The following is a 218,930-nucleotide window of genomic DNA, read 5'->3' as shown; positions in this document are numbered from 1 at the left end:
GGGGCTGGATTCGAACCAGCGAAGGCAGAGCCGTCAGATTTACAGTCTGATCCCTTTGGCCGCTCGGGAACCCCTCCTAAACAACGGCGCTGATAATAACAAAGTTTTTTATTAAGTAAAGAAAACAACTAAAGAAAATTTAAAAAATGCCGATAAAAATATAACTTTTTAAATAATCGGTGAAACTCTATGCAATTAGAGCGCATTTTAAACAAGGAGCATCAGCTTGGTGACACGCTAGCAAAAAGCGTGGCACAAGATCGTCGTGCTGATTTTGCGCTTTGTTTGGCTATGCTTTCACCAAATGCACTCGACTTCAGTGAATTTCATTTACCTGAATCAGAATTAATTGAGTCAGACAAGAGCGAAGATGCGTTAAAACAAGAGCTTCAAATTGGTCCGCAGCAACAAACGGCCCCAAACACTTATGATATGACCATAGGTGAAAATAATAGCCGTTTACTTTATGAGCAGGGACTTACAGAATTAAGGCTTAGAAATTGTCTTTCGCCAGAACCTTTATATATCAGAGACGATAAAAAGCACATTGAGTTGGCTATTATTGATAATTGTGAACCTACTGTGCAGGCTAAAATTTTCGCTCAAAGAGCAGGCGCATTAGAGATAGATAAACCCAAAATAGATGCAGCGGGTTTTTATGATCAATTAGCTAGCGGAGAAATGCAGCAGGCGGTTCAGTTGTCCGCCTAATGCGAGATGATAGTGAGTGAACTTGAGTGCGGTTTAAATCAACCAGCGTGACACTTCTTAAATTTTTTGCCACTGTCACAGGGGCAGGGGTCATTTCTAGATACTTTTAACTCAGGCACATCATATAATTGGCCATCTAAGTAACGCCACGCCCCTTCTTCTTTAATAAATCTTGAAACCTCATGTATTTGGCAATGTTTTCCGTCAGCCAGATAATGTGCTCTAAACTCCACATAATCAAACTCAGGTTCAGTTTTTGTTGCGACGATCTCGAGTTTTATGAAGTCGGCAAATGAAGCGAATGCAGCGATGTCTTTAAGACTGTGATTGATTTGCTCAGATTTTGCATAAGTCTCAATTATATACTGTGCATTATTAGTCGCATAAGCACTGTAACGAGAGCGCATAAGCTGCTCAGCTGTTTCAGGTAACTTTTGCTTAGCAATAAATACATTGCAGCATGACTCATAAGGTTGAGTGTTAGAACAGTAACACATAAGAAAATCTTTTATTAACTTGCTATACGTTCTATTGTACACGCTTTGCTGCTTGTTTCAGTAAAACAGTATAGCGAGATATCTGTTTGGCTTAGGTGCATTTGCGAAAGTAGTTCTGAATTTGTAATACCAGTCCATGTAATAACCGCTGCAAAGTTGCCATTATTTAACGCAGAATTTAGAACATACTCTAAATCAACGATGTGCTTTTTTCTGATCACTAATAATTTACTTGAGTCTATCGAGCTGGCCTCGAGCATATCTTTATTTGGAATATGGTCAGGTGCAATTAGCAGTGTCCAGCCTTGTTTGTGATTACATTGGTGAATGATTTTAAGCAGTTCAAGACTTGCACAAATTTCATCAGGAGTTTCAACAAAGTTAACGGCTTTTGAGGCATCTACTTTTTTTACTGAGCTTGGTAAAACTGCGGTTGTCTGTAACATAATCATCTCACTGGTTGTTTATACAGTATTTATATACAGTAGTTTATACAGTGTTTTAATGCAAGCAGAAATGTTACTTTTTAATCAATTTTAATTAGGGTTATATAATAAAGTTAGTATATTCAATTGGTTATGGTATTTTGGGTTCTCGGCGATTTTGACGAGCTATAGATGCGGGTGCTTTATACAGTAGTTTTTTACAGTAAGTACTGTATAAAACTACTGTATAAAAAAATAGGTTTAATTAGACTGGAACTGTAATTGATGAATCTGTTCGTATAAGGTGGCAGCATAGCACTGCGCATCTTTGATTCTTTTCGTTGTTAAATGCGGTTTAATTTGTTCTATTACTGCATTGGCCGCATCAACGCCTTGGCTTTGAGCGAGTGACAACCAAGCCATTGCATGGAATACACTCTGTGGTACACCTTGGCCTTTTATAAACATCAAACCCAAATAAAATTGTGCTTTGTTATCTCCTGACATAGCAGCCATACGCAGCCACTTCGTTGCCAGCGGATAGGATTTTTCTTGTAGGTAGTACAACCCTTTTTTAAAAGCAGTGACAGAGTCATGCTCTTTCGGATAGCGTAGTTCACCATGAGGAGGTGTTGTAACGAACTCAAGCACATTAAATAGCTGTTGCTCTAAGTCGTGATGCGCCGCGCTATTATCTGGCGATTTATCCATACTCTACCTATTTTTGAAAAGCTTAATATTATTGTAGTCAAAACTTTGTGACCATGTTGGCCATAAATTTAGTTATGCTAAATTCTTGCCAAATGATTAGCTAATTATATATTTTTACGGTCATTATGCAGTTATTTTTTAAAGCTTTTTGTGATGAGATGCCTTTATTATTCATATAAGGTGTAAAAGCCCCTCCTTATTTTCTTTTATGTCACAGCATCTCTACTGCTTTATAGACTGGCAGGCATCGAATAAAAATGCTTTGCGAGCTCAGTCAGCTAGCCTCAGCTTTGTGTAAATACCAAATAAACTAAGGTAAAAATTGAATCTGAAAGATTAATAGGTCTGACAAATAACCTTAGCTAAAAGAAACAGCAATTGCATTTTTAATCACTGTCATTAACCGCTAAAATAGCGCCGCTTTCATAAGAATTATAAATTTCTTTTAACTTTTACCAATGGAAACATCTATGCTCGAAAAGCTATTTTCTATCAAGCATCAAGGCTCTAGTGTGAAAACTGAGTTAATTGCTGGACTCACGACCTTTCTCACCATGGTTTACATCGTTTTTGTGAACCCGGCAATGCTAGCGCAAACAGGCATGGATTTTGGTGCGGCCTTTGTAGCCACATGCATTGCTGCGGCAATTGGTTGCTTCATTATGGGTTTTTGGGCGAATTACCCTCTAGCACTTGCTCCGGGTATGGGGTTGAACGCCTTTTTTACTTATGGCGTTGTACTAGGTATGGGTTATAGCTGGCAGTCTGCATTAGGGGCTGTGTTTTTATCTGGGTGTATTTTTCTTGTCTTAAGTTTATTTAAAGTGCGAGAGTGGATTATTAACGCGATCCCCCTTGTATTGAAGCAAGCAATTGCAACGGGGATTGGGGCATTTTTAGCTTTAATCGCGCTTAAGAATGCCGAAATAATTGTCGCAAGTCCTGCAACGCTTGTGCAACTGGGTGATATCACCAGTGCCGGTCCGTTACTGGCAATTTTAAGCTTTTTTGTTATTGCAGCACTAATGTTCAGAGACGTCAAAAGTGGCGTTCTGATCAGTATTTTTATTGTAACGATTGCTGCATGGGCATTAGGTTTGATTGAGTATCAAGGAATAGTGTCTGCGCCGCCAAGTATTGCCCCGACTATTATGCAATTAGACATCGCGGGTGCACTTGAGCTTTCTATGTTGAGTGTTGTATTTGCGTTCTTATTTGTAGACTTATTCGATACATCAGGCACTTTGGTGGCGGTAACACAAAAAGCGGGTTTAGCAGACGAGCAGGGCAGAATGCCACGTTTGGGCCGTGCACTTTCTGCCGATAGTACAGCCACAATCGCAGGCTCTATGCTAGGTACTTCAACAACGACATCTTATATTGAATCTGTATCAGGTGTGTCAGTGGGTGGCAGAACGGGCTTAACCGCCGTTGTTGTTGGCGTATGCTTTTTATTAATGACTTTCTTTGCGCCTTTAGCGCAAATGATCCCAGCTTATGCCACTGCGGGGGCAATTTTGTATGTTGCAGTACTGATGTTGCAAAATTTAAAGCTAGTGAATTGGGATGACATGACAGATGCAATCCCAGTGAGTGTTGTTTTACTGATGACACCACTGACATTCTCAATTGCACATGGTATTGCTTTGGGCTTTATTGCTTACACTGCAGTGAAGTTTGTATGTGGTAAGAAAGATGAAATCACGATTAGTGTTTGGGTATTAACCGCGCTGTTTTTAGTAAAGTTTGCTCTAAGCTAATTGGTGAAATTTGATGCCGAAGAAAAGTGTTACCACTTTTTCTTCGGTGCAAATAAAACATCTAAATCGTCTTGCTCTTGTTCTTTTTTCTGTTTAACAGATGATTCATTAGACGCTTTTAATTCATTACTGATTTCGTTTAAATAAGATTCTAGCAGTTGCTTTTTGTTAGTGACATATTCATCAGAGTAGGTAACTGCACAAATTGTAGCATAAGCTTTTTCGAAGTACTGTCGAGCTGAGCCGACCATATTTGCCGTTCTTGCTGCAACACCACGTTTAATTTGGCTTTCAACATTAATTTTTAATTGTAGCTTTTCAAGTCTTCTATCTTCGGCAACAAATTTTTGCGTTTCAACTTTACCTTTGGAATGCTCAGAACGAAGCACGCCTCTCAGCTTTTTAATACCTTGTACTAAGGCGATAAGTTGTTTGTCGCTTTCAGGCAAGCTTAAATTGTCAGAATTATTTGCGTTTTCAGGTGTTGAGTTCATCCGCTCTTTTGATTCGTGCAAGCGGTTTTTTAATTCTCTTGATGTAGGCGAGAGTTCGACCATAACAGCCAGGGCGTCATGAACACGTCTTTGCAGTACTTGAATCATAAACTCAGACATTGGAATGTTACTGCTATTAACAATCACATCTTCAGATTCTTCAATGATGCGTTTTTGTTTAGCAAGCTCTTTTCTTCTTTCTGCTTCTTGCTTCTCTTTATGCTGCTGAACTGCACTCACCCATACGGCAATGATGATCAAAGCAACAATTAGCACAATAATTATTGGGACAAGCATAGCGACTTCTCAATCATAATTTCTCAAACCATTTTTATCTTACATGAAATTATCACTTACTGAATAGCGCAACACGATATTCTGATAAAAAATACATTTAATTCATAGCTTTTTATTATAGTTTAAGATTCAAATAATGGTCAGTCGCAAACAAATGAGGCAATTGCTACCTGAAAGTCTTCAAATATGCTAGCCTTAAAGAATTAGGGCAAAATGCTGTATGGCTCAATAACGACGCCGTTGCTCGTGAAAAAACTAAAACAATAAAAATATTATGAAATTACAACAACTAAAATATATTGTAGAAGTCCTCAATCACAACCTTAACGTTTCGGCAACGGCTGAAAGTCTATACACATCTCAGCCTGGTATTTCTAAACAGGTTAGAATGCTCGAAGATGAACTCGGTGTGCAAATCTTTGGTCGAAGCGGTAAACACCTTACGCATGTTACCCCTGCGGGTAATGAAATCATTAATATTGCCCGAGAAATACTCTCTAAAGTCGAAGGGATCAAAGCCGTTGCGAATGAGCATACTTTACCAGATCAAGGTAAGTTGAATATTGCAACAACTCATACTCAAGCTCGCTATGCGCTACCAGGTGTGATCCAGGGGTTTATGCAAAAATATCCAGCAGTGTCTTTGCATATGCATCAAGGTACGCCGCAGCAAATTTCTGATGCGGCTGCTCGTGGTGATGCTGATTTTGCAATTGCAACAGAAGCGCTGCATTTATATAGCGATTTGGTTATGTTGCCATGTTATCACTGGAATAGAAGCATTGTGGTCACAAAAGATCATCCACTTGCAAAACTGGGTAAGAATATCTCGGTTCAAGATATCGCGAAGTATCCACTGATCACCTATGTATTTGGTTTTACTGGTCGTTCAGAACTTGATAAAGCGTTTAATGCCCATGGTCTAGAGCCACATATTGTATTTACTGCAACAGATGCTGATGTGATTAAAACTTATGTTCGCTTAGGCTTAGGTGTGGGTGTTTTAGCTACCATGGCTATCGATACCCAGACAGATGACGATTTAGTTTGTATCGATGCAAGTCACTTATTTGAGGCTAGCACAACTAAGATAGGCTTTAGAAAAGGCAGTTTCTTACGCGGTTATATGTATGACTTTATTGAGCGCTTCGCACCACATTTAACCAAAGAGTTGGTTGAAAAAGCGAGCCTATTGCGTAACCAAGATGACGTAGACGAGCTTTTCAAAGATATTGAGTTACCAGTGAAGTAATTAACTCGTATTAGGAAAAGGCTGCAATTGCAGCCTTTTTTGTGTCTAACTATTGTTAGTTATTAACACTCGATAATATTTACCGCAAGACCACCACGTGCGGTCTCTTTGTATTTGGTTTTCATATCGTTACCAGTATCCAACATGGTCTTAATAACCTTATCTAACGATACTTTTTGATCGCCCGTACCACGCATAGCAAGACGTGAAGCATTGATGGCTTTTACTGCACCCATAGCGTTACGTTCGATACAAGGGACTTGAACTAAACCACCAACAGGGTCGCATGTTAAACCTAAGTTATGCTCCATACCGATTTCTGCCGCGTTTTCAACGTGTACTACATTGCCGCCCATGATTTCAGTAAGCGCACCTGCTGCCATTGAACAAGCTACACCGACTTCACCTTGACAACCAACCTCTGCACCTGAAATTGACGCGTTCTTTTTATAAAGAATACCAATCGCAGCAGCGGTTAATAAATAACGTGTGGCAATTTCAGCATCTACTTCTTTGATGAAAGTATGGTAGTACATTAATACTGCAGGTAGAATTCCCGCCGCGCCATTTGTTGGTGCAGTTACTACACGGCCGCCAGCAGCGTTTTCTTCGTTGACGGCTAGAGCGAATAAATCAACCCAGTCCATTGCACGCAGTGGGTCGTTGTTATTTTCAACGTTTAGTTTTAAATATAAGCTCGGTGCACGACGTCTTACTTTTAAGCCGCCCGGTAAAATACCTTCAGTACGCATCCCACGCTCAATACAAGCTTTCATGACGGTCCAGATATTGAAGAGTTCGTCTTTAATATCTTTTTCCGCGCGAAGTGTTTTTTCGTTTGCCATCATCAGAGATGACACACTTAAACCTGTCTCTTTACACATATCCAATAGCTCTTGAGCATTATTGAAAGGGTAAGGTGCTGGGTTTTCTGCGCGAATATTAAGTGCAGCTTGTTTTTCTTGGTCGAAGGCTTCTTCGGTCACAATAAAACCGCCGCCGATAGAATAATAGACTTGGCTATGAATTAGCTCATCGCCAGCATATGCGAAAATTTCCATGGCGTTTGAGTGCTTAGGCAAGGTTTTACGACGATGGAAAACAATCGCGCCTTGCTTTGGAAAAGCTGCCTTATGGGTTTTATCTAAATAGATAACTTGTTCGTTTTCGATGGTGTCTAAAATTTCAGGAACAGTATCGGCATCGATGGTCTCTGGGTCGTAACCAGCTAACCCTAAAATCACAGCTTTACCTGAGCCGTGACCTACACCTGTTTGGCCAAGTGAACCATATAGTTCAACTTTGACAGAAGTAACTTTGTCGATTAATTGTTTTTCTTGTAAATCTTTTACATAAAGACGTGAGGCGCGCATTGGGCCGACCGTATGCGAAGACGACGGGCCAATCCCGATACTAAACATATCAAATGCACTAATCATATTTTTCTACTCAACATTGCCTTTGAACGGACGCACATCATAACGTTAAAGTATTGCAATGTAACTATTTTGCACCCTCAGAATGGTGCTTAGCTGACCAGTTGAGCAAAGTTTTTAACTAATTTAGCCGTCGCGCCCCATAGCAGGCCATGCTCTGTAGGAAAAATATCGAATTTTCGGGCTTTTCCGCCTAATTGTACTTCTATTGAGCGCCAGTTTTTTTCGTCAAATAAACGTTCGAGTGAAATCGTAAATACCCGTTCTACTTCATCACTATCAGAGTGCCATGAGGCGTGAGATTGAAGTGTTGCGACAATAGGGGAAATGGTAAAGCCTGTTAATGTGTTATGAGAGGGTAATTGACCGATAGAATTGATATGGCTTGGGCAAATACCTAGCTCTTCATTAGTTTCACGTATTGCTGTGGCCTGGAGTGAGGGGTCAAATTGCTCAAATTTGCCACCTGGAAAGCAAATTTGACTTGGATGGTGTTTTAAGTAAGAAGCCCGTTTGCAGAATAACAATGCGGCTTTGTTATCCACCTCGAGCAGAGGCAATAATACGGCGCTTGCTCTGGTATTTTCAAAGTGAGCTGAGTCAATGAGAGGCGCACTGAGGTTAAATTTACATAAAATGTCAGATAACTTCATTTGCTCCTCCCGATTTTTGCTTAGCTATTACTTAGTATAGGTAATATTTTGTTTACCTTGTCTAAAGTTTCTTGGTATTCCAAAACAGCTTTTGAATCGGCAACAATGCCTCCGCCAGCCCAACAATGAATTTTATCTTCACTGCATACCAAAGTTCGAATAGTGATTGATGTGTCCATCTTTCCACAGGCACTGATATAACCGATAGAACCACAGTATACACTGCGACGATGAGGCTCGAGTTCTTCAATAATTTCCATGGCACGAATCTTAGGCGCACCAGTGATCGAGCCACCTGGGAAAGCAGCCTCTAGTTGATCAATAGCGGTTTTACCTTCAGCTAACTCACTCTGTACGGTACTCACTAAATGATGAACAGCAGGGAAACTTTCAATATCGAATAGTTTAGGCACAGTCACAGTGCCCGGTTTGGCCACTTTACCTAAATCATTACGGAGTAAGTCAACGATCATCACATTTTCGGCGCGATCTTTAGGACTATTTTTAAGTATTTCAGCTTGCTCTTTATCGGCTGCTGCTTCTTTTAATCTAGGCAGTGTGCCTTTGATTGGCTTAGTTTCGACTTTGCAATCTTCAACCAGAATAAAGCGCTCTGGCGACACCGATAAAATAGAGCCTTGTGGGTGATTTATAAAAGCAGCAAAAGGCGCTTTGTTGTGTGCTCTTAGTGTTTTGTAGGCTGACCAAGGGGCGCCATTAAACTCTGCACTGAAGCGCTGAGCTAAGTTAATTTGATAGCAGTCGCCACTTTTTAAATAAGCTTGAATTTTATCAAACTGTTTTTCATACGCGCTTTTATCAAGATTCGATTGCCACTCAGAGGTGAGCTTAAAAGGAACTGCTTTTGCAGCTTGTTTGTTAATTGCCGCTAAATACGTATCAAGGCGATCAAAGTTTGGCTGAGAAATATAAAACCACTCAGATGTCTGATTATCAAAAATCAGTGCATCTAAATATAGACCTGCACTCATATCAGGCATATTAATGTCTTCTATTGCCAACTCGGGCATGGATTCAATATAACGACCCAAGTCGTAACCAAAGTAACCTAACCATCCTCCGGTGAAAGGTAAATTTTCAGCGGTTTGTGTATTCGATAAATTACTTAACAGTGATTGCATAATTGCAAAACAACTTTGTGTTTGTTGTTTGCCATCCAAAAATACGTGCTTATTTTTCGCTTCGACGAGGTGTTTTGGCTCAAAACTGATGATGTCATAACGGCTATTTTCGTGTTGCGCGTTACTTGAATCTAATAACATTGCGTGAGGCAAATGGGCGAATTGCTCAAAAACTAACTCAGTAGATAGCTTAATGTCTAATTTTTTACAATTGATTTGCTCATTTATCATTTACTTGAACCTGAAAACTAGCCCGAAACGGGCGAGGAGGGTATCATATTTGCCAGTTTTACAATAGTGATGCTCAATACCAATTGAATTTAAAATTAGATCATTCTAACGCGCTAAATGATTCACTCACGTCGTTGAAAATTATTTGTATAGAACCACTAAACAGAATAATTATCGTCTCGTTATTGAACTATTACCGTTAACCGATTTTCGATAAACGTTATCTGTCGTTAAAATTGAGCAAAACTCTAATACAATTGGTAAAATCACTTAAAACCGTCAACATGTTAAAGGCGTAAGCTATATTTGACTTACGATTATTAAGGAACCGTCATGAGTATGATCCGTCAACAAGACTTCATCGACAGCATTGAAGATGCATTGCAGTATATCTCTTATTACCACCCACTCGATTTCGTTCAAGCGCTAGAAAAGGCTTACCATAAAGAAGAAAGCAAAGCGGCTAAAGATGCGATTGCTCAGATCTTAATTAACTCTCGTATGTCTGCTGAAGGCAAGCGTCCACTGTGTCAAGACACAGGTATCGTAACGTGTTTCGTTAAAGTAGGCATGGATGTTAAGTGGGATAAAACAGACTTAACTGTGCAACAAATGGTTGATGAAGGTACACGTCGCGCTTATAACAGCCCTGACAACCCACTTCGTGCATCAATTGTTGCTGATCCTGCTGGCGCACGTAAAAACACCAAAGACAACACGCCATCAGTAGTACATATCGACATGGTACCAGGCGCTGAAGTTGAAGTGATGATCGCAGCGAAAGGCGGCGGCTCAGAAAACAAAACTAAAATGGTTATGCTTAACCCATCTGACGATGTTGCTGCTTGGGTTGAGAAAACACTACCTACTATGGGCGCAGGCTGGTGTCCACCGGGCATGCTAGGTATAGGTATTGGCGGCACAGCTGAGAAAGCCGCGGTACTAGCGAAAGAGTCACTGATGGATCCGGTTGATATTCACGAGCTAATCGAGCGCGGTGCAGAAACAGCTGAAGAAAAGCTACGTTTAGATATCTTTGAACGTGCGAACAAGTTAGGTATTGGTGCACAGGGCCTTGGTGGTTTAACAACGGTTGTTGATATTAAAATCAAAACAGCGCCAACACACGCGGCATCAAAGCCAGTTGTAATGATCCCGAACTGTGCAGCAACACGTCACGTACATTTCACGCTAGACGGTTCAGGTCCAGCTGATCTTAAAGCACCTAAAGTTGAAGATTGGCCGGAGCTGACGTTTGAAGTGGGTGAAGACACACGTCGCGTAAACTTAGACACACTAACGAAAGAAGACACACTAGATTGGAAGATGGGTGAGACTGTTCTTCTTTCAGGTAAAATCTTAACAGGTCGTGATGCAGCGCATAAGCGTCTTCAAGACATGATCTTGTCAGGTGAAGGCTTACCTGAAGGTGTAGATTTCGAGAACAAGTTTATCTACTACGTTGGTCCTGTTGATGCAGTAGGCGACGAAGCTGTAGGTCCAGCAGGTCCAACTACAGCAACGCGTATGGATAAGTTCACCGACCTAATGTTAGAAAATACAGGCATTGTGGGCATGATCGGTAAAGCTGAGCGTGGTCCAGCAACAGTTGAATCTATCAAGCAAAATAAATCAATCTACTTAATGGCAGTAGGTGGTGCAGCTTACTTAGTATCTAAAGCAATCAAGAAAGCGCGCGTAGTAGCGTTCGAAGATTTAGGTATGGAAGCAATCTACGAGTTTGAAGTAGAAGATATGCCAGTAACAGTTGCAGTAGACAGCGATGGTAACAACGCACACACGGCAGGCCCAGCGATTTGGAAAGCTAAAATCGAAGAGCTAGACAGCAAATTAAAATAAGCAATTAGCTTGTTTTAAATGATAAAAAAGGAGTGAATTTTCACTCCTTTTTTGTATTTAAACGCCCAAAATAAAGCCGGTGCTCAATAATTACTTTGGCAGCAGCAATTTTATATCGCGTTTATTTTTATTATCAGTCTGCGTACCCGACATAAAGTCGGTGCTACAGAATTGGCTAGGTAGCAGCGATTTCACATCGCGTTTATTTTCAATATTAGTCTGAGTACCAGACATAAAGTCGGTGCTACAGGAGTGGCTCGGTAGCAGCGATTTTATATCGCGTTTATATCCATTATAAGCCTGAGTACCCGACATAAAGTCGGTGCTACAGGAGTGGCTCGGTAGCAGCAATTTCACATCGCGTTTATTTTCATTATTAGTCTGATTAACCGACATAAAGTCGGTGCTACAGGAGTGGTTAGGTAGCAGCGATTTTATATCGCGTTTATTTTCAATATCAGTCTGAGTACCAGACATAAAGTTGGTACTACAGAATTGGCTTGGTAGCAGCGATTTTATATCGCGTTTATTTTTGTTATTAGTCTGATTAACCGACATAAAGTTGGTACTACAGAATAGGCTTGGTAGCAGCGATTTTATATCACGTTTATTTTCATTATCAGTCTGCTTACCCGACATAAAGTTGGTGCTACAGAGTTGGTTTGGTAGCAGCGATTTTATATCGCGTTTATTTTTGTTATTAGTCTGCTTAACTGACATAAAGTTGGTACTACAGAATAGGCTTGGTAGCAGCGATTTTTACTTCGCCCTTTACTTTCAAATGATTACGTCGCGTACTCACTGAATTCCTTCATATTTTTTCCTGCCTCAGTGCCAGAACTTTATTCTGATTATTCACAGCAACTTAAATTCTTCAAATTCAAACTTGAAAATCAATTGATTAACTGTAATGATAATGATTATCAATTGTGATTTTGAAATCGGTTCATATGTGTTTGAAAGAAACTATTGCTTGTTACACACCTTGTTTAAAAACCCACTGTCGAAGACCTCAATTAGAAGCACCTGTTTTGGTATCGCAATATATTGAGGGCAGTTTGGCATTAGCAAAATGGTACGGCAGCAGTCATTGCACATTGTTACAAGAACTGTATTTAAAAAGAGTATTCAATGAGTTACTCAATAAAATTGCTGATCCACTCGTACATGAGTCAATCAGAAAGCAATGTTTTGAGCAGCTATATAAGCCTCTTCTCGCTTTGAAGCGATTCTACAAACAGCAGCAAGCAGATAAACAAAAATATTTGGCGCTGGAGCTTGAAGCAAGAGTGCTGTGTCGTGAATTTAATCCATTTTTATAGGAGTCAAAGATGACTACATTTCGCCAAGAATCAGACAGCATGGGTGTATTAGATGTGCCTGAAGCCGCACTTTATAAAGCGCAAACTCAGCGTGCAGTCAATAACTTTACAGTTAGCAAATTAACTATGCCGCAAGAGTTTATTCGAGCACTTGCTTACATTAAACAAGCGGCGGCCGAGGCAAATGCAGAGCTAGGGCATCTCCCACAAGATAAAGCACAGGCGATTGCCAAAGCAGCGCAAAGTATTATTGAAGGTGAGCACCTAGACCAATTCCCGGTTGATGTGTTTCAAACAGGCTCGGGTACAAGTTCGAATATGAATGCCAATGAAGTGATCGCGACGCTCGCAACACAACAAAGCGGTATTCAGATCCACCCTAATGACGACGTAAATATGGGTCAAAGCTCAAATGACGTGATCCCAACCGCTATTCATGTCAGTAGTGCGGTTGCTGTAGTTTATGAATTATTACCTGCGTTAAAACACTTATCACAAGTGATAGAGCAAAAATCTAAACAAGTCGGTCATGTAGTTAAAACAGGTCGTACGCATTTAATGGATGCAATGCCCGTAACATTTGCACAAACTTTAGGTGGTTGGCAGCATCAGATTGACTGCGCGTACCAAGGTATATTAAGTAGCGTAGAAAGAGTCTACGAACTTGCACAAGGTGGCACAGCAGTAGGCACGGGTGTAAATGCCGATGCACAATTTTCCAAGGTGTTCACGCAATATTTAAGTACAAATATTGGTATTCGCTTTAAACCAAGTAGCAACCACTTCTACCATATTGGCTCTCAAGACGCGATTGTAGGCCTTTCAGGGCAATTAAAAGCAATGGCTGTGGCAAATATGAAAATTGCCAATGACTTACGTTGGATGAACTCTGGCCCACTGGCAGGTCTTGCTGAGATTGAACTTGAAGCACTGCAGCCAGGCTCATCAATTATGCCTGGTAAAGTAAACCCAGTGATCCCAGAAGCGGCAGCCATGGTGAGCGCTCAAGTGATTGGTAACGACACGACCATTTCGGTAGCGGGTCAATCAGGTAATTTTGAGCTCAATGTCATGCTACCTGTGATTGCTCATAACATTATTGAAAGTATCGATATTTTGGCGAATGTCAGTCGACTCCTTGCCGATAAAGCCATTGCAACATTCAATGTGAACGAAGAAAACGTTAATAAAGCACTAGCAAAAAACCCTATTTTAGTGACGGCTCTTAACCCTATTATCGGTTATGAAAAAGCAGCGTTTATCGCGAAAACAGCATACAAAGAAGGGCGCCCGATTGTTGATGTTGCGAGTGAGCATACCGATTTATCTGTAGGTGAGTTAACGGAGTTGTTAAACCCAGAGAAGTTGACTAAAGGTGGTTTGTAAAAGAGCCAGAAATCAATAGGGTTAATTTAAATTTGGTGAATGTAACTCTTATTGAAAGTATGTTTATTGATAATTCTGTGCGTTTGATTTTAAAACAAAAAAGGTAGCTAAACAGCTACCTTTTTTGTGAGTGGCGCTTAGATTAAGCGCCAGCTTCCATAATAGAAGTACTTCCAGTTTTTGCTAATTCAGCAAGATCTTTATCGATCCAGAATAGTGCTTTACCATCTTCACCAATAAGCTCTAGCTTATCTAAAATACCTTTGAACAGCTTTTCTTCTTCATGTTGTTCAGCAACATACCATTGTAAGAAGTTAAACGTAGAGTAGTCATGTGTAGTGAAAGCAACATGAGTTAGCTCGTTAATTGCTTTAGTGATAGTGCACTCATGCTCAAGAGTGGTTCTAAATACATCACCTAGAGAATTAAACTCATGAGGAGGCGCTTCAATAGCACCTAAAATTGGTAACGCACCAGTTTCACTTACATAAGTAAACAAACGGTTCATGTGTTCCATTTCTTCAACGGCATGCTTTCTTAAAAACTCAGCAGCACCTTCGAAGCCTTTGTCTTCACACCAAGCACTCATCTGTAAGTATAGGTTTGAAGAATAGAATTCTAAATTAATTTGCTCGTTTAATTTTTCAACCATTGCTGGGGCTAACATAGCGGTTACTCCTCTAAGAATTTATGCACGCATTGTTCTTTAATACGCTTATGAATACAAGTAGATCATAAAGAAAAACAAATAAAAATAACAATTTAGGTGAGAAAAGACGCAAAAATCCAGCTAAGCAAAAAGCGCAATCACTCTCATTAAAGCTCATCAGGTAAAAACCGGCGATGAATGACTGTTTAGGTAAAATTGTTAGTAAGAATGCGAATGATTATTTCAGTTTAGTGCCTTTACAAAGGTATTTCTTATCACTGGCAGAACGCGCACATTTTTTACAAATAAAATGACTAGGCGACACAATATCAGCAAGCTGAGATAACTTACTTTCAATATCTTTTCGCTTCCACTCACATAAAGTCTTACTCATCGATACCCACTAAAACACTTAAATACAAATAAACATTATTATCATATGACTAGTAGGCGAGCTTTTTACATGAATTGCACGTAAAAAGCCAGATAAATCGGGGGCATGGGGAGTAAGATTTTAGAGCCTTTAAGTTTGTTATAAGGTAAGTGGCTGACGATAAACGATTATGATGTTATTGAATTAAAGGCATAAAAAAAGACATCCTGAGATGTCTTGATTTATACGTTTGGTAGAGCTGGGGGAAGTCTTGTTTTGTTATTAATCCACTGTTAAATATAGATTTAATGTATATGTACTTTTAACTGGAGTGCAACCTGGAGTGCAATGAATTCGCTTATCATTTACTTCTTAACCTGTATGGTGTACCAGATTGATCTTTGAAAACACGTCGCTTATTACTGACATCAAAGTAGGCCTCGGTTACGAGACGTTCGATTATCTCAGCTTTACGCATACTTTCAACGTTGCTTAAAAAGTTTAGTTTTTCTTCAAGAGACTTACTCATCGTAAATGAATATTCCCTAGTAAGTTTTTTGGGGTTTTTACGAGATTTTCTTCTAATATAGGCTGCTTTAAATTTAGTAACTAATGCTGTTTTTTCAGCGGTTAGGAGAGGTATGCTCAATTCTGAGCTTTGAGTATTCGCATCTACGCTATTAGTCACTAAGTATGGTTGGCTAAACATTTGACTAACGAAATGTCTTAATAAAAGTTTTGGCTGAATATTATCAAGGTTAGAAACTTTAGCTCTTAATAGATTAAGCGGATCAATACAAGGTCGATTAGAATTTTTCCTTAAAAAATTTATTGACCAGTCTAAAAGGTCCTTATCGTCTATAACGAAATCAAGGTCATTAACAATAATTTTATCAGAACTACTAAGTATGCCTTTAAAAATTTCATATTGTGTTTGTGCTGTTTGCTTTTGGCAGTTTACTTCAATAAATACTAATTCATACAGGTCAAATGCTATAGGAAAATTAAATTGTGAATTACTAACTATTTTTAAAGCTTCGTAATCATTCATTTTTGGTGTTGCTTTAATCTGACTAATTGAAATGCAACTCTTCAGAAAATTTTCACATTTTTCTATGGTTAACACTTTTGCTGAAAACCAATTTAGTATTCTGTTGGTCAGATTATTTTGAATGTTAGCATGGGAAATATCACCACATAAATGTTGTTCATCTGGTGATTTAAAAGCGTAGAAAAGAGTTAACAGCTGATAGATGGGTAGCTTGTTCAAGCGTACTCTTGCTTCTCGTAGTTCGTCTCTCCAATAGGTCATCTTAATCTCCTTATAAGCTTTTAGTCATCAACTTAACACACAAATAAAAACCTTCAATACAATTACCTAACTTAAATTGAAAATAACCACAATTAACTCTCTTAGAGATTTCCTAGTAACTTCATGTGGATTTCGCGTAGATTTCTCGTTGATAAAAATTAAAGTAATTCCCTTATTATATGGCTTTGTACTATATTTTTTTGATTAGAACTAACTTCAGAGCAACAAAGTGATTTTAAATGCCAAGATGCCTGGGCGCTGGAGCTGATTTAAGCCTTAAAGTCTCAGGCTTTGTCATCACCTCTATTTTCGGTTTGGTAGTATTAGTATGTTTATTAATAACCCCTTTAAGACTTAACAAGTGAATGCATTTATAGCATTCACGACTTGATAGATACTCAAAACAAATAAAAAAATAAGCATTAGAGCAGTGATATGAATTCTCAAAACAAAAGGATGAATCATGTCATTTCAATCAAGTACTACGTCTCGATTACATACAACAACGACAAACAAATACTTTAAATGGGACACTCAAGCTCACAAAGAGCAGCCTCTTTTTATTCATCAACTCGCAATAATAGAGCAGGTGATTAGCAAGGCTGTATGTGAACATAAACGCACTTTTGCAGTGCGTATTGACTTAAGGTTGCCTAAAGGAGAAGTAGACAGTTCTAACAAAGTTTTAAAGCGATTCTTCGCTTCATTGAAAGCACAAATCAAAAGTCATGAAGCAAGAAAGCAGAAAGCTGGTGGGTTAGTTCACAAGACTAATCTAAGGTACATTTGGGCAAGAGAGCACAACCATTCTTTGCATCATCACTATCACATTGTACTTTTCTTTAATAAAGACCAGTTCTCAACATTAGGTAACTTTGAGTCAGAGAAAGTTAATCTGTTTAATCGTATTGTAACTGCGTGGGCGAGCGCCTTAGCTAAGTCCTTTGAAGAGGTAAAGCGTTTAGTTCATATACCTAAAAATCCATACTACATTCTTGATGCGAATAGCCTTCAGTTTACTAAACAATTTAATGCATTGTTTCATCGCGTTTCTTACTTTGCCAAAGTGAGAACTAAGCAATTTGGTAAAGGGCATCGCACATTTGGGTGTAGCCAAAAATAAAAATACTTTTATTAAATAATGTATATCTGAAAAAAAATAGAAAGAGATAGCAGGGGTTAAGCCCCTGCATTTTTACCACTCGAAGTTTACCTCAACTTTATAGATACCCGTTGAGTATCGATACGCCAAAGCAATAAGCTCTATTTGATTAAGCGAGCTTGATGTCTGTTCATCTTGCCAACCAAACTCAGGTACACAGCGTTTATCAAGCCCGATCAACATATTTGCTAATTTGAACCAAGGATACATTTGTCCTGCTTCTTCTAGGTCCAGAATGTAGGCCAATTGAAAACCATTGGCAGTACGTTCGAATCTAAGCTCAATAGCGGGGCTGGTGGCTGCTTCTTCATGATTGGCATCTGCTACATTAAATCGAATCGAAAAAGCCTTATAGCCTTGCTTACTTGGCTTATTCCTAATCACTTCAGTAGATATGAGCTCAATTAGTGGATCGGGTATAGCTAAGTTAGGAAGCTCTTTTAATCGTAAAGTCATAAGTCCTCCCTAAAGCAAACCATGCTCAGCAAATGAATAACATTGTTCGCCCACCACAATGTGGTCCAGAACAGATACATCAATCAAAGCCAATGCTTGCTTGAGTCTATTTGTAATTAACTTATCAGCCTCTGATGGCTCGCAAATACCTGAAGGGTGGTTATGTGAAATCACCACAGAAGCCGCATTAAACTTTAGTACTGTTTTAACAACTTCTCTTGGGTAAACAGTCGCGCCATTAATCGTGCCCCTGAACATCTCCACCAGCTCAATAATGCGATTTTGCGAGTCGAGCAAAAACATCATAAATACTTCGTGTTCCACCAGCGCTAATTTAAAGCGCAAAAACTCAGCGCAATCAGCAGGGCAACTAAGAATGCCTTGACGCATATTCTTTTGCGCAATCACATAAGCCGCTGCTTCAAGTATCTGCTCATCAGTTACGCATTCAGTAAATTCATATTTGGGTTTTGTTACTTGCATAAAAGTCTCCGAATGTTTGTATGCAAGTGAATGATGTATATGTGAAATAGATTGGTTTGGGATAAAAAATTACGACTCCCCGAGATGGTATGTACTAACCCATCAGGAGAATAAAATGAGACTAATTAAATTATCAGAAGTACTAAATGTCACAGGTTTAAGCAGAGCAACTGTCTACAGGTTCATGGCAAAAGATGAATTTCCGAAGAGCGTCTCGTTAGGCGCAAATTCGGTCGCCTGGGTTGAAGGTGAGGTAGAAGATTGGATTTTAGCAAAGGTGGCGGCTAGGGATGATTAATTTCATTAATTAAAATGCCCATTATTTTCAATTTGTTTTAATTATTAGTGATTGATAAATAATTAAAATTTCAAAAATCATTGATTTTTATAATAAATATGGCAGTCTTGCACTTGGTTTATGGGCAGATTTTTAGGTCGCGTTTCGCGACCAGTGAAAAAATGATCCGATTGGATTGCTACTTAACGGATGCATACAGTGTATCATCAGAATATAGTGCGTAGGAGTGCCCATAAACCACTACTTTTCAATGAGAAAACGGATGTCAAAGTTAAACCACTTAAAAACAATTTCAACAAAACCAACTTTTGCAAAAGCGATAGGCGTAACACCTAAATTTTTAACTCGATGCTTGTATGTTGATAAGCCTCACACTCAATACCATCAATTTTCTATTGCAAAAAAGTCAGGCGGAAAAAGAATCATAAATGCACCATCAGATGATCTAAAAAGTTTACAAAAAAAGTTAGCTGATTTTTTATTAGATTGCATAGATGAGATTAATGCAATTAAGTTTCCTGACTCTCAAACTGTGTCCCCTAAGATGCTTTCAGCTCAAAAAATAGATCACGTAGCTGAAACTCTTAAAATTAAAATATCTAATACAAAAACTAAACAGCCCTCTTTATCACATGGTTTTGTTCGAAATAGATCTATTATCACAAATGCGATGATGCACTTAGGTAAAAAGAATGTTTTAAATATTGATCTAGAAAATTTCTTTGATAGTTTCAATTTTGGTCGGGTACGCGGCTTTTTTATAAAAAACAAAAATTTTCAGTTAAATCCTCATATAGCAACAGTTATTGCTCAAATAGCTTGTTATGACAATAAGTTGCCCCAAGGTAGTCCTTGTTCCCCTGTCATCACAAACTTGATTACGCATAGTTTGGATATTCGTCTAGCTTCATTGGCAAAGAAATACAAATGCACTTACACTCGTTATGCTGACGATATAACGTTCTCAACTAGGCAATCACTCTTCCCTGTTGAAATTATGAGGGAATTAGATGACGAGTACATACCAGGCAAAGAACTCACTTGGGAAATAGAACATGCAGGGTTTTCTATTAACGAGAAAAAAATACGGATCCAATATAAAGATTCAAGGCAAGATGTCACTGGTTTAATAGTCAATAAAAGACCAAATACAAAGAAAGAATACTGGCGTACCGCTAGAGCTAAATGTAATTCACTTTTTAAAACGGGAAAATTCACCACAATTGAGGATGGTGTTCATGTTGCTGGGAATCTTAATGTGCTTGAAGGGCAACTCAATTTTATTGATCAGGTAGATCACTACAATCGGATCAGACAAAAGCCACCATTGAAACCTGAATATCAGCTGAAAAATATCGGTCAAAATACAACACAGCTTCTTACAGGAAGAGAAAAGACGTTTAGCCGGTTTCTATTCTATCGCTTGTTTTATGGAAACAATGAGCCAACTATTTTGTGCGAGGGAAAAACAGATAATATTTATCTCAAGTCAGCAATAAGTGAACTGGTTGCACACTATCCTAAGTTAGCTAAAAAAAGTAAAAATAAATATAAGTTGTTACTTCGATTTGTCGAATATTCTAAACGCACTCGGTTTTTATTGCAGCTATTTGGTGGGACTGATTATCTCTTTGGTTTCATTCGCGATTATGAAAAACATATGCGATATTATAATGCACCAAAGCCTCAGCACCCTGTAATTATTTTTTTGGATAATGATGAAGGCCCTGAAAAAATTGTAAAACAACTTCAATCCAAAAGTTTCAATACTAAAACAACACTATGTCCCGCCAGCTATGATTCTAAAACTGACGTGAGAAAAGCAGAGTTCATACATGTTATCAGAAACTTATATGTTGTATTTACACCACTTGGTAAAGCTGGCTGTGAAACTGACATTGAGTATTTTTTTGATGATGCAACTAGACTAAAAAAACACTCTAATGGTCTTTGCTTTAATACTGTCGATAATAGAGATGGAAAAAAAGACCTTAGCAAAGATGCATTTGCAAACCACATAGTGAAAGCACAAAAGAAAGATATCAAGTTTGATGGGTTTAACCCATTGTTAAACAGAATAGTTAAAGTTATTGACCATTACGATTCGATCAAATAGCTCTTACTTAGCTTTAAATTACTCCTTTGTACGAGTATTTGATTAATGTTTTTTACTTAGAATGACTGGGTCTATTATATATTAACAATAAGGGAAACTAGACTAGTTTCGTTTACGGTATGACCTTGCCTTCAAGCTAATTACTGTAGAGGCTTCCAGATCGATAGATAAAGCGGCTAATACTATGTTAGCCGCTTAAGATTAATCAAACTAAGCCGTTGTCTCTTCTAAAACTTCAGCCTCTTGGTTCAAAATAAATTGCTTTAAGAACTTATTAATACGCATGCTAAGCTTAAAAGGAGGGATTTTATCACCTGATAACTTTTCAAAATAAGCCTTGGCTTTTTCTCTATCTACTGTTTCAAGCAGGGCATCAAAACGGCCAAAATTATTTAGAGTCTTCTCACTCAGTTTGTCATTTAACAGGCTCATTAATAAGTTTCTGTCTAAACCTAGCGTTTTAACGATAGAGTCAATTAGGGCATTCTCAGCGTTGTCTTTGTAGATATTGATATAGTCTCTAAAGGTTAGGTCTGCTTGTAATTCAACATCGCCCCGTTGTAGGTCATGCAAAAATAGTCTGGCGTATTTTTGTTCCTCTTGTGAGAGTGATGCAAACGACTTATGCAACTCATTAAGAGTTTGCTCAAATGAATCTGCTGTACCTTTCTGCTTTAGCTCTTTCAGAAACTTCTCAAAACGACTATTCATATAATCGGCATCGATTTTGCCGGTATCAATTTCTGTCAGGTGTCCGCGAATATCAAATGCAATATCACCGCCACCACCAGGGTTACTGCTACTCGAGCTTGCAAGCTCTTTATAACGTTGTACCAGAGTTAAATAAGTTTCCTCATTCATTGCTAACACAATTTCGCGCACTTCTTCATCTTGTCCAAAAGAATACGATAGTTCACCCCAGTGTAAGCCTTGAAGTTTTGCGGCTTCTAAATGTTGGTTAAGCGTTTTAAACAAATCAGCAAACTTAGCACACGCAGCTTCATCATCTGGCAGTTTTTCGAAGTTTTGTACATTCGCATTTTTGAATACATCAGCTATATCAGCAAATAACGCATTCATTGCGTCAAGGTTGCTCTCTAATCGGTCTACGAATAAACCAATTGGCTTATCACCAGAATAGAGTTTGACTGCATTCTCTATGTGCTGCTCCATGGTATGAGGGAAACGATAATAGCGTATTGTGCCATGGGGCTTATCTGGGCCAAACAAGCGGTTTGTTCTAGAGAAAGCTTGAATAATATTTTGATACTTAATGACTTTATCTAAGTAGAGAGTATTCAACCACTTTGAATCAAAGCCTGTCAGCATTTGATCTACCACGATTAGCAGGTCAAGCTGTTTGGCTGGTTCTAAATGCACACGGTCATACGGTTTTTTATGAGCAAGGCGAGCGGCTAAATCTTTCTTAAATGCAGCATGACGAGCGAAATCAAAATCCTGGCCATAAAGCGCATTATAATCGCTCATAATTTCTTCTAAACCATCACCTTTAAACGTCGCACTTCTGCCTGCCGTCCCCCCATCATTATCTATATTCGGATCGAATAGAGCCGATATTTTTAACTCAGGTTTAGCCTTTTTTAAACGGCGGTAATAATCGATTGCTTCGGCAATACTATTTGTGGCCAGTATGGCATGAAACTTATTGCCTTGGCTGAGTACATCCCAGTTGTCTAGAATGTCTTCAATAACCTTTTCTTGGTGTTCATCTGTTAGGTATTGCTCTTTGGGTACATAATCTTCAATGCCTTTATGGTACTTACCTGCTTTATCTTCATGACCCGCCATAGGCACAGTATTCATAAAGTGATTGAATTTTTTCTTTTTAGCAGCATCTGACATCGCATCAGTCACTGAATCAGCTTTAGCTTGGAGTAATGCGACCTCAGTGCGAACATCACGGTCTTTAAAGGTAGTAACCTTGTATGGGTCAAAACCCAGTACATTGCCGTCACGAATACCGTCTGCGATGCTATAACGGTGAAGCTCGTTACCAAAAATAGTGCTGGTGTTGTTACCGTTTATCTCGTTCTTATCTTGTATCGGGGTACCGGTGAAACCGAAGAATAGGGCGCTTGGAAAGGTATGCTTGATGGTTGTAAGCATATCTCCAAAAGTAGAGCGATGAGCTTCATCAATAATAAACACTAAGCGTTTAGTGCGTATTTTATCAATGTCAGCAGAATTAGTCGCAGTACCTTCATCATTCACGTCTTCAAAAATGTTACTCATTTTTTGTATCGAGCTGACAATGAGCGTTTCTGCTGGGTTATCACTCTTCAGCTTAGTGATTAACACATGGGTATTTTCTGTGGCTTGCACTTCTTCGTTGTCGCCAGAAAAACCGCGATATTCCAATAGCGACTGGGTGCCTAACTCAATCCTGTCCATAAGAAATACGACTTTATCGGCATCTTTTGATTGCGCAATAAGTTGAGCAGACTTAAAGCTGGTCATTGTTTTACCTGAACCTGTCGTGTGCCAAATAAAACCACCGAGTCGCTCAGGGTTATGCGCTGTACTGCCCATTTGCTTCCAGTTTGTTTTAGCCACTTTGTCAGAAATGGCATTGGCAGCGTAATATTGGTAACTGCGCATTACTTTTAATACGCCGTCGGTATTGTCAGCAACCGTATAAAAGCCTATTAACTGATGGGCCATAGGTATAGAAAGTAGGGTAGAAGCCACATCTTTCCAATTATTCATTGGCTCGTTGTTAAAGTCTGCCCAATTAAACTGGTAGTCAGAGTTGAACTTGCCATCAACTCCTGGGTTTGTGAAGTATTTGCTCTCATTCGGCTCCATGGCCACAAACACTTGAATAAGCGAGAATAGCCCGCCAAAAACTCCTTCTTTTGAATACTTTTCAATTTGATTGACCGCTTGGCTAACGGGCACGCCACTGCGCTTTAGCTCAACGTGAATAACCGGCATGCCGTTGATTAGTAACAACACATCACCACGCCTGTCATTACGCAAGGGGCTGCCGCGTTCAAACTTTGGCTGTTGCACAATTTGGTAACGGCTTTGACCCGCGGCAATTTCTTGGCGGTCGTAAATTTTGAGACTCACCTCTTTGCCAAGATGCAAAGTATCGGCGGGGTTATCGCGCTTAATGGCCACGGTTTTGCCGTTGATTAAGCCATTAAGCTTAAGCGGTGTTTTTAACTCTTTGATCTGCTCTATAATCTGCTGCATTTCTGTTGTAGTTAGCGGCACATCGTTTAAGCGATCTTGCTGGCGATTGTTCTCAAATAAAATGTTCGCCCAGTTTTTCAGTAACTCCGCTTCGGTTTTGTTTTTGAGTATCTCAGGCTCCCACCCCTTGTGGGTAAGCACCTCTATAAATGCCTGTTCAAATTGCGCTTCGGTTTTAAAAGTAGTCATACATGGTCCTTGTTAGACGAACATCTTGCTTAAGCAAGCTTGCTTAATGTTATTTAATTTGGTGATTTGTTGTTGATGTTGGTTAATCAGCATATCGAGTTTTTGGAAGTAGTTGCCGATGGCTACTTGCTCTGGATTTGAAGGAATACGAAGTATCTGCCTCTTCACAATATCTGAGTTAAGGTTAACTTGGCTCCCTGGTTGTCCATATTGCTGCCAAGCTTCTTGAAAAGATTTTAACCATTGATACATAAACTCAAGCTCGAACAGAGGCTTTTTAAATATTAAAAAACCATCATGAACCCCAGTTCCAACATAATTAATAACCGGTTTTCCTACGCTAGCAGCGATACTCAAAAGTAAGTGCGGTTCAAGTAGGACACGAGTTTTTTCTTGCCCAAGTTTTGAAATTCTTTGCTCTAAAAAATGTATTCTCCCATCTTGTTCAGTTACATCTCTTATGCGTAACCAACCAACCGATGAGCTTTTGTCAAACCATTTAGGATCTTCAATAGGGCGAGGGCTAGCACCACGAACAATTTCCGCTAATTCCCCCAGCTCTTTCGCCTCCCACGGGCCACTAAAACCTTTAAAACGGACTTCTGGTATAGTTTCACCTTGTTTGGGGAACATCTTTTCCAGCATGGCTTTCTTGATGTTGCTAAGCTTGTCATGCTTTTGTTGGTGTTGGTTAATTAAGTTATCGAGCTGATTGAAATACGCACCAATTTTGCTTTTTTCTTCTATGGTTGAAGGTAACTTAGTTTTAATGAGTCTAATATCTTCAACAGTGATATTAGCGTGAGATGACGACTTTGTAAGTGTTTGAAAGTACTCCTGCCCAACTCTAGAAAGCAACTGATGAATAATAACGAGACCATCAGAAGGGCACTTCAATTTACATATTCCAACAGCTCCACCGACTATTGCCTTTTCAGGCAACTGGTAAAAACCAACATTTCCTATCTTTCCTGATATTGAAATAAGAACAGATGGTACGTCTATAAGTATCTTTGGATACTTATTGGCAACTTCAAAAGGAATATAAAAATCAGTCTCCAAATTTATGTTTGGACCATTAAAATCTTTATTTTGTATAAATGGGTATACTTTATTGCTTTTTTTTCTAACTAATGAAGGTTTTATTGACGCAGAATAGTCGAAGCCAGTTTGTTTGGTAATGAGAGTACACAAATCATCGAGACGTTTCTCTTCCCACTCCCCGATAAATCCCTCAAACCGAACCCCAGGAATTTTCTGTTCCATGCTCATTTTACTCACCTTTTAATAAGTTAGTTAGCTCACTTAAGCCTTGTATGTCAAACTCATTACCGGTGAGTTCATCCATCAATTCGGCCAGCTCAAACTCGGTAGTTTTTATATCACTTGCCACTTGCGAGTAAGTCACCGCATATTTGTCGGCAAGGTCTTGTACTTGGCTGGTTAGCTGAGAAATCACGGCGCTTGGCATAGCAGCAAGCTCTTGGCTTAACGGTGTGATCCATTTTAAGTGCAGTAATTCGTTCACTTGCTGGTCGGTTAAGCCTTCAATAGTGGTTTTCGTTTTTAAGTGCAGAGTGGTTTGTGCTTCTTTTACCGCTTTTTTCAGAGCTTTTTCTTCATCAATAAGCTTATTGGCCGCAATGATTTTGGCTTTGTAACTTTCTTCTGGCTCAGGGCTGTCTTTTTCAAATTTAATTTTGCTGTCTTTTTGCTCTTTAAGGAAAGCTTTCGCCGCCTTGGCCACTTCGGCATTCACAAATCCATCTTTGCTTTCTTTTACGGTGTCTTGCTCTTTGTCATCCTCCTTTAGCGATTCAAAAATGCCTTCCAGCAGACTGGAGACTTCTACTAAGCGGTTTTCTTGTTTTGCTAGAGCCGCTAGGTCATCGCTCAAGTAGGTTTGTTGTACTAAATCAAATGGCATGATATGGCCTTTGAAGCCATCTTGCACTTCGGTGTCTTTACCCTTAACTTTTTTAACCACCATATTGGGGTCTACTTGTTTCGTGGCGGCGAATCCTTCAGTTTGCATCATCTCTAAATCAGCATTGATAGTTTGCCATTGGTTGTTTAGGTATTGGTAGGCTTGATATTTATCTATCAGCGCAATATTACTTAAACGCGAGAATAGCTCTTTGCTTAATTCAGGCTCTTGTTGGTTACGATTAACTGTTTGCCAGCCTTGAATTAGTGTGGAGCTTAAATACTCATCGAAACCTGAAAATGCGTGGTTATACGCGTTTATAAATTCAACTACTTGTGGATGACTGCTAATATTGGCGTTAACTTCACTTTTGGCAATCGCTAGCTCACAGTAGGCAGCAGATTTAACTTTAAATAAGGCGTTGTGTAACTGTGGTAAAGTTTGCCAGTAGTTTTGTAGCTCTGCTATTTCACTATTAGGAATACCGCCAAGCATAGTGGCGTGTAAATCCCAGTTCTCTGCTGCCGCTGAAGAGTCTACGTAACGGGGGATATTTAAGTTATAGTCATTTTCTCGCAGGGTTTCTTTAGTGACGACCTGTGAAAACTTTTCAATACTTTCACGGTTAATTACCACATCAACAATACGTTTAATATCACTGGCCTGCAGTTTGTTATTTTTACCTTCTTTGGCAAAGTGCTTGGAGGCGTCAACCACCAGCACATCAGTATTTTGTCGTTTTTGTTTAAGTACTAAAATCACTGTTGGAATACCGGTACCAAAGAAGATATTACTTGGTAAACCGATTATTGCATCAATGTGGTTTTGCTCTATCAGTTGTTTACGAATTTCGCCTTCTTCACCACCGCGGAACAACACACCGTGGGGTAATACAATGGTCATGATGCCATCAGGTTTTAAGTGGTAAAGGTCATGAAGTAAAAAGGCAAAATCAGCTTTAGCTTTTGGTGCTAAACCAAAACGAGAATATCGCGGGTCGCTTTCTTTAAAGCTTGGGTCCCATGCTTGTGAGTAAGGTGGGTTAGACACTACCGCATCAACATATAGCGCTTGATATGTGCCTTGTGGATCACTTTCATCGAAGTATGGCCAATCGTCCTCTAGCGTATCACCATTACGTGTGTGAATGTTATCTGCTTTTATACCACGCATTATAAGGTTCATACGGGTCAGGTTATAAGTATTCGCTTTTAACTCTTGGGCATAATAGGTAATGCTATCTTTGCTTTTAGCAAATTTTTCAACCGCTTCACCGATATTGATAAGTAGAGAGCCTGAACCAGATGTGGGGTCGTAAATTTCAATGGTATCTTTGTGCTTTAACTCATGGGCGATGATGTGAGACATAAGCAGTGACACTTCGTGCGGAGTGAAATTAATGTCGTTTTCGACAAATGAAAAATTGTTACCGTCCCGTATTTATTGACTTAAAGAGGGGTAACAGTTTTTGAGGAATTTACTCTAAGAACAGAAGTAAATTGAGGTGGAAAAATACAGTTTTGTTACTATTTTTAACGCTTTTTATTAGATTGTGATAACTCTTGGCGATTGCCACTTAGTTTGAGAATCTCAGGCTGCTACTATTATTTTAATTCAAAGAGTTGAAGATTCTAGAAAATCAGAAATTGCCACTCAACTTGTGCTCCCTTATAAAATTGGCGTTCAAAATGAGATTAATAAAACACTAACAATCTTGCGTTACTGAGCAGAGTATCGGTGTTTTACTCGATTATTGAACCTGTATGCTAGATGTGAAGCCAGTTACAGATCAAGTGGCCCAAAAATAAGGCATTGGTGACGGTGATTTTGACTGGCTACCGCTAAAAGTTGAACAGACCAAGGAACAGAAATATAAGTTGTTCGATTACAAACAATGACTTTTTTCAGCTATTTCTCTAAATTGATCTAAGATTACAAATTCTCTGGTGAACTCATCTTCCATAAATATTACACATCGTAGATATGGCGAATTTTACCGTTGATATTGATGACATGTGGCGAGTTCTATTCAAAATTGTAGATTCCGGGCTATTGTGACCGCTGTTCCAAATATCTATTGCCATAGTTCCGCGGCAAATTTGCCAGTTAATTTCTATTGTGGGGTTCTGAAAACATGAAACTGTAACTCCACCCAATATAGCAAGACACTTTCGTAGCTCAAACATTCACCTTGGCATTACCTTCAATGTTTTTGCAAACTAAACTCGCTAGTCTCAATATTGCAAAAGAGATCATGCTAAAATTAGCTTTGTGTTTGGGGTTTTGGACATTACAAAATGTTGAAAATTGGTGCTAATGCAATCAAAAAAGTCGCTGTACAAAAAACGGTGGTCATCGAAGCTAGTAAGAATGTCTTTGTCGTTGGCGACTTGGATGGGAGTTTATCAGGACTCCAAAAAGCATTAAGTAGGCAAGGGTTTGTTGAGCATGTTGACCACCTCATCAGCCTAGGCGATATGATTGACCGTGGAAGTGAGTCAATCCAATTGATTCAATACCTTTTAGATATTAATGCTGATTTTGTATTAGGTAATCACGAACATCTAATGCTTGAATCAATTATCTCTCAAGATAAGACAGCTATGTCTCTTTGGTCTTCAAATGGTGGAGCATGGCATCATGATGTTGATAATGAAAAATTAGAGTCAGTCTGCAACCTCTTTTTAAACAGTGCGCTCTCTATACTATTGGAATACAGAGGCATTAAGGTTGGCTTGTCACATACATTACCACCGAGTTGGAACTGGTTATCCCCACCTAAGAAATCAGAGAGCACAGTAGAGTCTTTACTTTGGAGCCGTGAATTATTTAAGTCTCAGAAGCAATTTAGCAACTTAGGGGTTAACTTTTCGATTCATGGACATAACTCAACGCCAATGCCTATTTGGATAGGTAACACATATCATATTGATACCAATTATTATGGTAGACCGACTGTAGTAAACCTCAAAAATTTGATTGATGAAAAAGAAAACTCGGAGGTTTAACCATCTCTCAACTAGGTAGAATTGGTTAAATAACTTTATTTTTCAACACCTTACATTGATTATGAAAAACCTATAATGAAAAACCTATAATAGGTTTCTCATAATCACTTACAATGTCCAATTTAGTGCTAAATTAAGCCAAATCCACATTAGAGACCTTCACCTTCACTCTATAATTGCAAAACCAAATCATTAAAACCTATAAATGATGTAACACTAAAACCTAGAGTATGAAACAAGCAAAGTAGCATGTGGACAGTTATTGAAACGCGGATTTATTCACGAAGTAATTAGAGATTTAGGCATACGTTCAAAAGGTAACCGCTCTAATAGCAGCAAAACCAATTCGCGCTGAAAGTATTGGTAACTGTCTTCGATTTCGAGATTAGCGATTTTGTGAAGGTATATATCACCGGTATATGCCCTAATCCGTTCAATATGCTTTTGTTCAAACACGTAGATTTCATCTGCCCATTCCAGCATCTCTTCAGTACAAAGAGTCGAGCCTGCTTTTTGTACATATTTTTTGCTGAGTCCTGCTGAGCGATAAACGTTCGATTTATCTGCGGCACTAAACAACTCTTTAGCAGTCTTGCTACGTTGGATATTAGCTGTGCATAGAAAAAGGATATTCATAGCAAAAAAACGGACAAACTTTGGTTAACAAATTTACCTACTATACGCTATTAAAAAGATAATCTTCAAGTAGTGAAACTGATTCAAAATTGCTATAAATAAAGCCAGCTATTACTGGCTTATAGTTGAGAACTAGTTAGTCTTTTTCGTATTGCATATCTATTTGAACACCAAGTAATTTTGATTCTGGGGAGTCATCTCTCAGTTCAAGTCTTACCGTGTCAAAGATTTCCTTATATTCAGCTTCACTAAGCACATCTTTTAATGAAGTTAACTGATCTTCATTTATTGTAGCAATATATTGCTTACCTGAGGCCTTAGTTATTGCATGGGCACGTTGTAACAATATAGCTCTTTGTCTTGGGTCAATATCACTAAACATCCGACTATCATGAAAAAGGCTTTGAAAATGGTGAACTGATGAATTAATTAAGTTATTTAGGTCATAACAAAATATTTTAACTTCATTAATTCCGTCTGATGCATCATTTTGAATCCTAGCACTTATTTTGAATCGCTCTTGATTATTACCTTCATTATTTTGAATCGAAATCCCAGCAGGCACTTCAGGATAAAACTCATTTGCCAAAGTACTAAAACCCAGATAAACAGGGTGTTGTTGCTCTTTATATACATCCAAATATTCAATCGCAGTAACTTCTTGGCTAGACAAATCTTTAAGGGCTTCTGCCATTTCTTTTTTGGAATGGGCAGAGATATTTTTGTAATCTTGAAGCTTTGAAAGCTTGCTTTTTAATTCTGTCAATTGAGCATTTATTGCAGCAAAGAAGTCTAATGCGCGACTTTTTGCTAACAACTTCATTTTCTCATCAAAAGCTTTTTGCAAATTGATTTTACTTTTTTCTTCTTCCAAATGCGTAGCGGTCAATCTATTAAGCTCTTTAGCCAAGCGCTCGCTTCTTTTAACATGAATACTTCGATGAAAATCTGTAACATTTTCGAGAGTTTTAAGCGTACCTTCCTTAAAAAGTTCTGTTATTTCTCCGTATAAGCTAATGACCTTACCTAAGTCCATATCCTGATACAAACTCATACTGTGTTTAATGTTTTTAATACTGGTACTTAAGTAATAGAGCCTATTTTTCATTTTTGACAGCTTTTCAGCCATGACATCAGCTTCTGCTTGAATAGCAGCGTAGTTTTCCGCCACATTATAGTTTTTGATGTCGGACTCTAACCTCTTTACGTCCTGAGTTAGACGCGAAATCTCAAATTCTACATCAAGATCACCTGTATAGTATTCTTTAATAACAGGGTCTTTTTTAAATGATTTTTCAAACTTATCTAACTCTTGATAACGTTTACATGTATTACGTTTTTGATAAACGTAATCAAGATCTAATTCTAGTAAGAAGGCATTATTGACCAAAGATGAAAAGGCTTGTTCCTTTGCTGTTGATAAGCTTGATACATAACTAGCCCTACCAATTCGATAAAATCGAGAAAAAACAGTTCTAAAAGTTAAGTATGGAGAGTTCTCAGGGATATCCACAAGTACTTTTTCTATTTCTGCGTTAAAAGCTTTTTGCCCAAACTCTTTATCATTTAAGTAAATCTTATTCTGCTTTTTTGTAGATCTGTTCGCTGTATATGGTTTATCGCCGATTTTAAAATTCAGCGTAAACTCCCAACCTGACAAGTGTTTTTCAAAAGCAGGGATCTTGTTTGCACCAAGACAAAAATTAACAATTTGTAGCAAAAGTGATTTACCCACACCGTTGTAAGTATTGTTTTTATCAGTTGAAGTGCTTTTCCCAATAATTAACGTTAAACCATTTGGATTAAAAAACACGGTATTAAAGGATGGTTTATTCGCCTCTAGTGAAATTAACTGCATTTAACTATTTTTCCTTGTTCGTTTAACTCTATTGCTCCACATGCATATAAAAAATCCAATGCTAGTATAATATGCTCAAAATCATGACTAACTAACAGATTGACGTTTTTCAACCTATCATAAATCTGTTCTGGGCTTAATGGTCTAGAAAGCAAACTGAGAACATTTGCTCCTAAGCCTAAAATAGATTCTGACAATCGAATGTGTTTCTGAGGGCTAAACATGTTCACCTACCTGCGGATCGTAGTTTTCAGGTGGCTCCTCAAAAATATCACATGCCTCAAAAAAGAATGCCAGTACTGCAATAACATTTCTCTCATAGTCACGCCTTTGCATGTTATTTAAATTGGCAGGCAAAATTTCATCAACCATACTTTTAAAAACAATATCCGACTGAGATAACCCCGTTAAAATTGACACTTCCGAATTATTTGTATTTAAGTGCTTTAAATACATTTCATTCAAAGAATCTCTAGACTGTTGTCGAGAAAATTGACTATTGGTTCTAAAGTAATCCTCAACAAATCCCACTTGATATGCGCCAATATTTAGGTGCCTAGCTGTATTTTCACCTAAATTATTGAAATGTATTTTGTTGTAAAAGTCTGGAGGCTCTGTAGTGGTTGAGTCAGAAAAACCACCATAATTTTGAGAAACGTAACCAACAATTTCGGCAATTATTGAATTATCAATGAAACCAATATCTTCAGGTTTAGGATAGTAACCACATATTGAAGCTATATTATCTTCTGGTAGTTCCATGAATGTGTCTTCAAGCTCAGAAGAAAGAAACACATCACATACTTCTAGATTATATTTATTCTTAACTGAGTTAAGGGTTGTGTATATTTCTGGGTATGCTCCGTAGTACTTGTCATTAAATACAAAGTAAAACTGCCTAATTTCATAATTATGCTCGTTACCCCAGTATGAAATTAGTCCGTCTAAATCTTCTTCAATTTTTGAAGTAGCGGCAGTTGGGTTGCCTGTTGGTGATTGCGGTGAATAAACTTGATAATATTTTCCTTCTAACGCAATAAAGCCGTCATTTTTTCTATCCCCAATGCGTCCTTGAGGTTTAACTTTTCTAAAATTCCTATTCGATGCACGCATTACATCGCAAAACAAATCTTCGAATGCATTTCCATTAGATTCATGAATACGCAATTTAAAGGCTTTACGCACATCTAGTTTTTGTTGAACATCCATTAATATTTCCTTATTAATTTCCCTCAATGCCATTTTATTTGTCAAAACTCCGACTAAAAAGGCTTTAGACCATATCTTCAGATTGATTCGTTACAAGCTTTGTCCTCAAAGCATTCTTCAAGTTCGCGCTTAACATCAGGTGACGAAACTTGCGAATACTTATCTTTAAGCATCTGAAAAGCCTTAGATAGCTCGAAGTTGAATATTATCATAATTACATATTCGGTATTAGTCGAACAATTAATACTCCAAACCAATTGTACGATTTTACTTATTATTTCAAACAACTACATGAATTAAAGATCAACCTGGAGAACACCCCTAGCCATAAAAATAGCGAAGAACCTAGCCAACTAAATAAGTCACTTGATTTGTTATTCGAACATTACTTACCAATAAGAAAATATTTTACTGAACCCTAGAACTGGCCACTTCAATTGGAATATCCAAAAATCTCATCGTGCCGCAGATTCTCATTTTGAATGGCACTCAACATACAAAGATTTATTTGAAAGCACAAAGTCATTCACTTTTGTTTTTAGAATAATCAATTTCTGGTAACAGATCTGAAGGCTGGCATTTTAAGGCTTTCGCAATTGTATAAAGCTTGTCTAATGTAATGTTCACTTCGCCCCGATCGATACGTCCTACATAGCTTCTGTCGATATCGGTCAACTTTGCTAACTGGTCTTGAGAGATTTTATGTTTTGTTCTCATAGCTCTGAGGTTTTCACTGAATTTTTTTAATAGTTCGCTCATTGGTAAAGCCAGTATCCAAAAAGCCAAACTATTCCATATTGCGGATTATAATATCACGGATTATAATCCCACGGCTTATAATCCCATGACTTAAAGTCCCACCATTTATTTGAATTCAGGAGTGCGCGATGCGAATAAACCCAATTGTTGCTCAAATTGTTTGTGCATCTAATGTTGATCACTTTTTAGCTGTAGAGATCAGAACCGCATATTTAGCATTGCTTGACGATAAGTCTTTTGATCCCAATAAAGCGCGTCGCTTTGTTTATGCCGAGCTAATGAAACTTGTTAAGCAAGGGTGGCTTAAAAAATCAGTTTCAAAGAAGAAAGAAGCTACGAGTTTTATCAAAACGGAGTTGTTTGATGCTGCTGTTCTAATGGTGAATTCAGGGGAAAGTGTTACCAGCCAGAAAGAACTTCTCCCCAAGCATGATGGAAAACTTGATGAGCTTATTGCCCGACTTAATCACTATAAGAACGATTTGCTGGCAGGCCTAGGGGAAGTGGATGAGTACAAGCGACTCTGTGAGCAGTTCCCTGACTTACAACAAAAACTACAGCCTAAATACAATGCTGCGAGAGAGGCAAATAGTAAATTATTAGGCTGTATTAAGGCGATTGAGTCTGTCGTTAGTGAGGATGATAACAAGTAATGGTTAAGCTTAGGCAATGGCAAGCAGAGTGCATTGAGCTTGCACTAGGCAAGTATACAAGTGGTGCATCACACTTTTTAGCATTAGCAACACCTGGTGCAGGTAAAACTATTATGGCAGCAGAGCTTGCGAAACAGATGCTTGAGCAAGACTTAATTGACATCGTGTTATGTTTTTCGCCTTCTTCGATAGTTTGTGCGGATTTCAGCGATACGCTTGAAAAAGTTATTGGTGATCGGTTTGATGGTTTGCTTGGGGCTAGAGGGCAGTCTTTAACTTATCAGGGAATGCAGTTTTTAAATGATAACTTTTGGCAGCTTTTCAGCGTGTATCGCGTGTTTGTTATTTTTGATGAGATACACCATTGTGCAGGTTCATGCGTCGAAAACTCAAATGCTTGGGGAGAACAAATCATTTTGAATGTGCAAAATAAAGCCAAGCATACCTTAGCACTCACTGGTACTCCCTGGCGTTCTGATACATCTCCTATCGTGCTTTCTCAATATTGTGGATCAAGTAATAGCATACACTGCGATTATGTTTATGGGCTCGCTGAGGCGATAAGAGACAATGTTTGCCGTTTACCTCAAATAACTGCAATCGATAACGATGAAATTTCAGTATTTGATAAGAGCGAACACAAGTTATTTGGCAGCTTTAAAGATCTTCTTACTCACTCCACTTTCCCGTATCAAGATGTGATCGAAAATGAGAGCGTAATACGTCAGATTATTGAGGCGGGAAATATACAGTTGGATAGTTTGCGCAAAAAAGACCCTGTTGCTGGCGGGCTTATTGTTGCAAGCTCTGTGGAGCATGCGTATCAAACTCTTGAAATTATGCGTAGAGATTTGAATGAGGACGCCACTATCGTCACCTATAGGGCGGATGCACCAAGTGAGTTGATTTATCGATACAGAGGCTGCTCATCAAAATGGGTGATCTCCATCGGTATGATTTCTGAAGGTACTAATATTCCTCGCCTGCAAGTCTGTTGTCATTTGTCTAATATCAAAACAGAGTTGCACTTCCGTCAAATACTGGGACGCATTCTCAGATGGACTGACAGTGCAAATAAATATGGCTACCTGTATATGCCAGCAGAGCCTAAACTAGTCGAGTATGCTCATCGTATAGCTCTCGATATCCCCGAAGAAAGCAGTGTAGTGAAGCTTGAAACGCTTAAATCAGGCTTTAGTCATGACAGCACTTTACGGAAAAATAATTTGAGCAACTCAATGACAAAAAGCCGGCAGCTAACTGTGGGAGAAAACGCTTTTAATGAAGGCTTACAGCCTAAAATCGAGGGCATATTAGAAAGAAATGCGTTGAGTGATTCTTATGAGAGGATGAATATTTTTGGGCGATTCAAGCAGGAAGTTATTGAACTAGATTATTAATTTTCTCAAATGCTCAATTATATTGAATTCGTGTGATTGCTAAATCGAATTTGACATTCGAGCTATCAAGCAATTTTGAAATTACCCAATTGAAAAATAAAACATTCAAACGTTTGCTTGGTTAATCCAATAAAATCATATTTTGACTAGAAATCAGCTCTAGTCAAAATTGTGCTTGTGAGTTTGTAGTCTAGATGAAGGTGCTTACGATTCGCAGTGTTGTCGTATTGCTTTGGTTTGTTGGAACCTTTACTTGCTGATTCACTTAACGACGGTAGTACACTTTTTTCGCGAAGCTTATATTCAAGGGCTAAAAGTGCTTCTTTAAGCGCAGAATTTTTGATTGAGGGCAGACTATGGCTTTGGCTACTTCTCCGAGATTAAGTTGCCCTCGGAATATGATTTTTTTGAAATCATCGTCAGTTTGTGTAGCTTGCCATGCTTCAAGGATTTGCTGTGCTTTTTGTTGACCGTTTGCCATGAATCAAACCTTATTTAAAAAAAGCCAATCGAAATATTAAGGGTATTTATCTCGCGAAATCAAAATTTCCTCTTCTGCCTCATCATTTGACCTTGTGAACTGTTCAGTCGACATTGTCCATTATTACAGTGTCCGGCTCAATTAAACCAGTTCATTGCTTGCTAGTTCCTTTTTGCGACAAAGCAGAACCAGCTAATTTTTGGCGGTCTTGATGCATTAGGATCGGTTAATGTTTTAGCTGCCTTAGGTGCCACGCTTTGGGATGTCTTTTTTGTGTTTTTACTCCTAGTAAATACCTCATGGTTGAGAATTCAATTATGAAAATTTAGAGCCCGTGTTTCAGCCGTTCAGCAAAACTATTACGCTCTGCCAATACTTCATCGTACATGTTGTAAACCTGCTGAATATGCTCCCACAACGACTCATTTTGCTCTCTCAAATCGTCAGCGAGTGCTTTATAATCAAAGTTTGATTTTTTTAACGATTCAACTTCTTTTTTTAGCTGTTCATTTTCAGTACCAACAGCAATAGATTCAGCTTTATGTTTCTGACGCTTTTGCGCAGTCTGAATATCCGGAATTTTCTCAGGGGTAAATTTGTAGATAGCAGAGTTTGATATACCTATTCGTTTCGCAACTTGACTAACGTTAATTTTTTCATTATTTGCTGCCATTTCAGACAAGACTATATCAATTTTGTCTGCCATTGAGATCTCAACTGATTCGCTCATATTAGGCTTCCTTCACTTTTATCGTTAACTGGTCAATGATGATATTGGCAGCTTCAAGATTGTCTTTTAATGCTGTACTAAAGGCTTTTAATCTTTGTTTAATCTCTGACGGAAATTTTTCAAATACAGCTAATTGCGATTCACAGCGCTGTTTAACAACCAGCCAGTGTGGTAAATGTCGAGGTGTTGCAATGTAACTATCGCACCATATACAGTGGCTTGGATCTGCTGCATTACGAACTTTACATTCCGATCCCTTGGTACAGTAACCATGTGACACACCTCTAAAATTGTTGGTATGTTTAGCTACAAACGTGATCAACTCTTCCATATTTTTGAAGTGAGGTGTGCTTCCAGTGGTAAGGTCATCTGCCAGAATCTCTGTCAATTTGGCGATAAAGTTTTGTCCGCCTTTTCCAGCTAGTGTGCCGTCTTGTGCAGCGCTCACTATATCTTCCACTGCTTGCGAGACCATAAACTCAGAGTAACTTTCGGTTAGTCCAATTAACTCCTCCATTGACTCATATCCCCGTTGGCTATAAACCAATGACATCATGTTATCTAGATGTTTATATTGATATTTAATATCGTCTAAATCTCCCAATCGATTTGCAATAATAAACCAAGCAAAGGTGTGCCTAAATTGGTGGGCAGTAAAATTGAATAAATCACCTATTTTATATGGCTTCTTAAACTTTTTATGATTTGGGCTAACGGATTGACAGTTGCACCCCATACGTTCTAGCTCAGAAATATCGTGTTCAGTAACTCTTATCGAAAACATCTTATTTAGGTTATTAAAGCTATCTTTATTTGACTTTGTATGTAAATAAAAGGAGCAGGACTTTTTTCTAGGAGCCACACCAAATAAAGTTTGATTATGCAAACCAAACTCTAAATTAAGTTTGAGACTTAATGGTAATATTTCGCTGTGATATTTTAGTAATAAGCCTGCTCGCTTACGATAAACGGAGCAAACTCTAGCGAGTAACTTTACCGCTCGATATGTAGTCTCATTTGTTATCCATTCTAGGGTTTGAGTTTCATCTGTTGTTTTAGACAATAACGTTTTGATAAAATATTTACCGTTCCGTTCAATAGCTGACTCATCACTCAGTGCCATTGCTTCGCTGTAACGCATACCTGTATAACTAATCACAAGTACAAAGGTATATCTGCGAAGGTTTTTAATCAGCTCGTGATATTCATTCAATTCAGCACAATCCTCACTATCCAATACGTCAATAAAAGTTGAATTTTTAAAGTCAGTTGTAGGTAAGTGTGGGATGGCATCATTTAACCTTGTTTGCAATGTCTGCCAATTATCAATGATCTTCTCTGCGGCATTAACGTGTTCTTCACTTTCATTTAGAACTTGTTTCATGATTTTAACTGGAATTACCGAATGTTTTTTTCTGTTTGCTTTTTTCAATAAGCTAAATGGAAAAAAATACTCATGAACTAAATCGTATAATTGCTCGCTTTTAACTACTGAATAAAGCCTTAACCAATAGACGGCCGATAGAAGTGAATCAGCGTAAGATGGATGCTTCTTCACTTCAGACGCTTGAACCAAACCTAATATGATATTTCGTAAACGCAGCTCCGGTATTTTGTCTAAATCACAAAAACTATCAATACCATATTGCTCAAGCCACTTAGCTAAGCGTTTAAGGCTAGCAATATTTCTACAAATCGTAGTCCATGCGAGTGGTTCCATTCCCTGACCTGCACCTTGAGTATGCATACCAAGTGTCATAGCTTTGAGCTGATATTGATACTTAACGCCAATACCTTTAAAGGATACGGACAATTTATTGCCTTGAGAAAACCATGAGTCGTCCCCGAATAATGTGATCTGTTTCTTATTAGCGCGTATATATTGCCAAAGCACTAACGGCGTGAGCTCGGTATAAATCTTTGAATGGTATGGATTGATGCTGATGAGTCCGTCAATCTGTAAACAGGCATCCACAGTAGTTGAAATTCCCGTCATAAAATATCTCCTACTGTTTTAACTGATGTAACTGCGAATGCCCAAAACGGATGCATTCCTTTATCCGCCATCAACTCTATTCCCTTAGTCACTGCCTTCGAGTTTTTAATTGCTACTTGCTCTAATATGTCCTCAACTCGCTGATGCAGTGCCGTAATCGCTTCTTGCTGAAATTCATTATTTTCAATATCAGAAATACTGGCCGACATATCTGCCAACACATAATCACGATAGCTTAGCAACTGCCAAACATGCTCAGGATCAGCTACTGTTCTAAAGTGCTTGCACCACACACACGCCAAAAAATCACTACACCACCCACTTTCGTTACCGCTTGATAGATGCCGATGTTCTTTTCCGTATTGTAACGCTTCAGCATCCTTTCCCTGCGATGCACACTCACCAGTGGGTGTTTTCTGAGTGCTATCGTCATCAACCATTAACACCTTAATTTCCGGGTCTATTTCTCTACCTGTAAAATAACGGTGCATCACATCTACTGCTGTGTGCAAAGTTTGTTGTGTTTTTTCTTCACTCACTCGTTGGTAGTGATTGATGAACGTGTCAAAAGTATGAATTTTTGCTGATTCATATGCTCGCATTTGCTTGGATACTTGACGGTAAATATGATTTGCACCATTCTTGCGAATGCGCATTGAGTCATAATTAACCGTGCAACCAAGTCGATTCAAGATAGATTTGATATAAGCAATAATATTGCTAGCCAATACACGACTTACATTGGTTTTTTCTTTGAAGATAAATAAATAATTTTGAGTATGCTTATCACCCAAGTGACGGTATCGGTGAGTCAGCGTATCTTTCACGTACACGATATCTCGCATTACACTGTTTACTGTGCGACCATCTAAAGAATAGGTATCAACGTCATAGCCTTTTCTCGGCTTTTGAATTAATAGAGTAATACTTTTCTTGGCAGTTGGTAGCTCGATATTTGCAATATCACTGAGCTCAATATCTGCCATTGGCGTCGTATTCCAGCAACTTTTGACTTGAATACGAGCGAAGTACAGCGCAAGTAATTGCCTAGTGTTATCCGTTTCCTTAATTCCTTTTTCAATATAAAAAATTATTTCTTTCAGTTCGTTATCACTATATAAGTCTTCTATTTTTGCTCTTCTAGAGTGACGTTGATATCGTTTGAAAGATATTTTGTATGCTTCTACAACCTGTTGACCTGTAATAGCCATTACCCAACGCACAACTTCAAAGTAAGATGTACCACTTCTCAAGCTAATAACCTTAGCCTTTACCTCTCTTTGTACCTGCTGAAAGACCGCTTTTTGAATGCGGTTATTTCTCATACTCAAACATGCTAAGCCATGCTTTGAAATTTCCTTCCTATAATTTGGAATAATATAGTTCAGTAACAACCTCTTAAGCTTTGCAAACCGAGTATGTAATGTTTCCATGCCATAATTTTTTTCCGGTATCAGTTCTGTTTCTGAGTCATGTAAACGGCCTATCTCTGACATTAGCTTTGGACCTGCAGAAACGACAGGGCTGTAATCGATTAGTCTATATTTCCTATTCTTTTCAAAATAAAACGGTAGCAAATTTTCCGTGAAGTCATGGCGATAAATTTCATGACCATAGTGCAATTTTAATAGCAACAATAATTCATAAAACTGATAAGATGTTAATATTGACTTGGTTTTTTTTAGCAGATAAAACTTATTTATTTTGAAGGCTTCTAGTCCCAAACCAACCAATGCTTCTTCGTAGTTTTCAACTACCTTACGAATACTGCTGACGATATCAAAGAAACGTCTCGTTATTGATGCAATATCATGTTCAAGCTCACCTTTAAATTTATCTGAGTTAGCAAGCGCTTGAAGCTGCTCAACCAAAAGAGACTCAACATAGCTTAAATCACTGACATCTATGGATTTGTAGTTTATGGTGATCCTTACAACTTGAAAATGCTCTGGTTGATATGCTTCAAGTACCGAAAATAACGCTGGCTGGAGTGTGTTTTGTGTACCTTTGATTGGGTAATCGTTGAAAACCTGTCGAAAGTGCATGGTTGAGTTAAACCATAGCAAGCCATGTTCACAAAGTTGCTCAGCGATTGATGGCGCTGCTTCACAAAGTAGTAGTAAACATTTTTGAGCCATTTGTGCATAAGATAGAGTAGTACTCCTTGCAAGCGTTGACCTCTTATCCCATACACTTATGGCATCGTTAAGCTCTTTACCCAATCGAAAGCTTTTCCGATACCAATGCAGTAAATCAATGTTTGTATCAAAAACAAAAACAGTACTAGGTTTTGAATTGACCTTGGTTAATGCCGTTGCAAAATGAAATAAGCAACGCCTAAATAGCACATCATCTTGTGGTGCAATATGTTGTGCCTGTATTTCTAGCTTAAGCCAATAGTCGTCACGAAATAGCGAGTTAACATCTTGTATTAAACTCTGGCAATGGTTTCGCAACACTGAATAACGCAGCAAAAGCCGTTTTAGAAAGCTAATGTGTAGTTTAATCCGTTTATAGTTTTCGTCAGTTACACATCTGCCTAGCTGCTCTTCCAACTGAGACAAATCAAACACGGTATCAAACATCTGCACCTCCTGATTCCTCAGCATGAAATGCGTCTTCTTGTAGTGGAGCAACAAACTCACCAAACAATTTATCTACCCAACTTGCCATTTGCTTATCGAATGTCAGTGATCGAGCGAAATTGATGTACTTCTGAGTCGTTGAAAAATCCGCATGGCCCATCAACTGCATTAACTTATATTGCACGAAGCCAATGGGCAGGTTTTTATGGATAAGGAAACCAGCAAGATTAGTTGCAAAAGTTGAACGTAAATCATGAAAATCACGTTTTAGTATTTTCCCGAGTGGCGCTAATTCCTTACGCACTTTTGAGATAACATTGCCGATAGATTTACGAGACATAAAATCACCAGAGCGATTAAGAAACAGCGGTGCATCATCACAGTTCCCATGTTCAAGCTGCCACTTAGCTAATCTATCTTGATGTTCTTTGCCGTTACGATATTGCCAAAGTGATGTCATCAAGCCTTTTGACACCATTATTGTGCGCTCTTTGTCGTACTTGCCGATTATGGTGACGTAATAAATTGCTTTATTATCCAAGGCAGGATCAACAACATTACTGGCAGTAAAAGTGGCAATTTCTTCCGCACGCAAGCCGCATTGCACGGCTAAATCTACTCGCAATTTAGCACCTTGCTTTGTCAGCTCCTTGCTGGCATAAAGAAGCTTTAGTTCATCTTGGCTGTATGGTGACAAACCCACATCGCCTGATTTCTTTTGCTTATACTTTTTAGGGATCAGCAAATCGGTCGTGGTAATGGTAAAGCCTTTCTCCTCACTCCCGTAGTCGGTAAACAGCAAATCTAAACCGCCATCTTTGCGCTTTTTCTTAATGACCTTGGTTTTATATTTGAATGGCACTTTATCAATTCTGCGTTGCTTTCTTGCCCACTCGTAAAACTGCCTAATATGGTTGATGTATAAGTTTGCTGTATCTCGGTCGATATCCTTTGCAATCACTTGTTCTATAAGGTGCTTGCGATAGCGGTAAACAGGAAGCCAATATTTCGCTTTATCACTGTCACTTACGGCATAAACCTCATGCCAGTCCACATTATTCTTCTCAACCCATTGCAAAAACAAACTCATCGAATTTGCTAATGACTGCACAGTAATGAGCGACACCCCACCAAGAGGATTCTTTTTACCGCCACGTTTAGGCGGCATAAAAAGCCCTTTATATCGGTGCTCTAAAAATAAATTGATTTCCAGAGCGTCCTGAATTCGAACCAGTGACAACACTCTAGGGAAGCGCTCAACAACATGATCTTCATGAAAAGCGATTGTACGTTGATCTTTTTCATCTACGCTCGATACATAAGGCAGGCAGCCTAAATTTACAGTTTGTTTTACAACTTTGGGATAATTTCCACTCAAATCAAACGCTCCATTTTAATACTGCAAAATATAGAGTTGGTTACTTTATATGTCAAAAAAATTTGCAGCATTTGATTACTGCAAAAATAAATTGACCTAACAAACAATGTCAGACACAATAATTTTCATTAAATTAATTCCGATTTTCTAACGCCAGTTGGTCATATCCCATTGGCGTTTATTTACTTTTGGAGAAATCGGTTTGCTGAACACAACCAAGGTTTAACGTTCATGAATGCAAAAATGCGCCAAGCTACTGAAGAGCTGCGCCTGAGTAATATTGCCGATATCCGCTTAGGCCACCCTTTTCGTGGCACGGTGAGGCATTACGACGATGGTGATGTAAATGTTGTTCAGGTAAGAGATACCGAGCCAACGGGTGAAATCAATCAATACACAATGGTTGAAACCATATTAAATACGAAAAAACAACCCGACTGGTTACAAAATGGCGATGTGTTATTTGTCGCTAAAGGGGCAAAACATTACAGCGTATTAGTAGAGCATGTATTAGAACGCACAGTCTGCTCACCACACTTTTTTGTGGTGCGTTTGAAGCCTGAGTTTAAAGATGTGATCGTGCCAGATTTCTTGTGCTGGCAACTCAATCAACAGCCTGCACAGCGTTATTTTAAAGCGACTGCTGAAGGTTCAATGTACCTTAGTATTCGCAGACAAGTGCTGGAGAATGTGCCCATTAAGGTACTTAAGTTTGAGAAGCAAAAACAACTCGCCGCAATGCATCGCTGCGCTGTTAGAGAGCAAAAAATATTACAAAAGCTGATTGAAAATAGACAGCAACAACTAGAAGCCATTGCTATTCACGCACTTGAAAGCTCATGCGTTTGAAAGAGAGCCTAAAACAAAACAGATTTAAAAATTAATAATAAGGACTTAAACAATATGACCACAACCAACCAAATCAATCAGGACGATATCAACAAAGCGGTATGGACCGCTTGTGACACCTTCCGTGGCGTTATCAGTGCCGATACTTATAAAGACTTCATCCTCACCATGCTGTTCTTAAAGTACATCTCTGATGTTTATAAAGACGAATACAACAAATTAGTTGCGCAGTATGGTGATAACCCTGAGCTTATTCACGCCATGATGTCGAAACAGCGCTTTGTACTGCCAGAAGGTGCAAGCTTTTGGGATCTATATGAAAAGCGTTATGAAGCAGGCAATGGTGAGCGAATCGATAAAGCCTTACACGCTATTGAAGAAGCCAATGGCAGTAAGCTTAAAAACGTATTCCAAGACATCAGCTTTAACACTGACCGCTTAGGCCAAGAAAAACAAAAGAACGACTTACTTCGTCACTTACTGGAAGATTTTGGTAAAGACATTTTAGATTTAAGCTCTGAGCGTGTGGGCAGTTTAGATATCATCGGTAATGCTTACGAATACCTTATCAAACACTTTGCGGCTGGCAGTGGTGCTACCGCTGGCGAATACTATACCCCGCCAGAGGTATCAACTCTTTTAGCAACGGTTTTAGAGCCATCTGAAGGCGATCAAATATGTGACCCATGCACCGGAAGTGGCTCACTGCTTCTAAAATGTGGCGCTATGGTTCGTAAAAACTCTGGCTCCAAAAAATACGCATTATTTGGACAAGAAGCGATAGGTTCAACTTGGGCTCTAGCCAAAATGAACATGTTTCTTCACGGTGAAGATAACCACCGCATTGAATGGGGCGACACCATTCGTAACCCACTGCTAAAAGAAAAAGACAGTAACGGCTTACTGCACTTTGACGTAGTTACAGCCAACCCCCCATTTTCGCTTGATAAATGGGGGCATGATGATGCCAGCAATGACCCATTTGGACGTTTTAGGCGAGGTATTCCACCAAAAACTAAAGGTGACTATGCGTTTATCAGTCACATGATTGAAACATTAAAACCCGAAACGGGTCGTATGGGTGTAGTAGTGCCACATGGTGTGTTATTTAGAGCATCCAGCGAAGGTAAAATCCGCCAACAACTGATTGAGGAAAACTTGCTCGATACTGTGATTGGCCTGCCAGAAAAGCTGTTCTTTGGCACAGGCATTCCAGCCGCCATTTTGATATTTAAAAAGCACAAAACAGACAACAATGTGTTGTTTATTGATGCTAGTCGTGAGTTCAAATCAGGCAAAAATCAAAACCAATTAACTGAAGAAAACATTCAAAAAATCATCGACACCTATAAAGCTCGTGAAGGTGTTGATAAGTACGCATACCTTGCCAGTTTTGATGAAATCAAAGAAAACGACTTTAACCTAAACATTCCACGCTACGTTGATACTTTTGAAGAAGAAGCCGAAATTGATTTAGTGGCAGTGCGCACTGAGCGTGTGCAATTAAAAAATGAGCTGCAAACCCTTGAAGCGGAAATGGATAGCTACCTAAAGGAGTTAGGTTATGGTGCCTAGTGGATGGAAAAAAGTAGTACTAAACGATGTTTCAGAAAGGGTTGCAGTAGGTTTAGCGACCTCTGTTACTGAAGCATATACCGATGTTGGAATACCTATCATTAGAAACCTAAATATTAAAAAAGGATATTTTGATGATTCAAAAATGCTTTATTTGAGCGAAGAATTCTCATCTAAGCATCCTAATAAAAGAGTTAAAGCAGGCGATGTGATCACTGTCCATACTGGTTCAAATGTAGGTCTAACTTGTGTAGTTCCTGAAGAGTATAATTTAGCACAAACGTTTACGACTTTAATTGTAACGCCCAAAGCAAAGGATTTAGATTCTTGGTTTTTAAATTATGTATTGAATTCGGATTATGGTGAATACCAAGCGTTAAGACTTGTCGTTGGTGGTGGTAAAGGAAACCTAAACACTTCTGATTTTAAAATATATCCATTATTGCTACCCCCACTTCACGAACAGCAAAAGATCACTAAAATCCTATCCACTTGGGATAAAGCGATTAGCACAACCGAGCGCCTAATCGACAACAGCAAACAGCAGAAAAAAGCCTTGATGCAACAACTGCTCACAGGCAAAAAGCGCCTACTTGATGATTCAGGCAAACCGTTTGAGGGAGAGTGGGAAGAAAAACGTCTTTCAGAGTTAGGGAATATTTCCTCTGGTGGAACACCGAGTACAACAAAGCCTGAATATTGGAATGGTGATATAAACTGGGTAACACCTACCGATATTACTAAGCAAGATAGTATCTACATTGAGTCAACTGCTCGACTAGTTTCTATGGATGGTATTAAAAACAGCTCTGCAAAACTTCTCCCTAAGGGCACACTGCTTGTTTGTACTCGTGCAACGATAGGTGAAATGGCAATTGCAAGTCATGAAATAAGCACCAACCAAGGTTTTAAAAACATCGTACCAAATGAGAATACTAATATTGAATTTGTGTATTACCTTTTAAATTTCTATAAGCATAAACTAATTAGCAAAGCGAGTGGTTCAACTTTCTTAGAGCTTTCTAAGAGTGCTTTTGAAGGACTCCACTTTCATATTCCTAAATTTCAGGAGCAGCAAAAGATTTCGGCAGTATTACTGAACGCTGACCAAGAAATCGAGCTATTAGAACAGCAGCTTGCTGACTTACAGCAAGAAAAGAAAGCGCTTATGCAACAGTTGTTAACAGGTAAACGCAGAGTAAAAGTGGACGATAAGGAAGTCGCATAACCATATGGATATTACAGAATTAACATTTGATGAGCGAGATGAGTTTAAGCGTAAAAGTATCGCTGAAAAAGCTATTTCACTATTGCAGACGGACATCGATATTTCCCCTATGGTGGTCGATGGTAGTTGGGGTACGGGTAAAACTGAGTTTTGTCATAAACTGATAAACCTGATGAAAGGTAATGACACACACCATTTAATTTATATTGATGCATTTAAAGCTGATCATGCCGATGAGCCATTAATGACGGTTCTCGCTGAGGTAATTAAAGTTTTTCCTGATGAAGACAGTAAACAAAATTTCATCAAGAAAGCACTGCCTACTGTAAGATATGGCCTAAAGACAATTGCAAAAGCGGGAGTCTCGCACCTCTTGAGACAAGATATAGCTGATGTTACGGATGATTTTAACAAAGAAATCCAGAAAACCGCAGACAAGGCAATTGATGCAACTGTCGAGGCCGTATTAAAAGATCACGTAAAAGCAGACAAAAACTTAAAAGCGCTACAAAGTGCATTAGCAGAAATTGCGACTATCAAACCTATTGTATTGTTTGTCGATGAACTTGATCGATGTAGACCAAACTTTGCTGTTGATATGCTTGAAATTATAAAACACACCTTTGATGTAGAGGGCGTTAGCTTTGTTTTGATCACCAATACAAAGCAACTTAAAGCGTCAATAAATCATTGTTATGGTCATGCAGTTGATGCTCAAAGATATTTAGATAAATTTGTTAAATTCACTATCGCTCTTCCAGAAACAGTCGATACCAATGCTCACCGCGAAAGTATTGCAGCAATTGAGCACTATAAAAATTTAGTTAGATCAAGCCATGTATTGGAAAATATGAAGCTATATGAATGTGGCTCAATTAGAACAATAAAACAAATTATTATTGCCAATAGATTGTCATTGCGAGAAGTTGAGACTGTTGTTCGCCATATAGAAATTTATGTAACTCTAGCCCAATCAAATAACCTTCAGAGCGACACAACTTTTGGAGAGAAAGTGCTTACCATATTGGCTATAGCAATTTATAGCATTCAGCCCGAAGTAGCTTTATCGATACTACAAAAAAGAATTGATGCTAAGGATATTGGTAACTTTCTTGGCATATCTAGTTTGTCAAATGACATTCAAGGTCGCCCTGATGAGCAAGAATTAATCTGTTATATGCTTGGATATACTGCTTTGCATAATAAAGAGCATTTTACACCAACAGAAGATGCCGATGTATGGAAACAAGAAAGTGCCAGATACTTTCAAGGTGGATATTGGCGAACAGATGATTTTGCATCTATTTGCGCTGAAACGATTCAAACACTGACAATGTGCTAAAGGATTAGAAATGACTAAGACAGTTAACTTTCAAGAGGAATTCAGCGCAAAAATACCCGCTTTGACCCTTTTAACCAACTTGGGTTACACCTTCATTCCACCAAGTGAATGTGAAGCGCTGCGTGGTAAAACTCTAGCAAGCGAAAAGAAAAGCACTCATCAGGTTATTTTATTGCCTGTAATGCGTGCTTTTTTAGCTAAACAAACGTTCTCGTTTGCTGGTAAGCAACATACATTATCAGAAGCAGCAATTGATAAAGTGATGCATGAACTAAACCCTGCTATGAACTTAGGGTTAAAAGGGGCTAATGAGAAAATCTACAATGCCTTAATGTATGGCGTTAGCGTTACCGAATTCATAGATGGCAAAAAAGCCTCCCCCACCATTAAACTTATTGATTGGCATAATATTGATAATAACCAATTCCATTTTACTGAAGAGTTAGTGGTTCAAAATGCCGAAGGCACTGGTAATCGAATTCCCGATATTGTGTGTTTTGTGAATGGTTTGCCATTAGTAGTGATTGAGGCGAAACGCCCGGATTCAAATAAAGAAGGTAAATCGACCAACGCTGAGGCGATTTCTCAACATATTCGAAATCAAGGTCAGGCTGAAATTCCTCAATTGTATGCCTATAGCCAATTGCTATTAGCAGTAAATGGGCATGAAGGTTTATATGCTACTTGCGGCACCCCTGAAAAGTTTTGGGCGAAGTGGAAAGAGGAGCAAATACCTGAAGCGGAATTTGTCAGGTTAAAAAACCATAAACTGAGCGATGAACAATTAGATGGACTGTTTAAACATCGCCCAGCTAAAGCGAAAGATGACTATCTATCTTTGGTTGCAGCAGGAGACTTAACCGTTACTGATCAAGATAGGCTAATTGTTAGCTTGCTTCGCCCTGAGCGCTTATTGGATATGACTCGCTTGTTTACCTTGTTCGATAAAAAAGCAGGCAAGATTGTCGCTCGATATCAGCAGGTATTTGGCATAAAAGCACTTATTGAGCGAATCAACACGTTTGATGATTCAGGTGCTCGTGAAGGTGGTGTTATTTGGCACACTACAGGTAGCGGCAAGTCATTTACTATGGTGTTTTTATCCAAAGCGCTTATTTGGCTTGAAGAGCTTGCACAATGCCGAGTGATCATAGTTACAGACCGTGTAGACTTGGAAGATCAGCTAAGCAGAACCTTTGCATCAGGCGGTGTATTAACTGACCGAGATAAAAAAGATGCAATGGCGACCACTGGTAAGCGTTTAGCCGAACAAATTGGTAGAGGGAATGAGCGAGTTATCTTCTCCATCATAAATAAGTTTGGTTCAGCGATTAAATATAAAGAATGCTACAACGACAGCCCAAACATTATTGTACTTGTGGATGAAGGCCACCGAAGTCAAAACGGTGAAAATAATATCCGTATGCAGCAGACGCTGCCTAAAGCGGCCTATATTGCTTTTACGGGTACGCCACTGTTAAAGGACGATAAGACCGAAAACAAATTCGGAAAGATCATCCACAGCTACACCATGCAGCAAGCAGTTGAAGATAAAACCGTTACTCCTCTCTTGTATGAAGAGCGTATTCCAGAGCTGAACGTTAACGATAAAGCCATTGACGCTTGGTTTGAACGCAGCACCAGTAAACTTACAGATAAACAAAAAACTGATCTGAAGAAGAAGTTTTCTCAAAAAGGTCAGATCTACCAAACTGAAGGTCGTATTGATCTGATTGCTTATGATATTGCGGATCATTTCCAAAATTTGAAACAACAAGGCTTAAAAGGTCAGCTAGCTTGTGATTCCAAAGCCTCTGCTATTCGTTATAAGAAGGCATTGGATAAAATAGACACAGTTACATCGGTTGTGGCGATGTCGGCTCCAGATACTCGTGAGGGTCACGAAGCTGTTGATCAAGAGAGTAAAGATATCGTGCAAAATTGGTGGAAGGCTAATGTTAATAAAATGGATGAAAAAGCCTACACCAAAGCCATTATTGAAGACTACGGCAGAGATGATGGCCCAGATATCATGATCGTTGTAGATAAGCTCCTGACAGGCTTTGACGAGCCAAAGAACACTGTACTTTATATCGATAAGCCTCTAAAAGAGCATAACCTTATCCAAGCAATTGCGCGTGTTAACCGATTACATAGTAAAAAGCAGTTTGGTTACTTAATTGATTACCGAGGTATTTTAAAGGAACTTGATACCACTATCGAGAAGTATCAAGATCTCGCAGAACGTACCCAAGGCGGGTTTGATATTGATGATCTCAAAGGTTTATATAACCGAATGGATACGGAATACAAAAAGCTTCCGGGGCTGCACATTGATTTGTGGGCGATATTTGAAGGTGTTAAAAACAAGCAAGATGGTCCAGCACTTCGCCAAGCGTTAGCACCAAAGGTGCAAGATGTCGATGGTAAGCTTGTGGATACTAACCTTAAAAAACGTGATGACTTCTACTCAGCACTAACTGCATTTTCTAACTGTATGAAAGTGGCATTGCAATCAGCAACTTATTTTGAAGATAAGTCATTCGATAACAAACGTGACTTGTACAAACGTGACTTAAAAGCCTTTGTCGATTTGCGTAAACAAGTGCGTGAAGATGCTGACGAAACCATTAATTATGATGAATACGCTGAAGATATTCGCAGCCTTCTAGATAAGCATATTGCTGGTATTGAAGTAAAAGAGCCTGATGGTGCGTACTTAGTTGGCAATTTAGGAAAAAACGTTAAACCACAGGATATGAGTGATGACGAAGCTCGTAACCAAACGGACAAAATTACAGGTCGAATCACTAAGATGATTGAGCAAGATTTAGCTGATGATCCTTATGCTCAAGAATATTTCTCTAAGATGCTTAAAAAGGCGATTGAAGATGCCAAAGCGATGTTTGATGCGCCAGTAAAGCAGTACATTCTTTTTGCTGGCTTTGAGCAGGAAGTAAAAGATCGCAAGGTAGCTGATGTTCCCGGTAACTTTTTAGATGATTCAGGCAAATTAAATAAACATGCTCAAGCCTATTTTGGTTTGTTTAAGCACCTATTTGATGGTGACTTCTTGACTGACAAAGCCTTAGATAACGATAAGCTCGTAGCCTTGGCGTTTAGTATTGATGATGTAGTGAATACCGCTGTTGCTGAGTATTCAATCAATCCTGCGGAGATTGAAAACGCCATACACATGAAGCTGTTGCCGCTGTTATTTGCTGATCTTGGCCTTGATAACGCTCAAAAGTTGATTGAAGAAGTGCTCAAGATCACTCGACTAGGCTTAGCAAGGGGCTAACAAGCGTGACTAAACAAGCCGTTGCTGCTGAGATCAGAACAACAACCAGTGAACGAGGTGTTTTTACCTATGGTAACGACACCATTCACTATGATGTGATTCGTAAAACCAAGCCTGCTGATAACGCAAAAAAAACAGCACGCAAAGTAATTATTAAGGTTCACCCTGATCAGCGTGTTTTGGTTACTGTGCCACATGATGCGAGTGATGATGCTATTCAAGATGCTATGCATAAGCGTGCCAGATGGATTTGGCAAAGCATTGACGAATTTGCTAAGCAAAAAGATACGGTTTTACCTAAGCGTTACGTGAGTGGTGAAACACAGTTTTACTTAGGTAAGCGCTATGTATTAAAGATCATCACTGATGCCGAGCAATTGCCCAATGTGAAGCTAAGCCGTGGCAAATTGAACGTCACTATCAAGTATGACATTAGCAAAGATAATGATGATCGGTTGGTGAAAATTAAACCACTAATCGACAAGTGGTATCAACACAAAGCAAAAGCCATTTTTCATGAGCGACTAGCCGAACTACTTCCGAAAGCCACTTGGGTAACAGGCATTCCTTCTTTTCGTGTGATGGCAATGAAAAAGCAATGGGGAAGCTGCTCAACTAAAGGCAACTTGATGCTCAACCCTCACCTTGTTAAAGCACCGAAAGAATGCATTGATTACGTGATATTACATGAACTTTGCCATATTGCAGAACACAACCATAGCGATAAGTTTTGGCGATTACTAACCCAGGTGATGTCAAATTGGAAAGAAGTAAAAGCCAAATTAGATGATATGGCGGAGATGTATTTGAATGAATAAAACACTTGATTTGTGGTGGGACAGACTCTTAAAACTCATTGAGTTGTTACGTCCTAAATTCTACAACAAACTAACTTGGCTAATAGTAATCAGCGGCTTAGGTCTGATGTCTAAGCCTTTGTGGTTAACACTAATAAATTTAATATTTGAAACAGGTTTTCAATTTTCTATAACTGAAGAATCTGATACTGCTTGGGGTTTCTGCTTAGTTCTAGTTGGCTTAATTTATCACCTTATAAATACAGGACTTCACGAGTTTGTCTTATCAAAAAAAGAGAAAATCTATAACTTAAAAAGAGATGAGCATGACATAAAAATCTTCCAATCTCTAAATGCTATGATAGATGAGACCTATATAAATAACCTGTTTGATTATATGCACACAAGTGACGCTATTATGTGGGACGACTTTCAAAAACTGAGAAGTTTTTTGATTTATACAACAGAGACTACAAATCAGTTTATTGATGAAAAACTAAAACAACAAATGGCTACACTCTCTACTTCACTTAATGAACTATTTTCTTTTATTAACAAAGAATTTGATGAGTACCCATACGGACAAGCTAAAACAAACTTTAGAATGTGCTTAGCTCCGCAATTAAATTGTGATCGAGCAGGTACTTGGGAAGATGGGCCGAGATATGACTCATTGGTTCAACAAATGATGGATAAATCATCTGCTGTAATTACATCATACAAAGATTGGCGCTTAGCAGTTAAAGAAATATTATTGGTATGATCTTAATTTAATGGGTAACAATTTAAGCTGCTTTCTGAAGGTGGCATTCGTTACTAAAAAATAAAGATGACATTATATAGAATTCACCGGCTTTTTTACCGGCATTAGCGGCAAACTTCTCAATCAGGTATTCGTAGATATAACCGAGTACGTCATAACCTTGTTTACCGTTCATAGGAATGCTTTTTATAAGGTGCAGTAGGTCACTGATGGCTTTGGTTCGTTTAGCCGCACTTTCACCGAGTTTACTTAACCCCGTTTCTAAAGTGGTAAAAATGCCTTCAAATAGCTTTTTGTAGTTGGGTGATATTAAGCGGCTAAAAGCGGATAAAGCATCTCGCACATTAGATTCGTCAAAGTCTGATTTTGTATCTGTCCAGGTTGAAAATAAATTGCTGTAAGCGATAAAGTAACCAAGCTTGCCCTGAATATATTCGACAGTTTCATCATCATTTTCAGTGAGAGCCTTAATTTCATCTTCGTTCATCCCTTCTTTTTTCACAAACTCAAGTAACTGGTCGCTTAGGTACTTATAGAAGATAAAGCCAAGAATGTAGTCTTTATATTCATTTGCTTCGATTTTTGAACGCATCTGGTTGGCTGATTCCCAGATTTTTGCGGCGAGTTGTTGTTTATTCATTTATTTTTCCAATTTTTTATTTTTAGCTAAAAGCCTTCAGCTTTAAGCATCAAAGAATTCTTCGTCGATTTTCTTTAAGTGTAATATCTGTTCATCTCTGCTGCCTATATTGTATCGCAACATGAGTCTCGCTAACTCTGTTCCATTGATTAGCACAATTCGGGTACCAAGATTGTTTGCTGTTTCAACGGCCGACGAGGTGAAATCTGAGGTGGTAATAAATATTCCTTTTTGAGCTTTTTTAAGGTTGAGAGCGCCAAAAAAGTCACGAATATCGCCAGAGCCGACATTATTGCCCTCAGCGTAGCGCTTTGCTTGAATATAGATTTGATCAACGCCTAATGGATCTTGATCAATTACACCATCAATACCATTATCACCCGTTTTTCCTAATGCATGCGCTGCACCTTCGCCAGAGCCCCCATAGCCCATAGCAATGAGAAGCTCTATGAGTAAATGTTCAAAAAATGCAGGCGTCACCTTTCGAGTTTTTTCAAGGATCTCTTGTGCAAGTGCATTATTTATTTTTTTATACGCAGCACGTAAAGCTTCATCAGGCGTAATATCTTCACTAGGTTGAGATTCAATTGTTTCAGGGCTTAGCTCGTTACTTTTGTGTTTGAATGCTACAAATTCATCAAATTGTTTAAGGTATTCATTATCGATTTTTGCATTTGAATCTTGTAATGCTGCAATCCCGCGAGTAGTGATAATAAAATGTGCTCTTCTAGGAGATTCTAGTAAACCCGATTTTATTAAGTATGTTTTAGCCCAGCCCACTCTATTATCAAGGATAGATTGTTTACCGCTAGGGAGAGTTTCTTCTCGTTCGGCTTCTGTTAAGTTGAAGCGTTCAGCGATTTGATTTATTACGTCGCGTAATTTTACTTCTTTGCCATCAGCCTTGAGAGCGATTTCTAGAAAGGGTTGCATCAACTCTTGATATGAGGGGATCATAAATTATCCTTTTTTATGGTTATATATTTTTGTTTTAGTTTGAACTGCTTATCTATAGTTCGATGCTTGTTTGTAAAAGGGCCAATATATAGACAACATTGCGTAATTTTTGCTTAATCTGACTGAAAATGCGGCATTTGAGTCAGTTTGGCTATGTAAGTACATGGATGGTATGCAAAAAATAATGAGCAATCAATTGTTCTAAGATAAACAACAGACTAATTTGAAACTTAATTTGCATCAGTAAATTGTTTGTTACTTTTCGCTTTACAGAAAATAAATTTGTTTTAATGCTAAATTTCTCATAGCTTATAAAAATAATTTTTAGAGATTTACCAACTTATCAAAAGAAAGGATGCAATTATGACAGACAAAACAGCAGTTTTAATTCTTGAACGCCCTTGGGGCGAGCATATAAGCCATAATAATCGTGCGAGTGTTTTGCCTTTTTTTCAGGGCTTACAGCAATTGCAGAAAGAAGACACACAGTTTGATTTGTACCACCGTCACTTCTATGAGTTGAATAGTTTTAAAGCTGCTCTAGATGAGTTGATGAATTTAAACTATGACAATTTTTACATTTATATTGCTTGTCATGGTAACAACCGCTCTTTAGAAGGCATGCGTTTAAGCAGTGCATTGAACGAGATATACGGTCATGCAAATAAAAACAATATAGTAGGTGTTATTTTTGGTTCTTGCTTGATTGGGAATAGTTCGTCAGATTTAGAAGTGTACTCTGAAGCATCATCTATCGTTTGGAAATTCGCTTACAAATGTAGTGTTGGTTGGCTAGAAGGCACACTGTTAGATGTAAAAGTGCTTCAAAACCTTTTGCAAGATACCGCAAACGATAAAGAGTTTCTGTATAGTAGGGAAATGATAGTAAGCAGTTTTAAGACAGCCTTAAGTACTTACTCACCAGAATGCGTGATTGGTGTCGACAGAAAAAATAATGATATGCAATTACGGGACTCTTTAGCCTTTATTGTGCAACCAAAAGGCAGAGGAAATCGAGCACGAGAATGTAGCGATATGCTATTTGAAGAAATGAGCGAAGAAGAACTTGCTTAGTATATCTCAGGTTAAAACTCGACATTAATCTGTCAAAAATAGCAGGTGTTTTTAAAGCTTAATTTGCTATAAGCGGCTCCTCAAATACAGGAGCCGTTCATGTTACTAAAAACTTTAAATAATAAATATGTATATCACTTTGTCGAAGAATATAGAGAAATTGATTTCGACAACATTCAAGTATGTGAGTTAGACGTTAAGGCGTTTTCTCACGCAGTAGAGCAACTGGTGACCTTCGATAATACCAATGGCTTTGAGCTGGTGGTGTTAGATCAATTTGGGAAATTGCAAAAGATCTCTTTAATTGACATTGTTCATGATTACAGTGGTAAAGGCACTGTTCCTTTATTTTTACTCTATGAAGCACAGGAAAAAATTAAGAGCAACTGTCTTGTCATTGCTTATTTATATCCTGAAATTAAAAAGTCTCAGCTTAAAAATGCGACCCCAAAACCTCCCTCAGAAAAGAAGCTTAAACTTGCTCAGCAAGATGCATTGGCTGTTGTTGATTTGCTTCAGTATATCTGTGACGTTGATATGAACGATGAGCTTGAAGAATTGGCAGCTTGGTTAACATTGAACAGCTATTTTCACGAGCCTGTGTTGTTCGGTGCAAGAAGGAGAGAGTTAGCTTACCCTGGGCAATATCATCTGCAACTATCAACTCAGCTAATAAGTATCTTTAACAAGGCAAGTTGTAAGATTGGTGGCTTATATCAAGGCACGGACTTTTCGAAGCCTTATGCACGTATTTCTGAAAGTAACAACTTTCTTAGAGAGCTCATGGCTGAGCTGCCTACAAATCTCGAAGAAGCAATCATAGAACTGTATTTAGAAGGGCCTCAACTAGAAGAGATAATTGAGCAGTTGCCGCTAAGAGCTAAAACAAGCCTCAGAACACAATACACAACGAAATACCATTTAAAAAATTTACATATATATCAAGTAATGCGGGTTTTACACCGGTTTTGTGAATTCCCATTTGATTAACCTTGTTTCAGTTAATCAGTGTTAAACAATTTCATTAGTAATGATCAAGAGGATTTAATTATGGCTGTTCAAAGAAAGTTATCTTTAGAAGAAGAGATGGAGAAATTTGGTGTGACCAAGCAGTGGCAACTTGACTATGCGAAGGCGATACATGCCCTTGATTCAGTGATTGGTGAGGCGTATGCATGTGAAGATGAGTTATCTGAACAAATTTGGAAGCATCATTATCGTGGTTTGATTGAAGAGTTGCATCAAGATTTCGAAGAGTTCGACGGACTTTTTTCAGAAGTGCTTGATGAAGAACCCAGAAACTCTCGTGAGGTTATGGAGCGAGAAGGCACATTCGAAAAGATTAATTCAGGCTACTACGATTACTATTTAAGTAATCTAGAAATTGATTATGAAGACGATGACTTAAATGAAATCAGTGAAAGTATTGCTTATGGTATTAGGTCTGCACTGTCGAAACTCTTAACTGCCCATGGATTACAGTAAATATTGTTTTTGAGTACCACTTTTAGCATTTGAGCGCTAGAGTTTTAGTAATCAAGGATTTTCATGAGGTGAACATGAATACATTTTTCATAGATGAAGAAAATGTAGGCTTGAAGGTGCTCGAAAGCTACAAGGCATTTTGCGACCAAAAAGTATTGGTCTTTACTAAAAACCTAGCTGCAAAAAAGCTTTGTAAGAGATATTTGTTTCACTGTATTGATGATTATGCTGCAGGCTCAAACCAAGCTGATTTTTACATTATAGCTTGTTTGAGCCGCTTGTTGAGTCAGATGTCAGATAAGCAAATAGCAAGTCATACATTCACACTTGTTAGTAATGATTGCTCTCTTATCAGTGCTTTTAAACAACAATGTAACCTGTTTAAAGCGCACTTTGTTATTGAAAAGACCAAATCAATAGCAAAAACGAAACCTCTTGATGTGAAGTCGTCAGAGATCGTACTTGATGATCTTGCATATAAAATAATTAGTTTTCTTGATACGCCAAGATATTTCGATACTAAATTTCAAGAATCCCTCGGCTGCACTCAGTCTGAATTTACTAGAGCAGTTACAAATTTGATTAATCAGAAAAAGATTGAACGAAGTCCGCTAGCAAAGAGAAAGTGGCAAAAGGTGTTAGTTAACTAGCACCACCCCTTGCTTGAAATCATAAAACTCAATATTTTTTGTTGAAAGCTTAAACTCAATTTCATATAACTAGTTGTAATTGAAAAGGAAGCCACTAAGGGATTGTTATGACAGAAATTGCTGCAATATATGAAAACGATGAAACCATAACTCAGACAAAAGCCGAAGAGCGCAAGCTACTTATTTTCAAATATCTGCCAGGGCCAACTGACTCGCCAATTTCAACATCAGAAATCCAGCGTTTATGCGAAAAAGAATCGGGTTGCTTGGAGTCATCACTACGAACTTTTGAGCGAGATTTAAAAAAGTTGCATGAGCACAGAGAGGTCGAATGTATTGTTTTTCAGCAGAAAAAGCATTGGCGTTTAAGTTCTAAAAGGGCAGCATTAAAGCGCACCATGACTGTTTTAGAAGCGCTAAACTTTGTGATTTTAAAACGTTTTGCTGAGCCTTTGTTACCTCTGGGTAATTCGGATTATATGCAGGCGATTTTTGAACAATCTGAAGAAGTGTTAAAACAGCATAGTAAGTCTTCACTTGCCGCATGGCCAACTAAAATTCATGTTGAAAAAAAGGGCATGCCCCTTGAAGCCCATGAACTGGATGAGCAAGAAAGCGAACCAATCTATAAAGCCTTGTTAGAAGAGAAGCTGTTAGAAATCAATTACTCTCGAGGCATTGAGTGCTGTGATACTAATTTAGTCACTACCGTGCAACCACTAGGCTTGGTATTTAGAAATCATACTGTTTATTTAGTTGCTCGTTATTTTAATGACCTTGAGAAAGTACGTCTCTTCTCTGTGAATCGTATTAAGGAAGCTAAATGCCTTGACCAAGGTTTTAAGTACCCAAGCAAAAAGGTTTTTGAGTTAAAGAACTATGTAGAAGCAGGGCATACAGGGTTTACGTATGGTAAAAAGGTTGAAGACATAGAGATTATCTTTAGAGACTACGCAAAAGACTTAATCGTACAATATCCATATCATCCAGAAATGACTTTGGAGAGCCTGCCTGATGGTGTTAAAACAAGAGCTAAATTGATATTCAACTATGATCTAGAGAGCTTTATTTTAGGTTTAGGTGAGCATGCTGAGGTGATTAAACCTGAGTGGGTAAGAAAGCGATTGGCAGAGCGTCTTAAACAGGCTGCTAGCCTATATGAGTGCTAAACATGGCTGATAATCTGCTAGCTAATAATCGTTCAGAAAGTTGGCGCATTGCGAAAAGCTTTATCGATTATGGTGCTGAAGAATTGTCTGAAAAAATAGCAAAAGATGTTTTAAATAACCTTCACATTAAAAGAGGCTCAGTGCAGATGCAAAAGCCCATTCAATACAGCTTATTTTGGACTGGGCTAAGAGATTACTGCGATAGTAATAAAATAAACAGGCGAGACCTTGATTTTATCAAGCGAGTAAAAACCATTTATTTGGATAAATTCGCAAGCTTAGAGCGGCAAATTTATGAATTCGCTGAAAACCATAAAGAGCAATCAGTTAATATTCGGCTTGATAGAACAAAGCAAAATTACATTGTTAACGATGTATCAGAACAGCGCTTTATAAATAACTTGTACTTTACTGAATTCGACTTAGTTATCCAAACAGGCAATTATCTATTAATTGGAGAGTTTAAAGACACACAAACCTTCGGCGCTAACTCTAAACATGTACTAGTCCACCAGCTTGTTCGCCAATATGTTGCAGCTAATATATTGTTAGGTCTAGAAGGAAGTGAACACATTGAAGTAGTGCCATTTGTTGTTGCTGATAACCCTCAATATGCAAATAAGGCCGCTCAAGTGAAGTTGCTAAAGCATTTGGGCTGGTTGGCTGGTGGAAATGTGTTTGATTGGGGGGATTTAAACAAATGTAAGTGAACGCTCATATATATTCGACAGGTAACCGTGAGAATAATATGTCTCAATTTTTAAATTAATTGAGACATCTATTGACTAATGTCATAAACTTATCTCAAATGAAGCTAATTTTGAGATATGTATGATTAAAAGCCCGCCAAGTTCATTACATAAAGATCCACTTGCATGGATTGCTGAAAACGAATCGCAAAATTTACAGCATTACTTTGATCATGCATCGGCTTTAGACACAAAAGGCCGTTATCTTCATTTTGATGAATTGCGTTTTAGATTGCCTAAAGGCCTAAACGTTAATGTCATCTGGAGCCTCATTAAGAAAGTCAGAGCTAAGCAGCATAATGCTGTTTTACATTTAGATGAGCCTGAGCAGCTTGCGCAATATTACTTTACACCAACGATGCAAAAAGCCATCTCGATGACAGATAGGCACACAACCAGCGCATCGCTAGAATATATGTGCAGCAAAGTGGGTGAGCAAAAACACTTCGAATATTTATTAAATGATTTAATTGAAGACGAAGCCATCAGTAGTAGCCAGTTAGAAGGGGCTGCAACCACCACCAAAGTTGCAAAAGATTTACTTAAGCGCGCCAGAAAGCCCAGAACAATAGATGAAAAGATGATCATCGGTAACTTTAAGATGATGCAATTTGCTTGGAAAAATCGTCATAAACGTCTATCGATTGAATTGATTCAAGAAATGCACCAAGTAGGTGTTGAAAACATCGATGATGAAAAATATCACCCAGGTGTATTTCGCCAAACTGACGATGTGGAAGTCGCAGATTCTGAAGGTAACATGGTTCATACGCCGCCACCTGCTGCGAGAATAGATGAGCGAATAGAGCAATTTGTTGAGTGGGTGAATCAAGACAACCAAGATGAAGAAAGTAATCAATTTATGCATCCCTTGATTAAAGCAATCGTGATGCATTTTGTGATTGGTTTTGAACATCCGTTTAGAGACGGAAATGGTCGAGTTGCTAGGTCATTGTTCTATTGGTTCATGTTTAAGAATGATTATGCGGCATTTAGATATATTGCTATCAGTGTGCTTCTTAAAGCTGCACCTATTCAGTATGGAAAAAGTTACTTGTATACAGAAAGTGATGAACTCGATTTAACGTACTTTATTGACTATCAATGCAAGATAATCACTCGAGCTATCAGTGAGTTCAAGCTTGCCTACGAAACCAATTTAAAAGAGTCAGAAGCTTTCTCTCGTTGGTTATGGGACTCTGGGTTATTAAGTAAGCTTAACGATAAGCAAAAAACCATTGTGATGGTTGCTAAAAATGGTAAGTCACAAAAATTTACCGCTGTGAATGTGAAAGAAAATTTAGGTTGCTCCTATAACACAGCTCGAGATGCACTAAATGGTTTAGTCGAATTAAACTTATTTGATAAAGCAAAAGAGGGGAAAGAATGGGTGTTTGCTCTACGACCTCAAAAAGACATTATTCAATTGCTGTAGAACATGCATTTTCTGACGCAAATAAAAGAACAGGGTTTATAACTTGCCTCGAATATCTTTCGATTAATGATTTTGAAATTAAAATAGATAATGACATGTTGGCAGATGCGATGGTTGACTTAGTGCTGGGTGAGTTAAGTATTGGTCAATTTGCAGATTTATTGTATTCTTCTTACGTAGCTTCTCAAGAGGTATAAAATGAAAGACTATGGCGTAAAACTAGTGCAAAGACCTTCAATTAAAGTGAAGTCAGATATTGATTTGAAAACGAATGAAGGCAGACAGATTGTTAGATCAGAGACCAATCTAGTTAAGCTTCGCCAAGCAAAAACATTAACAAAGTTGGCTTCAATGTAATCCTTTCTCGGCTGTATAATTGTGGCCGTTTTTTTCTATAATAAAGCAGTTCTTTATATAACTAGCCTTACAGACTTTTCCTTCTTGATCTTAGACACCCCTCGGCTTGACAGCTTTATTACTCATTAATGTTAATTTGAAATCGGAAAAGTGAATCGAGTAATGGCAAATGATTTTGGAAGTTTTGAGAGAGTCTTGGTTGCTCTGATAACACAGCTCGCGATGCATAGAATGGTTTAGTCGAATTAAACTTATTTGATAAAGTAAAGAGGGGAAAGAATGGGTGTTTGCCCTACGACCTCGAAAAGACATTATTCAAAGCTGGGAGTGATTTTTTAATGGACCAAAATATTTAATATAAAAAGTATGAATTCGCACCGTCATCTCGCCATTTTAGAGCTTATACCAACAGGGCCAAACTCGATTACTGTAAAGCAGCTGCAGCAAAAGTTACGTTCAAGTGGCTTAGAGCTGAATGAACGTATGTTGCAGCGAGACTTACAAGCCCTCTATGAACAAAATTGTTTTGGACTAGAAAAAGATTCGCGCATTAAGCCATTTGCTTGGTTTATTAACCCGATTTGGCGCAGTAGTGCAAATATTATGAGCTGTGAGCAGGCTCAGCATTATCTGTTATTAGAGCAGTTGTTGCCTCAGTCGCTGCCCGTTGATGTGAAAAACGACATTCGTAATAAAGCTGAGCATGCATTAAATAGACTGAATGGCAAGAAACCCGATTGGCTTACAGGTGCGCATAATAGCTCTGTAAACGTCAAAACAAATAGCAAAGTCATTGGGCAAATAGAGCATGCAATAAAATATAAACGTGCTGTAAGTGCTGAAGTGTGTCGAACGATTTATGATGATGCGTATTGGTTGACGTTCAATGAATTGAGCTTCTTCGATTTGAGAGAAGAAAGCGGTGTTTTAATGGCGAGCTTTATGGTTGGCGCACTGCATGATAAATGCTATCAAATCCCACTTTATCGTATTCGCAATATCAAAATACTTCAAAAGCAACGGCGTGAACCCACACCCGAGCAAATCAGCTCATTGCGTTTAGCAACCAACAAAGGAAAGCAAGAGACTAAAATACATTTAGTCATTAAAGTACCTGAACAATCGGTTGTAAATTTAGGGTTTATTGAATTCGGAACACTGATAAATAAACAGGTTTTAGATAATAAGCAGTCAATCTTAACGTTCAAGGTAATAGAAACCAGACAACTGTTCGAGCGATTATTTAAAGCATCAGACTGGTTAGAAGTCATAGAGCCAGTTTCACTTCGTCAGCAAATAATCAATAAGCTGAAACAATCACACCTTAATTACTCACTGTAAATCAGCTGCGTCAAATTTTGACGTAGCTGATTGTTATGCTGCTTGCATATAGTAAGGAGCAGTTTATGTTTGATTTAATCGAAAACTCAGGCGGTTTATCAATAGGTGTGTTTGGCGTAGGTGGGTGCGGTTGTAATACGCTCAACCATCTATATGGTGAGCAACACAATCAATTCGCCAAATTCTATAGTGTAAATACAGATAAAGTTGTGCTTGAGCATACGCAAAGTGATCAATTTGTTTTAATTGGCGCAGAGTTAACTCATGGCTATGGTGCTGGGGCAGATCCTGCAATTGGCTTGCTCGCAGCGCAAGAGAGCGAAGCGCAGCTTTTAGAGTTAATCGCAGAGTGCGATATTTTGCTGTGTGCAACAGGGTTAGGCGGAGGAACAGGAACGGGCGCGACGCCTTACATTGCTAAATTGGGCAAAGAGCAAAATAAGCCAGTGATATGCATTGCGACCTTACCTTTTAGTAGCGAAGGGTTGCTTAGAAATAAAATTGCCCAAACAGGCTTAGAAGAACTAAGAGAGTACGCTAACGCTGTCGTTACCTTACCTAACGATCAATTGATTGCAGTATTAGGGAATGATGTCGGTTTGTTTGATGCGTTCAAACACAGTAACCAGATTTTGCATTCACTTATTAAGTCCATGGTCGACATGCTCTGTTATCAAGGTTTAATTAATGTTGATTTGAGAGACTTTGTACGCGTGATGGATACGCAGGGTGACGCTGTATTAGGCGTGGGCAAATGCAACGATGAGAATGAACTGCAAATTGCATTAGAGCAAGCGCTTTCGAATCCGCTAGTCAGCAGTGTAGATATGGCATCAAGTTCGGGTGTTATTATTCAAATAAACTGTAAAGATGAAATCTCGCTCGGTAATTACAATTTTATCACTGATACTGTTCGACAAAGAGTGAGCCCTTCAGCTCTTGTGATCTGCGGCGCTTCAAAAATAGAACAGCTCGAAATGAACTATGAAATTCTCATCATTGCCACCGGGGCTGAGTCTACGACCTCGGATGAGCCACCAGCTAACCCATTAGAATCAAAGAAAACAGATGAGCTTTTCGATATACCAGCACTTATTCGAAAACAGGCCCCAGCACCTGTGAGCAAATAAATTGGGCTAGGGGCACTTAAAAACTATAGAGTTGATTGTTGCAGTGCTTGCTGCCAATTTATACCGATTCTAAGGCTATGTAATAGGATGTAATTTATCAACTTACTTTACAGTGTTACTTTTGAAAAATTTACAATAGCTGCTCTTAAATTTAGGTATTGAATAACAAGCAGTTATTACGAGTATTATCTATAGCATTGAGAAAATCATATCCACGAAAGCAGTCTCAATACAAAGGTTAAAAGAATGAGCAAACTAATAACAAATCTACTAAGTCTTATTACTGATAAAGATTTTCAAGCATTAGAGAGCCGGTGCGCAATCTCATCAACACTTGAGTTAATTAAGTTTGATGAAAACCGAAAATCAGATCTTTTGGCTTGGTTATTTAATCCAAAAGAAGGCCATTTGCAGAATGAGTATTTTTTAAAAGCTTTAATCAATGCAGCTTTTTCATCTATCGAGAATACTCAAGAAGGAACGATACCAAATTCAGCTGATATAGCACTAAAGAGCTTATCTAACATACAAGTTGTTAGAGAACTAGCCATTGACTCACTGAACACAAAAAAATTTATAGATTTGTTTTTGATAGATCCATTCCAGAAGGTTGTTATTACAATAGAGCGTAAAGATGGCTCGTACGCACATAGCAACCAGCTGCGTTTTTATGCTGACTGGGTAGAAAGTAATTACAAGGGGTGGTCTCACCTTTTTATTTTGTCAGACAGTGAGTCAAAAGGTCATAAAAATGAATTTGACTCAAGATATATTCAGTTAGATGACTCTTGGCTTTGTGACGCTTTGCTAGATCTAATCGATAGAGGTAGGGTCAGCAAGTATCTTGAGACTCAATTTAGAGATATTCACGATTTTATTTTTGGTGAGTGGGAAGAAAAGAGGGATAAGTATTATTCTAGATTTGATGAAATTACCAAGAGAGTGGCAAAGGTGCATTGTGAGACATTGAGGCAGCTCGAAGAATATAAAATAACAATCAATTCATCTAACTATCACTTACTTGATATAACGCCTAACTTGTATTTTACAAAGATATTGCCTCAAATATCTTTAATTGATAACGAAGCGCAACAGCTTCTTGCTATTACTCAGCAGCATTATTCTGTTTTTGAACAATTACATGGTTTAAATGAATTTGATGAATTAGAAGATAAGCTTTCTAAGTTGTGTGGCGATGAAATTTTAACTGATTTATATACTGATGAAATTTACTTTACTCTAAGTAAACACTTTTCTAAAGGCGAAAATTGGCCTATTAGTTTTGAAATTAAACGAAATAGAAAAGAGCTTGATGAAGCTAAATATGTTTTAAATCTGTGTATTAGCAAGTATTCCGATGAAGCTCATCATGCATTGGCCGATCATATTGCTGAAGCTTTTAATAAACCGTTTAGAAAAAACCAAAAGCAAGTGAAGCTTACAAATTTAGGTGAATTTTCAGATTTAGATTTGTCTGTTAACTCAGAACTTACGGTTTGTATTAAAAATAATTTGGAAAAAATGAGCGGGTTCAATTTAGCCTAAACAAAGAGCGAAGAAGCTATTTTAAATAACTTCTTCAATAATCAAAGTACATAACTGTTTGTGCTGGTCACTATAGCGACCAGATTAACTTAAAAATTGAAAGCCTTTAAATTAATTTCAGATTTAAAGCTTAGTTAATTGATTAACCTCATGAAAAAAGATGGAAAAACCGAGTAAAACAGACTAAGTTAGTAATTGCCTATCTGATAAGTGGCAGGGATATAAATGGAAGTTTCATTACTTAAACATAAAAAACAAGAACTCAAAGAGACCTTTTCAACCAATTTGTCGCTTCGCGTACATCGAGCTTTGAGCTGGCTAGAGCGTTCAGAGCAGTGCATTACCGAAGACATAGATTCTCAGTTCATATTCTTATGGATAGCGTTTAATTCAGCTTATGCATGCAATGGTGAAACACATAAACGAACAGAGGCTGAATCTTATACTCAGTTCATTGCAAAGCTGGTGGACTTAGACCAAAGCCAGTCAATCTATAAGATTTTATGGCAAACATTCCCTTCTAGTATTCGACTCTTACTGAATAACCAATATGTATTTCAGCCTTTTTGGGATTTTCACAATGGTAAAATCGAAGAGACTGAATGGCAAAACAAATTCAGCAGAGCAAAAAAAGCGGCCAACGCTGCGCTTGGTAATCAAGATACAGTTGCTTTAGCCTCCAATGTATTAAGTCGTTTATATACCCTCCGGAATCAATTGATGCATGGCGGTGCTACCTATAACAGTAGCGCTAATAGGGCACAGCTTAAAGATGCAGTAAACATTATGAAGCAAGTAGTGCCCATCATTATCAACGTCATGATGGACAACCCCAATACGCTTTGGGGTGATGCACATTATCCATACCTAGGTAAACAGCAAAATAAGTAGCATAGAGCGACGACAAAAGTTGTCGCCGTTACTCGGTTAAGATTTTCATATCGTCAAAAACAAAGAATTAACTCAGATATGAGAAAGATATTGAAGGAATACTCATGTTAGACACACAAGCAAACTCCACCAGCAACAATCAGTCTGAAAATAAAGTAAAACGTTTTCTAGCGAATGCGATAAGCACAGAAATTAATCATTTCGAGCGTTATGGTAAAGGTGCGATTTATGACTTAGGAAAAGGTCAACACGGTTGGGATGAGCTAGTTACAGCGAAAGCGGGTGATCGTATGGCGGTTATAAAACCGACGATGAATATCCCTCTAATTTTCGAAATAACAGAAGTTAAGTTAGATGAAGACTTCATCATTGTTTTTGGTAAACCCGTCGAGCGAGTAGACATGTCGTATCAGACATTCGTACGCAAAAATAACATTACTAATAGCAAGATTGATGAGCACTTCAACATGCGTATCGGCTTTAATGTGACGAGTTGGTAAGGATATAGAAGTTCATAGCAAGTAGCTTTTCGGCTTTTATTTTATAAATACATTTAATCAACAGTTGAACTATACATGGCAATTATTTTCAATCAGCCCCAAACAATTTCGCAGCTATTAGGTAAAAAACTTGAGATCCCAGAGTATCAACGACCCTATAAATGGCAACCTAAGCATGTTAACCAATTGATTGATGATATTCTGAATCATCAAACCAAGCCTTGTTATCGGCTCGGTACAGTTGTTCTACATCAAGACAATAATACCCATATTGAAAATGATAAGAACATTCTTAATATCGTTGATGGCCAACAGCGCCTTCTTACCTTAACGCTGCTGTGCACCATAATTGATAATGAAGATAAAAGTATCAGCTCAAGCTTAATCGAACATAAATTTGAATCATCAGTCAGTATTGAGAATCTAAAAAATAATGCTCAGGTAATCGCTGAGCGATTAGCGACTTTAACGCCATTAAAAAGGCAAGAACTACTCAATTTTGTGCTCTATAAGTGCGAACTTATTCAAGTGACTCTTGATGATTTAAGTGAAGCTTTTCAATTCTTTGATTCTCAAAATGCACGTGGTAAAGCGCTTGCCCCCCATGATTTGCTTAAGGCGTATCACTTACGTGAAATGATGGACTCAACAGAGCAAAACGAGCGACTACATCATGTAAGTTTATGGGAGCAAGGAGTTAACCCTGATGATGGTTCTGCCAATTTACATACCATAATGGGTGAGTTTTTGTTTCGTATGCGTCGTTGGATAGATGGGGACTATGGAATCCAGTTTAGTAGGCATAATATTGATGTATTTAAAGGGGTTAACCTAGAAGACACGCAATATTCCTATGCAGATGCCATGTTGGCGCTTGATTATGCGATAGAGGCTTTTAATACTGATCCTGCCCGAAAGTGGGATAAACAGCAGAAGACTTATCCATTCCAAGTTGACCAAGTTATGATTAACGGAAAGCGCTTTTTTGAGTACATACAACATTATATGGCTATCCATTCAAAGTTATTTGTTGGTGAGAACGCGAGATTATCTTCATTTGTAAACAAACACACCGATTACACCGGAAGCAATCGTAAAGGCGATAGTTATGTACGAAATTTATTTTTGTGCGCGGTAATGTACTACTACGACAAATTTGGAGATGTTGAATTAGATAAAGCGGTACAGATTTGTTATCGCTGGAGTTATTTCTTACGCCTTGAAATGCAACGTATAGGCATGGAAACGGTAGATAATCATGCTAAAGAGCGAAAAGGTTTATTTAGAGCTATTAGCAAAGCCGTTCACCCTCAACAAGTTTTGAACTTCCAGCCTCCATATAACAAAGAGCCAAAGTTTGTTAATGCTAAAAGTGTACAAGCATCTATTGAAGCTATGACAACGGGAAATGTAAATGAGCCAAAATAATCAAGTTGAACCGTTATCAGTTAAAGAACTTTTCGATAATAAAACTCGATACGTCATTCCTATTTATCAGCGTAATTATGCTTGGGGTGCGTCAGAGATAGAGCAGTTAATTCAAGACATCAGCGATGCTGCTGGGCTTATTACTCAACCCAATGAACCCTATGCTTCTAAGCAAGAATATTACTACTTGGGCAGTTTAGTTGTTTATCAGCGAGCGTCTCATTCTCCGTATTCTGGTGTGGTATATGAAACAATAGATGGTCAGCAAAGACACACAACACTGTCTATATTACTGGCGTATTTAAAACATCAAACAGTCACTAAGAAAGGGCTTTTGGAAGGTTTAGATATTAATTTAACGTTTGATAGTCGCCCTAAATCTTCTAGAGCGTTAGATGATGTTTATAACGATAACACGAATGGTGAGTTAGAAGAGCCGAATATTCACTCTGCTTTTCAAATCATCAAGCGTTACTTCAAAACAAAAGGTTTGGATAAAGAAGATAATACCAATCGCTTTTTGGAGTTCTTGTTAAAACACGTCACCATATTACGAGTCGTTGTGCCTCCGCAAACCGATCTCAATCATTACTTTGAGATAATGAATAATCGTGGTGAGCAACTGGAAAAGCATGAAGTGTTGAAAGCGAAATTTATGGCGACGCTAGATACAGAAGATGAGAGGAGTACTTTCTCTACTATTTGGGATGCTTGCTCAAATATGAAGCGCTATACCCAGATGGGCTTTCAATCTGATTTGCGAAAAGAGTTATTTGGCGACACTTGGCAAGAGTTGCCATCAAATTTTGGGGCAATTCTTGATAAGCACACAAGTAAGCAGCAAAAACAAGATGCCATGACGCTTCGTGAAATTATTGCGAATAAATCGACAAGTTTAAAAAGAAATGATGAAGAGCGAGAAAAAGAAGAGCGTTTTGGGTCAGTCATCGACTTTTCAAACTTTTTATTACATGTTTTAAAGTTAATGCTAACGCAAGAAAGCGTTTCATTGGATGATAAAAAGCTGCTAGATGCGTTTATTTCTCGAGATAATGGCTTAAAGGTAGAAGCCAAAACTTTTGTTTTCGAATTGCTTAAATATCGAGTTCTATTTGATAGTTATATCATTAAACCTGATTTACATGATGAAAAACGTAAGTGGAGCCTAGTAAGGCTTAATGCCTACAGAAACGGTACTAGCTTAAGCCCAGAGTATCCGAATTCATTTAATGGCGAACAAAACGAAAAGCTCCGTATGCTATTGGCAATGTTCCATGTTTCGAATCCTTCATTGGTTTATAAGCGTTGGTTAAACGATGCATTAAATATTTTAAATAAACTAATACCGAATGAAGTGAATTTAATGGTTGATAGTGATGCTTACTTAGTTGAGCTTGAGAGTTTAAGTGATAGCTACTTTAAAGAAATTGTAGAGGGTGCAAGCCTAGAGTTTGACGAGGAAGAGCCTGGAGTGCTCCACCAAGGTACTGGCGTACAAAACTTTGTGTTCAACCGTTTAGATTACCTATTGTGGAAGCGTCTATCTGAAAATGAAACATTCGATGGAAAAGGTAAAAAAGACCTAGGGAAGCACTTTGATGATTTCCAATTCTCATTTCGAAGCTCTGTTGAGCATTACTTTCCGCAAACGGACCCATCAGGGGCGAGTAAAATGAAAGATGTTGATCGTTTTGGAAACCTTTGTTTAATTTCGCCCAGCAGCAATTCAAGGCTTAGCAATTACTCTCCACAAGATAAGAAAAAGTTTTATCAAGAAAACAATCGCGCTGAGAGTTTAAAGCAAGCGATGATGATGTGTTATGACGATTGGGGTCCGAAAGGGGCAGGGCGTAAGAATATTCTTAATCATGAAGCTGAGATGATTAAGGTTTTATGTAATGGGGTTGTATCAACGCCTCACTCATACAATATGCCAACTTCTTGGCTGGCTTAGCTAGGGTATACAAAATACTTTGGAGTATTGATTTAAAGAAGAAAGTTGTTGAAGCCAGGTAAGATATTGAAGAAACGGTAAAAGAGTTAGCTAGGAAAAATGCACATCAAAATATTCTAGTTATAAATTTGGGTATTATTTTAAGTAAGGATAGTTGTGACTACATATAAGGTACTCTTCAAGGGAGAGATTGATGAAAACAAAGATCAGCAGCAAATAGGTTTGAAGCTTGCTCGTTACTTAAAAATACCGGAAACGAAAGCAAACCTTTTATTCAACGGAAGAACATATGCAATAAAAAAAGGACTCGAGCTTGATAAAGCTTGTTTAGTTCAGAAAAAGTTGCAGTCCGTTGGGATTATTACTGAATGTGTAGCTGAAAAGGTAGAATTACTTCCAGCCCCCATTTCTGAAGGGGATTGTGTAAAAGAATCACCACCAGTTGAATTGGTTAAGAAATCTACAGAATTAGGAGGGGTTTGTCCTGAATGTGGATCTAAACTAAATCAAGAATCTGGTAGAGAAAGCGAAATTGTAATTTTTTTACTCAAAGTTTTATCAAATAAAGGATATGTAAAGTACCTCACTATTTCCTCTATCATACATGTTGTTCTGTTAATCACAGGTGTATTTTCGGCACATAAAGTTGGATTTATTGGTTGGGTTGCTTTTTTAATAGTGGGTATTTTATTTACAAGTGCCGGAGCATATTTAGGTTCAGTCATACTGAACTTTGTAAAGCCTGATGCTTATTGTGCAAGTGGGTTTGTGGATGCCTTGTACAAAAAGGTATTTTGGAAAATTGGACCACAGGTTATAGGTTTTATTGTTGGTTTTGTAGCTACCCAGGGGTTTTTAGTAAATTCACTTGGCTTAACGCAATTTAGGTAAAAATATAAGGATATTTATGAAGACTATTTTTCAGATTTGGCTCGGGTTGATGATCCTAAGCTACACTATATTTACTCCAGTTTACATTTTTTCTAATTCATCAAAAGGTGCTGTCAAAGATCTAACTTTTGAAGAATTGTTTTTGAAAATCAATGTTGAAAATTACCCATCATCTTATGAAGACCAACTGAAGAAACTTGAAAGGATAGCGAGTAAATATGATTTGGATACTAGCTATGAATTTTTAGAAGCTTTGGAAGACAATAAAAATATCTCTGATATTTCTTTTAAGCTAAGAGAGTCTGATAATGGGGCTTCATTGAAACCTTACATGGGAAACGTGAATAATTTAGACCTGATTCAAGTTTCTTTTGATGATTCCAGAAAAGGCAAAATAACTATCAATCTCCTAACTCAAGGTAAGGGTTTTATCCCTCCAATGTTATCAGAAGTGTATGGTCCAATAAGCATTTTTATAAATGGTCTTGAGCTTGGGCCTTCTCAATACAATATGTTTTTTATTGAATTGTATTTTTTTGATAAGGCGGGTTAGTTAAGTATCGTGGATAGATATTTTTGATAATTTTTTAAATAAAGAAATACATACTCAATATTTATAATCAAACCTAATCTTTAGAGCTTATTCTTTCATTGAGTAAGCTCTTTTACTTTTAATAGTTCAAATAATGTACTAAGCAAAAGTGTCATCAAATGATCAAACGGTCAGTCAAATGGATCTCGTTCGTTTGAATGCCAAAGTTTACCGGAGCAATGCAGGTATTTATGAAGAAATACCAGTATTACTTACTCAAGAAGGGATAGTTGAATCTCACCTGTCCTATTTGCTTGATCACGTTCATGAAAGAAGTCAAAGTTGGCTTGATAAGCAAGTAACGGCTTTAAAATTATTTATTCAATTCCTCGATGCAAATAACCAATTAGCACTGACTCCAAAAGAGTTTTTCAAAGTATTTGTTCAGCAGCTCTATAGCGGAACCATAGGCATAGATGGGTTAGATCCAAGCATGTTATTTTGGATGCCTCGACGTGTGACCCCCGCAAATGCCATGCTATTAGATCCAAATATCACTAAAGCCGAAGTTGCTAAGCATTTTATGGTCAGTCGGCCCACGTTGATTAAGGCGTTACTCTAAGGGCTAGCGATAAATCCTGATCTTTTTTTAGACAAAACACTTGAGATCTGCTGTATGAATATCCATATAATAGATTGAACCTACGTCGATCAGGAGACTTCCATCAATGCCGATACAAACTCATTTTGACAAGTTTGACAAGAAAATTTATCTCACAAGCCACTCTGCGGGTTATAAAAAAGCCAAAGAAAAAGATGATAGTATATTTGAAGAAATTAAAACGGCCTTCAAAGATGCAGGGTACCCCGTGATAGAAACGTTTAAGCAAGGTTCCTTTGCTGTCAATACGGCGATTAACAGCTTAGATGGTGATTATGACATTGATCGTGCAATAGTAATTGATGCTGAAAATGCGCCTGAAGATCCAGTTGAACCTAAAAGGCTTATTAAGGATGTTTTAGAAAAAAGAAATTTTAAGGACCCAAAAATAAAGAAGCCATGTGTTACGGCTGATTATAAGGCAACCAACCTGCATATTGATTATACCGTATATAAAAGAGAAACCTCTTTTATTGGCGGCAGGACCTATTATTTAGCTGTTGGAAAAAACGGCTCCAGTGATGAACACAAAGAGTGGTCAGAGTCTGATCAAAAAGGACTACTTGAATGGATTGACAGTGTTGATGAGTATCTATTTGGAGCAACAGTTAAACGTCGCCAATTGAAGCGTTTAATACGCTATATAAAACGCTGGCGTGATGTGAATTTTGTTTCTGAAAGTGCCAGAAAAAAAGTATTTTCTATCGGTTTAACTGTAATGATTAAAGAGCAATACAGTCCTTCAACACTTTCAAGTGAAGTTGATGATGACTTAATTGCTCTTAAGAATACGATAGATGGAATCTTAGACTCTGATTATATTGATGCGCCTTGGGGTACACAAGATTACCGTGTATATACAAAGTTACCAAAAATACCTTACAGAGATATCTTTCAACATAAGGTAGGCGGTGAAAGTATCGATGGCAGTGATTTGAATACAGGTACCCAGCTAAGAAATAAATTGATGACTTTACAGAGTGAGCTCCAAAGAGCAATAGATGAACCTGATGAAGTCAAACAGTGTGAGATACTGAATAAACAATTTGGTGATGACTTTGAAGTACCTAAAAAAGAAAAAAAGTCATCCTCAAAAGTAGCTTCTTCAGCTGCTATAGGCATAGCCCCACTAAGCACAGCTGGTGCTTCAGGTACTTCTCAGGGGGCTTAAAGTGGATTATGAATTAATACTTAAATATTTTCTTGATAGTGATTATGAAGTAGAGCCATCTGAGTATCAGGGAAGCGATACAATTACGGTCACAGTTGATGTCGATGGTAAGCTCGTCACATTGATACATTTTTGTGTTGATGAATTCAAAGAGCTTCCTCTTTTCTTTATCAGAAACCCCGACTCTTTAGGTACATTGGCACATGTGCAAATCTCTCCTGAGTTTACGGAGCTTGGTTTCATATGTGTTAATCATTTAGATTCTGTATCAGTTAATTATGAGCGACCGGAATTAGCTTTTGAGGAGTCATTAAAGCGCCATGAAAAGTTGCTTCTTTCGCTCATAAAAGATACCGAATTTAACAAAAGTGAATTGCTAAGAGAGTTCAATTCTAATTGGTATAAAAATACGAGTGGCTTATTAAAATCACCTCCAATCACCTTATTTTGTGCCATAGAAGAGGTTGATTTCACTCAATTAGAAATATATAGACCAACGTTTTCTGATAGCGCAATGAGTATTCAGGCATCTTTTGCAGGAGTAGCACAAGAATCCAGTGACCCATTTGTGACACGTTATCTAAGGGTTGAAGAGCGGCAAAAACACGAAAACTCTATCGGCTTCTTCTTATCGATAAAAAACATCAACCCCGTTGTACCTAGAAGAGAAAAGGAGCTTAAAGAGTGGCTCCTTGAAACCTTAGAAAACCTCGAATTAGAGATAAGAGCTAAAGTAGAGAAACAGGTTTTCCCTTATCGTGCTAAAGAGTTTTGGCTGGTGCTGAGAACAGAGACGCCTTCAGGAAAAACATGGGTTGGAATGAAGCTAAGTTCAAAGAAAAAAGCTGCATTTCCGACAAATATAGACAAAATTGCCAATTGGCATATAAAACCTTTTTTTGTTGAAACCTTTAACAAAGAACTCATCCTTCCTCGCAGTGGTGCCATAACTTCTCTGGATAGCAAGAAAGTACTTTTGGTTGGTTGTGGCTCCGTAGGTAGTGAAATTGCGCATAAACTAGGTGCAGCAGGAGTCGGCCGGCTAGATATTACAGACCCAGATAGATTTCAAACTTCAAATTTGTATCGACATACTTTAGATAGGTATGTGATTGACTGGCCAAAAGCGACAGCTGTCGCGCGCCAATTACTAGATAAATACCCTTGGATAAGAGTTGAAGGGTATCGAACTAGCCTACTTGACTTAAGAGACCCTAAAATTATTGGTCAATATGATCTCATTGTCATTGCAGTCGGCTCGCCTACACATGAAAGAATATTCCATGACTTCATTGCCAAATCTACAGCTAGAGTACCAACAATTAATTGTTGGTTAGAAGGGTATGGTGTAGGAGGACATGCCATACTAGATGTCCAAAAGAAAAAAGGCTGTCTAAAATGTGCTTATGTCGAGTCTAATACTGGTGTAAGGGGACTAGCGTCTAACCTAAACTTTCTTCAGCCAGATCAAAATATTGTAAAAAACTACGCCGGATGTGGCGAAATGTTTATTCCATATAATGCAAATAGCTCTGCACAGACAGCTCTTATAGCTTCCAATTTGGCAATAGATTATTTATTAGGAAGGCTTAAAAACTCTACTAAAGTCAGTTGGAAAGGTCGTTGTGATGATGCGGAGAATGCTGGGCTTAAGCTTACGGAGCGGTACTATAACTTTAATCACTCTCTAGTGATGCAACCACTAAAGAATCCGTTATGTGATATCTGTAATTCGCAAGATATTGCATTATTCACAAGCCGTTGCGGTAAACGGGTATGGTTACCAAATGATATATATCAAGAGCTTATTAGTTACAGGCAAACAGAGCCTGAAAGCTTAGAGTCCGCAGGTTTGTTGATGGGCTGCTATAAAGATAACGGAGATGTTCTGATAGAAAGAGTAACTAAGCCTAAAGATACGGATTATAGAACGAGGACGTCATTTAAATTAGATGCGAAAGCACATCAAGCTGAGGTTGATGATGCCTATGCAGCTTCCGATCGCCTAGTTGGGTACATTGGTACTTGGCATACACATCCCCAGAGCATACCAACTCCTTCTTTCCCTGATAAAGTTGACTGGCAGAATCATGCGAAGGTGAACTCTGAGCGTTTGTTATTTTTTATCATTGTTGGGCTAAAGAAGACTTCTGTGTATTTTATTGAAAATTCTCATGCAATTGAGCTTTCTAAATTTATTGAAGGGGAGTAATTAAAAATATGTGGGAACGTTTCAAATGGTTACTTATCACAACTTTTAAATTTAAAAGAACAGCATATCCAAGAACTCTTTGGGGAACAAAGCTCTGTCTGCTAGCTGTTGGTGCAGGTATGTTTTCAGTGGGCACGATAAACGTTCAGTTTGAAAGTGAATTTATAGTTAATACGCTTGATTTAGACTATAAGGAGCCATCGCTGTATTCCATGTATCTAAGTATTCTATTGTTTTTTGTCGGTTGCGCATTAATATTTTCAGAGTGGAACCAAAAGTTAAGACATACTGCGAAAGTCATGATTTCAGCTTTACCCGGTACTCTTACGCATTTCCCGGAAGAAATTTTAGATCCAACTGAGAAAGCTTTTTGTAGAGAATCGGTGGTCATCGGGCTACAACAACCTGCCACTGAGAATATTTGTGCGCAAATTCGTCGTTATAATGCTGAATTAGAAGTGGATGTTTTTAAACATTATATACTCCATGAAAAAGGTCAAAAGTTATATATTGGTGGGCTTGCTAGAATCCCTTTCCTGGTTTCATATGGCGCAATGCTAAGAAATCTGACAGCTGAAATCGCTTACTTTGATAAGTTTCATCGAGATGGAAATTACAGCTTACTCTCTGATGAACATAAAAGCATCAACTTTACAGAAGCTAAACTGCAGAAGGACGTTAATCAATTTGGTGATGCGGGAATTGCTGTAGGTTTTACTACGCCTATTTCAAAAAGGCAACTTCCCGAGGAGTTAAGAGAGTTCACTACAATAATGTCTTCAAATATAGGGAACGCAAGGAACTTAATTAAGAATCAAGAGAATTTACATGAATTGTCTGAAGAATTAGGAAGGTGTATTGATCAACTTTCGGCACAACCCAATTGTCTAAAAGTACACTTGTTTCTTTCGGTTCAAGCTGCTTTTGCTATCGAAATTGGCCGACGGTATCAGGAGGGTACTCATCAAAATTGGGTAATTCATAATTTTGACCCTCAAACTCAGTCTTATACATGGGCAATAGAATTGTCAAAAAATGGTATATCAAAGTATGTAGCACAGAACTCTTTTATGGAAAACTAGATAAGTTCACTGAGGATAAGCTAGATATTTAACGCAAAAAATTTTTCACGGTGTAATCAAATTAATGAAATGAATCTTAAAGGTTATTTTATTTTGATTATGGTTTTAATATGCACTTATAAAGTATTCTTCTACAATAGACAAAGATACAGTAATAAGAGATGCACAATCTCTTGGGTTAAGTGTTCAAACTATAGAAGACTTTAGAAATGAGGCTGAAAATTACTGGCGAATTGAAGACATAATGGATCAATATGCTGGACTACCAACAAAATACAGTGCAATAAGCGGTGCAACAAGTGGAGTTGTAGGGGTAGCAACTTCTATTACTCTTGGTGGGGTTGATATTGCAAATATGGCAGCACAATTATATCCGCTTGGTCAGCGTTTATCTTCGATCCTGATAAGTCTATTCAATAAGAAAAAAACACAGAAATTTATTTGTATGCTTTGGGATTAGACTCAGCGGTTCAAGCAGTCATTAAGCAACAAGCTATTGAAACAGCCGCAATTGTAGGGAAAATCGGAGCGAATAATAACTATATTTTAAAGCTAATCATGATTGTGTCAGAAAAGTTAGGAACTAAAGTGATTTCAAAACAAGCAGCTAAATTTATACCAATTGTTGGTGGAGTCGCAGGTGCTACGGTTAATTATTACTTCGCTAAAGCGACAGCGAATAAAATGGTTGTATCATACAAAGATGAGTACTTTAGAACATGGCAGGCTTCTCAACGTTAGTTAAGTACAGAGCTAAAAGTTTTGATATTTAATATCCTTGGTTTCAAAGGCTTTTGGAGTTACAAAGGCTTATTTACACTAATTCAATTTACAGAATCATTTTTAGCTGCTCTTTCAATAAACTCACTCCACCATTGCATCATTTCTCTTCTGCGCTCGATGTACTCAGCTCGGTTGTACGCATTTCTTACCTGGTCTTTTCCAACGTGGGCGAGGGCAGTTTCAATTAACTCAGGATCAAAGCCTTGTTCGTTAAGTGCGGTACTAGCTATAGAGCGAAGGCCGTGGCTGACGAGTTTATTAGCATAGCCCATGCGCTTTAATGCCATGTTTGCGGTTTGGCTATTGGTATGTGATTTAGGGTCTCTATCAGCAGGGAAGACATAAGGTCTGTGTTCACTTATTGGCTTTATGGTTTCTAGGAGTTTTAAGGCTTGTTTGCTTAATGGAATGGTGTGAGCTTTTCTTTTTTTCATTCTTTCCGCAGGAATGACCCATAAGCCTTTTTCTAAGTCGATTTCATCCCAACGAGCACCGGCTGCTTCACTTGGCCTTGTCATTGTATGCAATTGCCATTTAATCAGAAGGCGTGTGACTTTTCTTATTTGGGCTTCGGATATGTCATGAAGTAGTGCTGGCAGTTCCTCAGGTGAGATAGTGTTCATATGCTTTTTTTCAGGCTTTTTAAATCCGGCTCTAATTCCAGCTAAGGGATTTGAGTCTGCAAGACCTGTGTTGACTGCATAAGTCATGACTTCATTCAGCCTTTGGCATACACGCTTTACCGTTTCTAAGCTGCCTTTTTGCTCAAGAGGTCTTATTGTATTAATAATGTTTATCGTTCGTATTTCTTTAATTGGATCGTCCGCATGCTTTGGGAATATATGTAGTTCTAAAGAGCGCCAGATATCTTCTGCATAATCGGGAGTTACACTGTCTTTTTTAATCTCGAACCATTCCGCAGCAACTGCCTTCAAAGTAGATAAGGCTTCTTGTTTTTGTGTGTGCTGTTTTGACAGTCTCTCTTCTTTAGGATCTATCCCTTGAGATACAAGCGTGCGTGCGTTTTCTGCCAACTTGCGTGCATCGGTAAGTGAGATACCTGGAAATTGACCAAGTGAAATGTTGACGCGCTTTTTGGTCATAGGATGGCGATAATTGAAGTTCCATTGCTTGGTGCCACTTTTTCTCACTCTAAGCTGTAGGCCATTACCGTCGAATAGTGTTAAGTCTTTGTCATCCGTTTTCGCATTCTTAACTTCGGTCTGTGTAAGTGGTTTTGTGATCTTAGGCATTTTTGCACTCCATCCATTAAATCGTTGCACTCCTAGAGTATTGCACACCTATCTAGGAGTGCAACCAGGAGTGCCATAACACAAAGATGTGGTGAGATGCGTTGATACAGGGTAAGAAGAGAATGGTGTGTAAGTGCCTAATTTTAGGCATAAAAAAAGACATCCTGAGATGTCTTGATTTATACGTTTGGTGGAGCTGGGGGGATTTGAACCCCCGTCCAGAAAGCGTCGACCTTCGGTCCTACATGTTTAGTATCGTCTATTGGTTAACCTTTAAGTCTCGGACGAACACGATAAATAAAGGCGAGGCCGCTTAGTTTTAGCCCTTCAACCCCGGCCAGGGTTTCCGTAGCGATCTTGTGTGGGGTGACACTCCAGAACCAGAACCACAAGCATTTCTTGGAGGAGTGCTAGCGGGCTATTATGCCGCTAGAGCGTAGTTATCGTCGTTTGCGATTACTTTAAATGCGGCTTTTTTACGAGGCCAACCGCCCCTCGACATGCACCTCAGGCTTCATGAATCCTGTCGAATCCTAATCAGCCCCTGAATTTGATATTCAGAGTCACAAAGTGACTTAGTGATTGCATTCTAACGCCTATATATGCGCTTCGCAATCATTAATCACTTTAAAAGTCATCATTAATTAATAGGTTGGCTGATATTTGTGCGGGTTGTGTGTTAGTTGAGCTATTCGTAGCTGTGAAGAGTCGAACTTATTAATTTATAAGATGAAATACTCGACTTATTGCTAAGCTCTTTTCAAATTTGGTTGTTTTATGCTTGTGGCATCAAATAACACCAACATCCGAAGTAGGAGATGTGATGACAACATCGAATTTAGATAACCGAGGCGAGTCAGCCCAACAAGACAGTTATCAAAATTTACACCGTGCAAGTTCTGAATTTAAAACACGCGACGAATATTTAGAGCATGAATTGCAAATTATGCAGCCTAAACGTTGGCGTCCAAACCTGCCATTCAAAGATTACCGATTTGAATTAGAAGACACTATTCCAGCTATGGCGGGGACCATAGGTAAAATTGTGATGGTGGGGGCAATTGCCGCAACATTTGCCGCACCTTTAGGGCTAGGCGAAGGCTTTATTCTTGAAAATGTGCGCTATGAGTTGTTAATCGTTGCTCTATTTATTTTATTGTTTTCTGGTTTTCTATTACCAACCGCAAACTTAGCAGGTACCCATGGGCCTTTAATTCCACTTATTCCTATTGTGGTTGCGGCGGGTGGTCACCCTATGGCATTTGGTTTGCTTATAGGGGCGTTTGGCTTAATGCTCGCAATAAGCAAAGGCGGGAGTGTTTTGGCTGGGCTTACCAGTCGGGGTGTCTGTGGTGGTTTGCTTTTGTACCTTGGTTTTATTGGCACAACTTCGCAAGTAAAGAAGTTGTTTGCTTGGGCAGAAAGCATTGATATGTCTCATATCGCTTTCATTATTATACTTAGTACCATCGTTTTATATGCTTTATTAGAGCACTTTAAAAAGCGTTGGCTGGCAGTGCCATTAAGTTGTTTACTTGGCGGTGGACTTGCTTTTGCTCTTGGTGCGCCATTTGAGTTTAAAACAGGTCCAGGCTTACCAAACATGAATCCTATGTATTGGTGGGGTGAAAATACGGGATGGATGCTAGGTTTACCAACCCTTGAAAGCTTTATTGTTGTCCTGCCTTTTGCCATTTTAGCCGTGGCTATGTGGTCGCCTGATTTTTTAGGTCATCAGGTTTTTCAAAAAATCAGTTATCCAGCACGTACTGAAAAAGTACAAATGAACATTGACGATACGATGACGAGTGCGTCAATCCGCCAGACCTTCGGCTCTATCTTAGGTGGTGCTAATTTCACTTCTTCTTGGGGCACATACATTGTGCCAGCTGCTATTGCGAAGCGTCCAATTCCAGCAGGGGCTATTTTAACCGCGTTGTTTTGTGTTGTAGCAAGTATCTGGGGTTACCCAATGGATTTAGCCATTTGGCAGCCAGTATTGTGTGTAGCCTTAATCGTTGGAGTGTTTATTCCTTTGCTAGAGGCGGGTATGGAAATGACACGAGAAGGTAAGACGACTCAGTCAGCTGCTATTGTTGTTTTCTCATCGGCATTGGTTAATCCGGCGTTTGGTTGGTCTTTAACTATGTTGCTAGATAACTTAGGTTTAATTGGTTGCAAGGAGCGTAGTAAAGAACTCAGTTCTATGAACCGTTGGATCATCCCACTTATTATGTTTGTGGTGTTAACCGGCGTGATGGCCTTGGTTGGTTTGTTACCAGGGCTGCCTGCAATAATGCCAAGTTTTAGGTAAATCAAATAGGCAGAGTAAAGAGTGCTCTGCCTTTTATTCCTCTCCTTTCCTGTATTAACTGTCATACTCAACTGTTAACTTATCTTTTTAGTATTTACTACGCGAATTTTTGCCTGTAATGTACTATTTTAGTTTCCGATTTAGCTACATCTGTAAAATAATGCTTTATTCTTATTTTTATGTTTTTACTTAAAGCACTTGTTTTCCTTGTCGATAAGTTAATGTAACTAATAGAAATATTCTAATTGAGTGTTTAATATTTCAAATGCTCAAATACTCGCCATTTACAATTCTTTAAGCTTTGTAACTTGATTGATCAAAATCAACTTAACAATACCTTAAGGTTGTGGTGAAATGGCTTGGTCGTGTTTTAGTCAATAACAATAATAAATCATAGTGTGGAAAGACTTATGTCATTGTTTCGTTTTGATGAGGGTGATGGATATGTGTACTTGTTGTCACACCCTATCGAGTCAGGGTTCCCAGCTAGTGCTTCTCAACTTTTGGAGTTGTTAGAGCAATCTAGTTATGCTGATTTTGAAGTTATACATGCCAATATAGGTAAGTTATTTTCTTCGGGCGATGATTATGTGAAAGATTCATTGGTCGTTGCTAAAGCGATTGATGCGTCAATTATGATCAAAGTTGATGAATCCAATATGATGGCTAATGCGCAAGTGACTACTGCTTGCGGTGGAAAAATCGTATCTCTAGAAGATGCGAAAGCGGCACTTCAAAAAGCCGGTGTAGTGAAAGGTGTAAATCGAGATGCACTTGAACAATGCCTAGGGCAGCAATTCGAACAAGCACCAGGTTCACAATATAGTGCCTTTGTAGCTCATGGCCAGCGTGCCAAAGACGGAACTGACGCGAGATTTGTACGTTTATGTATGACCGCCCAAGATAGAATCTTAAGTCCTCAAGAAAAAGATGGTGGCAAGGTAGATATGCGCGATTTAGGCGCAATAATCACCGTCAAGCCGGGTAGTCCTCTAATGAAGCGTATTCCCGCAACAGAAGGTTCACAGGGTTACTCGGTTTTCGGTGATGTGATAGAGGCTAAACCAGGCAAAAACTTTGCGATTGAAGTACTCGAAGGCACCAAAATCTCAGACAAAGATCCAAATTTATTAATAGCAGATGCGAAAGGTGTACCAGTAGCGCTACCAAGGGGTATGCGTGTCGATGATGTATTATGCTATAACGATGTTGATGTCAGTACAGGGCATATAGAGTTTGATGGTTCTGTGATCATCAGTGGCGACGTTAAAGATGGTATGAAAGTAAAAGCCACGGGTGACATTACTGTACTTGGCTTTGTTGAATCAGCCGACTTGCAAAGCGAAAATGCCATCACTATTGTGCAGGGTGCGGTAGGTCGTAAAGTGACAGAAGAGCTCGACTTTTCATGCTTTATTCGTGCAAAAAGAAGCATTTCAATTGGTTATGCGCAATATGTTCATATAGAAACACAGCAAGATTTGTTGATTGAAAAGCAAGCATTGCATTGTAATTTATCTTCTAGAAGACTTATCCGAGTAGGCAAGGGCGACACCCCCCGAGGTAAATTAATTGGCGGTAAGGTTTTAAATGCTTTGCGTATAGAGACAGGTGAATTAGGCGCGCCTTCTGGTACTAAAACACATATTGCCATTGCACAGTCTTTTCATGAACTAAAAGATAAACAAACAGAATTTAAGTTGTTCGAAAAACGTTTATCTGAAAAAGCAATTGCGTTGAATAAAGCCAAAGCAAAAGCGGCGAAAGCCCCTGAAACCCCTCAAAAAACAGCTTATTTAAATAAACTATTGGCTAACGAGAAGCAGTTAAATGCACACTATCAACGAAATCAACGCAACTTAAAGCTGGTTCAGCAAAAGCTTAAGCGCTTGTTGATGAGTAGTCGGGTCAAGGTTAATGATTTAATGCACCCTGGCATTGAGGTAACAATAGCCAGAGACTCAAAGCAATTTACGCGAATTTACCCACCTCATTTAGTCAAATTAGACGAAGGCAAGATCACCCAGCAGTTTTTGTCTTAAAATTTTAAATTAAATTTCATTTCTCAATTAAAGGCTCCTGTGTTTCGGAGCCTTTACACTTTTTGTTTCTAGAAATTATTTCACCTTTAGAACTTCATTTAAATCAATACCTTGAAGTTTGTCGTAATCCTTTCCTCAAAAAAGTGTGCAGCTTTTTCACACGCAACTGAAATTTGTTCATTTATGAATCTTTGACTAAATTGAAGGTTAAGTGTTGACACCGGTGTCAGCTTTATGGCTCAATAATATGACACCGGTGTCAGGTTGAGGTGAGAGACAACCTGATAGCGTACCTTTGAACGGGTAAATCTAAAGATGCTCGGTACATTTAGAGTGGAGTCTTTAATTGTACTGAGCCTTTTATCCTCTTAAACTTTGAGTAGAGTAGAATTTTATGTTACATCCTCGTATCCAAGCCGTCACAGAGCGTGTTATCGAACGCAGCAAAGCAACACGCCAAGCCTACTTAGCACGCATCGAAGAAGCAAAAAAACAAACACGTGTGCGCGCTGGTTTAGGGTGTGGCAACTTAGCTCACGTTATGGCTGCATGTTCAAGCTCAGATAAAGATCGCCTTAAAGCTGACGAGCAACCTAACTTAGCAATTATCAATTCATACAATGACATGCTTTCAGCGCATGTGCCTTACCTTGATTTTCCCCCATTAATTAAAAAGATTGCAGAAAAATATGACGCGACCGCACAAGTTGCTGGTGGCGTACCTGCAATGTGCGACGGTGTGACTCAAGGTCGTGATGGTATGGAGTTATCGCTGTTTTCTCGTGACGTGATTGCGATGTCTACAGCCGTTGCACTTTCACACGATGTATTTGATGGTGTTTTCTGTTTAGGTGTGTGCGACAAAATCGTACCAGGACTATTAATCGGTTCGCTTTCATTTGGTCATTTACCTATCTTCTTCTTACCAGCAGGCCCAATGCAATCTGGTATTCCAAATAAAGAAAAAGCACGTGTACGTCAAAAGTTCGCACAGGGCTTAGTATCTCGTGAAGAGCTTTTAGAAGCAGAAAGTGCGTCTTACCACAGCGCGGGTACTTGTACATTCTACGGTACTGCAAACTCAAACCAGATGCTGATGGAGATCATGGGTCTTCATCTTCCTGGCAGTTCTTTCATTAACCCTTACACTGAGTTACGTGATGGCTTAACAGGCAATGCGGTTGAGTTAATGCTTAAGCAGCTTATCGATACTAAAGATGCAAACCCAATCGGTGAAGTAGTAAGCGAAAAGACTGTCATCAATGGTTTAGTAGGTTTACTAGCTACCGGTGGCTCTACTAACCATGCTATCCATCTAGTTGCTATGGCTAAAGCTGCTGGCGTTCAAATCACCTGGAAAGACATGGCTGAACTTTCAGAAGTTGTGCCACTACTTACTCGTATTTATCCAAATGGTTCTGCGGACGTTAACCACTTCCAAGCAGCTGGTGGTATGGGCTTCTTAATGCGTGAACTTCGTGACGCAGGTTTCTTACATAATGATGTGAAAACCATTGTTGGTGAAGGTCTTGATGCGTATACCCAAGAGCCAGTTTTAGATGTTGATGACAACCTAATTATGTCTAGCAGCACAGGTCCTAGCAAAGTGAAGTGGGTACCATGTCCTGAAAACTCACTAGATGAAGAAGTACTTCGTCCTGTGAGTAACCCATTCAATAAACAAGGTGGATTACAGCTACTAACAGGCAATATTGGTAAAGCAGTTATTAAGGTATCTGCTGTACAAGAGCAACACCAGTTTGTGAGTGCGCCAGCTAAAGTCTTTAGTTCTCAATCAGCATTGCAAGAAGCATTTGCTGCTGGCGAACTAAATCAAGATTTTATCGCAGTGTTAAAAGAGCAGGGTCCAAAAGCTAAGGGCATGCCAGAGCTTCATAAATTAACGCCTGTAATGGCAACGCTTCAGGACCAAGGCTACAAAGTAGCGATTGTGACTGACGGCCGTATGTCAGGTGCGTCAGGTAAAGTACCTGCAGCAATCCACTTAGCACCAGAAGCAGTTGAGGGCGGGATCATCGCTAAGATTCAAGAAGGCGATTTGATCACATTAGATGCACCAAATGGTGACTTAATTCTACATGTATCAGATGAAGAGTTAGCAAAACGCGAGCATGTGATCAGTCATACAGAGCCAACTTATGGCACAGGCCGTGAGCTATTCGCTGGATTCAGAAATATCGTAAGCAGTGCAGACCTAGGCGCGAGTGCCTTTGGACTAGAAGAATAAAAGCATTGGGAATGAGGAACAAGATGAGTATTGAAAACATTTTAACATCAGCACCAGTTGTACCAGTGGTGGTGATTGAAAACTTAGAAGACGCTGCACCTTTAGCCAAAGCGTTATATAACGGTGGCCTAAAAGCACTAGAAATTACCCTTCGCACACCTGTTGCGGCAGAAGCAGTAAAGCTAATGAAAGAAGCAGTACCAGAAGCCTACGTTGGTACAGGTACTGTGATTGATAAAGCTACATTCGAAGCATCAGTTGCAGCAGGCGCTGATTTCATGGTGAGCCCAGGTGTAAATGATGAGCTTTTAGCACTCGCTAAAGAAACTGACATCCCGTTTTTACCGGGGGCTGCAACGCCAAGTGAAGTGATGAACTTAGCATCACATGGTTTTAAGTTTTTGAAATTCTTCCCAGCTGAAGCTGCGGGCGGTGCACCAATGCTTAAGTCAATTGGTGGTCCACTACCACAAGTTAAATTCTGTCCAACGGGCGGCATTAGCTTAGCAACAGCACCTAAGTACCTAGCCTTAAATAACGTCGTGTGTGTAGGCGGTACTTGGATGTTAGATAAAGAACTTATCGCAAACAAAGATTGGCAGGCGATCGAAGCGCTTGCGAAACAAGCAAGTGAAGTAAAATAGTCGAGGAACTGAAAATGATTAATATCGCAATTAACGGTTATGGCCGCATCGGTCGCAATGTTTTACGAGCGCTTTATGAGTCTGGTCAAAACGAACAAATTAAAATTGTCGCTATCAACGACCTAGCACCTGCTAACGTAAATGCGCACCTAACTCAATTTGATTCAGTACATGGTCGTTTCAACCAAGAAGTTGTGCTAGCTGAAAACACGTTAGTGATAGGTAATGACGAAATAACGCTTACTCAAGAACGTGATCCTGCGAACTTACCTTGGAAAGCGCTTAACGTTGATATCGTTTTAGAATGTACAGGTATCTTCACGTCACGTGATGCAGCTTCTAAGCACATTGAAGCGGGTGCAAAAAAAGTAATCGTTTCAGCACCGGGTACTGATCTTGATGCAACGGTTGTTCACGGTGTGAACTCTGAAGTGATCAATGCATCAAGCAACATCATTTCAAATGCATCTTGTACAACCAACTGTCTTGCACCAGTTGCTAAAGCACTAAATGACGCAATTGGTATCGAACAGGGTAGCATGACAACCATTCACGCTTACACAAATGACCAAGTGCTTACGGATGTTTATCATCCAGACCTTTACCGTGCGCGTAGTGCAACCCAGTCTATGATCCCAACTAAAACGGGTGCTGCAAAAGCAGTTGGCTTAGTGTTACCAGAGCTTGCTGGCAAGTTAGACGGTATGGCGGTTCGTGTTCCTACAGTTAATGTATCTTTAGTTGATTTAACTTTTATTGCTTCTCGCGAAACAACTGCTGAAGAAGTTAATGCTGCGGTTAAAGCGGCTGCAACTGAAGGTGCAATGGCTGAAGTACTTGAGTACAACGAACTTCCGCTAGTTTCAATTGACTTCAACCACAACCCAGCGTCATCAGTATTTGATTCAACGCAAACTAAAGTTGATGGTAAGCTTGTTAAAGTAATGGCTTGGTACGACAATGAATGGGGTTTCTCAAACCGTATGATCGACCAAGTAAAAGCTTTAGGCCAATACCTATAAAGTATACCAAGCTTTAATAATACTTAATCAATTTGAAGAGTTAAAACTGACACTAACGGTGTTAAAAATTTCTCATTTAGAACAACTAAATATCGATATTTTTGCCTTGTTATTGCCTAGTTTTCTCTACTTCAAATAGGCCACTTTATTATTAAGTTTGGTATTAAGTTAAAGTTAGCAATAAAAAACCGCTTCGATAAGCGGTTTTTTTATGTCTGGTGAAATATGTTTATCTAATGAGAGAAGTTTAGATATTTCTATTCTTTATTAATAAAAGTCTACGCTTCTGTTTCGTCTTGTTCTGCTTCTATTTCAGGCAACGGCCAACCACCTAATGCTTGCCATTTATTTACGATAAAGCAAAATAACTCGGCTGTACGTTCGGTGTCGTACAGGGCTGAGTGAGCTTGGCTATTATCAAATTCAATACCGGCAGTGCGACACGCTTTAGCAAGCACAGTTTGGCCCAGTGCGAGACCTGCCAAAGAGGTTGTATCAAAGCTAACAAACGGATGAAAAGGGGTGCGCTTAATTTTGTTGCGCTCTATCGCTGCATTTAAAAAGCCATGATCAAATGCGGCATTATGTGCAACAACCACTGAGCGAGAGCAACCCGCAGCTTTTTGCGCTTTTCTCACCATTTTACAGATTTCTTTGATCACAATATCTTCATCTTCAGCACCACGCAATTCTGAAAACGGATCAATGCCGTTAAATTCAATGGCAGCTTGTTCGATGTTTGCACCTTCGAAAGGCTTTACATGAAAGTGTAGAGTTTGATCTAAACTTAGAACACCTTCATCATCCATTTTTAATGTTGTGGCAGCGATTTCTAATAGCGCATCTGTGTCTTTGTTAAAGCCAGCTGTTTCTACGTCGATAACAACAGGGAAGAAACCACGAAAGCGTTGGGAAAATAAAGTTTGCTCTTGATCTGCCATAATGCACTTATGTTATGAATTTAAGGGGCGTATTATACTGTTTAGATAGATTTTTGCGACCCGAAATATGTCTCAGTTATTTAGACTTACTGAATGATAAGGCTTGCGGCATATTTCTTGCTTTTGAATTGTTTAGATCATCAAAGCGGCATTATTTTGTCAGTACGGAGAACGTTGTGAAGTACAAAGCATATTTATTCGGTTTAGGACTGTTATTTGCAGACATTGGATTTGCGGATGCGGCTATGCGTCAGTATAGCGCCAATGCAGACAGTTCAAATTGGGATGTAAATAAGACCAAACGCCTTTCTTGTGCTTTGCATCATGAAATCCCATATTATGGTGAAGCTATTTTTAATGTCGTTGCGAGCAAAAATAAAGATCTGACTTTTAACCTCGACATGGTCGTTCGCCCAGAAAGCTATGACTTTGCAGGTTTGCAATCGGTGCCGCCGCAATGGCGTGCAGGGGTACCTGTACGTGATATAAGTAAAATGCAGCTGTTAAAAAAGTTTGATGGCGAGTTAAACAATGACGTTTCGTGGGAAATGCTCACAGAGCTTGAAAAAGGTTTTCACCCAACTTTCTATTACAAAGATTGGCAAAATAGTGCAGACCGCATCTCTGTCGCGCTCTCATCTGTAAACTTTCGACAAGCTTATTGGGCGTTCCTACAGTGCCGAGATAACTTGCTGCCTTATAGTTTCGAAGACATTGCCTTTACGGTAATGAATTATAAAAAGAATTCTAGTGATTTAACCAAATCGTCTCGTAAACGCCTAGAGATGATAGGCGAGTATCTTAAAAACGATGACAATATTGAATCTATCTTTATATCGGCCTACACCGACAGCTACGGCGGTCGATGGGTCAATATGGAACTTTCAAAAAAACGTGCTAAAGCGATAAAAGACTACATGGCGAGTATGGGCGTACCAGCTGATAAAATTCAAACAGAAGGCTTTGGTGAGAAGCGACACGTGCAACCCAATGATAATGCCATAGGTCGTGGTAAAAACCGTCGAGTAGTTATTCAGATAGCAAAACCTTAGTTTTCATTGGTTTTAAAAATACAAAAGGCGACCTTGGTCGCCTTTTGTATTTTAATGGCTAAATCTTATTACGAATAAGATCTCTGACAATAAAGCGGTTTGGGTGAATGGCCTCATTGACTCTTAAACTATAAGGGCTTGGTTCATTACATAGTTTGGCAATCAAGTGCTCTGTTGCCAATGGCGCACTGCAGAGGCCTCTTGCCCCAAAACCTGTAACGATATGCAGCCCCGCATAAGGTACTTGTTCTTCAGAGAAATCATACTGCTTACCTTTGCTTAAGTTTGCATAGGCATGACATAAATCTGCTTTCTCAGGTACTTGGCCGAGCATAGGTAAGTGGTCGTTGAAACAGCACCTTACTGCAGCTTTCGCTGAAGTAATGTCACCAAGACTTTGTGCGAAGTCACTCTGTTCATAAAACTTCATTAACTGTGCTTTATTGGTGACATTGTCTTCGTCTTTCAATTCACGACTTTTGGTGTGTTTATCAAAGGTGGCACCCATACAATGATGGCCATCATGACTTGGCGTAAAATAACCTTTATGACACAGTACGGTTTTTAATTTATCAGATACTTCTCCAGACCTAATATGTGAGACTTGGCCTCTGACACCGTGTAAGCCGATGTCTTTTGTTTGCTCGAACCTGTCACTGTGTTCACCAGCGCAAACAAATACATCCGAGAATGGCCCAAATCTATTGTCTTCACTAACTAAGTACCACTCATCTTCGTTTTGCTCTAAGGTTTGAATATCTGTATTGAAATGTGTTTGCACATTTTGCAATGTATTAGCAGCGTTAAATACAGCATGTGTTAACTGTGCTGGGTTTACCCAGCCAGCTTCAGGAAAGAACAAACCGGAGTAGGGTAATTCAGTACCAGCAAGTATACTGGCTTGTGATTCATTCACAGAATAAATCAGTGCCTCAGGCCATACCGCTTTTTCTGTTAACTTTTTGTGTTGCAGTGTTTTGCTGTCATTTACCGCTTGGAGTAAAACGCCGCACCATTCATGGTCATATTCAAAACCTTGCGCGGCAATATCTCTGTATAGCCTTAACGCATATAAATAGCTATGGGCATAGAACTCGCTTGATGGGCTATTTTCAGATTGTAGATTCGGGTAAACCGCGCCTTGTCGATTATGTGAGGCGCCTTTTGCAAGTGCATCATCTTGGCAAAATAAAGTAGCGCTAATCCCACGCTTAGCTAAATGATATAGTAAACAGCTAGAGCCAACGCCCCCACCAATGATGGCAACGTTATTGAGAGGCCTTTTGTTTAAGTTGTAAAACTCAGGTGTATTGTGAGTGCTGTTAGAGGTATTTAACTGACCAACAACCATCTCACGTTTGCGACCAAAGCCTTTTACTTTTTTACATTCGAATCCTGCTTCTTGTAAGCCACGACGAACAAAACCTGCGGCAGTAAATGTCGCAAATGTTGCATTGTCTCGGCTTAAATTCGCCATGGCGTTAAACAGCGGTTGCGTCCACATATCTGGATTTTTACTTGGTGCAAAGCCATCTAGGTACCAAGCGTCCACAATACCTTGTTGTGTAAAATTCATTTTAGGTAAGGTGTCGTGCACATCACCAAACCATAAATCAAGGACTACACGGCCATTGTCGAACTCAATGCGGTGGCAACCCTCAAGTGCGATCGGGTAATGCTTACAAAGTTGCTCTGATAAAGATGTTAGGCTTGGCCAAGCTGCTAACGCTTTTGCAAGTTCCGACTGTTTTATTGGAAACTTTTCAAAAGAAATAAAATGTAATTTCGCTTTGTTACCTTCGATTTGACGCCATTGCTGCCAAGTATTTAAAAAATTAAGGCCTGTACCAAACCCGGTTTCTGCGATCACAAAGTGTTTTTGGTCGTGTGAGACTAAACGCGCTGAAATGTTGTTATTGTCGTAGAAAACATAGTGAGATTCAGCAAGACCGTCATCGTTGGAGAAATAAACATCATCGAAGTCGTCGGCGACCGGTGTGCCAGACTCATTAAAGTGAATTTGTGCGTTTTTGATCATGATTAATGCAGTAAGGATCGTATTAATGCAGTATTCTACGTGTTTTAATTGTTTTCGTCCGTTGAAATTTAGTAAAAAACAATTCAGAGTACGTGTGTAAGCTGGAAAGCTGACCACTTAAGGTCGCAATTCAAAGTAGAATACACAGAATTTAGAAATAAAATTAAGGGAATCACCCATGAGAAGAGCCGTTATTACAGGTATCGGTATTATATCGAGCATCGGCAACGACAAGAACGAAGTATTAGAATCTTTAAAAGCTGGTAAAAGTGGCATCGTTTTCAATCAAGAATTCGCTGACTACAATCTTCGTAGTAATGTTTCAGGTAACATCGACATCGACGTTAAAGCACACGTAGACCGTAAAGCACACCGCTTTATGGGTGATGCTGCTGCATTCTCTTATATCTCAATGGCACAAGCGATTGAAGATTCAGGTCTATCTGAAGAGCAAGTGTCTAACGAACGTACTGGTTTAATCGTTGGTTCAGGTGGTGGTTCTTCTAAATATCAAGTAGAAGCGGCTGACATTCTTCGTGAAAAAGGTGTTAAGCGCGTAGGTCCTTACATGGTTCCTCGTACTATGGCATCAACAGCGTCAGCGTGTCTTGCAACGCCTTTCAAAATTAAAGGCGTTAACTACTCAATCAGCTCTGCATGTGCAACATCAGCGCACTGTATCGGTAATGCGGTAGAGCAAATTCAACTTGGTAAGCAAGACGTTATCTTTGCAGGTGGTGGTGAAGAACTTCACTGGACACTGGCAATGGAATTCGACGCAATGGGTGCGCTTTCAACTAAATATAATGAAACACCTGAAAAGGCATCTCGTACGTATGATGCAAACCGTGACGGTTTCGTAATCTCTGGTGGTGGCGGTATCGTTGTCGTTGAAGAACTAGAGCACGCACTTGCTCGTGGCGCACACATCTATGCTGAAATCGTAGGTTACGGTGCAACTTCTGATGGTTACGACATGGTTGCACCATCTGGTGAAGGCGCGGTTCGTTGTATGAAGCAAGCAATGGCTGACGTTGAAGGTGATATTGATTACCTAAACACACACGGTACTTCTACACCAGTCGGTGACGTGAAAGAGCTAGGTGCAATTCAAGAGCTATTCGGTGAGAAATCTCCTGCGATTAGTGCAACTAAAGCAATGACTGGTCACGCACTTGGTGCTGCAGGTGTTCACGAAGCTATCTTCTCACTACTTATGCTTGAAAACAACTTCGTAGCACCTTCAATCAACGTTGAAGAGCTAGACGAGCAAGCACAAGGTTTAGACATTGTAACTGAGCGTCGCGACGTTGAGCTAAATACGGTAATGTCGAACAGCTTCGGCTTTGGCGGTACTAACGCAACACTTGTGATGCAAAAGTATAAAGGCTAATACTTAACAGTTTTAAGTGTTACCAAGGATACAGCCCAGTCAATTGACTGGGCTTTTTTATGGGTGATGTATTTGGTATTTTTAGACACAAAAAAGCCCGCAAAGTAGCGGGCTTTTGACGTGTAATTGTTAATTACATGACACGCATACCTGGCTCTGAACCTTCATCAGGGTTCAGAATGTAAATTTCTTTACCACCTGGGCCTGCTGCTAGTACCATGCCTTCTGACATACCGAAACGCATTTTACGAGGCTTAAGATTAGCGACCATAACCGTTAGTTTGCCTTCGATGTCTTCCGGTGCGTAAGCTGACTTAATACCCGCAAATACTTGGCGCGTTTCACCGCCTAAATCTAACGTGAGTTTAAGTAGCTTATCAGCGCCTTCTACATGTTCAGCTTTAGCGATTTTCGCAACACGTAAATCAACCTTAGCAAAATCGTTAAATTCGATTTCATCAGCAATAGGCTCTTTCGCAAGCGGACTATTTGGGTCAATCTTTGGTTTGTTCGCCGCTTCTAGGCTTTCTTTTGACTCTTCAACCATTTTGTTAACTTTATCCATTTCAACACGTTGCATTAGTGCTTTGAATTTGCTGATCTCATGGCCAACTAATGGCGTTTGTGCACTTTCCCAAGTTAATTCTGTATTTAGGAAAGACTCAACGTTAGCAGCCATAACAGGAAGTACTGGTTTCAAGTAAGTTATAAGCACTTTGAATAAGTTCAAACCAAGAGAGCATACTTGGTGTGCTTGTTCTTGTGTGTCTTCGTTTTTGATCAGTACCCAAGGTGCTTGTGCGTCAATGAACTGGTTTGCTTTGTCAGCAAGGGTCATGATCTCACGGATCGCTCGGCTATATTCACGATTTTCATAATGCTCAGCAATTGTGTCTGAGGCATTTTGGAACTCAGCTAATAGCTCAGGCTCCATGATCACGTTACTTAACTTACCGTCAAATTTCTTCGTAATAAAGCCTGCACAACGAGATGCGATGTTAACTACTTTACCAACTAAGTCAGAGTTCACACGTTGTGCGAAGTCTTCTAGGTTTAAATCTAAGTCTGTGATGCCACTGTTTAGCTTAGCTGCAAAGTAGTAACGTAGGTATTCAGGGTTCAAGTGGTCTAAATAAGTACGCGCCTTAATGAAGGTGCCCTTAGATTTAGACATTTTTGCACCGTTTACGGTTACAAAGCCATGTGCGAAAACATTAGTTGGCTTGCGGAAGCTCGCGCCATCTAACATTGCAGGCCAGAACAGACTGTGGAAGTAAATGATGTCTTTACCGATGAAATGATAAAGCTCTGCATCAGAACCTTCGCCCCAGAATGCATCGAAGTCTAAGCCTGATTTGTCACATAGGTTTTTGAAGCTTGCCATGTAACCAATCGGTGCATCTAGCCATACGTAAAAGTATTTACCCGGAGCACCTGGAATTTCAAAACCAAAGTAAGGTGCGTCGCGGCTGATATCCCATTGCTGCAAACCTTCAGCAAACCATTCTTCTAGTTTGTTTGCCATTTCAGCTTGCAGACTACCGGAGTGTAGCCACTCTTTTAGCATGTCTTCAAAAGCTGGTAGGTCGAAGAAGTAGTGTTCAGAATCTTTTAATACTGGAATTGCACCAGACATCGCAGAACGCGGATCTTTTAGCTCAGTTGGGCTATAAGTTGCGCCACAAGCATCACAGCTGTCACCGTTTTGATCTTCAGCGCCGCACGTAGGGCAAGTACCTGTTACGAAGCGGTCAGGTAAGAAAATCTCTTTTTCTGGGTCAAATAGCTGAGAAATTGTACGCTTCTTGATATGACCTTTATCGTTCAAACGATTGTAGATCAATGCGCTTAGTTCTTTGTTCTCTTCACTGTGTGTGCTGTGATAGTTATCAAACTCAACACTGAAATCTGCGAAATCACGTTGACGTTCAATACTCACGTTTTTCACCATTTCTTCAGGTGTAATGCCTTGCTTTTGTGCATTCAGCATAATTGGTGTGCCGTGCGCGTCATCAGCACAGACGTAATAAGTTTCATGACCACGTAATTTTTGAAAACGTGACCAAATATCAGTTTGAATGTACTCAAGCATATGACCAAGGTGAGTTGGACCATTGGCATAAGGTAAAGCACTAGTGATGAGAATTTTTCTCTTGCTCATAAACGGTTCCATGAAATTTAAGTGATGTTGCTTAACTATTAAACAAACCACTAATTTGAGCCAAAATAAGGAACATTAAAGCCTTAGCTTAGCTGAATTGACTGGTGTTAATGGGTTGAATGTTACATAATTCCGAGGTCTTTTTCATCATTCGAGCACGTTTTATTTTTATGTTTGGACTTAATAAACTGTTTGGCAAACTTAACCCCGAAAAAACGGCGATTTTGACCGCATTATCTCAGTATAAAAGTGCGGTATTTCCTTTTGGTATTGCCAATGACTGGGTAGAAAAAGTCGATAAAGTTGATGACGGTTTTGAGGTGCACCTTAATTTACCCTTTGCAGCAAAAAATGCGTTACTAGACATTGAAGCTGAACTGCTTGAGAAAACACAGACAAAAATTAGTCTAAGTGTTGAAATTTCATTAACTGCAAAAGATAAATTCAAACAAATAAAGCACATTATATTAGTTGCATCGGGTAAAGGTGGGGTAGGTAAGTCGACCTCTGCGGTGAACTTGGCTTATGCGATGGCAGCACAAGGTGCCAAGGTCGGTATTTTGGATGCTGATATCTATGGCCCGTCTATTCCGTCTCTATTTGGTTTAGAAGACGAAAAGCCAACAACAAAAGATAATAAAACGCTGCAACCCATTGTTAAAGACGGCATTAAAATGCAGTCTATTGGTTTTTTAGTACCTGCAGAAGATGCCACTGTATGGCGAGGCCCTATGGCTTCTCAAGCACTTAACCAATTATTGAATGAAACAGATTGGGGCGAGCTGGATTATTTATTTGTTGATATGCCGCCTGGTACAGGTGACATACAGCTCACAATGACGCAAAAAGTGCCAGCCAGTGGTGCGGTGATTATTACTACACCACAAGATTTAGCCCTTGCCGATGCACAAAAGGGCATCGCGATGTTCAATCAAGTGAACTTGCCTATTCTGGGTCTGATTGAAAATATGAGCCACTACATTTGTGGCCATTGTGGTGGCAAAAATCATGTATTTGGTCAGCAAGGGGGTGAGCGATTGGCTAGCCGTCATGGTGTACCATTATTGGCCGAAATTCCTTTAGATATTGAGATAAGAACCCACTCTGAGCAAGGTCTTAATATTGCAAAACAGCCTATTAAGGCAACAGAACATTACACAGCATGCAGTCAACTTATCGCAAGCATGCTGCATTACCAATCAAGCACAGACTCACAGGTTGAGATTGTGATGACGGACGACTAAGAAATGAGATTATCTGATACCCATATTAAACAAGCCATTGCAGATCAAAAAATTATTATTGAGCCTGCACCAAGTGATGAAATGATCTCTGGGATCACCCTTGATTTACGTTTAGGTAATAAGTTTCGTGTATTCCAAGATCATGGTGCGCCATATATTGATTTGAGTGGTCCAAAAGACAAACTAAACGATGCCATGGAATCAATCATGAGTGATGAAATTGAGTTGGGCGAAAATGAGCAGTTCTTTTTACACCCGGGTCAACTGGCTTTAGCGATGACTTATGAGTCAGTGACTTTACCTGCGGATTTAGTTGGTTGGTTAGATGGTCGCTCTTCTTTAGCTCGTTTAGGGCTCATGGTGCATGTGACTGCACATCGAATTGATCCAGGCTGGTCTGGCAATATTGTTTTAGAGTTTTACAACTCAGGAAAGTTACCGTTAGCACTACGTCCAAAAATGAAAATTGGTGCGCTCAGTTTTGAAACTATGACAAGCCCAGCTGAACAGCCTTATAACGCGCGTAAAGATGCGAAATATAAGGGCCAGAATAGTGCGGTGGCTAGTCGCATCAGTGACGATAATTGTAATAATTAAATCAGTATTAAAGATTAAATTTATTTACATTTTTAACCTGGAAGTTCCCTAAAAAATCGACATACTTACTGTTTAAGCGGCGAGCTTAAATTCAAGGAGATGGTATGTCGATTTGGGCTTTGAGGTTTTCAGCAATCATTTTGCTACTTGTTTTTTCACAAGTAAGTGCAAAGGAATTTGATGTCTTCTATCTTGAAGATGTGCCCAACACACAAGTTTCTATTTTAGACGTTCTTCAAGACGACGCTCGCTTTGTTGTTCAAAGTACGAACACTTTGTCTATCACTTCAGGACAAAAACATTGGTTCAAGATAGAGCCTAGTTTAATGTCTTTTCCTGACAGTTTTCATTGGGTGCTTCATACAGACCAATTACAGAAAGGTCAGCTGTCTTTCTATTGGGTTCAATCCGGAAAGTTAATCAGTAAATCTGTTTTCTCTCGTCTTAACAATAGCGCACCCGTATATAAGATTTTTCCGCATATAAGGCTAACTTCGCAACATAACGATGTAGCCATTTACATCGAAGCGGATAATCCAGATAACAAACAGCTTAGTGTAAAGCTATCTACTGCAGAAGAGTTTGATAATTTAAAACAAACACGTCAGTTTTGGTATGGTACCGAACTTGGCTTACTTTATTTTGTCGGCTTATTCATGTTTTTAATGGCTGCAACGAGCAAATATAAGTACCTTGCATATTTAGGTGGCTATTTCACTTTTATTGCTTTGCAATATAGTGTGATCACTGGGGTTATTTATTTTTATCTCCCTGACTTAGCTGCCGATTATGTGTCATCTTTAACTGCTTCTTGGTTATTTTTTAGTGCTGCTGCCTGCATAATGTTTAATGCTAAGTTTTTTGCATTGAAGCAGCATTATAAGAAAGCCTACAGAGTGGTTCAGACGACAGCGCGGTTTCTATTAGCGGCAGCCTGTTTTGTTTTAATTTTTCAATCATCTATATCAACAGCTGCACAAGTCGTGAGCTTTACCGCTTTGATAACCTGTATGCTGACGATTTATTACTTTGCATTTGTAAGTCAGCGACCTCTGATAAAGCTAATGTTTATCGCTTGGTTTCCGGCATTACTCATTGAAATAGGCCGATTAGGTCTTGAATCTGGCACTATTGCTCAAAGCGATTTGGTTTGGCCTGTCAGAGTGTTGGTTTTTGTTCATGTTATTCTTATTTGCGTCGCCATTTATTTACTTGATAAGAAAAAGCAGGATTCATTTTTATTTTATAGCTTACATGATAAAGATACAGGCTTGGCAAATCGTCAAGCGCTTCAGCAATTTCTAGATACTTTAGTCGCAAATAAGAAGAACCACACAGTTTTAGCATTTAGACCCATGATGTCGGATCAAATTAAGTTAAGCTTCGGTGTGGAGTATGCAAGTAAGCGTTTAAGGGTTTTGTTTAAAGAGCTTAAGTCACAAATTAACCCTTACCTTGAAAGTGAAAGCGACCAACAATCACATCAAATTTATAAGCTCTCTGATGGCACTTTTGCACTCGTGTTGATTGGTGATCTCTCACTGAATCAAATCGAGCAATATGTTTGCGTTATTGCGGGTGTGTTTGAAGAAGGGGTTGAGCACAAAGGGTTTCAACTTTCAGATCAAATCAAAGTCGGGGTTGCACATTACCCCACCCATGCAATTAATGGTGAACTCTTAGTGCAAAGAAGTTTATTGGCTTTGGCTGATAACCATTCATTTGGGGTCAACTGGCATATTTATGATCCAAGTATAGCGGCTATGGCTGAAAGGAGATTAAAGCTATCGGCATCACTTCAGCATGCGATACAAAACAATGAGTTGTCACTGTTCTTACAGCCACAAGTATTGCTTTGCACCGGGCAAGTATATGGTGCTGAGGGTTTGTTACGCTGGCATCATCCGGATCTAGGGTTTGTTGCGCCCGATGAGTTTATACCCATAGCTGAAGCTTCAGGGCAAATAAATGTCTTAACTGAGTGGGTTATTACACAGGGGTTAAGTTATCAGAAAGAAATTGTTGAGCTATATCCGAACCACATGCTTTCTTTGAATATTTCAGGTAAAGACTTATCGAGAAAAGAGTTGATAGTGCAACTGATTACTCAGCTAAACGAGCTTTCATTAGACCCCTCGCAAATTATTTTGGAAATCACAGAATCTGTTGCGATTGCCGGTAAAGGCAAACTAAAAGAAACCATTGAAGACTATCGTCATTTAGGGGTGAAAATTGCGATTGATGATTACGGCACGGGTTACTCTTCACTCGCTTATTTAAGTGAACTTGGCTTTGATGAACTAAAAGTTGATAAGCAGTTTGTCATGGATATTGAAACTTCCAGTAAAAATCAAACAATCTGTAAGACGACTTGTGATATGGCAAAGAGCTTAGGGTCGATGGTGGTTGCAGAAGGGGTCGAGAACTTAGCAAGTTACAATAAGCTGATGCATTATGGCTGTGACATAGCCCAAGGTTACTTTATTTCAAAACCCATCAAGTTTGAAGATTATATGCTGTGGTTGAGCCAAGCTAATTTGGCTATCGATGTAAAGCAGCTCCTAGTGCGTTGAAATAACGATAAATACTAGTTTCTAACTGCCCTCTAAGTGTTTTATCAGGAAAACCTCCTTGTTGGGCGAGCTTACTTTTTTTGACGCCAGACACTAAGTAGTGGTTTTTAATTTCAGTATGGTGGCCGATGCAGGATTCAAACGCGCGGGCTGTCATTTCTTGCGGACGGCTAAAATAATTTTGTTGATAGGTTTTATCGAGCGTAATCGACTTTATGAAGAAGGTACTTTCTTGTTTCCCCGTTTCATCTAAAAAGCAGTGTTTATAAAAGTTTGAGAGTTCTTCATTCAGTGGGTGGGGGTGATAAGCGCTTTCAGTAAGCCACTTCACTGAGGCAAAATCAAAATATTGACTGTTCGGATATAAGAATTTACAGATGTAATGATCAAATGCATGCCACCATTCATGGGCCAGCGCCCCAGCGCCAGCGTTTTTAGCTAAAGCGAGTATTTTCCCATTGCTGTCATAATGAGCCTGCACACCTTTTTGCCCTCCTGAGCCAAAACTTAAACTTAGCGTTTTTCTAAGACCAATTACTTCAGGAGGAATGTTCAGTATTTGAGTTAAATCAGCCAGGCTATCGTAAATAAGGTTAGCTGCAATAAAACGCTCTTCTTTAGTCACCCAAGCGCCGACCGTGATTGTTTTGAAGCCAAAGGTACGTTTAATATCTTCAAACAATATTTGGTCTCCAAATCTATAATCTGGTCCTTGTCTGTAAAAGTCACTCGTTAGCCTTGCCATCGTTATTCTTCAAAGTACCTTGCTTTAACATGCTCGGGCATAAATTTGGTTTGTTGTTCAATCATGCCGTTAAGTAGGTGCAACAAAGGTTGATTATCACAGCCGTCAACGATATTAATAAAGTGCCCAACCGCTTCTAAGGTCGAGAGACTGTAGCTTTGCTCTGCTTTACGGATACGATATTGGTTCTCAGGTATAGCTGAAAAACTGATTTTTTGTAGTGCGTGTAAGTGAGGGTTTAAAGCAAAGATTTTATTGGTTTTCTTCCAAGTACCATCAATAACCACTAAATGCGTGAGCTTAGGAGAAAGTGCTGAGCAGCTATGAGCATCAATAGTGTCTTCGCCTGGATATAAAAGTGCGGTGCTCTCTTTAGGAAGAGCATTGAGTACTGACGCGAAGTCACTTTCGGATTCGCCAACAACAACTTGTATATCGCTTAATTGTAGCTGCAAAAGACGAACGGTATTTTTAGCCAGATTTACTTCATCGGGGTGCTGTAAAATGACAATTTTGGTGCGATTCTTTACTTTCTTAGTGACATAATCGCAGACACACGTTGTTACAGGATAATGACATTTTGTACAGTTTGATCGTTTCATTTTCGTTTTCAAGCTCGTAACCTAAGCTGATTTTATCATATTGAAGATTATCTTTTGCCAACATGCTGGTATTTTACTACATTATTGAAAGATATAACGAAAGAGAGCAGTTATGAATGTAACAATCAATGAAGATGCGCTGGCCGGGATGCAAGCTCTGCTAGGAGAGCAATTTGCTGATACGGTGGTGTTTTGTTGTAGCGAGTTTGAAAGACTCGAAAATGAATTGAGAATGGCGCTAAACAACGATAAACAAGAAGCCATTCGTCACGCCCATAGTTTAAAGTCAAATGCTGCGCAATTTGGTGCAACAAGCCTAAGTAATTTAGCGCGTGCGATTGAACAAGGGCTAATACAAGATGACCTTGATGATATGGACGACAATATGGCGCGTCTATCTGCTCAAGTATCAGGCTCAAAAGCGCAATTATTACAATGGTTAGAAGAAAATTGCAGCTAGAATAAAATTCATTTCATTTATCTTATTTCCCTCTGGTTTTTGCCGTGTGCTTTAGGCTATGCTGGCTCTATTGGGGGGAAATATGTCAAAAATTACTAAAAGCAATAAATTACATGGCGTTTGTTATGACATTCGCGGCCCTGTTTTGCAACAAGCAAAGCAGATGGAAGATGATGGTCTCAAGGTTCTAAAGCTAAATGTAGGTAATCCGGCCTCTTTTGGTTTTGATATGCCAGAAGATATGCACAGAGACATTATTCGAAATCTTTATGCCGCACAAGGCTACTGTGATTCAAAAGGGCTTTATTCTGCTCGAGTCGCTGTTTATCAACATTATCAGCAAAAGGAATTACCACACATTAGTGTAGATAACATTTACATTGGTAATGGGGTGAGCGAGCTTATACAGATGACCACACAAGCGCTGCTAAATTCGGGAGATGAAGTACTTATTCCAGCTCCTGATTATCCGCTTTGGACTGCATCAGTGAAGCTATCAGGTGGTAAGCCAGTGCATTACATGTGTGATGAAGAGCAAGACTGGTTCCCAGACATTGCTGATATTCGTGCTAAAATCACAGATAAAACTAAAGCGCTGGTGTTAATTAACCCAAATAACCCGACAGGGGCAGTTTACGACAAAGCATTATTAGAAGAGTTGGTTAAAGTCGCGCGAGAGCATAACTTACTTATTTTGAGCGATGAGATTTACGAAAAGATACTTTACGATGGGGTAGAGCACTTTTCTATTGCTGCATTATGTGATGACCTGCCTGTTATTACTTTCAATGGGTTGGCGAAAACGTACCGCGCTGCCGGCTTAAGAATGGGCTGGATGATCTTAAGCGGTAATATAGAGGCGATGAGCGACCTTATTACCGGTCTAGATATACTGGCTTCGATGCGTTTATGTGCCAATGTACCAGCGCAATTTGCCATTCAGCAAGCCCTTGGCGGTGTACAATCTATCGATAATTTAATCGAGCCCGGCGGCCGTCTATACGAGCAAAGAAACATAGCCTACGAAGGGCTTAACGCCATTGATGGGATCAGCTGCGTGAAACCTAAAGGGGCGCTCTACGCCTTTGCGAAAATTGATGTAGAAAGATTTAACGTTACTAACGATGAAAAAATGATGCTGGACCTTCTAAAGCAAGAAAAAATATTACTTGTGCATGGCCGAGCTTTTAATTGGTATAAACCTGATCACTTCCGCTTGGTTTTCTTGCCTCATAAAGATGAATTGATACCTGCGATGGACAAAATGCAGCGTTTCTTTGCAAGTTATAAGCAGTAATATATTTTAAAACATAAAAAAAGCGCCTGTTGGCGCTTTTTTTATGTTTGTAACTTTTATACAGGCGCGGGACCTGTGCTTTCCCGTACCACGATAGACGGTGTAAAGTTTGTTATGATGTCTTTTTCTTGCTTACGGCTGCTGCGCGCTTTACTAAACAGTAGACGAGCCGCATGTTCAGAGATCACGTTATTGGCTTGGTGAGCGGTGGTTAGTTTTGGCCAAGTTTGGCGAGAGAAGGGTGAATCTTCGAATCCAGAAATAGATAGTTGCGCTGGAATTTCAATGTTCATCAAACGAGCAGCAAATAATGCCCCCGCGGCAACTTCATCGTTACCGCCTAAAATAGCGGTTACACCAAGCTTGTTGTTATCAGCCAAAAGGTGTTTTGCACCGTTGACGCCCGACTCGAAAGAGTAGTGACCTTCAAAAATCAGTGATTGATTAAAACTGATATTGTTATCGGCTAGTGCTTGTTGGTAGCCCGCTAATCGTTCTGTTGTTGATTTGTGCTCTTTGTCACCTAACACGAATGCAATATTTTTGTGGCCGTGTTTAATGAGGTGCTCTGTAATTTCGTATGCTGCCGCGAAGTCATTCACTAAGATGCAGTTATTTTTTCCTTCATTCTGTTCTTCACGACCAGATAGTAAGCGAACATACGGCATATTCATTTCATCAAGCATCTCGATGATATTTTGCTGTTCTGAAAGTGGTGGTGTTAGCACAAGGCCTGCAAGGCGAGAGCGTTGGATCATAGTTTTGAACTCATCTTGCATTTGGTCGTCAGTACTACTGCAAGGGTGAATAACCAACTCAAATCCTTCATCTCTACAACGAGAAAGTACACCATTTTGCATATCAATCACGTAATAAGCATTCGGGTTATCATAAACAAGCGCAACCGCAAATGAAGACGTACCTGCCAGATTTCGCGCTGCGATATTAGGTTGATAGTTCAATTCCTTGACGGCTTCCATAACGAGATCATAAGTCTTTTTACGTACAGAAGGTTCTTTGTTGATAACGCGAGATACTGTCTTCATAGACACGCCAGCTAGTTTGGCAACGTCATTAATAGTCACTTTCATAATTTATTATTCTTCAGCGTGAGAGAGCGAAACGGGCTCTTATTTCATTAAATGGTAATGATGATTAACTATTTTAACCAGGAAAGGAAATAAATAGCATCCTATCTGGAAATAAAAATTTGACTGATACCGGTGTCATTTTAAAAATAATCAGGTATTATCCACATTCTAAAATTGGAAATTAGCTAATTGACAGCGTTGTCATTTTAACTTATGGTTAACTCTGTCGAGTAAAATTAGTGCCGTTTTCAATTTTTAAGTATGTGCACAATCGTGTTTTAGAGGAATGAATTATGAACTGCCGAAGTGAACTAAGTAGCTGGCAAGCACTTGAGAAATCAGCAGAAAGCTTGAAGCAACAATATTTAAAGTCGTTATTTGCAAACGATGAAAAACGCTTTGATAAGTTTTCTACTCAGATCCCAGGTATTCTTTTCGATTACTCTAAACAGTTAATTGACGATTCAACATTTGCTCAACTTATTAAACTTGCCGAGCAATGCGATATTGCTGCTTGGCGCGAAAAAATGTTTTCGGGTGAGAAAATTAACATCACTGAAGACAGAGCAGTGTTACATACAGCACTAAGAAATCGTTCGAATTCAGTGGTTGAAGTAGATGGCGAAGATGTCATGCCATTAGTAAACGCTGAACTTGAAAAAATTAAAGCATTCACTGAAAAAGTGCGCTCAGGTGAATGGTTAGGCTTTACAGGCAAGCCTGTAAAAGATGTGGTTGCAATTGGTGTAGGTGGTTCTAACTTAGGCCCACAAATGGCAACTGAAGCGTTAAAAGCTTACGCAGATGACACGTTAAATGTACATTATGTTTCGAACGTTGATGGTGTTCAGTTACACCAAGCACTTGCGGGCTTAAACCCTGAGACAACGTTATTTGTGATTTCTTCGAAAACGTTTACAACGTCTGAAACCATGACCAATGCACGTTCATCAGTTGCGTGGTTCTTAGAGTCTGATGCAGCAGAAGCTGACATTGCAAAGCACTTTGTTGCCGTAAGTACCAATCTTGAGAAAACACGCGCGTTTGGTATTGCAGACGAAAACGTATTTACCATGTGGGATTGGGTTGGTGGTCGCTTCTCTCTTTGGAGTGCTATCGGTTTACCTATCGCACTATATTTAGGTTACGAGCAGTTTGAAGCTGTGTTGGAAGGCGCTTTCGAAATCGACGAGCACTTCAAAACAGCTAAATTTGAAGACAATATTCCGCTGATCATGGCGCTTTTAAGTGTTTGGAATGCCAGCTTTTTAGGCCATACAGCGCAAGCAATTTTACCTTATGATCAAGCGCTACATATGCTTCCAGCTTACTTACAACAGGGTGAGATGGAGAGTAATGGCAAGCATGTATCATTTGATGGTCGCCAAGTGCCATATACAACTGTCCCACTTATTTGGGGTATGACAGGTATTAATGGTCAGCACGCATTTTATCAGTACTTACACCAAGGTAATACAATTGTACCAGCTGATTTCATTGCGTCATTGAAGCCTCAGCATAATGTTGGCCAGCATCACGATATTTTATTATCGAACTTCTTCGCACAAACTGAAGCCATGATGGCGGGTGTTGATGCAGAGCAGGTTCGTGCAGATTTAACTGCAAAAGGCAAATCTGAAGCAGAAATTGAGCAATTAATTGCACACAAAATTCATCAGGGTAATCGCCCAACAACGTCTATGATATTAGATGTGGTTGATGCCAAAGCGGTAGGTCGATTAATCGCTTTATATGAGCATAAAATTTTCTGCCAAGGCATTATTTTAGAGATTTGTTCTTTTGATCAATGGGGTGTTGAACTTGGTAAAGGTTTAGCATCAGCGATTGAAGAAGAATTAACACAAGAAAATGTTGAGCACCAACACGATAGCTCAACAGCTGGATTAATTGCTTATTACAAGCAAAATCGTTAATGGATTTCGCCTCATCCGAGGCACACCGGTTTCACGCAAAGTGAAAACAATACCTTTGAACGGGTAGCGCTGGAGTTCTTAGGGCCTGTATTTTTGTGAGAGGAATTACAGAGCCCCTAAGACTCATTTTAATCTTTTTCATCATTCCAGCCCCCGTAAAATGCAAACGAATTCAATACCGCAAACCAAGCTTGCTTGGTAAACTACCCAGCAAGCAAGTATGTAGCGCGCCAGAGCCAAACGTCGCGCCTAACCATGTAGAGAGTAAATTATGCTTAACCCTTTTGATATTGTAATTTTTGGCGGTGGTGGTGATTTAGCACTTCGTAAATTATTGCCAGCGATGTATAGAGCTTATCAAGAAGGCAACTTACCTGAAGGCTCTCGTATTTTGCCAACCGTTCGTGGTCAAGAACAACAACAAGAATACATTGAAACGGCGCATCAGGCACTTAAGTCATTTTTATCTGACGGCGAGTTTAATGATAAAGATTGGCAAGCGTTTTCAACTTATCTGATCCCTGTTGTGATCAACGTGACTGAAGCGGATGATAACTGGGATGAATTACACAAGATTCTTAATTCAGACGCAGAAGATAAGTCTCGTGTTTTTTACCTATCACTTCCTCCAGCCGTATACGGTCAATGTTGTGAAATTTTATCGTCTAAGAGCCTTATCACAGAAACGTCACGTGTCGTAGTAGAAAAGCCTATTGGCTATTGTGGTAAGTCTGCAGAAGAAATTAACGCACGTATCGCGGAGTTTTTCAAAGAAGAGCAGATCTTCCGCATTGATCACTACTTAGGTAAAGAAACAGTACAAAACTTAATGGCACTTCGTTTCTCGAATGCATTATTCGAAAACCTGTGGGATGCCAAAACCATTGATAATATTCAGATCAGTATTTCTGAAACAGTTGGTTTGGAATCTCGTGCCGGGTTCTACGACAAAGCAGGTGCTTTGCGTGATATGGTTCAAAACCACCTGTTGCAGCTACTTTGTTTAGTAGCAATGGAATCTCCGCATAAGTTAAATGCAAAGAGTATTCGTACAGAGAAATTAAAAGTACTTGAAGCACTTCGCCCTTTACTCGGTGAAGATGTAGATAATAACGTTGTACGCGGCCAATATGTACCGGGTGAGTTAGGCGGAAAAATTGTCCCAGGTTACCTAGAAGAGCTTGCAGAAGGCGCGAGTACAACTGAAACATTTGTGGCTATCCGTGCGCATATCGATAACTGGCGCTGGTCAGGCGTACCTTTCTACCTAAGAACGGGTAAGCGCATGAAGCAACGTTGTGCCGAAATCGTAGTTGAATATAAACCTGTTTCACACAATGTATATGGCAATAATGTAGGCCCAGTACAGCCAAACCGTCTTGTTATTCGTCTGCAACCAGAAGAAAGCATTCAACTGACGTTGATGTCTAAAAAATTAGACAAGCACGAAATGCAACTTCAGCCTGTTACGTTAAATATTGAGTTAAGCGATCAGTACGAAAATGGTTTCCACTCAGATGCATACAAACGCCTGATGTTAGATGCTGCGGCAAATAACCCATCACTGTTCATCCATAGACAAGAAGTACGTCGAGCATGGAAATGGATTGACCCAATTATTGCTCGTTGGCAAGAAAAGGGCACACCTTCATTATACCGTGCGGGCTCATGGGGACCAGAAGCGGCAGATGAGCTATTAGAAGAGTGTAACCATAAATGGTTTAACGTAGGAGAGGGCGCATAATGGCTAAGTTAACAGAGCGTTTTTTTGATTCAAAAGAGCAGATGACAGAAGCCTTGTCTACTTTATTAAAAGAGCAATTATCGTCAGGTATTGAGCAAGATGGTAAAGCCGTACTTATGGTTTCAGGCGGTTCATCGCCTGCACCAGCTTATAAATATCTGGCAAACTTAGAATTCCCATGGGAAAAAGTATCAGTTGCTATGGTTGATGAGCGCTGGGTTGATGCGACCCATGAAAAGTCTAACGAAGCATTTATTAAATCAACGCTTCTACAAAACCATGCGGCAAAAGCAAACTTTGTCACAATGAAAAACTCGGCAGAAACTGCAGTTGCAGGGCAAGCTGAATGTGAAAAAGCCTATGCTGAATTAAAAACAGCAGATGTGACTATTTTAGGTATGGGACCGGATGGTCATACAGCCTCATTATTCCCTCATGCTGAAGGTTTAAAGAATGGTCTAGAAAGTACTGATAAGGTATGTGCTATTAATGCTATCGAGAGTGAAGTGACAGGAAGCATCACTGAACGTATGAGCTTAACGCTTAGCGGTATTGCTGATTCTCGTAAAGTGGTTTTACTCATTTCTGGTGATGAGAAAAAAGCGGTGTACGAAAATGCGAAAGCTGAAGTTTCAGAATATGATGTGCCTTTACGAGCAGTTTTAAATCACCCTAATATAGATTTGGCGGTATTTTGGACGCCTTAGTTTATTAATTCACTTATAATTGAGAGCGCGCCTAATGGCGCGTTTTTTGTTTTAAGAGTTGACTAACTTTTTGCATTTTAATTATTAATAAACTCTTTATTAGGGGTTTTAGTTACCAAGAAGTCTTAGTAAAAAAACATATCCTTTAAATCTGTTACCATTTCACTTCAAAGCAATAGTTAACTTAATCTTTAATTGATTACATTGAATTAAATCGAAATAGGCATAGACATAATTGTAATTAAATATGTATAATGACAGCGCTGTCATTGAGAGTAGTTATCACCCTTGAATGCTTCTGCCAAAGCAAATAACTCTTCATGTAGACCTAGAATTGAGATCCACAAGGACATTATGTGGCTCAGTTTAATGGTCCGACTTATCCCTTTTATCTATCCACAAACAAAGATTTTGTGCTATATTCAGTTTGTTTTATGTAACAAATTGTCTTTCATATACGTAAAATTGCAATACTTTCAGAGCCTTATATTTTGTGTTGAATATTTTTTGAGTAGTGCAACAAAAAAAATGTAGCGAAATTGTAATTTACGGTGTATGGTTTGTTATTAGATGACAACGCTGTCATCTTCACTGGGCAGAAGTGAATAAAAAACCAACAAAATGATTCAAGGGGAATCCTGTGTTAGCTAATAATTTTAAGAAAAGCTTAATCGCTGCCAACATCGGTCTAGTACTGACTGCTGGCGTATCGGGCGTTGCATATGCAAATGAAGGCAGCAAAGCTCAAGAAGATGTTGAAGTAATTGAAGTACGTGGTATTCGTGCTTCTAAACGTGAAGATATCAATAACAAGCGTTTTGCAAATGCTGTAGTTGATTCAATTACTTCAGAAGATATCGGTAAATTCCCAGATAAGAACATTGCTGAGTCACTTCAGCGTGTTGCTGGTGTTTCAATCAACCGTGGTTTCGTGGGTGAAGGTGCCGAAGTTTCAATTCGTGGTGTAGATCCTACACTTACTCAAGTTCAATTAAATGGTCAATTTGTTGCTTCAACAGGTTGGTTCTCTCAAGCTGCTAACCGCCGTAGCTTCAACATGGATCTTATGCCATCAGAAATGATTTCTGGTCTTGAAGTTTACAAATCTCCTGTAGCTTCTATTGATGAAGGTGGCGTAGGTGGTACTGTTGTAATGCGTACTCGTAAGCCATTAGAACTAGATGCAAATACTTTCTTCGGTTCAGTTGAAGCAAACCAAAATACTTTAGCTGATGATACTGGTTTTGGCGCGACAGGTCTTGCTAGCTGGAAAAATGATGATGAGACATTTGGTGTGCTAGTAATGGCATCACAGCTTGAGCAGATTGGCCGTGCTCGTAAATCAGAAAACTACTGGGAAGAGGGCTGGTCAGCTTCAGGTATTGCAGGTTTTGACCAAGACCGTGAGCGTACAGCTTTTGACGTAACGCTTCAGTATGCACCATCAGATAATCTTGATTTTGGCGCTCACTTCTTGCGCACTGAACTTGATGCGTTCAATACAAACCAAAACTTCCTAACAATTAATGGTACTAAGTACGAAAATGGTAATGGTCCATATGTTTTGTTAGATGCTGATAAGCCAAATACAGCCGATAACCGCCGTTACTTAAAAGGCACAGTTACAGAAGCAGGCTGGTTAGCACAGGATACAAACACGCGTAACGCAGTGATGACTAGTAACGTGATGGACTTCTCTGCAACTTATCAAGGTGAGACTTATACAGTATCAGGTGTAATTGGTAAAACTTGGGCAGATGGTGGTAATGGCGGTAATGCCAACGGTCTTTGGGGTCAACCTGTAAATGCTGAAACAGGTATTACTGTTGATATCGACATGGCACTTGCTAACTCAATGGTTATGGTTCCAAATGGTGTTTCTTTAACTGACACTTCTTGGCAGGTTAACCAAGGTGGTTCACTTGCGAAAGTAGAACTTGAAGATGAAGAAACTTATGCACAAGTTGATTTAGACCTTGAAGTTGATTTCGGTGTAATTACTGAAATCGAAGCTGGTATTAAGATACGCTCTCATGAATTTACTTCTTCAGCATATGGTGCGACGCTTAAAGATGGTGCACTAGATGGTAAAGGTATTGCCGACTTTGCTGATGGCAACATGACTGATTTCGGTGAAGTTGTTACTGGTGGTACGCCAACTTCTTATACTAAACTTAACGGTCAAAAGTACTGGGGTTACCTAAATGCGAATGTTGCTGATTGGACATTCAATAAAGGCGATTGGAACCGAGTACAAGAAGATGTATTAGCACTTTACACTCAGGGTAACTTCAGTGGTGACGGTTTCCGCGGTAACATCGGTGTACGTTATGTAGAAACAGAGACTGAATCACAAGCGTATGACGGTTTACTAGTTGGTAAAGACACATTTAAAGGTGATTACTCAGATTGGTTACCAAGCTTTAACTTAGCTTTAGACCTAAGCCAAGACGTAATCTTACGTATGTCAGCAGCAAAAGTAATGACTCGTCCAGGTTACTCTCAATTAGCAGGTGGTTATAGCGGTCTTCCAACTACAACACCTGAAAGTGGTCGTCTTCAAGCTTCTCGTGGTAACCCTGCAATCGACCCGTTCCGCGCTACGCAAATGGATATCGGTCTAGAGTGGTATTACGATGATTCATCACTATTCTCTGTTGCATTATTCAACAAAGATATTGCGTCTTTCATTACGACAATTAAAGTTGATGAGACACTTACATCTGTTCCAGTTCCTGGTACATATGAAGTAAGTATCCCTGATCAAGGTCGTGGTGGTAAGATCGAAGGTGCTGAATTACAATGGCAGACTAACTTTGGTAATGGTTTCGGCGCATTGTTTAACTACACATACGTAGATGCGAAAGGCGAGACAGATGCTGGCGGTCAAATCCAGCTTCCAGGTTCTTCTCGTAACTCACTAAACCTAACGGGTTACTACGAAAGCGAAGTATTTACAACGCGTATCGCATACACTGCTCGTGATCAGTTCTTTGCAGAAGGTACAGCGCTGGGTAATGGTAATGATTCTTTTGATTCACAGTCATTCTTAGATGCGTCATTCACTTGGCATGCAACTGAAAACCTAGACGTAACATTAGAAGGTGTTAACCTAACTAATGAAATTACTTACCAGCGATTTGGTGGTGGTTTACAGTCTCTTCGTGTAGTAACAGACAATGGTTCTCGTTACTCACTTAAAGCTTCTTACCGCTTCTAATTCATAGCGTTAAGAAAAAGGGAAGGCTTGCCTTCCCTTTTTAATTTCTACTAAATAGAAATATACATATTGTAATGAGTTGTAGAGAGGAAAACATATGGAGATTTCGAACACGATTGATTCAGTTGTAATTGTTGGTGGCGGCACTGCAGGTTGGCTAACAGCTTCAAAGCTTGCAAAAAAATTAAATTCTAATAAAGATGGCGCTATTTCTGTTACATTAATTGAATCTCCAGATATTCCCACCGTAGGTGTAGGCGAGGGAACTTGGCCTACAATGAGAAAAACTTTGGCTGAAATCGGTATTGATGAAACAGAGTTTATTCGGTTTTGTAATGCGTCATTTAAGCAAGGCAGTAAATTTGTAAATTGGAAATCAGCGCCTGCTTCTTCAGACAATCATTACTATCATTTATTTTCTTCAATTTTAGACCCCTCTGAATTTAATCTTTCTCCATATTGGAACCTTGGCCAAGCCGGAGAAAAAACATATGCTGAATCAGTGAGTACTCAAGGGTATTTGTCAGACCTATTTAAAGCACCAAAAACCATCTCTTCGAAGGCTTATGATGGTGTTCAGAGTTATGCCTACCATCTTGATGCGGGCAAGTTTTCAGAATTATTAAAAAAACATGCGACGGAAAAGTTAGGTGTAAAGTTCTTATCTTGTAATGTCACTGATGTAAATTCATATAATGAAGAAATTATTAGTGTCCACACAGATACACATGGTGAAATAAAAGGCGATTTCTTTGTCGACTGTACTGGCTTTGCCTGTTTGTTGTTAGGTAAAACTTTAGGTGTACCTTTTAAACCCGTTTCAGATACTTTGTTCACAGATCATGCTGTCGCAATTCAAGTGCCTTATGATGATGATAACTGCGACATTAACAGCTGCACCATATCAACAGCACAAGAAGCAGGTTGGATATGGGATATTGGGCTACAAAATCGAAGAGGTGTAGGGCATGTTTATTGCTCTGAGTTTATGTCTCATGAAGAAGCAGAGCAAACCCTCAGAGACTATATCGGTGAAAGAGCCAAAGATTTACCTGCTAAACTAGTACCTATGAATGTCGGTTATCGTGAGAAGTTTTGGCATAACAATTGTGTGGCAGTTGGATTATCAGCTGCGTTTGTTGAACCATTAGAAGCATCTGCAATTTTCTTGATTGAAGCAGCCTCGAATATGCTTGCAGATCAATTGCCTAAAGATAAATCATTGTTACCTCTTGCAGCAAACAAGTTTAATGATTCATTCCAATTTAGGTGGAATAAAACAATCGACTTCATAAAGCTGCATTACATCTTATCGAAAAGAGATGAGCCTTTCTGGAAAAAAAATAAAGACCCAGAATCTATTCCGCAGTCTTTGAAAAATGCTTTACTTCAGTGGCGTAGTGAACCAGTTAGTGCCTATGATTTCTCACATGTTTATGAACCATTCCCAATGGAAAGTTATCAATATGTTCTGAATGGTATGGAGTTTGAGCAAGACTTAAGCTTAAGTGCTGCTAAATACTCTCAGACCGAACATGCGCAAAAAGCATTCGCCCAAATCGACAAAGTGAAAGATATTTTGATCAAAGAATTGCCGACTAATAGAGAGCTGCTAAACAAGCTTTCGTCTTATAGTTTTACTAAGGTGTAATTATGAGTGCAATAAAACAAGTCGTTATCGTTGGTGGTGGCACAGCAGGCTGGATCAGTGCTGCATTACTCGCTAAAAAGCTTAACACTATTAATCCAGCATCTGTGCAAATTACTTTGGTTGAATCTCCGGATATTCCCATTATGGGAGTCGGTGAGGGAACTTGGCCTACAATCAGAAAAACGTTAGCTGAAATTGGTATTGCTGAAGATGAATTTATTCGCGAGTGTGACGCCAGTTTCAAGCAAGGTGCCGAATTTGTAAATTGGTATCAAAACCCTTCAGATGTTGGCAAGCATAGCTATTTTCATCCTTTGAATGCGACTTTCCATGCGGCCTATGATTTTAATCTTGCACCTTATTGGTTATTAGATAACGCAGAGCATAAATTGCCATATGATATGGCAACGGCATCGCAAAGTTATATTTCACAACAAGGCTTAGCACCAAAACTTATCACTACACCTCAATATGATGCGATTTTAAATTATTCATATCACTTAAATGCTGCAAAATTTGCTGATCTACTTACAAAACATGCAGTTAAACTAGGTGTAAAACATATTAAAGCGAATGTACAAAATGTCGCATTAGATACAGCAGGTTTCATTAAGCAAGTGGATACTGACTCTGCAGGCAGCATTATAGGTGACTTATTCATTGATTGCTCAGGCAGTAAAGCATTGCTTTTAAATGGTGCTTTAGATGTACAGTGGAAAAGTATTTCAGATTATATTTTCAACGACACAGCCTTAGCCATTCAAGTGCCTTATGAAGATGAATCCACGCCCATTGCATCAAACACGATTGCTACAGCGCACCAACATGGTTGGACATGGGATATTGGTTTACAGAATCGCCGTGGTATTGGCTATGTATATAGTAGTAACCACACCAGTGATGAAAATGCATACGATACATTATTAGATTACATAGGGGTTAAAGACACTGACTTAAGCATCAGAAAAATACCTCTTAATCTGGGTTATAGAGAGAAGTTTTGGCATAAAAACTGTGTGGCTGTAGGAATGTCAGCTGCCTTTATTGAACCACTTGAAGCATCAGCAATTTTTCTTATCGAAGCTGCTGTTAATATGATTGCTGAGCAATTTCCACATCATAGGGATAATTTGAGCTTTGTTGAAAAGCAGTTCAACGATACATTTACTCTTAGATGGGAAAAAAGTGTCGACTTTATTAAGCTTCACTACTGCATCTCAAAACGGAGTGATACACAGTATTGGATTGATAACACATATGAGGGCAGTATTCCTAAAAGCTTGCAAGAAAAACTAGCGTTTTGGCGTCATAACGTACCTTCGAAATTTGATTTTGATTATGCGTTTGAGCCCTTTGTATTAGATAGTTACTTGTTCGTTTTGTACGGCTTAAAGTTTGAGACTGATTTATCTCTTAAACAAAGTTGCTATTTACATAAACAGGAAGCAGCAAAGAAAATGCTTGAAGTACAAAAGTTTAATCAGCAATTGGCCGCTGGGTTACCAACTAATAGAGATTTAATTAATAAAATTTTAAAAAATGGGTTGTCTAAAATATAAAACACCCCATATCACTCTTTGATAAAAATATTGTATGTAACAAAAGAATAATTAAACCAGATTATACTTTCAATTTAGATACAAAACCTTTAGCCTTATGGCAAAAGTAATAATTACGTAAACGAACGGAGTAGTATTATGGCGGAGCAACAAGTGCAGCCTTTACATAACGAGAAGCATGCCAACACAAAAGTAAAAAACGGCATCAACGTTGAATTTTTAAAATCACAGCACTTAATGCCAGTAGTAGCGCATGAGTTTGCGCGTGTAGCAACTGAATTCCCAATGGCATTTGTTAAAAACACAGAAACAGGTCAATTTCAGCCAGTTGCTATGTTTGGTTTAGAGCCAGGCGAGAACCTATTTGTACAAGATGGCAAATGGACTGCAGGTTTTGCACCACTAGCGGCTGCACGTTATCCGTTTGGTCTTGTGAAGCACCCTGAAGAAGATCAATTCGGTATTGTTATCGATGAAGCTAGCCCACTAGTTGGCGAAGAAGAAGGTAATGCGTTATTTGCTGATGGCAAAGAAACCGAATACCTAGAGCGTCGTAAAGAAGCATTAGTAAACTATGTAGAGTTTGCACGTGTTACTGAAGCGTTCACTGCTTACCTAGCTGAGAAAGAGCTTTTAGTTCAACAAACTCTAACTGTTGAAATCGCTGGCGAGAAAAAAGACATCAACGGTATCTATCTTGTTGACGAGCGTAAGCTTAACGAACTAAACGATGAAGCATACCTAGAGCTACGTAAACGTGGCTACCTAGCGCCTATCTTCTCTTTCTTAACGTCTACACACCAAGTAGCTCGTTTAGCGCGTTTAAAAGCACAGCGTCAAGCTAGCTAATTATTAAGCGTTTGAAAAAGCACCTGAGGGTGCTTTTTTTGTGCCTGCAATTTGGTTAATTAAGTTCGACGCGTATTGTTGCAATTTAGTTACAAACTTCCCAAGATGTTCAATACCATTACTCATTAATACTCAACCTTTTTGAGGGACTACAACTTACGCTAACTTCGTTATAAACTTTTTATTTAGAACAACTAAATAGCAAAATTTTCGCCTTGTTATCGAGAAGTTTCCTTGCCTCAAAATAGTTCGCTTGATTAAGAGCATTGGTATAAAACAAATCCAAGGATAATATATGAATAAGAAATCTCTATTAGCGGCTATTGGTTTTGCTATATCGAGTTTAAGTGCGATGGCACAAACGCAACCTATTGCAATCGCCATTCATGGTGGTGCGGGTACAATTGAAAAGAGCCGTTTTACACCTGAACAAGAAAAAGCCTACAGAGCTAAATTAAAAGAAGCAGTAGAAGCAGGGTATAAAGTACTTGAGTCAGGCGGTGAGAGCCTAGATGCAGTAACAGCGGCTATTAATATCCTAGAAGATTCGCCTTTTTTTAATGCAGGTAAAGGCGCTGTTTATACTTATGATGGTTCTCATGAATTAGATGCATCTATTATGGATGGCCGAAACCGTCAAGCAGGGGCGGTTGCTGGTGTAAAAACGGTTAAAAATCCGATAGATTTGGCTCGCTCAGTGATGGAGAACTCTGTTCATGTGATGCTAAGCGGAGCAGGTGCTGAGCAGTTTGCAAAACATCAGGGCTTCGATTTTGTAGATAATAGTTACTTTGATACTAAGCACCGATATGAAGCCCTAATCAAAGCCAAAAAGAAACTAGATGCGGCTAATAAAACTAGTAAAGATTATCAGGCTGCGCACCATGCGCTTGCAAACGAATATAAGATGGGTACAGTCGGTGCCGTTGCTTTAGATAAAAATGGCAACTTGGCTGCAGGTACTTCAACAGGCGGGATGACTGCAAAGCGTTTTGGTCGTGTGGGTGATTCGCCAGTAATAGGCGCGGGTACATTTGCTGATAACCGCTCATGTGCTGTTTCGGCGACTGGTCATGGTGAGTATTTTATTCGTTACAGTGTTGCCAGTGATATTTGTGCAAGAGTCGAATATCAAGGAAAGTCAATTGTACAAGCGGGTAAAGAAGTGATCCACGATGTTCTCATGCCTATTGGCGGTACTGGTGGCGTGATCATTGTGGACACCAAAGGCAATATCAGTATGCCGTTTAATACCAAAGGGATGTATCGAGCCAGTAAGTCGTCATCGCAAGAAACCCAGGTCGGTATTTTCAAAAATGATTAATATTTTGTTAGGTTAATTTTCTGAAAATACAGGCAACTCCATGATAGCCAGCTATATTTAATTTAGCTGGCTTTTTTAATGGAGCGAAATAATGCATTCAATCAAAGTAAAAGACTATTTAAATCATCGCCCAGTTACCTTCTCTCAAGATATGCGCATAGAAGCTGCAGTAGAAAAATTATTGCAAAGTGGTCAGTCAGGTGGCCCCGTTATTGATGAGAATAAGAAAGTAATAGGGTTTTTGTCAGAGCAAGATTGCTTAAAAAAGATGTTAGAAGCAACTTATCAAAATGAGTCTCACAGTGTGGTGTCTGATGTCATGAATGCCGAACCTTTTTGCGTTTCGGCTGATGACAGCATTGTACAAATGGCCGACAGAATGACTGTGAATACCCCTAAACTGTATCCGGTTTGTGATAGTGATGGCATTTTAGTTGGGGTAATTACTCGAGCACATGTTTTGTTAGCACTTGATAAACATCTGCACGATAATTATGAGTCCGGTCATCGATATGTGTAATTTGCACGCATAGCGATAGATTAAATAATCGTCCAATAGAACAACAACTTCAGTAATAGGCTCAGTAAACGGTTTTTGATATACTTGCCGCTGTTTTATTTTTAAAAGAGTGTCGTGGAAGTGAGTGTAGGACCGCTGTTTACTGAGCTAAAAACTTGCCTTAAGAAAGATCAGTTTATTTTTAAAAAACGCCTGCATGGTGTTAAAAAAATAAATGACGAGAATAAACAAAACAAAGTTATTGCTTCAATTAAGAAAGATATTGAGGCCAGTCAGTCGTTGCGTGTTACTCGCTTAGAAAACCTGCCAAAAGTAGATTACCCAGAGCAACTTCCTGTAAGCCAGAAAAAAGACGAAATAAAAAAAGCCATTGCTGAAAATCAAGTTGTGATTGTGGCGGGTGAAACGGGCTCGGGTAAAACCACACAGTTACCTAAAATTTGTTTAGAGCTAGGCCGTGGTGTTGACGGCTATATTGGTCATACTCAGCCTCGTCGATTAGCAGCAAGAAGCGTTGCAAATCGTATTGCCGAAGAACTGAATTGTGATTTAGGTGAAGAGGTTGGTTTTAAAATTCGATTTAGCGATCAGGTTGGCGACAACTCGTACGTTAAACTGATGACAGATGGTATTTTGTTGGCGGAAATTCAAAACGATCGTTATTTGAATCAGTACGATACGATTATTATTGATGAAGCCCACGAAAGAAGCCTTAACATTGATTTCATCTTAGGTTATTTAAAAAACCTTTTGCCTAAGCGTCCTGATCTAAAAGTCATTATCACATCAGCAACCATTGACCCTGAACGCTTTTCTAAACACTTCAATAATGCGCCTATCATTGAAGTATCGGGTAGAACCTATCCAGTTGAAGTGAGATATAGGCCAACACTTGATTTAGCAGGTAATGAAAGCGAAGCAGAAAACGACCAACTGCAAGGCATTTTTGACGCGGTTGATGAGTTATGTGCCGAAGGGCCGGGTGATATCCTTATTTTCATGAATGGCGAAAGAGAGATCAGAGATACCGCCGATGCGCTAGGTAAGCGAAATCTAAAGGGTGTAGAAGTCTTACCGTTATATGCCAGACTCTCTAATGCGGAGCAAAACCGTATTTTTGCCCCGCACAGCCATCGACGAATTGTTTTATCAACCAACGTAGCTGAAACATCATTGACTGTACCTGGCATTCGTTATGTGATTGACCCTGGTACTGCACGTATTAGTCGTTACAGCTATCGAACAAAAGTACAGCGTTTACCTATCGAGGCTATTTCTCAAGCCAGTGCTAATCAGCGTAAAGGCCGCTGTGGTCGTGTGGCTTCAGGTATTTGTATTCGCCTTTATTCAGAAGAAGACTTTTTAGGCCGTCCAGAGTTTACAGATCCTGAGATCCTTCGTACAAACTTAGCATCGGTTATCTTGCAAATGCTTGGCTTAGGACTTGGCGATATCAGTGAGTTTCCGTTCGTACAGGCACCTGATAGTCGTAATATCAATGACGGTATTTCCCTTCTCGAAGAGCTCGAAGCGGTTCATCCTTCAAAAAGAAGACAGCAGACCAAGCTTACTCAGTCAGGTCGTGCTTTGAGCCGCTTACCGATTGATCCTCGCTTGGCGAAAATGGTGTTGTCTGCTGAAAAGCTGGGCGCATTGCGTGAAGTCATTGTCATAGTTGCTGCCTTATCGATCCAAGATCCAAGAGAGCGCCCGCAAGATAAAAAAGGTGCATCAGATGAAAAACATGAGCGCTTTGCGCATCCTGATTCTGATTTCTTAGCATTCTTAAATTTATGGTATTACTTAGAGCAGCAGCAAGAAGAGTTAAGCCGTAGCCAATTCAGAAAGCTTTGTCAGAAAGAGTTCTTAGCCTATATGCGTATTCGCGAGTGGCAAGATATTGTTTATCAGTTGACCACAGTATGCGAAGAAATGGGTATGAAACTCACTGATAATCAGGCTGAAGTAGATAACGTTCATCAAGCCTTGCTCAGCGGTATGTTGAGTCATATTGGTTTTAAAGATGAAAAGCAGGTCTATAAAGGGGCGCGTAATAGCCAATTCCATATTTTCCCAGGCTCTAGCCTTTTCAAAAAGTCGCCAAAATGGTTGATGTCAGCAGAGTTGGTTGAAACCAGTAAGCTGTATGCCCGCATGAATGCGAAAATTGATGTGACTTGGGTGCCACCGATTGCTCAGCATTTAGTGAAGCGTAGCTTTAGCGAGCCTCACTGGGAGAAAAAGCCAGGCTGTGTGATTGCCTACGAGCAGCAAAGTCTATATGGCATGATCATCGTCTCTAAGAAGCGTACCGTATATAGTCAAATTGACCCAGTCGTCAGCCGCGAATTATTCATTAAAGAAGCGCTGATTGCAGATCAACTCGGGCAACAAGAAGGCTTTTTGAAATATAACCAAGATCTAATTGATGAAATCCACACGCTTGAGAAAAAAGCCCGTCGTAGAGATATCTTAGTCGACGAAATTACTTTGTTTGAGTTCTACGATGAGAAAATTCCACAAGACGTAAATAACCGTGCTGCGTTCAACCATTGGTGGAAAAAACAAAAGCAAAAAGATAAGCGCTACTTGCATATGTCTCGTGACTATTTAATGCAACATGGGGCGGAGCAGATCACTGAGTTTGATTATCCTGATACGTGGCAACAAGGTAATTTAATTCTGCCTTTGAGTTATCATTTTGAGCCGGGACAGCCTGTTGACGGTGTTACGGTTAACATTCCTTTGGCACTGCTTAACCAAGTTCAAGATGAAGGGTTTGACTGGCATATTCCAGCACTCAGACACGAACTTATATGTGGTCTCATCAAAAGCTTGCCGAAAACCTTAAGAAGAAATTTTGTTCCAGCACCAAATTATGCTGATGCGGTTTTAGCGAGTGTTGAGCCGATGCAAGGGCGCTTAATTGATGCACTTAGCAATCGTCTACTGAAAATGACAGGGGTTCGTGTTGCTGAAGAGCAATGGGATACCAGCACGTTAGATACGCATTTAGTAATGCAATTTGAAGTGGTTGACGAGAAAAATAAGGTTTTAGCTCACGGTAAAGATTTGCTGAAATTAAAAGCGCAATTACAAGGTCAAGTAACAAGTACACTGTCTAAAGTGGCAGAGCAGGGCATTGAACAAAGCGATCTCACACAATGGGAGTTTGGCGAGTTACCAAAAGAGTACACTAAGAAGCAAGGGAACTACGAAATCAAAGCATTCCCTGCGCTGGTAGATAAAAAGTCTAGTGCTGCCATTGAATTATTCGATAATGAATTAAAAGCACAAGCTGCACATCAGCGAGGGTTAAGGAGACTGGTGTTATTAAATGTACCGTCACCAATTAAATACTTGCAGCAGCATTTACCAAACAAGGCCAAACTGGGCTTGTACTTTAATCCGTTTGGTAAAATACAAGACTTGATTGATGACTGTATTGCCTCTGGTGTGGATGCCTTGTTACAAAAACATGGCGATATACGAGACGAGCAAGCGTTTGAGCAGGTAAAAGAGTTTATCCGTGGTGAGCTAGGTGATGCCGTGGTTGAAATTGCCACTCAGGTAGAGCAAGTGTTAAGCGTTGCACATGCAATTAATAAGCGTATGAAAGGCAAGGTTGACTTAACCATGATCACCGCACACGGTGACATCAAGTCACAGCTTGAATCTCTTGTTTTTAGAGGGTTTGTGAGTAAACATGGGGCTGAGAAACTCAATGATTTACTGCGTTATATGAAAGCTATTGAGCGTCGTTTAGAAAAGCTGCCTGTTGATCCAAATAGAGACAGGTTGTGTACATTAGAGTTAGATAAAGTAGCTCAGGAGTATCAGAAAAAACTGGCGAAAATTCCAAAAGGTTTACCGGTTCCAAAAGAACTTGAAAATATTTTTTGGATGCAGCAGGAACTAAGAGTGTCTTTGTTTGCTCAAACATTAGGAACACCTTATGCAATTTCAGCTAAGCGTGTACTTAATGCACTTAAAGAGTGTGATTAATTGTCAATTCGCCTTGCAATTTGAGCTAGGCGAATTACCTTAATAAGAGGAACTAAATTGAGTATTGAAAAGGAAGTAGCATTGCCAATGACAACTCAAGTAAAAGCAAAACCAACGCCGCATGTGTTGGTGGTTGATGATGAATATTTTAATTTTGAAATGCTCACCACAGCGCTATCGAGTAACTTTGAGCTCAGTTATGCTGACTCAGGCAAGTCATGTTTGTCATCGGCTATCGCGAACCCACCTGATGCTATTTTACTCGATGTCTGTATGCCTGGTCTTGATGGCTATGATACTTGTCGGCTATTGAAAAATACGCCAGAAACAAAAGACATTCCAATAGTCATGTTATCAGGGCTTGAGTCTGAGCAAGAGCAACAAGCCGGATTCGAAGCTGGGTGCGATGCTTACGTAGTAAAACCTTTTTCAATGCAACAATTACTAGAAAAACTAAAATCAATGGTTTAGGAGTACTCTATGTTGCACGAAGATAAACGCCGCTTTATGCGTATGATGGTCAATGCTGAGGCAAAAATTTCAGTTTTAGAACAACAGCTCACTTTGGTTGGTAAGTGCTTGGATTTGAGTGCGACAGGTCTTTCCATAGCAGTTGAGCAACCACTAGAGGTCGATACCATACTCGATATTCATATCAATTCTAGCAGTGCCAGTATCCCACCTTTGAATGCCCACACTAAGGTCGTTCGCTGTGCGCAAGATGAGCAAGGTCAATATGTGTTAGGTGTTGAAATCGTTCAATTTAACTAAGAATATTCGTTCTTTGATACTGGTGATTGAAGATGCTTTTTAAGCCCTCAATCACCAAACCTTACTTAAAACGTTTCTTTTAACAAACCAAGTAATTCTTGCACACTCAGTGCATCTATTGCATTCCCCTCATCAAGTAACTTATCAGCGAGTTCTTTTTTATGTTCATGCAAGGCGAGTATTTTTTCTTCAATGGTTTGCTCAGCAACTAATCGATAAACTGTAACAGGCTTTGTTTGTCCAATGCGATGTGCGCGATCAGAAGCTTGGGCTTCAACTGCGGGGTTCCACCAAGGATCAAGATGGATAACATAATCAGCTGCGGTAAGGTTTAATCCTGAGCCACCGGCTTTTAAGCTTATTAAGAATATTTCACCTTCACCACGTTGGAACGCGTTAACACTTTGTTTGCGCTGTTCTGCAGGGGTTGCACCATCTATATAGTGGAAAGGTATTTGCTGTGCCTCTAACAACGTTTTAACCGCTTGCAAGCTACCAATGAACTGGCTGAATATCAGGGCTTTGTGTTTATTTTCTCTAAGTTCACTCAGCAACAGAGTTAGTTGTTTTAACTTTGAACTTTCGATATCTGTATCTGGAGATACTAAAGAGGGGTTACTACACGCCTGCCTTAGCTTGGTTAGTTCAGCAAAAATCTGCATGCGCTGTGTTGCTATACTTTGCTCTTTTTGAACTGCAGCTAGTTTTTCGACGGCATTGACTCTTATTGCTTCATATAAATGTCTTTCTTGCTCATTGAGTGGCACATGAATATCTATATGTGTGCGTGGCGGCAGTTCAGTTAATACCTCAGATTTTAGTCGTCTAAGAATAAAAGGTTTTAACAGTGTTTTTAAACCAAAGGCGGCTTTTTTGGCCTTAATAGGGTCTTCATCACTTTGCTCAATAGGTTGAGCGAAGCGGCGGTTAAAGGTCTTTAAGTTTCCTAATAACCCGGGGTTTACAAATCTAAATAAGCTCCAAAGTTCACTTAAATTGTTTTCAAGCGGCGTACCTGTGGTGATCATTCTAAACTCGGCCTTTAAAGCGCAAGCAGCTTGTGATCTTTGCGATAACGGGTTTTTAAGTGCTTGTGCTTCATCAGCCACAATTGTTTGCCAGGTAATGGGCTTAAGTATATCAATATGACGCTGCAACATGGCATAGCTGATAATCAAGCAATCATTGCCAGTGAGCGCTTCAACATATTCAGCTGTGGGGTTTTCCGCAAAGTTGAAAACACTCAAAGTGGGTGTAAATTTCTTTGCTTCTTGTTGCCAATTAAAACAGACCGAAGTGGGGGCAATGATCAACGTTGGCCCTTGCGAGGCGCGAGCTTGGATGACAGCTAGCGCTTGTAATGTTTTACCTAGGCCCATGTCATCCGCTAAACATGCGCCAGCGCCCCAGTGGGCTAACTTCATTGCCCACTGAAAGCCCTCAATTTGATAGTGTCGTAAATCAGCATTTAAATAAGGCGAAAGCTTTGGTTGTAACTTCTCAGCTTCAAACATACGTTGGGTTTGTTGTTCCCAGCTATGCAAGGTTTTCATGCGCATGCCAGACATAGCTTCATTAATCACTTTGCCTGCAAGTGGATGAAACTGTCCGTGCTCACTAGCCATATTGATGGTATCGAGTCGGGCTTTTAATTGCTCTGATAAGCACAAGACTTGATCAGACTCTAGCTTGATAAAGCGGCTACCACTTTGCTCGGCTAATTGCAGTAAATGCTTAACGGCAATCACTTTGTCATCATCTAGTTGTAGCTCACCTTGTAAATTAAACCATTCATTTTGGCGATACATTGCAAGCTGTAAATGCTGCGTTTGCAACTCCGGAGACAGAGAAAGCGTTTTACCTTTCGGCCATCGTAATAATAAAGGTAATGAGGTCTGCTCTTGTTTGCTTACCTCTTCGAGCTTTAATAATACTTCATACGCATCTTGAGGTACTGACACTTTAAGCTGATTATCTGCCATCGCTTTAAAGGCGGGGCAGAGTACGTCTAAACGCTCCAGTAACTGCTGTTCAAACGCTAAGTCTCGAGAAGTGGTTAGCCGCTCATGCTTTATTAATGCAGAGATATGCTTTGCGCCGATAGCCGGTTTAAAAGCTGGACCTTCTTCACCTAATGGCATCACGATACATGTAAACACTAAACCTTCTTGATAGGGCTGTATGTTGATAACAAGTTTATTATTCGCAGTGATTGGTTTGGTGGTTGATGCTTGGCTATCTGCTACTGATTTATTGTCTAAACTACTTTGAATATCAATCAAAGGCGCTATGGCTTGCACACTTTGCAACAGCTCTGCTTCGGCTGAAATAGGCAGAACAAGCCCTTCTTCTCGGATGATACGAGCCACTTTTAAATGCTCTGTTTCAAAGATGCTAAAGCCGTATTCATCAGGCTGTATTTGATAAAAAGAGAAAACAGGGGCTTCGCGTTCTAATGATTTGGGTAAATGACTGATTGAAACATGGATCTCTTGTTGATGCTTGTCGATAAGCACAGCGGGGGAGTGTTCAGAAACACTAATAGGCATCGTAAAGTCATCGTTGAGATAAATGTTCGGTGCGCCTTTGATTGCCCTGAGGGCTTTAAGACCCGTTAACTGATACTGAGTGTCTGTACCTCGGTAATCTTCAAAAGAAAGCTTTTCAATAGCTTGAATGATGGTTTTGTCTTTTACAGTTAAGCAGTTTAATAAACTTGATGATTCTACTAGCCGTTTGGCTGAAATTGGTTTTCCTTTACTCCAACCCTGAGCCGAGTTAGTTTGTATTCGGGCAGTGAAGTAGGAGTGTTCATCTGCAAAGTGTAATTCCCAAATCAACCGCTCATCGTTATTCGATTGGTCACTATCGGCTTGCGATAGGTTAGTTAGCGCTTTCAGTTGCGATAAGGCTCTATCCCACCTTGGCTTGGCTTTAACGCTTTGGGTAAAATCAATTGAAAGTGTTGTCGCTTCATGACGTAGTTGTCGAGTAAGGTTGGCAAATAGAGACAGCTCGCCTTGCTCAAAATTGCTCACGAGCGTATTGATCTGTTCTTTATTTAAATTTGCAGTTTTAGCAGTCCAACACTGAGCGTAGAGGGTGAGCAAAGCCGCGATATTTTCTGAAAATGCCGAGTGTTTAACGTTGTTTATCACGTCATGTAAATAAGCAGGTTCTGACTTCTGAATAGCTTGAGTCAGCTCAATGAATATAGACGCGATGAGTTTGTCGAATGAGTCTGAATGCTTATTATTTTTTTGCTGTTTGCATAACTCAATGAGTTTTGTCAGTTTACTTGGCTGATTGTCGGCACCTTGTAATAGCAGCGCAAACTTTTGGAATAACCCAAACATACCAAGTAAGTAGTCTGACTTCTTTCCATATAGTTTGTTTTTTAGCTTAATGGCTTGTTCGAATTCATCAACTGATTCATTCATTTTTCCGTTGAACAAACTTATCGTGGCCAGTATTTGCCTGTGATACACCGACTTTGCTTCGCCTGCTAATAAGACTTCAGCTTGCTTAAATTCACCTTGGAGTACTAAATACTCGACATAGAGCAATTTGAGCGGTAAAAATTGACAATGTTGGATCACACTTTTAAGTAAATTAAGCGGGTAGCTGAGCGATGCGCCTTTTTGTTTTCTAAACGCTAACCAAGTCGCAAATGCTTGATACTGAATGGTTTCAGGCAGTTCTGAAAAAGCCGATTCGTTGAAAGGCATAAAGCAACATTCAAGCAGAATTTGGTTTCTTTTATGGTCGATTGCTTGGGGGTTTTTATCTAGACGAAGATGTTTTTCTAGGCTCTTAAATTCTTTGAGATAGAAATAGTCGCGGGCGAGCCTTTGCTCATCTTGGAAGGTTTTCTCCCAATCGTATAGCTGTAAAACGGGCACAACGTCTTCAGCGAGCTTTAGAATGGGTAAAAAGCTCCCTTGTTGAATGCTTAGATCTGTTAATTTATTTGCAAGAAGCGGATTGACCTTGTGAACATCGTCTTTTGCACTGAATAGTCCACTTTGCGCTAACACTTCAATATCAGGGTTGCTCAATCGCAATAAGTTAGCAGGCCAATCAACCTGAGTTTGGTTACTTAGCTTTCTGCAAAGCTGATTAATATGCCCACGGCTCAGTGGTTTATAAACGACGGCCAATACCAGCAACAGCTTTTGTTGTTCAATGTTGAGTGTTTCGTATAGTTGAAACAATAGATTTTGTTGCTGTGCACTATGTTCTGAAATAAGCATGTGGGTTTGGCGTCGTTTGAAAAAATAAACCCCAGCATGCTGGGGTTTAGAGTAATTTTATTGTTTATCTGGCTTTATGCTTCATTAAGCGCTCTTTATCGCGCGACCAGTCTTTGTCTTTGATATCGGCGCGCTTATCGTGCATCTTCTTACCTTTGGCTAAATGGAACTCCAATTTAACCCAGCACTTTTTCCAATACATTGCAGTTGCAATCAGTGAAAAGCCATCGCGCTCAGTTGCACCAATCAATCTATCTAGTTCACGCTTCTTGAGAAGCAGTTTACGATATCGCATTGGATCACAAATTACGTGAGTTGATGCACTGTTTAATGGTTGGATTTGAGCACCAAGTAAAAATGCTTCGCCGTCTTTAAGATGAATATAAGTATCAGAGATATTAACTTTACCTGCTCGGATACTTTTAACTTCCCAGCCTTGTAGTTCAATACCTGCTTCGAACTTATCGTGTAAAAAATACTCGTGTCGCGCTTTTTTGTTTAGCGCGATGGTATTGCTGTTTGCTTTTGGTGATTTTTTCTTTGCCATAATGGCGTAGTCTACCTACAAATGATCTGATTAAACAGGGCTTTTTTAGCTTTGTTACTTATTTTTACGCACTCATGCTTTGTAAACAAGATAATTATTAAAAAGCTTGCTAAAATCGCGTCAAAGCAAGTGGAGTAGCTATGCCGCAGATTGAAAAAAGTGCGCTGGTAATGTACAGCAGCCAAGAAATGTTTGACTTAGTCAATGATGTAAATGCGTACCCTGCATTTTTACCAAATTGTTCCAACGCAAAAATTATTTCTGAGGATGCGTCTTCAATGACCGCCAGTCTAGAAATATCGAAAGCGGGCCTTAAAAAGTGGTTCACAACAAATAATCGTTTAGCTGGCAACAAAGTTGAGATGAAATTGGTCGACGGCCCATTCAAATCACTAAATGGTTATTGGGAGTTTACAGAGCTTGATGAGCAAGCATGTAAAGTGTCCTTAAAACTTGAGTTTGAATTTGCCAGTAAATTAATTGAGATGGCATTCGGTAAAGTATTTAACGAAGTTGCTAAGAATATGGTTGTTGCATTTACACAACGCGCTAAGACAGTGTATGGAGTGAGATAATGATCAAGGTTGAAGTTGTTTTTGCATTACCAGACACCGCAACCTCACTCTCAGTCGATGTTGCCGAAGGGTCGACGGCTGAGCAAGTGGTGTTACAATCAGGTATCGCTGATAAGTGTCCTGAAATCGATCTGTCAAATTTGTCACTGGGTATTTGGAACCGAACCGTCAAAAATCACCAGGTAGTGAAAGAAGGAGATAGAATTGAAATCTATCGCCCTTTAATTGCCGATCCTAAAGCAGCAAGAAGACAAAGAGCTGAAAAAGCGAAAGAAGAAGGTCGTGCCAACAAAATAACCGGTGGCAGAGCATAATTATTTATAAGAGAATCAAAAAAAGGGCTTTAAGCCCTTTTTTCATTTAGGAAAGTAGATGTTAATTATTGCTCGAGTGGGATATTAAACTCTTCTGGCTCTTCAAAATCACCACTAATGCGCGCTAGGCGACCATTCTCAAAATAAACTACTAGAGATTTTCTATGCTCAGAATCACGACCAATATTAAGCGTGTAGCTATAGTGCCAGCTGTCATTTGAAAAAGCATCTTTTGCAACTGGGCTACCCAAAACATAAAGCACTTGCTCTTGAGTCATTTGAACGCGAAGTTTATCAACATCACTTTGTTCTAAAAAGTTGCCTTGAGGAATACTAATTCGATATACCCAACTTGAACAGCCAGACAACATAACAGTCATAACTACTGCACTTAGCCAAACAGCGAGGGATTTTTTTACTAGCATTTATTTTTTGATCCTTATTCTTTTATTGTTTGCATCATACCGATTGCGTACAGAAGGTAAAGTTTCTTGATACACTTTGACGGCATGAAGTTAAAAAAGTTTCTTAATAGGAAAAAAAAGTGGCCCAAGAGATAAAGGTTTGGTCTATTTACATCGTCGAAAGTAGGTTGGGGCATTGGTATACGGGGATCACCAATAATGTTGACGCTCGTGTTGAGGCACATAATGCTGGTAGAGGCGCAAAAAACCTAAAAGGCAAAGCGCCCATCAAATTGATTTATAGTAAAGCAGTCGGTGATAAAAGTACTGCTGCTAAATTAGAGTGGCATCTTAAAAAGCTAAACAAAGTTCAAAAGATTCAATTTGTGGAGTCTAATGGCACTTGCGCTAATGAGGCGATAAAGTCACTGATAGACTCAACCACAGTTTGATACTTTTCAAAGTTCATATTGTCTAATGTATCTTTTTTAGTGTGATGTTTATCATCAATCCCCATACCAAAGTAGATATAAGGCACTTTCTTTAAACTAAACGCGTAATGATCACTGGCCTTATGCCAGTTGATGCGATTGTCATTGAGCTTTTTGTGCAGTCTAAACTGAGACGAAGTAGAAAATAGCTTAAATGGATGTTCTTGTTGTTTAAATTGTTCAATGTACTTTTTGGCTTTTTTATCATGAAGTGCGTACAGAGTGTTTCTGTTATTAATGGCTAACATATCCAAATTAATATTTAAGGCATAACCATTAATGTCAGTCTCACTCACATAATGCTTGGCACCATAGAGCCCTTTTTCTTCCGCGTCGCTAGCTAAAAATATTATGTCACTAAACCGAGTTTGCTCTTTTAATACTTCTGCTATTGCTAATAATGCGGCAGTACCTGTCGCATTATCATTGGCGCCTGCATAGAAGCTACTTTCTCGTCCTCCTAAATGGTCATAGTGGGCGGTGATGACTAACTTTTTGCCACACTGGTCGACAGTGCAGGGTAACGTCGCGATGACATTGTGGCCTAGCTTTTTGCTAAAGAACCCACTTTTAAATTCAAAACTCTGATAATTAACTTCAATACCTAAATTCTGAAAACGATTGTATAAAAATTGAGCTGTGATATTGGGGGTCGGGCTGCCGGCTTCTCTTCCTTGATGCTCTGGGCTGGTTAAAACACTCATATCTTCATACAAACGCGTCGACGCGCTGGCAGCATTGGCGTTAGCGACTAGCCAAATACTTAAAAGCAGCCAGCTTACCTTCATAGCGTCGTTTATCGTGAGTGAACTCTGCGTTTTTAAGCGCCAGTTTGAGATAACGTTTTGCACGACTGAGGTTTCCTTTGTAATAATAGACTTTAGCTAAGCCAAAATAACTGTCATGAAGGTCATTATCAAGCTTCCTCGCTTCATTAAAAAAGAGTAGTGCTTTGTTTAGCTCATTTTTAGCTATGGCTTCATTACCTTTTACTATCATATAGAAAGGGTTGTTTTTACGCTTGTTTTCTAACTTAGTTTCGATCTCGAATGCCAATTCATCTCGGTTAGTTAAACGGTATAACAGAGCAGTATTTCCCAAAGCAGTGTTGTTATTTGGGTCAACAATCAAAGCGTGTTCGTAGGTTCTTTCTGCAAGGTCGTGCATGTTGTTTATACGGTAGAGTATCCCAAGATTTCCCCAAGCACCTGAGTAAGCAGGGTCCAGTTCAATTGCAGCTTTAAAATAGCTAAAAGCTAAGTCATATTCAGCTCTGATCATATGCATTGCACCGCGGTTGTTGTAAAACATAGCGGTGATCCTGTCTTTACTGATTTTGCTCGTTTTAAATTTTTGCTCTCTACTGTTAGGGTCAAAGTCTACGGTGATCGAGGTGGGCTCTAAAAAGAATATTTTATTTGCTTCATCTCTTTGGGGGACTTTCTTAATAACGAGATTAACATGGCCAGTCAGTAGGCTATAACCTTGGCTTTGATCCCAATACTCTGGAATATGAACACGTTGAAATTGTGTTGAGAGACCTAAATGCTCTGCGAGGCTATGCGCTAAGATTGAAAGAGAAAGACAATTTGCATTGAGGTTATAAAAAGCATCAGATGCGACTAGATTAGCGCCACTTTGATAAGCTAGTGTACTGTCTCCATTATCCATTAAAAAATTGAGTAGTTGCTTGGCTTGTCGTATTGGAGATGCTTTGTCTTTAATATAGTGGTCAAGCTGCGTTTTTATGTCTTCATTGAGAGCAAAAACGTCATCTTGAGAGACAATCTCTTTTTGTTCAAATACCGATGTGTTTATTAGTGCGTAATTAATCTCAGGTGTATTGGATTGGGTGCTCTGACATCCTGCTAAATTGAGTAATAGCAACAATGCAATTAGTGTTGATGAAATGTGCTTCATACATAACCCCTTACAGCTAGTCATTATTTAAGCCTAGATGAAGAAATGGGGTTGTTGTATTTTTAATCGTTACAAATTATTACGCTTGATTCGTTAGTTTATAAAAAAAGAGCAGATTTAATGCTGCTCTTTTTAGAAAAAGTAAATACGTTTTAATTACTTACTATCGAAACTCACAACTAAACCATCGAGTGTTTTCGCTGACTCGGCGAGGGCTTCAATAGCTTGTGAAATTGCTTGCGTTTCATCGACAACGTTATCGCTAGCAGCGCTAATCTGCTCAATGTTTAGTCCCACTTCAGCAACGACATTGCTTTGCTCCTCGGTCGCAGCAGCGATTAAGGTTGTCATATCATTGATCTGATTTGATGTTTCGCTGACGTCTTTTAGAAGATCTACAGAGTTTTGCATACTCATAACACTCTGCTCAGCTTGACTTCTAGATTGCGTGATTTGTGACACAATATTTTCTGCGGCAAAAGTGAGTTCATTAATGGTGTTATGGATCTCATCAGTAGATTGAGACGTTCTACTTGCCAATGCACGCACTTCATCCGCTACCACTGCAAAACCACGACCATGCTCACCAGCTCGTGCTGATTCAATTGCAGCGTTCAGCGCCAGCAAGTTTGTTTGCTCTGAGATCCCTCTGATCACCTCTACAATACTTGCAATTGAGCGGGTTCGCTCAACGAGTGAGTTAACTTGTTCTGCCATACTATTTATGTCATCCGCAAGTTGACCTAATGTGATCTGAGATTGGGCAATTTCTTGTTCACTGTGCTTAACCGTATTTTTACTCGATTCAGTCAATTGTGCAGAGTTATTTGCATTGCCTGCGATCTCTTGCACCGTTGCGCCCATTTCATTAATCGCTGCCGCTACAGATAATGTTTGAGACTTTTGTTCATTAAGGGCATGGCAAGTTCGATTACTTTGCTCTGTTAGTTTCAGGCTGGTGGCACGAATCTCATGGCTTTCATTTGCCACTTGTTTGATGGCTTGCTCTATCTTGGCAATAAACTGATTAAAGCCATCACTTAGCTCTTGCAGCTCTGGCTGTGTTGATTCTGGTAGTCGATAATTTAGTCTTGCATCGCCACTGCCTAAGTTGGCAAATAGTTGAGCAATTTTTGAAAGTGGGGCTGCCAATGTGCGCGCTAAGAAAAAGCTGACTAAGCAAGCAAAAATTGCAATGATGCTGGCATACCCCACAATCTGCCATTGCAGACTACGTATTTCGGTATAAACCTCATGCTCTGGTACTTGTGCCACAACATATAAATTAGTGCCTTTGATTGGCTGACTTGCAATCACTTGTGCTTCATTATTCAAAGTAACATTAATCAGGTTTGACGCGTTATTTTGTAAAAGTGCGTTGGAATTTGCACTGCCATACAAGTCTTTCAAAGACTGTGCTTGAGTTGAGCGACTATCAGGAAACAACTTAATTGCGCCAGTATTATCAACGACGAAAACAAACCCAGTTTGCTCAAGTGTGAATTGACTGAGCATGCTCTGCATATCAGTGACACTTTTCGCAAGGCCTGCCAAACCAATACCATTCAACTGCTGGTGGTTCACGAACATATTCACTGCACCAGTGGTTTCTCTGAAAATGCTGATTGAGTAAGCTTCGCCTGATTGAGTAAATCCATAAAACCAGCCATCTTCTTGATGGTTCAAAACACGCAAGAATCCGTGTTGATTCCAATACTCAGCTGTTTCACGGTTTGCCCATGACGCGGTTGCTAAGTCAAACTGTTGTGCAATACGTTGTAATTCAGAGACAAGTAGGGTGTCATCCTGTCGATGATTTTTAGCATTGGCAAGAATAAATTGATTGCTTGAAAGCAGCTCTGCAGCATCTTTCATTTGTGCAATTTGCTTCTCAATCGATTTGCTTATGTTTTCTACTTTGCTAGGCAATTCAGAGTGTAACATGCGTCTTTCGACCATGCCTTTTGCCTGATAGGTAGAGATAACCCCGATGAGTAATGCAACTATAATTGCAATTAAACTTCCGAGGAGTGAGATTTTTACTGTAATGGATAAACTATTCGCTTTCATATTACTTATTTTGATAACGAGTTAAGTAATTATTCTAGCATAGGAATTCTTATCTACTATTGAAGTTTATTTAAAATTGTAAACAAATAGTAAAAAAGCCCAAAACTTTACAGTTATTGGGCTTGGTTTCTAACAAGCGAAACGTTTCTAAACAATTTTTTTCATTGCTGACATGTAACCGCGTAATGTCTCACCCACTTTTTCTACAGGATGATTGCGAATTGCGCTATTTACCGAAATTAATGCTTGGTTATCAACAAAGTTATCTGAACTTAACCCTTCTCCAATGACATCAGTTTCAATCTCTTTCATAAAATCTTGAAGTAGTGGTAAACACGCATGGTTATATAAATAACAACCATATTCTGCCGTATCTGAAATAGTACGATTCATTTCGAATAGTTTCTTACGTGCAATTGTGTTTGCAATTAACGGCGTTTCGTGAAGCGACTCATAATATGCAGACTCTTCAATAATGCCTGCGGCAGTCATGGTCTCAAACGCAAGTTCAACACCTGCTTTTACCATAGCAACCATTAAAATACCTTTGTCGAAGAAAGCTTGTTCAGAAATTTCTTCAGCCATATTTTCTTGCTTTTCGAATGCAGTTTCAGCGGTTTCTGCGCGCCACGAAAGAAGCTTGGCGTCGTCTTCTGCCCAATCGGCCATCATGCCGCTTGAGAATTCGCCGCTGATGATGTCGTCCATATGTTTGTTGTACAGAGGACGCATGATTTGCTTTAGCTCTTCACTTAGCTCAAATGCTTTCACTTTTGCTGGGTTGCTTAAGCGGTCCATCATATTGGTGATACCGCCATGTTTAAGTGCTTCTGTAATGACTTCCCAACCGTATTGAATAAGTTTTGACGCATACGCCGCATCAATACCCTTTTCTACCATCTTATCGAAACAAAGTAATGAGCCTGTTTGTAACATACCGCAAAGGATAGTTTGTTCACCCATTAGGTCTGACTTTACTTCGGCGATAAAAGAAGACTTAAGAACGCCAGCTCTGTGTCCACCAGTACCCGCAGCATAGGCTTTCGCTTGCTCAAGGCCTTTACCTTCAGGGTCATTCTCAGGGTGAACGGCGATAAGTGTCGGTACACCAAAGCCACGTTTATACTCTTCACGTACTTCAGTACCCGGACACTTAGGTGCAACCATGATCACAGTGATGTCTTCACGGACTTGCATACCTTCTTCAACAATATTGAAGCCATGAGAATATGCCAGTGTTGAGCCTAGTTTCATCAGTGGCATAACCGCTTCAACGACACTGGTGTGTTGTTTGTCTGGGGTAAGGTTAAGCACTAAGTCCGCAGTAGGAATAAGTTCTTCATAAGTGCCAACGGTAAAACCGTTTTCTGATGCATTAACGAACGAAGCCCGCTTTTCAGCAATCGCAGAATTGCGCAGGGCATAACTGACATCTAACCCTGAATCACGTAAGTTTAAACCTTGGTTTAGACCTTGTGCGCCACAACCAACGATTACTAGCTTTTTACCTTCAAGAGCTGCTACGCCATTTTCAAATTCTTTTGGGTTCATAAACTCGCATTGAGCAAGTTGTGCTAACTGTTCGCGTAAAGGAAGAGTATTAAAATAATTCGCCATGTTAGAGCCTTTATAGAAAATAAGTGTTTGTCTAGATACGAGTTTGAGAATAGGGGGTAGTTTTGATTTCGTAAAATGATATATTTGAATTACTGTGTTTCAATTTTTGAAATGTAAAATGGACCATAAACAACTTAAGTATTTCTTAGCCCTGGCAGATACCCTACATTTTGGCCGAGCAAGTAATCTTTGCTTTATTAGTGCGCCAACACTGAGCCGGCAAATTAAACAATTAGAAGAAGAAGTCGGCGTGCCTTTATTTATAAGAGATAACCGCAGTGTGTCATTAACTTCTCAAGGAAAAGCCTTTGTTGACTATGCCAATGCAACGCTAAATCAATGGCGGCTTTTTAAAGGGCAATGTCAAACTGAGCAACAGGTTTTATCGGGAGAAGCTGACTTATATTGTTCTGTGACGGCAAGTTATAGCTATATATATAAGTTGTTTGCGGCATTCCGTAAAAAATACCCAGATGTTGAATTGAACCTAAATACTGGCGACCCCGCGCTTTCAATATCGAACGTCCAAGCTGAAAAAGCGGATTTAGCCGTAGCAGTTAAACCAAGGGAACTACCAGCAGGCCTTGCTTATACAAAGCTAGGTGAAGCTAAGTTGCTCATGATAGCGCCGACTATGGAGAGTCCACTTTCCGAAACTATAAATGCAATGACTACACTGACACTTGATTGGTCAAAGCTCGAATATATTGTGCCTGAGCAGGGGGTATTAAAAGAAAGACTTGATGAGTTCTGTGTCGAGCAAAGCTTTAAGCCGAAAGTCTATGCGCATGTATCAGGTCATGAGGCAATCGTGGCCCTTGTCAGTTTGGGGTTTGGCATCGCTTTAGTACCAGATGTTGTTTTATCTCAAAGCCCTTTTAAGCAGCAAGTGAGAGTATTACCTATTAATAGCGGTAACACTGATATAGAAATTGGTTTAATAGCTAAATCTACAAGGTTAAAAGACCCTGTGAATTTGGCTATTTGGCAGACTGCACAACAAATATTTAATGATGGCATCGAGAATAATTGATAATAGCACAATAAATATAAAGTAATTGATATTGATTCTCATAAAGGTTATTGAATTGCCTTTTTAAAAAATCATGATTATCTTATTGATTTTAAAGTTTTTATTTTGGTTTCTTAATGGGTTTGAGAATATTTTTCGCACTCTTTTTTGACAAAAGTACTATTTATGACAGTGTAAATAATATTGATTGTTATTTAGATGCGTGTATACTTTGCCGCAATTAAAATTTAATAATATTTAGTATTTTCAAAGGACAATAAGAATGACCCTTCGTAAGTCTCTGTTAGCTACATCTATCTTAGCTGCAACATTAGGTTTAACTGCGTGTGGCGGTTCAAGTAATAACGAAACAACTACACCTGACACAACTACACCTACAACGCCTACAAACAAAGCACCTACTGATATCACTCTTTCTTCATCAGCAATTACTGAAGACGCATTAGGTGTTGTTGTTGGTACTTTAAGCGCAACAGATGACAACGCAGAAGGTGCAACTTTCACAGTAGCTGATGACCGATTCGAAATTGTTGAAGGCAGTTTAAAATTAAAAGATTCAATTGCTATCAACTTTGAGCAAGAAATTGAAGTTAAAGTAACAGTAACAGTAAAAGATGCTGGTGGTTTAACTTTTGACAAAGAACTGACGCTAACGGTTACTGACGTTGAAGCAGTAGACGGCGTAAATGTTTATGAATTTGCTTCTAAACTTGGAACAGGTTCATCAGTTGCTTACACTGGTCAGACTGCACGTCATGCATTATCAGCCGAAATTAAACACTACATGGGTTTAATGACTGTTGAGTACATTGAAACAAATAACATTGTAGCTGCAGATGTAAGAGCAAAACTTGATGCGCTTTGGGGCGATTATGATTCTGTTTCTGAGAACCCAATTACTCACTTAGGTGATGATTTATCTGGTTATGAGCAAAAAACATTTGCTGCAATTTCAAGTTCAGGTAAAGAGCTTAGCGGTAAAATTGCAGGTGCTGATGCTTCGAAAATGTATAAAGAGTGGGAAGTTGAAGGCAACTTCAAAGGTGTTACTGAATTCGGTACTCAAGCTAAGACACCAGAAGGTTTAGTTAAACACTACTTTGATCTATTCATTGCTCAAATAGAAAAAGTAAATGGCGGTGATAGCTTAGTAGATGCTAATGGTGTTGCGATTACCAAAGCATACATCACACCAGAAGGTTTAGACCTTGTACAACTTGTACAAAAACACACACTAGGCGCTTTAATGTTTTCACAAGGTACTGATGACTATCTTGGTGAAGGTCTAGAATCAGATAACACGACAGCGCAAAAAGAAGGCGCTCTATATACGAAGCTTGAGCACCAATACGATGAAGGTTTCGGTTACTTTGGCGCATCACGTAACTACCTAGAATACTCAGATGACGAAATTGCTAAAAAAGGCGGTCGTGATGCATTCCAGGGTAAAAATGATATTGACGGCAATGGTGTTATTGACTTAGCGTCTGAATTTGTATGGGGTAACTCATCAAATGCTGCTAAACGTGACCGTGGTGCTGAAGTGACAACTGACTTCACAGCTGAAGCTATGGCTAACTTTATTGCGGGTCGTAAGATCATCACTGACAACCATGGCTCTAAAGTTGAAGAATTCTCTGAAGATGTAAAAGCACAGTTTGAAAAGCATGTAATTGGTGCTGCGCTTGGTTGGGAAAAAGCCATTGCAGCGACTGTGGTTCATTACATCAATGACTCTATTAGCGATATCGAAAACTTAAAAGATGGTGAATATACTACTGATGAGTTTGCTACTTACGCCAAGCATTGGGGTGAGATGAAAGGTTTCGCGTTAAACTTCCAGTTTAGCCCATTCTCTCCATTTGCTGAAGATAATTTAAACCCGAAAAAAGCTGATTTTGGTGAGGCTAAATTCGTTGAAGTTCACACATTAATGGGTGATAAGCCATTAGTAACGGGCACAACTGAAGAGTTTGAAGCCTACGCAGAAAAATTACGCCAAGCACGTGACATTCTAGCTGACGCATATGACTTTGCAGAAGAAAACGCTAAAAACTGGTAATAGTTTTAGCTAACAATATATTGAAAGGTTAGTGATTTAGGTTACTAACCTTTTTCTGTATCTATGATTCGAGATTTTAGGATTAATTTTATGTTGAGATCCGCAAAACTGAAGCCTTTGGCTTTAACTACTTCTTTAATACTTGGCCTGGCAGCGTGCTCAGAAAGCACTTCGAGCAGCCAAGGTGAAAACTTTGACGGTGGCACACCAGTTGTTGATAACGGTGGTAATACAACAAGCTTCGATGAAACGGCCTTGTTAGCAAACTTAATTGATAACGTCATTACGCCTACTTTCGTTTCATTTAAGGAACAAGCAGAGAAGAACAGCACAACATTAGCTTCTTATTGCAATGTTGAAAAATCAGTTGCGGCTGGAGAAAGCGAGGAGCAAGCAAGGTTAAATGCACTTGCAGCGGCCCAATCTAGCTGGAGAATTACAACTGCAATTTGGCAACAAGCAGAACTGATGCAGGTAGGTCCACTGGCGACGAATGAAGGTGAGTTAAGAAACTTAATTTATTCATGGCCAGCAAAGAGTACGTGTGGCGTTGACCAAGATACAGCATATTTCGAAGATGGTGTGATCAATTTAGATGAAAGTCGCCCTTATGATATTAAAAACCGTACAGCAACTCGCCGCGGTTTAGTAAGTTTAGAACACTTATTATTTAGTACAGAATTAAATCACAGCTGCTCAATTGCTAATGATGCCCTTGCGGATTGGAACAGTCGAACCGATGGTGAGCGTCGTGTTGCTCGTTGTGAGTTTGCACTCGAAGTAGCAAATGACTTAGTTGATAATTCAAAAGTTTTATTAGAAAAGTGGCTTGGTGAAACTGGCTATGCCATTGAACTTAAAAAAGCGGGTGAGCCAGGTAACAGCTTTGACAGTGCGCATGCTGCGGTAAATGTAATTACTAATGCAATGTTTTATGCCGATAAGCAATTAAAAGACCAAAAGTTGGCGCTTCCTCTTGGTTACTTCAGTAACTCTTGCGGCTTAGATCCGTGTGCAGAAGATGTCGAATCTCCAGTCGCTGCTAACTCTTTAGCAAATATGAAAGCGAATCTAGCTGCATTTGAAAAGTTATTTACTGGCAATGGCACTGCAGTGGAAAATACAACTGGTTTTGATGATTTCTTAGATTTTGAAAGTGGCTCAGATATAAAAGAAGCCATGCTGAAAGGGATTCAGGATTCAAATGCAGCAATTGACGCAATTGACGGTAACCTGCAGCAAGCACTTGTAAATGAAAAAGAAAAAGTTGAGCACACTCACGCTAAAGTTAAAGATATTACTGATCAATTCAAGCATGACTTCATTAATAAGTTAGCACTTGAACTACCTAAAACTTCAGCAGGCGACAACGATTAAAGAGCGAGTTCTATGAAAAAAACACTTTTAGCATTAACTGTGGCAAGTATTACGACGTCTGCGTTTGCTGATAACAAACAGGAAACAAGCGGTGACAATATTGAACACATTACAATACTAAGCCATACAGATAAACTTCGCACTGAGGCGGGTTCAACGACTTTGCTAACAGAGGTTGAGCTTGAGAAGTTTGAGTATGACGATATTCACCGTATTTTAAGTAAAGTACCTGGCGTGAATATTAGGGAAGAAGATGGTTATGGTCTTCGTCCAAATATTGGCTTTAGAGGGGTAACACCTGAGCGAAGCAAAAAGATAACAATAATGGAAGATGGCGTACTGATTGGCCCTTCTCCTTATTCTGCATCAGCAGCGTACTATTTTCCCGTGCCTACGCGTATGACTGCGGTTGAAGTATTTAAAGGACCAGCAGCCATAAAGCATGGCCCTCAGACCGTAGCTGGTGCGCTTAACTTTGTAACTAGACAAGTACCTGAGTTTACTGAAGGTGGTATCGATATCGCAAGAGGGACTGACGGTTATCAAAAAGTACATGGACACTTTGGCTCTGTTGTTAATAACGTAGGTTTTTTAGTCGAAGGTGTAAATCTAAAAGCTGATGGCTTTAAAGACTTAGATGGCGGTGGTAACACAGGCTTTGATAAAAATGACCTTTTAGCTAAATTCAATTATAAATTGACTAATGATGGGGTAGATCATACGTTCGGACTTAAACTGTCTTATGCTGATGAAAAGTCAGACGAAACGTATTTAGGCCTAACTGATGCAGATTTTGCTGAAAATCCGTACAGACGTTATGCAGCTACTCAGCCGGCATTAATGGATACTAAACACCAGCAGATTATGTTTTCGCATAATATGTCAGACGATAACTTATCAATGACAACCCGTGTTTATAGACATGACTATGAACGAGCTTGGTTGAAGCTCAGTAAGTTAGTAGGCTCTCAAGCTAGCTTGTCAGCTATTTTGGCTAACCCTGAAAAATATGAAAGAGAATACGCGGTTATCTCTGGCACGCAAAACTCTGTGGAATCAGGTAGTACGACGCATTATTTACTAATGGGTACCAATGACCGCGAATACTTCTCTCAGGGTATTCAAGTTGATGGTAATTATGATTTTTCAATTCAGGGTGTTGAGAACAAGCTTGCTTTCGGTGTTCGATTACATGAAGATGAAATTGAACGTAAGCACTTTACTGAAACATATGAAATGGAAGACGGTTTTGCGCTAAAAACAGCTGAAGAAGCCGTATTCACCACGACAAATATCGAAAACACGAAGGCGCTTTCAGTTTACATTGAGGATACTGTAGCGCTGGGTAATTTAACGGTATCTGCAGGTGTGCGTGGCGAAAGCATGGATATGTATTATACAAATAAAAAAGATGCTGACGATTGGCAAAAGAAAAAGACCACCATCTGGTTACCAGGTGTAAGTGGTTTTTATCAATTAAATGATGACTCTGGTCTATTATTTGGTGTGCATCAAGGCTTTGTTCCAAGCAGTCCTAAACAAGCCGCAGATATCGAAGTTGAAAAGAGCGTTAACTATGAGTTTGGTGGTCGATTTAATGACGGAATAACGCAATTCGAAGCGGTTGCATTCTTTAATGATTACAGTAACTTAAAAGAAAGTTGCGGATTTTCAAATTGTGGTATTGATGAGGCAATAGACCAGGAATTCAACGGTGGTGAAGTTGATGTATACGGTCTAGAAACACAATTTTCTCAGCGCTACCCTCTGAATTTACAAATAGATATACCTTATGGCTTTGTTTATACATACACCAAAGGTGAGTTTAAAACAGATTTCACATCAGACTTTGATCAATGGGGTAGAGTGACTTCTGGTGACAGCCTGCCATATGTTCCTGAACATCAGTTTGCATTTAATATTGGTCTTGAGGCAAGCGAGTGGTACACCAATTTAAGCATTAAGAATGTTTCTTCAATGCAAGAAAGAGCTGGTGATCTTGTTGATGATAATGGCGAGATTATTGCTGATGGTTTAAATGGTGTAAAAACTGATAGTGCGATTACGGTTGATATATCTGCGGGTTACGATTTTGATCAGTATGGACGTATCTATCTTAAGATTGATAACCTACTTGATGAAGAGAAAGTAGTGAGCCGTAGACCTTATGGTGCGCGCCCGGGCAAACCAAGACAAGTTATATTTGGCTATAAATATCAGTTTTAATCGGTATTTTATAACTATTAATTAGGGGCCACTTGTGGCCCTTTTTCGTATACTTTCTTTGCGCATTAACTTGTAAAATGTAAGAGAGTAACGTCTCTATTTCGTATACTTTTTGATGTGTTTTACCTTCATAAATCTATTAAGATAGAAGTACATCTCTATATATTTCAGTTCTAAAGGAGAATGTGTGTTAGAGCAAATTTGGCAAGACTTTTCAGCATTGCCTTCCTATCTAATTGACGCTAACAAGCGCATTTATATTCCGTATTTACTTAGCGCGATCGTTATGGCGTTTTTTGTATATACGCAAGTTGAGAAGTCAAAAAGTGGCAAAGGTTTTTTACGCTTTTTATTTCCTAGAGATGTGTGGTTGTGTAAAAGTGCGAAATTAGACTACACACTGTTAATAACCAATAAAGTAATTAAAGCAGCAACGTTTGCACCCATTGTGCTCACCATGGTGCCTGTCGCGATAGCTGTTACTGATTTTCTAGAGTGGGTGCTCGGCAAACCACTTATGTTGCAATGGCCAGAAGCCAGTGTGATTGCTTTTTTTACACTCATACTATTTTTGCTTGATGATTTCACTAGATACTTGCTGCATTTATTGCTTCATAAAGTTCCATTCTTATGGGAGTTTCATAAAGTTCATCACTCAGCAAAGGTGCTGACGCCATTCACTATTTATCGAACCCACCCTGTTGAGAGCTACTTATATGCTTGCAGAATGGCGGTGACGCAAGGTATCGCTGTTGGTGTGGGTTATCATTTATTTGGCACTTCGTTAAGCATGTTCGACATTCTAGGTGCAAATGCCTTTGTATTCTTATTTAATATTTTTGGTGCTAATTTAAGACACTCCCACATTTGGTTTAGTTGGGGAGACAAGTTAGAAGGGTGGTTTATTAGCCCAGCTCAACATCAGGTTCATCACAGCGATAACCCTAAACACTTTGATACCAACTTAGGCTCTGCATTAGCAATTTGGGATAGGCTAGGTGGGACTTTAATAAAAGCATCTGAGGCTGGCAAAGTAAGTATTGGCGTTGGTAAATATGACGCAAAACATGATTCTGTTTATGCAATTTATTGGTTACCAATAAAGCTAGCTGTTCTCAGTCTTATACCGAAGAAAATTATCAAAAAAGAAGTATTAGAAGAGAAAGAAATAAGCAAATAATACTCATTAGGGAAGAAGATAGGCTGGCGACGGGCATTGCCAGCCTATGAGTCGGAGAGTAGGCTCCCCAATTAATTAATGAACGACTTTGCTTTGTTTATAAAAGCCAAGGTCATTAAGTGTTTCAATTATTTTCGGGTCATCTAATCTAGATGGGGCTGATTCTTTTCTCAAAAAATGATCGGCCGGAACACTGTGCATATCTAGCATCTTGTTAAATAAAACAGTGCGAATTGTCAGCGCTGTCATTCCATTGTCTTGCAGCTCGTCAAGTCGGCTTTGCAAATCCACAAAAGGACTTGCTTTAACGTCATCCACTACGGCTGAAAAATTTAATTCTGCCTTACCTTTACGCATCAATGCCTCTCGCTTGCCAAAAATTCCAAAAAATAAGAGCTTAAGGTCAATCACATTTAAAACAAAAATTGTGTTTAAAATAGAGACTTAGCTCATAAGACCGTTCCAGTTTACTCTTTTTTTGAGCATGATTTCTACGGCCCATGTAAAGCTTTGTAAATCGACTTGCATTATTAGGAACAAGGAATATTAGACGTCTAGATGTAAGTTGTTGAGTGGTAAATAGAAATAGTTATCAGTACCTGCTATGGTACTGATAACTTTTTAAGTTATTAATTAAATATTTTTTGACTAACATGCTCAGCGAAACCACTACCGGCTTCTAGATAGAAGTTATAGGTAAACTCTACGCCCATTTCTTCTAATTCACGTTGTTGATCTGGATAGTATGCGATGGCACTGACACGACCACTGAAACCCGATGCTCTAAGCTGCTCTAGTGCAAAAATGTTTTGCATATGCTTAGGCATGGCTAACATTACCATATCAACGTCAGAGTGGTTCATACGTTGCCAGAAATCTGGATCGGTCGCATCGGCGAGTAAAACACGACGGTTGCGCTTCACATGCTTATCAACGACTTCCGGTTTGATATCAATACCTGCTACCTTACCAGGGTGCGACGCTTCTATGGTTTCGTAAGCACCTGTACCAATTCGGCCCATACCGAAAATAACTATTTTGGTATCAGTTAAATTAACAGGTAATTCTTCTTCCAACCGTTTATCACTCTCAAATTTTAATAGCCAAGGCTCTAGCTTAACGTACAGCTCATTGGCACGTTTATTTAGCGGAGAAGCTATGACAAAGGTGATTGACACTGCTATGGCAACAACAGCTAACCAATCGCTGGTAATGAGGCCTGTTGAAGCTGCTACCGCACATACGATTAATCCGAACTCACTATAATTCGACAGTGTAAATGCACTTAATAAAGAGGTACGCGCTCTGAGTCTGAAGAAGTTGGTTAACAGGTAATAAAGCATAACCTTGATAGGTAACACTAAAATAAGCATGACCGCAACTAACAGCGCATTAGGTGTAATATTTGCATTTAAGCCAATATTTAAGAAAAAGCCGACAAGTAAAATGTCTTTTACATTGAGTAATGATTTAGACAACTCACTGGCTTTTTTATGAGGGGCAAACATCATGCCTATGATAAGTGCACCTAAATCACCTTTTAATCCTGCAAACTCAAACGCATGGTAGCCAATTACTAAGGCGAAGAAAAAGCCAAATAGAGGTAAAAGTTCACCATGTTTAGAACGATTTAGTACCCAAAACATGACAGGTCTAAATAAAGGCAGAGCGACTAAAAGTCCAAGTGCCCAGATATTTGGCACTTTACCAGTGCTGACAGCCAAAAAGATAACCGCGAAGATATCCTGCATAACCAAAATACCAATGGCTATTTTGCCGTGTAGCGCAGACATTTCACCGCGCTCTTCTAGCACCTTGACTGCAAATACGGTACTAGAGAAACTAAAAGCAAAACCCACAAGCAAAGCACTTGAGGTATCTAATGAGCTGAAAAGCGGCAGTGAGGCAGCACCCAATAATAACAATAGGCTTGCAAAAAATGCAGTGCTTAAAACCATGTGAAGTGTTGCTGGACCCCACACTTGAGGCTTAACTAAATTACCGACTTTGAGTTTTAGGCCAATACTGAATAGTAGTATTGTAACACCCAGATCAGCTAACTTTGTAAGTAAGTCAGTTGTCTGGTGACCCATTAGGTTTAGAATAAAGCCGGCCATTAAAAAACCAATGAGTGGCGGCAGCTTGAGTTGGTAAATAGAAAATCCGCATGCAAATGCGACAGCAAAAAACAACAGTTCCATATTCAATATAATTAAGCGAAATTGATTTAGCATATTAGCAAAACTGACTGATTTATAAATCAAAACTTTAGGCGAATAGTGTGTAAAATTTGACTAACTTGTTATCAGTGAAAGATATTTGCATTAAAAACAAAAATTTTCGCTGACAAGATTTAATAAATGTGGTTAAGATGCATTAAGAAGGAATAATCTCTACAGGAGAGGCGATGTTTAAAAAAATCCTTGCATCTGTGGGTATCGGGGCTGCGAAGGTCGATACTATTTTAGAAACTGAACATTTATATCCAGGTCAAAAGTTTCAAGCACAAATTATTGTTGAAGGCGGAGATGTTGAGCAACAGGTATCCGGCCTAGAATTAGCTCTGATGACGCGAGTAAAAGTTGAGTCAGATGATGGCGAATATTTTACCAATCATGTTCTAGACAAATGGCGTATTTCAGAGCAATTTGTAATTGCACCAGGTGAAAAGAAAGTCATCCCATTTGAAGCTAGACTGCATTCAGAAACCCCGATTACTGAGTTAAACGCGGGTTACAATCATTCATTCGTTTGGGTTGAAACCGGTCTTGATATTGATTTGGCCATTGATCCTAATGACAAAGATACGCTGCACATTTACCCGAACGAAGCTGTCAAAGCCTGTATGCAGGCCATGGACAAGCTTGGATTCAGCTTAGTAAAAGCGGATGTTGAAAAAGGCTATTTAAGAGCATCTAGTTTTCAATCAACGTCTGGTTGCTATCAAGAGTTAGAATATAGACCTAACACGCGTTCGTTATTTGGCATTCAAGAGATAGAGCTGTCATTTGTGCCTGAAGCGCACAAAACTCACGTGTTAATCGAACTTGATCGAGCCTTTAGAGGTGATGGGTATGTTGATTTAACCATCGAGCATGATCATGTGAATGTGTCTCAACTATGTGATCAATTAGAAAGACTATTTAACTAAGTTAGTACGTCTTAATTTACTAAAAGCCTAGCTAGCATAGCTAGGCTTTTTTATCGGTGAAAAGCATGAAATGTTATGTAAAAAAATTCTCTGACTTAGATACGTTAACATTCTTCAAATTAGCTAAAGCAAGGGTAGATATTTTTGTTGTTGAGCAAGAATGCGCGTACCCTGAATTAGATGACGTTGATATTCTGGAAGAGACTCGACACATTTATTATTTAGATAGTGATGGAGAGGTTGTCGCTTATTCACGTTGCTATCAAAAAACTTCGCAGGTAACTGCGATTGGTAGAGTAATTATTACTGAGCCAAATAGAGGAAAGGGGCTAGCATCAAAATTAATGAAGGAGTCATTGAATGTATGCAAGAACATTTGGCCTGATTATAAAGTACAATTGAGTGCGCAAACTCATCTAACCCCTTTTTATGAAAGTTTAGGATTCAAAGCGATATCTGACACTTATCTAGAAGATGGCATTCCACATACAGATATGGAATTAAAACAATAAAAAAGCGAGTTCGATACTCGCTTTTTTAATAGGTCGCTAGCTCTGTTTAAAACGAATGAATAAACACCATAGCGATTGCCAGTGGGCATACAAACTTGATGTACCAAGGCCACACTTTCCAAAATAATGTATTCTCAGCTTCTTCATGGCCATTTTTAATTTCGGCGAGTAGCTTATTTCTATGCCAGATCCAGCCCACAAAGATACAACAAAGCATCCCAATTAATGGCTGAGAGAATTGCGTTGTTAAACTTACTACAAAACCAAACAATGCAGAGAAGTTGAAAATGATAGTGAAACTGACAAGAGAGATGATCCCGCCAATTATCCAAGTTGCTTGAACACGGCCTAAAGCAAATTTTTCTACAGCATAAGATACGGGCGCTTCAAGCATTGAAATAGACGACGTAAGGGCTGCAATACTCATCAGTGCAAAGAAGGCAAAGCCGACGAAGTAGCCAATATCGCCCATGCTGGAGAATAGAGCAGGCAATACTTGGAATACTAAGGTATCTTCAGATAACAGGGCGCCAGACTCTGAGAAAATAGCCACACCTTGCGCTTGTGCGACATACATAGCAGGAATAATTAAAAGGCCTGCTACGAATGCAATAAGTACATCGATAAGCGTGACATAGGCACCCAAAGAAACTAAGTTTTCTTTTTTACTGATGTAAGAGCCATAAATAATCATCACACTTGTACCCAAAGACAGTGAGAAAAACGCTTGCCCAAGTGCGCTAACCAAAAGTTGCGGATCTAATAAAGAGTTAAAATCAGGCACTAAATAAGCCTTTAAGCCTTCCATTGCACCTTCTTGAGTCATTACATAGATAATAAGTAGTCCTAAAATACTCAGCAGGGCTGGCATTAGACGCTTTGACCACTTTTCAATGCCGTTTTCAACGCCTTTACTGATGATAGCAATGGTCAGGATAATGAATAAACTAGTAAATATAAGGTCGCGTGGAAATGACTGAGTGTTAAGCCAAGTAGATGTACTTTCTAGGCCTGTCACTGCAGCAATCGGCTCTGCGGTAGCACTGAACATCCAGCCTGCAACAATGGCATAAAAGCTGAGGATCAAACCCGCGCAAATAATACCGCCAAAACCGACGATAAATGCGAATTTTTTCTGTAATGGTGAGTTAGCTAATTTTTGTAATGAAGACACTGCGTTCGCTTGGCCATGACGACCAATGACTAATTCGGCCATTAAAGCCGGGTAAGCTAAACAAAAGGCCAAAATAAGATACACTAAAACGAATGCAGCACCACCGTTAGAGGCAGTTTGAGTTGGAAAGCCCCAAATGTTACCAAGTCCAACAGCCGATCCTGCGGCAGCCATAATAAAGCCAAAGCGAGAACTGAACTCGCCTCTAATACTACTCATATGTTGTTATTCTTTTATATTCTAAGGGATGGCTGACAATCTACTGCAAATGATGAAAAATAAAAAGACCTTGTCTGAAATCAATACACCATAAATGATGATCAGTTAGGTCTTTTTGGCAGTTGTATCGTAAATTTAGCACCACCTAAGCTCTCAGACTGTGAAACAGAGACTTTCCCATGGTGCCAATCTACCACTTTACTGACGATCGCAAGTCCAAGTCCATAGCTTTTCCCTGCACGATTTCGGTGATTTTCTTCCTGAAAGAAAGGACTAAATACTTTATGCCAATTCTCTGGCGCTATACCTGGACCATCGTCTTCTATTTCTATATATGTGTATTGTGAGTCATAGTAACTAGAAATTTGAATGTGCTTGGTTGCAAAATCACAAGCATTACTGAGTAAGTTAGTAATGGCACGGGCTAACCAATGTAAGTCTGCGGTTATTTCGAATTTGGCATTTAGTTCTGTAAGCAACGACAGTTCGGCTTTTTGTAATTTAGGCTGTATTTGCAAGCTTACATCATGTAAGTAATGAGAGGCTTGTGTTGTTTCAAAATTTAATAAATGAGATTTTTGCTCGAGCGTTGCAAAGGATAAATATGACTTTAGCATATCTTCCATTTGATCTAAGTCTTTTTCCATTCTAAGCAGAATTTCATTCACCTTTTTATTGTCAGGCTCGTCTATCGCTGCATCTAAAGCGAAACGCATACAGGCAACAGGTGTTCTAATGTCATGAGATAAACTTGAAGCCATAAGTTTGTTTTCTGCCATCAGCTTTTCAATTTTGCTCGCCATGCCATTAAATGTAAGCTCTACGTCTTTAATATAAGTAAAATGGTTTGGCTCAATACGTGCGGAAAAATCACCGGCAGCAAACTGTTTCGCTTTACTCGTTAATACGTTTAACCTTTTTGCAAGCGGTGACAATATGAACCACATAAAAGTACAGACGCCGGAATAAAATAACAAGGTCAGTAATACATCACTGTTTTGCTCTTGTTCTGGTTTGGTTAGACGCAACTCGACATAATCTGGCATAAGACTTTTGGATGACTTAAGTAGGTAAAAGCCTATCTCGTCTTCAAGCAATAAACCTTGTGGGGTAAACATCTCGTCTTTTAACTCAGAGGGCAGAGCAAGACTTTGCCCATCTTTATAACTTACATCGAGTGAAAACTCTTGACTTATGGTGTTGGCAAATGAAGCACGTTGCTTTACAGGTTGTCTTTCTAACTGTTTAATAAACCCACCCGTGATATTACGTTGCCACATGAAGTTATCGTCTGGTGAGAAAGCTTGTTGATTAAACGTATCGATTAACCATCCAAGCACCACAATAGACAATAGCGCACTAGCAAGTAAATAAAGGTAAAGTTTTTTCAAATTGGCAACACCAAATTATAGAGAGAAAAAACCAACATGATTAAGCATGTTGGTTATGATGATTGTGTCTGGCTTACCAAGCTGTAGGGACCATCAAGTAGCCTTTGCCCCAGACAGTTTTGAATTTTTCTGGATGCTGAGGGTCGTCATTAAACTTCTTCCTAAGTGCAGATATAAGTACATCGACACTTCTGTCTAAGCCATCGTATTCTCGGCCTTTAGTGGCTTTAAATACCGCATCTCGAGACACGACTTCCCCTGCATTACTTGCTAAAAAGTGTAGCAATAAGTATTCAGCGCTAGAAATGGCAACTTCAGCACCATCAATTGTCACTTTACGGGCTAATGTATCTATGTGTAATGCACCTACTTGAATGTTGTCATCATCAACCTCGGTTGTGGAAGATGATTGTTCCGAAGCTCTGAGTAGAGATTTGATCCTTGCAAGCAGCGCACGAGGTCTAACAGGTTTGATAACATAATCACTTGCACCTACCTCTAAGCCGATGACTTCATCCATCTCTTCATCTTTGGCTGTCATCATTACGATAGGTTTGTTGTAGAATTGGCGCAGGTCTCGACAAACGCTTATGCCGTCTTGGCCTGGAAGCATAATATCAAGCAGTACAATATCTGGAGAGACATCTTTTACCATAGCAACAGCTTTGTCGCCTCTGTGGCAAATATGTGTTGTGTAACCTTGGTTATCTAGGTATTCAGCAACCCATTGGGCCAAAGATTCATCATCTTCAACAAGTAAAATAGTGGCGTAGTTTTCCATGTTTCCCTCACTAAAACCAATCACTTAAAAATGTAGTATACATCTACAGTGAAGGTATTCAGGCAATTTTATTGTGGCTTAATTATAAGAATTATAAGCAATAAAACCGCTTGAATACTGTAAAAAAATGTTTAGCGCACCTTTAGCTTGCCCATTAACTCGGCAATGAGATGAGCTTCGATGTCATTTGTCACTGCTGAAACCTCCTGATTAGTGCACAAACCAGACACTTTAGTTAAAGGAGAGGTTTGATATGCGACTTTATATTTAGGCACAGACACTTTTTGCTCAAATCGCTGTTTACGTGCAGCTTCTGTATTGTGCAAGTTGATAAAATCGACAACAGCCTGTTCATTTGTGACTACTTGTTGCTGGGTAAATTTATATATAACAGGTTTATTAATAAACCTGTGGCTGGAAATACTCGCTTGAGCAATCCAAACGACATCGGCACTTTGCTTGTGATTTAAGCGAAAGCTTACTTTGACTTCATAGTTGCTGCATTGTTTTGATTGATTACTTTCTATAACTGGCACATTGTGAGACTTAATCTTTTTATTCGCTTCGAGCTGTAGGTCTATATCATTGGTTCTTTCTACTGAAAGTTGCTGCACGTTAAGAATGTAATCGGCATCGTTACTATCGGCTACTACTAAACCAAGCTCAGAAAGTTGCTTTACTACGAGTTGGTATTGTAACTGCGTTAATTGAGGAGACTTTGGATCAACCCAAACACGATTGTTTTTGTAAATAGGGTGAGCGGGGAGCTGCACCGACTTAATTTTTACAGGGTTCTGCTTTGCGTTGTAGGTTAAGAAAATAACTTCTTTTTTTAGTAAAGGTTTTTTAGGTAATGTAAGTTCTGGCGCCAACTTAGGGGTAAAACTACATGCAGAACTAAGTAATAAACCAACTCCAAGTATCGATAACTTACGCATTAAAATTCCTCAGATTAATAATTTATGCCCAAACACAAGACAACAAACGACAAAATGTTAGAATGCCGTTATGAAAACAGGAGCAATTTTTATGAAGACCCTGATTTACGCAGTTATGGGGCTCTTCACCGTTGAATGTTTGGCATTAAATAAAAACAACAACGCCGAGCAGCAACAGTGGCAGCAATTTGTAAATCGCTATTCTAAGCAAGTCGAAACAAAACTAAAAGAAAAATCCATTCCTGGTGCGGCATTAAGTATCGTACAAGGTGAGGATAGTTACTTTCAAAAAGGATTTGGTCGAACAAAAGTCAAACAAGGCAGAAAAGTTGATGCGCATACTCGATTTCGTTTGGCGTCAGTATCAAAAACGTTTGCAGGCTCGCTGACCGCTAAATTAGCAACTGAAGGGAAAATCGACCTAGACCGAGAAATCAGTCATTACCTCCCACAAGCGCGTGAGTCAAAGTTTGAAAATTTAAAAGTCTACAATTTATTAAGCCATTCTAGCGGCATTGTGCCTAATGCCTACGATAATCTGGTTGAATCTAGAATGAGTTACATAGATATCACAGATAAGCTTTTTGATATTCAACCGATATGTAAACCCAGCATCTGTTACGGTTATCAAAATGTCATGTTTAGTCTTATAGATAGGGTAATACAAGCCAAAACAGGGTTAGATTACAAAACCTGGGTTGAAGAATTTTTATTTGCGCCTTTAGGTATGCGTGATGGCGGTGTTGGTTTAAAAAATTTAACCAAAGATAAAAATTTTGCTGCGCCTCATGTTTTAGGCAGAAAACGTTGGCATACAGCTAGATTAAAGAGCAACTATTACAAAGTACTGCCTGCTGCAGGGGTGAATGCGAGCGCGGCAGATATGGTCTTTTGGCTAAAAGCGCAACTGGGGCATTTTCCAGAAGTACTGTCATTAGATGCATTGACTGTTCAATCTCGGCCTTATGTACAAACTAAAAGAGAACTTAAAAGAAGAATTTGGCGTAAGCATGTTAAAGAAGCACATTATGGCTTAGGTTGGCGCATATATGACTTTGAAGGCACATTATTGTTCTATCATAGTGGTTGGGTTCAGGGTTACCGCACTGATATTGTGGTCATTCCTTCAATGAACATAGGTTATAGTATGCTACTTAATGCTGAGAGTGGTTTGATAAATGAATTAACAGTTGAATTTATTAAGCAGGCAATTGAGTGGAAAGAGACGTCAACAGCAAATGCTGTTGACGAGGAAGCTTAGCGAGGAAGTTGAATTTTCTTATCTTCGCTTTGGCGATATAGCACGATAACGTGACCAATCACTTGTACTTTATGCGCTTTTGTTTCTCTTACAATTGCGTCAAAAATTAGTTGTTTCGTTTCTCTGTCATTCGTCGGTACTTTCACTTTGATTAATTCGTGAATGTCTAAAGAATGATCAATTTCTAACATTACGCCTTCAGTTAGCCCGTTCGCACCAAGAAGAACAACTGGTTTTAGTGGGTGAGCTAGACCTTTTAGGTACTGTTTCTGTTTATTTGATAATGTCATATTGGTAATATTTACTAATCTTAGGCTTGAATTATCGCTATTCTACCGCCATCTACAGAATATTACTAATGAGTTGCAGTTAATATGGCAAATAAAAAGCACTCAGCGAGCTCAAAACGCTGGTTAAAAGAACATGTTGATGATCCTTATGTTCATGAAGCACAAAAACGTGGATTCCGTTCACGTGCAATTTTCAAATTAGAAGAAATACAGCAGAAAGATAAATTGCTCAGACCAGGCATGACTGTTGTGGATCTGGGAGCTGCACCAGGAAGTTGGTCGCAATATTTAGCTGAAGAAGTGAGTGATAAAGGGCAGGTCATTGCATGTGATATCTTACCAATGGATTCACTGGCAGGCGTAGACTTTTTACAAGGTGACTTTAGAGAAGAATCTGTACTCGATGCATTATTAGACCGTATTAACGGTAAAAATGTTGATGTTGTCTTTTCTGATATGGCACCGAATATGAGTGGCAACATGAGCACAGACCAAGCTGGCAGTATGTATTTAGTTGAGCTAGCGTTAGATATGTGCCATCAGGTATTAAAACCAAATGGTGCATTTGCAGTAAAAGTTTTCCAAGGTGAAGGTTTTGATCAATTTGTACAAGAAGTACGTAATTGTTTTAAAGTAGTCAAAATTCGTAAACCTAAAGCATCGCGTCCACGATCTAGGGAAGTATATATAGTGGCGACAGGCTACAAACTGTAGTACAGTTGAAGTGCATTATAGTTGAATTTAAATAATTTTTAGATACAAGAGGTTAACTCCTTGAGCGACATGGCAAAGAACTTAATACTCTGGTTGGTTATCGCAGTAGTGCTGATGACCGTGTTCCAGAGCTTCAATGGAAACGATCAAATCGATCGTCAAACGAGTTACACGCAGTTTGTAAAAGAAGTGCGTAGCGGTGCAGTGCGTGATGTCAATATCGACAGAAGTACAGGCACTATCTCAGGTGTAAAAGGAAACGGTGAACGCTTCCAGACGATCATGCCTATGTATGATGAGGATTTAATTAACGACTTGCTTAAAAACGATGTAAACGTCAAAGGCGTTGCACCTGAAGAGCAGTCATTCTTAGCAAACATCTTTATCTCATGGTTCCCAATGTTACTGCTTATTGGTGTGTGGATTTTCTTCATGCGTCAAATGCAAGGCGGTGGTGGCAAAGGCGCTATGTCATTTGGTAAGAGCAAGGCTCGTCTAATGGGCGAAGACCAAGTTAAGACCACATTTGCTGACGTTGCTGGCTGTGACGAAGCAAAAGAAGATGTTACAGAACTTGTAGACTTCTTACGTGACCCATCTAAATTCCAAAAATTAGGTGGTAGCATTCCTAAGGGCGTACTAATGGTAGGTCCTCCAGGTACAGGTAAAACACTACTTGCAAAAGCAGTTGCTGGTGAAGCGAAAGTACCTTTCTTTACGATTTCAGGTTCTGACTTTGTAGAAATGTTCGTAGGTGTGGGTGCATCACGTGTTCGTGATATGTTTGAGCAAGCTAAAAAAGCGGCACCTTGTATCATCTTCATCGATGAAATTGATGCTGTAGGTCGTAAGCGTGGCGCTGGTATGGGTGGCGGTCATGATGAACGTGAGCAAACACTTAACCAAATGCTTGTAGAAATGGACGGTTTTGAAGGTAATGAAGGCATTATCGTTATTGCTGCGACTAACCGCCCAGACGTACTTGATCCTGCATTACTTCGTCCTGGCCGTTTTGACCGTCAAGTTGTGGTTGGTTTACCTGACATCAGAGGTCGTGAGCAAATCCTTAATGTACACATGCGCAAAGTACCACTTGATGAAAATGTACAAGCATCAGTGATTGCACGTGGTACACCTGGTTTCTCAGGTGCAGACCTTGCAAACCTTGTAAATGAAGCCGCATTATTTGCTGCTCGCGGTAACAAGCGTAAAGTGAGCATGGCTGAATTTGATGCAGCCAAAGACAAGATCATGATGGGTGCTGAGCGTAAGTCTATGGTGATGAGCGAGCACGAGAAAGAAATGACTGCTTATCACGAAGCTGGGCACGCCATTGTGGGCCGTTTAGTACCAGAGCATGATCCAGTTTATAAAGTATCAATCATTCCTCGTGGTCGCGCACTGGGTGTGACAATGTACTTACCTGAGCAAGACCGTGTAAGTCATTCTAAAGAACATTTAGAATCTATGCTTTCAAGCCTATACGGCGGTCGAATTGCTGAAGCATTGATTTATGGTGATGACAAAGTTACAACAGGTGCAAGTAACGACATTGAGCGTGCAACAGACATCGCTAAGAAAATGGTTACTCAATGGGGTCTGAGCTCTAAACTAGGTCCGCAAATGTACTTAGAAGAGCAAGGTGAAATGTACATGGGTGGTGGTTCTCATCGCATGTCAGGTATGTCTGATGAAACAGCTAAGCTGATTGATTCTGAAATCAAAGACTTTGTTACTCGTAACTACGAGCGTGCAGAACAAATCTTAAAAGACAATATGGATATCCTGCACAGCATGAAAGATGCGTTAATGAAATACGAAACCATCGATGCGGGTCAAATTGACGACCTGATGGAGCGTAAAGAGGTTCGTCCTCCTCGTGATGCGCATGATCAAAAGCCTGAGCCTAAAGCTAAGGTTGACTCGAAACCTGAAGTTAAGCCTGAGCCTGAATCAAAGGAGTCAGAGCCAGCATCGAGACCAACAAATGAGCTTGATGACAGCAAAGAGTGATTAATCTCAATAAGAGCCCCGATTTATCGGGGCTTTTTATTTTAATTTCTTCACTTAGCATATAGAATTGCGTTTAGTAATTTTTACCTTTTATTTCGAAACTTCTTTGAGAATTAGGTGAAATAAATACGTTAAAGGACGCTTCTAAATCACATGACCCAATTATCTCTTCCAAGAAACAGAACGCTTGATTTAACCAAACCGATTATCATGGGTATTGTTAATGTTACTCCAGATTCATTTTCAGATGGTGGCAATTACAATTCTGTTGATGATGCGTTTAAACAAGCTATGCGTTTAATTGAGGAAGGGGCAGCAATTCTAGATATTGGTGGTGAATCGACTCGACCAGGCGCCCCAGACGTTGCTCTTCAAGAAGAGCTGCAACGAGTTATACCGGTAATCAAACGTATTCGAGAAGCCTCTGATTGTGTGATTTCAATTGATACCAGTAAAGCTGCTGTCATGGAAGCGGCCATTGAATCCGGTGCGGACATTATTAATGATGTAAGAGCGCTTCAAGAGCCAGGTGCATTAGAAGTAGCAGCAAAACACAGCGATGTACCCGTTTGTTTGATGCACATGCAGGGTCAACCTCGCACGATGCAAACAAACCCAACGTATGAAAACCTTATTTCAGAAATAAATCAGTTTTTTGAAGAGCGAGTTTTAACGTGCAGTAAAGCTGGCATTAATCAAAACAGGATCATACTTGATCCCGGTTTTGGTTTCGGTAAAACACTGAATCATAACTTTGAAATCTTAGAAAAATTCAATGCATTTTCGACACTTGGTCTGCCACTGTTAGCAGGCTTATCTCGAAAATCTATGTTTGGACAACTTTTGAATAGAGAAACTAGTGAACGTGTTGCAGCCAGTCTAGCTGGTGCATTGATATGTGCTCAAAAAGGCGCACATATAATCCGCGTTCATGATGTGAAAGAAACGGCTGATGTCATTGGTGTATGGCAGGCAGCAAGAAATGGAGTAACACCCTTATGACAACAAGAAAGTATTTCGGCACTGATGGTGTTCGAGGTCTAGTCGGCGAATTTCCAATTACGCCCGAGTTCGCACTTAAATTAGGCTGGGCAGCAGGTAAGGTTTTATCTAAGTCTGGCACCAAAAAAGTAATTATCGGTAAAGACACCCGAATTTCAGGTTACTTACTCGAAACATCGCTAGAAGCAGGGTTAATTGCTGCGGGCATTGATGTTGTTTTACTTGGTCCTATGCCAACGCCAGCGGTTGCGTATTTAACGCAAACATTCCGTGCCGAAGCAGGTATTGTGATCAGTGCATCTCACAACCCATACCATGACAATGGTATTAAGTTTTTCAATGGTAAAGGCTTAAAGCTTGGCGATGAAGTTGAGCTTGAAATCGAGGCTATGCTTGATGAGGAAATGACTTGTGTACCTTCTGAAAAGCTAGGCAAAGCACGTCGTCTGGACAACGCAGATGGCCGTTATATTGAATTTTGTAAGGGTTTATTCCCAAATGAACTGTCTCTAGAGGGTTTAAAAGTCGTTCTTGATTGCGCAAACGGTGCAACTTACCACATTGCGCCAGACGTAATGCGTGAACTAGGCGCAGAAGTCATTTGTCACGCTTGTGAACCAAATGGCACAAACATCAATCTAGAATGCGGTGCAACGCATGTTGATAGTTTAAAGCAAAAAGTGTTAGAGCATAAAGCGGATGTTGGTATTGCATACGATGGTGATGGTGACCGTGTAATGATGGTTGACCATAATGGCCGAGTATTCGATGGCGATGACATAGTGTATATCATCGCGTGTCAGGCACACCAAGAGAATAATTTAGGCGGTGGTGTTGTTGGTACCGTGATGTCAAACATGGGCCTTGAAAATGCACTGAAAGCCAAAGGTATTGATTTTGCACGTAGTAAAGTAGGTGACCGCTACGTTATCGAGCTTTTAAAAGAAAAAGGCTGGAAAATTGGTGGTGAGAGTTCAGGTCACGTGTTGAATCTCGACCTTATTTCTACTGGCGACGGTATTGTCTCAAGTTTGCAAGTATTGACGGCCATGGTCTCGCAAAACAAGACATTGAAAGACTTGGGTGCGGGTTTCCAAAAGTATCCAATGAAAATGATCAATGTGAAGTATCAAGCTGGCACTGATCCTACACAAGCCGACGAAGTAAAAGCCGCAGTGAAAGAAGTAGAAGCTGATCTTGCTGGCAAAGGTCGAGTCCTTCTTCGTAAATCTGGTACAGAGCCTGTTGTACGTGTCATGGTTGAGGCGGAGCAAGAGAAGCAAGTGCTAGACTTCGCTCAAAAAATTGCCGAAGTTGTTGAAACTGTGAGCAATTAAACAAAATTTCAATTTTATTTCTTGTAACTTTGGGTGAGGCGAGTTAGTATCTCACCCGCTTTTGATGCGGAGTATCGTATGTCGCAACGTAAGCCAATTGTCGCTGGTAATTGGAAAATGAATGGTTCAGTAGAACTTATTGAAGAGATTTCTTCAAAGGTACTAGGCCAAGTAGAAGAAAAAGCATCTCTTATTGTTTTTCCTCCAGCAATGCTTTTATCTTCGGCAATTGAAAAAGGTTTTGTAACTGGTGCGCAGACAGTATCTGAAAACAACTCAGGTGCATTTACAGGCGAAACTAGCGCAGAACTAGCAAAGCAACTTGGTGCAGAGTTTACTCTTGTTGGACACTCAGAAAGGCGTAGTCTTTTTGGTGAGTCAAACGAAGTTGTAGCAAAAAAATTTAGCAAAGCACAAGAAAATGCCCTAACACCGATTTTATGTGTAGGCGAAACAGAATCTCAAAGAGAATCTGGCGAAACAGAACAAGTTGTTGCTGAGCAAATTAAAGCTGTAATTGAGCATTCAGGTATAGCATCACTGTCAGACTCTGTGATAGCATACGAGCCCGTTTGGGCAATTGGTACTGGTAAAACAGCATCACCTGAACAAGCACAAGCAGTGCACAAATTTATTCGAGATATGATTGCCGAGTATGATGGTCATATCGCAAATGAGCTTCGTATCCTATACGGTGGAAGCGTTAATGATTCTAACAGTGATTTGTTATTTGCACAGCCAGATATAGATGGTGGCCTAATTGGTGGCGCTAGTCTTAAGGCAGATGCTTTTTTAAGTATTTACAAAAGTGCATTAGGGAACGTATAAAATGTACGAGATATTATTGGTTGTTTACCTAATTATTTCTTTAGCTTTAGTTGGCATGATTCTAATCCAACAAGGTAAAGGTGCAGACATGGGCTCTTCATTCGGAGCAGGTGCTTCTGCAACAGTTTTCGGCTCATCAGGTGCAGGAAACTTTATGACGAAGACAACAACGATTCTAGCGACTGTTTTCTTTGTACTGAGCATTATTTTAGGTAACTTAACAGCTGGTCAAATTAAAAAGACTGATGAGTGGGAAAACCTTTCAGCACCTGTAGCAACAGAAGCTGCACCTACTGACTCAGATGTACCGGTTTCGAACAATAATAACTCGGACGTACCTAACTAAAAATTTGCGGATGTGGTGGAATTGGTAGACACGCCATCTTGAGGGGGTGGTGGCTTCGGCCGTGGGGGTTCAAGTCCCCCCATCCGCACCAATTATTAAAACCAGCTTTTAGCTGGTTTTTTTATGCCTGAAATTTACTAATGCTGAAATAGATAAAAATACTTTGATTATTCAATAGCCTTGATTAACATAAGTCATCATTTTGTTCACTGAACTGTTATCTTGATCTTCCAAAATACTGCTGTATCACTTAGAAATAAGCTCAAGGCGATTGAGTTAAATGAAAGCCAACTCATTTTACAATTACATAACGATACGCTTGCTTACTCATGGCGGGCGTTACAGTGTGCGCCTCAATTACATAAAACACCTTTTAGTCATGTGATTGAGATACAGCTCAATGCGGATGACACTTCTTTAAAGCACCGTTTTGCAGCGCGCAGTGATTGTCAAAGCCAGTTAGACACCTTTTGGTGTAACGCCAATAAAGCGGATTTAGTTAATACAATTTCTAAAATTGAAGCACTGTTAAAGCAATCATTTTTGTCACACCGAAAATGGTTAGCGATCAAAGATAAAATGAAAGCCTTGGCTGTAAAATGGCTTGCTCGAGATCTAAAGTGCCAATTAACGCGTGATATACAAAAAGCATTGGCATCTTTAAAAGAATTAGTTAGCTGGACAGAAACAGATATTTCAGAATTTAAAAACAGCTTTATCAATTACAAAATGCAGGAGCATAAATCCTTTTTTGATAGGCTTGAGCAACACCCGCTGACTGATGCGCAGCAGCGAGCATGTATCATTCAAGATGATAGACAGTTATTGTTGGCGGGCGCTGGTACGGGAAAAACCAGTGTCATTACAGCGAAATTTAAATACTTACTTCACACCAAGCAAGCCAAAGCAGCAGACCTGTTAGTATTAGCCTATGGCAGTGATGCCAGTGAAGAATTGCAAGCGAGACTTAAAGAAAAAGATCAAGTCATGACTTTTCATAGTTTGGGCAAGCAAATCATAGCCGATGTAGAAGGTAGCGTGCCTAAGGTATCTGAATTATCCACCAATTTACAGGCTAAAACGGCGTTTATACTCGATACTTTACAAGCACTATATTCTGACGACTCATTTAAGCAGCTGTTGGTTTCATTTTTACGAAATAACTTTGCCTACAAATTTGAAGGTGAGCTAAGTACATTTTTAAACTCGTCATTGAAAAACAAGTTTGTACAAACAATTTTCACGCTGTTCAGTCTCTACAAACAAGCACACGCACTTGGAAAAATCTCAGAGCTAGAGACGACGTTTTCAGATGATTTAACCCTACTGAGACATTTTTTAGCTGAGTATAATCTTTATCTATCAAATGAAAATAGCATCGATTTTGATGACATGATCATTCGTGCCAGACAATATACGCAAAGTGGTCAATATACTCCGCAATGGAAGTTTATTCTTGTTGATGAGTTTCAAGATATTTCAGCAATTCGTGCTGAATTAGTGAAAGACTTATTGGCTAATAAATCAGGTAGCCAACTATTTGCAGTGGGTGATGATTGGCAATCAATTTACCGATTTAATGGCGGCGATATTCGTTACACAACAGAGTTTGCAAAACACTTTGGACATGCAACGACCACCCAACTAGATAAAACATTTCGTTATTCTCAGGCTTTACTTGATTTATCTGCTGAGTTTGTTTGTGCTAATCCACAACAAATTACCAAATCAATACAAGCTTTCTCATCAAGCTCATTACCTGCAGTAAAAGAAGTCTTTCACACTGATCCAATGCAAGGGATATCAGAAGCATTTGGGTATATTGCAAATCAAGCACCGACGAATGCCAGTGTATTAATCTTAGCGAGAAGTCATGCTGCGCTACTAGATAAATCGACTCTACGAGCGATTGAGAGTCACTATCAGCAGCTTTCTATAAAACAGATGACATTCCATGCTGCAAAAGGAAAAGAGGCCGATTACGCGGTTTTAATTGGGTTAGACAAAAAGTCATTGCCTTCAAGAGTAAAATCATTACCTTTAGTTGAAGCTTTACTGCCTCAAGTCGAGCGATTCAAAGATGCAGAAGAGAGAAGGCTGTTCTATGTCGCATTAACACGCGCCAAAAAGCAACTGGTTTTAGTCGTGCCAGAGCAGTCTCCGAGTGAGTTTGTAGCTGAACTAAACTACTAATACCAATCCGCAATAACACTTAATCATTTTGAAGGATTAAACTTGATGATAGCGGCGTTAAAGATTTCTCATTTAGAACAACTAAATAACGAAATATTTGCCTTGCCTACATGGATGTAGGTACCTCAGCGATAGCAGGACGCGTGAGCGGTGCTACCAACGAGGTTTTCTTGCCTAAAAATTGAACACTTACATAAGCGGGTTGGTATAACTAAAAGTGCTATAAATTACTGATCTTTTTATCAAGTTGATAACCTTCATCAGTCACAATTTTTTCTAGTGTTTCAATGCGGCTTTTCAAAGATGCGATTTCATTTTTCATTTCATCTGTGCCCGCGGTATGTTTAAGTGTTTTTTCTTTTAACGCAAGGTAGCGTTTCACCCAATCACCAACAACACCTAATCCAACACAAATGAAAACGATCATCACGATCATGGTTGTTCCTGACATAACTGACTCCTACTAATAATTCTAATCTTAGAATAGCAGTCTTATTGATTTAAGTTAGTGACAAAAGTCAGAGGAGGGCTAGAAAGAGGTTAACGGATTGTGCAATTGCAGTAGGTGATTGCAATTGCACATGAAAAAAATTAGGCTTCGTAAGGAAGAGGATCACTTGCATTATTTAATGAAAATGCCTCTAGACGCTCTTGGCATGCACCACATTTACCACAGGCTTTTTCACGACCGTTATAGCAAGTCCATGTATTACTGTAATCTAAGCCCATATTTAGGCCATCTGTTAAGATCTCAATTTTTGTACTGTTTAAATACGGGCAAACGATTTCAACTTCTTCGTAGTTTGCGATGCGACAAACATCACTCATTTTTTCAACGAATTCTGGGCGACAGTCAGGATAGATTGCATGATCACCTGAGTGCGCGCCATAAAATACCTTGTTAGCTTTAAGTGAAACCGCATAGCCAACCGCCAAAGAAAGTAAGATCATATTACGGTTAGGCACAACTGTGCTTTTCATGCTTTCTTCTTCGTAATGGCCTTCAGGTACTTCAATGTCATCGGTAAGCGAGGAGCCGCCAATAAGCTGATTGATAGCAGAGATATCAACAACCTTATGGTGTACATTTAAATCTGCACAGACACTCGCAGCGACTTCTAGCTCTTTAACATGGCGTTGGCCATAGTTGAACGATAATGCATACACGTCAAAGCCTGACTTAATTGCTTTGTTTAACACTGTGTAAGAGTCCATTCCACCAGAATAGATTACGACGACTTTTTCACTCATAAGATTATTGCCTCGAATTTGATAGAGGTTTGCTTCAGGGCGCGATATACTACACGGCCGCTGAAAAAATAACAATTTTCACGGCCGATTTTTTGAGTTTGCTATGTTGTATTGGAGCTGCTTTGTACAAAGTTAATGAGATTTTTGAAACCATCCAGGGTGAAGCGAGTTTTACTGGTGTGCCGTCGATATTTTTGCGTTTGCAGGGCTGCCCCGTGGGTTGTGCTTGGTGTGATACCAAACAAACGTGGGAAACCAACGACACATATCTTGTAACTTTAGGCGAAACAGTCGAAAAGAAAGCGGATTCCGAAAAGTGGGCAAATGCTAGTATTGATGACATTATCAATTTGTTCAAAGAACGCGGCTATCTTGCTAAGCATGTGGTTATTACAGGTGGCGAACCCTGTATGTACGATTTAGTGCCTCTTTGCGAGCAACTTCATGAGGCCGGTTACACCACACAAATAGAAACCAGTGGCACCTTTGAGATATTAGCACCTGAATCAACCTGGGTAACTGTATCGCCAAAAATCAACATGCGCGGCGGCTATGATGTACTGACGTCAGCCATGCAAAGAGCAAATGAAATCAAACACCCAATCGCGATGCAAAAGCACGTTGATGAACTTGAAGCGCTATTCGAGCAAACAGGTGTGAGACCAGAACTGATTTACTTACAGCCAATCAGCCAAAAAGCCAAAGCAACCAAACTTGCGATTGAAACTTGCTTAAAGAAAAACTGGCGTTTATCAGTGCAAGTGCACAAATACATTGGCATAAACTAATTATTATTTTGCTTAATGCTAAAAAGAGAAAGCCCGTTTAAAACGGGCTTTTTTGTGTAATCTTCAAAACTAAGAAATTTAAGCGTTTAGAAAAGCTGTTTTATTCGAGCAAAGACTTACAGGCTTTGAGCATACATGTACAAAGATTTTAAAATGCTCATTTTCTTTTCATTACCATCATGTTGATGCAATAAATTTTCTAGCGTTAACATAAAGTCTTCAGCGCCGATAGAAGGATTATCTTCACCATGCATCAACTTGTTTTGGCAATATTTACGCCATACATCTAATTCGTGTGGCGAGAGCGTATGAGGCCAGTTACGGGCTCTATATCTAAATAACATAGTGGTAAATTTGGCGTCATCAAACTCTAAATCAAATGAACTTAACGACTCAGGTGCCGCGTCTCTGATCATCGCAAACTTGGCTTTATCTGCTTTTGACGTAAAGCCATTATAAAGCTGGTAATCAGGGTTAGTTGTGCTGCTAAAGTCAGCTTTATCGTTAAACACTTCCGCTACTTTGTCTCTCAATTCAGGATGCGCTTTTAGCACTTTCAAATTCTCAAGACACTTTTCTCTGTCTATGCCTAAACGTGCTGCATTTTCAGGAAGCAGGGTTTTTGCAGGCGCCAAAATAGGGCACTTATTTAAATGCACCAACTTAAGGCCAACTGGCAATTCATCTTCGCCTAAATCAGCGTGTTTTGTATAAAGGCGTTCACGCAACTGCTCTACGTCTAAATCAAGCAGCACTTGTGGGTCTTCAGTTAAGTTAAAACACACCACGGCATTTTTATTCACTGGGTGAAAGCTCATTGGTGCGATCCAGCTCGTACAGCCTTGAGTTGCAGGAATACGCGATGAAGTATGCACCAGTGGTTGCATGTTATAGACATCAACGAGATCAGCTAACGCCTTCTTATTTCTTAATCCAAAGAAGAAGTTAAACAGTTTAGGCTGCTTTTCTTTGATTAACTTAGCCAGAGCAATCGTCGCGGTTACATCGCTAAGCGCGTCGTGGGCTGCAGCGTGTTCAATGCCATTGGCAACGGTTAGCTCTTCGAGTTTAAAGCTTGGTGAGCCATCTTCTTTTAATGGCCACTCAATACCTTCAGGTCTTAATGCGTAACAGGCACGCACTAGATCAATAATATCCCAGCGGCTATTACCATTTTGCCATTCACGTTCATATGGGTCGTAAAAGTTTCTATATAGTGAGTAACGCGTTACTTCATCATCAAATCGAATACTGTTGTAGCCAGCCACACAAGTGTTAGGGCGACTAAACTCAGCATGGATCTTCGCCATAAATTCAGCTTCAACCAAACCATGTTTAAGCGCATGTTGCGGCGTTATACCAGTGATCAAACACGCTTCAGGATGGGGTAAATAATCTGGAGCTGGTTTGCAGTATTCAATTAGAGGTTCACCAATAATATTTAAGTTGTAATCGGTGCGAATACCTGCAAATTGACTCGGGCGGTCTTTTTGTGGGCTAGCCCCCCAAGTCTCATAGTCGTGCCAATAGATAGTAGGGATATCTTCAACGTTTTCTTGTGTATGTAATTGATTGTTTTCTTGCATAAATCTTTAGCTATCTACGGTGCTTATATGTAAGTTCATAACGCAAGCATAGTAACACATATGATAAATGGCTTCGATTTTTAAAATTAATGTGAAGAGGATTGAGAAAGTATTAGCTTGAAACGTTCATTTTCAAACTGGGTATTTTAGATGTACTTAAGAAAAGAAAGTAATTAATAATCAAAAAAAGCGCCCACAGGCGCTTTGAACTTTAACGTACATTACTTTGGGATAATGGTTAAATCTCTGCGTGATGGAGTAGGGTGTCTACTATGTCACTGAATTTGTTTGCGGGTTTGACGGTATTGATATTTGCGCCGCAGATTTTTGCTAAATCGATAAAATCAAAATAACCAACAAACGATGAGTTTGTATCATCAATTACTAACAAAAAGTCTGCGCCACTTTGTTCCATTGTCTTAACAAGATTACTGACATTAGATTGTTCGACTTGTTTAAATGAAATTTGCTGTAATGACTTAATTGGGATCATGATGTCGCCGACATTTAAGTCTTTACGATGGCAATTAAGTTTATCTGCAATGGTTAAAATGTAACGACTGCCAATTCTTGCATTTGAAATTAGCCCAACAATGTTGTTTTGCGCATCAACCACAAAACTCACTTTATGATGCGTACGATTCAATATTAGGCTTGCTTCGTCAATGTCAGCACCAAGATCAATGTGTTGAATTGGGTTAAGTATTAGATTGCGCATTAGCTGTAATGCGGGCTCGTTACCTTCAAGTAATTTTTGACTTGAAGAGTAAGGCAATTGTTCAGTTGCAAAAGTTAAGTTTGCAGCAGGCTGAGTTTTAAGAGTAGTAAATGCGTTCATAAGTCACCTCTGTAAATAAATTAATAAGCACGAAAAATCGGAATTAATTTAATAAAGGTGGGGCTCTTATAACTGAATGGTGCGTTGATAAAGTTGAGTGGGTATCGTTATAAAGAAATTCAAAAAGTTCAGCAGTTGCAACAGAAGTTGGAACTTTGCTGATAATACCATCGTCAAGATCATTTAAGTTTGAATTATCAAAATCACAAACTACCGAACTTACAGATGGCATAGTGTCGTACTGAACAGCTTTCGCTGTTGATACATTTAGTAAGCTGATAACGCAAAGTAGCGCAATAACCTTTACTATGTTCATACAACACACTCGAATTAACCAATAACTACAATGTATGGGCTGTTTACGCTAAACACAATAGTTTATTTGTAACAGTGTATATACTAATACGTATAAATTTCTGTGCTTTGCTATCCATACATAAGATAAGTATAGACTTTGTTTTAAAATTTTTACGTAAATTAAAAGAAAATAAAGTTTTTAAAAACAAAAAAGCCCTGACTGATTGAACAGTCAGGGCTTTTTTATACAGCTTAAGGTTAATCGATTTTTTCTAATGCTTTCGCTGCATTTGGGTCATTGAAAACATGTGTATCGAATTCGTTTTCAGACTTAGCAACTACACAGGTTACCATACAGTCACCTGTCACATTTACTGCTGTTCGCGTCATATCAAGCAGTCGGTCAACCCCCATAATGATAGCAATACCTTCAACTGGTAGGCCAACTTGGTTTAATACCATTGCAAGCATGATAAGACCCACACCAGGTACACCTGCAGTACCTACAGAAGCAAGTGTTGCGGTAAGGATCACCATAAGGTAATCACTGATTGTTAAATCAACAGCGAAAACTTGCGCAATAAATACTGTCGCAACACCTTGCATGATGGCAGTACCATCCATGTTAATAGTCGCACCAAGTGGCACGGTGAAAGACGCAACAGAGTTGTGTGCACCTAGCTTTTTCGTGGCCGTTTCAAGTGTTACTGGCATAGTTGCACTTGAACTTGATGTACTAAATGCAAACATACATGCGTCTTTCATCTTAGTTAAGAAGGTAATAGGGCTTAAACCCGTTAGAATTTTTAAAAGTGCAGAGTAGTTGATCAGTGCGTGAATAAATAGAGCGGCTAATACAGTAAAGAAGTACTTTGCTAGACCAAGGATTAAACCCATCTCAATCGTTGTAAATAACTTGGCCATTAAACAGAAAACACCAATTGGTGCTAGGTTCATTAAAATAGTCACAAGTTTAAGCACAACCGTGTTCAAATCATCAAAAACTTTAGCTATGCGTTTACCCGGCTCACCGCTCAGCGCCATTGCAATACCAAACAAAAGTGCAAAAACGATAACTTGTAACATGTTACCTTCAGCCATCGCATTGATAGGGTTAGTAGGGAACATATTAATAATAACTTGAGTCAGCGTTGGTGCTTGTTTTGCGTCAAATGCTGCTTCGGTAGGTACGTCATAACCCACACCAGGGCTCACTAACAAAGCAAGTGAGATTGCGACAGTAATGGCTACAGCTGTAGTGGTTAAATAAAGAGCGATTGATTTACCACCTAAGCGACCTAGCTTTTTAGGGTCACTTAAGCTACATGTACCACACACTAAAGAAATGAAAACCAAAGGCACAACCAGCATTTTTAAGCTGGCAATGAAAATTTGCCCGCCTATGTGAAATAAGCCGTCTACGAAGAAACCTTTAACGGCTAGATCAAATAGCCCAAGAGGGATTAAAACGTCTTCTTTATCACCAAGAATAAATTGGAAAAGCAGACCTAGAAAAACACCCGCCACCATGCCCAGCATGATGCGAGTGGTTAAACTCATCTTGTTATTTTGTGTCATATCGATTGTTAGATTTTTTCAAATTCATAATAGCCTACCAGCATGGTGCGCTGAGACCAAAAAAAAACGTTAAATAGTTAAGAAAAAGTTGTGATTTTTAATCACTTTATAAGGTAACATGAGGAGATAATAATTTTAATTCAGCTAGGGAGAGGGGGTAATGCCTTTGATGCGCTGGTTTAGCATTTTGTTGTTTTCCTTATTAGTCACAGCTTGTGGCGGCGGTGGAACAATAGATAAAACAAACAATAATACTGGAGATGGTGGTTCTTCAAGCGATTACCAACTTACGTTATCGATTTTAGAACAAACGACAGAGCTTTCTCTGCAGACCCCCCTCACTATTGAAGCCACACTGAATAATGACGGAGCGGCTATAGCCAATACCCGTATTAATTTCACGGCTGACGAATATGCGCGTTTTGATGGTCCGTCATCAGTGTTGACCAACAGTGAAGGTAAAGCAACGGTTAAGTTGTTACCAACAGATCAAAAAGGCGCAGGCGCAGTGAGTGCGTCAGTATCTATTGCTGAAACCACATTAGAAGAGCAGATTGATTTTACATCGCTTGGAGATGGCGGTTTAAAAATTAGCGTGACTATAAAAGATACTGATGGTGCCGTAATTACCCAAGATAATCCACTTTCAACCTCAAAGCCTGCTATTGTCACTGTTGAAGTTATGAATGATAACACCCCAGTATCGCAAGCTGTGGTGGAGTTAGATACAGATGAAAGAGCTGAACTGGATTACGACAGTGGTTTAACAGAATCAGATGGTAAAGCGGTTTTCTTTTTGACACCTAACACAACAAGTGGTCCAGGTTTTGTAACTGTCACTTACAAAGGTACTCTCAATGAGCAAACTGACGATGTCATTGCAAGAGGTTACTTTTTCACCGAAGGTTTTAGTACTAGCAGTATTTCTTTAAATATTGATATGTCAGACGCAGATGGCAATCCAATTACAACTTCGAATCGTCTAAGTGAAGATAAAAATGCTTCTGTTGTTGTTACATTATTAGAGGGTTCTAAGCCATTATCTGAGAAATTTATTACTATTAATGCAGGTAATAAGGGGATTACTGTTCCTGCAGATGGTCGTGTTGTAACCGACTTAAACGGTCAAGCAACAATCACACTGTTGGCAAACACAGAAAGTGGAGTTGATGCGCTGACAGCAACTTATACACATAACGACACTGATGTTGTAGCTGTTAGGCCATACTACACGGCGAGTAACCCTAAGTTTGATGCTGATCCTTACAAAATTTCATTTACTGCGAAAAACCCGTTAACTAATGAGCCGTCAAATATGCTAGCTGGTGGCAGTGCGTTAACCTTGGAAGCACAGGTTTTACTTAACAATGAGCCAGTAACAAATACGCGTTTACAATTCGAAGTTGACCAATATGCAAGGTTAGATCATTCTTCAGGTTCAATCTTAACCAACCAAGAGGGTATTGCGTCAGTTAACTTACTTGATAATGATTTGGAAGGCGCAGGTAAAGCGACAGTCAGTTTTGAAAAGCCAGACGGCAGCACAATATCTTCAAACATCTTCTTTGATAGTGCAGGTACTGGCGGTATTTCATTATCTGTTGCTCAGGTACTAGATGACGCAAATCAACCAATCACTAAGGAAAACCCTGTTTCAGCCAACACTAATGGTTTCGTCACAGTAACACTGACAGAAAATAATCTACCCATTAACAATGCATTGATCCTTGTTCAAGGTGATGCAATTGCAACGACACGCCCTAGTAATGGCAAAATTGCCACAGACACGAACGGGCAAGCAACGTTCGAATTAGTGCCAACTACTGAAGCTGGTTTAGGTGAGTTTACTGTAACGTATCAACAAACTGAAAACCTAATATTCACAGAAACAGCGTATTTTTATTCATCGGGCAACCCAAGAGAAGAAACAAGCACCTATGATATAGATGTGCGCATTTTAACTGGTTGTAATGCTGACTGGGATGCGAACCGTGCAACAATTGAATTAGACCCTGATGACATAAATACCGGATGTTCTGATTCGAGCCGAATTAGTTCCAATGAACTGGCAGAAGTATTTGTTAAGCTTTCATCTAAACAAAGCGGTACAGCACTGACTCGCGAAATTGTGAATGTAACAACAACAATTGGCCAAATTTTACCAAGCAGTGGCACAGCATTAACTGATGAATTTGGAGTTGCCTTATTAAAACTTCAGCCAGGTGATAGTGGTGGTGCCGGTACTGTTTCTGCGAGTTATGATGGAGAGACAAACACCAGTAACTTCTCTGTCGGGGTGGTCGATTTAGAAATCAGCCTTGATAACGGCTTAGACGAAGGTGTAACTGAACTTAAAGCCGGTGGTAGTACAGTTATTACAGCAACGCTTCGGGATGAGGAAGGTAACTTATATCTAACACCTGCCGACGTTAACTTCTCTTCAGTGTGTGCTGCGAATGAAGAAGCACAACTAGATGCGCAAGTTAAATCATCCAATGGTGAGGCTACAGCAACATACCGAGCGAATGGTTGTAGCATTACAGATACAATTACTGCAACTGTCGAAGCGGGTGGAAATAACTTTGTAAATTCAATCGAATTGACAGTCAGCGAGTCGCCAGCGCAAGCACTCAAATTTTTAACAACCAATGAAAACTTTGAGCAGTTTATTGCACTACCTCCTGGTGAAGGTGGCGCGCCAACATTATCAGTCGTTGAATTTCAACTTTTAGATGAAGACACAAATCCGATTAAACAAAAGCGAATCGACTTCAGGCTTACTGACAGTATAGGTGCTGCAGGATTAACACAGTCGTCTAGCAGTACTGATAATGAAGGTAAAGCGCAAACGACAGTGACGTCAGGCCTAGTGCCAGGTCCACTTGTTGTACAAGCTTGTTATATTCCTGATAACTTAATTGAGCAAGTTGAGGGCACAAATCAGCAAGTAACTTGTTGGCCAGATGAGTTTGATCGTTGTGATGTTGATCCTCGCCCTGACGATTGCCCTGCGGGTGGTTATGTACTTGTGCCAGTTTCAGAGCAGATCACAGGTGTGTCTTCAAGAATTCTTTTAAGTTCTGGTGTTACAGATCAAGATAGCTTTGATGCAGCGCCAGTGACACTTAACCTGAACTCTTTATCACACGTTGGTGCCACGGTAGATATCAATATTTTCTTCGGTGATCAATTCAACCAACTAAGTGGTGATGGGGTTACTGCGACCGTTCAGTCTGAAACAGGGGTGGTTGGCACGTTCGATGGTGAACAGTTTAATGAGCTTTATAATTGTCAAAGTACAGATGCGACTTGTACTTTAACATGGCGTAATCAAGGGGATGCACCATTCTCTGGAAGTGAATGGCAAAATACCATTGCAGATGTTTGCGATACCTATTTTGGCGTGTCTGCCCCATGTATTGGCACTTATCCAACTACTAAAGATGGTAGAAACATCATCCGAGGTGGTCGAGTGAGCTTTTTAGTGACGGCAAAAGGACAAGAGACGTTTGTTGATAAGCCGGGTACAAATAATCGTAATGGTCGATTTGATGAAGGTGAATATCACTCTGCGTTTGATTTGCCTGAAGCATTTTTAGACATAAATGATAACGGCACTTTTGATGCACAAAGCTGTATAGAATCTGATCCTGGTAATGACCCTTGTGCGCCAGCAAACAGCGACGGTGGGCATAATGAGATTTTCAGAGACATCAATAACAATGGTACTTATGATAGTGCTGACGGTATTTACAATGGGTTATTGTGTAGCGAAGATGCTCAAAAAGCGGGAGCTTGTTCAAAAGAGCTGATTGAGGTTCGAAAACAATTTAGTATTGTAATGTCAGGTGATACACCTTATGTGCGTTTCGCAGTACCGTCTTCTTATGGTGGTGTTGATTGTGCGTCACAAAATGGACTCACCTTAGAGGCATCAGATAACTCAACTTATTGTGATATCTCTTCTGTTACATTGGGCGACGCTGGTGTTGAAAGTGTGCCTGTTTATATCTTTTATTCGGATATAAACGGTAACCCATTGCCAGCCGGCACTGAAATAGAGGTATCAACTACCAATGGTAAATTAGATTTAGCAGGTGGTGATGCAGTTGTACCTAATGAATTTAGCAACCAAACAAGTTTTTCAATAGCAAACTTGAGCCGTGAAGTAGAGTCAAACGGTCAAGAAGTAGGTCTTCTGTCTATTCAGTTTACCTTCACTAAACCTGACGGCACTAACGAGGTAATATCCTACTCACTGAGCGTGGATGACGCCAACCCATAACCCTACTTGAAAAAATGCCAACCGAACGGTTGGCATTTTTGTATTGTTTCCATTATATTGCGCAGCTTACTTATTGCTTGATACATTTTTGCTTAAAATTGCAACAAAAACTGTGTAATTAATCATTAATCAGCTAAAACTTTGTATTAAAAGCTTGTAACAATAGGTGTTTGTAGATATACCTATAAATATTCACGCCCGATGGGCATACACCAAGATGAGTCAGAATAGGCAGCTATGGGCAAATCGTTAGTAATTGTAGAGTCACCTGCAAAGGCGAAAACAATTAATAAATACTTAGGCAAAGACTACATTGTTAAATCAAGTGTAGGTCATGTGCGCGACCTTCCGACCTCAGGTGCAGGCAAAACAAAAGGGGTTGCGACCAAGTCTCCGGCAGAAGTAAGAAAAATGTCGCCGGAAGAAAAAGCCGTATATAAGAAGAACAAAGATTACGCGAATCTTGTCGCTCGTATGGGTATCGATCCTGAAAAAGGGTGGGAGCCACATTACGAAGTACTTCCAGGCAAAGAAAAAGTCGTACAAGAACTTAAAAAACTCGCAGAAAATGCTGACCACATCTATCTCGCAACCGATTTGGATAGAGAGGGAGAGGCAATTGCTTGGCACCTTGAAGAGATCATAGGTGGTGAGCCAGAAAAGTATAAGCGCGTTGTTTTCAACGAAATTACCAAAAATGCGATTCAGCAAGCTTTCGAAGCGCCAGGTCAACTAAACACTGATATGGTTTATGCGCAACAGGCGCGCCGTTTCTTGGACCGTGTTGTTGGCTTCATGGTTTCGCCTTTATTATGGCAGAAAGTCGCTCGTGGTTTGTCTGCGGGCCGTGTACAGTCAGTTGCAGTAAGGCTTCTGGTAGAACGTGAACGTGAAATCAAAGCGTTTATTCCGGAAGAGTATTGGGATATTCACGCTGATACAAAAACCAAAGCTGAAGATGTTCGCTTTGCGGTCACTAAGTTCCAAGGCCAAGCGTTTAAGCCAGTGAACGAAGCTCAAGCTATGGCAGCGGTTAATACAATCGAATCTTCTTCATTAAGCGTTGTTAAAGTAGAAGAAAAGCCAAGCAAGAGTAAGCCAAGTGCGCCATTCATTACATCGACAATGCAACAGGCTGCAAGTACACGTTTAGGTTATGGTGTTAAGAAAACCATGATGTTGGCCCAGCGTCTTTATGAAGCGGGTTACATTACCTATATGCGTACCGACTCAACCAACCTTTCGAATGATGCTGTTGCAATGTGTCGTGACTATGTTACTGACAACTTTGGTAATAAGTATTTGCCAGAGAATCCGATTAAATACAGTGCAAAAGGCAATGCGCAGGAAGCGCACGAAGCAATTCGCCCATCTGATGTAAATGTATTATCAGGTCATGTAGAAGGCGTTGATGCTGATGCTAAAAAGCTATATGAGCTTATTTGGCGTCAATTCGTAGCGTGTCAAATGACACCAGCAGAATACGACTTAACAACCATTACGGTTGGTGCGGGTGATTACACGCTAAAAGCTCGTGGTCGAGTACTACGTTTTGATGGTTGGACTAAAGTACAGCCTTCAGTTCGTAAGAAAAATGAAGAAGATCAATCACTACCAGCGGTAGCGGTGGGCGATATTGTTGACCTAGTGGCTTTAGACCCTAAGCAGCACTTTACTAAGCCACCTGCACGTTACTCTGAAGCTAGTTTAGTAAAAGAACTTGAGAAGCGTGGTATCGGTCGTCCTTCAACATACGCAGCAATTATTTCAACCATTCAAGACCGTGGTTATGTACGCGTTGAAAACCGTCGCTTCTTTGCTGAAAAAATGGGTGAGATCGTTACTGACCGATTAGTAGAGAACTTCAACGATCTAATGAACTTCGACTTCACCGCGAAGATGGAAGGACGCTTAGATGACATCGCTGAAGGCGAGCGTATCTGGACTCAGGTACTTGATAAATTCTACGCTGATTTCAAAGAGCAGTTAGAAGTTGCTGGTGGTGACGAAGAAAATGGCGGTATGCGTCAGAACGTTATGGTTGAGACGGATATTGATTGTCCGACCTGTAATCGCAAGATGGGTATTCGCACGGCTTCTACAGGGGTTTTCCTAGGTTGTACAGGTTATAATTTACCGCCGAAAGAGCGTTGTACGACAACGATGAACTTGGTTTCCGGTGATGAAGCGGTTGCGGCAGATGTAGAAGACGTTGAAACTGAAACCCTAATGCAGATGAAACGTTGCCCAATTTGTGAAACGGCGATGGATTCATACTTAATTGATGAAACCCGTAAGCTTCATGTTTGTGGTAACAACCCAGGTTGTAGCGGTTATATTGTTGAACAAGGCACGTTTAAGATCAAAGGCTATGATGGCCCTGTTATTGACTGTGATAAATGTGGTTCAGAGATGCAGCTTAAATCTGGTCGATTTGGCAAGTATTTTGGTTGTACCAACGAAGACTGTAAAAACACGCGTAAACTTCTGAAGAGCGGTGAGCCAGCGCCACCAAAAGAAGATCCCGTTCATTTACCAGAACTACCTTGTGAAAAGTCTGAAGCGTATTTTGTATTACGTGATGGTGCCTCGGGTATTTTCTTAGCGGCACACACATTCCCTAAATCAAGGGAGACACGTGCGCCTAAAGTCGCGGAGCTAAAACAGTTCAGAGATAGAATTTCACCTAAGTTCTATTACCTTGCTGATGCACCTGAAAAAGATTCAGAAGGCAATTTAGCCGTTGTTCGCTATTCGCGTAAAACCAAGACTCAGTATGTAATGACAGAAGTGGAAGGCAAAGCGACAGGCTGGAAAGCAACGTATGAAAACGGTAAATGGGTTGAAGAAGATAAGCCAAAAAAGAAAAAGGCTGCTAAGTAATACACTTTAGCTTTTAATTGTGAAAACCCGAGCTCAGCTCGGGTTTTTTATATGTGTTGTTACGTCATCTCATACTAATCCATTTGATCAATTGAGCTATTTTGAGGTAAGGAAAAGATGCTGATAACCCCGAGCACAGCTCCAGCTATCTATGCGGCAACTACTTTCATAAAGGTAAGAAAAATTTATATGTAGTGTTGGAGTGGAACATTCGCGTAACAGCGTATACATTTCAACAACATTATTTCGCTGACGTTGGGGGAGTTTAAAAGTTTGTGTAGATATGAACCTTTGTCTGAATCTATAAGTTAGCGGCCATATAGACCGCTTAAATTGAGACAAATATTGACTAAAGGTTGGTATATAATTGTTTAGATGAATTTCGATTTGCAAAACAGGCAACAATAAAATAGCAGCAAGCTAAACCAAGACTCCCTGTTGAGACCTCTTCTGTTTCAACTACAACTCCAGTAATTGCCAGTACAAAACCCAATGTAAAGACCAGAGCAATACTAAAGAAAGCGGTCTTTTTACAATAGTTACCCACTGAAAAACATAAGAGTACGCCAGCTGTATTGACCAATGCATAAGCAGCGGTAAATTTGAAATTCGGTTCATCGAATCTGAGAAACTCTATGGTTCCAGCCAGTGACAAAGAGCAAGCAAGTATACAAAGGGCATACTTTTCACATGCTTTTGCATAGGCTGTTTTCGCTTCATTGACACTGCTATAAATCGGTAAAGTGATCAATGTTCCCCATGCTTGTTGCCTCTGTATTCTTGTCCATAAGATCATAAAAGCAAGAATGCACACAAGATTAGAAAATATAAACAAGCTAGGTCTGCCCGCTACATAAAAGTAATTTAAGGTAAGTAAGGCAACAAATATGATTAGCACGAGTACAGTGTATTGTATGAGCGAGCGGCCCATAAAATAGCTCAATGGGAAAAAGAATTTATTTAATCCTTGTCCATATCCCTTTAAAAAACCTTTAGGAATAGGAGACCAACCTGATTGAAGTGCATGCTTATAGTCAACGAGCGCTTGAGCTTGCCATTTGAACGCTGTACCAAAGTGCTTTCTAAACAGCACTAAATTAATGTTTAAGATCACAGCTAAAACGGCTAACCAAGTAGGTACTTCTTTAAAAGCAACTGTAAAACCAATTATTGCAAAGAAAAAATAGGCACTCGAGTTAAACATTTTGCTCGTAACTCGGCACTTTAAATAAAACAAAGTGCCTATTAAAACTGAGACACTTAGCAATTTAAGTACGTCATATTGTTCAAAAATAATGGCAGTTGTGATCAAAATCACATGTGGTGCAATAATAATGATGTTGCCTTGTTTGACTATGTGCTCTGTGTAACCTGGTACCAAACTATGCCACTCTGTGGCTTGCAGGCGAATGCTTTGCCAAGAGACTGAAGCGAAAGCACAAATACTGGTAAAACAGATTGTAAATGGCAGCGCCTCGCTTACCCCTTTCGCCATAACAAGAACACTGATAATGACAAAAATAAACATGGGTAGCAGGTAGTTTAAGCTGCCGCACTCTTTGAACCAATAGGCATAAAATCCTTTATGCCAAGTGCGGTTTAGCGTATTACTCATGCGTGCAACTCCACAAATAACTGCTCAAGAGATAATGTCGAAACATGATTTACACCAGCAATATCTTGGTCTTGGTAACCCGAGATGATTGCTGCGTTATGCTTTTTGTTAAGAATATCAAAGTCACTTAAATTGACCGACGTTTCGTTGGAGAAACTGATTTTCCGTACAGAAGTCTTAAGTTCATCTAATTCGTTAAAGAGTTTGATTTCACCGTCTTTAACAAGTGCAACATGGGTTGCGACTCGTTCAATATCTGAAGTGATATGTGTTGAGAAGATCACACCTGAGCCTGATTCGAGCGATAGGTCAAAAAGATCAAGCATAAACTCTCGACGTGCGATTGGGTCTAAGCTGGCCACAGGTTCATCTAAAATAAGTAGTTTAGGCCTATATGCCATAGCCATGATTAAAGCAAGTGCTTGGCGTTGGCCAATTGATAGGTTTTCAACCATATCATCAGGATTTAATTCAAAACGTTTTAGCCAATCTAGCTCGAGTGTATTATCCCACTCGCTATAAAAACTTGAGTGTAAATCTAACGCTTCTCTAATCGAAAAACCTTCATATCCAAAAGCTTGTTGGGGCACATAACCAACTTGTGACTTTAATTCTGTATTTAATTGAGTCGGGTTTTCCCCGAGTGTAAATACTTCGCCCGTATCTACCTCAATAAGCCCAAGGGCACTGCGCAAAAGGGTTGTTTTACCAGCCCCATTTTTGCCAAGCAAACCCACAACCATACCAGGCTCTATGATTAGATCGATATTTTTTAACACCATGTTTTGATTAAATATCTTATGAACGTTTTTATATTCTAAAAGGGCGGTTGTCATTATTATTGCTCCCATCTTTGTGAGATTATCTCATTTAGTTCGTTCACGGTTACACCAAGCTGTTTTGCCTGCTGTATTAGTTGATCTACCCCTTCATAAAGAAGTGTTTGACCTTGTTCTGATGATTGAGGTTGCTGCTCTGCAACTCGTGTAGGTTGGCCTCTTCGCCTTTCTAACCAACCTTGATCTACAAGCATGCCAATAGCCCGTGACACTGTCATCGGGTTCACGGTGAAATATTCTGCAATTTTTCTAACGGATGGCAACTCTTCTCCAGCTTGTATTTGGCCACCAACAATTAAACGAACGATTTGCTCGTGTAACTGCTTATAAATTGGATCGCCACTACTGGGGTTGACATTAATAAATTCTAGCATTAATCTGAACTCACTGTATTAATACAATAATACACCAATACACTAAGTTAAAAGTATCATAGTGTGTGTAAAAAGCAACAAGGAACTCAATGATGAGCAGAAGTAACATGACAAAAATAGGTCTTTTTAAGTTAGCGGCTTTGCCGTTAATGATGGGGCTTTCATCTTCAGCTATTGCAGAGCAAGAAAACAAAGTAAAACCAGAACTTACTCCATGTTATGCAAAGGGTTTAGATGACAGATTATTATGCGGCAGCATTAAGCAGCCAGTTTCAGACAACCCAGCGGACGGTGAAATCGACATTCATTTTGCGATCATTCCTGCAATCAAGCCAAGTAAACCAGATGAAGCCGTACTTGGTTTTGCTGGTGGCCCAGGTCAGTCAGCCATGGACTTAGCGGTTATTTTTGATAGAAACCTACGCTTTGCACGTGAATCTAGAGATATATTATTAGTTGATCAACGTGGCACAGGTAAATCTAATAAACTGCAATGTGATGGAGCAGACTTAATATCTCAATTTGAGTTTAATGATTTGACCGAAGACATGGTTGCTTTTGGTAAAGAAGACACACAAAAGTGTAAAGACAAACTGAATACTGATTTATCTCATTATTCAACTGTTGCAGCGGCAAAAGACTTTGAAGCAGTTAAAGAAGCGTTAGGTTATAAAGGGCTCCACTTATACGGCGTGTCATATGGTACACGTATAGCGCAAGAATATACTCGTCAATTTCCGGGGTCAGTGCTTACCAGTACGCTAGATGGTGTTGTGCCTATGCAGCAAAGCCTAACAGCGATAGGTAAGGCGATTGATGATTCGATGAATGCTTTACTTGATAGATGTGAAGCAGATGAAAATTGCTCAAAAAATTACCCAAACCTTAAAGCGAACTTTTATAAGTTACTTGAGCAATTAGATGAACAAGGGATTGAAACAACTGTTCGTCATCCAAGAACGCACAAGAAGATAAACTTAGTACTGACCAAAATGAAGGTATTTAGCACTGTCCGTATGGCCTTATACAGTCACACCACACGTGCATTAGTACCTTTAGCAATTAGTGAAGCATTGAACGGTGATTATTCACCGATTGTAGGTCTACTTTCATCAACCGATATGATGGACAGCATGGCGATGGGTATGCACAGCGCGATTGTGTGCTCAGAAGATTGGCCAAGCTTAACCGATGACTCTCGCGCAGAGCATGGCCAAGCTTATATGGGACGAGTGATGATTGAAGGCTTTGATATCGCATGTCCTATTTGGGATACCAAACCGGTTGATAAATCTTTCTATGAACCAGTTAAAACAGATATTCCTACGCTCTTATTATCAGGTGGCCTAGATCCGGCTACACCAGCAAGTTGGGCTGAAATGGCAATGGTAGACATGAGTAACGCAAAACACCTAGTTGCTGAGAGTGCAACGCATGGTGTGGTATCACAAACCTGTGCTGCGAGTATTGTAGGTAAGTTTATTGACTCGAGTGGGACTGAAGAATTAGACGCGACTTGTTTAGAAAAAGACAATCGCAAACAGTTTTTTATGAACTTAAATGGTGTTGCATTACATGTAGACAGTGATTCTGAATCGAGTGAAAAGGAGTAAGAGATGATTTCTGTAAATAACTTAGAAAAGAAAATCGGTTCAGTAAAAGCCATGAATAACCTGAGCTTTACTGCACAAAATGGCAAAATCACAGGTTTACTGGGGCCAAATGGTGCAGGTAAAACCACCTGTTTACGTACTGTATTTGGTTTATTAAAAGCTGACAGTGGCAATGCGGAGATTGATGGTATTGATGTCGCAAAAGAGCCGATGGCTGCAAAACAAAAATTGGGTTTGTTTCCAGATCCATGTGGTTTATACGAGCGCTTGACACCGCGTGAGTACATTCAATTCTATGCTGAACTTAGTGGCATGGAAACGGGTGCTGCAAAAGCTGCAACCCAAGATGTTTTAAGTAAATTAAAAATGGACGACATTGCTGACAGACGCTGCCAAGGCTTTTCTCAAGGTCAGCATATGAAAACGGCGTTGGCACAAGCAATTGTGCATAAGCCAACCAATATCATTCTAGATGAACCAACACGTGGATTAGATGTAATGAGCACACGTATTCTTCGCGAGTTACTATTGATGCTGAAAGAGCAAGGTCACTGCGTGTTGTTCTCAAGCCATGTAATGCAAGAAGTGGCCGCACTGTGTGATCATGTTGTGGTAATGGCGAAAGGGCAAGTTGTGGCAGAAGGCTCGCCAACTGAATTATGCGAGCGAACTGGTAAAGAAAGCCTAGAAGAAGCGTTTATTGAATTAATCGGTAGTGATGAAGGAATTGCAGCATGATGAAGTTACTGTCAGTTTTATTTAAAAAAGAAGTATTGGATGCAAGCCGTGATAAGCGTTCGGTAATGGCCGGTTTGTACTATGCTATTGGTACACCCATCATTATGTGTCTACTATTTTCAGTGATGTTAAAGCAATTTGCGTCACCAGAAGATTTAAAAATTACTATTAAAAACGCAGAGCAAGCTCCTAATCTAGTTCAGTATCTTGAAAGTAAAGAAATTGTGCATGGTACAGGCGAAGACGTTAAAGATATTTTACTAGAGATTAGCGATGATTTTGCAGAAAAAATGTCTGAAGGCCGCCCTGCAACTGTGACTGTGATTGCAGATAAGTCTAATGACAAGTTGCGTAAGTCGATTTCTCGTTTAGAACGTTCACTCGCACGTTATAACTCTGAAGTAGCAGGTTTACGTCTATTGGCAAGAGGTGTTGATCCAACGCTTATGAGAGCGGTTGATGTACAAGTACATGATCAAGCAACGCCTGACTCTAAAGGTGGTATGTTCTTAGGTATTGCGACACTATCTATTGTACTTACTCTGTTTTATGCGGCGATGAACTTAGCCATTGATACCAGTGCTGGTGAGCGTGAGCGTAATTCAATCGCACTTCTTTTAAGTCACCCGATCAGTACACTGCAAATTGTGCTTGCTAAATCAGGTGCTATTGCCACATTCTCGATGTTAGGTTTGGCTCTTATCTTAGTGGTTTCAAAGTTTGCTTATGGCATGGTGCCTTGGGAGCAGCTTGGTTTTAGTGTTAATTTGAGCATTGAATTTATGTTGTTCTGTTTTGTGATTGGTTTACCAATTGCCTTGATGTCAGCAAGTTTGCAAGTGTTTGTGTCGTTCATGGCTAAGTCGTTCAAAGAAGCGCAAACCTATGTAACCATGGTTTTATTCGTACCTATGGGTCTGAGTATGGTAACGACCTATGATATCGCGACAGACGTTGTACAGTGGCTACCAATCGCGGCACAACAATACGCCATGATTGAATTTATCAAAGGTAATGATATTCCTGTCGCACAACTGGCTTTATCAACATTGGTCACTTTAGGGTTATTCGGTGTGTTTAGTTACCTAAGCAGCCGCATGCTGAAAAGTGAAAAAGTGGTATTCGGCTTATAATCAATTAAAAAACTCTCCCAACCAGCCCCGTACTTCGCGGGGCTTTTTTATAAGCTCGATTAATTGGTTATATAAACCTTAACTTTCCTAGTGTTAACCCTTTTCGAATACTGTCATAATATGGCGGGTTTCAATTTTGTTTTTATGGATTTTGTGAATGTGTGAACTTCTTGGCATGTCAGCCAATGTGCCTACAGACATTTGTTTTAGTTTTTCTGGTCTATTAGAGCGCGGTGGTAATACCGGACCGCATAAAGATGGTTGGGGTATTACATTTTATGAGGGTAAAGGATGTCGCACATTTAAAGATCCTGAGCCGAGTTGCACATCTGAAATTGCGAAACTAGTTAAAGCTTACCCGATTAAAAGTGTTTCGGTAATTAGCCATATTCGTCAGGGTAATCGAGGTCGTACGTGTTTAGAGAACACACACCCGTTCACGCGAGAGCTTTGGGGTCGTGAAATTACCTATGCACACAATGGACAACTTTCGAATTACCAAGATTTAAAACCAGAATTTTATAAACCTGTTGGCAATACCGACAGTGAGCTGGCATTTTGTTGGATCTTAGACAAAATCCGCGAGAAGTATCCAAAACGTCCTTCGAATATGGCGTCGGTGTTTCGCTATGCTGCCAAGCTCGCTAACGAATTAAGAGAGAAGGGCGTCTTCAACATGCTACTGACAGATGGTGTGTTTGTTTTGGCTTTTTGTACAAATAATTTGCATTGGATAACCCGTAGAGCACCTTTTGGTAAAGCGACTTTAATTGATGCAGATATGGTTGTTGATTTCCAACAAGAGACGACACCAAACGACGTGGTTACTGTGATTGCAACCCGCCCACTCACTAACGATGAACAATGGAAAAAGATGGAGCCTGGTGAATTTGCTTTATTTAAGTTAGGCGAAAAAATTTAGTAATTTGCTGTGTTAAAAAAGCAAAAAGCCAAGCGAATGCTTGGCTTTTTTGTTATCTCGGTGAGGTCACTCTATTTGTCATACTGTTTTAGTTGGACTTGGAATTGTTCAATCCCTTCTTTACCCTTATACATTTTTACAAGTAAATAATCATATTCTGGGGCAAACCAAGCTGTTGCTTGTCTTTTGTTATTATCATAAAGACGTTTAACTCTGATTGTTTCAACATTGCCGATCGGCAATGTAATGGTTTCTTTTCCATCCACTTCAAAATCATAATTACGCTGATTGCCATTTTTATCTATTATCGGATAACTAAATGAAGTTTTTCCTGCTTTTAGATCTTGTCGTAATTGAAATTGATAAGTGAGTAAATCTTTTTGCTCAGCTTTCCAGTCAACTTTCAGCGGATGTTTCTTTTTATTTGAGAAGATTTGTTTCTTGCTTTGATCAAATACCAGATTGTACTGCTTGTCTGGTCCGGTACCTTTTCGTGACATTGCATATTCAAGAGGAATAGCCTGATTGTTGCTTATTCTGAACTTTGCGCGTTCGTTTCTCTCATCAGAGAAAATCATCCACTCAATATCACTCTGATAAGTGAGTATATATGTATTGTCAGCGTTCTTTGTTAATTCACGAAGTGCGCTGCCTTGAACTGAACCTTTGCGGCTAACTTCATATTCTGCGCGATAGGGAGTAATTGTGTCGGCGAAAACCGATGTTGAGAAAATAGCGCTTAGTGCAATAAACCAAGCGCTAATATTTTTATTCTGGGTAGTGCGCGCCTTGCGGTGGAAGGGGTTGATTGTCAAAAACGGCATAGTCTGCTTCCATTGTTAGTCTTTGTTCGCTGAACCATTGGACCGCCAAAGGATAGATTATATGTTCTTGTTCGTGAACCCGCTGGGCAAGTGACTCTGCTGTATCATCCGCTAAAATTGGAACTTTAGCTTGTAAAACAACAGGTCCACCGTCTAATTCTTCTGTTACAAAGTGGACACTTACGCCATGCACGTCGTCTTTTGCATCTATTGCTCTTTGGTGGGTATTCAGCCCTTGATACTTAGGCAACAAAGAAGGATGAATGTTCAACATTTTTCCTTTAAATTTTTGCACTAAGCTAGGAGTAAGAATACGCATAAATCCAGCTAATACAACTAGATCTGGGTTAAAAGAGTCAATTAATTGTGCAAGTTGTGCATCATAGTCTTCGCGTGATGCGAAATCTTTATGGCTAAGAACACAGGTTTTAATGCCTGCGTTCTCTGCGCGTTTTAGGCCGTAAGCATCGGCCTTATTGCTGATAACAGACACAACGTCACCACTGATTTGCTTACTTTGGCAAGCATCCATAATGGCTTGCAGGTTTGACCCGCTGCCTGAAATCAAAACAACAATACGCGATGCTGACATTACTCAGCACCACCAATGATTTCTACTTGCTCTTCGCCTGCTGCTGCAGTTTGAATTTCGCCGATGTGCCACGCATCTTCACCTTGTGCTTTTAAGATCTCAAGGCTTTGCTCAAGTTTGTCTGCAGGAACAACTAAGATCATACCAACACCACAGTTGAATGTACGATACATTTCGTGTGTTTCAATGTTACCGTTTTCTTGTAGCCAGTTGAACACTGCAGGCCATTGCCAGCTATCACCTTTAACAACTGCTTTTGCAGATTCAGGTAATACGCGCGGAATGTTTTCCCAGAAACCACCACCAGTGATATGAGAAAGCGCATGTACATCTACGTCTTTTAATAGCTCTAGGATAGACTTAACGTAGATACGCGTAGGTTCCATTAGGTGCTCGCCTAATGTTTTGCCTTCGAATTCTGAATTTGTATCTGCGCCTGATACTTCTAGTACTTTACGGATCAACGAGTAACCGTTTGAGTGAGGGCCGCTTGAAGCAAGAGCGATAAGCTGGTCGCCAGCTGCTACTTTAGTACCGTCGATGATTTTTGATTTCTCTACAACACCAGTACAGAAGCCAGCCATGTCATAATCATCACCTTCGTACATACCCGGCATTTCAGCAGTTTCACCACCGATAAGTGCACAGCCAGAAAGCTCACAACCTTTACCAATGCCTGTTACTACGTCAGCAGCAACGTCAACGTCTAGTTTGCCTGTCGCATAATAGTCAAGGAAAAATAGTGGCTCAGCACCTTGAACGATAAGGTCGTTTACACACATTGCAACTAGGTCGATACCTACTGTGTCGTGCTTTTTAAGATCGATAGCAAGGCGAAGTTTTGTACCAACACCATCTGTGCCAGCAACTAATACAGGCTCTTTATAACCAGTTGGAAGTTCGCATAGTGCACCAAAACCACCGATGCCACCCATTACTTCTGGGCGACGAGTTTTTTTCACTACGCCTTTAATGCGCTCAACTAGTGCGTTACCCGCATCAATATCAACGCCAGCGTCTTTGTAGCTAAGAGACTGTTTATTCTCGCTCACAGGTTTTCCTCAAATTTGCTAATAGGGGTTGCTTAGAAACGCGCGTATTTTACAACAATTGCTTAGGAGGGGCTAGTTGAATCTAAGTGGTAAGGACAGATATCCTTCACAAATAAAATACGCAGCTAATTATGCTGCGTATTTTTAAAGCAATATGTACTTAATATTGAATATTAAGCTTCGGCGATGATTATCGCGCGAAGTGGGGCAGGGTAGCCTTCGATGGTTTTAGTTGGGTCGTTCGGGTCAAGGAAATCAGCCAAAGACTCTGTCTCCATCCACTCAGTACGTCTTTGCTCATCTAATGATGTTATATCTTCATTCACAACTCGAATATTTTTGAAACCGACGCGCTCAAGCCATAAAGTTAATGCAGCTGTGCTTGGAATAAACCAAACGTTACGCATTTTCGCATAGCGATCTGTAGGAACTAGTACAGTATGCACATCGCCTTCAACTACCAGTGTTTCTAATACGAGTTCGCCGCCTTTACGTAGTTGGGCTTTCAACTGCGCCAGAAAATCAATCGGAGAGCGTCTGTGGTATAAAACACCCATTGAAAAAACGGTGTCAAAGGCCTTGAGCTCAGGTAGTTGCTCAACGCCGAGCGGTAAAAGGTGAACGTTTTCATCTTGATTGAAATGTTTTATAGCTTGGAATTGCGATAAAAATAGATCTGATGGGTCAATACCAACGACAAATTCAGCACCCGCACCCTTCATACGCCATAAATGATAACCTGAGCCGCAGCCGATATCTAAAACAGTGCGTCCGTGAAGAGGACTGATGTGCTCAACTAAACGGTCCCATTTCCAATCACTGCGCCACTCAGTATCAATGTGAATGCCATGGATATGAAAAGGGCCTTTTCGCCAAGGCATCATTCGCTTTAGTAAGTGAGTAAGTTGCTTTGTGTGACCTTCAGATAGCTCTGTTTCTAAACCAAACTCTACTTTATCTGTAATATTAATATGCTGCGTATTTGATTCTGGTAGGTTCTTAAGTACCTTTTCCCATTTTGGCCAGTCACCATGTTGGGCTTCTTTTTGCCAATGTGTTAATTGCGCAGGAAGTGTATCTAACCAGTGACTAAGCGGGCCTTTAGCAATAGCCGCATAAAAATCTGTAAACCAAGTATTCATTTTAATTCCGTTATTTAATCGCAACCATTGAGCAGAAGTTGAAGCATTGATACCAAACCTGAGTTTGACTGAAGCCAATCTCAGATAAACGCGTAAGATGAGTGCTCAATAAATCTGTGCGCATCACATTTTCAATAGCAGTACGTTTTTGACTTATTTCTAATTCTGAATAGCCGTTATGACGTTTAAAGTCGTGGTGCAAGTCAATGAGTAAATTATCAACCTGTTCATTTTCTCCACGAAATTTCTCGCTGAGAAGAAGTACACCACCAGGCTTAAGGCTGTTGTAAATCTTCTGTAGTAATGCTCGGCGCTGCTCTGGTGGAATAAACTGTAAGGTAAAGTTCATTGCAACAACGCTGGCATTTTCAAGATTAACATCATTGATATCTGCTAAGTTTACTTCAACAGGCACGTCGGATTTAAAGCCTTTTAGATGAAGTTTGCAGCGCTCTACCATAGGTTCAGAGTTATCAATGGCGATAATAGTACAGTTTTCTTTTTCGATATTGCGACGCATGCTCAAAGTCACCGCACCCAAGGAGCAACCTAAATCGTACAAATTAGAATTACTTTGTACAAACTGACCTGCAAGTTTGCCCATGGTGCTGACGATTGTTGCATAACCTGGCACGGAGCGTTGGATCATGTCCGGAAAAACTTCGACGACATTGGCATCGAAAGTAAAGTCTTTCACTTCAATCTGATTGGCGTAAATGCTGTCTTTGCCAGTCACTGTGTATCTCTCTTTAAAAATAATGCGGGTATTTTAGCATTTTTGAAAAATTAGTCAGGGGTTAATTGCGTAAGAGTAAACAGGTTAAAAAATTGAAATATTTTATTAAAAATTTGCTTAAAACGTCGATGTGATCAATTATTAATCCATAGAAGTGGACTATTCTCTAGTCATGTAATTCGATGCAAGGAACTCAGCATGTTGTTTTTAAAACTATGCGATTTTTTTCACAAATTTCGATCTCTTTACATAGCTCTTTGGCTTTTAATTATATTTACAATTATAGGCAGTACTTATTATTCAATCGCATTAGATAAAACTGAAAGTATCGCCGTGATGGTGGTTTGTTTATTGATGACGTGGCCACTTGCGAAAATCTCACGACTAAACAAGACAAGATACAAATAAAGGCTAACGGAATTTTCAGATATGAAGGGTTTAGTCACTATTTAATAGTTTCAGAGCCTAAGCTAGTTTAATAATTGTTCTATTTGTGTAACGAATGACTTTATTCGCTACATTATTGTTGTAAGTTATTAACTTGTCACATATCTTATCCGTAAGTTCGGTTAGATAAGAAAGAGAAAAAAATGGCGAGAAACAAAGTGATTAGCACAGAAGATATTTTATCAACCCTGTGTCACTCGGTGACCGAAGTTTTATCCTCAGCAAGTGGCAATCAAATTTCATATTCAGCAATGGTGCAAAAAATTACGCGTACTTGTATGCGACCTGATATTGGTTGTTTTGTATTGTTTGACGGTGGTTTCACAGGGCTGGTTGTGATGAATTTCACGCAACAAGCTGCGATGGAAATTTATCAAGATTACATGCGTAACATGGGTATGCCGGAAGAGGAAATAGCGCAGAGTCATTTGTCGGATGACGTATCAAATGTATTAGGTGAATTAATGAATCAAATGGTCGGTGATTTCACTGGTAAGGTTCGTGAGCAACTGCACACATCTATTACGCAGAATCAGCCTAAGATGATGGCGATTAACAAGCAGGTACAAATTTCTGTTGATACAACGATGGATCGCCCTCAGGCCCGTCGTGTTACATTTACGACACAAAATCAGAATATCTTCTATCTTGAACTAGCGATGGATAAGACTGAGTTTATTAAACTGCATGATTTTGACATTGCTGAATCTGTTGACCCAGATTCAATTATTGAAAATCAAGCAAAAGCCAATAAAGCTAAGCAAGATGCTTCTAAAGCAAAAGCCGCAGCAAATAATGATGTAAGCGATGATGCTGACGATGATTTCATGGCTGAGTTAGGTTTATAAAAAACTGTGTTTCATTAAAAAAGCAGGCATCGCCTGCTTTTTTTGTGCTTAATAAAAACTGAGTTGCTCTTGCTGAAGTACTAAAAATAACCTCAACTCTAGTTCAAGCTGATGATATTCAGGTTCTATATGGCAACAGAGGTTATAAAAACTTTTATTGTGCTCTTTCTCTTTGAAGTGCGCTAATTCATGGACAACTAAAGCTTTTAAGAGTGGTTCAGGTGCTGAACGAAGTTGCTCAGCAATGGCGATTTCATGCTTGGCTTTTAACTTGCCACCGTGCTGTTGTCGCTTAAAGGTATGTGTACCCAGTGCATTTTTTACTAAATCTTTCTGTTTCTTATACTGTACTTGCTGCAACTTAGGGGCATTCTTTAAATATCGTTGCTTAAGTTCATTGGTGAATTCAAAAAGCAATTTATCGTTTTTTAGTGAATGGCCGACAGGGTATTTGTTTTTGAAAAACATCAGTAGCTTATTGCTACTGATAAGCATATTAACTTGTGCTTGAATATTTTCTGGGTAATGACTGAAATAGTGTGTGTAAGGGTGGGGCACTGGTAGTTCTCTATTCTAATTTGATTCAATTCTAAAACAATGAGTTTTGCTTTGCTTCTTTTTCAGCAGGAAATGGCAAACTGACATTATGCTCAAGACCTAAATCAGCAATAAATTGTCGAGCTAAAAGCGGTGCATCATAGTTATCTGCGGTATGAAAAAACACATAGGGAGTTTTACCTTCCTCAATCCACAAACGAATTTTACTTAACCAAGGTTTGTAAAAAGCTCTATTGTCTTCAAGGTTTGATGTGCCGACATACCTGACTATTGGTGCATTGCTGGTGGCTATTACGTGAAGTGGTACTTTTGGTTTTTTCGATTGCGCATCTATGATGGCTTCAGTGCTAGGAGTTTCACTAAAAAGTGGCCGCGTATCCATCATGGTGCGGTTGTAATTATGTTTCATTAAAAATTGATTATAACTCCGCTCCGCATCACATTTATCGAAAAAGCCTAAATGCCTTACTTCTACGCCAAGAGAGAGCTCAATTGGTAATAAAGCACAGAATTTTTCAATTCGATGTAAATACTCAGGGCCACATGATTTGGGTAATTGCAGCATTACTTGCCCGATTCTTGGGAAAAGCGGGCTGAACAAATTAAGCCAAACTTTTAAATCATCTTGGCAATGTTGTAACGCCATGTCATGACTAAAGCGTCTCGGTACCTTAAAGGTAAATTTAAAATCCTCAGGCACTGATTGATACCATTTTTTTATGGTGTCAGGTTTGGGGTCGGCATAAAAACTGGTGTTACCTTCAACGGTGTTAAAGATTTGGCCATATTCTGAGAGCATATTGCTTGGCGCACAGTTAGACGAAAAAAAACGACCTTTCCAGTGAGTGCTACTCCATTGTGGGCAACCTAAATAAAGCATATTTCTGAATAAATGACTTAATATGAGCGCGAGAGTGTAACAAAAACGCGCATTAGTTGGAAAATTTACAAACTATTGCGAAAGCTCGGCACTTCAAGGATGACATTAACTGCGATTTTTATATAATTGGAGCAATTTTTTCATTAAACGAAGTTCAGCACTAAGCTTGCTGAACAAACAGGAATGCTATGCGCTCTATATACTGCGGAAATTTAAACAGCAGCCATGTTGGTCAAGAAGTAGAACTATGTGGTTGGATCAACAAACGTCGTGACTTAGGTGGTCTAATTTTCATCGACTTACGTGACCGTGAAGGGTTAGTTCAGGTGGTGTTTGACCCTGAAGTTGAAGGTCTGATGGATGTGGCGAATACGTTACGTCAAGAGTTCTGTGTAAAAGTAACAGGTACTGTACGTGCGCGTCCTGAAAGCCAAGTTAACAAAGATATGGCAACGGGTGAAGTTGAAATTCTAGGCACTGGTTTAACGGTAATTAACCGCTCTGAGCCATTACCGTTAGACTTTAACCAGCAAAACTCTGAAGAGCGTCGTTTAAAGTATCGCTATTTAGATCTGCGTCGTCTTGAAATGTCAGACAGAATTAAGCTTCGTGCTAAAGCGAGCAGCTTTGTGCGTCGTTTCTTAGATACAAATGACTTCTTAGACATCGAAACGCCAGTGCTTACTAAAGCAACACCAGAAGGTGCCCGTGATTATTTAGTACCGAGTCGTGTGCATAAAGGCAGCTTTTATGCGTTACCTCAGTCTCCTCAGTTGTTCAAGCAACTACTGATGATGTCTGGTTTCGATCGTTACTATCAAATCGTTAAGTGTTTCCGTGATGAAGATTTACGTGCTGATCGTCAGCCTGAATTCACACAAATCGATTTAGAAACGTCATTCATGACGTCTGATCAAGTACGTGAAGTAACAGAGCGTCTAATTCGTGAAATGTGGCAAGAACTTTTAAACGTTGATTTAGGTACTTTCCCAACAATGCCATACAGCGAAGCGATGAGCCGTTATGGTTCAGACAAGCCAGACCTACGTAACCCGTTAGAGCTTGTTGATGTTGCTGACATTGTTAAAGATGTAGAGTTCAAAGTATTAGCTGCACCTGCAAACGATGAAAAAGGTCGTGTTGCAGTATTAACAGTACCAGGTGGTGCAAAGCTTTCTCGTAAGCAAATTGATGAATATACAAAGTTTGTAGGTATTTACGGTGCGAAAGGTCTAGCTTGGATGAAAGTCAATGACCGTGATGCAGGTGTTGAAGGCGTTCAATCTCCAATTGCTAAATTCTTAAATGAAGAAGTCATTAATTCACTGCTTGAGCGCACAAATGCACAAACGGGTGACATCATCCTATTTGGTGCTGATAAGCGCAATGTTGTAAATGAAGCGATGGGCGCGCTACGTCTGAAAGTTGGTTTAGACCTTGAAATTACAGATCTAAACAAGTGGGCACCATTATGGGTTGTAGACTTCCCGATGTTTGAAGAAGACGACGAAGGAAACCTACATGCTGTACACCACCCATTTACTGCACCAAAAGATATCTCTGCAGCAGAACTTGAAGCTAACCCAGCAGCGGCTATTAGCGATGCATACGACATGGTACTGAATGGCTATGAAGTTGGTGGTGGTTCTGTTCGTATTCACAACAACGATATGCAACAAGCAGCATTCCGCATTCTAGGTATCGAAGAGCAAGAACAAGAAGATAAGTTTGGCTTCCTACTTGACGCACTTAAGTACGGTACACCACCACATGCTGGTCTTGCATTCGGTCTTGACCGTCTGGTTATGTTACTTTGCGGAACAGACAATATTCGTGACGTGATTGCGTTCCCGAAAACAACGCAGGCATCTTGTTTAATGACAAATGCGCCAAGTGTTGCAAACCCGGACGCATTAACTGAACTTGCTATTTCAGTTGAAAAAGCAAAAGAAGAGCAAAACGACGCGTAATTGTTGTTTTAAATGAAGAAAGCGGCCAATAGGTCGCTTTTTTTATGCCTAAGATTTATAAACAGGTTTAGACCTAACTTTAGACTAGTTCGTCTAACAGCTTCATTCGTTGTAAGTTCAGTTAGTTGAAATTATGAGAAGAGTTATTGTTGTAATTTATGATTTTCGCAGCAAAAAGCCGCTAAATGAATTAGCAGCTTTGTTCAAGAGGATTAAACCAACTCGATAGGTTGGATTTTTACTGAGTTATCCTCTTCTTCCTGTTCCATTACTGGCTCTTTGAAGTCAGGTTTATCAAGGGCAATATCACCGCCGTCAATTACTTCACCTGTTTGCAGGTTTTTAAAATCAAACAACTCACCATCTGCTAAATGCGAAGGTACGACGTTTTGCATTGCAGTGAAGATACTCTCAATACGACCTGGGTTTGATTCGTTCCACTCATGTAACATGGCTTTAACGTGTTTGCGCTGAAGATTTTCTTGAGAGCCACATAAGTTACAAGGAATAATCGGGAATGCTTGTGCTGTTGCGTACTGCTCAATATCAGCTTCTTTACAGTAAGCAAGAGGGCGGATCACCATATGCTGGCCGTCGTCACTCATAAGTTTAGCTGGCATGCCTTTTAACTTACCGCCATAGAACATGTTTAAAAACATGGTTTCAATCATATCATCACGGTGGTGACCAAGGGCAATTTTAGTCGCCCCCATTTCTTTCGCTGTGCGGTACAAAATGCCGCGGCGAAGACGTGAGCATAGTGAGCAAGTTGTTTTACCCTCAGGGATCTTATCTTTAACAATGCTATATGTGTCTTCTTCAACGATCTTATATTCGATGCCAAGACCATCCAAATACTCAGGTAGTATATGCTCAGGAAAGCCGGGCTGCTTTTGGTCAAGGTTGATCGCAAACACGTCAAATTTAATAGGGGCAACGCGTTGAAGATGCTGAAGGATATCTAACATAGTGTAGCTATCTTTACCGCCAGAAAGGCAAACCATGACACGATCGCCTTCTTCAATCATGTTGAAATCACCAATAGCTTGACCAGCTAATCGACGCAGACGCTTTTGAAGTTTATTCAGGTTATAAGCGGTTTTGGCTTCTTTTGAGTGAGACACTCGGCCCCCTATTTAAATGACGGAAAAAATAAGGGCGCATTATACCCAAACCACCTTAAAATGCACGTTTAAGGTGGTTTGGTAAAAGTTTAAATTAATCTTCTAATGGGCTTTTATATCCATCAGGTTTGAGAGCTAAAACATCGCAATCTAAACTATCGATAACGTGTTCAGCGGTATTTCCGACTAAGGCTGCACTTAGGCCAGTTCTGCCAACAGTACCAATCACAACAAGTTCGGATTTAAACTCTTTTGCGACATATGGAATTACATCTTCAGGTAAACCTTCTTTGATAACGCATTGACCGCGCTCTAAAGAAAACTTTTCAGCCAAAGCATAAGTTTCATCCTCGTGGTGTTTTTTTACAGCCTCATTATATTGAGATGGATTAAACTCGGGGATCTCAATAGCAATATTGACTGGTGTAGCAGGGTAAGTGTTAACAATACTGAGCTTCGCATCGGCAATGTTACAAATGAACTTAGCATCGGTAATGATTCGATCGTTAAGGGCTTGGTGCTGTTCGTTGTCAGATGCTGCATTCACGGCTGCAAGTACATGACCATGTTCTGGCCAAGCATGGTCTTTTACGAGTAAAACAGGTGCAGGGCATTTACGGATTAGATGCCAATCAGTTGGCGTAAAAATAACAGATTTTAATGTATCGTGTTGATGAGTACTTTTGACCACTAAATCAAAATCACTGTGAATAACTGTTTTGATAATGGCTTCAAAAGGACGGTTATGCCACACAACTTGCTTGTTTATTTCAATGTCGACAAAACTTGCGGTTAATTCATCTAGCCACGCTTCTCTGTCTTTAATGACTGCATCACGCATGGCATCTCGCTCTTCTTTAGAAAGCATGGTAGTCATTTCATATGAGAAATCGTAAATAGAAAGGAATGCTGTGATTTTTGCGCCTGTCTTCTGAGCTAAACTGACTGCGCGTTGTAAACTGTGTTGTTGTTCTTTAGTAGGATCTACAACGGCTAAAATATGCTTAATTTGGTCCATGGAATTCACCTATTTGGCTAAATTGTACACGTTTAGTGTAACGCATCTAGCCAAAGGTGAAAGTATAAACGGTGAGAAAGTTGCCTTAGATCAACAACTAATTGCAGCTGTTTTTGCTAAGCCTGGAATGTCTAAGATAGTAATAAACTTACCTTCAACTTTAATGATCTCAGCCTTTTGGAAGCGGCTTAGAAGACGACTAATCGTTTCAACTGTTAAGCCTAAGTAGTTACCGATTTCACCTCGAGTCATGGTAAATCTAAATTCTTTACGTGAGAAACCACGTTCACCGAAACGATTTGATAAGTTATAAATAAATGTCGCTAATCGCTCTTCGGCAGTCTTTTTATTTAAAAGTAACAGCATTTCTTGATCGTAATTGATCTCATTACTCATCAGACGCATGATTTGTTGACGCAGTTTTGGTAATTTTCCTGCTAATTCGTCAAGTGTATCGAAAGGAATTTCACAGACCATTGATGTTTCAAGTGCCTGTGCAAAGCTCTGGTGCTGCATTTTATTAATTGCATCAAAGCCTACTAAATCACCCGCTAAATGAAAGCCAGTAATTTGCTCATCCCCTTGCTCAGAAAGCGTATAGGATTTAAACGAACCAGATCTTACTGCAAAAATTGAGTTTAACGCATTACCTGACTCAAAAAGAAAATCGCCTTTGTGAAGCGGTTTTTTACGCTCAATGATTTCATCTAGTTTGTCCATTTCGCTACCATTTAAAGAGAACGGTAAGCATAACTGACTGATACTGCAGTTGTTGCAACTGATAGTACAGTTACCTTTAGAACGGTTTTGATTGCTTAAATCCATAATAAATCCATTAAAATTAGACGCATGACATAGATTAATGTACTAATTTATCAGTTGCAATGATTAGTAGATAGATTCCATACCATACAAAAATACTGCCTAGCGCTAATCTTACCAGATTGTGATTTAAAAAGCGGCTAAGATGTTGGGCTGATTGCCCAATGGTTAACATAGCTGGTAGAGTACCCAAGGCGAATGCCATCATTATGCTTGCACCATGCAATGTTGACTTTGCTTGCAAAGTCCAAATTAAAGCTGAATATACTAACCCGCAGGGTAGCCACCCCCATAACATGCCATAGCCAAATGCTTTTTTTAAACTATCAACGGGTAAGAAAAGCTTATTGAATTTGACTATATGTTGCCAGAGTAGGGTTTTACCCATACTTTCAACAAATTTGAGTGTGTTAGCAAGGCGCATCACGTAAAGCGCAAGCAAGATCATAAAGATCCCACTAAAGATTTTAACGCCTAGGGCAAAGTGGGTGTTTTGTTTGGCAAAACTCGCACCTAGGGTCGCGACCAGCATACCGGCAATACAGTAACTAGCTAGACGACCAAAATTATAAGCAAGACTGACTTTGATAGCCGATAGGTTTTTACTTGCAAGCTGCAAACTAGAAGCGACACCACCGCACATGACAATGCAGTGACCGCTACCAACTAGGCCCATAATAAATGCACTGAATAAACTAATCTCGTTCATTACTGCTTTTAGTATGCTTGTCTTTGTCGTCTTCGAATAAAATACTGTGGCCTTGCTTATTAAGATCTGAAAACTGTTCGCTTCTCACAGCCCAGAAGAAAATGCCAATTGCGATGATCACAAACAGAATCGCAATTGGGATTAAGATATATATGATACTCATAGTTTTAATAACCTTAGAGAATTACAGATCACTACAATCGAACTTGTTGTCATGCCTATTACAGCAATCCAAGGTGGAATTAATCCAAAAGCAGCAAGCGGTAAAATAGAACCGTTATAACACAGTGAAATAGCGAGGTTTTGTTTAACGATACGACGAGTGGTAATTGCGACTTCTCTCAATGTGTTGATTGAGTTTAAATCACTTTTCAGTAACACGACGTCAGCGGTATTTTTTGATATGTCAGCGCCTGTTTCCATAGCAACTGATAAGTGCGCACTATTAAACACCGGACTGTCATTAACACCATCGCCGATCATGGCCACTACTTCATTGTTTTTTGACCACGACTCAACGGCTTTTTGTTTCTCTTCTGGTGAGCAGTTTGATTGGAAACTATCTAAATTAAGCTGTTTTGATAAGGTTTCACCGGCATTTGAGCTATCGCCGGTTAACATATGGCAAGTTAAACCAGAGCCTTTTAGCTGCTCGATAACACTTGAAGCATTACTTCTGACTTTATCAGTGAGATAAAAATCAGCAATTGGTTGTTGGTTTATAAATAAGGTAGCCTGAGCTTGGCTGTCTCTTACTCCAAACCAACCAGTTTTACCGAGTGAAAGCTCGTCTGTACCAAGTTTGGCACTGATCCCAATACCAGGATGAACAGTCACGTCGTTAAGCTCGTGATATTCAGAAGCATGCTCTAAAAAGGCTGCGGCAATAGGGTGCTCAGAATATTTTTCTAAGCTAGCACTTAGGGCGAGTACTTTTTCTTCTGTGAATTCAGATGAAAATAGCTCTGTTTTTGCGATTGAAAACTTACCTTCGGTCAAAGTGCCTGTTTTATCAAATGCAACACGAGTTAATTTGGTTAGTGTTTCGAGCACATGGGCTTCTTTGATTAATATGCCTTTTTTGGTCAACGTGGCAACAGCACAAGTTAATGCGGTAGGAATAGCCAAACTGAGTGCGCAAGGACAAGTGGCAACAAGCACGGCGATTGTCACCCAAAAAGCTTGTTCAGGATCAATCTGATACCAACCAATCGCGGTCATTGAAGCAAATACTAGTAAACACGCAACAAACCATTGGGCTACTTTGTCTGTTACTTCAACCAACTTTGGTCTTTTGCTTAATGCATTATGTTGCAAACGAATGATTTGGTTCAGCAGCGTATTTTGGCCAATTTTATTGATCTCAATGGTCATCAAACCATCGTGATTGACTGTACCAGCGAAGACTTGGCTATTTAGTTGTTTTTTAACAGGCAGATGCTCACCGGTCATCATTGACTCATCAACCGTACTGCTGCCATCGATGACAATACCATCTGCTGCAATGGTTTCACCGGCTTTGATGAGTACTCTGTCATTTAATTTTAGATTACGAGCAGCGACAACGTCTTCAGTGCCATCGTCCAACAGTTTTCTGGCTGTTAAAGGTAAAAGTTTTTGCAGGTTTGCAGTAAATTCGGAGGCTTTTAGTCGGGCTCTAAACTCAAGATATTTGCCCAGCAAGAGCAAAAAGGTAAACATACAGATAGATTCGAAGTAAACTTCACCCACTTCCATGACAGTCGCGTACGCACTGGCACCATAAGCACCAAATATTGCCAGTGAGACAGGCAGATCCATGTTTAACTGTTTAGCTTTTAGGCCATTGACTGCATTGGTTAAGAAGGGGAGAGCTGAGTAGAGGATCACAGGGGTAGCCAGAACAAGACTAATCCACCTGAAATATTGTTCGAAGTCTTCTTCCATGCCTGAAAACATGCCAAAGTACATCGCAAAAGCGAACATCATGACCTGCATTGTCATAAGGCCAGCAACACCTAGCCTTCTAATGTACGCTTTTGCAGTGGCTTGTTTTTGCGCGGCTTCATCATCAGCTTGGAAAGGGTAAGCTTTATAGCCTATTTCCATTAATGCTTTGATGATTTCACTGAGTAATATTTTGTCTTTGTTCCATAAAATCATTGCTCGGTAAGTCGATGTATTTACGTCAACACGAGCAACGCCAGGCAGCGCTAAAAGTTGCTTTTCTATCAGCCATGCACACGCTGCACAGCTGATCCCTTCAACACTTAATAGCACCTCAGATAAGTCACCTTGATGTGTGACAAAGTCATCTTGAATTTCTTGATTATCATAGCTTTTTATAAAGTTGAGTTGTTCAGGGACTAAGGTTTCAACTTTGCCAGCACTATCGGTTCTAAACTTGTAATAGTCGGTCATACCTTGGTTAATAATGGTTTCAGCGACCGCTTTACAGCCTATACAACACACTGGTTCATTTTTTCCCTCAAACTTTATATGGTCGTCGAAACCGGCAGGGATTGGCTCTAAGCAATGAAAACAAGAATTAGACATAAAGGTTTACTTCAGAGATTTATTGTATTCAGGTGATACTTCAAGTGTTTCAGTTGTTGGAATTAAAAGGTCTTCTTTCATTTTCCAACTGCCGTCCATAGGCTCAATAAAGATGGTGTAAGCGCCTAATTGGATATCTTCAAGAATAGCGGTGAAACTGCCGTTTGCATTGGCAAGGAGGTTAACTTCAAAATCATGTTTTTTGATTGTACGGTGATAAAAAGAGGCTTTCAGGGCTGTGACCTTACTGAAATCACCTTTGGTAAATTTAAATTCGACAAAATCACTTTCTACATTTAAATCACCATGCAGATATAACGCTTTTGCCTTGTTAAATTTACTTAACTCAAGGTCAATTGCTTTACCTTTTTTATAATAATCATCGACCACCATATCTGGGCCATTACCAACCGCAAATACAACTAGACCAATACATGCAACGATGGTTGCAACAGGGAAGAACATTAAGAACCAAGGCCAAAAATGCTTATACCAAGGGGTGGGTTTCATAGTGTGCTCATAGCTAAAAAACAGTGTCGATATAGTATCTTATTTACCTTTAAAAACCTAAAAAAAAGCCTCCAAATGGAGGCTTTTTTGATCTCAAATAATCTTAGCGATTCGCTTATTTATTCTGAGATAAGCTATACACATATGCTGTAAGTAAGTGAACTTTGTCTTCACCAAGAATATCTTTCCAAGCCGGCATTACACCAGCACGGCCATTGATTAATGTTTCTTCAACTGCACGTTGAGAACCACCATATAGCCAGATATTGTCAGTTAGGTTAGGCGCACCGAAAGGATTGTTGTTAGCAACAGAACCTTTACCGTCCATACCGTGACACGCTGCACACATTGCAAACTTAGCTTGACCTGCTTGAGCGTCTTTTGCATTTACTTTACGACCTGAAAGGCTTAATACGTAAGCTGTCATTTCTTTAATGCCTTGCTCACCAAGTGCACTTTCCCAACCAGGCATCGCAGCTACACGACCGTGAAGAAGTGTTGCTTTGATTTGATCAGGGTTGCCACCGTATAGCCAATCGTTGTCAGTTAGGTTAGGGAAGCCCATACCACCACGTGCATCAGAGCCGTGACACTGAGAACAGTTTTGCGCATATAAACGTTGACCAATCTCAAGTGCTTCTTCGTTCGTTGCAAGTGTTTCGATGTCTTGCTTTGCAAACGCTTGGAAGATAGGACCAAAACGCTCATCAGCTGCAACATACTCTTGGTCCAATTGAACCCATTCACCATTGGCTTTAGCTTCTTCAATCGCCTTTTTAGACTCTTCCATTGAAGTTACGCCTTGGTTAGAACTTGTCCATTTTAGGAAACCTTGAAAGTTACCTAGACCAGGATACATAGCTAAGTAGTAAACTGACCAAACAAAAGTTGCGAAGAATAGGTAAGTCCACCACTTTGGCAGTGGATTGTTTAATTCTTCGATTCCGTCAAACTCATGGCCACAGCTTTCGCCTTCTTTAACACCTGTATAGTTTTTCAGGTTCCATAGAAGTAAGCCGAAGATTAGAGCTAGACACGCTACGGTCAATACGATGACCCAAATACTCCAAAAGCTAGTCATTTTTCAGACTCCTTTTCCTCATTAGAGATTGTGTTGTCGTGCTTCTTTTCATCTTCAAAGATGGCATTAGCTGCATCGTCGAAACGATTCTTTGTACGCTTGCTATACGCCCACACAACAATCACAACAAATAGTACCAAAATTACCAGAGTCAAAATGCCTCTGTATGTGCCGTAATCCATAATAAATTACTTCAAGTGAGTGCCAAGTTGTTGCAAGTAAGCAATAAGGGCTTGCATTTCTGTTTTGCCTTTAACCGCTTCTGCCGCGCCTGCAATGTCTTCATCGGTGTATGGCACGCCAAACCCTTTGAACACTTCAAGCTTCTTAGCTGTGTCTTTACCATCTAGTACATTTTCATCTAACCAAGGATAAGCTGGCATGTTTGACTCAGGAACCACTGAACGCGGGTCCATTAAGTGTGCATAGTGCCAGTCATCAGAGTAACGCTCACCAACGCGAGCAAGGTCAGGACCAGTACGCTTAGAACCCCACTGGAACGGGTGATCCCAAACAGATTCACCAGCTACAGAGTAGTGACCATAACGCTCGACTTCGTCACGGAATGGACGGATCATTTGTGAGTGACAGTTGTAACAACCTTCACGCACATAAATATCACGACCTTCCATTTCTAAAGCTGTAAGAGGGCGGAGGCCATCAACAGGTTTAGTCGTATCGTCTTGGAACATCAGTGGTGTAATTTCTACAAGTGCACCAAAGCTGATTGCGAAAACAGTTAGGATAGCCATAAGGCCAACGTTCTTTTCGACAATCTCATGTTTGTTGGTAGAGTTATTATTGCTCATACATTACACCCCACTTAAGCCATTTGAGTATTAGCGTCGGCAGTTAAAGAACCGCTCTTCGCTGCAACTGTACGGTAAACGTTATATGCCATAACTAACATACCCGCTACGATGAATACACCACCAATAAATCGCATGATGTAGAAAGGCTTAGATGCTTCTAGAGATTGAACGAAGCTATACATTAACGTACCGTCAGAGTTAACTGCACGCCACATTAGGCCTTGCATTACACCTGAGATCCACATTGCTACGATGTAAAGAACTACACCCACAGTGTGTAACCAGAAATGCGTGTTAACTAGCTTAACGCTGTACATGTTACCGTGACCAAATAGTGCAGGGATTAGGTGATAAATTGCACCGATAGAAATCATAGCAACCCAACCAAGCGCACCTGAGTGTACGTGACCAACTGTCCAGTCTGTGTAGTGTGATAATGCATTAACTGACTTGATAGCCATCATTGGGCCTTCGAACGTTGACATACCGTAGAAAGACAGTGAAACAACTAAGAAACGAAGAACAGGATCAGTACGTAGTTTGTGCCATGCGCCAGATAGCGTCATGATACCGTTGATCATACCACCCCAAGATGGAACGAATAGGATTACAGACATAACCATACCTAAAGACTGAGTCCAGTCAGGTAATGCTGTGTAATGTAGGTGGTGAGGACCCGCCCAAATATAAAGAGAAACAAGTGCCCAGAAGTGAACTACAGATAAACGGTAAGAGTAAACAGGACGACCTGCTTGTTTTGGTACGAAGTAGTACATCATACCTAAGAAACCAGCTGTAAGTAGGAAACCTACTGCGTTGTGACCGTACCACCACTGAACCATTGCATCTACTGCACCTGCGTAAATTGAATAAGATTTACCTAGAGATACAGGAACTGCCATGCTGTTAACGATGTGAAGAACAGCAACAGTAATGATGAAACCAGCATAGAACCAGTTAGCTACGTAGATGTGAGATACTTTACGCTTAATAAGAGTACCGAAGAATACGACTGCATAGCTTACCCAAACTACCGCGATAGCGATATCGATTGGCCACTCAAGCTCAGCATATTCTTTACCACTTGTATAACCAAGAGGAAGAGTGATAGCTGCAGCTAAGATGATAGCTTGCCAACCCCAGAAGGTGAAAGCGGCTAGTTTGTCAGAGAAAAGACGCGTTTGACAGGTACGTTGTACAACATAATAAGATGTTGCAAATAGCGCACTAGTACCAAATGCGAAGATAACAGCGTTCGTATGTAACGGACGAAGTCGAGAGTACGTTAACCATGGAGTGTCAAAGTTCAAAGCTGGCCAAGCAAGCTGTGCTGCAATAAGCACACCTACACCCATACCAACAATGCCCCAAATCACTGTCATGATAGCGAATTGGCGTACAACCGTGTAGTTGTACTCAGATTGTGATGCTACTGATTGGCTCATTTTCTGGATTCCGCTGCAATTGTTGCGATTAGAAATGAATTACCTGCAAGCAGGCCCTATTATTTATTTCACAAACTCGTCATAAAAACGTTTGAAATTTGATAAAAACGCTTAAAAAACAAGCTTGAGAAACCCTTTTTTTTGCATGGTAATAGTAATTTTTTTGCAAAAAAAAAGATACCTAAAAGAAGTGAAATCATGACATCAATCAATTTTTTGCAGTTATCGCAAATAATGACGGCTTCTAGTAGCGTTCAATTTTAGAAAAGCTTAGACTTGCCTTTTAAAATCCAACCAAAAACTAGTATGACAAAGACTTTTCGTCACTTCTTTATATTGGTTTTGAGCCTGCTAGCAATTGCTTGTTCAGACTCAGATACAATTATACATGAAAGTTCAGAAAAAAGTGAAAGTTATCTTCCTCCTCAAAACTGCGTCGACGTTTCAACCTGTCATTTAGCGGATGGGGTCATGCTTTGGGTCGATGATAATTTGAAGTTACAAGCAGAATCTGAGTTTTTAATTCGTCTTCAAGTAGAACAGGATAGGCCCTTTGAGATTAAGAGTGCCAAAATTGACGGTAAGTCAATGAATATGGGCTATATCCCATTATTCTTTTCACAATTAAATAAAGACACATACATAACACAGGGTATTGTTGGCGCATGTGACACCGACGATATGGTCTGGCAAATCGTTATTGATTATTCAATTGATGACGCTGTAAAGCAAATTAGCCTTACATTACCAATGATTTGAGCATTTAAGCAGTAATATAATATGAACAAACAGCATTTCATCGAACATTTAAAATTTGCACTTGAAGCAAAACTTCAAGAGGCAGTACAAGCGGCAAATTCTGCGAGAGAAGATGCGACGCACGAACAAAGTGCAGCAGAAACGCAATATGATTCTCTGAGTATTGAATCAGCCTATCTAGCACAGGGTCAGAGTGAACGTGTAGACGACGCACACAAAGCAATTAAAGCTTTTGATGAGATATATGAGTTGTCTCCATCGGAATCAATTGTCATTGGTAGCTTAGTAAGTTGTGAGAATGAAGAGGGTGACTTGTATTGGTACTTTATTGGGCCAACAGAAGGTGGTTTAAAATTAGATATTAAAGGCACGGTCGTTTGGACAATCACACCGGTATCGCCACTTGGTAAGGTGCTCATGAATAAAAAAGTGCATGATGAATTTGAATGGACTATGCATGGAGCCACACAGGAATTCGAAATTACCAGAATTCTTTAATTAATATCAAAACACCTAATTAAATCTGTGGTTTAATATTAACCAATGTAATCTTAAGCTTATTAACTATGTCATCGGAAATAACCTCAAAAGCAAACGAGCAATTAGACTTTTTATGCGAATTACTAAACTCTCATGGCTTGGTGCCAATTTGCTCTAAGTTAAATGACTTACAGCGAGATACACATATAGAGGTTATGGGAGAAAACCCGCTTAAGATACACTGCCATGTTTACGCTAAAAACGAAGTTAGGTTTAGCTATTTAAAGTCGAAGAGTAGGGTTCAAATGCGTTTGGTGTTAACTGAAAGTGGATTTAAAATATTTGGGAAAGAAGAGTTTTTTAAATACTTACTTATCCTGATTCAAGGTAAAGCGAGTTAGTTTTATAACTCGCAGATATTACTCACGAAACGTTCATATAGACTTGGCATATTTTCAATAAGTGTATCGCGACCAAGCACATTTGATACTTTTAGGACTTGCTTTATGTTTTCAATATTCTGCTGTTGAAACAAATCATTACTGCATGATACGTGGCTTATATGCCAAGGTTCTTCAGCTACACCACCTCTAAACTCTTCATAGGGACGATAAAAGCCAAACTTAGAAAGGTTCTCGTCTAACCAAGTATTAAGCTTGTAAAATGGCCCGCCAGGCTGATACTCCCATGGCTCGAGTTGTAATGTTTGACCGGGTTTTAATAGGTTAGGTGCAAACACATCTAGATCAGTGCCAAAGTGATGTCTGCTCGCTCCAGGCATTGCCGAGAAAAGCATAATGGCTTGTATAATCTCGACTTCTGAGAGGCTAGCAATGTCAACAGGTTCGTTATTCGCATTTAAAATAGGGCGCTTACCTGAAAACTTGTTATTCCAGATAAGAGATTGGCGTTCGAAACTTCGATAAGCAGATGCAATTTCTAAATCAAACCCTGCATTCTTTGCGGCTAATTCTAAAGCTCGAAAATCATCGATGATACCTTGATGAAGTTGTTTGCCTTTGTATTTGGTCAAATGCGCTTCAGAAAGGCCGCAAGCGCAAGCGGCCATATCAGATAAAGTCATTAGCTAAGTAACTTCTCGAGTATCTTCTCGTAAATTAAAGCCAGTTTGTCTAAATCATCACAGCTAACTTGTTCATCAACTTGATGTATGGTTGCATTAATTGGCCCGAGCTCTATTACTTTACAGCCCGTTTGCGCAATAAAACGACCATCGGATGTGCCGCCAGTTGTTTCTGGTGTACTCGGCAAACCGGTTACTTCTTCAATAGCAGCCAATGTCACATCAAGCAATTCACCAGGCTCAGTTAAAAATGGTAGGCCATTTACAATCCAGTTTAAGTCGTACTCTAAACCGAACTTATCTAGAATTGCGATTGCGCGTTGTTGTAGCTGTTCAACCGTTGATTCTGTTGAAAAACGAAAATTGAACTGCACATACACACTGCCAGGAATGACGTTAGATGCGCCAGTGCCGCCTTGAATGTTTGATATTTGAAAACTGGTTGCTGGGAAAAACGCATTGCCCTTATCCCATTCAGTTTGACTCAGCTCTGCCAAAGCAGGAGACACCGCATGAATAGGGTTATGCGCTAAGTGAGGATATGCAACGTGGCCTTGTTTGCCTTTTACAGTTAAATGTCCTGTTAAAGAACCTCGACGGCCATTTTTTACTACATCACCCAGTCGGTCACGAGAAGACGGCTCACCGACCAAACACATGTCGATTTTTTCATTTCTGGCTTCAAGTAGATCGACTACCTTTGTGGTGCCATTAATGAAAGGACCTTCTTCATCCGATGTAATCAGAAACGAAATAGAGCCTTTATGCTCAGGGTGCTTTTCTACAAACCGCTCAGTTGCAACTACCATTGCCGCCAGTGACCCTTTCATGTCAGCGGCACCACGGCCATGTAATATGCCATTTTCAATGACACCGTCAAAAGGAGGATGTTGCCATTCATTCTCATCGCCTGTAGGCACAACATCAGTATGACCTGCGAAGCAAAAATGTGGGCTATCAGTGCCTTTCCTTGCCCAGGTATTTAATGTATCGACAAAAAAATGCTCTTCAATGTTAAAACCAAGTTTAGCTAAACGTTCGTTCATTAAGGCTTGGCAGTTAGCATCTTCAGGGGTCACTGATTTCTTTTGGATCAATGCTTGGGCTAGTGAAACAACCTCAGAATGTTGAGGTGTATTATTTTGACTGCCCATTAAGCGAAAATCTCATCATACTGGGCTGCTTTAAAACCAAGGTGTAGTTTACCATTCACCTCAAGAATTGGGCGTTTGATCATTGCTGGAGCCGCAACTAAATGAGTAATGGCAGATGCTTCAGATAGGTTGCTCTTTTCATCATCTGATAAAGCACGGTAGGTTGTTCCGCGTTTGTTTAATACTTGCTCCCAGCCTAAGTTTTTGCAAAATTCAGCAACTAACTCTTCTGAAACGCCATCTTTACGGTAATCATGAAAAGTAAATTCAATATTGTTGTCACTAAGATATTTTTTTGCTTTTTTAATGGTGTCACAGTTCGGAATGCCATACATAGTGATCATAAGAGCCTCTTAAATATTCTGGTTTTGAGTAATTGTAATAAGTGGGTCTAGCCCAGCACGCACTTGCTTCAATGGGTAAAAGCAAGGACCTAATTTATCTGCGTTAACAATAAGTAAACTGCCGAGTAGTGGTTTTTCTAAGTGCGTGGTTTCGAAGTAAGCAAGTAATTCACCTTGCTTGACTTCTTTTTTGCCAAAGGCACTGGTTATTTGCAAACTTGTATTGGTTTGCTCTGAAGGTGGCTGAATATGAATGAGTAACTTCAAGCCATTTTTTGCAACCAGTATAATCTCATAGCCATGGCGTTTAACTTGTTCAATTTTACCGTCAAATGGTGCGGTAACTTTTCCTTGGGTCAACTCTACAGTCACACCTCTTCCAATCATGCCAGAAGAAAATAGGGCAAGCGGGTGCTGTTTCAAAGACTGTACTTTGCCACTGAACGGACTAGCGAGATGTAAAACTGGGTCAACAATTTCATTGATAGGCGCAAAAGGAATTGGTTGAGAAAACTGCATTAAAGAACCGTGTATCCGTCTTTTTTCAGCGCATGAATTGCGTCTTGAATTTGTTGCTCTTTGACTAAAACATAGTCGGTGTCATAGGTGGAAATGGCAAAAATCGAGATTTTAGCACTGGCTAAAACACCAGATATATTGGCCATGATCCCTGTTAAAGAAAAACCAAGAGGGCCTATCACTTCTAATGCTCGCCAATGTGCTTCAGTGGCAAAACTATCAATTTCAATATCTGAAGGGCAAACAATAGAGAGTTCTTCAAGTGTTTTAGAAATAAAGAAAATATCACACGCTAACACTTGGTTAGGAATTGTTTGGTCAACGTCAAGGCTATGTATTGAAAAGTCCTGTTTTAACAATTGTAATGTTTGCTTTGACATAGTCGCTTATGTTTATTGGGCTATATGTCTATAGTATAGCTAAGTGTTAAAAAGTTAAACCCTCAACACTTAGCTAAGTTTTACAATTGCACAAACAGGGTTAGTTTGTTTGATCTGCTAATTGCTTAGACTGAATAGCCGTAAGCGCAATGGTATAAACGATGTCTTCTACCAGCGCACCACGGCTTAGGTCGTTCACAGGTTTGCGCATACCTTGCAGCATAGGACCAATACTTACTAGTTCAGCACTTCTTTGTACTGCCTTATAAGTCGTATTACCAGTATTTAAGTCAGGGAATACAAACACAGTTGCTTTACCTGCGACTTTACTGTTTGGTGCCTTTTTACGTGCTACATTTTCCATAATCGCTGCGTCGTACTGAAGTGGGCCATCAATTTCAAGATCAGGGCGTTTTTGCTGAGCAATTTTGGTGGCTTCACGCACTTTATCTACATCAGCACCATGGCCAGACTCACCCGTAGAGTAGCTGATCATGGCAACTCGCGGCTCAATACCAAAGGCCGCAGCAGAGTCAGCTGACTGAATGGCGATATCGGCAAGTTGCTCAGCAGTTGGGTCTGGGTTAATCGCGCAGTCGCCATAAACCAATACTTGATCAGGTAGTAACATAAAGAATACAGAGCTCACTAAAGATGAACCCGGCGCAGTTTTAATTAGCTGAAGAGGAGGGCGAATAGTATTCGCTGTGGTATTCACCGCACCAGATACAAGGCCATCGACTTCGTCCTCAGCGAGCATCATGGTGCCTAATACCACGTTGTCTTGCAGTTGCTCTTTAGCAACCACAGGTGTAAGACCTTTGTTCTTACGAAGCTCAACCATAGGTGCTACGTAACTATCTTGGATCTCATTCGGATCTTTAATTATAACGTTTTCGTTGAGCTCTACACCTTGTTGAAGCGCAATACGTTCGATTTCTTCTCTTTCACCCAATAGTACAGTTTTCGCAATGCCACGTTCACCACAAATAGCAGCGGCTTTAATTGTGCGAGGCTCATTGCCTTCAGGAAGCACAATGGTTTTCTTTGCTTGACGGGCTAAATCGGTCAATAAGAATCTAAATGCTGGAGGAGAAAGCTTGCGCGTTTTCGCAACGTCTTTGGCTAAAGTATCTAGCCAATCTGAGTCGATGTTCGCAGCGTTGTGCTCTTTTACTTTTTCAATACGTTGTTCGTCATCACTTGGTACTTCCATATTAAAGTTATGAAGTAACAAAGATGTACGCCACGTATCGGCTTCAGTGGCTAGAATAGGTAGACCCGTTTCCATTGCCTGTTCACATAAAGTCATGATGCGCGGTTCTGGTTTAAAACCACCCGTCAATAAAATCGCACCTAATTTGGTACCATTCATTGCTGACAAACACGCTGCTACTAAGACATCTGAGCGGTCTCCCGGTGTAACCAATAACGCACCAGGGGTAAAGTGATTCAAGATATTTGATACCGTTCGGGCACAGAATGTCACACGGCGTAAACGTCTATGAGCCATGTCACCGGCATTGATTACTTCAGCTTTTAGGTAATCACTTAAGTCTGCTACACGTGGCGCGACTAGATCGAAATCCCAAGGAATTGCGCCAAGCAACATAAACGGGTGTTTTCTGAAAATAGGCAATGAAGCCAGACGGTTCATTTCATTTTCAAGTTCTTCAGGTTCATGCTGGTCAACTAAATCAGCACGCGCGCGACCTTCTTCATCAAGCGGAGCATTTACTTTGTTGAAAATACATCCCAGTACACGACTGTGATCTATGCCGCCGTAGTTACCTGAGGCGATTTCTAATCTATCTTCTAACTGTTCGTTCGTGTCATTACCTGGGGTTAATACAAATACGATATCAGCCCCAAGCGTTTGTGCGATTTCACGGTTAACACGACCAGCATAAGGCTGAAGACGAGTAGGTACCATACCTTCGATAATCGCAACTTCATCATCACTAATGGCACTTTCGAAGCGCTCAACGATTTCTTCTAGTAGATCATTGCCTTTACCATCACCAATCATTTGTTCAGCATAACTTAGTTCAAAAGGCATTGGAGGCTGAATGGTTGAACCTTGTTGCACAATAACGGTCGATTTCTCAGGCCCTATATCATCCTTACGAGGTTGAGCAATGGGTTTGAAAAAATTTACTTTCACCGCTTTTTGCTCAAGCGCACGCACAAGACCAACAGAGACAGATGTTAAACCAACCCCAGTAGAAATGGGGATTAACATGATCCTACGGCTCATTATTTCTGCTCCTGTGCAATGTTTGCTGCATCGTTGGCAATCATCCATTCTTCATTGGTAGGCACCATAATGGCACATGGCGCTGTTTGCTTTGTGATCACACCTTCAGAACCAAAGCGTGCCGCAAGGTTTTTATCATTGTCTATTTCTAAACCTAAGAAAGATAAATGGGCAACGACCTTAGCGCGAATAACATCTGAATTTTCACCAATGCCCCCTGTGAAAATCAATGCGTCTAACCCACCTAAAGGCACTACAAACGCAGCAATTTGTTTTGCTAAACGGTAGCAGAAAATATCTAATGCAAGTGCTGCTTGCTGATGCCCGTCAGCCGCAGACTCTTCAATGGTTCTACAATCATTTGAAAGTTCACTAATGCCCAGTAAGCCACTTTCTTTATTTAAGATCGTATCTATTTGTTTAGCTGAGTAGTTGAGTTGTTCAGTCAGATAGTTGAAAATGCCTGGGTCAATATCGCCACTGCGGGTGCCCATAACCAAGCCTTCAAGAGGCGTCATACCCATACTGGTATCTACCGATTTACCATTTTTAATAGCTGTAACTGAACAGCCATTACCTAAATGTGCACTGATGACCCTTGAGTTTGTTGCGTCAAGGTTTAAGGTCTTGATAGCTTCTGCCGATACAAAAGCATGACTGGTACCATGGAAACCATAGCGTCTGATCCCATGTTGTTTGTAAAGCGTATATGGCAGCGCATATAAGAAAGCTTCTGGCGACATGCTTTGATGGAATGCGGTATCAAACACTGCAATTTGCGGTAAATGAGAAAACGCAGATTGCGCCGCTTCGATGCCAAGCAAGTTAGCAGGGTTATGCAGTGGCGCAAGTGAAGAAGTCTTGGTGATTGCTTCTATCACATCTGGTGTGATTAAAGCAGATTTAGTGAAGTGCTCACCACCATGAACAACACGGTGTCCAACAGCAATGAGGCTTGAATCTAATTGTAATTGCTTTACTAGTTCAACTAACTTTGCAATTGCAGTTTGATGAGCATCGTTTGGTGATAGCGCGATCAGTTGCTTGTCACCATTAAACTTGTACTTGATTTGCGGATCTTGCTCGCCTAAACGTTCAGCAAGACCTGAAAGAAGCTCGTCACCCGACACAGTGTCGATGATGGCAAACTTTAAACTAGAGCTTCCGCAATTTAAAACCAGTACATGAGATGAGGGCATATGCATTTCCAATTTTGACAATAACAGTAAATGCGTATTAAGCTTAAAGCGAAGTCGCGGTTTAAGCTACGCAGTAATACAAAGGTATAATAGACAGTGTTAACTGATTATTTTACCCCAATTTTGACCGAATAGTTAGCTTCTAGTAGGAGTCCTAATGCAAAAAAGTCTCATTTCTCAAATGCAACTTGGACGACAGTACGCCAAAGAATGGCCTATGCGCAAAGAGCTTGCGCCTATATTTGCAGAATTTAGAGTCATTAAAGCCACTGAACTTGCTATCAGTGTGATGCCTTTACTTGCTGTGATCACCTTAGTACTACAAACCAATTGGCTGGGAAATCAGTATGTACCTCAGTCTTTAGCCATTGCGTTTTTCTTTTTATCTTTGCCTGCTCAAGGTTTACTTTGGTTGGGGAAACGTGCTGATACGCCGCTTAATCCATCACTAAACACTTGGTATCAAGAATTGTTTAATAAGATGGTGGCCAATGGTTATGATGCGCCCATGCAATTACAATCTCGAAGACCCACATATCGAACCTTGGCAAAACTTTTAAAAGACATGTTTGAGAAAATGGATAAGGCATTTACGAAAGAGCAGTTTTAAACTGCTCTTTTTAGTTATACCAATTTTCAAAATAAATCATTTTATTAAGAGGACTCGAATTTCAAAGAGTTGCTCCCACCTTCTGATATTCGCTTAAATAAAAAGATAGGGTAATTGAATGACTCTGTTTTTCCTTTAAAGCGTCATAGTGACTTTCTTTAAATTTCCAAGAAAATGGCGTCATTTGTATTAAATGCTCAATGATTTCTGTTTTAATCTCTACTTGTTTCTCTAGCTCATGATGTTGGACTAATTCAAACCCTGTTGGGGTATCTGGGTGTGTATGTAAATTCACTTCAGGGTAAATTAACGACTTAAGCTCAAATAAATGTTTAGGGCCCGGGTTCACTAAAATTACTTTACCCGTGCTCTTCACCAGCCTTTGTAATTCTTGTTCAAAAACGGGGGCGAACACAGTGACAACACAGTCCATACTTTCATTTGCAAATGGTGCTTGTTTAGCAGAAGCAACACTAAAATTGGCCTCTTTATATCTCTTAGCCGCATATTTAACGGCTGATTTTGAAATATCGAGCCCATATACATCACATTCGGGCAGTTCATTGGCAAATAAGTGCGTATAAAATCCTTCACCACAGCCTAAATCGAGCAATGTTTGAGGAGAAGATAGTGAAATTAGATTGGCAATCTCTTGTCTCAAAAAGTGATAGTGGTCGGTTGCAAAAAATGCACGACGCGCTTGAACCATATCTAAATTATCACCGGGTTGTTTTGATTTTTTATTCTGAACAGGCAGTAAGTTGACATAGCCTTCTTTGGCGAAATCAAATTGGTGTCTGTTTTCGCAAGAGATGCTATTGCCTGTTTTATTTAACGGAGCCTGACAAAGCGGACAGTGATAAATTAGTGTCATTTATCTAAGTATTCCTTATCATAAAATGTTTTAACCCAGTGGGGTTTATAAGTAATAAGTAAAGTGATTGCCATACCATTCAACATCGCTTCAGGGAACCATATCAGCGTTGCATAAAACAAATAGTTATCTAATAACTGTTGGAATGTGTACGCATCAATTAGCCAGTAATAAGCGCCTGACGACAATATTTTGAATGCGCCAATGCAGCCTGCACATAAAAATGCACAGACAAAAATATATACAAAGAAATGTCTTGGTAACTTGTTGTAGCAAAATACAAATAGGCCGTAACTGACCAGTATAGGCAGAAGTGCAGTAAAAAGATAAAATTCGGCAAGTTCAAAAGATTGAATGGTGCCAAAAGCAAGTAATAAGAGACTGGTAAGTAGAGCACTTAAACTTGCTAACCGCCAGCCAAGCACCAAAGTAATTGCGGTTATTCCCAATATATGAATATTTAGATAGGGCAATATCCCCGCTTTAATTTGCCAAAGCAGAGCCAGTACAACTGAACAAGCAAGTACACCAGTTTGTCGGATAGGCCTATGCCAAAGCGTTAAATATTCGCGTTTATCGATAGTAAACGCGAATATGATTAAGGTAACAAGCGGGGTCAATAACATAGAATGAGTTCTAATTAAAATTTAAACTCAGCCCAAATAGGCGCGTGATCAGAAGGTTTTTCTATGCCTCTCAATTCGTAATCGATTTCACTTTCTACACATTTGGCCATTAGTGATTCTGTAGCCAAAACAACGTCGATGCGAAGGCCTCGGTTATCATCAAAACCTTTTGAGCGATAGTCGAACCACGAGTAACGTTCTGTCTTTTCTGGTGTTAATTCGCGGAAAGTATCTTTAAATCCCCAATCCATTAACGTCGCAAGCCACTCCCGTTCTTCTGGCTGGAATGAACATTTACCCGTTTTCAGCCAACGCTTCTTATTTGGCTCACCAATACCGATATCTAAATCTATTGGTGAGATATTGATATCACCCATCACAATGACATTTTCTTCAGGCGTGTGATTTTCATTTAAGTGTGTCATTAAGTCTTTATAGAACTGACGCTTGTATGGGAATTTGGTTTCATGATTTATGTTATCACCTTGAGGGAAGTAGCCATTATGAATGATCACATCTTCACCTTTGTCATTCTCGAATACACCTGAAATCATACGTTTTTGGGATTCATCTGTATCAGTCGAAAACCCTTTTTTGATTGATTTAGCAGGTTTCTTCGACATCAGTGCGACACCATAATGTGCCTTTTGACCATGGAAATAAACGTGGTAGCCCATAGCTTCTACATCTTCAACCGGAAACGCTTCATCGTGAACTTTGATTTCCTGTAAACCAATTACGTCAGGTTGATGTTTGTCGATTAATGCTTGCAATTGATGAAGACGAGCACGAAGGCCATTAATGTTAAATGAGATTACTTTCATAATTTGCGCTTATAGTTCTATGTAATTTACGTACCATTTTAACATTGAAAGGGAGTTGCGAAAGCCCGAGATAGCAATTTAAATTATCTATCACTTTTTTCGATTTGGGAGATATGTTATTTATTAGTCAATACACTCAAATTTTGGTGAGAAAGTAACCTGGTTAGAAATGCTAACCGAATTAGTACATTGAATTATAATGACTTTATTTTTGGTTTGGTTGTTGCTTTAAATTTAAAAAATGCAATTCTAATGGTACAACTTATTGAATGCTTAAGTTGAGCCAGTCACTCACTATACTAATCAGCTTAATTAAGTGTTACTGCAGATTGGTATTACATAGTAGGGAAATAACATGAGCGTCGTATTAGAAGATAGACCTATTGAACAAGTCAGAGAAGAAGTAATAGACAACCTAATTTACAACTATAGCCATGGTGTTATTTCCGCAGAGGCATTTGAAAGACGTTTAGACAAAGCGATGAGTACACAGGTTCATGCTGAAATCGTCGCCCTAACAGCAGATCTTACTATGCAAGCTGACGAGAAGTATACGGCGCAAAAAGATGCGAGCTTGAATATTAATTACGGACAAAAGTCTGCAGGTGACAAGCTAGATATTAAAACGGTTTTAGGAAACAGCTCTCGAACAGGCAAATGGGCGGTACCAAAAGAAATTAACTTATTGAATGTGTTGGGTTCTACAACCTTAGACTTTTCCGATGCGGTATTTGAGCATCAAGAAGTCACTGTAAATGTAAATTGCATACTGGGTTCAGAGAAAATTTTAATCCCTGAAGGTGTAAATGTGATCTGCGAGGCTTTTTGTATTCTTGGTAACGTAGAAAATAAAGCGCCGTCAATTGCGCCGAAACAAGCACCGACTATAAAGATTAAAGGCAAACTGTGGTTAGGTTCAATTGACGTTGAAATTAAGCGCACGATTAAAGAAAAGTTTGTGAGCTTTGCCAATGAACTCAAGTCATTATTTGATGATGGCAGTTATGGTAAATATAAATAATCAGGATATAAGAGGGCACGCTTAAACGTGCCATTTTTTTATCATACTTTTTGTTCGGTAAACTTTAAAAAGAAAATCAAATTCGCAATAAACCATAAATCTTTAATTAAAAAGTGGCCAGTCGTAGATAAAATAGTTGATGTCGTAACTGCGCCTGGGGTTGTAGCTAAAAATGTTTGTGTCATGACAAAAACTGCAAGTGACATTAACACGCCAATCCAAAGTATTTTTTTGTTATAAATGGCTGCAATCAAAAGTGCGACAGCTAGCAAATCATAAACGCCAATTAAATTCGAGGTAGTTTGTAAATCCCAAACACTATACATCCAAGACATAAATGGTGAAGTTTGCAGTAAGTCTTCGATCCCTTGTGCTTCTATCAAGGTAAACTTCATACCCCCGATCCAAACGAGTACGACCAAAACAGGGAAAATTGTAATCCACTTCATTGCATGCTGAGATAGGTTTGGGTTAAGTAGACAGATGCCAATTGAAAGTAACGCAAAATATTTAATGACGCCTTGGCCTGCTCCGATGACAGGAAACCCGCCCATGCTTTCAATCCACATACCCGTTGAAAAAAGGCTTAGTAAAGGCACTACAGACACAATAATGAGTAAAAATGCTAAAGTCGGTTTTGCTTTCTCAAAGTACACCGAAAGTACAGCAAATACAGCCAGTAAAGAAAAGCATAAAGCTGCCAATATGTTAGCAAGTTCATAACCTACGAGTGAGTTTAAGCCAAAGAAATTGACAGTTTTCTCGATATGCCTATGACTGCCCATTAGCAACATACTCGTACTCATCAATAAACTTGATAATCCAACCAGCAAGAGCGCCAACTTGGTATTGCAATAAAACTTTTTCATTTAACAACCTTTTTATTTGGAATACGCAATAAGACCGAGAAAGCGAAAATTTATTTCAACTTGTTTTAATTTTAGAGTTTCCGTTTATCGTGAATTGTTTATTTTGAGATATAAAGCCATCAGAATAACAGCGCACTTAAACACGGGAATTTTAAATGTTCAAAACACTTTTTTATTGTGTCTTATTGCTGATAGCTATACCCGGTATCGCTAAGCAACAAACTGTTGTTCTTATCTCGCTTGATGGTTTTCGGTGGGATTATATTGAAAAGCATAACGCTCATAATATTAAACGCATCGCTGATAGCGGTGTTCGAGCCACTAAAATGTGGCCTGTTTATCCAAGTAAAACCTTTCCAAACCATATATCCATAATTACAGGCTTATTACCGGTCAATCACGGTATTATCGACAATAAGTTTTGTGATAAACAAAGAGGTGATTGTTATAAGATGGGTAAAGGGCAAGGTGATAGTACTTGGCTCAATGGCATACCTTTATGGAATCTGGCGAAAATGCAAGGACTCAAATCAGCAGCCTATTTCTGGCCTGAATCTGATGCGCGTTTTAATGGCATGACCCCTGACTATTACTACCACTACTCAAAACATAGTGATTACCAAACGCGTATCGACCAAATGGTTGAGTGGCTAAAGTTACCAAAGGAACAAAGACCAAGTTTTGTTGCAGGGTATTTTTCATTAGTCGATAGTATGGGCCATGACTTTGGCCCTGATAGCAAAGAAGTCTATGATGCCGTGCAAACAATGGATAAGCTAATCGGGCAGTTTAATGAGCGCATAAAGAAATTGCCCCATGATGTGAATTTAGTGCTGGTGGCAGATCATGGTATGTCTTCATTAGAAGAAGACAAAACAATCTCGATTAACAGCCTGAATATTCCAAAATCTTGGACGGTGAAAAATACAGGACCAAGAGTACTTATTTATGCCAATGACGCTTCAATTGAAAACGTTAATTCAGCAAAGCAACAGCTACGTCTTATCTCAAACAATCGATATGCAGTGCTAGATGATACGATCTTAAAGCAGCGTCACTACCATGGCACTCCAAGGATCCCAGATATTATCTTAGAAACCAAAGCGCCGAGTGTTTTTAGCTTTGATGGCAAACTAGATTATAAAGGTACTCATGGTTTTGCAAATACAGATGATATGGCTGCTATCTTTGTTGCAACTGGGCCAGCTTTTAAAAAGGGCTATCAAATTAAAGAAATGAGTAATTTAGAAATATACCCAACAATAGCTAAAATACTGGGCTTAGAGCTGATAAGGAATGTAGACTCAGATGGCAAAACACTTCTAAAAGCGCTAAACGAATAATTAGAATAAAATTCGGAAACTAAGCGTTTTAAATAAAAAGAGTAACCATGAGGTTACTCTTTTTTGGTTGGAAATTTTTTATCACCATTGTTTTGTTTGAAGCTTGCTGATTGAGAGTGACTTTTATCTAGTTTACTCAGATGAGAGACTGGCTCTGCCAACGCCGAGGTTGAGCCAAAACATAAAACTAAACTAAAAATCTTTTTATACGCTGATGCAAACATAACAATTCCCTGAGCCTAAGCTACTTTTGATATGTTTTAATTTTAGCAATGAAGAGTGGAAATGTGTGTGTCGAAGTGTAGCGAAATGTAAGAGAATGTAAGACCAGTTAATCTGGCCTTACATTTACAGAATAACTATTTTATAAGTTATTTTTTCCTGCTAAATCTAGGAAAAATGCATACTCTAACGCTGTGTCGTGTAAGCGTTTAAAACGACCTGATGCACCACCGTGTCCTGCTTCCATGTCTACTTTAAACAACAACTTGTTGTCGTTTGTTTTATAGTCGCGCAGTTTTGCTACCCACTTTGCAGGCTCAAAGTACTGAACTTGAGAATCATGTAGGCCAGTCGTTACAAGAATATGAGGGTAAGCTTGCTTCTTAACCTGATCATAAGGCGAATAGCTTAGCATGTAATCGTAATAAGCTTTGTTGTTTGGGTTACCCCATTCGTCATATTCACCCGTAGTAAGTGGAATACTTTCGTCAAGCATAGTTGTAACTACGTCGACAAAAGGAACATGTGCCGCAATCCCTTTATATAAATCAGGTGCTTGGTTGATAACCGCACCCATTAACAGACCGCCAGCACTGCCACCTACAGCGTAAACCTGATCTTTATGGCCATAACCTTGCTCAACCAGCTGTTTTGTTACATCTACAAAATCATTAAAAGTATTTTGCTTGGTCAGTTTTTTACCATCTTCATACCATGGACGGCCTAGCATTTGTGAACCACGGATATGTGCAATTGCAAAAACAAAGCCTCGATCTAGTAAGCTAAGTCGATTACTTGAGAAGCTTGGATCCATTGTTGCACCGTAAGAGCCATAGCCATATTGATATAATGGATTTGTGCCATCTTTCTTAAACTTGTCTTTACGGTAAACTAAAGAAACAGGTACCTTCACACCATCTCTAGCCGTAACAAAAATACGCTCAGAAGCGTAGTTGTCTACTTTGAAATCACCCAGTACTTTATTTTGTTTGAGAATATTTGGTTCACCTGACTCAAGGTTGAAATCGTAGTGAGTTCCCGGCGTAGTCATACTGGTGTAGTAAATACGGATTGAGTCATTGTCTAATTCGTTATTGCCATATAAATATGCAGCAAATGCGTCATCATTAAATTTAAGTGCTTTTTCACTGCCATCTTTAAGAGAACGAACGATGACTTTTACCTGACCCATTTCACGTTCTTGATAAACAAGATGGTTATCAAAAAGTTCGATACTTTCTAGTTTAACTGCTGGGCGGTGTGCAATGACTTCTTTCCATTTAGATTTATCACCTAAGTCTTTTTCATTAACTTGCATCAGTTTGAAGTTAACCGCATTTAGATTGGTTAAAATATAGTAGGTGTCTTTATGTTTCGAAACATTATATTCAAGACCTTTCTCACGAGGAATAAAGCGTTTGGCCTTTGCTTTACTATCGTTTGCGTCTATGAAAGACATGCCAGAAGATTCGGTACTTGAATGATAAATGACAACATTTGAACCATCTTTCGTTTTACCTATATAAGTGTAATAAGTGTTATCCGCTTCTTCATAAATAAGTTCGTCAGAAGACTGTGGTGTACCAAGCTTGTGTCGATATACTTGGTAGCCTAGCAGAGTTTGTGTGTCTTTTTTCACATAATAAAAATGTTGGTTGTCATTTGCCCAAACAACACTTGCCTGAGCACCTTCAATTTTATCGTCTAAAAGTTTCCCTGTTTTTAGGTCTTTAACTTGAATAGTATAAATTCTGCGGCTGACTGTGTCTTCACCATAAGCGAGTAGCTGGTCATTTGGACTCGCAGATAAGCCTGATGCACTATAGTATTCATGGCCTTTTGCAAGTTCATTAACGTCAATAAGGACTTCTTTATCAGAACCTTTGAAGTCAGCGCTTCGAACAAAAATAGGGTACTCGTTATCACCACGCATTTCCGAGGAGTAGAAATAGTTACCGCGTTTGGTCGGTACAGAATTGTCGTCTTTTTGGATTCGAGACTTGAGTTCTTCAAACAGTGTTTCTTGAAGTTTTTCGGTGTTACTAAGTTCTGCGGCAGTATAAGCGTTTTCGGCTTCTAAGTGAGCAATGATTTCAGGATCTTTTCGCTCGTCATCACGCATCCAATAGTAATTATCAATACGTTTATGTCCGTGTATTTCCATTTCATGTGGTACTTTTTTAGCTATCGGTGCGACAACAGTCTGTTCTTGTATTTGTGCAGTAGGTTGCTGAGTTTGAGTGTTATTATCATTATTACAGCCAGCTAATACAGCCAAAGAAATGATGCTTAAAGCATGAGGTAGAAATCGTTTCATAGTAATCCTTGTTATAAATTATTCCTTTTGATGCTAACTCAGTTTTTACAGTCTCACCAGCCAACATTGTAAAGACATGTAAAGTGGACAAAGCGTGCGTTAACTTTTAAACAAATTGTACAAATTAGATAAAGTTTTAAATGGTTTGAACATGACATTTAATTAAATGTAAACTGTTTATTAAATGTACAAAATAAATCATTTATTGCATTTACAAGAACAAAAGTGGCTATATAATGCGCGCAAACTCGTTCTTATTAGGTGTATTATGCTTAAATCTATCTCACTTTTGGCTTTTGGTTTAACTGTTTCTTTGAATGCTCAAGCATCAGCATTCGTGTCAGCTGATAACTCAGCAGAAACGAAAGTATGTGTTATTGCTTCAACAGAAGGCTTTTCAGCAGCTCGTAAAGAAGCAAGCAAACATGGCTTAAACGTGTCTCGTTTCTCACCGAGCTTATTATGTAATGGCGAAGATATTCGTAAAGTTGCAGAACGTGCTGAGCGTGAAGCGAATACATCTTCAGAGAAGAAGGTAACATTAGTTGCTAAAAACCAAACTTTAGAAACGTCTCTATGTATGAAAGCTGCGAGAAAAGGAATTAAAGAAATCGGTTACAAAGCGCGTAGCTTACGTTGTAACGATATTCCAGTACGTGAATTTGTAAAAGAGTTTGCGAAAACAGCAATCTAATATTGCTTTAGAAAAGATTTCAAAAAAGCCGTTGGAGTATTTCAACGGCTTTTTTAATGTTTATGAACTATTTAGTCCATATACCTTTAGGTAATGTCGCTTTAATTTTCTCATTACTATTTGGGTCAAATACAGGCACTTTACCTTGCTTAAGCTGAGAGATGTAATCTTTGTAAAGCCAGATTACAGCACCTGATAACATGAATAGGGCAGTTACGTTTACAATCGCCATCATGCCCATAGACACATCAGCCATAGTCCAAATCAAACCCAGCTCACTGACAGAGCCAAACATCACCATACCAAGTACACATAATCTAAAGATCAGCATGCCATGTTTATGATTGTGCTCTAAGAACATTAAATTTGTTTCAGCATATGAGTAATTAGCTACGATAGATGTAAATGCAAAGAATAAAATGGCAATTGCAATAAAAATAGCACCCCATTCGCCAACATGTTGAACAAGAGCGGCTTGCGTTAAAGCAATACCAGTAACACCAGACTCAGGGACTAGTTGATTAGATAGTAGAATAAGTGCGGCTGTTGCTGAACAGATAATAATAGTATCTACAAACACACCAAGCATTTGAACATAACCTTGCGATGCAGGGTGGTTTGGGTTTGGTGTTGCAGTTGCAGCAGCATTGGCAGCACTACCCATACCAGCTTCGTTAGAGAAGAGACCTCGTTTAATTCCTTGGATCATTGCCTGCATAACAGCATAACCAATTGCACCAGCGCCTGCTTGTTCAATACCAAAAGCACTATAAATGATTTGCTTAAATACAGCTGGTAAAAGCTCAAAATTGATAGCACATACATATAATGCAACAGCTAAATAAGCCAAAGCCATGAAAGGAACAACTAACTCAGCAAAACGAGAGATGGTTTTTAAACCACCAAAAATAATAAAACCAGAGCCGATAACGAGTAAAACCCCCATAATGTGCTTTGGAATATCAAAGGCAACTTCAAACGCTGCTGTGATTGAGTTTGCTTGTACTGCATTAAAGACAAGACCAAATGCCAATATAAGGCATAAAGAGAAAAGGACACCCATCCAACGCTTTCCTAAACCATACTCCATATAATAAGCAGGGCCACCACGGAAGTTGCCATCTTCATCTTTTGTTTTATATAGCTGTGCAAGGGCGCTTTCGGCAAAACTGGTTGCCATACCGATAAGTGCAATTAACCACATCCAAAAAATTGCTCCAGCACCACCTAAATAGAGTGCAACAGCAACGCCAGCCATATTACCTGTACCAACACGTGCAGCTAATGAAGTACAAAAAGCCTGAAATGAAGAAATGCCCGAGTCAGAACCTTGTCTACTATTAGCCATGACCTTAACCATATAAGGAAATTGTCTAAATTGAATGAAGCCCAAACGGAAGGTAAAGAATAAACCTGCTGCTATTAATAGATATATAAGGACATGGCCCCATAGCAATCCACTAATAAAGTTTAAAATATCAGCCATAATTGAATGCCTAGTTAATTGAACGAATAAATGAGGGCCGTAATCTAGCATAAATAAGGAAGGCAATCTAAAGCACAGCGGCAAAACATAGTTTACCCACAGGATTTTGTGGGTAAGTTGTTATTTAGTGGTTTGTAAGTTTGTATATTTAAATATATAGAAAATAATGCATTTTTCTTTAAAAAAGGGGTTGCGCACTTTTAATTTCTCCCTATAATGCGCACCCACTGACACGGGGCGAGACGCTGAAAAGCAAA

General features: G+C 39.5%; 190 protein-coding genes, 1 tRNA gene and 1 other RNA gene. 102 read left to right on the top strand and 90 right to left on the bottom strand.

Annotated features, from left to right (window positions below; translation table 11 throughout):
- The first annotated feature begins 189 nt into the window (after positions 1–189).
- On the top strand, positions 190–711 hold the full coding sequence (locus tag AC1HJP_RS08215; protein WP_480361396.1) for a VC2046/SO_2500 family protein: 522 nt from the start codon (positions 190–192) through the stop codon (positions 709–711).
- Positions 712–749: 38 nt separating this feature from the next.
- On the opposite strand, the gene AC1HJP_RS08210 is transcribed toward AC1HJP_RS08215, so the two are convergent.
- From AC1HJP_RS08210 to AC1HJP_RS08200, 3 genes are all read right to left on the bottom strand, one after another.
- Positions 750–1,208 (bottom strand): YchJ family protein, encoded by a 459-nt coding sequence (locus tag AC1HJP_RS08210; RefSeq protein ID WP_480361395.1) that lies wholly within the window; start codon positions 1,206–1,208, stop codon positions 750–752.
- Positions 1,209–1,222: 14 nt separating this feature from the next.
- Complete coding sequence (locus tag AC1HJP_RS08205) at positions 1,223–1,654, bottom strand: SulA-like leucine-rich domain-containing protein (protein WP_480361394.1); 432 nt, start codon at positions 1,652–1,654, stop codon at positions 1,223–1,225.
- A gap of 240 nt (positions 1,655–1,894) precedes the next feature.
- On the bottom strand, positions 1,895–2,344 hold the full coding sequence (locus tag AC1HJP_RS08200; RefSeq protein ID WP_480361393.1) for a tetratricopeptide repeat protein: 450 nt from the start codon (positions 2,342–2,344) through the stop codon (positions 1,895–1,897).
- A 470-nt stretch (positions 2,345–2,814) separates the two neighbouring features.
- Here AC1HJP_RS08200 and AC1HJP_RS08195 point away from each other — a divergent pair, with 470 nt between their 5' ends.
- Positions 2,815–4,104, top strand: coding sequence for an NCS2 family permease (locus AC1HJP_RS08195; RefSeq protein WP_480361392.1), 1,290 nt, complete (start codon positions 2,815–2,817; stop codon positions 4,102–4,104).
- A 29-nt stretch (positions 4,105–4,133) separates the two neighbouring features.
- Here the strand turns inward: AC1HJP_RS08195 and AC1HJP_RS08190 are convergent, their stop codons facing one another.
- A complete protein-coding gene (locus AC1HJP_RS08190; protein ID WP_480361391.1) occupies positions 4,134–4,895 on the bottom strand; it encodes a hypothetical protein in 762 nt (253 codons plus the stop codon).
- Positions 4,896–5,169: 274 nt separating this feature from the next.
- Between AC1HJP_RS08190 and cysB the strand changes: the two genes are divergently transcribed.
- Positions 5,170–6,147: an HTH-type transcriptional regulator CysB gene (gene cysB / locus AC1HJP_RS08185; protein ID WP_058029479.1), complete on the top strand. Its 978-nt coding sequence runs from the start codon at positions 5,170–5,172 to the stop codon at positions 6,145–6,147.
- A gap of 62 nt (positions 6,148–6,209) precedes the next feature.
- On the opposite strand, the gene AC1HJP_RS08180 is transcribed toward cysB, so the two are convergent.
- The 3 genes from AC1HJP_RS08180 to pabB form a co-directional block, all read right to left on the bottom strand.
- On the bottom strand, positions 6,210–7,586 hold the full coding sequence (locus AC1HJP_RS08180) for an L-serine ammonia-lyase (protein WP_480361390.1): 1,377 nt from the start codon (positions 7,584–7,586) through the stop codon (positions 6,210–6,212).
- A gap of 89 nt (positions 7,587–7,675) precedes the next feature.
- Entirely contained in the window at positions 7,676–8,236 is a 561-nt protein-coding gene (locus AC1HJP_RS08175; protein WP_480361389.1) for a CoA pyrophosphatase, read from the bottom strand.
- A 20-nt stretch (positions 8,237–8,256) separates the two neighbouring features.
- Positions 8,257–9,609, bottom strand: a complete 1,353-nt coding sequence (pabB, locus tag AC1HJP_RS08170; RefSeq protein ID WP_480361388.1) for an aminodeoxychorismate synthase component I — start codon at positions 9,607–9,609, stop codon at positions 8,257–8,259.
- A gap of 333 nt (positions 9,610–9,942) precedes the next feature.
- Between pabB and AC1HJP_RS08165 the strand changes: the two genes are divergently transcribed.
- Entirely contained in the window at positions 9,943–11,469 is a 1,527-nt protein-coding gene (locus tag AC1HJP_RS08165; RefSeq protein ID WP_130255919.1) for a fumarate hydratase, read from the top strand.
- A 90-nt stretch (positions 11,470–11,559) separates the two neighbouring features.
- Here the strand turns inward: AC1HJP_RS08165 and AC1HJP_RS08160 are convergent, their stop codons facing one another.
- Entirely contained in the window at positions 11,560–12,189 is a 630-nt protein-coding gene (locus tag AC1HJP_RS08160; RefSeq protein WP_480361387.1) for a hypothetical protein, read from the bottom strand.
- Positions 12,190–12,419: 230 nt separating this feature from the next.
- Here AC1HJP_RS08160 and AC1HJP_RS08155 point away from each other — a divergent pair, with 230 nt between their 5' ends.
- Both AC1HJP_RS08155 and AC1HJP_RS08150 read left to right on the top strand, forming a co-directional pair.
- Positions 12,420–12,791 (top strand): hypothetical protein, encoded by a 372-nt coding sequence (locus AC1HJP_RS08155; RefSeq protein ID WP_349285932.1) that lies wholly within the window; start codon positions 12,420–12,422, stop codon positions 12,789–12,791.
- Between the two features lie 9 nt (positions 12,792–12,800).
- On the top strand, positions 12,801–14,177 hold the full coding sequence (locus AC1HJP_RS08150) for a class II fumarate hydratase (RefSeq protein WP_480361386.1): 1,377 nt from the start codon (positions 12,801–12,803) through the stop codon (positions 14,175–14,177).
- 142 nt (positions 14,178–14,319) lie between these two features.
- On the opposite strand, the gene ftnA is transcribed toward AC1HJP_RS08150, so the two are convergent.
- Together ftnA and AC1HJP_RS08140 are read right to left on the bottom strand one after the other, a co-directional pair.
- Entirely contained in the window at positions 14,320–14,844 is a 525-nt protein-coding gene (gene ftnA, locus AC1HJP_RS08145) for a non-heme ferritin (RefSeq protein WP_058029484.1), read from the bottom strand.
- Positions 14,845–15,560: 716 nt separating this feature from the next.
- Entirely contained in the window at positions 15,561–16,511 is a 951-nt protein-coding gene (locus tag AC1HJP_RS08140; protein ID WP_480361385.1) for a hypothetical protein, read from the bottom strand.
- 463 nt (positions 16,512–16,974) lie between these two features.
- Here AC1HJP_RS08140 and AC1HJP_RS08135 point away from each other — a divergent pair, with 463 nt between their 5' ends.
- Positions 16,975–17,634 carry an inovirus Gp2 family protein gene (locus AC1HJP_RS08135; RefSeq protein ID WP_480361384.1) on the top strand — a complete coding sequence of 220 codons (660 nt, stop codon included), beginning with the start codon at positions 16,975–16,977 and terminating at the stop codon, positions 17,632–17,634.
- Positions 17,635–17,706: 72 nt separating this feature from the next.
- On the opposite strand, the gene AC1HJP_RS08130 is transcribed toward AC1HJP_RS08135, so the two are convergent.
- Positions 17,707–18,129, bottom strand: a complete 423-nt coding sequence (locus AC1HJP_RS08130; RefSeq protein ID WP_480361383.1) for a hypothetical protein — start codon at positions 18,127–18,129, stop codon at positions 17,707–17,709.
- Between the two features lie 9 nt (positions 18,130–18,138).
- Positions 18,139–18,612: a RadC family protein gene (gene radC / locus AC1HJP_RS08125; RefSeq protein WP_138480420.1), complete on the bottom strand. Its 474-nt coding sequence runs from the start codon at positions 18,610–18,612 to the stop codon at positions 18,139–18,141.
- A 115-nt stretch (positions 18,613–18,727) separates the two neighbouring features.
- Here radC and AC1HJP_RS08120 point away from each other — a divergent pair, with 115 nt between their 5' ends.
- Positions 18,728–18,910, top strand: coding sequence for an AlpA family transcriptional regulator (locus tag AC1HJP_RS08120; RefSeq protein WP_480361382.1), 183 nt, complete (start codon positions 18,728–18,730; stop codon positions 18,908–18,910).
- A 262-nt stretch (positions 18,911–19,172) separates the two neighbouring features.
- Positions 19,173–21,026, top strand: a complete 1,854-nt coding sequence (locus AC1HJP_RS08115) for a retron Ec67 family RNA-directed DNA polymerase/endonuclease (protein WP_480361381.1) — start codon at positions 19,173–19,175, stop codon at positions 21,024–21,026.
- Between the two features lie 210 nt (positions 21,027–21,236).
- Here the strand turns inward: AC1HJP_RS08115 and AC1HJP_RS08110 are convergent, their stop codons facing one another.
- The 3 genes from AC1HJP_RS08110 to AC1HJP_RS08100 are packed head-to-tail and all read right to left on the bottom strand — an operon-like array spanning position 21,237 to position 27,762.
- Positions 21,237–24,434 carry a type I restriction endonuclease subunit R gene (locus AC1HJP_RS08110; RefSeq protein WP_480361380.1) on the bottom strand — a complete coding sequence of 1,066 codons (3,198 nt, stop codon included), beginning with the start codon at positions 24,432–24,434 and terminating at the stop codon, positions 21,237–21,239.
- A gap of 12 nt (positions 24,435–24,446) precedes the next feature.
- Positions 24,447–25,706: a restriction endonuclease subunit S gene (locus AC1HJP_RS08105; protein ID WP_480361379.1), complete on the bottom strand. Its 1,260-nt coding sequence runs from the start codon at positions 25,704–25,706 to the stop codon at positions 24,447–24,449.
- Between the two features lies 1 nt (position 25,707).
- Positions 25,708–27,762: a type I restriction-modification system subunit M gene (locus AC1HJP_RS08100; protein WP_480361400.1), complete on the bottom strand. Its 2,055-nt coding sequence runs from the start codon at positions 27,760–27,762 to the stop codon at positions 25,708–25,710.
- 896 nt (positions 27,763–28,658) lie between these two features.
- Between AC1HJP_RS08100 and AC1HJP_RS08095 the strand changes: the two genes are divergently transcribed.
- Complete coding sequence (locus tag AC1HJP_RS08095; protein WP_480361378.1) at positions 28,659–29,369, top strand: metallophosphoesterase; 711 nt, start codon at positions 28,659–28,661, stop codon at positions 29,367–29,369.
- Positions 29,370–29,648: 279 nt separating this feature from the next.
- On the opposite strand, the gene AC1HJP_RS08090 is transcribed toward AC1HJP_RS08095, so the two are convergent.
- The 5 genes from AC1HJP_RS08090 to AC1HJP_RS08070 all read right to left on the bottom strand — a co-directional run bounded on the left by AC1HJP_RS08090 (position 29,649) and on the right by AC1HJP_RS08070 (position 33,831).
- On the bottom strand, positions 29,649–30,005 hold the full coding sequence (locus tag AC1HJP_RS08090; protein WP_480361377.1) for a hypothetical protein: 357 nt from the start codon (positions 30,003–30,005) through the stop codon (positions 29,649–29,651).
- Positions 30,006–30,141: 136 nt separating this feature from the next.
- Entirely contained in the window at positions 30,142–31,863 is a 1,722-nt protein-coding gene (locus AC1HJP_RS08085; protein WP_480361376.1) for a DUF2326 domain-containing protein, read from the bottom strand.
- Positions 31,854–32,087: an ABC-three component system middle component 6 gene (locus AC1HJP_RS08080; protein WP_480361375.1), complete on the bottom strand. Its 234-nt coding sequence runs from the start codon at positions 32,085–32,087 to the stop codon at positions 31,854–31,856. The genes AC1HJP_RS08085 and AC1HJP_RS08080 overlap by 10 nt, the downstream gene beginning before the upstream one ends.
- The gene (locus AC1HJP_RS08075; protein ID WP_480361374.1) at positions 32,080–33,072 is read right to left on the bottom strand and encodes an ABC-three component system protein; all 993 of its coding nucleotides are present in this window, start codon (positions 33,070–33,072) and stop codon (positions 32,080–32,082) included. The genes AC1HJP_RS08080 and AC1HJP_RS08075 overlap by 8 nt, the downstream gene beginning before the upstream one ends.
- 522 nt (positions 33,073–33,594) lie before the next feature.
- Complete coding sequence (locus tag AC1HJP_RS08070) at positions 33,595–33,831, bottom strand: helix-turn-helix domain-containing protein (protein WP_480361373.1); 237 nt, start codon at positions 33,829–33,831, stop codon at positions 33,595–33,597.
- A gap of 128 nt (positions 33,832–33,959) precedes the next feature.
- Here AC1HJP_RS08070 and AC1HJP_RS08065 point away from each other — a divergent pair, with 128 nt between their 5' ends.
- Both AC1HJP_RS08065 and AC1HJP_RS08060 read left to right on the top strand, forming a co-directional pair.
- Positions 33,960–34,484 (top strand): hypothetical protein, encoded by a 525-nt coding sequence (locus AC1HJP_RS08065; RefSeq protein ID WP_480361372.1) that lies wholly within the window; start codon positions 33,960–33,962, stop codon positions 34,482–34,484.
- Entirely contained in the window at positions 34,484–35,884 is a 1,401-nt protein-coding gene (locus tag AC1HJP_RS08060; protein ID WP_480361371.1) for a DEAD/DEAH box helicase, read from the top strand. The genes AC1HJP_RS08065 and AC1HJP_RS08060 overlap by 1 nt, the downstream gene beginning before the upstream one ends.
- 310 nt (positions 35,885–36,194) lie before the next feature.
- On the opposite strand, the gene AC1HJP_RS08055 is transcribed toward AC1HJP_RS08060, so the two are convergent.
- The 5 genes from AC1HJP_RS08055 to AC1HJP_RS08035 all read right to left on the bottom strand — a co-directional run bounded on the left by AC1HJP_RS08055 (position 36,195) and on the right by AC1HJP_RS08035 (position 43,054).
- The gene (locus tag AC1HJP_RS08055) at positions 36,195–36,365 is read right to left on the bottom strand and encodes a hypothetical protein (protein WP_480361370.1); all 171 of its coding nucleotides are present in this window, start codon (positions 36,363–36,365) and stop codon (positions 36,195–36,197) included.
- A 325-nt stretch (positions 36,366–36,690) separates the two neighbouring features.
- The gene (locus AC1HJP_RS08050; RefSeq protein ID WP_480361369.1) at positions 36,691–37,095 is read right to left on the bottom strand and encodes a DUF6262 family protein; all 405 of its coding nucleotides are present in this window, start codon (positions 37,093–37,095) and stop codon (positions 36,691–36,693) included.
- 1 nt (position 37,096) lies between these two features.
- Entirely contained in the window at positions 37,097–39,091 is a 1,995-nt protein-coding gene (locus AC1HJP_RS08045) for a hypothetical protein (protein WP_480361368.1), read from the bottom strand.
- The gene (locus AC1HJP_RS08040) at positions 39,088–41,676 is read right to left on the bottom strand and encodes a hypothetical protein (protein WP_480361367.1); all 2,589 of its coding nucleotides are present in this window, start codon (positions 41,674–41,676) and stop codon (positions 39,088–39,090) included. The genes AC1HJP_RS08045 and AC1HJP_RS08040 overlap by 4 nt, the downstream gene beginning before the upstream one ends.
- Positions 41,669–43,054 (bottom strand): tyrosine-type recombinase/integrase, encoded by a 1,386-nt coding sequence (locus AC1HJP_RS08035; RefSeq protein ID WP_480361366.1) that lies wholly within the window; start codon positions 43,052–43,054, stop codon positions 41,669–41,671. The genes AC1HJP_RS08040 and AC1HJP_RS08035 overlap by 8 nt, the downstream gene beginning before the upstream one ends.
- 231 nt (positions 43,055–43,285) lie before the next feature.
- Between AC1HJP_RS08035 and AC1HJP_RS08030 the strand changes: the two genes are divergently transcribed.
- From AC1HJP_RS08030 to AC1HJP_RS08000, 7 genes are read left to right on the top strand one after another with little or no spacing between them, the layout of a single operon-like run.
- The gene (locus tag AC1HJP_RS08030) at positions 43,286–43,903 is read left to right on the top strand and encodes a restriction endonuclease subunit S (protein ID WP_480361365.1); all 618 of its coding nucleotides are present in this window, start codon (positions 43,286–43,288) and stop codon (positions 43,901–43,903) included.
- 54 nt (positions 43,904–43,957) lie between these two features.
- Positions 43,958–45,478: a type I restriction-modification system subunit M gene (locus AC1HJP_RS08025; protein ID WP_480361364.1), complete on the top strand. Its 1,521-nt coding sequence runs from the start codon at positions 43,958–43,960 to the stop codon at positions 45,476–45,478.
- Positions 45,468–46,706, top strand: coding sequence for a restriction endonuclease subunit S (locus AC1HJP_RS08020; RefSeq protein WP_480361363.1), 1,239 nt, complete (start codon positions 45,468–45,470; stop codon positions 46,704–46,706). The genes AC1HJP_RS08025 and AC1HJP_RS08020 overlap by 11 nt, the downstream gene beginning before the upstream one ends.
- A gap of 4 nt (positions 46,707–46,710) precedes the next feature.
- Complete coding sequence (locus tag AC1HJP_RS08015; RefSeq protein WP_480361362.1) at positions 46,711–48,048, top strand: KAP family P-loop NTPase fold protein; 1,338 nt, start codon at positions 46,711–46,713, stop codon at positions 48,046–48,048.
- 10 nt (positions 48,049–48,058) lie between these two features.
- Entirely contained in the window at positions 48,059–51,349 is a 3,291-nt protein-coding gene (locus AC1HJP_RS08010) for a type I restriction endonuclease subunit R (RefSeq protein ID WP_480361361.1), read from the top strand.
- A gap of 5 nt (positions 51,350–51,354) precedes the next feature.
- Positions 51,355–52,167 (top strand): M48 family metallopeptidase, encoded by an 813-nt coding sequence (locus AC1HJP_RS08005; protein WP_480361360.1) that lies wholly within the window; start codon positions 51,355–51,357, stop codon positions 52,165–52,167.
- Positions 52,160–52,909, top strand: coding sequence for a hypothetical protein (locus AC1HJP_RS08000; protein WP_480361359.1), 750 nt, complete (start codon positions 52,160–52,162; stop codon positions 52,907–52,909). The genes AC1HJP_RS08005 and AC1HJP_RS08000 overlap by 8 nt, the downstream gene beginning before the upstream one ends.
- Positions 52,910–52,931: 22 nt before the next feature.
- Here the strand turns inward: AC1HJP_RS08000 and AC1HJP_RS07995 are convergent, their stop codons facing one another.
- Together AC1HJP_RS07995 and AC1HJP_RS07990 are read right to left on the bottom strand one after the other, a co-directional pair.
- On the bottom strand, positions 52,932–53,549 hold the full coding sequence (locus AC1HJP_RS07995) for a type I restriction-modification system subunit M N-terminal domain-containing protein (RefSeq protein ID WP_480361358.1): 618 nt from the start codon (positions 53,547–53,549) through the stop codon (positions 52,932–52,934).
- A gap of 42 nt (positions 53,550–53,591) precedes the next feature.
- Positions 53,592–54,506 (bottom strand): restriction endonuclease, encoded by a 915-nt coding sequence (locus tag AC1HJP_RS07990; RefSeq protein ID WP_480361357.1) that lies wholly within the window; start codon positions 54,504–54,506, stop codon positions 53,592–53,594.
- A gap of 363 nt (positions 54,507–54,869) precedes the next feature.
- Here AC1HJP_RS07990 and AC1HJP_RS07985 point away from each other — a divergent pair, with 363 nt between their 5' ends.
- The 24 genes from AC1HJP_RS07985 (at position 54,870) to AC1HJP_RS07870 (ending at position 77,504) form a co-directional block, all read left to right on the top strand.
- Positions 54,870–55,580, top strand: a complete 711-nt coding sequence (locus tag AC1HJP_RS07985) for a hypothetical protein (RefSeq protein ID WP_480361356.1) — start codon at positions 54,870–54,872, stop codon at positions 55,578–55,580.
- A gap of 99 nt (positions 55,581–55,679) precedes the next feature.
- Complete coding sequence (locus tag AC1HJP_RS07980) at positions 55,680–56,570, top strand: hypothetical protein (protein ID WP_480361355.1); 891 nt, start codon at positions 55,680–55,682, stop codon at positions 56,568–56,570.
- A 60-nt stretch (positions 56,571–56,630) separates the two neighbouring features.
- Positions 56,631–57,065, top strand: coding sequence for a hypothetical protein (locus AC1HJP_RS07975; RefSeq protein ID WP_480361354.1), 435 nt, complete (start codon positions 56,631–56,633; stop codon positions 57,063–57,065).
- Between the two features lie 29 nt (positions 57,066–57,094).
- A complete protein-coding gene (locus AC1HJP_RS07970) occupies positions 57,095–57,715 on the top strand; it encodes a hypothetical protein (RefSeq protein WP_480361353.1) in 621 nt (206 codons plus the stop codon).
- A gap of 107 nt (positions 57,716–57,822) precedes the next feature.
- Entirely contained in the window at positions 57,823–58,884 is a 1,062-nt protein-coding gene (locus AC1HJP_RS07965) for a helix-turn-helix transcriptional regulator (RefSeq protein WP_480361352.1), read from the top strand.
- Between the two features lie 2 nt (positions 58,885–58,886).
- Entirely contained in the window at positions 58,887–59,594 is a 708-nt protein-coding gene (locus tag AC1HJP_RS07960; RefSeq protein WP_480361351.1) for a hypothetical protein, read from the top strand.
- A 121-nt stretch (positions 59,595–59,715) separates the two neighbouring features.
- Positions 59,716–61,068: a Fic family protein gene (locus tag AC1HJP_RS07955; protein WP_480361350.1), complete on the top strand. Its 1,353-nt coding sequence runs from the start codon at positions 59,716–59,718 to the stop codon at positions 61,066–61,068.
- The gene (locus AC1HJP_RS07950) at positions 61,020–61,265 is read left to right on the top strand and encodes a hypothetical protein (protein ID WP_480361349.1); all 246 of its coding nucleotides are present in this window, start codon (positions 61,020–61,022) and stop codon (positions 61,263–61,265) included. Before AC1HJP_RS07955 ends, AC1HJP_RS07950 begins: the two co-directional genes overlap by 49 nt.
- A gap of 1 nt (position 61,266) precedes the next feature.
- Entirely contained in the window at positions 61,267–61,425 is a 159-nt protein-coding gene (locus AC1HJP_RS07945) for an acetyltransferase (RefSeq protein WP_421964330.1), read from the top strand.
- A gap of 366 nt (positions 61,426–61,791) precedes the next feature.
- A complete protein-coding gene (locus tag AC1HJP_RS07940) occupies positions 61,792–62,766 on the top strand; it encodes a WYL domain-containing transcriptional factor (protein WP_480361348.1) in 975 nt (324 codons plus the stop codon).
- Between the two features lie 65 nt (positions 62,767–62,831).
- Complete coding sequence (locus AC1HJP_RS07935) at positions 62,832–63,896, top strand: cell division protein FtsZ (protein ID WP_480361347.1); 1,065 nt, start codon at positions 62,832–62,834, stop codon at positions 63,894–63,896.
- 246 nt (positions 63,897–64,142) lie between these two features.
- Positions 64,143–65,441 carry a PD-(D/E)XK nuclease family protein gene (locus AC1HJP_RS07930; protein WP_480361346.1) on the top strand — a complete coding sequence of 433 codons (1,299 nt, stop codon included), beginning with the start codon at positions 64,143–64,145 and terminating at the stop codon, positions 65,439–65,441.
- A 225-nt stretch (positions 65,442–65,666) separates the two neighbouring features.
- On the top strand, positions 65,667–66,332 hold the full coding sequence (locus AC1HJP_RS07925) for a hypothetical protein (RefSeq protein ID WP_480361345.1): 666 nt from the start codon (positions 65,667–65,669) through the stop codon (positions 66,330–66,332).
- 104 nt (positions 66,333–66,436) lie between these two features.
- Positions 66,437–66,832: a hypothetical protein gene (locus AC1HJP_RS07920; protein WP_480361344.1), complete on the top strand. Its 396-nt coding sequence runs from the start codon at positions 66,437–66,439 to the stop codon at positions 66,830–66,832.
- 75 nt (positions 66,833–66,907) lie between these two features.
- A complete protein-coding gene (locus AC1HJP_RS07915) occupies positions 66,908–68,260 on the top strand; it encodes a DUF262 domain-containing protein (protein ID WP_480361343.1) in 1,353 nt (450 codons plus the stop codon).
- Positions 68,247–70,214: a DUF262 domain-containing protein gene (locus tag AC1HJP_RS07910; RefSeq protein ID WP_480361342.1), complete on the top strand. Its 1,968-nt coding sequence runs from the start codon at positions 68,247–68,249 to the stop codon at positions 70,212–70,214. Before AC1HJP_RS07915 ends, AC1HJP_RS07910 begins: the two co-directional genes overlap by 14 nt.
- Positions 70,215–70,370: 156 nt before the next feature.
- The gene (locus AC1HJP_RS07905) at positions 70,371–71,105 is read left to right on the top strand and encodes a hypothetical protein (RefSeq protein WP_480361341.1); all 735 of its coding nucleotides are present in this window, start codon (positions 70,371–70,373) and stop codon (positions 71,103–71,105) included.
- 16 nt (positions 71,106–71,121) lie between these two features.
- Positions 71,122–71,658 (top strand): hypothetical protein, encoded by a 537-nt coding sequence (locus tag AC1HJP_RS07900; protein ID WP_480361340.1) that lies wholly within the window; start codon positions 71,122–71,124, stop codon positions 71,656–71,658.
- Positions 71,659–71,806: 148 nt separating this feature from the next.
- Positions 71,807–72,259, top strand: coding sequence for a hypothetical protein (locus tag AC1HJP_RS07895; RefSeq protein ID WP_480361339.1), 453 nt, complete (start codon positions 71,807–71,809; stop codon positions 72,257–72,259).
- Positions 72,260–72,365: 106 nt separating this feature from the next.
- Positions 72,366–73,469 (top strand): nucleotidyltransferase domain-containing protein, encoded by a 1,104-nt coding sequence (locus AC1HJP_RS07890; protein WP_480361338.1) that lies wholly within the window; start codon positions 72,366–72,368, stop codon positions 73,467–73,469.
- A gap of 1 nt (position 73,470) precedes the next feature.
- Positions 73,471–75,681, top strand: coding sequence for a ThiF family adenylyltransferase (locus AC1HJP_RS07885; RefSeq protein ID WP_480361337.1), 2,211 nt, complete (start codon positions 73,471–73,473; stop codon positions 75,679–75,681).
- An 8-nt stretch (positions 75,682–75,689) separates the two neighbouring features.
- On the top strand, positions 75,690–76,763 hold the full coding sequence (locus tag AC1HJP_RS07880; RefSeq protein ID WP_480361336.1) for an SAVED domain-containing protein: 1,074 nt from the start codon (positions 75,690–75,692) through the stop codon (positions 76,761–76,763).
- A 244-nt stretch (positions 76,764–77,007) separates the two neighbouring features.
- Positions 77,008–77,223 carry a hypothetical protein gene (locus tag AC1HJP_RS07875; RefSeq protein ID WP_480361335.1) on the top strand — a complete coding sequence of 72 codons (216 nt, stop codon included), beginning with the start codon at positions 77,008–77,010 and terminating at the stop codon, positions 77,221–77,223.
- Positions 77,205–77,504 (top strand): hypothetical protein, encoded by a 300-nt coding sequence (locus AC1HJP_RS07870; RefSeq protein ID WP_480361334.1) that lies wholly within the window; start codon positions 77,205–77,207, stop codon positions 77,502–77,504. Before AC1HJP_RS07875 ends, AC1HJP_RS07870 begins: the two co-directional genes overlap by 19 nt.
- Positions 77,505–77,587: 83 nt before the next feature.
- Here AC1HJP_RS07870 and AC1HJP_RS07865 read toward each other — a convergent pair whose 3' ends face one another.
- Both AC1HJP_RS07865 and ssrA read right to left on the bottom strand, forming a co-directional pair.
- Positions 77,588–78,799: an integrase domain-containing protein gene (locus AC1HJP_RS07865; RefSeq protein WP_480361333.1), complete on the bottom strand. Its 1,212-nt coding sequence runs from the start codon at positions 78,797–78,799 to the stop codon at positions 77,588–77,590.
- Positions 78,800–78,987: 188 nt separating this feature from the next.
- Positions 78,988–79,344: a transfer-messenger RNA gene (ssrA, locus tag AC1HJP_RS07860) on the bottom strand.
- 278 nt (positions 79,345–79,622) lie between these two features.
- On the opposite strand from ssrA, the gene AC1HJP_RS07855 reads away from it, so the two are divergent.
- The 5 genes from AC1HJP_RS07855 to gap all read left to right on the top strand — a co-directional run bounded on the left by AC1HJP_RS07855 (position 79,623) and on the right by gap (position 87,069).
- The gene (locus AC1HJP_RS07855; protein ID WP_480361332.1) at positions 79,623–81,113 is read left to right on the top strand and encodes a DUF3360 family protein; all 1,491 of its coding nucleotides are present in this window, start codon (positions 79,623–79,625) and stop codon (positions 81,111–81,113) included.
- A gap of 410 nt (positions 81,114–81,523) precedes the next feature.
- Positions 81,524–83,155, top strand: a complete 1,632-nt coding sequence (locus tag AC1HJP_RS07850; protein WP_480361331.1) for a DUF342 domain-containing protein — start codon at positions 81,524–81,526, stop codon at positions 83,153–83,155.
- Between the two features lie 394 nt (positions 83,156–83,549).
- Positions 83,550–85,403 (top strand): phosphogluconate dehydratase, encoded by a 1,854-nt coding sequence (edd, locus tag AC1HJP_RS07845; protein ID WP_480361330.1) that lies wholly within the window; start codon positions 83,550–83,552, stop codon positions 85,401–85,403.
- A 23-nt stretch (positions 85,404–85,426) separates the two neighbouring features.
- Complete coding sequence (locus AC1HJP_RS07840; protein WP_480361329.1) at positions 85,427–86,047, top strand: bifunctional 4-hydroxy-2-oxoglutarate aldolase/2-dehydro-3-deoxy-phosphogluconate aldolase; 621 nt, start codon at positions 85,427–85,429, stop codon at positions 86,045–86,047.
- A 14-nt stretch (positions 86,048–86,061) separates the two neighbouring features.
- Entirely contained in the window at positions 86,062–87,069 is a 1,008-nt protein-coding gene (gap, locus tag AC1HJP_RS07835) for a type I glyceraldehyde-3-phosphate dehydrogenase (RefSeq protein ID WP_480361328.1), read from the top strand.
- Between the two features lie 278 nt (positions 87,070–87,347).
- Here the strand turns inward: gap and rnt are convergent, their stop codons facing one another.
- Positions 87,348–88,010 carry a ribonuclease T gene (rnt, locus tag AC1HJP_RS07830; protein ID WP_480361327.1) on the bottom strand — a complete coding sequence of 221 codons (663 nt, stop codon included), beginning with the start codon at positions 88,008–88,010 and terminating at the stop codon, positions 87,348–87,350.
- Between the two features lie 209 nt (positions 88,011–88,219).
- Between rnt and AC1HJP_RS07825 the strand changes: the two genes are divergently transcribed.
- Positions 88,220–89,062, top strand: coding sequence for a flagellar protein MotY (locus AC1HJP_RS07825; protein WP_421964536.1), 843 nt, complete (start codon positions 88,220–88,222; stop codon positions 89,060–89,062).
- Between the two features lie 58 nt (positions 89,063–89,120).
- Here the strand turns inward: AC1HJP_RS07825 and mnmC are convergent, their stop codons facing one another.
- Entirely contained in the window at positions 89,121–91,100 is a 1,980-nt protein-coding gene (gene mnmC / locus AC1HJP_RS07820; protein ID WP_480361326.1) for a bifunctional tRNA (5-methylaminomethyl-2-thiouridine)(34)-methyltransferase MnmC2/FAD-dependent 5-carboxymethylaminomethyl-2-thiouridine(34) oxidoreductase MnmC1, read from the bottom strand.
- A gap of 178 nt (positions 91,101–91,278) precedes the next feature.
- On the opposite strand from mnmC, the gene fabB reads away from it, so the two are divergent.
- Positions 91,279–92,493, top strand: coding sequence for a beta-ketoacyl-ACP synthase I (gene fabB / locus AC1HJP_RS07815; protein ID WP_480361325.1), 1,215 nt, complete (start codon positions 91,279–91,281; stop codon positions 92,491–92,493).
- Between the two features lie 133 nt (positions 92,494–92,626).
- Here fabB and metG read toward each other — a convergent pair whose 3' ends face one another.
- Positions 92,627–94,654 carry a methionine--tRNA ligase gene (gene metG / locus AC1HJP_RS07810; protein WP_480361324.1) on the bottom strand — a complete coding sequence of 676 codons (2,028 nt, stop codon included), beginning with the start codon at positions 94,652–94,654 and terminating at the stop codon, positions 92,627–92,629.
- Positions 94,655–94,824: 170 nt separating this feature from the next.
- On the opposite strand from metG, the gene apbC reads away from it, so the two are divergent.
- From apbC to AC1HJP_RS07795, 3 genes are all read left to right on the top strand, one after another.
- The gene (gene apbC / locus AC1HJP_RS07805) at positions 94,825–95,898 is read left to right on the top strand and encodes an iron-sulfur cluster carrier protein ApbC (protein ID WP_480361399.1); all 1,074 of its coding nucleotides are present in this window, start codon (positions 94,825–94,827) and stop codon (positions 95,896–95,898) included.
- Positions 95,899–95,901: 3 nt separating this feature from the next.
- Positions 95,902–96,495: a dCTP deaminase gene (gene dcd, locus AC1HJP_RS07800; RefSeq protein ID WP_480361323.1), complete on the top strand. Its 594-nt coding sequence runs from the start codon at positions 95,902–95,904 to the stop codon at positions 96,493–96,495.
- Between the two features lie 104 nt (positions 96,496–96,599).
- Positions 96,600–99,068: an EAL domain-containing protein gene (locus AC1HJP_RS07795; RefSeq protein WP_480361322.1), complete on the top strand. Its 2,469-nt coding sequence runs from the start codon at positions 96,600–96,602 to the stop codon at positions 99,066–99,068.
- Here AC1HJP_RS07795 and AC1HJP_RS07790 read toward each other — a convergent pair.
- On the bottom strand, positions 99,037–99,813 hold the full coding sequence (locus AC1HJP_RS07790) for a CLCA_X family protein (RefSeq protein ID WP_480361321.1): 777 nt from the start codon (positions 99,811–99,813) through the stop codon (positions 99,037–99,039). The genes AC1HJP_RS07795 and AC1HJP_RS07790 overlap by 32 nt on opposite strands.
- Before the next feature lie 2 nt (positions 99,814–99,815).
- Positions 99,816–100,415 (bottom strand): tRNA-uridine aminocarboxypropyltransferase, encoded by a 600-nt coding sequence (locus tag AC1HJP_RS07785; RefSeq protein WP_480361320.1) that lies wholly within the window; start codon positions 100,413–100,415, stop codon positions 99,816–99,818.
- A 112-nt stretch (positions 100,416–100,527) separates the two neighbouring features.
- Here AC1HJP_RS07785 and AC1HJP_RS07780 point away from each other — a divergent pair, with 112 nt between their 5' ends.
- Positions 100,528–100,875: an Hpt domain-containing protein gene (locus AC1HJP_RS07780; RefSeq protein WP_480361319.1), complete on the top strand. Its 348-nt coding sequence runs from the start codon at positions 100,528–100,530 to the stop codon at positions 100,873–100,875.
- Positions 100,876–100,957: 82 nt separating this feature from the next.
- Positions 100,958–102,172, top strand: a complete 1,215-nt coding sequence (locus tag AC1HJP_RS07775; protein WP_480361318.1) for a pyridoxal phosphate-dependent aminotransferase — start codon at positions 100,958–100,960, stop codon at positions 102,170–102,172.
- 56 nt (positions 102,173–102,228) lie between these two features.
- On the opposite strand, the gene AC1HJP_RS07770 is transcribed toward AC1HJP_RS07775, so the two are convergent.
- Positions 102,229–103,263, bottom strand: coding sequence for a LacI family DNA-binding transcriptional regulator (locus AC1HJP_RS07770; RefSeq protein WP_480361317.1), 1,035 nt, complete (start codon positions 103,261–103,263; stop codon positions 102,229–102,231).
- Between the two features lie 293 nt (positions 103,264–103,556).
- On the opposite strand from AC1HJP_RS07770, the gene pgi reads away from it, so the two are divergent.
- The 12 genes from pgi to AC1HJP_RS07710 all read left to right on the top strand — a co-directional run bounded on the left by pgi (position 103,557) and on the right by AC1HJP_RS07710 (position 121,547).
- Positions 103,557–105,197 (top strand): glucose-6-phosphate isomerase, encoded by a 1,641-nt coding sequence (pgi, locus tag AC1HJP_RS07765; RefSeq protein WP_480361316.1) that lies wholly within the window; start codon positions 103,557–103,559, stop codon positions 105,195–105,197.
- 271 nt (positions 105,198–105,468) lie between these two features.
- Positions 105,469–106,941, top strand: coding sequence for a glucose-6-phosphate dehydrogenase (gene zwf / locus AC1HJP_RS07760; RefSeq protein WP_480361315.1), 1,473 nt, complete (start codon positions 105,469–105,471; stop codon positions 106,939–106,941).
- Entirely contained in the window at positions 106,941–107,648 is a 708-nt protein-coding gene (gene pgl / locus AC1HJP_RS07755; protein ID WP_480361314.1) for a 6-phosphogluconolactonase, read from the top strand. The genes zwf and pgl overlap by 1 nt, the downstream gene beginning before the upstream one ends.
- 640 nt (positions 107,649–108,288) lie before the next feature.
- Positions 108,289–110,868, top strand: coding sequence for a TonB-dependent receptor (locus tag AC1HJP_RS07750; protein WP_480361313.1), 2,580 nt, complete (start codon positions 108,289–108,291; stop codon positions 110,866–110,868).
- 97 nt (positions 110,869–110,965) lie between these two features.
- Complete coding sequence (locus AC1HJP_RS07745; RefSeq protein WP_480361312.1) at positions 110,966–112,519, top strand: tryptophan halogenase family protein; 1,554 nt, start codon at positions 110,966–110,968, stop codon at positions 112,517–112,519.
- A 2-nt stretch (positions 112,520–112,521) separates the two neighbouring features.
- On the top strand, positions 112,522–114,078 hold the full coding sequence (locus tag AC1HJP_RS07740) for a tryptophan halogenase family protein (protein ID WP_480361311.1): 1,557 nt from the start codon (positions 112,522–112,524) through the stop codon (positions 114,076–114,078).
- 138 nt (positions 114,079–114,216) lie between these two features.
- Positions 114,217–114,927, top strand: coding sequence for a SapC family protein (locus AC1HJP_RS07735; RefSeq protein WP_480361310.1), 711 nt, complete (start codon positions 114,217–114,219; stop codon positions 114,925–114,927).
- Positions 114,928–115,222: 295 nt separating this feature from the next.
- A complete protein-coding gene (locus AC1HJP_RS07730) occupies positions 115,223–116,251 on the top strand; it encodes an isoaspartyl peptidase/L-asparaginase family protein (protein ID WP_480361309.1) in 1,029 nt (342 codons plus the stop codon).
- Positions 116,252–116,342: 91 nt separating this feature from the next.
- Positions 116,343–116,771: a CBS domain-containing protein gene (locus tag AC1HJP_RS07725; RefSeq protein ID WP_138482875.1), complete on the top strand. Its 429-nt coding sequence runs from the start codon at positions 116,343–116,345 to the stop codon at positions 116,769–116,771.
- 120 nt (positions 116,772–116,891) lie between these two features.
- Complete coding sequence (gene hrpA, locus AC1HJP_RS07720) at positions 116,892–120,776, top strand: ATP-dependent RNA helicase HrpA (protein ID WP_480361398.1); 3,885 nt, start codon at positions 116,892–116,894, stop codon at positions 120,774–120,776.
- An 87-nt stretch (positions 120,777–120,863) separates the two neighbouring features.
- Complete coding sequence (locus tag AC1HJP_RS07715; protein WP_138483044.1) at positions 120,864–121,247, top strand: response regulator; 384 nt, start codon at positions 120,864–120,866, stop codon at positions 121,245–121,247.
- 9 nt (positions 121,248–121,256) lie between these two features.
- Positions 121,257–121,547, top strand: a complete 291-nt coding sequence (locus AC1HJP_RS07710) for a PilZ domain-containing protein (protein ID WP_480361308.1) — start codon at positions 121,257–121,259, stop codon at positions 121,545–121,547.
- 65 nt (positions 121,548–121,612) lie between these two features.
- Here the strand turns inward: AC1HJP_RS07710 and AC1HJP_RS07705 are convergent, their stop codons facing one another.
- A complete protein-coding gene (locus tag AC1HJP_RS07705; protein ID WP_480361307.1) occupies positions 121,613–125,800 on the bottom strand; it encodes a DEAD/DEAH box helicase in 4,188 nt (1,395 codons plus the stop codon).
- 64 nt (positions 125,801–125,864) lie between these two features.
- Positions 125,865–126,347: an SsrA-binding protein SmpB gene (gene smpB / locus AC1HJP_RS07700; RefSeq protein ID WP_058029532.1), complete on the bottom strand. Its 483-nt coding sequence runs from the start codon at positions 126,345–126,347 to the stop codon at positions 125,865–125,867.
- Positions 126,348–126,487: 140 nt separating this feature from the next.
- Between smpB and AC1HJP_RS07695 the strand changes: the two genes are divergently transcribed.
- Positions 126,488–126,922, top strand: coding sequence for a type II toxin-antitoxin system RatA family toxin (locus AC1HJP_RS07695; protein WP_480361306.1), 435 nt, complete (start codon positions 126,488–126,490; stop codon positions 126,920–126,922).
- A complete protein-coding gene (locus AC1HJP_RS07690; protein WP_480361305.1) occupies positions 126,922–127,236 on the top strand; it encodes an RnfH family protein in 315 nt (104 codons plus the stop codon). The genes AC1HJP_RS07695 and AC1HJP_RS07690 overlap by 1 nt, the downstream gene beginning before the upstream one ends.
- 65 nt (positions 127,237–127,301) lie before the next feature.
- Here the strand turns inward: AC1HJP_RS07690 and AC1HJP_RS07685 are convergent, their stop codons facing one another.
- Positions 127,302–127,661, bottom strand: coding sequence for an outer membrane protein assembly factor BamE (locus tag AC1HJP_RS07685; RefSeq protein WP_480361304.1), 360 nt, complete (start codon positions 127,659–127,661; stop codon positions 127,302–127,304).
- 119 nt (positions 127,662–127,780) lie between these two features.
- Here AC1HJP_RS07685 and AC1HJP_RS07680 point away from each other — a divergent pair, with 119 nt between their 5' ends.
- Entirely contained in the window at positions 127,781–128,092 is a 312-nt protein-coding gene (locus AC1HJP_RS07680) for a GIY-YIG nuclease family protein (RefSeq protein WP_480361303.1), read from the top strand.
- Here AC1HJP_RS07680 and AC1HJP_RS07675 read toward each other — a convergent pair.
- The 4 genes from AC1HJP_RS07675 to ilvC all read right to left on the bottom strand — a co-directional run bounded on the left by AC1HJP_RS07675 (position 128,020) and on the right by ilvC (position 133,738).
- Positions 128,020–128,919 (bottom strand): M28 family peptidase, encoded by a 900-nt coding sequence (locus AC1HJP_RS07675; RefSeq protein WP_480361302.1) that lies wholly within the window; start codon positions 128,917–128,919, stop codon positions 128,020–128,022. The genes AC1HJP_RS07680 and AC1HJP_RS07675 overlap by 73 nt on opposite strands.
- Positions 128,876–130,051, bottom strand: a complete 1,176-nt coding sequence (locus AC1HJP_RS07670; protein WP_480361301.1) for a tetratricopeptide repeat protein — start codon at positions 130,049–130,051, stop codon at positions 128,876–128,878. Before AC1HJP_RS07670 ends, AC1HJP_RS07675 begins: the two co-directional genes overlap by 44 nt.
- A 156-nt stretch (positions 130,052–130,207) precedes the next feature.
- A complete protein-coding gene (locus AC1HJP_RS07665; RefSeq protein ID WP_480361300.1) occupies positions 130,208–132,121 on the bottom strand; it encodes a methyl-accepting chemotaxis protein in 1,914 nt (637 codons plus the stop codon).
- 147 nt (positions 132,122–132,268) lie between these two features.
- A complete protein-coding gene (gene ilvC, locus AC1HJP_RS07660) occupies positions 132,269–133,738 on the bottom strand; it encodes a ketol-acid reductoisomerase (protein WP_480361299.1) in 1,470 nt (489 codons plus the stop codon).
- A gap of 118 nt (positions 133,739–133,856) precedes the next feature.
- Between ilvC and ilvY the strand changes: the two genes are divergently transcribed.
- From ilvY to AC1HJP_RS07635, 5 genes are all read left to right on the top strand, one after another.
- Positions 133,857–134,771, top strand: a complete 915-nt coding sequence (gene ilvY, locus AC1HJP_RS07655; RefSeq protein ID WP_480361298.1) for an HTH-type transcriptional activator IlvY — start codon at positions 133,857–133,859, stop codon at positions 134,769–134,771.
- Positions 134,772–135,033: 262 nt separating this feature from the next.
- The gene (locus AC1HJP_RS07650) at positions 135,034–136,833 is read left to right on the top strand and encodes a DUF4856 domain-containing protein (RefSeq protein WP_480361297.1); all 1,800 of its coding nucleotides are present in this window, start codon (positions 135,034–135,036) and stop codon (positions 136,831–136,833) included.
- A 90-nt stretch (positions 136,834–136,923) separates the two neighbouring features.
- Positions 136,924–138,210, top strand: coding sequence for an imelysin family protein (locus tag AC1HJP_RS07645; protein ID WP_480361296.1), 1,287 nt, complete (start codon positions 136,924–136,926; stop codon positions 138,208–138,210).
- A gap of 12 nt (positions 138,211–138,222) precedes the next feature.
- Positions 138,223–140,436, top strand: a complete 2,214-nt coding sequence (locus AC1HJP_RS07640; RefSeq protein ID WP_480361295.1) for a TonB-dependent receptor family protein — start codon at positions 138,223–138,225, stop codon at positions 140,434–140,436.
- A 187-nt stretch (positions 140,437–140,623) separates the two neighbouring features.
- A complete protein-coding gene (locus AC1HJP_RS07635; RefSeq protein ID WP_480361294.1) occupies positions 140,624–141,616 on the top strand; it encodes a sterol desaturase family protein in 993 nt (330 codons plus the stop codon).
- 75 nt (positions 141,617–141,691) lie between these two features.
- Here the strand turns inward: AC1HJP_RS07635 and AC1HJP_RS07630 are convergent, their stop codons facing one another.
- Positions 141,692–141,973: a hypothetical protein gene (locus tag AC1HJP_RS07630; protein WP_138482907.1), complete on the bottom strand. Its 282-nt coding sequence runs from the start codon at positions 141,971–141,973 to the stop codon at positions 141,692–141,694.
- Positions 141,974–142,245: 272 nt separating this feature from the next.
- Positions 142,246–143,817 carry a cation:proton antiporter domain-containing protein gene (locus AC1HJP_RS07625; RefSeq protein ID WP_480361293.1) on the bottom strand — a complete coding sequence of 524 codons (1,572 nt, stop codon included), beginning with the start codon at positions 143,815–143,817 and terminating at the stop codon, positions 142,246–142,248.
- A gap of 206 nt (positions 143,818–144,023) precedes the next feature.
- Between AC1HJP_RS07625 and AC1HJP_RS07620 the strand changes: the two genes are divergently transcribed.
- Positions 144,024–144,767, top strand: coding sequence for a sporulation protein (locus AC1HJP_RS07620; protein ID WP_138482911.1), 744 nt, complete (start codon positions 144,024–144,026; stop codon positions 144,765–144,767).
- A gap of 65 nt (positions 144,768–144,832) precedes the next feature.
- Positions 144,833–145,279, top strand: a complete 447-nt coding sequence (locus AC1HJP_RS07615; RefSeq protein WP_480361292.1) for a GNAT family N-acetyltransferase — start codon at positions 144,833–144,835, stop codon at positions 145,277–145,279.
- 46 nt (positions 145,280–145,325) lie between these two features.
- Here AC1HJP_RS07615 and AC1HJP_RS07610 read toward each other — a convergent pair whose 3' ends face one another.
- From AC1HJP_RS07610 to AC1HJP_RS07595, 4 genes are all read right to left on the bottom strand, one after another.
- Positions 145,326–146,672 carry a sodium-dependent transporter gene (locus AC1HJP_RS07610; RefSeq protein WP_480361291.1) on the bottom strand — a complete coding sequence of 449 codons (1,347 nt, stop codon included), beginning with the start codon at positions 146,670–146,672 and terminating at the stop codon, positions 145,326–145,328.
- 101 nt (positions 146,673–146,773) lie between these two features.
- Positions 146,774–148,063 carry a sensor histidine kinase gene (locus tag AC1HJP_RS07605; RefSeq protein ID WP_480361290.1) on the bottom strand — a complete coding sequence of 430 codons (1,290 nt, stop codon included), beginning with the start codon at positions 148,061–148,063 and terminating at the stop codon, positions 146,774–146,776.
- A gap of 73 nt (positions 148,064–148,136) precedes the next feature.
- Positions 148,137–148,844, bottom strand: coding sequence for a response regulator (locus AC1HJP_RS07600; protein WP_480361289.1), 708 nt, complete (start codon positions 148,842–148,844; stop codon positions 148,137–148,139).
- A 131-nt stretch (positions 148,845–148,975) separates the two neighbouring features.
- A complete protein-coding gene (locus AC1HJP_RS07595) occupies positions 148,976–149,782 on the bottom strand; it encodes a hypothetical protein (protein ID WP_480361288.1) in 807 nt (268 codons plus the stop codon).
- Between the two features lie 91 nt (positions 149,783–149,873).
- Here AC1HJP_RS07595 and AC1HJP_RS07590 point away from each other — a divergent pair, with 91 nt between their 5' ends.
- Positions 149,874–151,043, top strand: a complete 1,170-nt coding sequence (locus AC1HJP_RS07590; RefSeq protein ID WP_480361287.1) for a serine hydrolase domain-containing protein — start codon at positions 149,874–149,876, stop codon at positions 151,041–151,043.
- Here AC1HJP_RS07590 and yhbY read toward each other — a convergent pair.
- Positions 151,040–151,333: a ribosome assembly RNA-binding protein YhbY gene (gene yhbY, locus AC1HJP_RS07585; RefSeq protein ID WP_058029553.1), complete on the bottom strand. Its 294-nt coding sequence runs from the start codon at positions 151,331–151,333 to the stop codon at positions 151,040–151,042. The two genes, AC1HJP_RS07590 and yhbY, sit on opposite strands and share 4 nt — an antisense overlap.
- 84 nt (positions 151,334–151,417) lie before the next feature.
- Between yhbY and rlmE the strand changes: the two genes are divergently transcribed.
- From rlmE to AC1HJP_RS07545, 8 genes are all read left to right on the top strand, one after another.
- Positions 151,418–152,047: a 23S rRNA (uridine(2552)-2'-O)-methyltransferase RlmE gene (rlmE, locus tag AC1HJP_RS07580; protein WP_475159942.1), complete on the top strand. Its 630-nt coding sequence runs from the start codon at positions 151,418–151,420 to the stop codon at positions 152,045–152,047.
- 69 nt (positions 152,048–152,116) lie between these two features.
- The gene (gene ftsH / locus AC1HJP_RS07575; protein ID WP_480361286.1) at positions 152,117–154,060 is read left to right on the top strand and encodes an ATP-dependent zinc metalloprotease FtsH; all 1,944 of its coding nucleotides are present in this window, start codon (positions 152,117–152,119) and stop codon (positions 154,058–154,060) included.
- A gap of 153 nt (positions 154,061–154,213) precedes the next feature.
- Positions 154,214–155,062, top strand: coding sequence for a dihydropteroate synthase (gene folP / locus AC1HJP_RS07570; RefSeq protein WP_480361285.1), 849 nt, complete (start codon positions 154,214–154,216; stop codon positions 155,060–155,062).
- Complete coding sequence (gene glmM / locus AC1HJP_RS07565; RefSeq protein ID WP_138568678.1) at positions 155,059–156,399, top strand: phosphoglucosamine mutase; 1,341 nt, start codon at positions 155,059–155,061, stop codon at positions 156,397–156,399. The genes folP and glmM overlap by 4 nt, the downstream gene beginning before the upstream one ends.
- Before the next feature lie 78 nt (positions 156,400–156,477).
- On the top strand, positions 156,478–157,227 hold the full coding sequence (tpiA, locus tag AC1HJP_RS07560; protein ID WP_480361284.1) for a triose-phosphate isomerase: 750 nt from the start codon (positions 156,478–156,480) through the stop codon (positions 157,225–157,227).
- Position 157,228: 1 nt separating this feature from the next.
- Complete coding sequence (gene secG, locus AC1HJP_RS07555) at positions 157,229–157,573, top strand: preprotein translocase subunit SecG (RefSeq protein ID WP_475159959.1); 345 nt, start codon at positions 157,229–157,231, stop codon at positions 157,571–157,573.
- Between the two features lie 6 nt (positions 157,574–157,579).
- A tRNA-Leu gene (locus tag AC1HJP_RS07550) sits at positions 157,580–157,664 on the top strand.
- A gap of 131 nt (positions 157,665–157,795) precedes the next feature.
- Positions 157,796–159,766 (top strand): UvrD-helicase domain-containing protein, encoded by a 1,971-nt coding sequence (locus tag AC1HJP_RS07545; protein WP_480361283.1) that lies wholly within the window; start codon positions 157,796–157,798, stop codon positions 159,764–159,766.
- Positions 159,767–159,986: 220 nt separating this feature from the next.
- Here AC1HJP_RS07545 and AC1HJP_RS07540 read toward each other — a convergent pair whose 3' ends face one another.
- Both AC1HJP_RS07540 and queC read right to left on the bottom strand, forming a co-directional pair.
- Complete coding sequence (locus AC1HJP_RS07540; protein ID WP_421964246.1) at positions 159,987–160,217, bottom strand: hypothetical protein; 231 nt, start codon at positions 160,215–160,217, stop codon at positions 159,987–159,989.
- A gap of 140 nt (positions 160,218–160,357) precedes the next feature.
- Positions 160,358–161,017 (bottom strand): 7-cyano-7-deazaguanine synthase QueC, encoded by a 660-nt coding sequence (gene queC / locus AC1HJP_RS07535; protein WP_480361282.1) that lies wholly within the window; start codon positions 161,015–161,017, stop codon positions 160,358–160,360.
- A gap of 122 nt (positions 161,018–161,139) precedes the next feature.
- Between queC and queE the strand changes: the two genes are divergently transcribed.
- Positions 161,140–161,805, top strand: coding sequence for a 7-carboxy-7-deazaguanine synthase QueE (gene queE, locus AC1HJP_RS07530; RefSeq protein ID WP_349286021.1), 666 nt, complete (start codon positions 161,140–161,142; stop codon positions 161,803–161,805).
- Between the two features lie 116 nt (positions 161,806–161,921).
- Here queE and sbcB read toward each other — a convergent pair whose 3' ends face one another.
- The 4 genes from sbcB to AC1HJP_RS07510 form a co-directional block, all read right to left on the bottom strand.
- Positions 161,922–163,391, bottom strand: coding sequence for an exodeoxyribonuclease I (sbcB, locus tag AC1HJP_RS07525; RefSeq protein ID WP_480361281.1), 1,470 nt, complete (start codon positions 163,389–163,391; stop codon positions 161,922–161,924).
- A gap of 238 nt (positions 163,392–163,629) precedes the next feature.
- Positions 163,630–164,229 (bottom strand): CBS domain-containing protein, encoded by a 600-nt coding sequence (locus AC1HJP_RS07520; protein WP_480361280.1) that lies wholly within the window; start codon positions 164,227–164,229, stop codon positions 163,630–163,632.
- 43 nt (positions 164,230–164,272) lie between these two features.
- Positions 164,273–164,545, bottom strand: a complete 273-nt coding sequence (locus AC1HJP_RS07515) for a hypothetical protein (RefSeq protein ID WP_480361279.1) — start codon at positions 164,543–164,545, stop codon at positions 164,273–164,275.
- Between the two features lie 239 nt (positions 164,546–164,784).
- Positions 164,785–166,104 carry a dicarboxylate/amino acid:cation symporter gene (locus AC1HJP_RS07510; protein WP_480361278.1) on the bottom strand — a complete coding sequence of 440 codons (1,320 nt, stop codon included), beginning with the start codon at positions 166,102–166,104 and terminating at the stop codon, positions 164,785–164,787.
- 160 nt (positions 166,105–166,264) lie between these two features.
- Between AC1HJP_RS07510 and AC1HJP_RS07505 the strand changes: the two genes are divergently transcribed.
- Together AC1HJP_RS07505 and topA are read left to right on the top strand one after the other, a co-directional pair.
- Positions 166,265–170,389 (top strand): hypothetical protein, encoded by a 4,125-nt coding sequence (locus AC1HJP_RS07505; protein WP_480361277.1) that lies wholly within the window; start codon positions 166,265–166,267, stop codon positions 170,387–170,389.
- Between the two features lie 237 nt (positions 170,390–170,626).
- Positions 170,627–173,272: a type I DNA topoisomerase gene (topA, locus tag AC1HJP_RS07500; RefSeq protein ID WP_480361276.1), complete on the top strand. Its 2,646-nt coding sequence runs from the start codon at positions 170,627–170,629 to the stop codon at positions 173,270–173,272.
- A 349-nt stretch (positions 173,273–173,621) separates the two neighbouring features.
- Here the strand turns inward: topA and AC1HJP_RS07495 are convergent, their stop codons facing one another.
- From AC1HJP_RS07495 to AC1HJP_RS07485, 3 genes are read right to left on the bottom strand one after another with little or no spacing between them, the layout of a single operon-like run.
- On the bottom strand, positions 173,622–174,887 hold the full coding sequence (locus AC1HJP_RS07495) for a hypothetical protein (RefSeq protein WP_480361275.1): 1,266 nt from the start codon (positions 174,885–174,887) through the stop codon (positions 173,622–173,624).
- A complete protein-coding gene (locus tag AC1HJP_RS07490; protein ID WP_480361274.1) occupies positions 174,884–175,723 on the bottom strand; it encodes an ABC transporter ATP-binding protein in 840 nt (279 codons plus the stop codon). Before AC1HJP_RS07490 ends, AC1HJP_RS07495 begins: the two co-directional genes overlap by 4 nt.
- Before the next feature lie 2 nt (positions 175,724–175,725).
- Positions 175,726–176,100, bottom strand: coding sequence for a GntR family transcriptional regulator (locus AC1HJP_RS07485; protein ID WP_138482962.1), 375 nt, complete (start codon positions 176,098–176,100; stop codon positions 175,726–175,728).
- A gap of 92 nt (positions 176,101–176,192) precedes the next feature.
- On the opposite strand from AC1HJP_RS07485, the gene AC1HJP_RS07480 reads away from it, so the two are divergent.
- The 4 genes from AC1HJP_RS07480 to AC1HJP_RS07465 all read left to right on the top strand — a co-directional run bounded on the left by AC1HJP_RS07480 (position 176,193) and on the right by AC1HJP_RS07465 (position 180,506).
- Positions 176,193–177,713 carry an alpha/beta hydrolase gene (locus AC1HJP_RS07480; protein ID WP_480361397.1) on the top strand — a complete coding sequence of 507 codons (1,521 nt, stop codon included), beginning with the start codon at positions 176,193–176,195 and terminating at the stop codon, positions 177,711–177,713.
- A 3-nt stretch (positions 177,714–177,716) separates the two neighbouring features.
- The gene (locus tag AC1HJP_RS07475) at positions 177,717–178,451 is read left to right on the top strand and encodes an ABC transporter ATP-binding protein (RefSeq protein ID WP_480361273.1); all 735 of its coding nucleotides are present in this window, start codon (positions 177,717–177,719) and stop codon (positions 178,449–178,451) included.
- Positions 178,448–179,584, top strand: a complete 1,137-nt coding sequence (locus AC1HJP_RS07470) for an ABC transporter permease (protein ID WP_480361272.1) — start codon at positions 178,448–178,450, stop codon at positions 179,582–179,584. Before AC1HJP_RS07475 ends, AC1HJP_RS07470 begins: the two co-directional genes overlap by 4 nt.
- Before the next feature lie 157 nt (positions 179,585–179,741).
- Complete coding sequence (locus tag AC1HJP_RS07465; RefSeq protein WP_480361271.1) at positions 179,742–180,506, top strand: class II glutamine amidotransferase; 765 nt, start codon at positions 179,742–179,744, stop codon at positions 180,504–180,506.
- Between the two features lie 71 nt (positions 180,507–180,577).
- Here the strand turns inward: AC1HJP_RS07465 and AC1HJP_RS07460 are convergent, their stop codons facing one another.
- The 5 genes from AC1HJP_RS07460 to cmoA form a co-directional block, all read right to left on the bottom strand.
- Positions 180,578–181,330: a DUF3108 domain-containing protein gene (locus AC1HJP_RS07460; RefSeq protein WP_480361270.1), complete on the bottom strand. Its 753-nt coding sequence runs from the start codon at positions 181,328–181,330 to the stop codon at positions 180,578–180,580.
- Positions 181,275–181,922: a phosphoribosylglycinamide formyltransferase gene (purN, locus tag AC1HJP_RS07455; RefSeq protein ID WP_480361269.1), complete on the bottom strand. Its 648-nt coding sequence runs from the start codon at positions 181,920–181,922 to the stop codon at positions 181,275–181,277. The genes AC1HJP_RS07460 and purN overlap by 56 nt, the downstream gene beginning before the upstream one ends.
- Positions 181,922–182,974 carry a phosphoribosylformylglycinamidine cyclo-ligase gene (purM, locus tag AC1HJP_RS07450; RefSeq protein WP_058029576.1) on the bottom strand — a complete coding sequence of 351 codons (1,053 nt, stop codon included), beginning with the start codon at positions 182,972–182,974 and terminating at the stop codon, positions 181,922–181,924. The genes purN and purM overlap by 1 nt, the downstream gene beginning before the upstream one ends.
- Positions 182,975–183,147: 173 nt before the next feature.
- Positions 183,148–184,116, bottom strand: coding sequence for a tRNA 5-methoxyuridine(34)/uridine 5-oxyacetic acid(34) synthase CmoB (gene cmoB / locus AC1HJP_RS07445; RefSeq protein ID WP_480361268.1), 969 nt, complete (start codon positions 184,114–184,116; stop codon positions 183,148–183,150).
- 10 nt (positions 184,117–184,126) lie between these two features.
- Complete coding sequence (gene cmoA / locus AC1HJP_RS07440; protein WP_480361267.1) at positions 184,127–184,852, bottom strand: carboxy-S-adenosyl-L-methionine synthase CmoA; 726 nt, start codon at positions 184,850–184,852, stop codon at positions 184,127–184,129.
- A gap of 590 nt (positions 184,853–185,442) precedes the next feature.
- Here cmoA and AC1HJP_RS07435 point away from each other — a divergent pair.
- Complete coding sequence (locus AC1HJP_RS07435) at positions 185,443–186,147, top strand: DUF3334 family protein (RefSeq protein WP_480361266.1); 705 nt, start codon at positions 185,443–185,445, stop codon at positions 186,145–186,147.
- A gap of 48 nt (positions 186,148–186,195) precedes the next feature.
- Here the strand turns inward: AC1HJP_RS07435 and AC1HJP_RS07430 are convergent, their stop codons facing one another.
- A complete protein-coding gene (locus tag AC1HJP_RS07430; protein WP_480361265.1) occupies positions 186,196–186,705 on the bottom strand; it encodes a M48 metallopeptidase family protein in 510 nt (169 codons plus the stop codon).
- Between the two features lie 31 nt (positions 186,706–186,736).
- A complete protein-coding gene (locus tag AC1HJP_RS07425) occupies positions 186,737–187,585 on the bottom strand; it encodes a DUF72 domain-containing protein (protein WP_480361264.1) in 849 nt (282 codons plus the stop codon).
- A gap of 188 nt (positions 187,586–187,773) precedes the next feature.
- Here AC1HJP_RS07425 and aspS point away from each other — a divergent pair, with 188 nt between their 5' ends.
- Entirely contained in the window at positions 187,774–189,555 is a 1,782-nt protein-coding gene (gene aspS / locus AC1HJP_RS07420; RefSeq protein ID WP_480361263.1) for an aspartate--tRNA ligase, read from the top strand.
- A 212-nt stretch (positions 189,556–189,767) separates the two neighbouring features.
- Here the strand turns inward: aspS and ttcA are convergent, their stop codons facing one another.
- The 11 genes from ttcA to ccoN form a co-directional block, all read right to left on the bottom strand.
- A complete protein-coding gene (ttcA, locus tag AC1HJP_RS07415; RefSeq protein WP_480361262.1) occupies positions 189,768–190,679 on the bottom strand; it encodes a tRNA 2-thiocytidine(32) synthetase TtcA in 912 nt (303 codons plus the stop codon).
- A gap of 94 nt (positions 190,680–190,773) precedes the next feature.
- Entirely contained in the window at positions 190,774–191,697 is a 924-nt protein-coding gene (uspE, locus tag AC1HJP_RS07410; protein WP_480361261.1) for a universal stress protein UspE, read from the bottom strand.
- A 90-nt stretch (positions 191,698–191,787) separates the two neighbouring features.
- The gene (locus AC1HJP_RS07405; protein ID WP_058029585.1) at positions 191,788–192,522 is read right to left on the bottom strand and encodes an FNR family transcription factor; all 735 of its coding nucleotides are present in this window, start codon (positions 192,520–192,522) and stop codon (positions 191,788–191,790) included.
- A gap of 34 nt (positions 192,523–192,556) precedes the next feature.
- Positions 192,557–193,228 carry a sulfite exporter TauE/SafE family protein gene (locus AC1HJP_RS07400; protein WP_480361260.1) on the bottom strand — a complete coding sequence of 224 codons (672 nt, stop codon included), beginning with the start codon at positions 193,226–193,228 and terminating at the stop codon, positions 192,557–192,559.
- Positions 193,215–193,391, bottom strand: a complete 177-nt coding sequence (gene ccoS / locus AC1HJP_RS07395) for a cbb3-type cytochrome oxidase assembly protein CcoS (protein ID WP_130254465.1) — start codon at positions 193,389–193,391, stop codon at positions 193,215–193,217. The genes AC1HJP_RS07400 and ccoS overlap by 14 nt, the downstream gene beginning before the upstream one ends.
- A complete protein-coding gene (locus tag AC1HJP_RS07390) occupies positions 193,388–195,763 on the bottom strand; it encodes a heavy metal translocating P-type ATPase (protein ID WP_480361259.1) in 2,376 nt (791 codons plus the stop codon). Before AC1HJP_RS07390 ends, ccoS begins: the two co-directional genes overlap by 4 nt.
- Before the next feature lie 6 nt (positions 195,764–195,769).
- Positions 195,770–196,273, bottom strand: coding sequence for a FixH family protein (locus AC1HJP_RS07385; protein WP_058029589.1), 504 nt, complete (start codon positions 196,271–196,273; stop codon positions 195,770–195,772).
- 115 nt (positions 196,274–196,388) lie between these two features.
- Positions 196,389–197,354: a cytochrome-c oxidase, cbb3-type subunit III gene (gene ccoP / locus AC1HJP_RS07380; RefSeq protein WP_058029590.1), complete on the bottom strand. Its 966-nt coding sequence runs from the start codon at positions 197,352–197,354 to the stop codon at positions 196,389–196,391.
- A complete protein-coding gene (locus AC1HJP_RS07375; protein ID WP_480361258.1) occupies positions 197,351–197,536 on the bottom strand; it encodes a cbb3-type cytochrome oxidase subunit 3 in 186 nt (61 codons plus the stop codon). The genes ccoP and AC1HJP_RS07375 overlap by 4 nt, the downstream gene beginning before the upstream one ends.
- A gap of 6 nt (positions 197,537–197,542) precedes the next feature.
- Positions 197,543–198,163: a cytochrome-c oxidase, cbb3-type subunit II gene (gene ccoO / locus AC1HJP_RS07370; RefSeq protein ID WP_058029592.1), complete on the bottom strand. Its 621-nt coding sequence runs from the start codon at positions 198,161–198,163 to the stop codon at positions 197,543–197,545.
- 14 nt (positions 198,164–198,177) lie between these two features.
- On the bottom strand, positions 198,178–199,611 hold the full coding sequence (gene ccoN, locus AC1HJP_RS07365; RefSeq protein ID WP_058029593.1) for a cytochrome-c oxidase, cbb3-type subunit I: 1,434 nt from the start codon (positions 199,609–199,611) through the stop codon (positions 198,178–198,180).
- Positions 199,612–199,917: 306 nt separating this feature from the next.
- On the opposite strand from ccoN, the gene AC1HJP_RS07360 reads away from it, so the two are divergent.
- The 3 genes from AC1HJP_RS07360 (at position 199,918) to AC1HJP_RS07350 (ending at position 201,251) form a co-directional block, all read left to right on the top strand.
- A complete protein-coding gene (locus tag AC1HJP_RS07360; RefSeq protein ID WP_480361257.1) occupies positions 199,918–200,370 on the top strand; it encodes a hypothetical protein in 453 nt (150 codons plus the stop codon).
- A 21-nt stretch (positions 200,371–200,391) separates the two neighbouring features.
- Positions 200,392–200,868 carry a GreA/GreB family elongation factor gene (locus AC1HJP_RS07355; RefSeq protein WP_480361256.1) on the top strand — a complete coding sequence of 159 codons (477 nt, stop codon included), beginning with the start codon at positions 200,392–200,394 and terminating at the stop codon, positions 200,866–200,868.
- Between the two features lie 68 nt (positions 200,869–200,936).
- Positions 200,937–201,251: a hypothetical protein gene (locus tag AC1HJP_RS07350; RefSeq protein WP_480361255.1), complete on the top strand. Its 315-nt coding sequence runs from the start codon at positions 200,937–200,939 to the stop codon at positions 201,249–201,251.
- A 2-nt stretch (positions 201,252–201,253) separates the two neighbouring features.
- On the opposite strand, the gene AC1HJP_RS07345 is transcribed toward AC1HJP_RS07350, so the two are convergent.
- The 7 genes from AC1HJP_RS07345 to AC1HJP_RS07315 form a co-directional block, all read right to left on the bottom strand.
- Positions 201,254–201,934, bottom strand: a complete 681-nt coding sequence (locus AC1HJP_RS07345) for a M15 family metallopeptidase (protein ID WP_480361254.1) — start codon at positions 201,932–201,934, stop codon at positions 201,254–201,256.
- Entirely contained in the window at positions 201,934–203,088 is a 1,155-nt protein-coding gene (dapE, locus tag AC1HJP_RS07340) for a succinyl-diaminopimelate desuccinylase (RefSeq protein ID WP_480361253.1), read from the bottom strand. Before dapE ends, AC1HJP_RS07345 begins: the two co-directional genes overlap by 1 nt.
- Entirely contained in the window at positions 203,088–203,432 is a 345-nt protein-coding gene (locus AC1HJP_RS07335; protein WP_480361252.1) for an ArsC family reductase, read from the bottom strand. The genes dapE and AC1HJP_RS07335 overlap by 1 nt, the downstream gene beginning before the upstream one ends.
- Positions 203,433–203,441: 9 nt before the next feature.
- Positions 203,442–203,951: a PTS glucose transporter subunit IIA gene (locus AC1HJP_RS07330; RefSeq protein WP_480361251.1), complete on the bottom strand. Its 510-nt coding sequence runs from the start codon at positions 203,949–203,951 to the stop codon at positions 203,442–203,444.
- Positions 203,951–204,331, bottom strand: coding sequence for an ACT domain-containing protein (locus AC1HJP_RS07325; RefSeq protein WP_480361250.1), 381 nt, complete (start codon positions 204,329–204,331; stop codon positions 203,951–203,953). The genes AC1HJP_RS07330 and AC1HJP_RS07325 overlap by 1 nt, the downstream gene beginning before the upstream one ends.
- Before the next feature lie 100 nt (positions 204,332–204,431).
- Positions 204,432–206,588 (bottom strand): phosphate acetyltransferase, encoded by a 2,157-nt coding sequence (gene pta / locus AC1HJP_RS07320; protein ID WP_480361249.1) that lies wholly within the window; start codon positions 206,586–206,588, stop codon positions 204,432–204,434.
- Positions 206,588–207,787: an acetate kinase gene (locus AC1HJP_RS07315; RefSeq protein ID WP_480361248.1), complete on the bottom strand. Its 1,200-nt coding sequence runs from the start codon at positions 207,785–207,787 to the stop codon at positions 206,588–206,590. The genes pta and AC1HJP_RS07315 overlap by 1 nt, the downstream gene beginning before the upstream one ends.
- Before the next feature lie 157 nt (positions 207,788–207,944).
- On the opposite strand from AC1HJP_RS07315, the gene yfbV reads away from it, so the two are divergent.
- Positions 207,945–208,397 (top strand): terminus macrodomain insulation protein YfbV, encoded by a 453-nt coding sequence (yfbV, locus tag AC1HJP_RS07310; RefSeq protein WP_421964211.1) that lies wholly within the window; start codon positions 207,945–207,947, stop codon positions 208,395–208,397.
- 61 nt (positions 208,398–208,458) lie between these two features.
- Here the strand turns inward: yfbV and rlmA are convergent, their stop codons facing one another.
- From rlmA to xthA, 3 genes are read right to left on the bottom strand one after another with little or no spacing between them, the layout of a single operon-like run.
- The gene (gene rlmA / locus AC1HJP_RS07305; RefSeq protein WP_480361247.1) at positions 208,459–209,271 is read right to left on the bottom strand and encodes a 23S rRNA (guanine(745)-N(1))-methyltransferase; all 813 of its coding nucleotides are present in this window, start codon (positions 209,269–209,271) and stop codon (positions 208,459–208,461) included.
- Positions 209,268–209,897 carry an energy-coupling factor ABC transporter permease gene (locus tag AC1HJP_RS07300; RefSeq protein WP_480361246.1) on the bottom strand — a complete coding sequence of 210 codons (630 nt, stop codon included), beginning with the start codon at positions 209,895–209,897 and terminating at the stop codon, positions 209,268–209,270. The genes rlmA and AC1HJP_RS07300 overlap by 4 nt, the downstream gene beginning before the upstream one ends.
- Positions 209,898–209,911: 14 nt before the next feature.
- The gene (gene xthA, locus AC1HJP_RS07295; protein WP_480361245.1) at positions 209,912–210,721 is read right to left on the bottom strand and encodes an exodeoxyribonuclease III; all 810 of its coding nucleotides are present in this window, start codon (positions 210,719–210,721) and stop codon (positions 209,912–209,914) included.
- 355 nt (positions 210,722–211,076) lie between these two features.
- Between xthA and AC1HJP_RS07290 the strand changes: the two genes are divergently transcribed.
- Positions 211,077–211,742 carry a DUF1707 SHOCT-like domain-containing protein gene (locus AC1HJP_RS07290; protein ID WP_138559569.1) on the top strand — a complete coding sequence of 222 codons (666 nt, stop codon included), beginning with the start codon at positions 211,077–211,079 and terminating at the stop codon, positions 211,740–211,742.
- 41 nt (positions 211,743–211,783) lie between these two features.
- Here AC1HJP_RS07290 and AC1HJP_RS07285 read toward each other — a convergent pair whose 3' ends face one another.
- Positions 211,784–212,611, bottom strand: coding sequence for a DUF417 family protein (locus AC1HJP_RS07285; protein WP_480361244.1), 828 nt, complete (start codon positions 212,609–212,611; stop codon positions 211,784–211,786).
- 155 nt (positions 212,612–212,766) lie between these two features.
- Here AC1HJP_RS07285 and AC1HJP_RS07280 point away from each other — a divergent pair, with 155 nt between their 5' ends.
- Entirely contained in the window at positions 212,767–213,954 is a 1,188-nt protein-coding gene (locus AC1HJP_RS07280) for an alkaline phosphatase family protein (protein ID WP_480361243.1), read from the top strand.
- Between the two features lie 53 nt (positions 213,955–214,007).
- Here AC1HJP_RS07280 and AC1HJP_RS07275 read toward each other — a convergent pair whose 3' ends face one another.
- Both AC1HJP_RS07275 and AC1HJP_RS07270 read right to left on the bottom strand, forming a co-directional pair.
- The gene (locus AC1HJP_RS07275; protein ID WP_165385501.1) at positions 214,008–214,178 is read right to left on the bottom strand and encodes a hypothetical protein; all 171 of its coding nucleotides are present in this window, start codon (positions 214,176–214,178) and stop codon (positions 214,008–214,010) included.
- A gap of 140 nt (positions 214,179–214,318) precedes the next feature.
- Entirely contained in the window at positions 214,319–216,493 is a 2,175-nt protein-coding gene (locus AC1HJP_RS07270) for a S9 family peptidase (protein WP_480361242.1), read from the bottom strand.
- 268 nt (positions 216,494–216,761) lie between these two features.
- Here AC1HJP_RS07270 and AC1HJP_RS07265 point away from each other — a divergent pair, with 268 nt between their 5' ends.
- A complete protein-coding gene (locus AC1HJP_RS07265; RefSeq protein WP_480361241.1) occupies positions 216,762–217,187 on the top strand; it encodes an exonuclease III in 426 nt (141 codons plus the stop codon).
- A gap of 67 nt (positions 217,188–217,254) precedes the next feature.
- Here the strand turns inward: AC1HJP_RS07265 and AC1HJP_RS07260 are convergent, their stop codons facing one another.
- The gene (locus AC1HJP_RS07260) at positions 217,255–218,673 is read right to left on the bottom strand and encodes an alanine/glycine:cation symporter family protein (protein WP_480361240.1); all 1,419 of its coding nucleotides are present in this window, start codon (positions 218,671–218,673) and stop codon (positions 217,255–217,257) included.
- Between the last annotated feature and the right edge of the window lie 257 nt (positions 218,674–218,930).

Source organism: Pseudoalteromonas sp. NFXS53 (genome assembly GCF_056629255.1).
The sequence above is the reverse complement of the archived record's forward strand: the minus strand, read 5'-3'. Positions and strand labels throughout refer to the sequence as shown.

Excerpts from the sequence above, each read along its gene's own strand:
- AC1HJP_RS07995 (WP_480361358.1), bottom strand. The coding sequence starts at position 53,549 with ATGAATAAACAACAACTCGCCGCAAAAATCTGGGAATCAGCCAACCAG.
- AC1HJP_RS07375 (WP_480361258.1), bottom strand. The coding sequence starts at position 197,536 with ATGGATTACGGCACATACAGAGGCATTTTGACTCTGGTAATTTTGGTA.
- purN (WP_480361269.1), bottom strand. The coding sequence starts at position 181,922 with ATGTCAGCATCGCGTATTGTTGTTTTGATTTCAGGCAGCGGGTCAAAC.
- mnmC (WP_480361326.1), bottom strand. The coding sequence starts at position 91,100 with ATGATCAAAAACGCACAAATTCACTTTAATGAGTCTGGCACACCGGTC.
- AC1HJP_RS08075 (WP_480361374.1), bottom strand. The coding sequence starts at position 33,072 with ATGGATGTTCAACAAAAACTAGATGTGCGTAAAGCCTTTAAATTGCGT.
- uspE (WP_480361261.1), bottom strand. The coding sequence starts at position 191,697 with ATGGACCAAATTAAGCATATTTTAGCCGTTGTAGATCCTACTAAAGAA.
- AC1HJP_RS07485 (WP_138482962.1), bottom strand. The coding sequence starts at position 176,100 with ATGCTAGAATTTATTAATGTCAACCCCAGTAGTGGCGATCCAATTTAT.
- AC1HJP_RS07470 (WP_480361272.1), top strand. The coding sequence starts at position 178,448 with ATGATGAAGTTACTGTCAGTTTTATTTAAAAAAGAAGTATTGGATGCA.
- AC1HJP_RS07385 (WP_058029589.1), bottom strand. The coding sequence starts at position 196,273 with ATGAAACCCACCCCTTGGTATAAGCATTTTTGGCCTTGGTTCTTAATG.
- AC1HJP_RS08055 (WP_480361370.1), bottom strand. The coding sequence starts at position 36,365 with ATGGCAAACGGTCAACAAAAAGCACAGCAAATCCTTGAAGCATGGCAA.
- AC1HJP_RS08215 (WP_480361396.1), top strand. The coding sequence starts at position 190 with ATGCAATTAGAGCGCATTTTAAACAAGGAGCATCAGCTTGGTGACACG.
- AC1HJP_RS08000 (WP_480361359.1), top strand. The coding sequence starts at position 52,160 with ATGAATAAAACACTTGATTTGTGGTGGGACAGACTCTTAAAACTCATT.
- AC1HJP_RS07400 (WP_480361260.1), bottom strand. The coding sequence starts at position 193,228 with ATGAACGAGATTAGTTTATTCAGTGCATTTATTATGGGCCTAGTTGGT.
- AC1HJP_RS07770 (WP_480361317.1), bottom strand. The coding sequence starts at position 103,263 with ATGAAAGTGACTATTAATGACGTTGCCAAACTAGCTGGCGTGTCTATG.
- AC1HJP_RS07975 (WP_480361354.1), top strand. The coding sequence starts at position 56,631 with ATGGCTGTTCAAAGAAAGTTATCTTTAGAAGAAGAGATGGAGAAATTT.
- AC1HJP_RS08020 (WP_480361363.1), top strand. The coding sequence starts at position 45,468 with ATGGTGCCTAGTGGATGGAAAAAAGTAGTACTAAACGATGTTTCAGAA.
- AC1HJP_RS08050 (WP_480361369.1), bottom strand. The coding sequence starts at position 37,095 with ATGAGCGAATCAGTTGAGATCTCAATGGCAGACAAAATTGATATAGTC.
- AC1HJP_RS08160 (WP_480361387.1), bottom strand. The coding sequence starts at position 12,189 with ATGTCAGTTAAGCAGACTAATAACAAAAATAAACGCGATATAAAATCG.
- AC1HJP_RS07650 (WP_480361297.1), top strand. The coding sequence starts at position 135,034 with ATGACCCTTCGTAAGTCTCTGTTAGCTACATCTATCTTAGCTGCAACA.
- AC1HJP_RS07270 (WP_480361242.1), bottom strand. The coding sequence starts at position 216,493 with ATGAAACGATTTCTACCTCATGCTTTAAGCATCATTTCTTTGGCTGTA.
- cmoB (WP_480361268.1), bottom strand. The coding sequence starts at position 184,116 with ATGAATACTTGGTTTACAGATTTTTATGCGGCTATTGCTAAAGGCCCG.
- AC1HJP_RS07280 (WP_480361243.1), top strand. The coding sequence starts at position 212,767 with ATGTTCAAAACACTTTTTTATTGTGTCTTATTGCTGATAGCTATACCC.
- ccoP (WP_058029590.1), bottom strand. The coding sequence starts at position 197,354 with ATGACTAGCTTTTGGAGTATTTGGGTCATCGTATTGACCGTAGCGTGT.
- AC1HJP_RS07880 (WP_480361336.1), top strand. The coding sequence starts at position 75,690 with ATGTGGGAACGTTTCAAATGGTTACTTATCACAACTTTTAAATTTAAA.
- ftsH (WP_480361286.1), top strand. The coding sequence starts at position 152,117 with ATGGCAAAGAACTTAATACTCTGGTTGGTTATCGCAGTAGTGCTGATG.
- AC1HJP_RS08090 (WP_480361377.1), bottom strand. The coding sequence starts at position 30,005 with ATGAATATCCTTTTTCTATGCACAGCTAATATCCAACGTAGCAAGACT.
- AC1HJP_RS07950 (WP_480361349.1), top strand. The coding sequence starts at position 61,020 with ATGGGTGTTTGCTCTACGACCTCAAAAAGACATTATTCAATTGCTGTA.
- fabB (WP_480361325.1), top strand. The coding sequence starts at position 91,279 with ATGAGAAGAGCCGTTATTACAGGTATCGGTATTATATCGAGCATCGGC.
- AC1HJP_RS07425 (WP_480361264.1), bottom strand. The coding sequence starts at position 187,585 with ATGCTTTATTTAGGTTGCCCACAATGGAGTAGCACTCACTGGAAAGGT.
- AC1HJP_RS08115 (WP_480361381.1), top strand. The coding sequence starts at position 19,173 with ATGTCAAAGTTAAACCACTTAAAAACAATTTCAACAAAACCAACTTTT.
- AC1HJP_RS07260 (WP_480361240.1), bottom strand. The coding sequence starts at position 218,673 with ATGGCTGATATTTTAAACTTTATTAGTGGATTGCTATGGGGCCATGTC.
- AC1HJP_RS08120 (WP_480361382.1), top strand. The coding sequence starts at position 18,728 with ATGAGACTAATTAAATTATCAGAAGTACTAAATGTCACAGGTTTAAGC.
- ccoO (WP_058029592.1), bottom strand. The coding sequence starts at position 198,163 with ATGAGCAATAATAACTCTACCAACAAACATGAGATTGTCGAAAAGAAC.
- AC1HJP_RS07715 (WP_138483044.1), top strand. The coding sequence starts at position 120,864 with ATGACAACTCAAGTAAAAGCAAAACCAACGCCGCATGTGTTGGTGGTT.
- AC1HJP_RS07695 (WP_480361306.1), top strand. The coding sequence starts at position 126,488 with ATGCCGCAGATTGAAAAAAGTGCGCTGGTAATGTACAGCAGCCAAGAA.
- AC1HJP_RS07330 (WP_480361251.1), bottom strand. The coding sequence starts at position 203,951 with ATGCAGTTTTCTCAACCAATTCCTTTTGCGCCTATCAATGAAATTGTT.
- AC1HJP_RS08040 (WP_480361367.1), bottom strand. The coding sequence starts at position 41,676 with ATGTTTGATACCGTGTTTGATTTGTCTCAGTTGGAAGAGCAGCTAGGC.
- AC1HJP_RS07960 (WP_480361351.1), top strand. The coding sequence starts at position 58,887 with ATGGCTGATAATCTGCTAGCTAATAATCGTTCAGAAAGTTGGCGCATT.
- metG (WP_480361324.1), bottom strand. The coding sequence starts at position 94,654 with ATGAGCAAGAGAAAAATTCTCATCACTAGTGCTTTACCTTATGCCAAT.
- AC1HJP_RS08130 (WP_480361383.1), bottom strand. The coding sequence starts at position 18,129 with ATGACTTTACGATTAAAAGAGCTTCCTAACTTAGCTATACCCGATCCA.
- AC1HJP_RS07435 (WP_480361266.1), top strand. The coding sequence starts at position 185,443 with ATGGCGAGAAACAAAGTGATTAGCACAGAAGATATTTTATCAACCCTG.
- AC1HJP_RS07875 (WP_480361335.1), top strand. The coding sequence starts at position 77,008 with ATGGATCAATATGCTGGACTACCAACAAAATACAGTGCAATAAGCGGT.
- AC1HJP_RS07940 (WP_480361348.1), top strand. The coding sequence starts at position 61,792 with ATGAATTCGCACCGTCATCTCGCCATTTTAGAGCTTATACCAACAGGG.
- AC1HJP_RS08175 (WP_480361389.1), bottom strand. The coding sequence starts at position 8,236 with ATGAAGTTATCTGACATTTTATGTAAATTTAACCTCAGTGCGCCTCTC.
- AC1HJP_RS07955 (WP_480361350.1), top strand. The coding sequence starts at position 59,716 with ATGATTAAAAGCCCGCCAAGTTCATTACATAAAGATCCACTTGCATGG.
- AC1HJP_RS07590 (WP_480361287.1), top strand. The coding sequence starts at position 149,874 with ATGAAGACCCTGATTTACGCAGTTATGGGGCTCTTCACCGTTGAATGT.
- sbcB (WP_480361281.1), bottom strand. The coding sequence starts at position 163,391 with ATGCAAGAAAACAATCAATTACATACACAAGAAAACGTTGAAGATATC.
- AC1HJP_RS07865 (WP_480361333.1), bottom strand. The coding sequence starts at position 78,799 with ATGCCTAAGATCACAAAACCACTTACACAGACCGAAGTTAAGAATGCG.
- AC1HJP_RS07505 (WP_480361277.1), top strand. The coding sequence starts at position 166,265 with ATGCCTTTGATGCGCTGGTTTAGCATTTTGTTGTTTTCCTTATTAGTC.
- AC1HJP_RS07275 (WP_165385501.1), bottom strand. The coding sequence starts at position 214,178 with ATGTTTGCATCAGCGTATAAAAAGATTTTTAGTTTAGTTTTATGTTTT.
- AC1HJP_RS07345 (WP_480361254.1), bottom strand. The coding sequence starts at position 201,934 with ATGACTTTATCTGATATGGCCGCTTGCGCTTGCGGCCTTTCTGAAGCG.
- edd (WP_480361330.1), top strand. The coding sequence starts at position 83,550 with ATGTTACATCCTCGTATCCAAGCCGTCACAGAGCGTGTTATCGAACGC.
- AC1HJP_RS07930 (WP_480361346.1), top strand. The coding sequence starts at position 64,143 with ATGAGCAAACTAATAACAAATCTACTAAGTCTTATTACTGATAAAGAT.
- AC1HJP_RS07705 (WP_480361307.1), bottom strand. The coding sequence starts at position 125,800 with ATGCTTATTTCAGAACATAGTGCACAGCAACAAAATCTATTGTTTCAA.
- AC1HJP_RS08025 (WP_480361364.1), top strand. The coding sequence starts at position 43,958 with ATGACCACAACCAACCAAATCAATCAGGACGATATCAACAAAGCGGTA.
- AC1HJP_RS07390 (WP_480361259.1), bottom strand. The coding sequence starts at position 195,763 with ATGTCTAATTCTTGTTTTCATTGCTTAGAGCCAATCCCTGCCGGTTTC.
- AC1HJP_RS07785 (WP_480361320.1), bottom strand. The coding sequence starts at position 100,415 with ATGAAACGATCAAACTGTACAAAATGTCATTATCCTGTAACAACGTGT.
- AC1HJP_RS07710 (WP_480361308.1), top strand. The coding sequence starts at position 121,257 with ATGTTGCACGAAGATAAACGCCGCTTTATGCGTATGATGGTCAATGCT.
- AC1HJP_RS07595 (WP_480361288.1), bottom strand. The coding sequence starts at position 149,782 with ATGCGTAAGTTATCGATACTTGGAGTTGGTTTATTACTTAGTTCTGCA.
- ilvC (WP_480361299.1), bottom strand. The coding sequence starts at position 133,738 with ATGGCGAATTATTTTAATACTCTTCCTTTACGCGAACAGTTAGCACAA.
- AC1HJP_RS07670 (WP_480361301.1), bottom strand. The coding sequence starts at position 130,051 with ATGAAGCACATTTCATCAACACTAATTGCATTGTTGCTATTACTCAAT.
- pgl (WP_480361314.1), top strand. The coding sequence starts at position 106,941 with ATGGCTAAGTTAACAGAGCGTTTTTTTGATTCAAAAGAGCAGATGACA.
- gap (WP_480361328.1), top strand. The coding sequence starts at position 86,062 with ATGATTAATATCGCAATTAACGGTTATGGCCGCATCGGTCGCAATGTT.
- pta (WP_480361249.1), bottom strand. The coding sequence starts at position 206,588 with ATGAGCCGTAGGATCATGTTAATCCCCATTTCTACTGGGGTTGGTTTA.
- AC1HJP_RS07350 (WP_480361255.1), top strand. The coding sequence starts at position 200,937 with ATGTCATCGGAAATAACCTCAAAAGCAAACGAGCAATTAGACTTTTTA.
- AC1HJP_RS07540 (WP_421964246.1), bottom strand. The coding sequence starts at position 160,217 with ATGTCAGGAACAACCATGATCGTGATGATCGTTTTCATTTGTGTTGGA.
- AC1HJP_RS07315 (WP_480361248.1), bottom strand. The coding sequence starts at position 207,787 with ATGCCCTCATCTCATGTACTGGTTTTAAATTGCGGAAGCTCTAGTTTA.
- AC1HJP_RS08140 (WP_480361385.1), bottom strand. The coding sequence starts at position 16,511 with ATGACCTATTGGAGAGACGAACTACGAGAAGCAAGAGTACGCTTGAAC.
- AC1HJP_RS07600 (WP_480361289.1), bottom strand. The coding sequence starts at position 148,844 with ATGGAAAACTACGCCACTATTTTACTTGTTGAAGATGATGAATCTTTG.
- AC1HJP_RS07645 (WP_480361296.1), top strand. The coding sequence starts at position 136,924 with ATGTTGAGATCCGCAAAACTGAAGCCTTTGGCTTTAACTACTTCTTTA.
- xthA (WP_480361245.1), bottom strand. The coding sequence starts at position 210,721 with ATGAAAGTAATCTCATTTAACATTAATGGCCTTCGTGCTCGTCTTCAT.
- radC (WP_138480420.1), bottom strand. The coding sequence starts at position 18,612 with ATGCAAGTAACAAAACCCAAATATGAATTTACTGAATGCGTAACTGAT.
- AC1HJP_RS07965 (WP_480361352.1), top strand. The coding sequence starts at position 57,823 with ATGACAGAAATTGCTGCAATATATGAAAACGATGAAACCATAACTCAG.
- AC1HJP_RS07610 (WP_480361291.1), bottom strand. The coding sequence starts at position 146,672 with ATGAGTAGTATTAGAGGCGAGTTCAGTTCTCGCTTTGGCTTTATTATG.
- topA (WP_480361276.1), top strand. The coding sequence starts at position 170,627 with ATGGGCAAATCGTTAGTAATTGTAGAGTCACCTGCAAAGGCGAAAACA.
- AC1HJP_RS07515 (WP_480361279.1), bottom strand. The coding sequence starts at position 164,545 with ATGAACATAGTAAAGGTTATTGCGCTACTTTGCGTTATCAGCTTACTA.
- AC1HJP_RS08150 (WP_480361386.1), top strand. The coding sequence starts at position 12,801 with ATGACTACATTTCGCCAAGAATCAGACAGCATGGGTGTATTAGATGTG.
- folP (WP_480361285.1), top strand. The coding sequence starts at position 154,214 with ATGACCCAATTATCTCTTCCAAGAAACAGAACGCTTGATTTAACCAAA.
- AC1HJP_RS08070 (WP_480361373.1), bottom strand. The coding sequence starts at position 33,831 with ATGAGCGAACTATTAAAAAAATTCAGTGAAAACCTCAGAGCTATGAGA.
- smpB (WP_058029532.1), bottom strand. The coding sequence starts at position 126,347 with ATGGCAAAGAAAAAATCACCAAAAGCAAACAGCAATACCATCGCGCTA.
- rlmE (WP_475159942.1), top strand. The coding sequence starts at position 151,418 with ATGGCAAATAAAAAGCACTCAGCGAGCTCAAAACGCTGGTTAAAAGAA.
- AC1HJP_RS07615 (WP_480361292.1), top strand. The coding sequence starts at position 144,833 with ATGAAATGTTATGTAAAAAAATTCTCTGACTTAGATACGTTAACATTC.
- AC1HJP_RS07840 (WP_480361329.1), top strand. The coding sequence starts at position 85,427 with ATGAGTATTGAAAACATTTTAACATCAGCACCAGTTGTACCAGTGGTG.
- AC1HJP_RS07890 (WP_480361338.1), top strand. The coding sequence starts at position 72,366 with ATGCCGATACAAACTCATTTTGACAAGTTTGACAAGAAAATTTATCTC.
- AC1HJP_RS08180 (WP_480361390.1), bottom strand. The coding sequence starts at position 7,586 with ATGATTAGTGCATTTGATATGTTTAGTATCGGGATTGGCCCGTCGTCT.
- AC1HJP_RS07740 (WP_480361311.1), top strand. The coding sequence starts at position 112,522 with ATGAGTGCAATAAAACAAGTCGTTATCGTTGGTGGTGGCACAGCAGGC.
- AC1HJP_RS07630 (WP_138482907.1), bottom strand. The coding sequence starts at position 141,973 with ATGCGTAAAGGTAAGGCAGAATTAAATTTTTCAGCCGTAGTGGATGAC.
- AC1HJP_RS07675 (WP_480361302.1), bottom strand. The coding sequence starts at position 128,919 with ATGAAGGTAAGCTGGCTGCTTTTAAGTATTTGGCTAGTCGCTAACGCC.
- AC1HJP_RS07780 (WP_480361319.1), top strand. The coding sequence starts at position 100,528 with ATGAATGTAACAATCAATGAAGATGCGCTGGCCGGGATGCAAGCTCTG.
- AC1HJP_RS08190 (WP_480361391.1), bottom strand. The coding sequence starts at position 4,895 with ATGCTTGTCCCAATAATTATTGTGCTAATTGTTGCTTTGATCATCATT.
- AC1HJP_RS08165 (WP_130255919.1), top strand. The coding sequence starts at position 9,943 with ATGAGTATGATCCGTCAACAAGACTTCATCGACAGCATTGAAGATGCA.
- AC1HJP_RS07920 (WP_480361344.1), top strand. The coding sequence starts at position 66,437 with ATGTTAGACACACAAGCAAACTCCACCAGCAACAATCAGTCTGAAAAT.
- apbC (WP_480361399.1), top strand. The coding sequence starts at position 94,825 with ATGTTTGGACTTAATAAACTGTTTGGCAAACTTAACCCCGAAAAAACG.
- AC1HJP_RS07915 (WP_480361343.1), top strand. The coding sequence starts at position 66,908 with ATGGCAATTATTTTCAATCAGCCCCAAACAATTTCGCAGCTATTAGGT.
- AC1HJP_RS07355 (WP_480361256.1), top strand. The coding sequence starts at position 200,392 with ATGAACAAACAGCATTTCATCGAACATTTAAAATTTGCACTTGAAGCA.
- AC1HJP_RS08105 (WP_480361379.1), bottom strand. The coding sequence starts at position 25,706 with ATGAGCATGGAACAGAAAATTCCTGGGGTTCGGTTTGAGGGATTTATC.
- zwf (WP_480361315.1), top strand. The coding sequence starts at position 105,469 with ATGCTTAACCCTTTTGATATTGTAATTTTTGGCGGTGGTGGTGATTTA.
- AC1HJP_RS08080 (WP_480361375.1), bottom strand. The coding sequence starts at position 32,087 with ATGTTTAGCCCTCAGAAACACATTCGATTGTCAGAATCTATTTTAGGC.
- AC1HJP_RS07945 (WP_421964330.1), top strand. The coding sequence starts at position 61,267 with ATGAAAGACTATGGCGTAAAACTAGTGCAAAGACCTTCAATTAAAGTG.
- AC1HJP_RS07285 (WP_480361244.1), bottom strand. The coding sequence starts at position 212,611 with ATGAAAAAGTTTTATTGCAATACCAAGTTGGCGCTCTTGCTGGTTGGA.
- AC1HJP_RS07775 (WP_480361318.1), top strand. The coding sequence starts at position 100,958 with ATGTCAAAAATTACTAAAAGCAATAAATTACATGGCGTTTGTTATGAC.
- AC1HJP_RS07460 (WP_480361270.1), bottom strand. The coding sequence starts at position 181,330 with ATGCCGTTTTTGACAATCAACCCCTTCCACCGCAAGGCGCGCACTACC.
- AC1HJP_RS07405 (WP_058029585.1), bottom strand. The coding sequence starts at position 192,522 with ATGGATTTAAGCAATCAAAACCGTTCTAAAGGTAACTGTACTATCAGT.
- AC1HJP_RS07465 (WP_480361271.1), top strand. The coding sequence starts at position 179,742 with ATGTGTGAACTTCTTGGCATGTCAGCCAATGTGCCTACAGACATTTGT.
- tpiA (WP_480361284.1), top strand. The coding sequence starts at position 156,478 with ATGTCGCAACGTAAGCCAATTGTCGCTGGTAATTGGAAAATGAATGGT.
- pgi (WP_480361316.1), top strand. The coding sequence starts at position 103,557 with ATGAACTGCCGAAGTGAACTAAGTAGCTGGCAAGCACTTGAGAAATCA.
- rlmA (WP_480361247.1), bottom strand. The coding sequence starts at position 209,271 with ATGACACTAATTTATCACTGTCCGCTTTGTCAGGCTCCGTTAAATAAA.
- AC1HJP_RS08195 (WP_480361392.1), top strand. The coding sequence starts at position 2,815 with ATGCTCGAAAAGCTATTTTCTATCAAGCATCAAGGCTCTAGTGTGAAA.
- AC1HJP_RS07735 (WP_480361310.1), top strand. The coding sequence starts at position 114,217 with ATGGCGGAGCAACAAGTGCAGCCTTTACATAACGAGAAGCATGCCAAC.
- AC1HJP_RS07730 (WP_480361309.1), top strand. The coding sequence starts at position 115,223 with ATGAATAAGAAATCTCTATTAGCGGCTATTGGTTTTGCTATATCGAGT.
- AC1HJP_RS07665 (WP_480361300.1), bottom strand. The coding sequence starts at position 132,121 with ATGAAAGCGAATAGTTTATCCATTACAGTAAAAATCTCACTCCTCGGA.
- AC1HJP_RS07490 (WP_480361274.1), bottom strand. The coding sequence starts at position 175,723 with ATGACAACCGCCCTTTTAGAATATAAAAACGTTCATAAGATATTTAAT.
- rnt (WP_480361327.1), bottom strand. The coding sequence starts at position 88,010 with ATGGCAGATCAAGAGCAAACTTTATTTTCCCAACGCTTTCGTGGTTTC.
- AC1HJP_RS07790 (WP_480361321.1), bottom strand. The coding sequence starts at position 99,813 with ATGGCAAGGCTAACGAGTGACTTTTACAGACAAGGACCAGATTATAGA.
- dapE (WP_480361253.1), bottom strand. The coding sequence starts at position 203,088 with ATGGGCAGTCAAAATAATACACCTCAACATTCTGAGGTTGTTTCACTA.
- secG (WP_475159959.1), top strand. The coding sequence starts at position 157,229 with ATGTACGAGATATTATTGGTTGTTTACCTAATTATTTCTTTAGCTTTA.
- AC1HJP_RS08045 (WP_480361368.1), bottom strand. The coding sequence starts at position 39,091 with ATGACGGGAATTTCAACTACTGTGGATGCCTGTTTACAGATTGACGGA.
- AC1HJP_RS08205 (WP_480361394.1), bottom strand. The coding sequence starts at position 1,654 with ATGTTACAGACAACCGCAGTTTTACCAAGCTCAGTAAAAAAAGTAGAT.
- AC1HJP_RS07265 (WP_480361241.1), top strand. The coding sequence starts at position 216,762 with ATGCTTAAATCTATCTCACTTTTGGCTTTTGGTTTAACTGTTTCTTTG.
- AC1HJP_RS08010 (WP_480361361.1), top strand. The coding sequence starts at position 48,059 with ATGACTAAGACAGTTAACTTTCAAGAGGAATTCAGCGCAAAAATACCC.
- AC1HJP_RS08060 (WP_480361371.1), top strand. The coding sequence starts at position 34,484 with ATGGTTAAGCTTAGGCAATGGCAAGCAGAGTGCATTGAGCTTGCACTA.
- AC1HJP_RS07935 (WP_480361347.1), top strand. The coding sequence starts at position 62,832 with ATGTTTGATTTAATCGAAAACTCAGGCGGTTTATCAATAGGTGTGTTT.
- AC1HJP_RS07910 (WP_480361342.1), top strand. The coding sequence starts at position 68,247 with ATGAGCCAAAATAATCAAGTTGAACCGTTATCAGTTAAAGAACTTTTC.
- ilvY (WP_480361298.1), top strand. The coding sequence starts at position 133,857 with ATGGACCATAAACAACTTAAGTATTTCTTAGCCCTGGCAGATACCCTA.
- AC1HJP_RS08155 (WP_349285932.1), top strand. The coding sequence starts at position 12,420 with ATGTGTTTGAAAGAAACTATTGCTTGTTACACACCTTGTTTAAAAACC.
- pabB (WP_480361388.1), bottom strand. The coding sequence starts at position 9,609 with ATGATAAATGAGCAAATCAATTGTAAAAAATTAGACATTAAGCTATCT.
- AC1HJP_RS08015 (WP_480361362.1), top strand. The coding sequence starts at position 46,711 with ATGGATATTACAGAATTAACATTTGATGAGCGAGATGAGTTTAAGCGT.
- AC1HJP_RS08135 (WP_480361384.1), top strand. The coding sequence starts at position 16,975 with ATGTCATTTCAATCAAGTACTACGTCTCGATTACATACAACAACGACA.
- AC1HJP_RS07325 (WP_480361250.1), bottom strand. The coding sequence starts at position 204,331 with ATGTCAAAGCAAACATTACAATTGTTAAAACAGGACTTTTCAATACAT.
- AC1HJP_RS07620 (WP_138482911.1), top strand. The coding sequence starts at position 144,024 with ATGTTTAAAAAAATCCTTGCATCTGTGGGTATCGGGGCTGCGAAGGTC.
- AC1HJP_RS07480 (WP_480361397.1), top strand. The coding sequence starts at position 176,193 with ATGAGCAGAAGTAACATGACAAAAATAGGTCTTTTTAAGTTAGCGGCT.
- AC1HJP_RS08065 (WP_480361372.1), top strand. The coding sequence starts at position 33,960 with ATGCGAATAAACCCAATTGTTGCTCAAATTGTTTGTGCATCTAATGTT.
- AC1HJP_RS07985 (WP_480361356.1), top strand. The coding sequence starts at position 54,870 with ATGACAGACAAAACAGCAGTTTTAATTCTTGAACGCCCTTGGGGCGAG.
- AC1HJP_RS07725 (WP_138482875.1), top strand. The coding sequence starts at position 116,343 with ATGCATTCAATCAAAGTAAAAGACTATTTAAATCATCGCCCAGTTACC.
- AC1HJP_RS07495 (WP_480361275.1), bottom strand. The coding sequence starts at position 174,887 with ATGAGTAATACGCTAAACCGCACTTGGCATAAAGGATTTTATGCCTAT.
- ccoN (WP_058029593.1), bottom strand. The coding sequence starts at position 199,611 with ATGAGCCAATCAGTAGCATCACAATCTGAGTACAACTACACGGTTGTA.
- AC1HJP_RS08030 (WP_480361365.1), top strand. The coding sequence starts at position 43,286 with ATGAATGCAAAAATGCGCCAAGCTACTGAAGAGCTGCGCCTGAGTAAT.
- queC (WP_480361282.1), bottom strand. The coding sequence starts at position 161,017 with ATGAGTGAAAAAGTCGTCGTAATCTATTCTGGTGGAATGGACTCTTAC.
- AC1HJP_RS07335 (WP_480361252.1), bottom strand. The coding sequence starts at position 203,432 with ATGATCACTATGTATGGCATTCCGAACTGTGACACCATTAAAAAAGCA.
- AC1HJP_RS07640 (WP_480361295.1), top strand. The coding sequence starts at position 138,223 with ATGAAAAAAACACTTTTAGCATTAACTGTGGCAAGTATTACGACGTCT.
- AC1HJP_RS07290 (WP_138559569.1), top strand. The coding sequence starts at position 211,077 with ATGAGCGTCGTATTAGAAGATAGACCTATTGAACAAGTCAGAGAAGAA.
- AC1HJP_RS07475 (WP_480361273.1), top strand. The coding sequence starts at position 177,717 with ATGATTTCTGTAAATAACTTAGAAAAGAAAATCGGTTCAGTAAAAGCC.
- AC1HJP_RS07300 (WP_480361246.1), bottom strand. The coding sequence starts at position 209,897 with ATGTTATTGACCCCGCTTGTTACCTTAATCATATTCGCGTTTACTATC.
- aspS (WP_480361263.1), top strand. The coding sequence starts at position 187,774 with ATGCGCTCTATATACTGCGGAAATTTAAACAGCAGCCATGTTGGTCAA.
- AC1HJP_RS07520 (WP_480361280.1), bottom strand. The coding sequence starts at position 164,229 with ATGAACGCATTTACTACTCTTAAAACTCAGCCTGCTGCAAACTTAACT.
- yfbV (WP_421964211.1), top strand. The coding sequence starts at position 207,945 with ATGCAAAAAAGTCTCATTTCTCAAATGCAACTTGGACGACAGTACGCC.
- AC1HJP_RS07855 (WP_480361332.1), top strand. The coding sequence starts at position 79,623 with ATGACAACATCGAATTTAGATAACCGAGGCGAGTCAGCCCAACAAGAC.
- AC1HJP_RS07795 (WP_480361322.1), top strand. The coding sequence starts at position 96,600 with ATGTCGATTTGGGCTTTGAGGTTTTCAGCAATCATTTTGCTACTTGTT.
- AC1HJP_RS08085 (WP_480361376.1), bottom strand. The coding sequence starts at position 31,863 with ATGCAGTTAATTTCACTAGAGGCGAATAAACCATCCTTTAATACCGTG.
- yhbY (WP_058029553.1), bottom strand. The coding sequence starts at position 151,333 with ATGACATTATCAAATAAACAGAAACAGTACCTAAAAGGTCTAGCTCAC.
- AC1HJP_RS07900 (WP_480361340.1), top strand. The coding sequence starts at position 71,122 with ATGAAGACTATTTTTCAGATTTGGCTCGGGTTGATGATCCTAAGCTAC.
- AC1HJP_RS08200 (WP_480361393.1), bottom strand. The coding sequence starts at position 2,344 with ATGGATAAATCGCCAGATAATAGCGCGGCGCATCACGACTTAGAGCAA.
- AC1HJP_RS07625 (WP_480361293.1), bottom strand. The coding sequence starts at position 143,817 with ATGGAACTGTTGTTTTTTGCTGTCGCATTTGCATGCGGATTTTCTATT.
- cysB (WP_058029479.1), top strand. The coding sequence starts at position 5,170 with ATGAAATTACAACAACTAAAATATATTGTAGAAGTCCTCAATCACAAC.
- dcd (WP_480361323.1), top strand. The coding sequence starts at position 95,902 with ATGAGATTATCTGATACCCATATTAAACAAGCCATTGCAGATCAAAAA.
- AC1HJP_RS08210 (WP_480361395.1), bottom strand. The coding sequence starts at position 1,208 with ATGTGTTACTGTTCTAACACTCAACCTTATGAGTCATGCTGCAATGTA.
- AC1HJP_RS07510 (WP_480361278.1), bottom strand. The coding sequence starts at position 166,104 with ATGACACAAAATAACAAGATGAGTTTAACCACTCGCATCATGCTGGGC.
- AC1HJP_RS07980 (WP_480361355.1), top strand. The coding sequence starts at position 55,680 with ATGTTACTAAAAACTTTAAATAATAAATATGTATATCACTTTGTCGAA.
- AC1HJP_RS07685 (WP_480361304.1), bottom strand. The coding sequence starts at position 127,661 with ATGCTAGTAAAAAAATCCCTCGCTGTTTGGCTAAGTGCAGTAGTTATG.
- AC1HJP_RS07745 (WP_480361312.1), top strand. The coding sequence starts at position 110,966 with ATGGAGATTTCGAACACGATTGATTCAGTTGTAATTGTTGGTGGCGGC.
- ccoS (WP_130254465.1), bottom strand. The coding sequence starts at position 193,391 with ATGAGTATCATATATATCTTAATCCCAATTGCGATTCTGTTTGTGATC.
- AC1HJP_RS07990 (WP_480361357.1), bottom strand. The coding sequence starts at position 54,506 with ATGATCCCCTCATATCAAGAGTTGATGCAACCCTTTCTAGAAATCGCT.
- glmM (WP_138568678.1), top strand. The coding sequence starts at position 155,059 with ATGACAACAAGAAAGTATTTCGGCACTGATGGTGTTCGAGGTCTAGTC.
- AC1HJP_RS08095 (WP_480361378.1), top strand. The coding sequence starts at position 28,659 with ATGTTGAAAATTGGTGCTAATGCAATCAAAAAAGTCGCTGTACAAAAA.
- AC1HJP_RS07690 (WP_480361305.1), top strand. The coding sequence starts at position 126,922 with ATGATCAAGGTTGAAGTTGTTTTTGCATTACCAGACACCGCAACCTCA.
- AC1HJP_RS07360 (WP_480361257.1), top strand. The coding sequence starts at position 199,918 with ATGACAAAGACTTTTCGTCACTTCTTTATATTGGTTTTGAGCCTGCTA.
- AC1HJP_RS07925 (WP_480361345.1), top strand. The coding sequence starts at position 65,667 with ATGGAAGTTTCATTACTTAAACATAAAAAACAAGAACTCAAAGAGACC.
- ftnA (WP_058029484.1), bottom strand. The coding sequence starts at position 14,844 with ATGTTAGCCCCAGCAATGGTTGAAAAATTAAACGAGCAAATTAATTTA.
- AC1HJP_RS08110 (WP_480361380.1), bottom strand. The coding sequence starts at position 24,434 with ATGACTACTTTTAAAACCGAAGCGCAATTTGAACAGGCATTTATAGAG.
- AC1HJP_RS07850 (WP_480361331.1), top strand. The coding sequence starts at position 81,524 with ATGTCATTGTTTCGTTTTGATGAGGGTGATGGATATGTGTACTTGTTG.